210 protein-coding genes and 1 tRNA gene (2 of these 211 cut by a window edge) are annotated in these 224,817 nt (G+C 67.3%); 110 read left to right on the top strand and 101 right to left on the bottom strand.

Annotated elements, in window-relative coordinates; all coding sequences use genetic code 11:
• Positions 1-744 carry the final stretch of a TonB-dependent receptor gene (locus tag GRI99_RS04255; RefSeq protein ID WP_160770709.1) on the top strand. Its footprint begins 1,638 nt before the window's first position, so 744 of the gene's 2,382 nt are visible here — the last part of the coding sequence; its start codon lies off the left edge, out of view; it ends in the stop codon at positions 742-744.
• Positions 745-827: 83 nt separating this feature from the next.
• Here GRI99_RS04255 and GRI99_RS04250 read toward each other — a convergent pair whose 3' ends face one another.
• Together GRI99_RS04250 and GRI99_RS04245 are read right to left on the bottom strand one after the other, a co-directional pair.
• Positions 828-3,191 (bottom strand): FtsK/SpoIIIE family DNA translocase, encoded by a 2,364-nt coding sequence (locus tag GRI99_RS04250; RefSeq protein WP_160770708.1) that lies wholly within the window; start codon positions 3,189-3,191, stop codon positions 828-830.
• A gap of 77 nt (positions 3,192-3,268) precedes the next feature.
• Positions 3,269-3,811 carry a thiamine phosphate synthase gene (locus GRI99_RS04245; protein WP_160770707.1) on the bottom strand — a complete coding sequence of 181 codons (543 nt, stop codon included), beginning with the start codon at positions 3,809-3,811 and terminating at the stop codon, positions 3,269-3,271.
• A 20-nt stretch (positions 3,812-3,831) separates the two neighbouring features.
• Between GRI99_RS04245 and GRI99_RS04240 the strand changes: the two genes are divergently transcribed.
• Complete coding sequence (locus GRI99_RS04240) at positions 3,832-4,518, top strand: YggS family pyridoxal phosphate-dependent enzyme (RefSeq protein WP_160770706.1); 687 nt, start codon at positions 3,832-3,834, stop codon at positions 4,516-4,518.
• 48 nt (positions 4,519-4,566) lie between these two features.
• Entirely contained in the window at positions 4,567-4,872 is a 306-nt protein-coding gene (locus GRI99_RS04235; protein WP_160770705.1) for a PilZ domain-containing protein, read from the top strand.
• Positions 4,873-4,879: 7 nt separating this feature from the next.
• On the opposite strand, the gene GRI99_RS04230 is transcribed toward GRI99_RS04235, so the two are convergent.
• Positions 4,880-7,657 carry a [protein-PII] uridylyltransferase gene (locus tag GRI99_RS04230; RefSeq protein WP_202392941.1) on the bottom strand — a complete coding sequence of 926 codons (2,778 nt, stop codon included), beginning with the start codon at positions 7,655-7,657 and terminating at the stop codon, positions 4,880-4,882.
• 119 nt (positions 7,658-7,776) lie between these two features.
• Here GRI99_RS04230 and lgt point away from each other — a divergent pair, with 119 nt between their 5' ends.
• From lgt to GRI99_RS04190, 8 genes are all read left to right on the top strand, one after another.
• Complete coding sequence (lgt, locus tag GRI99_RS04225; protein ID WP_160770703.1) at positions 7,777-8,703, top strand: prolipoprotein diacylglyceryl transferase; 927 nt, start codon at positions 7,777-7,779, stop codon at positions 8,701-8,703.
• The gene (locus tag GRI99_RS04220) at positions 8,696-9,748 is read left to right on the top strand and encodes a class I SAM-dependent methyltransferase (RefSeq protein WP_160770702.1); all 1,053 of its coding nucleotides are present in this window, start codon (positions 8,696-8,698) and stop codon (positions 9,746-9,748) included. The genes lgt and GRI99_RS04220 overlap by 8 nt, the downstream gene beginning before the upstream one ends.
• Positions 9,749-9,854: 106 nt before the next feature.
• Complete coding sequence (locus GRI99_RS04215; protein WP_160770701.1) at positions 9,855-10,868, top strand: alpha/beta hydrolase; 1,014 nt, start codon at positions 9,855-9,857, stop codon at positions 10,866-10,868.
• Positions 10,869-10,873: 5 nt separating this feature from the next.
• Positions 10,874-11,923: an alpha/beta hydrolase gene (locus tag GRI99_RS04210; protein WP_160770700.1), complete on the top strand. Its 1,050-nt coding sequence runs from the start codon at positions 10,874-10,876 to the stop codon at positions 11,921-11,923.
• 38 nt (positions 11,924-11,961) lie between these two features.
• On the top strand, positions 11,962-13,563 hold the full coding sequence (locus GRI99_RS04205; protein ID WP_160770699.1) for an AbgT family transporter: 1,602 nt from the start codon (positions 11,962-11,964) through the stop codon (positions 13,561-13,563).
• Between the two features lie 48 nt (positions 13,564-13,611).
• Entirely contained in the window at positions 13,612-14,541 is a 930-nt protein-coding gene (locus tag GRI99_RS04200) for an NAD(P)/FAD-dependent oxidoreductase (protein ID WP_160770698.1), read from the top strand.
• 63 nt (positions 14,542-14,604) lie between these two features.
• A complete protein-coding gene (locus GRI99_RS04195; protein WP_337192859.1) occupies positions 14,605-15,222 on the top strand; it encodes a lysophospholipid acyltransferase family protein in 618 nt (205 codons plus the stop codon).
• Positions 15,215-16,021 (top strand): DUF1295 domain-containing protein, encoded by an 807-nt coding sequence (locus GRI99_RS04190; protein ID WP_160770697.1) that lies wholly within the window; start codon positions 15,215-15,217, stop codon positions 16,019-16,021. Before GRI99_RS04195 ends, GRI99_RS04190 begins: the two co-directional genes overlap by 8 nt.
• Before the next feature lie 6 nt (positions 16,022-16,027).
• On the opposite strand, the gene GRI99_RS04185 is transcribed toward GRI99_RS04190, so the two are convergent.
• Genes GRI99_RS04185 through GRI99_RS04170 form a run of 4 tightly spaced genes read right to left on the bottom strand, consistent with a single transcriptional unit; the run spans position 16,028 to position 20,484 of the window.
• Positions 16,028-17,107, bottom strand: coding sequence for an alpha/beta hydrolase (locus tag GRI99_RS04185; protein WP_160770696.1), 1,080 nt, complete (start codon positions 17,105-17,107; stop codon positions 16,028-16,030).
• A gap of 23 nt (positions 17,108-17,130) precedes the next feature.
• Complete coding sequence (locus tag GRI99_RS04180; protein ID WP_160770695.1) at positions 17,131-17,892, bottom strand: HpcH/HpaI aldolase family protein; 762 nt, start codon at positions 17,890-17,892, stop codon at positions 17,131-17,133.
• Between the two features lie 18 nt (positions 17,893-17,910).
• Positions 17,911-19,476, bottom strand: a complete 1,566-nt coding sequence (locus tag GRI99_RS04175; RefSeq protein WP_160770694.1) for an alpha-N-arabinofuranosidase — start codon at positions 19,474-19,476, stop codon at positions 17,911-17,913.
• 30 nt (positions 19,477-19,506) lie between these two features.
• A complete protein-coding gene (locus GRI99_RS04170) occupies positions 19,507-20,484 on the bottom strand; it encodes a Gfo/Idh/MocA family protein (RefSeq protein ID WP_160770693.1) in 978 nt (325 codons plus the stop codon).
• 65 nt (positions 20,485-20,549) lie between these two features.
• Between GRI99_RS04170 and GRI99_RS04165 the strand changes: the two genes are divergently transcribed.
• A complete protein-coding gene (locus GRI99_RS04165) occupies positions 20,550-21,293 on the top strand; it encodes a FadR/GntR family transcriptional regulator (RefSeq protein ID WP_337192858.1) in 744 nt (247 codons plus the stop codon).
• Positions 21,294-21,308: 15 nt separating this feature from the next.
• Here the strand turns inward: GRI99_RS04165 and GRI99_RS04160 are convergent, their stop codons facing one another.
• A complete protein-coding gene (locus tag GRI99_RS04160) occupies positions 21,309-22,592 on the bottom strand; it encodes a sugar MFS transporter (RefSeq protein ID WP_202392911.1) in 1,284 nt (427 codons plus the stop codon).
• Between the two features lie 116 nt (positions 22,593-22,708).
• On the opposite strand from GRI99_RS04160, the gene GRI99_RS04155 reads away from it, so the two are divergent.
• From GRI99_RS04155 to GRI99_RS04145, 3 genes are all read left to right on the top strand, one after another.
• Entirely contained in the window at positions 22,709-23,872 is a 1,164-nt protein-coding gene (locus GRI99_RS04155) for an aldose epimerase family protein (RefSeq protein WP_237438147.1), read from the top strand.
• Entirely contained in the window at positions 23,869-25,674 is a 1,806-nt protein-coding gene (locus GRI99_RS04150; RefSeq protein WP_337192857.1) for an IlvD/Edd family dehydratase, read from the top strand. Before GRI99_RS04155 ends, GRI99_RS04150 begins: the two co-directional genes overlap by 4 nt.
• A 133-nt stretch (positions 25,675-25,807) precedes the next feature.
• Positions 25,808-27,232 carry a sulfatase-like hydrolase/transferase gene (locus GRI99_RS04145; RefSeq protein WP_160770690.1) on the top strand — a complete coding sequence of 475 codons (1,425 nt, stop codon included), beginning with the start codon at positions 25,808-25,810 and terminating at the stop codon, positions 27,230-27,232.
• Between the two features lie 16 nt (positions 27,233-27,248).
• On the opposite strand, the gene GRI99_RS04140 is transcribed toward GRI99_RS04145, so the two are convergent.
• Positions 27,249-27,938, bottom strand: coding sequence for a GntR family transcriptional regulator (locus GRI99_RS04140; protein ID WP_160770689.1), 690 nt, complete (start codon positions 27,936-27,938; stop codon positions 27,249-27,251).
• A gap of 138 nt (positions 27,939-28,076) precedes the next feature.
• On the opposite strand from GRI99_RS04140, the gene GRI99_RS04135 reads away from it, so the two are divergent.
• Genes GRI99_RS04135 through GRI99_RS04070 form a run of 14 tightly spaced genes read left to right on the top strand, consistent with a single transcriptional unit; the run spans position 28,077 to position 46,374 of the window.
• Entirely contained in the window at positions 28,077-30,824 is a 2,748-nt protein-coding gene (locus GRI99_RS04135; protein WP_160770688.1) for a TonB-dependent receptor plug domain-containing protein, read from the top strand.
• Positions 30,825-30,861: 37 nt separating this feature from the next.
• A complete protein-coding gene (locus tag GRI99_RS04130; protein ID WP_160770687.1) occupies positions 30,862-31,959 on the top strand; it encodes a CapA family protein in 1,098 nt (365 codons plus the stop codon).
• A 1-nt stretch (position 31,960) separates the two neighbouring features.
• Positions 31,961-32,422, top strand: coding sequence for a TRAP transporter small permease (locus GRI99_RS04125; RefSeq protein ID WP_160770686.1), 462 nt, complete (start codon positions 31,961-31,963; stop codon positions 32,420-32,422).
• Positions 32,419-33,729: a TRAP transporter large permease gene (locus tag GRI99_RS04120; protein WP_160770685.1), complete on the top strand. Its 1,311-nt coding sequence runs from the start codon at positions 32,419-32,421 to the stop codon at positions 33,727-33,729. Before GRI99_RS04125 ends, GRI99_RS04120 begins: the two co-directional genes overlap by 4 nt.
• A gap of 1 nt (position 33,730) precedes the next feature.
• Positions 33,731-34,612, top strand: a complete 882-nt coding sequence (locus GRI99_RS04115; RefSeq protein ID WP_160770684.1) for a 2-hydroxyacyl-CoA dehydratase — start codon at positions 33,731-33,733, stop codon at positions 34,610-34,612.
• Positions 34,609-36,705, top strand: a complete 2,097-nt coding sequence (locus GRI99_RS04110; RefSeq protein ID WP_237438094.1) for a CaiB/BaiF CoA-transferase family protein — start codon at positions 34,609-34,611, stop codon at positions 36,703-36,705. Before GRI99_RS04115 ends, GRI99_RS04110 begins: the two co-directional genes overlap by 4 nt.
• The gene (locus GRI99_RS04105) at positions 36,702-38,015 is read left to right on the top strand and encodes a 2-hydroxyacyl-CoA dehydratase subunit D (RefSeq protein WP_237438093.1); all 1,314 of its coding nucleotides are present in this window, start codon (positions 36,702-36,704) and stop codon (positions 38,013-38,015) included. Before GRI99_RS04110 ends, GRI99_RS04105 begins: the two co-directional genes overlap by 4 nt.
• A complete protein-coding gene (dctP, locus tag GRI99_RS04100) occupies positions 38,012-39,055 on the top strand; it encodes a TRAP transporter substrate-binding protein DctP (protein WP_160770682.1) in 1,044 nt (347 codons plus the stop codon). Before GRI99_RS04105 ends, dctP begins: the two co-directional genes overlap by 4 nt.
• Positions 39,052-40,236: a CaiB/BaiF CoA transferase family protein gene (locus GRI99_RS04095; RefSeq protein WP_237438092.1), complete on the top strand. Its 1,185-nt coding sequence runs from the start codon at positions 39,052-39,054 to the stop codon at positions 40,234-40,236. The genes dctP and GRI99_RS04095 overlap by 4 nt, the downstream gene beginning before the upstream one ends.
• Before the next feature lie 29 nt (positions 40,237-40,265).
• Positions 40,266-41,984 (top strand): CocE/NonD family hydrolase, encoded by a 1,719-nt coding sequence (locus GRI99_RS04090; protein ID WP_202392909.1) that lies wholly within the window; start codon positions 40,266-40,268, stop codon positions 41,982-41,984.
• A gap of 34 nt (positions 41,985-42,018) precedes the next feature.
• Entirely contained in the window at positions 42,019-43,005 is a 987-nt protein-coding gene (locus tag GRI99_RS04085) for an alpha/beta hydrolase (RefSeq protein ID WP_237438091.1), read from the top strand.
• Between the two features lie 53 nt (positions 43,006-43,058).
• Positions 43,059-43,934 (top strand): alpha/beta hydrolase family protein, encoded by an 876-nt coding sequence (locus GRI99_RS18970; protein ID WP_160770680.1) that lies wholly within the window; start codon positions 43,059-43,061, stop codon positions 43,932-43,934.
• Positions 43,931-45,604, top strand: coding sequence for a hypothetical protein (locus GRI99_RS04075; protein ID WP_202392908.1), 1,674 nt, complete (start codon positions 43,931-43,933; stop codon positions 45,602-45,604). The genes GRI99_RS18970 and GRI99_RS04075 overlap by 4 nt, the downstream gene beginning before the upstream one ends.
• A complete protein-coding gene (locus GRI99_RS04070; RefSeq protein WP_160770679.1) occupies positions 45,604-46,374 on the top strand; it encodes a hypothetical protein in 771 nt (256 codons plus the stop codon). The genes GRI99_RS04075 and GRI99_RS04070 overlap by 1 nt, the downstream gene beginning before the upstream one ends.
• A gap of 41 nt (positions 46,375-46,415) precedes the next feature.
• Here GRI99_RS04070 and gyrB read toward each other — a convergent pair whose 3' ends face one another.
• Positions 46,416-48,959, bottom strand: a complete 2,544-nt coding sequence (gene gyrB / locus GRI99_RS04065) for a DNA topoisomerase (ATP-hydrolyzing) subunit B (RefSeq protein WP_160770678.1) — start codon at positions 48,957-48,959, stop codon at positions 46,416-46,418.
• A gap of 122 nt (positions 48,960-49,081) precedes the next feature.
• Between gyrB and GRI99_RS04060 the strand changes: the two genes are divergently transcribed.
• Together GRI99_RS04060 and GRI99_RS04055 are read left to right on the top strand one after the other, a co-directional pair.
• Positions 49,082-49,609, top strand: a complete 528-nt coding sequence (locus tag GRI99_RS04060; protein ID WP_160770677.1) for a hypothetical protein — start codon at positions 49,082-49,084, stop codon at positions 49,607-49,609.
• Positions 49,609-50,058, top strand: a complete 450-nt coding sequence (locus tag GRI99_RS04055; protein ID WP_160770676.1) for a DUF421 domain-containing protein — start codon at positions 49,609-49,611, stop codon at positions 50,056-50,058. Before GRI99_RS04060 ends, GRI99_RS04055 begins: the two co-directional genes overlap by 1 nt.
• A gap of 68 nt (positions 50,059-50,126) precedes the next feature.
• Here GRI99_RS04055 and GRI99_RS04050 read toward each other — a convergent pair whose 3' ends face one another.
• Entirely contained in the window at positions 50,127-50,411 is a 285-nt protein-coding gene (locus tag GRI99_RS04050; RefSeq protein WP_160770675.1) for a hypothetical protein, read from the bottom strand.
• Positions 50,412-50,536: 125 nt separating this feature from the next.
• Here GRI99_RS04050 and guaA point away from each other — a divergent pair, with 125 nt between their 5' ends.
• From guaA to GRI99_RS04035, 3 genes are all read left to right on the top strand, one after another.
• Positions 50,537-52,114, top strand: coding sequence for a glutamine-hydrolyzing GMP synthase (gene guaA / locus GRI99_RS04045; RefSeq protein ID WP_202392907.1), 1,578 nt, complete (start codon positions 50,537-50,539; stop codon positions 52,112-52,114).
• Between the two features lies 1 nt (position 52,115).
• Positions 52,116-52,733, top strand: coding sequence for an alpha/beta hydrolase (locus tag GRI99_RS04040; RefSeq protein ID WP_160770674.1), 618 nt, complete (start codon positions 52,116-52,118; stop codon positions 52,731-52,733).
• A gap of 109 nt (positions 52,734-52,842) precedes the next feature.
• Positions 52,843-53,289, top strand: a complete 447-nt coding sequence (locus GRI99_RS04035) for a CHRD domain-containing protein (RefSeq protein WP_160770673.1) — start codon at positions 52,843-52,845, stop codon at positions 53,287-53,289.
• Between the two features lie 50 nt (positions 53,290-53,339).
• On the opposite strand, the gene GRI99_RS04030 is transcribed toward GRI99_RS04035, so the two are convergent.
• The 5 genes from GRI99_RS04030 to GRI99_RS04010 all read right to left on the bottom strand — a co-directional run bounded on the left by GRI99_RS04030 (position 53,340) and on the right by GRI99_RS04010 (position 55,808).
• Complete coding sequence (locus GRI99_RS04030) at positions 53,340-53,831, bottom strand: asparaginase domain-containing protein (protein ID WP_160770672.1); 492 nt, start codon at positions 53,829-53,831, stop codon at positions 53,340-53,342.
• A 10-nt stretch (positions 53,832-53,841) separates the two neighbouring features.
• Positions 53,842-54,471 (bottom strand): hypothetical protein, encoded by a 630-nt coding sequence (locus GRI99_RS04025; protein ID WP_160770671.1) that lies wholly within the window; start codon positions 54,469-54,471, stop codon positions 53,842-53,844.
• Entirely contained in the window at positions 54,471-54,923 is a 453-nt protein-coding gene (locus GRI99_RS04020) for a hypothetical protein (RefSeq protein WP_160770670.1), read from the bottom strand. Before GRI99_RS04020 ends, GRI99_RS04025 begins: the two co-directional genes overlap by 1 nt.
• A gap of 162 nt (positions 54,924-55,085) precedes the next feature.
• Positions 55,086-55,496: a hypothetical protein gene (locus tag GRI99_RS04015; RefSeq protein ID WP_160770669.1), complete on the bottom strand. Its 411-nt coding sequence runs from the start codon at positions 55,494-55,496 to the stop codon at positions 55,086-55,088.
• A gap of 90 nt (positions 55,497-55,586) precedes the next feature.
• Complete coding sequence (locus GRI99_RS04010; RefSeq protein ID WP_160770668.1) at positions 55,587-55,808, bottom strand: zinc-finger domain-containing protein; 222 nt, start codon at positions 55,806-55,808, stop codon at positions 55,587-55,589.
• A 64-nt stretch (positions 55,809-55,872) separates the two neighbouring features.
• On the opposite strand from GRI99_RS04010, the gene GRI99_RS04005 reads away from it, so the two are divergent.
• The 3 genes from GRI99_RS04005 (at position 55,873) to GRI99_RS03995 (ending at position 59,440) form a co-directional block, all read left to right on the top strand.
• A complete protein-coding gene (locus tag GRI99_RS04005; protein WP_160770667.1) occupies positions 55,873-56,823 on the top strand; it encodes an ABC transporter ATP-binding protein in 951 nt (316 codons plus the stop codon).
• 58 nt (positions 56,824-56,881) lie between these two features.
• Positions 56,882-58,471 (top strand): L-aspartate oxidase, encoded by a 1,590-nt coding sequence (gene nadB, locus GRI99_RS04000; RefSeq protein ID WP_160770666.1) that lies wholly within the window; start codon positions 56,882-56,884, stop codon positions 58,469-58,471.
• A 435-nt stretch (positions 58,472-58,906) separates the two neighbouring features.
• Positions 58,907-59,440, top strand: coding sequence for a YkgJ family cysteine cluster protein (locus GRI99_RS03995; RefSeq protein WP_160770665.1), 534 nt, complete (start codon positions 58,907-58,909; stop codon positions 59,438-59,440).
• Positions 59,441-59,448: 8 nt separating this feature from the next.
• On the opposite strand, the gene GRI99_RS03990 is transcribed toward GRI99_RS03995, so the two are convergent.
• Positions 59,449-59,664, bottom strand: a complete 216-nt coding sequence (locus tag GRI99_RS03990; RefSeq protein ID WP_160770664.1) for a hypothetical protein — start codon at positions 59,662-59,664, stop codon at positions 59,449-59,451.
• Between the two features lie 686 nt (positions 59,665-60,350).
• On the opposite strand from GRI99_RS03990, the gene GRI99_RS03985 reads away from it, so the two are divergent.
• Positions 60,351-62,276, top strand: a complete 1,926-nt coding sequence (locus GRI99_RS03985) for a ribonucleoside-diphosphate reductase subunit alpha (protein ID WP_439098422.1) — start codon at positions 60,351-60,353, stop codon at positions 62,274-62,276.
• A 167-nt stretch (positions 62,277-62,443) separates the two neighbouring features.
• Here GRI99_RS03985 and GRI99_RS03980 read toward each other — a convergent pair whose 3' ends face one another.
• The gene (locus tag GRI99_RS03980) at positions 62,444-62,773 is read right to left on the bottom strand and encodes a DUF2171 domain-containing protein (RefSeq protein WP_160770662.1); all 330 of its coding nucleotides are present in this window, start codon (positions 62,771-62,773) and stop codon (positions 62,444-62,446) included.
• Between the two features lie 153 nt (positions 62,774-62,926).
• Between GRI99_RS03980 and GRI99_RS03975 the strand changes: the two genes are divergently transcribed.
• From GRI99_RS03975 to GRI99_RS03955, 5 genes are all read left to right on the top strand, one after another.
• On the top strand, positions 62,927-63,094 hold the full coding sequence (locus tag GRI99_RS03975; RefSeq protein ID WP_160770661.1) for a hypothetical protein: 168 nt from the start codon (positions 62,927-62,929) through the stop codon (positions 63,092-63,094).
• Between the two features lie 54 nt (positions 63,095-63,148).
• Positions 63,149-65,971, top strand: coding sequence for a CHAT domain-containing protein (locus GRI99_RS03970; protein WP_160770660.1), 2,823 nt, complete (start codon positions 63,149-63,151; stop codon positions 65,969-65,971).
• Between the two features lie 59 nt (positions 65,972-66,030).
• Entirely contained in the window at positions 66,031-66,330 is a 300-nt protein-coding gene (locus tag GRI99_RS03965) for a hypothetical protein (protein ID WP_160770659.1), read from the top strand.
• A gap of 151 nt (positions 66,331-66,481) precedes the next feature.
• Positions 66,482-67,531, top strand: a complete 1,050-nt coding sequence (locus GRI99_RS03960) for a ribonucleotide-diphosphate reductase subunit beta (RefSeq protein ID WP_160770658.1) — start codon at positions 66,482-66,484, stop codon at positions 67,529-67,531.
• 126 nt (positions 67,532-67,657) lie between these two features.
• Entirely contained in the window at positions 67,658-67,966 is a 309-nt protein-coding gene (locus GRI99_RS03955) for a DUF1294 domain-containing protein (RefSeq protein ID WP_160770657.1), read from the top strand.
• A gap of 18 nt (positions 67,967-67,984) precedes the next feature.
• On the opposite strand, the gene GRI99_RS03950 is transcribed toward GRI99_RS03955, so the two are convergent.
• Positions 67,985-68,359 carry a hypothetical protein gene (locus GRI99_RS03950; RefSeq protein WP_160770656.1) on the bottom strand — a complete coding sequence of 125 codons (375 nt, stop codon included), beginning with the start codon at positions 68,357-68,359 and terminating at the stop codon, positions 67,985-67,987.
• Positions 68,360-68,529: 170 nt separating this feature from the next.
• On the opposite strand from GRI99_RS03950, the gene GRI99_RS03945 reads away from it, so the two are divergent.
• The gene (locus tag GRI99_RS03945; RefSeq protein WP_160770655.1) at positions 68,530-68,751 is read left to right on the top strand and encodes a hypothetical protein; all 222 of its coding nucleotides are present in this window, start codon (positions 68,530-68,532) and stop codon (positions 68,749-68,751) included.
• 136 nt (positions 68,752-68,887) lie between these two features.
• Here GRI99_RS03945 and GRI99_RS03940 read toward each other — a convergent pair whose 3' ends face one another.
• From GRI99_RS03940 to GRI99_RS03930, 3 genes are read right to left on the bottom strand one after another with little or no spacing between them, the layout of a single operon-like run.
• Positions 68,888-69,136, bottom strand: coding sequence for a hypothetical protein (locus GRI99_RS03940; protein WP_160770654.1), 249 nt, complete (start codon positions 69,134-69,136; stop codon positions 68,888-68,890).
• Between the two features lies 1 nt (position 69,137).
• Positions 69,138-69,485, bottom strand: a complete 348-nt coding sequence (locus GRI99_RS03935) for a DMT family protein (protein WP_160770653.1) — start codon at positions 69,483-69,485, stop codon at positions 69,138-69,140.
• A 44-nt stretch (positions 69,486-69,529) separates the two neighbouring features.
• On the bottom strand, positions 69,530-70,117 hold the full coding sequence (locus GRI99_RS03930; protein WP_160770652.1) for a thermonuclease family protein: 588 nt from the start codon (positions 70,115-70,117) through the stop codon (positions 69,530-69,532).
• 255 nt (positions 70,118-70,372) lie between these two features.
• Here GRI99_RS03930 and GRI99_RS03925 point away from each other — a divergent pair, with 255 nt between their 5' ends.
• A complete protein-coding gene (locus tag GRI99_RS03925; protein ID WP_237438090.1) occupies positions 70,373-70,564 on the top strand; it encodes a YdcH family protein in 192 nt (63 codons plus the stop codon).
• 85 nt (positions 70,565-70,649) lie between these two features.
• Entirely contained in the window at positions 70,650-71,651 is a 1,002-nt protein-coding gene (locus tag GRI99_RS03920; RefSeq protein ID WP_160770877.1) for a TerC family protein, read from the top strand.
• 93 nt (positions 71,652-71,744) lie between these two features.
• Here GRI99_RS03920 and GRI99_RS03915 read toward each other — a convergent pair whose 3' ends face one another.
• From GRI99_RS03915 to GRI99_RS03905, 3 genes are all read right to left on the bottom strand, one after another.
• On the bottom strand, positions 71,745-72,188 hold the full coding sequence (locus tag GRI99_RS03915; RefSeq protein WP_160770650.1) for a hypothetical protein: 444 nt from the start codon (positions 72,186-72,188) through the stop codon (positions 71,745-71,747).
• 140 nt (positions 72,189-72,328) lie between these two features.
• Positions 72,329-73,105, bottom strand: coding sequence for a polyphosphate kinase 2 (gene ppk2, locus GRI99_RS03910; protein ID WP_160770649.1), 777 nt, complete (start codon positions 73,103-73,105; stop codon positions 72,329-72,331).
• Between the two features lie 42 nt (positions 73,106-73,147).
• A complete protein-coding gene (locus tag GRI99_RS03905) occupies positions 73,148-73,600 on the bottom strand; it encodes a thermonuclease family protein (RefSeq protein WP_160770648.1) in 453 nt (150 codons plus the stop codon).
• A 104-nt stretch (positions 73,601-73,704) separates the two neighbouring features.
• On the opposite strand from GRI99_RS03905, the gene argB reads away from it, so the two are divergent.
• The 4 genes from argB to GRI99_RS03885 all read left to right on the top strand — a co-directional run bounded on the left by argB (position 73,705) and on the right by GRI99_RS03885 (position 76,571).
• Positions 73,705-74,601, top strand: coding sequence for an acetylglutamate kinase (gene argB, locus GRI99_RS03900; protein ID WP_160770647.1), 897 nt, complete (start codon positions 73,705-73,707; stop codon positions 74,599-74,601).
• 200 nt (positions 74,602-74,801) lie between these two features.
• The gene (locus GRI99_RS03895; protein ID WP_160770646.1) at positions 74,802-75,104 is read left to right on the top strand and encodes a YggT family protein; all 303 of its coding nucleotides are present in this window, start codon (positions 74,802-74,804) and stop codon (positions 75,102-75,104) included.
• A gap of 58 nt (positions 75,105-75,162) precedes the next feature.
• Positions 75,163-75,954, top strand: coding sequence for a hypothetical protein (locus GRI99_RS03890; RefSeq protein WP_160770645.1), 792 nt, complete (start codon positions 75,163-75,165; stop codon positions 75,952-75,954).
• Entirely contained in the window at positions 75,951-76,571 is a 621-nt protein-coding gene (locus GRI99_RS03885; RefSeq protein ID WP_160770644.1) for a MarC family protein, read from the top strand. The genes GRI99_RS03890 and GRI99_RS03885 overlap by 4 nt, the downstream gene beginning before the upstream one ends.
• Before the next feature lie 3 nt (positions 76,572-76,574).
• Here the strand turns inward: GRI99_RS03885 and GRI99_RS03880 are convergent, their stop codons facing one another.
• Entirely contained in the window at positions 76,575-77,204 is a 630-nt protein-coding gene (locus GRI99_RS03880) for an LON peptidase substrate-binding domain-containing protein (RefSeq protein ID WP_160770643.1), read from the bottom strand.
• Positions 77,204-78,112: a tetratricopeptide repeat protein gene (locus tag GRI99_RS03875; RefSeq protein ID WP_160770876.1), complete on the bottom strand. Its 909-nt coding sequence runs from the start codon at positions 78,110-78,112 to the stop codon at positions 77,204-77,206. The genes GRI99_RS03880 and GRI99_RS03875 overlap by 1 nt, the downstream gene beginning before the upstream one ends.
• 175 nt (positions 78,113-78,287) lie before the next feature.
• Here GRI99_RS03875 and GRI99_RS03870 point away from each other — a divergent pair.
• The 3 genes from GRI99_RS03870 (at position 78,288) to GRI99_RS03860 (ending at position 79,825) form a co-directional block, all read left to right on the top strand.
• Positions 78,288-78,362: transfer RNA gene (locus GRI99_RS03870), tRNA-Gly, on the top strand.
• Positions 78,363-78,467: 105 nt separating this feature from the next.
• On the top strand, positions 78,468-78,968 hold the full coding sequence (locus tag GRI99_RS03865) for a MarR family transcriptional regulator (RefSeq protein WP_160770642.1): 501 nt from the start codon (positions 78,468-78,470) through the stop codon (positions 78,966-78,968).
• 35 nt (positions 78,969-79,003) lie between these two features.
• On the top strand, positions 79,004-79,825 hold the full coding sequence (locus GRI99_RS03860; RefSeq protein ID WP_160770641.1) for an SDR family NAD(P)-dependent oxidoreductase: 822 nt from the start codon (positions 79,004-79,006) through the stop codon (positions 79,823-79,825).
• Positions 79,826-79,841: 16 nt separating this feature from the next.
• On the opposite strand, the gene GRI99_RS03855 is transcribed toward GRI99_RS03860, so the two are convergent.
• Entirely contained in the window at positions 79,842-80,048 is a 207-nt protein-coding gene (locus GRI99_RS03855; protein ID WP_160770640.1) for a hypothetical protein, read from the bottom strand.
• A 3-nt stretch (positions 80,049-80,051) separates the two neighbouring features.
• A complete protein-coding gene (pyk, locus tag GRI99_RS03850; protein WP_160770639.1) occupies positions 80,052-81,518 on the bottom strand; it encodes a pyruvate kinase in 1,467 nt (488 codons plus the stop codon).
• 58 nt (positions 81,519-81,576) lie between these two features.
• On the opposite strand from pyk, the gene GRI99_RS03845 reads away from it, so the two are divergent.
• Entirely contained in the window at positions 81,577-81,897 is a 321-nt protein-coding gene (locus GRI99_RS03845; protein ID WP_160770638.1) for a DUF1244 domain-containing protein, read from the top strand.
• Between the two features lie 75 nt (positions 81,898-81,972).
• Here GRI99_RS03845 and GRI99_RS03840 read toward each other — a convergent pair whose 3' ends face one another.
• Both GRI99_RS03840 and GRI99_RS03835 read right to left on the bottom strand, forming a co-directional pair.
• Entirely contained in the window at positions 81,973-83,088 is a 1,116-nt protein-coding gene (locus tag GRI99_RS03840) for an adenylate/guanylate cyclase domain-containing protein (protein ID WP_160770637.1), read from the bottom strand.
• A gap of 11 nt (positions 83,089-83,099) precedes the next feature.
• On the bottom strand, positions 83,100-84,176 hold the full coding sequence (locus tag GRI99_RS03835) for a toll/interleukin-1 receptor domain-containing protein (protein WP_160770636.1): 1,077 nt from the start codon (positions 84,174-84,176) through the stop codon (positions 83,100-83,102).
• A gap of 177 nt (positions 84,177-84,353) precedes the next feature.
• On the opposite strand from GRI99_RS03835, the gene GRI99_RS03830 reads away from it, so the two are divergent.
• The 6 genes from GRI99_RS03830 to GRI99_RS03805 all read left to right on the top strand — a co-directional run bounded on the left by GRI99_RS03830 (position 84,354) and on the right by GRI99_RS03805 (position 87,649).
• On the top strand, positions 84,354-84,590 hold the full coding sequence (locus tag GRI99_RS03830) for a DUF2312 domain-containing protein (RefSeq protein ID WP_160770635.1): 237 nt from the start codon (positions 84,354-84,356) through the stop codon (positions 84,588-84,590).
• 100 nt (positions 84,591-84,690) lie between these two features.
• Positions 84,691-85,434, top strand: a complete 744-nt coding sequence (locus tag GRI99_RS03825; protein WP_160770634.1) for a YebC/PmpR family DNA-binding transcriptional regulator — start codon at positions 84,691-84,693, stop codon at positions 85,432-85,434.
• 31 nt (positions 85,435-85,465) lie between these two features.
• On the top strand, positions 85,466-85,939 hold the full coding sequence (gene ruvC / locus GRI99_RS03820; RefSeq protein ID WP_337192853.1) for a crossover junction endodeoxyribonuclease RuvC: 474 nt from the start codon (positions 85,466-85,468) through the stop codon (positions 85,937-85,939).
• Positions 85,939-86,253, top strand: a complete 315-nt coding sequence (locus tag GRI99_RS03815; RefSeq protein ID WP_160770632.1) for an antibiotic biosynthesis monooxygenase family protein — start codon at positions 85,939-85,941, stop codon at positions 86,251-86,253. Before ruvC ends, GRI99_RS03815 begins: the two co-directional genes overlap by 1 nt.
• Complete coding sequence (locus tag GRI99_RS03810) at positions 86,250-86,594, top strand: arsenate reductase (protein WP_160770631.1); 345 nt, start codon at positions 86,250-86,252, stop codon at positions 86,592-86,594. Before GRI99_RS03815 ends, GRI99_RS03810 begins: the two co-directional genes overlap by 4 nt.
• Positions 86,573-87,649 carry a glycerophosphodiester phosphodiesterase gene (locus GRI99_RS03805; protein ID WP_160770630.1) on the top strand — a complete coding sequence of 359 codons (1,077 nt, stop codon included), beginning with the start codon at positions 86,573-86,575 and terminating at the stop codon, positions 87,647-87,649. The genes GRI99_RS03810 and GRI99_RS03805 overlap by 22 nt, the downstream gene beginning before the upstream one ends.
• A gap of 15 nt (positions 87,650-87,664) precedes the next feature.
• On the opposite strand, the gene GRI99_RS03800 is transcribed toward GRI99_RS03805, so the two are convergent.
• Complete coding sequence (locus tag GRI99_RS03800; RefSeq protein WP_160770629.1) at positions 87,665-88,567, bottom strand: bestrophin family protein; 903 nt, start codon at positions 88,565-88,567, stop codon at positions 87,665-87,667.
• Between the two features lie 7 nt (positions 88,568-88,574).
• Entirely contained in the window at positions 88,575-89,312 is a 738-nt protein-coding gene (gene ubiG / locus GRI99_RS03795) for a bifunctional 2-polyprenyl-6-hydroxyphenol methylase/3-demethylubiquinol 3-O-methyltransferase UbiG (protein ID WP_160770628.1), read from the bottom strand.
• 55 nt (positions 89,313-89,367) lie between these two features.
• Here ubiG and GRI99_RS03790 point away from each other — a divergent pair, with 55 nt between their 5' ends.
• From GRI99_RS03790 to GRI99_RS03770, 5 genes are all read left to right on the top strand, one after another.
• The gene (locus GRI99_RS03790; RefSeq protein WP_439098419.1) at positions 89,368-90,636 is read left to right on the top strand and encodes an aspartate kinase; all 1,269 of its coding nucleotides are present in this window, start codon (positions 89,368-89,370) and stop codon (positions 90,634-90,636) included.
• 26 nt (positions 90,637-90,662) lie between these two features.
• The gene (locus GRI99_RS03785; protein ID WP_160770875.1) at positions 90,663-91,643 is read left to right on the top strand and encodes an NAD(P)H-dependent flavin oxidoreductase; all 981 of its coding nucleotides are present in this window, start codon (positions 90,663-90,665) and stop codon (positions 91,641-91,643) included.
• Positions 91,644-91,737: 94 nt separating this feature from the next.
• Positions 91,738-93,180 (top strand): globin-coupled sensor protein, encoded by a 1,443-nt coding sequence (locus GRI99_RS03780; RefSeq protein WP_160770627.1) that lies wholly within the window; start codon positions 91,738-91,740, stop codon positions 93,178-93,180.
• Positions 93,181-93,318: 138 nt separating this feature from the next.
• Positions 93,319-94,038, top strand: a complete 720-nt coding sequence (locus tag GRI99_RS03775) for a helix-turn-helix transcriptional regulator (RefSeq protein ID WP_160770626.1) — start codon at positions 93,319-93,321, stop codon at positions 94,036-94,038.
• A gap of 200 nt (positions 94,039-94,238) precedes the next feature.
• Positions 94,239-94,694: a helix-turn-helix domain-containing protein gene (locus tag GRI99_RS03770; RefSeq protein ID WP_160770625.1), complete on the top strand. Its 456-nt coding sequence runs from the start codon at positions 94,239-94,241 to the stop codon at positions 94,692-94,694.
• Positions 94,695-94,719: 25 nt separating this feature from the next.
• Here the strand turns inward: GRI99_RS03770 and GRI99_RS03765 are convergent, their stop codons facing one another.
• The 4 genes from GRI99_RS03765 to ligM form a co-directional block, all read right to left on the bottom strand.
• Positions 94,720-95,130 (bottom strand): CxxCxxCC domain-containing protein, encoded by a 411-nt coding sequence (locus GRI99_RS03765; protein WP_160770624.1) that lies wholly within the window; start codon positions 95,128-95,130, stop codon positions 94,720-94,722.
• Position 95,131: 1 nt separating this feature from the next.
• Entirely contained in the window at positions 95,132-95,812 is a 681-nt protein-coding gene (locus GRI99_RS03760) for an alpha/beta fold hydrolase (RefSeq protein WP_160770623.1), read from the bottom strand.
• 18 nt (positions 95,813-95,830) lie between these two features.
• A complete protein-coding gene (locus GRI99_RS03755; RefSeq protein ID WP_160770622.1) occupies positions 95,831-97,333 on the bottom strand; it encodes a carotenoid oxygenase family protein in 1,503 nt (500 codons plus the stop codon).
• A 107-nt stretch (positions 97,334-97,440) separates the two neighbouring features.
• A complete protein-coding gene (gene ligM, locus GRI99_RS03750) occupies positions 97,441-98,844 on the bottom strand; it encodes a vanillate/3-O-methylgallate O-demethylase (protein ID WP_160770621.1) in 1,404 nt (467 codons plus the stop codon).
• Between the two features lie 151 nt (positions 98,845-98,995).
• Between ligM and GRI99_RS03745 the strand changes: the two genes are divergently transcribed.
• Positions 98,996-99,397: a VOC family protein gene (locus GRI99_RS03745; protein ID WP_160770620.1), complete on the top strand. Its 402-nt coding sequence runs from the start codon at positions 98,996-98,998 to the stop codon at positions 99,395-99,397.
• A 24-nt stretch (positions 99,398-99,421) separates the two neighbouring features.
• Here the strand turns inward: GRI99_RS03745 and GRI99_RS03740 are convergent, their stop codons facing one another.
• From GRI99_RS03740 to GRI99_RS03710, 7 genes are all read right to left on the bottom strand, one after another.
• Positions 99,422-100,321, bottom strand: a complete 900-nt coding sequence (locus GRI99_RS03740) for a TauD/TfdA dioxygenase family protein (RefSeq protein WP_160770619.1) — start codon at positions 100,319-100,321, stop codon at positions 99,422-99,424.
• Positions 100,322-100,424: 103 nt separating this feature from the next.
• Positions 100,425-101,432: a zinc-dependent alcohol dehydrogenase family protein gene (locus GRI99_RS03735; protein ID WP_160770618.1), complete on the bottom strand. Its 1,008-nt coding sequence runs from the start codon at positions 101,430-101,432 to the stop codon at positions 100,425-100,427.
• A gap of 19 nt (positions 101,433-101,451) precedes the next feature.
• Entirely contained in the window at positions 101,452-102,201 is a 750-nt protein-coding gene (locus tag GRI99_RS03730) for an SDR family NAD(P)-dependent oxidoreductase (protein ID WP_337192852.1), read from the bottom strand.
• A 23-nt stretch (positions 102,202-102,224) separates the two neighbouring features.
• Positions 102,225-102,719: a beta-lactamase hydrolase domain-containing protein gene (locus GRI99_RS03725; RefSeq protein ID WP_237438089.1), complete on the bottom strand. Its 495-nt coding sequence runs from the start codon at positions 102,717-102,719 to the stop codon at positions 102,225-102,227.
• A 46-nt stretch (positions 102,720-102,765) separates the two neighbouring features.
• Positions 102,766-103,638: an amidohydrolase family protein gene (locus tag GRI99_RS03720; RefSeq protein ID WP_160770616.1), complete on the bottom strand. Its 873-nt coding sequence runs from the start codon at positions 103,636-103,638 to the stop codon at positions 102,766-102,768.
• A gap of 151 nt (positions 103,639-103,789) precedes the next feature.
• A complete protein-coding gene (locus tag GRI99_RS03715) occupies positions 103,790-105,304 on the bottom strand; it encodes an aldehyde dehydrogenase family protein (protein WP_160770615.1) in 1,515 nt (504 codons plus the stop codon).
• A gap of 151 nt (positions 105,305-105,455) precedes the next feature.
• A complete protein-coding gene (locus GRI99_RS03710) occupies positions 105,456-107,570 on the bottom strand; it encodes a PQQ-dependent dehydrogenase, methanol/ethanol family (protein WP_237438088.1) in 2,115 nt (704 codons plus the stop codon).
• Between the two features lie 267 nt (positions 107,571-107,837).
• Here GRI99_RS03710 and GRI99_RS03705 point away from each other — a divergent pair, with 267 nt between their 5' ends.
• The 4 genes from GRI99_RS03705 (at position 107,838) to GRI99_RS03690 (ending at position 111,761) form a co-directional block, all read left to right on the top strand.
• A complete protein-coding gene (locus tag GRI99_RS03705) occupies positions 107,838-108,953 on the top strand; it encodes a 5-methyltetrahydropteroyltriglutamate--homocysteine S-methyltransferase (RefSeq protein WP_160770614.1) in 1,116 nt (371 codons plus the stop codon).
• A gap of 105 nt (positions 108,954-109,058) precedes the next feature.
• Positions 109,059-110,219, top strand: a complete 1,161-nt coding sequence (locus tag GRI99_RS03700) for a DUF418 domain-containing protein (protein WP_160770613.1) — start codon at positions 109,059-109,061, stop codon at positions 110,217-110,219.
• Positions 110,220-110,253: 34 nt separating this feature from the next.
• A complete protein-coding gene (locus GRI99_RS03695; protein ID WP_160770612.1) occupies positions 110,254-111,414 on the top strand; it encodes a DUF418 domain-containing protein in 1,161 nt (386 codons plus the stop codon).
• Between the two features lie 71 nt (positions 111,415-111,485).
• Positions 111,486-111,761 (top strand): hypothetical protein, encoded by a 276-nt coding sequence (locus tag GRI99_RS03690; protein ID WP_160770611.1) that lies wholly within the window; start codon positions 111,486-111,488, stop codon positions 111,759-111,761.
• Positions 111,762-111,843: 82 nt separating this feature from the next.
• Here GRI99_RS03690 and GRI99_RS03685 read toward each other — a convergent pair whose 3' ends face one another.
• The 3 genes from GRI99_RS03685 to GRI99_RS03675 all read right to left on the bottom strand — a co-directional run bounded on the left by GRI99_RS03685 (position 111,844) and on the right by GRI99_RS03675 (position 115,731).
• A complete protein-coding gene (locus GRI99_RS03685; RefSeq protein ID WP_160770610.1) occupies positions 111,844-114,342 on the bottom strand; it encodes a TonB-dependent receptor in 2,499 nt (832 codons plus the stop codon).
• 235 nt (positions 114,343-114,577) lie between these two features.
• On the bottom strand, positions 114,578-115,039 hold the full coding sequence (locus GRI99_RS03680) for a nuclear transport factor 2 family protein (RefSeq protein ID WP_160770609.1): 462 nt from the start codon (positions 115,037-115,039) through the stop codon (positions 114,578-114,580).
• Positions 115,036-115,731, bottom strand: a complete 696-nt coding sequence (locus GRI99_RS03675) for a nuclear transport factor 2 family protein (protein ID WP_160770608.1) — start codon at positions 115,729-115,731, stop codon at positions 115,036-115,038. The genes GRI99_RS03680 and GRI99_RS03675 overlap by 4 nt, the downstream gene beginning before the upstream one ends.
• A 71-nt stretch (positions 115,732-115,802) precedes the next feature.
• On the opposite strand from GRI99_RS03675, the gene GRI99_RS03670 reads away from it, so the two are divergent.
• The 5 genes from GRI99_RS03670 to GRI99_RS03650 all read left to right on the top strand — a co-directional run bounded on the left by GRI99_RS03670 (position 115,803) and on the right by GRI99_RS03650 (position 119,574).
• Positions 115,803-116,747 carry an SDR family NAD(P)-dependent oxidoreductase gene (locus GRI99_RS03670; RefSeq protein ID WP_160770607.1) on the top strand — a complete coding sequence of 315 codons (945 nt, stop codon included), beginning with the start codon at positions 115,803-115,805 and terminating at the stop codon, positions 116,745-116,747.
• A 12-nt stretch (positions 116,748-116,759) separates the two neighbouring features.
• Positions 116,760-117,380, top strand: coding sequence for a hypothetical protein (locus GRI99_RS03665; protein ID WP_160770606.1), 621 nt, complete (start codon positions 116,760-116,762; stop codon positions 117,378-117,380).
• A gap of 76 nt (positions 117,381-117,456) precedes the next feature.
• The gene (locus GRI99_RS03660) at positions 117,457-118,338 is read left to right on the top strand and encodes a dienelactone hydrolase family protein (protein WP_160770605.1); all 882 of its coding nucleotides are present in this window, start codon (positions 117,457-117,459) and stop codon (positions 118,336-118,338) included.
• A 59-nt stretch (positions 118,339-118,397) separates the two neighbouring features.
• Positions 118,398-118,979, top strand: a complete 582-nt coding sequence (locus tag GRI99_RS03655) for a hypothetical protein (protein WP_160770604.1) — start codon at positions 118,398-118,400, stop codon at positions 118,977-118,979.
• A gap of 79 nt (positions 118,980-119,058) precedes the next feature.
• On the top strand, positions 119,059-119,574 hold the full coding sequence (locus tag GRI99_RS03650) for a YybH family protein (protein WP_160770603.1): 516 nt from the start codon (positions 119,059-119,061) through the stop codon (positions 119,572-119,574).
• Between the two features lie 3 nt (positions 119,575-119,577).
• Here the strand turns inward: GRI99_RS03650 and GRI99_RS03645 are convergent, their stop codons facing one another.
• The 10 genes from GRI99_RS03645 to GRI99_RS03600 all read right to left on the bottom strand — a co-directional run bounded on the left by GRI99_RS03645 (position 119,578) and on the right by GRI99_RS03600 (position 127,648).
• Entirely contained in the window at positions 119,578-120,525 is a 948-nt protein-coding gene (locus GRI99_RS03645; RefSeq protein ID WP_237438087.1) for an alpha/beta hydrolase, read from the bottom strand.
• A gap of 89 nt (positions 120,526-120,614) precedes the next feature.
• Positions 120,615-121,418 carry a CmcJ/NvfI family oxidoreductase gene (locus GRI99_RS03640; RefSeq protein ID WP_160770602.1) on the bottom strand — a complete coding sequence of 268 codons (804 nt, stop codon included), beginning with the start codon at positions 121,416-121,418 and terminating at the stop codon, positions 120,615-120,617.
• Positions 121,419-121,424: 6 nt separating this feature from the next.
• Positions 121,425-122,423 (bottom strand): aldo/keto reductase, encoded by a 999-nt coding sequence (locus tag GRI99_RS03635; protein WP_160770601.1) that lies wholly within the window; start codon positions 122,421-122,423, stop codon positions 121,425-121,427.
• 64 nt (positions 122,424-122,487) lie between these two features.
• Positions 122,488-122,928 carry a hypothetical protein gene (locus GRI99_RS03630; RefSeq protein ID WP_160770600.1) on the bottom strand — a complete coding sequence of 147 codons (441 nt, stop codon included), beginning with the start codon at positions 122,926-122,928 and terminating at the stop codon, positions 122,488-122,490.
• A gap of 89 nt (positions 122,929-123,017) precedes the next feature.
• A complete protein-coding gene (locus GRI99_RS03625; protein WP_160770599.1) occupies positions 123,018-123,974 on the bottom strand; it encodes a Gfo/Idh/MocA family oxidoreductase in 957 nt (318 codons plus the stop codon).
• Between the two features lie 118 nt (positions 123,975-124,092).
• Positions 124,093-125,007, bottom strand: coding sequence for a class III extradiol dioxygenase subunit beta (locus GRI99_RS03620; protein ID WP_160770598.1), 915 nt, complete (start codon positions 125,005-125,007; stop codon positions 124,093-124,095).
• Position 125,008: 1 nt separating this feature from the next.
• Positions 125,009-125,434 carry a protocatechuate 4,5-dioxygenase subunit alpha gene (gene ligA / locus GRI99_RS03615; RefSeq protein ID WP_160770597.1) on the bottom strand — a complete coding sequence of 142 codons (426 nt, stop codon included), beginning with the start codon at positions 125,432-125,434 and terminating at the stop codon, positions 125,009-125,011.
• Positions 125,431-125,751, bottom strand: coding sequence for a DUF2218 domain-containing protein (locus tag GRI99_RS03610; RefSeq protein WP_160770596.1), 321 nt, complete (start codon positions 125,749-125,751; stop codon positions 125,431-125,433). The genes ligA and GRI99_RS03610 overlap by 4 nt, the downstream gene beginning before the upstream one ends.
• Positions 125,748-126,773, bottom strand: coding sequence for an amidohydrolase family protein (locus GRI99_RS03605; RefSeq protein WP_160770595.1), 1,026 nt, complete (start codon positions 126,771-126,773; stop codon positions 125,748-125,750). Before GRI99_RS03605 ends, GRI99_RS03610 begins: the two co-directional genes overlap by 4 nt.
• The gene (locus GRI99_RS03600; RefSeq protein ID WP_160770594.1) at positions 126,770-127,648 is read right to left on the bottom strand and encodes an NAD(P)-dependent oxidoreductase; all 879 of its coding nucleotides are present in this window, start codon (positions 127,646-127,648) and stop codon (positions 126,770-126,772) included. Before GRI99_RS03600 ends, GRI99_RS03605 begins: the two co-directional genes overlap by 4 nt.
• 138 nt (positions 127,649-127,786) lie before the next feature.
• Here GRI99_RS03600 and ligK point away from each other — a divergent pair, with 138 nt between their 5' ends.
• The 7 genes from ligK (at position 127,787) to chrA (ending at position 133,730) form a co-directional block, all read left to right on the top strand.
• Entirely contained in the window at positions 127,787-128,461 is a 675-nt protein-coding gene (gene ligK / locus GRI99_RS03595; protein ID WP_160770593.1) for a 4-carboxy-4-hydroxy-2-oxoadipate aldolase/oxaloacetate decarboxylase, read from the top strand.
• A 5-nt stretch (positions 128,462-128,466) separates the two neighbouring features.
• Positions 128,467-129,540 (top strand): 4-oxalomesaconate tautomerase, encoded by a 1,074-nt coding sequence (locus GRI99_RS03590; RefSeq protein WP_160770592.1) that lies wholly within the window; start codon positions 128,467-128,469, stop codon positions 129,538-129,540.
• Entirely contained in the window at positions 129,537-130,424 is an 888-nt protein-coding gene (locus GRI99_RS03585; protein ID WP_160770591.1) for an amidohydrolase family protein, read from the top strand. Before GRI99_RS03590 ends, GRI99_RS03585 begins: the two co-directional genes overlap by 4 nt.
• A 104-nt stretch (positions 130,425-130,528) precedes the next feature.
• A complete protein-coding gene (locus GRI99_RS03580; protein ID WP_160770590.1) occupies positions 130,529-130,870 on the top strand; it encodes a hypothetical protein in 342 nt (113 codons plus the stop codon).
• 59 nt (positions 130,871-130,929) lie between these two features.
• A complete protein-coding gene (locus GRI99_RS03575; protein ID WP_237438086.1) occupies positions 130,930-131,199 on the top strand; it encodes a hypothetical protein in 270 nt (89 codons plus the stop codon).
• Positions 131,193-132,272, top strand: coding sequence for a hypothetical protein (locus GRI99_RS03570; protein WP_160770588.1), 1,080 nt, complete (start codon positions 131,193-131,195; stop codon positions 132,270-132,272). The genes GRI99_RS03575 and GRI99_RS03570 overlap by 7 nt, the downstream gene beginning before the upstream one ends.
• A gap of 162 nt (positions 132,273-132,434) precedes the next feature.
• Positions 132,435-133,730 carry a chromate efflux transporter gene (gene chrA, locus GRI99_RS03565; protein ID WP_237438085.1) on the top strand — a complete coding sequence of 432 codons (1,296 nt, stop codon included), beginning with the start codon at positions 132,435-132,437 and terminating at the stop codon, positions 133,728-133,730.
• On the opposite strand, the gene GRI99_RS03560 is transcribed toward chrA, so the two are convergent.
• Both GRI99_RS03560 and GRI99_RS03555 read right to left on the bottom strand, forming a co-directional pair.
• Positions 133,727-133,909, bottom strand: coding sequence for a hypothetical protein (locus GRI99_RS03560; protein WP_160770587.1), 183 nt, complete (start codon positions 133,907-133,909; stop codon positions 133,727-133,729). The genes chrA and GRI99_RS03560 overlap by 4 nt on opposite strands.
• Before the next feature lie 57 nt (positions 133,910-133,966).
• A complete protein-coding gene (locus GRI99_RS03555) occupies positions 133,967-135,163 on the bottom strand; it encodes a transaldolase family protein (RefSeq protein ID WP_160770586.1) in 1,197 nt (398 codons plus the stop codon).
• 168 nt (positions 135,164-135,331) lie between these two features.
• Between GRI99_RS03555 and GRI99_RS03550 the strand changes: the two genes are divergently transcribed.
• Positions 135,332-135,715, top strand: a complete 384-nt coding sequence (locus GRI99_RS03550; RefSeq protein WP_160770585.1) for a winged helix-turn-helix domain-containing protein — start codon at positions 135,332-135,334, stop codon at positions 135,713-135,715.
• On the opposite strand, the gene GRI99_RS03545 is transcribed toward GRI99_RS03550, so the two are convergent.
• The 4 genes from GRI99_RS03545 to GRI99_RS03530 all read right to left on the bottom strand — a co-directional run bounded on the left by GRI99_RS03545 (position 135,712) and on the right by GRI99_RS03530 (position 138,265).
• Positions 135,712-136,335, bottom strand: a complete 624-nt coding sequence (locus GRI99_RS03545; RefSeq protein ID WP_160770584.1) for an ATP-binding cassette domain-containing protein — start codon at positions 136,333-136,335, stop codon at positions 135,712-135,714. The two genes, GRI99_RS03550 and GRI99_RS03545, sit on opposite strands and share 4 nt — an antisense overlap.
• Positions 136,325-137,026, bottom strand: coding sequence for a molybdate ABC transporter permease subunit (gene modB / locus GRI99_RS03540; RefSeq protein WP_337192851.1), 702 nt, complete (start codon positions 137,024-137,026; stop codon positions 136,325-136,327). Before modB ends, GRI99_RS03545 begins: the two co-directional genes overlap by 11 nt.
• Positions 137,023-137,823, bottom strand: coding sequence for a molybdate ABC transporter substrate-binding protein (gene modA, locus GRI99_RS03535; RefSeq protein ID WP_160770583.1), 801 nt, complete (start codon positions 137,821-137,823; stop codon positions 137,023-137,025). Before modA ends, modB begins: the two co-directional genes overlap by 4 nt.
• A 64-nt stretch (positions 137,824-137,887) precedes the next feature.
• Positions 137,888-138,265, bottom strand: coding sequence for a hypothetical protein (locus GRI99_RS03530; RefSeq protein ID WP_160770582.1), 378 nt, complete (start codon positions 138,263-138,265; stop codon positions 137,888-137,890).
• A gap of 231 nt (positions 138,266-138,496) precedes the next feature.
• Between GRI99_RS03530 and GRI99_RS03525 the strand changes: the two genes are divergently transcribed.
• The 3 genes from GRI99_RS03525 to GRI99_RS03515 all read left to right on the top strand — a co-directional run bounded on the left by GRI99_RS03525 (position 138,497) and on the right by GRI99_RS03515 (position 143,148).
• A complete protein-coding gene (locus GRI99_RS03525; protein ID WP_160770581.1) occupies positions 138,497-139,897 on the top strand; it encodes a sugar porter family MFS transporter in 1,401 nt (466 codons plus the stop codon).
• A 225-nt stretch (positions 139,898-140,122) separates the two neighbouring features.
• Positions 140,123-141,646, top strand: coding sequence for a tryptophan halogenase family protein (locus GRI99_RS03520; protein ID WP_160770580.1), 1,524 nt, complete (start codon positions 140,123-140,125; stop codon positions 141,644-141,646).
• Positions 141,643-143,148, top strand: coding sequence for a tryptophan 7-halogenase (locus GRI99_RS03515; RefSeq protein ID WP_160770579.1), 1,506 nt, complete (start codon positions 141,643-141,645; stop codon positions 143,146-143,148). The genes GRI99_RS03520 and GRI99_RS03515 overlap by 4 nt, the downstream gene beginning before the upstream one ends.
• On the opposite strand, the gene GRI99_RS03510 is transcribed toward GRI99_RS03515, so the two are convergent.
• Genes GRI99_RS03510 through GRI99_RS03500 form a run of 3 tightly spaced genes read right to left on the bottom strand, consistent with a single transcriptional unit; the run spans position 143,145 to position 147,264 of the window.
• Positions 143,145-144,152: a cupin-like domain-containing protein gene (locus GRI99_RS03510; RefSeq protein WP_337192850.1), complete on the bottom strand. Its 1,008-nt coding sequence runs from the start codon at positions 144,150-144,152 to the stop codon at positions 143,145-143,147. The genes GRI99_RS03515 and GRI99_RS03510 overlap by 4 nt on opposite strands.
• Entirely contained in the window at positions 144,149-145,696 is a 1,548-nt protein-coding gene (locus GRI99_RS03505; protein ID WP_160770578.1) for a tryptophan halogenase family protein, read from the bottom strand. The genes GRI99_RS03510 and GRI99_RS03505 overlap by 4 nt, the downstream gene beginning before the upstream one ends.
• On the bottom strand, positions 145,693-147,264 hold the full coding sequence (locus GRI99_RS03500) for a tryptophan halogenase family protein (RefSeq protein WP_160770577.1): 1,572 nt from the start codon (positions 147,262-147,264) through the stop codon (positions 145,693-145,695). The genes GRI99_RS03505 and GRI99_RS03500 overlap by 4 nt, the downstream gene beginning before the upstream one ends.
• A 157-nt stretch (positions 147,265-147,421) precedes the next feature.
• On the opposite strand from GRI99_RS03500, the gene GRI99_RS03495 reads away from it, so the two are divergent.
• Positions 147,422-150,793, top strand: coding sequence for a TonB-dependent receptor (locus GRI99_RS03495; protein WP_237438084.1), 3,372 nt, complete (start codon positions 147,422-147,424; stop codon positions 150,791-150,793).
• Between the two features lie 547 nt (positions 150,794-151,340).
• On the opposite strand, the gene GRI99_RS03490 is transcribed toward GRI99_RS03495, so the two are convergent.
• The 3 genes from GRI99_RS03490 to GRI99_RS03480 are packed head-to-tail and all read right to left on the bottom strand — an operon-like array spanning position 151,341 to position 157,296.
• Positions 151,341-152,504, bottom strand: coding sequence for an endo-1,4-beta-xylanase (locus tag GRI99_RS03490; RefSeq protein WP_160770576.1), 1,164 nt, complete (start codon positions 152,502-152,504; stop codon positions 151,341-151,343).
• Positions 152,501-154,906 carry a glycoside hydrolase family 3 N-terminal domain-containing protein gene (locus tag GRI99_RS03485; protein ID WP_160770575.1) on the bottom strand — a complete coding sequence of 802 codons (2,406 nt, stop codon included), beginning with the start codon at positions 154,904-154,906 and terminating at the stop codon, positions 152,501-152,503. The genes GRI99_RS03490 and GRI99_RS03485 overlap by 4 nt, the downstream gene beginning before the upstream one ends.
• Complete coding sequence (locus GRI99_RS03480) at positions 154,903-157,296, bottom strand: glycoside hydrolase family 3 N-terminal domain-containing protein (protein ID WP_439098421.1); 2,394 nt, start codon at positions 157,294-157,296, stop codon at positions 154,903-154,905. Before GRI99_RS03480 ends, GRI99_RS03485 begins: the two co-directional genes overlap by 4 nt.
• Before the next feature lie 461 nt (positions 157,297-157,757).
• Between GRI99_RS03480 and GRI99_RS03475 the strand changes: the two genes are divergently transcribed.
• The 8 genes from GRI99_RS03475 (at position 157,758) to GRI99_RS03445 (ending at position 169,385) form a co-directional block, all read left to right on the top strand.
• Positions 157,758-160,886 (top strand): TonB-dependent receptor, encoded by a 3,129-nt coding sequence (locus GRI99_RS03475; protein WP_237438083.1) that lies wholly within the window; start codon positions 157,758-157,760, stop codon positions 160,884-160,886.
• Between the two features lie 128 nt (positions 160,887-161,014).
• A complete protein-coding gene (locus GRI99_RS03470; protein WP_160770573.1) occupies positions 161,015-161,767 on the top strand; it encodes a SapC family protein in 753 nt (250 codons plus the stop codon).
• Complete coding sequence (locus GRI99_RS03465) at positions 161,767-162,813, top strand: cupin-like domain-containing protein (protein WP_160770572.1); 1,047 nt, start codon at positions 161,767-161,769, stop codon at positions 162,811-162,813. The genes GRI99_RS03470 and GRI99_RS03465 overlap by 1 nt, the downstream gene beginning before the upstream one ends.
• Before the next feature lie 10 nt (positions 162,814-162,823).
• Positions 162,824-164,314 carry a tryptophan halogenase family protein gene (locus tag GRI99_RS03460; protein ID WP_160770571.1) on the top strand — a complete coding sequence of 497 codons (1,491 nt, stop codon included), beginning with the start codon at positions 162,824-162,826 and terminating at the stop codon, positions 164,312-164,314.
• Positions 164,311-166,374, top strand: coding sequence for an alpha-glucuronidase (locus GRI99_RS03455; protein WP_337192848.1), 2,064 nt, complete (start codon positions 164,311-164,313; stop codon positions 166,372-166,374). The genes GRI99_RS03460 and GRI99_RS03455 overlap by 4 nt, the downstream gene beginning before the upstream one ends.
• 89 nt (positions 166,375-166,463) lie before the next feature.
• Positions 166,464-167,024: a LacI family DNA-binding transcriptional regulator gene (locus tag GRI99_RS18965; protein WP_337192847.1), complete on the top strand. Its 561-nt coding sequence runs from the start codon at positions 166,464-166,466 to the stop codon at positions 167,022-167,024.
• Positions 166,915-167,574: a substrate-binding domain-containing protein gene (locus tag GRI99_RS18960; RefSeq protein WP_337192846.1), complete on the top strand. Its 660-nt coding sequence runs from the start codon at positions 166,915-166,917 to the stop codon at positions 167,572-167,574. The genes GRI99_RS18965 and GRI99_RS18960 overlap by 110 nt, the downstream gene beginning before the upstream one ends.
• A gap of 17 nt (positions 167,575-167,591) precedes the next feature.
• A complete protein-coding gene (locus GRI99_RS03445) occupies positions 167,592-169,385 on the top strand; it encodes an IlvD/Edd family dehydratase (RefSeq protein WP_160770570.1) in 1,794 nt (597 codons plus the stop codon).
• Positions 169,386-169,432: 47 nt separating this feature from the next.
• Here GRI99_RS03445 and GRI99_RS03440 read toward each other — a convergent pair whose 3' ends face one another.
• From GRI99_RS03440 to GRI99_RS03410, 7 genes are all read right to left on the bottom strand, one after another.
• Entirely contained in the window at positions 169,433-170,308 is an 876-nt protein-coding gene (locus tag GRI99_RS03440; RefSeq protein ID WP_160770569.1) for an aldose epimerase family protein, read from the bottom strand.
• A complete protein-coding gene (locus tag GRI99_RS03435; protein WP_202392905.1) occupies positions 170,296-171,642 on the bottom strand; it encodes a glycoside hydrolase 5 family protein in 1,347 nt (448 codons plus the stop codon). The genes GRI99_RS03440 and GRI99_RS03435 overlap by 13 nt, the downstream gene beginning before the upstream one ends.
• 2 nt (positions 171,643-171,644) lie before the next feature.
• Positions 171,645-173,549, bottom strand: a complete 1,905-nt coding sequence (locus GRI99_RS03430) for a sialate O-acetylesterase (RefSeq protein ID WP_160770567.1) — start codon at positions 173,547-173,549, stop codon at positions 171,645-171,647.
• 67 nt (positions 173,550-173,616) lie between these two features.
• Complete coding sequence (locus tag GRI99_RS03425; RefSeq protein ID WP_160770566.1) at positions 173,617-174,498, bottom strand: SMP-30/gluconolactonase/LRE family protein; 882 nt, start codon at positions 174,496-174,498, stop codon at positions 173,617-173,619.
• Positions 174,489-175,274 (bottom strand): D-xylose 1-dehydrogenase, encoded by a 786-nt coding sequence (gene xylB, locus GRI99_RS03420; RefSeq protein WP_160770565.1) that lies wholly within the window; start codon positions 175,272-175,274, stop codon positions 174,489-174,491. Before xylB ends, GRI99_RS03425 begins: the two co-directional genes overlap by 10 nt.
• A gap of 6 nt (positions 175,275-175,280) precedes the next feature.
• Entirely contained in the window at positions 175,281-176,720 is a 1,440-nt protein-coding gene (locus GRI99_RS03415; protein WP_160770564.1) for an aldehyde dehydrogenase family protein, read from the bottom strand.
• Positions 176,721-176,731: 11 nt separating this feature from the next.
• Entirely contained in the window at positions 176,732-177,856 is a 1,125-nt protein-coding gene (locus GRI99_RS03410; protein WP_160770563.1) for a fumarylacetoacetate hydrolase family protein, read from the bottom strand.
• 99 nt (positions 177,857-177,955) lie between these two features.
• Here GRI99_RS03410 and GRI99_RS03405 point away from each other — a divergent pair, with 99 nt between their 5' ends.
• Positions 177,956-179,626 carry a glycoside hydrolase family 43 protein gene (locus GRI99_RS03405; protein WP_160770562.1) on the top strand — a complete coding sequence of 557 codons (1,671 nt, stop codon included), beginning with the start codon at positions 177,956-177,958 and terminating at the stop codon, positions 179,624-179,626.
• 10 nt (positions 179,627-179,636) lie between these two features.
• Here the strand turns inward: GRI99_RS03405 and GRI99_RS03400 are convergent, their stop codons facing one another.
• From GRI99_RS03400 to GRI99_RS03385, 4 genes are read right to left on the bottom strand one after another with little or no spacing between them, the layout of a single operon-like run.
• Positions 179,637-180,872 (bottom strand): glycoside hydrolase family 27 protein, encoded by a 1,236-nt coding sequence (locus GRI99_RS03400; RefSeq protein ID WP_202392904.1) that lies wholly within the window; start codon positions 180,870-180,872, stop codon positions 179,637-179,639.
• A 17-nt stretch (positions 180,873-180,889) separates the two neighbouring features.
• Positions 180,890-181,990 carry a hypothetical protein gene (locus GRI99_RS03395; RefSeq protein ID WP_160770561.1) on the bottom strand — a complete coding sequence of 367 codons (1,101 nt, stop codon included), beginning with the start codon at positions 181,988-181,990 and terminating at the stop codon, positions 180,890-180,892.
• Between the two features lie 23 nt (positions 181,991-182,013).
• Positions 182,014-183,033: a cupin-like domain-containing protein gene (locus GRI99_RS03390; RefSeq protein WP_160770560.1), complete on the bottom strand. Its 1,020-nt coding sequence runs from the start codon at positions 183,031-183,033 to the stop codon at positions 182,014-182,016.
• Between the two features lie 18 nt (positions 183,034-183,051).
• Complete coding sequence (locus tag GRI99_RS03385; RefSeq protein WP_337192844.1) at positions 183,052-185,574, bottom strand: glycoside hydrolase family 3 protein; 2,523 nt, start codon at positions 185,572-185,574, stop codon at positions 183,052-183,054.
• Between the two features lie 197 nt (positions 185,575-185,771).
• Between GRI99_RS03385 and GRI99_RS03380 the strand changes: the two genes are divergently transcribed.
• Together GRI99_RS03380 and GRI99_RS03375 are read left to right on the top strand one after the other, a co-directional pair.
• Positions 185,772-188,009 carry a glycoside hydrolase family 3 N-terminal domain-containing protein gene (locus tag GRI99_RS03380; RefSeq protein ID WP_160770558.1) on the top strand — a complete coding sequence of 746 codons (2,238 nt, stop codon included), beginning with the start codon at positions 185,772-185,774 and terminating at the stop codon, positions 188,007-188,009.
• On the top strand, positions 188,006-190,813 hold the full coding sequence (locus GRI99_RS03375; protein ID WP_160770557.1) for a glycoside hydrolase family 31 protein: 2,808 nt from the start codon (positions 188,006-188,008) through the stop codon (positions 190,811-190,813). Before GRI99_RS03380 ends, GRI99_RS03375 begins: the two co-directional genes overlap by 4 nt.
• Before the next feature lie 76 nt (positions 190,814-190,889).
• Here GRI99_RS03375 and GRI99_RS03370 read toward each other — a convergent pair whose 3' ends face one another.
• Together GRI99_RS03370 and GRI99_RS03365 are read right to left on the bottom strand one after the other, a co-directional pair.
• Complete coding sequence (locus GRI99_RS03370) at positions 190,890-191,063, bottom strand: Flp family type IVb pilin (protein ID WP_160770556.1); 174 nt, start codon at positions 191,061-191,063, stop codon at positions 190,890-190,892.
• 234 nt (positions 191,064-191,297) lie between these two features.
• The gene (locus GRI99_RS03365) at positions 191,298-191,468 is read right to left on the bottom strand and encodes a Flp family type IVb pilin (protein ID WP_160770555.1); all 171 of its coding nucleotides are present in this window, start codon (positions 191,466-191,468) and stop codon (positions 191,298-191,300) included.
• Between the two features lie 417 nt (positions 191,469-191,885).
• Here GRI99_RS03365 and GRI99_RS03360 point away from each other — a divergent pair, with 417 nt between their 5' ends.
• Complete coding sequence (locus GRI99_RS03360) at positions 191,886-192,905, top strand: glycoside hydrolase family 5 protein (protein WP_160770554.1); 1,020 nt, start codon at positions 191,886-191,888, stop codon at positions 192,903-192,905.
• Between the two features lie 97 nt (positions 192,906-193,002).
• A complete protein-coding gene (locus tag GRI99_RS03355; RefSeq protein WP_160770553.1) occupies positions 193,003-194,313 on the top strand; it encodes an MFS transporter in 1,311 nt (436 codons plus the stop codon).
• A gap of 516 nt (positions 194,314-194,829) precedes the next feature.
• On the opposite strand, the gene GRI99_RS03350 is transcribed toward GRI99_RS03355, so the two are convergent.
• Positions 194,830-196,014, bottom strand: coding sequence for a Gfo/Idh/MocA family protein (locus GRI99_RS03350; RefSeq protein ID WP_202392903.1), 1,185 nt, complete (start codon positions 196,012-196,014; stop codon positions 194,830-194,832).
• Between the two features lie 121 nt (positions 196,015-196,135).
• Here GRI99_RS03350 and GRI99_RS03345 point away from each other — a divergent pair, with 121 nt between their 5' ends.
• From GRI99_RS03345 to GRI99_RS03325, 5 genes are all read left to right on the top strand, one after another.
• The gene (locus GRI99_RS03345; RefSeq protein WP_160770552.1) at positions 196,136-197,083 is read left to right on the top strand and encodes an SMP-30/gluconolactonase/LRE family protein; all 948 of its coding nucleotides are present in this window, start codon (positions 196,136-196,138) and stop codon (positions 197,081-197,083) included.
• Complete coding sequence (locus GRI99_RS03340; RefSeq protein WP_160770551.1) at positions 197,083-197,778, top strand: nuclear transport factor 2 family protein; 696 nt, start codon at positions 197,083-197,085, stop codon at positions 197,776-197,778. Before GRI99_RS03345 ends, GRI99_RS03340 begins: the two co-directional genes overlap by 1 nt.
• Positions 197,775-198,482, top strand: coding sequence for a nuclear transport factor 2 family protein (locus tag GRI99_RS03335; protein ID WP_160770550.1), 708 nt, complete (start codon positions 197,775-197,777; stop codon positions 198,480-198,482). The genes GRI99_RS03340 and GRI99_RS03335 overlap by 4 nt, the downstream gene beginning before the upstream one ends.
• Positions 198,483-198,484: 2 nt before the next feature.
• Entirely contained in the window at positions 198,485-199,270 is a 786-nt protein-coding gene (locus tag GRI99_RS03330) for a nuclear transport factor 2 family protein (RefSeq protein WP_160770549.1), read from the top strand.
• A 152-nt stretch (positions 199,271-199,422) separates the two neighbouring features.
• Positions 199,423-201,519: a PQQ-dependent dehydrogenase, methanol/ethanol family gene (locus tag GRI99_RS03325; RefSeq protein ID WP_160770548.1), complete on the top strand. Its 2,097-nt coding sequence runs from the start codon at positions 199,423-199,425 to the stop codon at positions 201,517-201,519.
• An 81-nt stretch (positions 201,520-201,600) separates the two neighbouring features.
• Here the strand turns inward: GRI99_RS03325 and GRI99_RS03320 are convergent, their stop codons facing one another.
• The 15 genes from GRI99_RS03320 to rpmI form a co-directional block, all read right to left on the bottom strand.
• Positions 201,601-204,663: a CHAT domain-containing protein gene (locus GRI99_RS03320; protein WP_237438082.1), complete on the bottom strand. Its 3,063-nt coding sequence runs from the start codon at positions 204,661-204,663 to the stop codon at positions 201,601-201,603.
• Positions 204,653-205,603, bottom strand: coding sequence for an outer membrane protein (locus GRI99_RS03315; protein WP_272917375.1), 951 nt, complete (start codon positions 205,601-205,603; stop codon positions 204,653-204,655). The genes GRI99_RS03320 and GRI99_RS03315 overlap by 11 nt, the downstream gene beginning before the upstream one ends.
• Positions 205,604-205,906: 303 nt before the next feature.
• The gene (locus GRI99_RS03310) at positions 205,907-206,245 is read right to left on the bottom strand and encodes a P-II family nitrogen regulator (protein WP_160770546.1); all 339 of its coding nucleotides are present in this window, start codon (positions 206,243-206,245) and stop codon (positions 205,907-205,909) included.
• Positions 206,246-206,443: 198 nt separating this feature from the next.
• The gene (locus tag GRI99_RS03305; RefSeq protein ID WP_160770545.1) at positions 206,444-207,766 is read right to left on the bottom strand and encodes an ammonium transporter; all 1,323 of its coding nucleotides are present in this window, start codon (positions 207,764-207,766) and stop codon (positions 206,444-206,446) included.
• Between the two features lie 14 nt (positions 207,767-207,780).
• Positions 207,781-208,119: a P-II family nitrogen regulator gene (locus GRI99_RS03300; protein ID WP_160770861.1), complete on the bottom strand. Its 339-nt coding sequence runs from the start codon at positions 208,117-208,119 to the stop codon at positions 207,781-207,783.
• A 161-nt stretch (positions 208,120-208,280) separates the two neighbouring features.
• Positions 208,281-208,985, bottom strand: a complete 705-nt coding sequence (locus GRI99_RS03295) for an endonuclease/exonuclease/phosphatase family protein (RefSeq protein ID WP_337192843.1) — start codon at positions 208,983-208,985, stop codon at positions 208,281-208,283.
• A 2-nt stretch (positions 208,986-208,987) separates the two neighbouring features.
• Positions 208,988-209,563: a pyridoxamine 5'-phosphate oxidase family protein gene (locus GRI99_RS03290; protein WP_160770544.1), complete on the bottom strand. Its 576-nt coding sequence runs from the start codon at positions 209,561-209,563 to the stop codon at positions 208,988-208,990.
• A 31-nt stretch (positions 209,564-209,594) separates the two neighbouring features.
• Entirely contained in the window at positions 209,595-211,118 is a 1,524-nt protein-coding gene (locus tag GRI99_RS03285) for a peptide chain release factor 3 (protein WP_160770543.1), read from the bottom strand.
• 18 nt (positions 211,119-211,136) lie between these two features.
• The gene (locus tag GRI99_RS03280) at positions 211,137-212,006 is read right to left on the bottom strand and encodes an aldose 1-epimerase family protein (protein ID WP_160770542.1); all 870 of its coding nucleotides are present in this window, start codon (positions 212,004-212,006) and stop codon (positions 211,137-211,139) included.
• Positions 212,007-212,414 (bottom strand): hypothetical protein, encoded by a 408-nt coding sequence (locus tag GRI99_RS03275; protein ID WP_160770541.1) that lies wholly within the window; start codon positions 212,412-212,414, stop codon positions 212,007-212,009.
• Positions 212,415-212,417: 3 nt separating this feature from the next.
• Positions 212,418-214,784: a phenylalanine--tRNA ligase subunit beta gene (gene pheT / locus GRI99_RS03270; RefSeq protein ID WP_160770540.1), complete on the bottom strand. Its 2,367-nt coding sequence runs from the start codon at positions 214,782-214,784 to the stop codon at positions 212,418-212,420.
• Positions 214,781-215,881 (bottom strand): phenylalanine--tRNA ligase subunit alpha, encoded by a 1,101-nt coding sequence (gene pheS, locus GRI99_RS03265; RefSeq protein WP_160770539.1) that lies wholly within the window; start codon positions 215,879-215,881, stop codon positions 214,781-214,783. The genes pheT and pheS overlap by 4 nt, the downstream gene beginning before the upstream one ends.
• A gap of 69 nt (positions 215,882-215,950) precedes the next feature.
• On the bottom strand, positions 215,951-216,862 hold the full coding sequence (locus GRI99_RS03260) for a helix-turn-helix domain-containing protein (protein ID WP_160770538.1): 912 nt from the start codon (positions 216,860-216,862) through the stop codon (positions 215,951-215,953).
• 137 nt (positions 216,863-216,999) lie between these two features.
• Positions 217,000-217,359 carry a 50S ribosomal protein L20 gene (gene rplT / locus GRI99_RS03255; protein WP_160770537.1) on the bottom strand — a complete coding sequence of 120 codons (360 nt, stop codon included), beginning with the start codon at positions 217,357-217,359 and terminating at the stop codon, positions 217,000-217,002.
• A 13-nt stretch (positions 217,360-217,372) separates the two neighbouring features.
• Positions 217,373-217,576, bottom strand: a complete 204-nt coding sequence (rpmI, locus tag GRI99_RS03250; RefSeq protein ID WP_160770536.1) for a 50S ribosomal protein L35 — start codon at positions 217,574-217,576, stop codon at positions 217,373-217,375.
• 435 nt (positions 217,577-218,011) lie between these two features.
• On the opposite strand from rpmI, the gene GRI99_RS03245 reads away from it, so the two are divergent.
• The 4 genes from GRI99_RS03245 to GRI99_RS03230 all read left to right on the top strand — a co-directional run bounded on the left by GRI99_RS03245 (position 218,012) and on the right by GRI99_RS03230 (position 221,744).
• Complete coding sequence (locus tag GRI99_RS03245; protein ID WP_202392902.1) at positions 218,012-218,632, top strand: cytochrome b/b6 domain-containing protein; 621 nt, start codon at positions 218,012-218,014, stop codon at positions 218,630-218,632.
• 10 nt (positions 218,633-218,642) lie between these two features.
• On the top strand, positions 218,643-219,173 hold the full coding sequence (locus tag GRI99_RS03240) for a helix-turn-helix transcriptional regulator (RefSeq protein ID WP_160770534.1): 531 nt from the start codon (positions 218,643-218,645) through the stop codon (positions 219,171-219,173).
• Positions 219,170-219,862, top strand: a complete 693-nt coding sequence (locus tag GRI99_RS03235; protein ID WP_160770533.1) for a VIT1/CCC1 transporter family protein — start codon at positions 219,170-219,172, stop codon at positions 219,860-219,862. Before GRI99_RS03240 ends, GRI99_RS03235 begins: the two co-directional genes overlap by 4 nt.
• Before the next feature lie 181 nt (positions 219,863-220,043).
• The gene (locus GRI99_RS03230) at positions 220,044-221,744 is read left to right on the top strand and encodes a GH35 family beta-galactosidase (RefSeq protein WP_202392901.1); all 1,701 of its coding nucleotides are present in this window, start codon (positions 220,044-220,046) and stop codon (positions 221,742-221,744) included.
• Positions 221,745-221,768: 24 nt separating this feature from the next.
• On the opposite strand, the gene GRI99_RS03225 is transcribed toward GRI99_RS03230, so the two are convergent.
• Complete coding sequence (locus GRI99_RS03225) at positions 221,769-222,572, bottom strand: inositol monophosphatase family protein (protein ID WP_160770532.1); 804 nt, start codon at positions 222,570-222,572, stop codon at positions 221,769-221,771.
• A 132-nt stretch (positions 222,573-222,704) separates the two neighbouring features.
• Here GRI99_RS03225 and GRI99_RS03220 point away from each other — a divergent pair, with 132 nt between their 5' ends.
• A complete protein-coding gene (locus GRI99_RS03220) occupies positions 222,705-223,658 on the top strand; it encodes a helix-turn-helix domain-containing protein (RefSeq protein ID WP_160770531.1) in 954 nt (317 codons plus the stop codon).
• 15 nt (positions 223,659-223,673) lie between these two features.
• Here the strand turns inward: GRI99_RS03220 and GRI99_RS03215 are convergent, their stop codons facing one another.
• Positions 223,674-224,093 (bottom strand): cupin domain-containing protein, encoded by a 420-nt coding sequence (locus GRI99_RS03215; protein WP_160770530.1) that lies wholly within the window; start codon positions 224,091-224,093, stop codon positions 223,674-223,676.
• Positions 224,093-224,817: the 3' portion of a ribose-phosphate pyrophosphokinase gene (locus GRI99_RS03210; RefSeq protein ID WP_160770529.1), read on the bottom strand. The gene runs 211 nt beyond the window's last position; the window shows 725 of its 936 coding nt (coding positions 212-936); its start codon lies beyond the right edge, outside the window — the gene reads right to left on this strand; the stop codon is at positions 224,093-224,095. The genes GRI99_RS03215 and GRI99_RS03210 overlap by 1 nt, the downstream gene beginning before the upstream one ends.

Raw genomic sequence — 224,817 nt, 5'->3', positions numbered from 1 at the left:
GCGGACTGGCTGAACGGTTATGTCTCCTATGCCCGCAGCTTCAAGTCGGGCGGGTTCAACACCCGCTACAACGCCCCGCCGCCGGGCAACCGGCCGGTGTCGTTCGCCGAGGAGTCGGTCGACAGCTACGAACTGGGTCTGAAGGCCGACTGGGACGGCGTGCGCCTGAACCTGGCGGCGTTCCAGGCCAATTACGACGACATCCAACTGATCTTCCGCCAGGGCGTGGTGCCGCTGCTGTTCAACGCCGGCAAGGCCCGCATCCGCGGGTTCGAGGCCGAGACCAGCATTCGCCCGTTCGACAGTGGCCTCACCTTCGATGCCGGGCTCAGCATCCTGGATGACGAGATCCTGACGATCACCCCGGTGCCGGGGGCCACGGCCACCGTTGCCCCGGGCGACGACCTGCCGCTGACGCCCTCGTTCACCGCCAACTTCTCGGTCGGTTACGAGTTCGAGGTGGCGGACCTGGTGGTGACCCCGCGGGTGCAGGGCAACTATTCGTCCAGCGTGGTGTTCATCACCGGCAGCGTGCCCGAGATCGAGGAAGACGGATATTTCACCGCCGATGCCTCGGTCAACGTTGCGGTCACCGATGTGGTCAGCGTCCAGGCCGGTGTCACCAACCTGTTCGACGAACGCTACCTGATCCAGGGCAACGCCTCGCTGGGGACGCTCGGCTATACCGAGAAGATCTATGCCCGGCCGCGCGCCTGGTACGTGCAGCTTTCGGCGGACTTCTAGAACGCTCTCTCCCGGGCGCGCCGGCCTGGCTGGCGCACCTGTTTCGGGCGCGGTGGCCTTGCGGCTGCCGCGCCCGCTTTTTTCTACAACGGGTTGCCGTCCCGGTCGCGGTAGATTTCGCGGCGGCCCACGTGGTTGGCGGGGCCCACGATGCCGTCTTCCTCCATCCGCTCGATCAGGCGGGCGGCGGTATTGTAGCCGATGCCGAGCTGGCGCTGCAGCCACGAGCCGCTGGCCTTCTGGTTCTCCCACACCACCTGGCAGGCCTGGCGGTAGCGGCGCTCGTCCGGGTTGTCGCTGGCGGTGAACTCGTCCTCGAAGCCGAAGGCGCCGCCGCCCCCCATGCCGTCCGGGTCCGGATCGTTGGTGACGTTGTCGTCATAGTCCGGCCGGCCCTGGCCGCGCCAGTGGTCGGCCACCTTCTCCACCTCCTCGTCAGACACGAAGGGGCCGTGGACGCGCACCAGCGCGCCGGTGGTGGGCTTGTACAGCATGTCGCCCTTGCCCAGCAGTTGCTCCGCCCCCTGCTCGCCCAGGATGGTGCGGCTGTCGATCTTGCCGGTGACATTGAAGGCGATGCGGGTCGGCAGGTTGGCCTTGATCACGCCGGTGATCACGTCAACCGAAGGGCGCTGGGTGGCCATGATCAGGTGGATGCCGGCGGCACGGCTCTTCTGCGCCAGCCGCTGGATCAGCACCTCGATCTCCTTGCCCACCACGATCATCAGGTCGGCCAGTTCGTCCACGATCACCACGATCTGCGGCAGCACCTCGTAATCTAGCTGGTGCTCCTCATACAGCTCCTCGCCCGTCTCGGGATCGAACCCGGTCTGGATGCGGCGGCCCAGCGGCTTGCCCTTGGCGATGGCGGTCTTCACCCGGTCATTGAAGCCGGTCAGGTTGCGCGCGCCGATATCGCTCATCATGCGATAACGCCGCTCCATCTCCTCCACTGCCCATTTCAGTGCGCGAATCGCCTTTGGCGGATCGGTGACCACCGGGGCCAGCAGGTGGGGGATATCGTCGTAGCTCTTCAGTTCCAGCACCTTGGGATCGATCAGGATCATCCGGCATTCGCTGGGGCTGAAGCGGTAAAGCAGGCTGAGGAGGATGCAGTTGAGCCCCACCGACTTGCCCGAACCCGTGGTGCCCGCCACCAGCAGGTGCGGCATGGCGGCAAGGTCGGCCACGACCGGCTCGCCGGCGATGTCCTTGCCCAGGATGATCGGCAGGTTGCCCTTGGCATCGGCAAAGGCTTCCGAGGCGACCATTTCCTTGAAGCTGACCGTCTGGCGCACTGTATTGGGCAGTTCGATGCCCATCACCGTCTTGCCGGGAATGGCGGCCACGCGGGCGCTGATCGCGCTCATGTTGCGGGCGATGTCTTCCGACAGGCCGATGACGCGGCTGGCCTTGATGCCGGGGGCGGGCTCCAGTTCGTACATCGTCACCACCGGGCCGGTCCGCACGGCGGTGATCTCGCCCTTGACGTTGAAATCGTCGAGCACGTTTTCCAGCAGGCGGGCGTTCCTCTCCAGTGCCAGCTTGTCCAGCTTGGGCGTGGCATCGGCGGGGGCATCGGTCAGCAGGTCGAGGCTGGGCAGGTCGAACTTCTCGAACAGGTCCTTCTGCCGCGCCTTGCCGGGCTTGGCGGCGCGCGGCGGGGCGCTGGGATCGACGATCTCGGGCGGCTTGCGGTCGGGCTGGGGCAGGGTGACTGCCTCGCCCTTCTTTTCCTTCGCCCGGCGCTCGGCCTGCTCCTTGAACGGGTTGGCCGTGCCGATCGGCAGCGACGGACGGCGGCGCGCCCAGTGCGGCAGGGTGAGGAGGCCCGCCCAGTCGAGCGCAAAGACCTTGCCGGCCAGGAAGGCCCCCGCCACCAGCATGGCCAGGCCACCGCCCAGGATGGCGGGAAACTCGCCCGCAGCCGGCAGCCGCCCGGCAAGGGCACGCAGGGCCCCTTCGCCCAGCAGGCCCACCAGGCCGCCGGCCCCCGCCGGCCATTGCCAGCTTGCCGGATCGGTCACCAGTGAGAGGACCACGGCCAGCAGCGCCATGGCCAGCAGCAGCACGGCCAGCGTGCGCCACCATTTGCCTGTCGCCATGCGCGGGGCCGCGTCATCCTCGTCCACCTCGCTGTCGCGCCACAGCTTGCGGCCCCAGGCGTAAAGCAACGGCAGAAACAGCACGCTGACGAGGCCGAACGACCAGAAGGCCCGGTCTGCCGCCCAGGCCCCGGCGGCGCCCATCCAGTTACTGATCACCGGCCCGGCGGCGGTGGAAGGGGAGGGGTCCGACTGGTCATAGCTGAGCATGGCCAGCGCCAGGAAGGCCATCAGCCCGAACAGCAGGCAGGCCCCGGACATCTGCAGTACGCGCGCCAGCGAGCGGCGAAAGGCCGCTTTCCAGTCCGCCGCATTGGCCGAGCTACGGGCGCGAGTCGCCATTGGCCCAAATCCCTCCCGAATTCCGTCAGAGTCCCGAAACGGTGCATTGTGAGTCCAGCCGGACTCGAGGTCAACCGCTAGTGCGCCGACAGGCCATCAATCGCTGCCCAGTGTGGCCATTGCAGCCTTCGCGCCGTGCCCCGGTTCATGCCGCCAAGCGCAATGACCGGCACGGGGCTTTGCGCGGCGAGCAGGCGGAACCTAACTGCGCCCAGGAACGGCGCGCCGGGGTGGGTGCGGGTGGCAAAGGCCGGGGAAAGAAGCACCGCGTCCGCCCCCTTGCGCGCCGCTGCGCCCAGTTCGCGCATGCTATGGGCGGTGGCCAGTTGCAGCAGGTCGCCGCGCCGGGGCCACAGGGCCAGCGGCGCACCATAGACCCCGTCTGCCCCCCATTCGCGTGCCGTCAGCGCGCTGTCGGCCAGCACCACCACGTGGCCGCGCGCCCGGGCCAGCCGCCTGAGCATGCGGAATCGCGCCAGCCGCTCCGGCCCATCAAGGTGATAGTGCCGGTAAACGAACCCGCTGCCATGCGGCAGGGCCGCCAGCGCCCGTTCCAGCCCGGCATCGTTGCGCGCATCGGACAGCAGCCACAGTGCAGGGAAGGGCTGGATCATGGCCATCGGCCCGCTATAGCGCGGCCATGAGCGAGAATGCAGCCACCCTTTTGGCCAATTTGCAGGCCGAGATTGCCAGGGCCTGCCGGATTGCCCGCCGCGATCCGGCCGGGGTCACCCTGGTGGCGGTCAGCAAGACCAGGCCGGTCGAGGACATCCTGCCGCTGGTCGAGGCCGGCCACATGGTCTTCGGCGAGAACCGCGTGCAGGAAGCGCAGGCCAAGTTCCCTGCCCTGCGCGAGCAGTATCCCGGCCTGCAACTGCACCTTGTGGGCCAGTTGCAATCGAACAAGGCGGACGATGCCGTGGCCCTGTTCGATGCCATCCATTCGCTCGACCGGCCCAGCCTGGTCACGGCGCTGGGCAAAGCGATGGACAAGGCGGGCCGCCGCGTGCCCTGCTTCGTGCAGGTCAATGTGGGCGAGGAGGAGCAGAAGGGCGGTTGCGCCATTGCCGATCTACCCGCCCTGCTGGGCCAGGCCCGCGCGGCCGATATCCCGCTGGCCGGGCTGATGTGCGTGCCGCCCGCCGATATCGAGCCCGCGCCGTTCTTCGCCTTCCTCGACAAGCTGGCCCGCGATCATGGGCTGGCCGATGAACAACCATGGGGCCGGAGCATGGGCATGAGCGGCGATTTTGCCACGGCCATCATGCTCGGCGCTACCCACGTCCGGGTGGGCACCGCGCTGTTCGGGAGCCGTGCGGCCAACTGAGCGCGTTCATTGCTGCAACGCAATATGGCGTGTGGTATGCCGGCGACCATGGAAGACGGCACCCCTGACGAAGGCCAGCGCCCCCGGCGCACCGAGCGCGCGGCGATCGACAAGGTGTGCGAGATCAAGATCGGCATCCGCAACTGGCACCAGGCCCGCCTGAAGGACCTGACGCCTGAGGGCTTCCGCCTCTCGCTGACCGACATGCCCGCCGTGGGCACGATGATGAAGATCCGCCTGCCCGGCATGGCCATCCTCGACGCGCAAGTGTGCTGGGCGCGTAATTTTGAGGCCGGCTGCAAGTTCGCCGCCCCGCTCAGCCCCTACGTGTTCGAGCACCTGGTGCGGCAGTAGCCGCCGCCTACTTCGCCACCTGCTCCGCAGCGGCAACCTTGGCCGGCTTCGGCTCACCCGCCGCGATTGCGCCCAGCAGCGCCTGTTCCACGCGGGCGAGGCGGTCCTTGCTCCAGATCTTGTGGCCGATCAGGTCGGTGACATAGAAGGTGTCCACCGCACGTTCGCCATACTGGGTGATGTGGGCGGAATTGATGATCAAGCTCTGTTCGAACATCGCCCGGGTCAGGCGGTTGAGCAGGGCGGGGCGGTCCGACGCGGTGACTTCCACCACGGTGAAGCGGTCGCTTGCCTCGTTGTCGAACAGCACGGCGCTTTCCACCGTGAAGGTTTCGGCCCGGCTGCGCGGAAGCGGGCGGGCGGCCAGCTTGGGCACCAGCTCGATCCGGCCCGCCAGCGCATCCTCGATGCTCTTCTTCAGGCGGGCAAGCTGGCCTTCTTCGCGAAACGGCTTGCCCAGCGGGTCCTGCACCAGGAAATTGTCGACCGCCTTGCCCACCCGGGTGGTGTGGATGCGCGCGTCGATCACGTTGGCGCCCGCCAGGTTGATTGCCCCCGCGATGCGGAAGAACAGGCCCGGGTGGTCATCCGCCATCACCGTGATCAGTGTGGCGCCGCGCGCCGGATAGTATTCGGTGTGGATCGTCAGCACCTGGTGGACATCGCGCGCGGCGGCATAGTGGGCCAGGTTGATGGCGATGATGTCCGCCGGTTCCTGCAGCCAGTAGTTGCGGTCGAACCGGTCATCCAGCTCGGCCAGCAGGTGCTTCTTCGTTCCGAGCAGTTCGGCCACTTCGGCGCGCTTGGTCCACAGGCGCTTTTCCTGCAAGTCGGCATCGTTATCCGCCCGCAGCATCTCGTCGGCGTAGTTGTAAAGCTCGGCCAGCAACTGCCGCTTCCAGCTGTTCCAGATGCCCGGCCCAACGGCGCGGATATCGACGATGGTGAGCACGGTTAGCTGCGCCAGCTTCTCGGCCTCGTCCACCTCCTCGATGAACTTGCGGATGGTGACGGGGTCCGACAGGTCGCGCTTGAAGGCGGTGGCGCTCATCAGCAGGTGCTTGGCCACCAGCCAGCTGACCAGCTTGGTTTCCGGCGCGGTCAGGCCCAGCCGCGGGCACAGCTTCAGCGCCACCTCGGCGCCCAGAAGCGAATGGTCGCCGCCGCGCCCCTTGGCGATATCGTGTAGCAGCGTGGCGACATAGAGCACCCGGCGGTACTTCAGCCCCGGCAGGATGCGGGTGGCCAACGGATGCTCTTCCCGCTCCTCCCCCCGCTCGATCCGGCTGAGCAGGCCGATGGCCCTGATCGTATGCTCGTCCACCGTATAGTGGTGGTACATGTCGAACTGCATCTGCCCGCCGACCTTGCCGAAATCGGGCACGAAGCGGCCGAACACGCCGCTCTCGTTCATCCAGCGCAGCACGGTTTCAGGATCGCGCCGGCCGCACAGCACGTCCAGGAAGGCGGCGTTGGCCCGCTCGTCCTTGCGGACCTCGGACTGGATCAGCCCGGCATCGCGGCGGATCAGGCGGATCGTCTCGGGATGGATCTCCAGCCCCTCGCGCTCGGCCAGGGCATAGATTTCCACCAGCCGCACGGGATCGGCCTTGAACCAGTTGTCATCCGGCGCGGCCAGCTTGCCGGCCTGCAGCGGATAGCCTTCGACAAAGCGGCTCTTGCGGGTGCGGAAGCGTTGCAGAAGCCCTTCGCGCCGCTTGGGGGCCAGCGCCTGTTCCTGCATCTGCGCCAGGAACACGCCGGTCAGGTTGCCCACGTGCTGCGCCTGCAGGAAATAGAACTGCATGAACCGTTCGACTGCGCTCTTGCCCGGCCGGTCGGCGTAATGCATCCGCCTGGCCACTTCGCGCTGCAGGTCGAAGGTCAGGCGGTCCTCGCCGCGCCCGGCAATGGAGTGCAGGTGGCTGCGCACGGCCAGCAGGAAGCCCTCGGCGCGGCGGAAGCTGCGGTATTCCTCGCGCGTGAACAGGCCCTTGTCGACCAGCTCCGCCGCGCTTTTCACGCGGTAGTTGTACTTGCCGATCCAGTACAGGGTCTGCAGGTCGCGCAGGCCGCCCTTGCCGTCTTTCACATTGGGTTCAACGACATAGCGCGAATCGCCCATGCGCTTGTGCCGGGCATCGCGCTCGGCCAGCTTTTCGGCGGTGAACTGGGCTTCGCTGCCCGGCACCACGTCACCCCAGAACCGGTCGCTGGCCATCTGGTAGACCTCGCGGTCACCCCACAGGTAGCGGCTTTCCAGGATCGCGGTGCGGATGGTCAGGTCAGCCTTGGCCTGGCGCACCATCTCGTCCAGGCTGCGGCTGGAATGGCCCACGGTCAGCCCCAGGTCCCACAGGAAATAGAGGATTGCCTCGATCACCTGCTCGCACCATGCGGTGGGCTTGGCGGGGGTGATAAAGGCGATGTCCACGTCCGAATGGGGGCACATCTCGCCGCGCCCGTATCCGCCCACGGCCAGCAGGGCCAGCCGCTCGCCGCTGGAACGGTTGGCCACCGGGTACAGGTCGCCCACCACGTGATCGTGAACCACGCGGATGATCTGGTCGATCAGGAAAGCGTGGCCGTGGGTGATCTCGTGCCCGGCAGCGGGCGAGGCGGCCAGCCGTTGCCCCAGTTCCGCCCGGCTGGCGGCCAGCGCCTCGCGCAGCAGGGTAACGATGGCGCCGCGGGCATTGCCGGCGCCCTTGTCCTCCACGGCATCGTCGATCGCCGCCACCAGGGCGCGGCGGTCGATCACGGCTCTCTGGTCGGGGATCAGCATCTGCGGCACAGACAGGCAGATAGTCGCAAGCCGCGCGTTTGCAAAACGCCAATGGGCTTTTCCCAGCCAACGGGGTGTGCCATTGGCTTGGGCCACGTTGCAAAGGGCGCTTAACGACCATGCTGGAATTCCTGGCCGCTTCCGCCAGTGGCGTCATCAACTGGGCAGATCTGGGTTTCAAGCCGGGGATCGATCTGGGCTTCTTCACCCTGCGGTTCTATTCGCTGGCTTACCTTGGCGGCCTGCTGCTGGCCGCCTGGCACCTGTCGAAGATGATCAAGGCCCCCGGCGCGCCGATGGCGGCGCGCCATGTGGAAGACCTTTTCTTCTACTGCATGCTGGGCGTGATCGTGGGCGGGCGGCTGGGCTATGCCACGTTCTACGACCAGAGCCTGTGGACCGGGTTCGAGGGTGACGGCATCGTCAGCTGGAAGCTGTTGCGGCTGTGGGACGGGGGGATGAGCTTCCACGGCGGCCTGATCGGCGTGCTGCTGGCGATGGCCTGGGTCAGCCGCCGGGGCAAGCTGCCGTTCCTGCGGGTGGCAGACTATATCGCGGTCAACGTAGGCTTCGGCATGTTCTTCGGCCGGCTGGCCAACTTTGTGAACGGCGAACTGTGGGGCCGCGCGGCGGGCGAGGGCGTGCCCTGGGCGATGACCTTCTGCGACCTGGGGCGCGACATTTCCGGCACCTGCCTGTCCACCTTCACCCCGCGCCACCCCAGCCAGCTTTACGAAGCCGCGCTGGAAGGGCTGATCATCATGCTGGTGCTGATCCCGCTGTTCTGGAAAACGGGCGCCCGGTATCGCCCCGGCCTGCTGGTGGGTCTGTTCACGGCCATGATCGGCCTGGGCCGTTTCACCGTGGAATTCTTCCGCGAGCCCGACGCGCAACTGGCCGAGTTTGCTGCCGAAACCGGCCTCAACATGGGCCAGTGGCTGACCATTCCGCTGATCGCGGTGGGCCTGTTCTTCGTGGTCCGCGCGCTCAGGCGCCCGCCACTCGCCAGCGGTTACGTGCCGCCGGCGGAAGCATCCGATGGCTGACGGCGCGCAGGCGGACATCTTCCGCCGGCTGATCCACTCCACCGGGCCGATCAGCCTGATGCAGTTCATGGGCGAGAGCAACGCGCGCTATTACAGCCAGGCCGAGGCGCTGGGCGAACACGGCGATTTCATCACCGCGCCCGAAGTCAGCCAGATGTTCGGCGAGCTGATCGGCCTGTGGCTGGCCGACCTGTGGATCCGCGCCGGGCGGACCGAGCCGGTGCATTATGTGGAGCTTGGCCCGGGCCGCGGTTTCCTGGCCCGCGATGCGCGCCGGGCGATGAAACGTTATGGCCTGGAACCGCGCATGCACCTGGTGGAAGCATCGGTGAAGCTGCGCGACGAGCAGCTTGTGCAGGTGCCCGACGCGTTCTTCCATCACGACCTGTCGACCGTGCCGGTGAAGGGCCCCATGCTGCTGGTGGCCAACGAGTTCCTCGATGCTCTGCCGATCCGCCAACTGGTGATGACCGGCGATGGCTGGCGCGAGGTGATGGTGGGGCTGGAGGGCGACGAATTCGTCCTCGTCGCCGGCCGCCAGCCGATGGATGTGGCCGTGCCCGAGGCGCGGCGCCAGGCGCCGGTGGGCACGGTGATCGAGACCTGCCCCGGCGCGGCGGCCACGCTGTTCGAGGTGGCCGGGCGGCTGACCGGGCAGGGCGGCGTGGCCCTGTTCATCGACTATGGCTACCTGGCCCCGCGCACCGGCTCCACCCTGCAGGCGATCCGCGGGCACCAGAAGGTCGATCCCTTCGCCATGCCGGGCGAGGCGGACCTCACCGCCCATGTCGATTTCGACCAGATGAAGCAGGTGGCCCTGTCGCGGGGCGCGCGCTGGATGGGATCGACCACGCAAGGCGCCTGGCTGACCGCGCTGGGCATTCACCACCGCGCCGAATCGCTGGCCGAATTCGCCCCCCAGCACCGCGAGGTGCTGATGCGCGCGCGCGACCGGCTGGTGCTGCCGGACCAGATGGGCGAGCTGTTCAAGGTGATGGCCCTGGCCGGCCCCACCTGGCCCGACGGCTCGGGCTTCGGGGCCTGAGCCGCACCCCCCTCTCCTGATACAAAGTGAGGCTGGACAAAGCCTGCCGGCGCTTTGAAAACTCCCCGCCGATCAGCGGCAAAGACCGCGTCAGGGGAGGAGAGACATGCGCAAGGTATTGGCAATCGGATTGGCAGCACTGGCCGCGCTGACGGTGCAGGGGGCCCAGGCGCAGGACCGGGCGCGCCTTGCATGGGAAACGTTCCACAGCCGCGCCATTGCCGGCAACCTGGAAGGCAACACCGCCGACCGCACCGTGCTGGTGGTCACGCCGCCGGGCTATGACGAGCATCCCGACCGCCGCTATCCGGTGGTCTATTTTCTCCACGGCTACTGGGCCACGCCGCAGATGTACCAGGAGATGATGCACTTTGACGAAGCCGTGCAGGGCGCGGCCGAGGCGGGGAACGAGGTGATCCTGGTGATGCCCGATGGCCATTCGGCGCTGAAGGGCGGGTTCTATTCCAGCGGTCCGACCGTGGGCGATTACGAAACCATGGTGGCGGACGAGCTGGTGACCTGGGTGGACGCCAACTATCGCACCATTCCCAATGCCGACAGCCGGGGCCTCGCAGGCCACTCTATGGGCGGCTACGGCACGATCCGCGTGGCGATGAAGCACCCGGACGTGTTCTCCAGCATCTACATGATGAGCGCCTGCTGCCTGCAGCCGATGACCATGACGCCCGAGGACGCCCGCCGGATCGAGGCCATGACCGAGGCCGATGTGGCCGCCGCCAATTTCGGCCAGTTGGCCAGCGTCTCCACGCTTGCCACCTGGTCGCCCGACCCCACGGCGGAAGGCTTCCTGAAGATCGATACCGGCCTGCAACCCGATGGCACGGTGGATCCGCTGGTCAACCAGCGGCTGGCCGCCAATTCCCCGGTGGTGCTGCTGCCGCAGTACCTGCCCGCGCTGAACACCCTGGAAGCCTTCGCCATCGATATCGGTGACCAGGATTTCCTGCTGGAAGGCAACCGCCAGTTCCTGCGCGAGCTTGAACGGTTCGGCGTGGAGCACCAGTTCGAACTGTACGAGGGCGACCACGGCAACCGCATTGCCGAGCGCATCCGCAGCGAGGTGCTGCCCTTCTTCGCCCAGCATCTCGACCGGGATTGACCGCGATGTTGAAGACCGTACTCGCCGCTGCCCTCGCGGCCCCCCTGTTTGCCCTCGCTGCGCCCGCTTTGGCGCAGAACATCACCGCGCCCGATGCCGTGGTGCCGGCCGGGATCACCGTGCGGGCCGAGATGGTCCACGGTCCCTCGCTGGAAGGCAATCTGGAGGGCAATGCGCCCACCCGCGAGGTGATGGTGGTGCTGCCGCCCAGCTATGCCACCAACCCGGATCGCCGCTATCCGGTGGTCTATTACCTGCACGGCTTCGCCATCAGCGGCCGCGACTTCTACGATTACATGCAGGTGCCCACCGCCGTGGCGCAGAACGCGGACCAAGGGCGCGAGTTCATCGTGGTGGTGCCCGATACGCTGACCGCCATGGGCGGTTCGATGTATTCCAACAGCGTCACCACGGGCAATTTCCGCGATTTCATCGCCACCGATCTGGTGCAGTATATCGATGCCAGGTTCCGCACGATTGCCCGGCGCGAAGGGCGGGCATTGGTGGGCCATTCGATGGGCGGCTATGGCACGTGGGTGGTGGGGATGACCCATCCGGACGTGTTCAACGCGATCTGGGCGCAGAGCGCGTGCTGTGTTTCCGCCCGCACCGAGACGCCCGAAAGCGCCGCCGCAATGGCCGCCGTGCCGCGTGACGGGGTGGATGCCGCCGGCTTCGGGATGCGCGCAGGCCTGGCCAGTGCGGTTGCCTGGGCACCCAATCCGCAGAACCCGCCCTTCTATGTTGACTGGCCGGTTGCGGCAGATGGTAGCGTGGACCGGCTGGTGCTGGCCCGCTGGGCCGCCAATTCGCCGCTGGCGATGGTTTCCAGCCATGTGAGCGCGCTCCGCAGCTTCGCCGCCATCGGGGTCGACGTGGGCGACCGCGACGGGCTGGTGGCCGATGATACGCTGATCCACCAGGAGCTTGAGAAATTCGGCATCGCCCACGAATGGGCGATTTACGAAGGCACCCACACCGACAAGATCGGCGCACGCTTTGCCAGCGTGGTCCTGCCGTTCATGGCGCAGCATCTGGACATGGGCGACGAATAGCGGCCTAATGGCGCGATCCACCCCCTGACGGAGACCGCATGAACCCGCCCGAACCCGCCGCCATCCCCCGCCAGCGCGGGTTCCTGGGTTTTGTGGAACGGGCGGGCAACCTGCTGCCCGAACCGACGATGATCTTCGTCTGGCTGATCGGCGTACTGGTGGTGCTGTCGATCGTGGGCGCGGCGCTGGGGTGGAGCGCCAGCCTGCCCTATTCCGGCGAGACCCCGCCCGAAGGCGCGGTGCTGGCCGACGGCAAGCTGACCTATCGCGCCACCAGCCTGCTGGCGGCCGAGAACGTCACCCGCCTGCTGACCGAAATGCCGCGCACGATGGCGGGCTTTGCCCCGCTTGGCCTGATCCTGACGATCATGCTGGGTGCTGCGGTGGCCGAGCGGTCGGGCCTGCTGTCTGCCCTGATCCGCGCTTCGCTGAGGAATGCGCCGCGTGGCCTGTTGACCCCGCTGGTGGCGCTGGTGGGCATGGTCTCGCACCATGCATCCGATGCCGCCTACCTGGTCTATGTGCCGTTGGCGGCGCTGGTCTTTGCGACGGCGGGCCGCCATCCGCTGGCGGGACTGGCGGCCGCCTTTGCGGCCGTCTCGGGCGGCTATGCCGGCAACATCACGCCGGGCCAGATCGATGTGCTGCTGTTCGGCTTCACGCAGGAAGCCGCACGCATCGTGGAGCCCGGCTGGGTGATGAACCCGGCGGGCAACTGGTGGTTCATCCTGGCGATCGTGGTGCTCTATATCCCCGCCATCTGGTTCATCACCGACCGGGTAATCGAGCCCCGGCTGGGACAATGGTCGGGCGCGATGGATGACCAGACCCGGGCCGACCTCGCCCGCACCGGGCTGGAGCCGGCCGAGCGCAAGGGTTTGCGCCGTGCCGGGCTGGCTGCGCTGCTGGTGATCGGCGCCTACGCCGCGCTCACCCTGGTCCCCGGCTATGCCCCGCTGTTCAACGCGGAAGGGGAAGGCACGGCGCAGTTCCAGCCCCTGCTGGGGGCGCTGGTGGCGGGGTTCTTCCTGCTGTTCCTGCTGTGCGGCATCGCCTTCGGCAGCGCGGCGGGAACGGTCCGTTCGTCGAAGGACGTGACCGACATGATGCAGGAAGGCATCCGCGCGATGGCCCCTTACATCGTGTTCGTGTTCTTCGCCGCGCATTTCGTGGCCATGTTCAACTGGAGCCGGCTTGGCCCCATCCTGGCGATCGACGGGGCCGAGGTGCTCTCTGCCCTGGCGCTGCCCGCCCCGTTGCTGCTGGTCAGCGTGCAGATGCTGGGATCCTTCCTCGACCTGTTCATCGGCTCGGCCAGCGCCAAGTGGAGCGCGCTGGCGCCGGTGGTGGTGCCGATGTTCATGCTGCTGGGGATCAGCCCGGAAATGACCACGGCGGCCTATCGCATGGGGGACAGCTACACCAACATCATGACCCCGCTGATGAGCTATTTCCCGCTGATCCTGGCCTTTGCCCGGCGGTGGGATGCGGGTTTCGGCGTCGGCTCGCTGCTGGCGCTGATGCTGCCCTATGCGCTGACCTTCATGGTGGTGGGCGTGGCCATGGTGGTGGGCTGGGTGGCGCTGGACCTGCCGCTGGGGCCGGGCGCGCAGGTGTTTTACCAGCCGCAGCAGCGCTGAGCGGATTGCCGGCGGGAGCCAGCGCGCCGTTCGCGCGTTTGGCCACGCATGGGGGCTGACAGTGACCTTCTCGATTGCGTGATCGTGGGTGGCGGGCCGGCCGGCCTGACTGCGGCGATCTACCTTGCCCGGTTCCACCGGCGCGCGGTGCTGGTGGACCGGGGCGGCAGCCGCGCGGCGATGATCCCGCGCAGCCACAACCACCCGGGCTATCCTGACGGCATTCCCGGCAAGGAACTGCTGGCGCTGATGGCCCGGCAGGCGCGCGGGTTCGGCGCGGACCTGCGGCAGGGCAACGTCACCGGGATCACCGCGCGAGGGGCGGACTGGTGCCTCACGCTGGCCGATGGCAGCACATTGCAAACCCGCACTGTCCTGTTCGCCACGGGGGTAGACAACCGCGCGCCCGATATCCCGCAGGCCGTGCACGATGCCGCCCTGAATGCCGGCACCCTACGCTATTGCCCGATCTGCGATGCCCACGAGGTGACCGGCCAGCGCATCGTGGTGCTGGGAGCGGAAAGCCACGGCGTGGCCGAGGCGCTGTTCCTGCGCCACTATTCCCCCCAAGTCACCCTGCACACCCGGCAGGAATGCGAACTGCACGAGAAGGACCGGGCCGACCTGGCCCGCGCGGGCGTGGCCTGGGATCCGCGCCCCGTTACCCGCTATGACTTTGCGGACGGTGGCGTTACCCTCCATTTCGCCGATGGCAGCACGGTCCAGGCCGATACGCTCTACCCCGCGCTGGGTTCGGATCCCAATGTCGAGCTGGTCGCGCAGCTGGGCTTCCGGCTGGACGGCGCGCGTTGCGTGCTGACCGACAGCCACCAGCGCATGGGCCTTGCAGGCCTCTACGCGGCGGGAGACGTGGTGGCAGCGCTCGACCAGATCAGCGTGGCGATGGGCCATGCCGCCGTGGCCGCCACCGCCATCCACAACGACCTGCGGGCGCGTGACGGAGACACCCCGGCCTAGGGGCCCCCTTTCCGCCGCTTGTTCGCCCGTGCTACACGCTACCTGGGGATCAAGGGGAACGGGGTGCCGCACTCGAAGCCGTCGCTGTCATCGCGCCTGATGTGGCGCCTGCTGGGCTGGCTGTTCCGGGTGAAGGGCTGGCGCGTGGAAGGCCGCGCCCCGGACCTGCCCAAGTTCATCATCGTCGGTGCGCCACATACCAGCAACTGGGACTTCGTGTTCTTTGCCGGGGCAGTGGAGCAACTGGGGATCGAACCCAGCTTCATCGGCAAGCACACGCTGTTCCGTTGGCCGCTGAGGCGCTTCATGTACGACATGGGCGGGATGCCGGTGGATCGCAGCAAGCCGGGCGGCTATGTCCGCAGCGTGATCCGCGGCTTCGAGCAGGCCGGGCGGATGGCGCTGGTCATCGCGCCTGAAGGCACGCGCGGTTCTACCGGCAAGTGGCGCAGCGGCTTCTACCATATCGCCATGGGGGCGCAGGTGCCGATCGTGCCAGCCTGGGTCGACCATCAGAGGATGGTGGGCGGCATGGGTGATCCGGTGATGCCCACGGGGGACTACCGGGCCGACATGCTGCGCCTGCTGGCCTATTACCGCCGCGTGATGCCCCGGTGCCCGCGCTGGGACGTGCTCGAGGCCTCGCTGCCACCAGGGGGCGAAGGGTCGGCCGGTGGGTGAGGCGATCTTCCCCGCGCTCGGCATCAATCTTGCCGCCACTTTCGGGCTGGCGCTGGCCTGCTGGCTGCTGTCGCTGGCATCGGGCAAGGTCTCGTTTGTCGATGCCGTGTGGGGCGGGGCCATGGCGGGCCTGGCCGCGCTCAGCTTCGCGCAGGTCGGGCGGCCCGGTGCTCTGGCCATGCTGATCCTCGCCATGACCGTGATCTGGGGGGTGCGCCTGGCGCTGCACCTGCTGCGGCGTTTCCTGCGCCATGGCGAGGACCCGCGCTATGTCCGTATCCTGGCGCAGGACCGCGCGCGGGGCCGCTTTGCCCTCGCCAGCCTGGCGAAGGTCTGGCTGCTCCAGGGTGTGCTGCTGTTCGGCGTTTCGCTGGCAGCGCAGGCGGGCATCCTGCTGGCGGGCGGGCGGGATGCGATTGGGCAGCTTGCCTGGGCGGGGCTGGCCCTGTGGGCCGTTGGCATCGTGTTCGAATGGGTGGGTGACTGGCAGTTGGCCCGGTTCAAGGCCGATCCCGCAAACAGGGGCCGGGTGATGGACCGGGGCCTGTGGCGCTATACCCGCCACCCCAACTACTTTGGCGATGCCTGCGTGTGGTGGGGCGTGTGGCTGGCGGCACTGGACGCAGGTTGGCAGGCTGCGCTGCTGGGCCTGCCGGGCCTCGCCTTCCTCACCTTCACGCTCACCCGCTGGTCGGGCGCGGCGATGACCGAGGCGGCCATGGCGGAGAAATACGGCCTCGCATTTGCCGACTATGTGCGCTGCACCCCTGCATTCTTCCCCGGCAGGCCCCGGGATTGAGGCCCCTCAGGGCTGGGTAAAGTCCAGGTTGCGCCCGAAGAACGGCAGCACGTTGTCCTGCATGCGGAATGCCAGGCGGTTGGTGTGGTCGCCGTCATAGACCTCGAACTCCGTCGGCACGCCCAGCGCGCGCATGGCTTCTGCCATCAGCGTCGTGTCGCGGACCAGCCCGTCGCGGTTGCCCACATCCAGCCCCACCGCGCGGTACTGGCGCACCAGCGTGGAATATTGGTCGATGAAGGCCAGAGGGGCGTTGGCGGTCCACTTGGCCAGGATCTCGGGCCGTTCGGTGCCCGTCTCGTCCACCGGCAGGTCGATAAAGAGCGGCGGGCGGTTGGGGTTGGGCGAATAGGCGGCGGAAAAGGCCATGGTGCCGCGCTGGTTGAACGGCAGGCTCGCACTCTGCTCGGGCGATGTCAGGCCGAAGATCGCCTGCGCGTCGGCGGCGGTCAGTCCGCGCATGCCCAGCGGGGACTGGCAGCACGGGCTCATCAGGTAGAGCGCGCGATAGCGGTCCGCGCGGCGCACGCCGATGCGGCTGGCGCCATAGCCGCCCATCGAATGGCCCACCAGCCCGCGGCTCTCGGGCCGGGCCAGCGTGCGATAGCGGCTGTCGATATGGGCCACCAGTTCGTCGGCAATGAAGTTCTCGAAATTGCCGGTGGTGACGCTGTTGGAATAAAAGGCGCCGTTGTACACGTTCTTGCTGCTGGGCAGCACCAGGATCATTTCCGGCGTGCCCTGCGCAAAGGCGGCGGCGGCGGTCTGTTCGATGCGGATTTCCTGGATCCACTGCTCGGCATCGATCGAATAGCCGTGCAGGGCATAGACCACCGGGTAATAGCGGCCCGGTTCACGGTCATAACTGGGGGGCAGCACCACGATCACCGGCCGGTCTGCCGGAGTGCCCAGCAGGTTGCCTTCGATCTCGCGCGAGTGGACCGTGATCCGCTCTAGCCGCACGGCTTCCGCGCCGGGCACGGCGGGCGGCACCTCGGTTGCCACCTGCGCCGCTGCCGGCATGGCCAAACCCGCTATCACCAGTCCCATGGCAAGCGCCAGCGCGTGCCCGATCGTCTTCCGCATTGTCTCTCTCCCCCTGTTCGTAATCAGCCGCGCACGGCCTGCAGCACGTCGCGCGCGCCGTTGATGATCAGGCCGATGTCGGTCCCCACCGAAGCGAAGGCGAAGCCTTGCGCGAACGAGGCTCTCGCGTGGTCCGGCGAAAGGGCGAAAATGCCCGCTGGCTTGCCTGCCGCGCTGATCGCGGCATAGGCGGCATCGATGGCCTCGGTCACCTCCGGATGGCGCGGATTGCCCAGGTGGCCCAGCGATGCCGCCAGGTCGGACGGGCCGATGAACAGCGCGTCTACCCCGTCCACCGCGGCGATTTCCGCCACGTTCTCCAGCCCCAGGCGGCTCTCGATCTGCACGATCAGGGTGATCTTCTCGCTGGCCGTGTGCAGGTAATCCGCATCGATGCCGAAATTCGCCCCCCGGCTGGTGGCGCTGGACACGCCGCGGATGCCGTGTGGCGGATAGCGGCAGGCGCGCACCAGGCCGGCCGCCTGCTCCGCCGTTTCCACCATCGGCACCAGCAGGGTGTGCAGGCCCAGGTCAAGGTACTGCTTGATCACCACCGGCTCGCCAAAGGCCACGCGCACGATGCATTCAACCGGGAAGGCGGCGATGGCCTGGGCCTGGGCCAGCAGGCTCTCGATCGAATTGGGCGAATGCTCGCCGTCCAGCAGCAGCCAGTCGAACCCCTGCCGGGCACAGATTTCCGCCGAATAGGGATTGGCCAGGGCCTGCCACAGGCCCACCAGCGGGCGGCCGGCGGCAAGCTGTTGCTTGAAACTGGGAAGGGTCATCGGGTCTCCTGTCAGGGATCAGTCGAGTTGCAGTACCACCACCGAACGGGCCGGCATGGTAACGTTCAGACGGCTATCGGCAATGCGCGCGCCGGTGAAGGCTACTGGCACCACGGCATCCGGCCGGGCAACGGTGTTATGCGAATTGATCGCCGCGCCGGTCAGCACCCTGCCGCTCACTTGCCGGGCGGTCATCCCGTCCAGCGTCAGCGCCACGGGGATGGCCGTGTCGGGATCGACATTGCTCAGCGCAACATAGGTCTTGCCGTCCCTGCCGCGCACGGCCGAGGCGCTGATGGCGGGCATGGCATGCTCGCCAAAGGTGTAATCCGGCGTGGCGAGGTCCAGCGGCAGCACGGTGCCATCCTGGAAGGGCACGTACATTTCGAACACGTGGAACGTGGGCGTGCGCACCATCTGGTCCCCGTCGGTCAGCACCATCGCCTGCAGCACGTTCACCATCTGGGCGATCGCGGTCATCTTCACGCGGTCGGCATGTTTGGCAAAGACGTTGAGGTGGATCGCCGCCAGCAGCGCATCGCGCAAGCTGTTCTGCTGCTGCAGGAAGCCCGGGTTGGTGCCGGGTTCGGGCGCATACCAGGCACCCCATTCGTCCAGTGCCAGCCACACGCGGTTGTCGGGATCGTACTGGTCCATCACTGCAATGTGGCTGGCCAGGATCTGGTCGATCTCATAGGCCCCAGCGAGCGTTTCGGCCCACTGGTCCTCGCCGAACTGCGTGGCACTGCGGCTGGGCGGCCAGCCACCGGGCACGGTGTAGTGGTGCAGCGAAAGGGCATCCACCTGGCGCACGGTCTGCTGCATCATGGTGCGGGTGAATTCCACGTCGTCGTCGCTTGCCCCGCTGGCGATCTTGATGATCTGCGTGCCTGCTGGAGCCTTGACGAAGGTGGCATAGCGGCGCGTCTCGTCGGCGGCATATTCGGCGCGCATGTTGCCGCCACAGCCCCACAACTCGTTGCCCAAGCCGAAATAGGGCAGGGCCCAGGGCTCGGCCCGGCCGTTGGCGGCGCGTTCCTCGGCCAGGCTGCCGGCGGGGCTGGTGATGTACTCGACCCACTCGGCCATCTCGCGTGGCGTGCCGCTGCCGACATTGCCGGAGATGTAGGCTTCGGCATCGAGCTGGTCGATCAGTTCGAAGAACTCGTGCGTGCCGACCGCGTTGGGCTCGGTCACCCCGCCCCAGTGGGTGTTGATCTTGACCGGGCGGTTGGCCCCGATGCCTTCGCGCCAGTGATATTCGTCGGCAAAGCAGCCGCCCGGCCAGCGCACCACCGGCACGCGCAGCTCGCGCAGCGCGCCGATCACGTCGTTGCGGAAGCCGTTGGTGTTGGGGATCGGGCTATCCGTACCGACATAGAGCCCGCCGTAGATGCCGGTGCCCAGGTGCTCGGCAAACTGGGTGAAGATGCGCCGGTCATAGGTGGGGCCGGGATCATAGGCGCGGATCGTGCCGCGCGCGTCCTGGGCCTGCACCTGCGGGGCTGTGGCGGCGAGCGCGGCCATGCAAAGCGCGGCTGGCGCCACGGCGGCACAGAGCGATTTGCGCAGGGTAGTCAGCATGGCGGGTGATCCTCTCGTGAGTCTATGCTGTCAGTGGGTGAAGGCGGGGGCAGGGTGGCGCTCGCCCAGCAGGAAGGCGTCGGCCACCAGGGCCAGCGGGGCCAGGTCGAAGTCGCTCTCTCCCCGTGCGATCAGGTCGGCAAAGCGGGCATATAGCGCGGCATATTCGCCATCGGGTGCAGGCGGGGAGGCGGCCTGGCCCGGCAGGGTGAGATGCGCCCCGCCAAGGTCCAGCGCCAGCGTGCCGGCATCGGTCTCCACGGCAATCCGCCAGGTTTGCGGACCCTGCTGGCGAAAGTCGAAGTCGGCGGCGACCGGCAGGCCGGACGCGGTGCGCATGGCAAGGCGGGCGGCGATCGGGGTCTGCCAGTTGTCCGGCACCTCCAGGCTGGCACTGGCCATGGTCACCGGCTCTGCCAGCAGGGCGGTGAGGATCGAGAGGGCGTTGATGCCCGGATCGAACACTCCCATGCCACCTGCCAGGTCGATCCAGCGCTGGCCGGGGTGCCAGTGGCACACGTCTTCGCGCCAGGTAATGGAGATGGATCTGATAGCCCTGCCGGCCAGCCAGGCACGCGCCGGTTCTACCCCGGCGGCGAAGCGCGAGTGCCACGCGGCAAACAGCGTGACGCCGCCTGCGTGCGCGGCATCGGCCATGGCCTGCGCCTGCGCCATGCCGCTGGCGGGCGGCTTCTCGCACAGCACGTGCAGGCCGCGCGCCACGGCATCCAGCACCAGTTGCCCGCGCACCTGCGGAGTGGTGCAGATGGCCAGCGCCTGGATGTCCGTGTGGGCTGCCAGCATGGCCGCCATATCGGGATAGTGCGGCACACCGGTCATGGCGGCAGCGGCAGGATCGGCGGTGGCAAGCAGGGCAAAGGCGGGATTGCCCGCAATCGCGGCCAGGTGCTGATCGCGCACGATCTTGCCCGTGCCCACGATGCCCAGCCTGATTGCCACGAGTCCACCCCTTCCTATTACTCCGACATATCGAAGCGGGCGGGGCATTGCAACATGGCTTGCCAGCACGCGGCCCACGGGGGTAGGCCGGACAGGATCAACAGGGGTGCCCGGTGAACGAAACTGGCGACGATGACGTGGAACGCGCAGCCGTGCGGCGGCCGGGCCGGCGCCTGCACGGCGCCGTGGCCAACAAGTTGGGCATCGCCATCGTTAGCGGCGAGTATGCACCGGGCGATGTCCTGTCGGGTGAAGTGGCCTTTGCCGAGGAGCTGAACGTTTCGCGCAGCGCCTATCGCGAGGCGATGCAGGTGCTGACCGCCAAGGGCCTGGTGGAAAGCCGCCCCAAGGCGGGCACCCGCGTACTGCCGCGCAGCCGCTGGAACGTGCTGGACCCCGATGTGCTGGCCTGGGCCTTTGCCCGCACGCCGGACCGCAAGTTCGTGCGCGACCTGTTCGAGCTGCGTGCCGTGGTGGAACCGGCGGCGGCGGGCATGGCTGCCGCACGGCGTGACCGGCTGCAACTGGCCGAGATGCGCGAGGCGCTGGCCCTGATGCGCCGCCACTCGCTGGCCTCGGAAGAAGGGCGCGCGGCGGACCGCGATTTTCACAAGGCAATCCTGCGTGCCACCGGCAACGATGCGGTGCAGGCGCTGGCTGCGGGCATCGGTGCGGCGGTCAACTGGACCACCCAGTTCAAGCAGCGCGCCCGCGAACTGCCGCGGAACCCGCTGCCCGATCACGTGCGGGTGTTCGATGCCATCGCCGCGCAGGATGTGGAGGGCGCAACCCAGGCGATGCGCACACTGGTGGAACTGGCCCTGGCCGATACGCAGGACGCGATGGACGGCGAATAGCCGCCCCTGCCGGCCTCAATCGTACTGCGGCCCCGTGGGCCTGGCACCCACCAGCGCGTACCAGATGATGTAGACCTCGCAGGCCACGGTAAGCCAGAAGCTGGTCTGCAGGCCATAACCGTCGGCCAGCCAGCCCTGCACCACCACCAGCGCGCCGCCGGCGATGGCCATGATCAGCAGGCCCGATGCCTCCTCCGTCAGCGGCCCCAGCCCCTTGATGCCAAGGGCAAAGATGGTGGGGAACATGATCGAATGGCCAAGGCCCACCAGGATCAGGCACCACATGGCTACGGGGCCATGCAGGGTCGCAGCACCGATCATCACCAGCAGCGCGAACAGGGCAAAGCAGGCCAGCACCCGGCGCGCATCGAACCGCCGCATCAGGTAGCTGCCGGCAAAGCGCCCCACCATCATCCCACCCCACAGCAGCACCAGGTAATTGGCCGCCTGCGCCGGGGTGATGCCGGCAATGTCTGGCTGGATCACGAAGTTGATGAACAGGTTGGCCACGCCGATCTCGGCGATCAGGTAGATGAAGATGGCGGGCACGGCATAGACCAGGTTCTTGTGCGCCCACAGTGACATGCCCTTGCGCGCCTCCACCCCTGCGCGCTTGGTGGCTGCACCCAGCGCCGGCAGGTTGGAACGCCAGATGATCAGCGCGATCACCAGCAGCACACCTGCCACCAGCATATAGGGCAGCTGCGTCGCCTGCGCGTCAGCCAGCTTCTCTGCCGCGGTTAGCTGGGTGCCTTCCAGCGATGTGCCGCCGGTGGTGCGTGACAGGATCAGGTAGCCGCCGAAATAGGGCGCGAAGAAGGTGCCCATCGAATTGAACGCCTGGACCAGCGTCAGGCGCGATTCGGCGCTCTCCGGCGGGCCGACCACGGCGACATAGGGGTTGGCGGCCACCTGCAGCAGGGTGATGCCGCAGGCGATGACGAACAGCGCCACCAGCGTGACGCCATAACTGGGGATCTGCGCCGCCGGCACCATGCCCAGCGATCCCGCCGCCATCACGCACAGGCCCACCACCAGCGAAGGCTTGTAACCGATCCGCCGGATCAGCATGGCCGAGGGGATCGAGGCGACGAAATAGGCGATGAACCACACGCTCTCGATCAGGGTAGTCTGGGTATAGTTCAGGTCGAACACGCTGCGCAGGTGCGGCAGCAGCGTGTTGTTGATGACCGTGATGAAGCCCCACATGAAGAACAGGCTGGCCAGCAGCGCCAGCGCCGGACCGTACCGGGTGCCGCCTGCGGATGTCTGGGCAGATTCGGTGGTGCTCTCGGCCATTTTCGCAGATCCCCTCAGATCGATCGGGCCAGCCACAAGATCGCAACACTTGCGCGGCCGTTTTTTGTCGGAGTATATGCGCTCCATCAGAAGGTCAATCGGTGAAGGGGCGCATGATGCGGGCTGCGGGTAAACGGGTGGCTTCGGCCGCAGGGGCAATGCTGGCCGTGCTGGCGCTGGCACCTGCCGCCACGGCGGGCGAGGCGCGGCGCGAGAATGCCGGGCAGCTCGCCGACGGAACCCCGATCGAGGCGATCGTGCTCAGCAATTCGCATGGCATCACGGCCCGCGTGCTCACCTATGGTGCCACGCTGCAATCGCTGCTGGTGCCTGGGCGCGGGGGCGAGGTGGCCGACGTGGTGCTGGGCCATGACGATGCCGCCGATTACGAACGCTTCCCCAATTTCTTCGGCGTCACCGTGGGCCGCTATGCCAACCGCATCGCCGGGGCGCGCTTCACGCTGGACGGACGCGAATACCGCCTGCCCGCCAATGACGGGGCCAATTCGCTGCACGGCGGCGGCGCGGGGTTCGACAAGGTGACCTGGCGCGTGGTCTCGGTGGAGAGTGGCCCGGTGGCGCGCGTGGTGCTGGCCCACCGCAGTCCGGATGGCGATGCCGGCTATCCCGGTAACCTGGACGTGCGCGTCACCTATTCGCTGGACGAACAGGGCGCGCTGGGCATCACCTTCGATGCCGTCACTGATGCGCCCACCATCGTCAACATGACCAACCATGCCCTGTTCAACATGGCCGGCGCAGGCGCGCCGCAAGGGGCGATGGTCAACGTGCTGACCATTCCCGCAACGCATTACACTCCGGTCGATGGCGGGCTGATCCCCACCGGGGAACTGCGCGCCGTGGCAGGCACGGTGTTCGACTTCCGCCAGCCCCGCCTGATCGCGGAGGGGCTGCGCGCCGGGACCGACGAGCAGATCCGCCTGGGCCGCGGCTATGACCACAACTTCGCACTCGACAAGGGCGTAACCGCCACCCCGCAGCTTGCCGCGCGGCTGGAAGACCCGGCATCGGGCCGCGTTCTGGAAGTGCTGACTACCGAGCCGGGCGTGCAGTTCTACACCGGCAACTTCCTCGATGGCACCGTCTATGGTCGTGGCAACCTGGCCTATCGCCAGGGCGACGGCATTGCGCTGGAGCCGCAGAAGTTCCCGGATGCGCCCAACCAGCCGGGCTTCGTGTCCGCACGGGTGAATCCGGGCCAGCCCTACCACCACGAAATGGTCTATCGCGTCTCGTGCGATTGCGGGGCCGCCCAGTGAGCGACAAGCCGGTGACTGAAGGCCGCAAACTCCGCTCGCGCGAGTGGTTCGACAACCCCGCCAACATCGACATGACGGCGCTCTACCTGGAGCGCTACCTGAACTTCGGCCTCAGCCTTGAGGAACTGCAATCGGGCAAGCCAATCATCGGCATCGCCCAGACCGGCAGCGACCTGTCGCCCTGCAACCGGCATCACCTGGTGCTGGCCGAGCGCTTGCGCGACGGGATCCGCGAAGCGGGCGGCATTCCACTGGAATTCCCCGTCCACCCGATTCAGGAAACCGGCAAGCGGCCCACGGCGGGACTGGACCGGAACCTGGCCTACCTGGGGCTGGTCGAAGCGCTCTACGGCTATCCGATCGATGGCGTGGTGCTGACCACCGGGTGTGACAAGACCACGCCCGCTTGCCTGATGGCGGCGGCCACGGTGAATATCCCGGCCATTGCCCTGTCGGTCGGCCCCATGCTCAACGGATGGCACAAGGGCGAGCGCACGGGGTCCGGCACCATCGTGTGGAAGGCGCGGCAACTGCTGGCCACCGGCCAGATCGACGATGCGCAGTTCATCCGCCTGGTCGCCTCGTCCGCGCCCAGCACCGGCTATTGCAACACCATGGGCACGGCCACCACGATGAACAGCCTGGCCGAGGCGCTGGGCATGATGCTGCCCGGTTCCGCCGCCATTCCCGCGCCCTATCGCGACCGGCAGGAATGCGCCTGGCGCACCGGCAAGCGGATCGTGGACATGGTGGCCGAGGACCTGAAGCCATCGGACATCATGACGCTGGACGCGTTCCGCAACGCCATCGTCGTCAATTCGGCCATCGGCGGCTCTACCAATGCGCCGATCCACCTGGCCGCGATGGCCCGCCACGTGGGCGTGGACCTGCCGCTGAAGGAATGGGAGCGGCTGGGCCATGAGGTGCCGCTGCTGGTCAACCTGCAGCCGGTGGGTGAATACCTGGGCGAAGATTACTATCGCGCGGGCGGCGTGCCCGCCGTGGTCAACCAGCTGATGGGGGCAGGGCTGATCGCCGAAGATGCGCTGACCGTGAACGGGCGCACCATCGGCGAGAACTGCCGCGGCGTTGCCATCGAGGAAGAGGCGGTGATCCATCCCTGGGGCCAGCCGCTGGTGGAGAACGCCGGCTTTCTGGTCCTGTCGGGCAATCTGTTCGATGCGGCGATCATGAAGACCAGCGCCATCAGCGCCGATTTCCGCGCCCGCTACCTGTCCGATCCGGCCGACCCCGAAGCCTTTACCGGCACCGTGGCCGTGTTCGACGGGCCGGAGGACTACCACCACCGGATCGACGATCCCGCGATGGCGCTGGATGACAACACCATCCTGGTGATGCGCGGAGCGGGGCCGGTGGGCTATCCGGGCGCGGCCGAAGTGGTCAACATGCGGCCCCCCGCCTACCTGATCAGCCAGGGCATCGATGCCATCCCGTGTGTCGGTGACGGCCGCCAGTCGGGCACCAGCGGCAGCCCCTCGATCCTCAATGTCAGCCCGGAAGCGGCGGTGGCGGGCGGCTTGGCGCTGCTCAAGACCGGTGACCGGCTGCGGGTGGACCTGAAGTCGCGGCGCGTGGACGTGTTGCTGGAGGAGGCGGAACTGGACGCCCGCCGGGCCGAGCTGGCGGCCGGTGGCGGCTACCAGTTTCCGGCATCGCAAACCCCGTGGCAGGAAATCCAGCGCAAGCTGGTCGGCCAGCTAGACAGCGGGGCGATCCTGGAAGGCAGCGAGAAATACCAGCGCCTGGCGCAGACACAGGGCGTGCCGCGCGACAACCACTGAGGGCCGCGTCCCGCAAAGGAAAATGCTTGCCGCGCGTATCGAATGCGGCATTCTGGGCGTGGTGGTGGCCGAGATCCGGCGCGCTGGTGGGGAGAGGACCGCCGGTCGCGCCAATGAAAGGCCCGAAGGTTCTATGGCAAGCACATCCGTTACCCGCCGCACCCTGCTGGGCAGTGCCGGGGCCGCCGCACTGGTGGGCGGGGCGCCCGTCCGTGCACAGGATACCGGCGGCACGGCACGCCGCCCCAACATCCTGTTCATCATGGCCGATGACATGGGCTGGGCGGACCTGTCGTGCTATGGTTCGCGCCATATCCGCACCCCCGAGCTTGACCTGCTGGCCGCGCAGGGCGTGAAGCTGACCGATGCCTATGCCAATTCGCCGGTCTGCTCGTGCACCCGGCTGGCGCTGGCCACGGGCCGCTATAACACCCACTTCCGCACCGGGCGGGTGGAGCCGTTCAGCGCCGGGGAATGGGGCGAGACGGCGATCCCCGAAGGCTACGACACCTACATGAAGCTGCTGCAGCAGGCCGGCTATCGCACCGCGCTGGTGGGCAAGTGGCATCTGGGGCCGACCGAAAGGGGCAGCCCGCTCAACTTCGGTTATGACGAGTTCTTCGGCTTCCTGGGCGGCGGGCTCGACTATTTCACCCACGAATACCTGGGCGAACCTGCGCTGATGGAAGGCCGCGATCCGGTGGAGCGCGAGGGCTACATGACCACGCTGCTGGCGGACGAGGCGATCAGGCGGATTGAAGGGGCCGTTGCGGCCGGTCAGCCGTTTGCCATGAACCTGCACTTCAGCGCACCCCACTGGCCGTGGGAAGGGCCGGAGGACTTTGCCCTGGGCACCCAGGGCAACCATAACGATGGCGGCTCGCTGGAAGTCTATGCGGCGATGACCGAAAGCATGGACCGCAACACCGGCCGCGTGCTGCGCGCCATCGACAACCTTGGCCTGACCCACGACACCCTCGTGATCTTCACCAGCGACAACGGGGGCGAGCGCTATTCGGAAGTCTGGCCGTTCCGCGGCACCAAGGGATACCTGCTGGAAGGCGGCATCCGCGTGCCTGCCATCATCCGCTATCCGCGTGTGCTGCGCGCCGGGCAGGTGAGCGACCAGATGGTGGCGACGATGGACTGGTTTCCCACCATGCTGGAGGCCGCCGGGGTAACCTATGACGTGGCGGCGGTGGACGGGATGCCGCTGCTGGGCCTGCTGCAGGGCGGCCAGCGGCAGGACCGCACGCTGTTCTTCAACTTCCAGGGGCATGACCAGCGCGCCGTGCGGCGGGGCCACTGGAAGTGGTATTCGATCGAGGGCAACGAGTTCCTCTACGACCTGTCGGCGGACACCCACGAACGCGCCAACCGCAAGGATGCCGAGCCTGACCTGGCAGCGGACCTGAAGGCCGCGTGGGCCGCGTGGGATGCCACCCAGTCCCCGCGTGACGGCCTGCCCGGCTATTGCGGTACGCCGGAGGCTCAGGCGCTAGAATTGCCGCAACTGGCAACCAGCAACTGCAAGCCCCCGCGCGCAGCCGGCGGCTAGCCGGACTGCGCAAGCGTCAGATATCGATCCCGCCGTGGTGCACGGCGCGGTCGAGGTTGCGCAGGAACTGGTGGCCGTTTTCCACGTGGCCGCGCATGGCCGCCTCGGCGGCGGGCCCGTCGCCTGCCAGCACCGCCGCCACAATCTTGCGGTGGTCATGCGCCGCTTCGCGCAGCCGCTCGCTGCGATAGAAGTTCTCGAACAGCAGGTGGTGAACTGGCGTGCTCAGCCGCTTGACCAGGTCCTCGATCACGAAGTTGCGCGTGCCGTGCATGATCAATGTGTGCCATTCGGCGTTGAGCTGGCCGAACTTTTCGGGTGCGCCGCCTTCCACGCACTCTTCCATCGCATTGGCTAGGTCCACCAGCTTCTGCTTGTCCTCGGCGCTGGCATGCATGGCAAAGTCGCCTGCGCAGATTCCTTCCAACGCGGCGCGGGCGCGATAGAGCTGGCGCACTTCCTCCATTGATGCGCCGCGCACCGATGCGCCGCGGAATTCCTCGATCTCCACCAGCCCCTCGGCCGCCAGCCGCTGCAGGGCTTCGCGCACCTTGAAGCGACTGCCGCCGGTCTGGCGGATGATGTCCACCTCCACCAGCCGCTGGCCGGGCACATAGCGGCTGGACCGGATCTGCGCGCGGATGAAGTCCGCGATCTCGATGCCGCTGGGGCCTTTGCGGGACAGGAGGTCGAAATCTTTGTCCATGATATTTGGGATATCACCGATGACAACCAAATTGTCAACAATATGGTTGTCCAAAATTCGATTGCTCGGACTAATCACTTGGCACATGTGACAGTTTCAGGGTTCCCAGAGAACAGAATCCTTTGAGGGGAGGTTTTCATGTCCAAGAACAACCGCAGGGCCACTGTGCCCGCGTTCCTGCGCACCAGTTCGCTTGCTGCCATCGTTGCCGCCGGCTTCCTGGCCGCACCCGCCTTCGCGCAGGATGCGCAGGATGATACCGCCGACGAAGACGATCGCATCATCGTGACCGGCTCGCGCATCGCCAACGTGGCCCCGGTGGGCGCCACCGTGACCGCGCTGGGCCGCGACGAGATCGAGACCAGCGGCCAGGTCACCATCGACCGCATCATCCAGGACCTGCCGGCCGTGCTGGACGTGGGCTTTTCCGACAGCTCGCGTAACCAGAGCGGCGGCAACGGCAATGCGACCTTCTCGAACTCGATCAACCTGCGCGGCCTCAGCCCGTTCGCCACGCTGATCATCACCGACGGCCACCGGATGACCTCCAACGGCCGCGCCATCAACCCGTCGGTGCTGCCGACGCTGGGTGTCGAGCGGATCGAGGTGATCGCCGACGGTGCCTCGGCCATCTACGGTTCGGATGCCGTGGCCGGCGTGGTCAACCTGATCCCCCGCCGCAATCTGGACGGGGTGGAGGCGTTCGGTCGGTTCAACACAGCCGAGGATGGCGCCTTCCACGAATGGAATGCCGGTGTGGCCCTTGGCCGCGTGTTCGATCGCGGCCAGTTCATGGTCGCCTACGAACACTCGTACCGCTCCAACCTGAGCGGCCTTGATCGCGATTTCGCCACGTCCGACCTGCGCCCCTTCGGCGGGCCGAGCAACCTGTCGCGCCAGTGCAGCCCCGGCACGCTGATCTACCGCGCCCCCGGCGCGGCAGCAGCCACGACCTATCTGCTGCCCGATCAGTTGACGGCCAGCAACGCCAACTCGCTGACCCCCGGCACCCGGGCCGAATGCGACCTGTTCAAGCAGCAGGACCTGTTCCCGGAGCAGGAGTACGATTCTGTCAGCAGCACGCTGACCTATGAATTCCTCGAGGGCGCGGAATTCATCTTCGATGGCTACTTCAATCGCCGCGACTTCTCGCGCACGCCCGGTGCGATCTCGCGCGACCTGGCAGTGCCGCAGACCAACGCCTTTTTCGTGGCACCCAGCTTCTACGTGCCGGGCTCGGGCGGCTATACCATTGCCTACAACTTCAGCCGCGATATCCAGCCCGACCAGTACACCGGCTTCCAGACCAACTGGCAGATCACCCCGGGGCTGCGGATCCAGTTGCCGCATGAGTGGAGCTTCGAAGGGCGCTTCGGCTATGGCAAGGCGAGGGATCGCGCGGATTCGACCGCCGGCCTCAACCTCACCGCGCTGGCGGCGGCGCTGGCCAGCAGCAACCCGGCGACAGCCTTCGACCCCTATGGCTTGGGCCGCACCAGCGCGGCGACGCTGGCGGCCATTTTCGAAGCCGACTCCACTTTCCCCACTGACGCGGAATTCTCCACCTGGCAGGCGGGCGTCAACGGTCCGCTATTCTCGCTGCCCGGCGGCGAGGTGAAGGTTGCCGTCGGTTACGAAGGCCAGCGGCAGGAGCAGACGCGCAACACGGCCACACCCACGGAAGTCACCAACAGGCGCACGATCCATTCGGTCTACACCGAACTGAACGTGCCGGTCTTCGGTCCCGGCAATGCCACGGGCGGCTTCGAGGAGCTGACCGTCACGGCAGCGGTACGCTATGACGATTACAGCGACGTGGGCGGCACCACCAATCCCAAGTTCGGCCTCAACTGGTCGCCGGTGGACGGGGTGATGCTGCGCGGCAGCTATGGCACATCGTTCCGCGCGCCGAGCTTCCCGGAAATCTTCGGCAACTCCACCGCGCTGTTCGTGCAGCCGCGCCAGAATCCGGGCGGCAACCCGCCCGAGCGGTCGGTCTTCACGGTCGGTTCGGGGCCGAACCCCGACCTGCAACCGGAAACCTCCACCACCTGGACCGCAGGTGCCGATTTCGACCTGGTTGACGGGCTGACCGTGGGCGTCACCTATTTCGACATCGCCTATGGCAACACGATCAACAACCTGCTGTCCAGCTCCACGGTTCTGGCGCAGGTGGCGGAATATGCCGGCACGGACATCATCCTGTTCGGCAAGGCCGCCTATGACCGTATCGTGGACATCCGCGACAAGGGCATCGGCGGATCGGCCGCGCCGGTTGCCATCCGTCCGTTCCCCGGTGCCAGCACGGCCTGTCTCGATGCGCCGGCACCGGATTTCTCGAACTGCGTCTTCGTTGACGCGCGCAGCCTCAACCTGGGTCGCTCGCAGATGCGCGGGATCGACTTCAACCTGCGTTACCGGATGGACCTGACCGATGAGGACCAGCTGACCTTCACCGCTACTGGCACCTACCTGACCAGCTACAAGGTGGCCTTCACGCCGAACGGCGCTTTCGTTGACCGGCGCAACACCATCTTCAACCCGCTGACCTTCAAGTCCCGCGCTGCGGTGGCGTGGAACCGCGGGCCGTTTGATGCGCGGCTGCAGTGGACCTATGTCAACGGCTACCGGAACATCAACGTCAACCCGGTGGAGAGGGTGTCGGCCTACAACCTGTTCGACCTCAACTTCGGCTGGGACCTGAACGAGACGTTCGACCTGCCGGGCGAGCGGCTGGTGCTGGGCCTGGAGGTGCGCAACCTGTTCGACCAGGATCCGTCCTACGCAAACATCCTGCCCAACGGCAACAGCGCCGGTGGCTATGACGTGACCGTGGCCGATCCCATCGGACGGCAGTTCGCGGTAAGCCTGCGCGCCGCCTTCTGATAGGATTGGGCCGGGTGGCCGGGTTTCGGGGAATGTGATGATCTCTATTGCCCTGCTCGGCGACCTGGTGCTGGACGAACCCGACGCGGATTACTGGCTGTCGGGCATCGCCCCGGCGCTGCGCCGGGCGGACCTGGCGATTGCCCACCTGGAAGTGCCCCACGCCGATGGGGCGGAAGTGGCGGGCGATGTTCCCGCGCCCGGCGCGCCGGCGGCCAACGTGGCTGCCATCGCCCGGGCCGGGATCGCCATGGTCAGCATGGCCGGCAACCACATGGCGGATTGCGGGCCGGAAGGGCTTGCCGGAACCGTGACCTTGCTGAACCAGGCCGGGGTGGCCCATGCCGGGGCGGGCATGGACGAGGCCGAGGCCCGCCGCCCTGCCATCGCCACCGTGGGCGGTAAGCGGATTGCCCTGCTCAGCTACAATTGCGTGGGACCGGAATTCGGCTGGGCGGGACCCGACCGGGCCGGTTGCGCCTTCCTCCCCATGGGCACCCATGACGGGTCTCCCGTCACGCCCAGGGCGGATCTCGCGGGCCTGCTCCCAATGGCCCGCGAGATCCTGCGGGATGACCTGGCCGCTGCCCGCGCGGCGGCGGATTTCGTGATCGTGGCCCTGCACCAGGGCCGCGTGCATACCCCCGCGCTGATCGAGGCCTACGAGCGGGAAGCCGCCCAGGCCGCGATCGACGCCGGGGCCGATGCGGTGGTGGCCCACCACGCGCATATCGTGCGCGGCATATCGCGCTATCGCGGCAAGCCGGTGTTCCACGGGCTGGGCAACGGCTGCGTTGTCACCCGCGCGCTCTCGCCCGACCAGGACCATCCTGCGCGCGCCGAATGGGCGCGGCAGCGGCAGGAGCTGTTCGGCTTCACCCCCGATCCCGCCTATACCCTGGCGCCCTTCCATCCGGAGGCGGTCAACGCCTTCATCGGCCGCCTGTGGCTGCACGATGATGGCCGCGTGGAGGCGGGCATCGAACCCGTGCATGTGGAGCCACCGGGCCGCCCCGTGCTGGCCGATGCCGACCGCGCGCCAGCCATTGCCCGCTATGTGGAGCGGATTACCGCCGCAGCGGGCTTGCCAGCCATCGCCATTAATGCCGAATATCGTATCAGCGAGGTGGCCTGACATGCTGAAGCCGGGAATGCTGAAAACTGGGCTGATCTGGGTGGGCGGGGTGGCCCTGCTGCTGGCCACCGGCATCGACAGCCTGGCCATCGTCTGCCGCTACCTGGGCTTTCCCGTCACCGGCTCGATCGAGATGATGCAGGCCGTGGTGCTAGTCTCCGGCGTGATCGCGCTGGTCATGTCCACCTGGGAGGACAGCCACGCCCGCGTCCACCTGCTGCTTGACCGCCTGGGCCCGGGCGGCAAGGCGCTGGCGCACTGGCTGTCTGACCTGACAACCCTCCTGTTCCTTGCTGCTCTGCTGGCCGGATCGGTGTGGCTGGCCCTTGACCTGTGGAACGGATTCGAGCGCAGCGAACTGGTGGGTGTGCCTTGGTCGGTGCTGCGGCTGGTGGTCAACGGTGGCCTGATCCTCACCATCGTGCTGCTTGCCATCCGCCTAGTGCGGAGGCCGGAGGCATGATCTGGGCCACCTCCGCTACGGCACTGGTCGGTGTCGGCATCCTGCTGGCGCTACTGCTGGCGGGCGTGCGTATCGGCGTGGCGCTGGGGCTGGTCGGGCTTGGCGGGCTGGCCCTGATCCTAGGGCCGGAAGCCGCGCTGATAAAATCGGGCGTGATCCTGGTGGACACGCTGACCCGCTATGAACTGGGCACGCTGCCGCTGTTCCTGTTCATGGCCCACGTGTTCTTCTCGGTCGATGCCAGCCGCGACCTGTTCGATGCCGCAGCCAAGCTGATCGGCCATCGCAAGGGGGGCCTGGCCTATGCCTCCATCGCCGGCTGTGCAGGCTTCGGCACGATCAACGGGTCGAGCCTGGCGACAACCGCCACGGTGGGGCTGGTGGCCTATCCGGAAATGCGCCGCCGTGGCTATGCCGATACCTTGTCCACCGGCACCATCGCGGCCGGGGGCACGCTGGGGCAGATGATCCCGCCTTCGGGCGCGCTGATCGTGTTCGGGATCATTGCCGAGACGTCGATCGGCGACCTGTTCACCGCCGCGATCATCCCCGGCATCACCCAGGCGCTGTTCTATGCCGCCGTGGTCTTCGTGCTGGTGCGCCTGCGCCCGGACATCGCCCCGGCGGGCGAGCGGGCCCCGTGGGCAGAGCGCCTGCGCGCACTGGGCCGGGTATGGGAAATCGGCCTGCTGGTGGCACTGATCATCGGCGGCATCGCCACGGGCCTTGTCAGCCCGTCGGAAGCGGCGGCCATGGGGGCAGCGGGCGCGCTGATCATCGCCGCCCTGCGCCGCAAGCTGACGCGTGCCTCGCTGTTCCACGCCTTTGCCGAAACGCTGCGGACCAGCGGCCTCATCTACATGATCCTGTTCGGCGCGCTGATCTTTGCCGCCTTCATCGGGGTGACGGGCCTGGCCGATGCGGCGGGCCAGGCGGTGTCGGACCTGGGCATGGGCACGGTGGCCACGCTGGTTGTGCTGGCGCTGATCCTGCTGCTGCTGGGATCGCTGCTGGATGGCCTGGCGCTGATGCTGCTGACCACGCCGATCATGCTGCCGATCGCGCAGGAAGCGGGGATGAGCGCGGTCTGGTTCGGCATCTTCATCACCCGGGCGATGGAGATCGGCTTCGTCCACCCGCCGCTGGGGATGAACCTGTATGTGATGCAGGGCGTGGCCAGGGATGTGAGCATCGGGCGCATCTTCAAGGGCGTGGTGCCGTTCCTGGCCAGCGATTTCGTGCACCTGCTGCTGATTATCCTGTTCCCGGCCATGGTCATGTGGCTGCCGGACGTGCTGGGGAACTGATGTGATCGCGCTTGCCGGACCGAACCTGCCCCACGAATTGCTTGCCGCCGCCGGCAAGCACGGCGGGGCGATTGCGCTGGGCCTGGACCAGCCCACACCGCGCGCGCAGCAGTGGCTGGAAAGCAAGTTCGCCCCCCACGCCTTTGCCCTGGTGGAGAGCTGGGCTGCCGGAGCCTATGACCACCTGGACGCCGTGCTGTTCAGCCGGGCGGACGACACCTCGCAGCGGCTGTATTATTACCTGTGCGAACTCCAGCGGCGCGGGCTGCTGGCAGGGCCGCGCCCGCTGATCTTCGACGTGGGCAAGATCCCGCGCACCAGCAGCCGTGACCTGACCGTGGCCGCCGTGCGCAGGCTGGCGGGTGAGCTCGGCGTGGGCGATGCGGCGCTGGAGGCCGCCATCGTGGCGGGCAACCGGGCGCGGGCTGGGCAACCGGGCGGCAGTCCCTCCGGCCCTGTCTGCCTGCTACACGGCACGCCTCCGCCCGACCGGCGGCTGCACCAGGTCATCGAGGCGGCAGGCTTTGCTGCCAGCGGCCTGACGATGGAGGAGCTTTGGCTCTCCCCCGGCCCCGCCGTGGCGGAGGGCACCGGCGACCCGGCCGCCGCGCTGGGCACGCAGCTCCACGCCCGCCAGCAGGGCGCGCGCAGCTTTGCCGATCCCGCTGCCTTTATCCGCCAGTCCGTCGAGACTGCCGGGGCCAGCGCCGTGGTGTTGTGGCGGATCGAGGAGGACGAGGCGCAGACCTGGCAGTTTCCCGCCGAGCAGAGGGCGCTGGCGGAACTGGGTCTGCCTACGCTGGTGCTCACCCGCACCGACTGGCAGGCCCGCGATGGCGCACCCGCCGCGATAGCCGAATTTCTTGCAGGAGTTGCCCGATGAATCCCGCGATGAAGCCCCTCGATGGCCACCGCGTGGCGATCCTTGGCGGCATGGCGGATAGGCCGCTTGCGCGATACCTCGCCTCGCTGGGCGCGGAGCTGGGCGGGCCGGTGGCCGGGGCCAGCTTCGTGATCGACGACCTGGGGCTGGAGCAGACTGCCGGTCTGGGCATTCCGGAAAGCGCCGTGCACGTTTCGGTCACGCCCTTCGGATCGGGTGGCCCCCGTTCGGACTGGCGCGGCGGCGAACTGGTAGCCTCGGCCATGGGCGGGGCCCTTCGGCTGACGGGCGAGCCGGGCGAGAAGCCGGTGAAGGAAGCAGGTGATGCCTGCACCTTCCATGCCGACATGGTGGCGGCAGCCGGTGCCTTGGCGGCCCATTTCGCGCGCGGCACCCACGGGTACGGACAGCACGTGGATATTTCGATCCAGCAGGTGGCGATGAGCCGCAACGTCAACGGCGTGCTGGTGTGGGAGTTCGACAAGCGCAAGCTCGACCGCGCCGGGGGCTGCATCGCCTATGGCCGCGCCACGGTGCGGGTGATCTGGCAACTGGCCGACGGCTGGTGCTTTCACGCGCTGATGACCGGGCGGCTGGGTGCGCCTGCCAACAAGGCCCTGTCGGACTGGATGGACGAGGCCGGTTTCCCCAACCCGATGCAGGGGGTGGACTGGCTGGCCTACAACCGCTCCACCCTGGCGGCGGAGACTCGCGCCGAATGGCAGGCGGCGATGGACGCCTTCTTCCGCAGCCGCAACAAGGCCGAGATCGCCGGCGAAGGGCGGCGGCGCGGGATCAACGCCTGCGTGGTCAACGAGCCGGCCGACGTGCTGGCCGACGAACACCTGAAGGCGCGCGGCTTCCTCGATACGGCGGATGGCCTGCCGGAGCGGTTCGCCGCGATCCGCACCGGGCAGCCGGCGGCCGCGCCCGCGATCCATGCGGGGAAGCGCCCGGGTCCGCTGTCCGGCGTGAAAGTGCTGGATTTTGCCTGGGCGCTGGTCGGCTCGATCACCACCAAGACGCTGGGCGATCTTGGGGCCGAGGTGGTCAAGATCGAAACCCGCAGCCGCCCGGACCTGGCCCGGCTGGACGTGCAGGTTTCCGCCTCCACGGCCACCAGCCTTGATGACAAGCCGTGGTTCGCCCACCTCAACACCTCGAAGCGCAGCCTGACGCTGGACCTGAAAAAGCCCGAGGCGAGGGCCGTGCTCGATCCGCTGATCGACTGGGCGGATGTGGTGGTGGAGAACTTCTCGCCCGGCACCATGGCCAAGCTGGGGCTGGACTATGACAGCCTGGTGAAGCGCAATCCGGCAGTTGTGATGGTCTCGGGCAGCGTGTTCGGGCAGACCGGGCCGCTGGCGCAGGAATGGGGCGTGGACGGCACCGGCGGCGCGCTGTCGGGGCGGACTTTCCTCACCGGCTATCCTGATCGCGACCCGGTGATCCCCGGCGCGGTGCCCTATGGCGATGTGATCGTGCCATTCGTGATGGCGGGCCACGTGGCCGCTGCCCTGCAGCACCGGCGTGCAACCGGGCAGGGCTGCCACATCGATGCCAGCATGTACGAGATCTGCGTGCAGCAGATGCGCGACTTCCTGGCGGCAGCGAAGCGCGGCGAGCGCCCGCAACGCATGGGCAATGCCGATCCGGCGGTCTTCTGGCAGGACGTCCTGCCTGCCGCTGGCGAGGACCGCTGGGTGGCCATCACTGCCTTCGATGAGGCGGATTACAAGCGGCTGATCCGCATCACCGGCGAGGACATCGCCGGCTGGACCCGTACCCGCAGCGACATCGGCATTGCCGAACTGCTGCAGCAGGCGGGCATTGCTGCCGGTGCCCTGCAGGATTGCGAGGACCTGATGGACCACGATCCGCAGATTGCCACGCGGGCTGCGCTTGTCACGCTCGATCATCCGCTGCTGGGGCCGTTCGGGCACGTGGCGACGCCCATCCGCTTTGCTCGCGATGTGCCGGCCCCGTTCCGCGCCCCGGGCATGGGCGAGCACGCGCACCAGGTGGCGGCGGAGATTTGCGGGCTGGATGCCGCCACCATTGCCGCGCTTGAAGACCAGGGAGTGTTCCGTTGACCACCGCCGCGAACACCGCCCCGCCTGCTTCCGTCAACCAGCGCAGCCGCAAGATGCTGGCCTGCACGGCGGAAGCGACCGCCTACCAGAAGGCGTTTGGCCAGGAACTGCGCCGCCGCGTGGTGGAGGACCGTGAGCCTTACGCCATCGTCCAGGCCGATACCCCGCACGAGCTGTTCCACGCGATGGATATCCCCATCGTCACCAACCAGTGGTGGAGCGCCTATATCTCGGCCAAGCAGCTCTCCACCCGCTACTTCGACAAGCTGGTGGAGGCGGGCTATCCCGCCAACTCCTGCAAGTACTGCTCGCTGGGCCTGGCCTGCAGCGTGGCGAACGAGTCGGAGACTGCCCCCTGGGGCGGCCTGCCGACCCCCACGGTGATGGTGGCGCGGCTTACCTGTGATTGCATCCAGCAAGTCTTTGGCCAGTGGGCCAACCTGCTGGGCAGCGAATTCTTCCCGATGGAAGCGCCCGCCTGGACCGACAAGGACCCGCAGTGGTTCGCCCATTCGCGTGACGAGTGGCGGCGCGTGTACCAGCCCGACCGCATCGCCCACATGGTGGCCGAGATGCAGGACCTGATCGCGCTCCTCGAGAACCGCACCGGACGCAAGTTTGATGAGGGCAAGTTCCACCACCTGATGGAACAGATCAACGTGCAGGAAGGCTATATCTGGGAAGCCGCGCAGGCCATCGGCAAGGCGCGGCCCTGTCCGGTCTCGATTGCCGAGCAGATGCCCAACACCATGATCCCGCAATGGCACCGCGGGTCTGACTGGGCCGTGGCCCATGCGAAGAAGTTCCGTGACGAGGTGCTGGAGCGCATCGCCACCGGGCAGGGTACCAGCGGCAACGAGAAGCTGCGCCTGATGTGGATCGGCGCGGGCGTGTGGCACGATCCCGGCTTCTACCAGGCGCTGGAAGAAAGCCTTGGCGCGGTCTTCGTCTGGTCGATGTACATGCCCTTTGCCGGCCCCGCATATATCCGCGAGCTGCAGGGCAGCCCGATGGAGGCGCTGGCCAGCCGCGTGGCATCCATGAACGAGACGCTGCACCTGCCGCCGTGGATGAACGGCTGGATGGTGGCGGAAGCGCAGCGCTGCGGCATCGATGCCTGCGTGCTGCTGCTACCGCCAGATAACCGCCTGTCGCAATCGGGCACCAAGCTGACCGCGCTGGCGCTGGAGGATGCCGGGGTGCCGGTGCTGATGATCGATGCCGACATGGTTGATGCCAAGATCTGGGACCATGACCGGATGGTGGGCATGGTGGCCGATTTCCTGCGCGAGAAGGGACTGGCGCAATGAGGTGGCTGGCGACCCTGTTCGCTACCCTGTGTGCGGCGCTGCTGGTCGCGTCCTGCGCGAAACCGCTGCCTGCGGGCGTGACCGAGCTGACCTATGCCACCCCCTATCCGCCCAGCCACCCGTTCAGCAAGGCGGACCAGCGCTGGATGGACTGGGTGGAAGAGCAGTCGCAGGGCCGCATCCGCGTACGCCCGCTGTGGTCCGGCTCGCTGCTCTCGGCCGACATGTCGATGGAGGAACTGCGCCACGGGGTGGCCGATATCGGGCTGATCACGCCGATCTATGTGCGCGGCGGCACGCACCTGATCCGCATCCAGTCGGGCTTCTATTCGGGCGTTAAAACGGTCGAAGGGCAGGTTGCCCTCTACCGCTGCCTGGAGGCTGGCGAACCGCAGGTGGCGCGCGAGCTGCAGGGGCTGAAGGTGCTGGCGGTGCAGGGCGGCCTGCTGCCGGGCCTGCTCACCCGCAACCGGCGCGTGACCAGCCTCGATGACATTCGCGGCCTGCGCATCCGCGCCCCCACCGAACTGCTGCCGGTGCTGCGCAACCTGGGGGCAGACCCGGTGAACATGCCGATGGGCGAGGTCTATTCGGCCCTGACCAAGGGCGTGATCGACGGGGTTGTGGCCCCGCCCGATACCTTCCGCGCCCTGCACTTCGTGGACGTGGGCAAGTATTACTTCGACATGCAGGTGCCGCGCGGTGCCTATCCCGCGCGGGCAATGGGGGAAGCGCGGTGGAACACGCTGGAGCCCTGGCAGCGTGACCTGCTGGAACGCAGCACGGCCGTGTGGGAGGCTGCGCTGGCCGAGGAAATCCGCGCCTCCGAAGCCGTGGGGCGCGCAGCGGGTGAGGGGATCATCACCTATGCCCGCATCACGCCTGCCGACCAGCGCCGGTTCGACGAGCTCTACCTGCACGATGCCCGCATCAACGCCCAGCGCCTGAATGCCTATGGCATTGACGGCCTGCGCGCCTTCAACCTTGTCCGGTCGAGCATAGCCGGGCCCGATACCATCACTTGCGGAGACCCCAGTTGAGCCAGCCCCTTGCCCAGCCCCTCTCAGGCATCCGGGTGGCCGATTTCAGCCACGTCATGGCGGGCCCTTTCGCCACTCACCTGCTGTGCCTGATGGGCGCGGAGGTGATCAAGATCGAGCCGCTGAAGGGTGACGGCTTCCGCAACTATGGCTCGAACCGCGATTTTGACGGGATGAGCCCGGCCTTCGTGGCCGCCAACGTGGGCAAGAAGAGCATTGCCCTGAACCTGAAGGATCCCGCCGACCTGGAGATCGCCCGCCGCATCGTGGGCAAATCGCAGGTCCTGGTGGAGAACTATCGCCCCGGCGTGATCGACCGGCTGGGGCTGGGCTACGATGCGGTGCGCCAGTTCCGGCCGGATATCGTGTTCTGCTCGGTCTCCGGATATGGCCAGAACAGCCCGCAGCGCAACTGGCCGGCAATCGACAACATCGTCCAGGCCACCAGCGGCATGATGATGCTGAGCGGCGCGGAAGGCGAGCCGCCGGTGCGGGTGGGCTTCCCCATCGTCGATACGCTCACCGGGCAGACCGCCGCCGTCGCCATCCTGGGCGCACTGATGCAGCGCGAGCGGACCGGGCAGGGCGCCTATATCGACGTTTCGATGCTGGAGGCGAGCATGGCCTTCATGACATCGGCCCTTACACCCTACCTGGTCACCGGCACGGCGCTGAAGCGGCTGGGCAATACCGGCTATAGCGAGCTGCCCACCGCCGGCCTGTTCGTGGCGCGCGATGGGCGGCACATCTCGCTGGGCGTGGTGCAGGAAAACCAGTTCGTCCAGCTTGCCCGCTTGCTGGGACAGGACCAGTGGCTGGCCGATCCGCGCTATGCCACCACCGATGCGCGGCGGGCCAACTTCGCCGCCATGGTGGCCGAGCTGGAAGCGATCCTGGTCACGCGTGACGCGGCAGAGTGGGAGCGCCTGCTGAGCGAGGCCGGCATACCTTGCGGCATGGTGCGCCGGGTGGACGAGGCGGCGCAGCTTTGCGATCCCGCCGCGCTGCTTGATGTCCACCTGCCGAATGTGCCCATCTCCAGCCATCAGGGCAACGGCCATGTCGCCGTGCCCAATGCCGGCTTCCGGATGACGCCGGGCAACCCCGGCACCAGCCAGCCGCCGCCGGTGATCGACGGCAACCGGGACGAGATCCTCGCCTGGCTGGATGCGGACGACTGACAAGACGCGAGAACCTTGGGAGAGGCATGATGACAACAGCAAAGCGCGCGATCGCAGCCCTGGCGGGGGCGCTTCTGGCAGGCGTGCCTGCCGCAGCCCTGCAGGCGCATGACTATCCCGATTATCAGCGCCAGTCGCTCTATGTGCCGGTGCGCGACGGCACCCGGCTGGCGGTGAACATCTACCGCCCGGCGGACGAGGACGGGGTTGAAACCGCCCGCCTGCCGGTGATCTTTGCCTTCACCCCCTACCGCGCCCGCTTCACCGACCGCAACGGCCAGGTGCAGGAGACGGCGCTGGGTGACGGGCTGGCGCTGCGCAGCCTGCTGCGCGCAGGCTATGTGGTGGCGGTGGCCGACGTGCGCGGCAAGGGTGCGTCCTTCGGCGCGCGGCGCGGCTTCCAGGACCGGACCGAGGCCAACGACGGGCACGACCTGGTCGAGTGGCTGGCCGACCGGCCCTACACCACGGGCGAAGTGGGGATGATCGGCTGTTCGTACCTGGGCGGCACGGTGATGCACACCGCCAGCACCGCCCCGCCATCGCTGAAGGCGATCTTCGTGGGCGCGACCGAGTGGGACAAGTACGAGTTCGTGCGCGGTGGCGGCATCACCGCGCAGTTCAACACCCGCCCCGACGAGCCGCTGAGCGAGGACGCCGCCAGCATTCCGGTGGATGCCGACCGCAGCGGCGCGCTGCTGCGCCAGGCTGTGGCCCAACACGCCCAGAACACCCCGATGGCCCCGCTGTGGTATGGCATGCCATATCGTGACAGCGTCTCCCCCATCCTGGGCACCCCGTTCTGGGAAGAGGTGGCGATCTGGCGCTATGCCGAAGTCATCCGCAATTCGGGCGTGGCGAGCTACTTCTGGAGCAACTGGAAGGACGAGCCGACCAGCCAGGTTATCGTGGCGGCGGAGAACCTGGGCGGCCGCCTGCTGATCGGCCCCGGCAGCCATTGCGAGACCCCGGCGGGGTTCGACTTCACCGGCGAGATCACCCGCTTTTTCGACCATCACCTGAAAGACCGCGCCAACGGCATGGCCGGGCAGCCGCGCGTGACCTACTGGCAGGATTTCGGGGATGGCCTGAACCGCTATACCCGCGTCGACCGGTTTCCGGGGGCGGACCAGATCACCCGCACCTTGTTCCTGGGCCAGGCGGCGGATGGCAGCGCCGTGCTGGCGGGCCGGCCGGGGGCCAGCGGCGGGCGGACTTTTGCGGTCGACTTCGACGTGGCGGACGACAACTACTTCGCCTTCTGGCCGCCCAGCCTGGATGCCCACGGTATCACCTATGATACGCCCGCGCTGGAGCAGCCGCTGGACCTGCTGGGCTATCCGGTGGCGCACGTGGCGGTGCAGCTTGACCGGCCGGACGCCAATGTCTTCGTCTACCTGGAAGAGGTGAAGGCCGATGGCAGCGTGGCCGTGCTCTCGTTCGGGCGGCTGATGGTGTCGCACCGGGCCGTCTCGGACGCGCCGTGGAACACGCTGGGCCTGCCGTGGCACTCGGGCATGCAGGCCGATGTGGCGCCGCTGCCGGTGGGGGAAACCGGCATGCTACAAATCGCTATGCAACCGCTTTCACGCAGGGTACCGATAGGCTCGCGCCTGCGATTCCTCGTGACCGGTGCGGACCCCCGGCAGCGCAACCTGCGCGACCTGGCGACCGACCCGGCACCGCGCATCACGGTCCGCCACGGGCCGGGTGCGGGATCGCGGATCGACCTGCCGGTGGTGCCCTGATGGGCGCCCCCAGGGCACGACAAGGGAGAGGTCGATGAACCGGATTGCCAAGTATGCGATGGCCGCGCTGCTGGGTTTCGGCCTGGCCCAGGGCGTGCTGGTGCAGAGCGTTCTGGCGCAGGATGCCGCGCGCCCCGACCCCGCGGCGATGCGGGCGGAGCGCGAGGCACGCAACCGCCTGCCCAATACGCCGGGTGACGGGCCCTATCCTGCCACGATCGAGATCGACGACAGCCTGCCCGGCCACGTCATCTATCGCCCGGCGGACCTGGCCCCGTTCGGCGGCGGCGGGCTGCCGGTGGTCATCTGGGGCAACGGGGCCTGCGCCGATGATGGCACCGCCCACCGCTTCCACCTGGCCCAGATCGCCAGCTATGGCTACCTCGTGGTCGCCGCAGGCCACTGGCGCAGCGGGCCCGGCGCAACCGAGGGGCCGTTCGTGCAGGAAATGCCGGCCGATGGCACCCTGCCGCCGCCCGCCACCACCGCGGAAGACGTGCTGGAAGGCCTTGACTGGGCCATCGCGCAGGACCGTGATCCCGCCAGCCGCCTTCATGGCCGGGTCGATACCGGCAAGGTGGCCGTCGCCGGCCATTCATGCGGCGGGTTGCAGGCCATCACCCTCGCGGCCGATCCGCGGATCGATACCGTGCTGGTGCACAATAGCGGCATATACAACAACCAGAACAGCCCCATTCGCGGGCTGATGGTGTTCAAGGACATGCTCAACAACTTCCACCAGCCGGTGATCTACATCCTGGGCGGGCCGGAGGATATCGCCTACCCCAACGGCACCGACGACTATGCGCGGCTGACCCGCGTGCCCGCCATGCTGGCCAACCTGCCGGTGGGTCACGGCGGCACCTTTGGCGAGCCGATGGGCGGCGCGGTGGCGCACGTGGCGGTGGACTGGCTGGAGTGGCAGTTGCGCGGCGACGAAGTGGCTGCGCGCACTTTCACGGGTGAAAATTGCCGCCTGTGCACCGGCACCGACTGGACGCTGGAGCGCAAGGGATGGTGACAGCCTTAACGCGCGCCGCGCTGGTCGCGGCCGGGCTGCTTGCAGCAGCGCCTGTGTATGCGCTTGCACCGCGCGAGGCCGGTCCGCTCTACGAGGGCCCTGCGCCGGGTTCGGAAAGCTGGAGCGAGCCGCGCGTGGTAACCGTTTGCGGCGGATCGGTGCAGGTCTTCAACACCAGCCAGCCGCGTTACGAGCTGTACCTGCCCGATGCCGGCAGGGCGACCGGCGCGGCGGTGGTGATGCTGCCGGGCGGGGGCCTGCGCGTGCTGGGCCGCGGGGCAGGGGAGAATGCCGAGATCGCGGCGTTTCTTGACCACGGCGTGGCGGTAATGCTGCTGGAATACCGCACGCGGCAGATGCCTGCCGCCTCGCTGGATGGGGCGTGCCGGGGGACCGACCCCGATGCCCCGCCGGTGCGCTTTCCGCCGATGCAGATCGTCAACGGCAATGCCAACCCCGCACGCGGCGATGCCACCACCAACGAGGTGCTGCGCCTGTCCACCGCCGACGCGCAGGCCGCATTTGCCATGCTGCACCGGCGGGCGGGCGAGCTGGGGCTGGACCCTGACCGGATCGGCGTGATCGGCACTTCGGCCGGCGGCGGCGTGGCTTTCGGTGCCATGCTGGCCGATGCCCCGGCGGAGACGAAGCCCGATTTCTTCATCTCGATCTTCGGCCCCAGCTTGCAGGACGTGCACGTGCCCGATCCTGCCCCGCCGCTGTTCCTGGTGACCGAGTCCGACCACGGCCCGGTGACCGACGGGCTGCTGGCGGTCTTCTCGATCTGGAAGGCGGCCGACCGGAAGGTGGAGCTGCATGTTTACGAAGTGCCCAATTTCTCGATGACCGTGGACCTGTGGGGCCCGCGGCTGTTCGACTGGATGCAGGAACGCGGGATCACCCCCGCCAACAACGGACCCGACCAATGATCAGACCCGCGCGCGCGATGCTCGCCGCTTCCGCCATCGCCCTGGCCCTGGCCGCCTGGCAGGGTGCCATTGCCCGCCAGGATGCCGCCGCCTCTGCGGTGCCCGCCCAGCGCGAGGCTCCGTCCGGCCAGCCGGTCGATCCGCAGGTGCCCGCGCAGGCCCGCCAGGCCGCTGCCGCGCCGGTGGACCCGGAAGCCGTGCCCGATGGCGGGCGGCGCTGGTGGGATCCGGGCGAAGGGGGCATGTTCCCCCAGCGGCTTGACTACCGGAACGATCGCGGCCGCCTGCGGCTGTTCAATCGCGATGGTGCATTCAGCACGGCCGGCCACCCGTTCTTCGAGCCGATCGGCACCAACGGGCGGGCCTGCGTGAGCTGCCACCAGCCGGCAGACGGGATGAGCCTGTCGCTCCAGTCGATCCGCGAGCGGTGGGAGGAAACCAACGGGCAGGACCCGATCTTCGCCGCGATTGACGGCTCCAACTGCCCCAGCCTGCCGCAGGGCGATCCTGCCTCGCACTCGCTGCTGCTGCAGCGCGGTCTGTTCCGCGTGTTCCTGCCCTGGCCGCCCAAGGACCCTTGGAGCGCGGGCACCATCGTGCCTGAATTCACGCTGGAAGTGGTCCGCGATCCCGGCACCTGCAACACCGATCCGGTCTATGGCCTGAACAGCGATAACCCGATGGTCTCGGTCTATCGGCGCCCGCGCGTGGTGGCCAACCTGCCCTATGCCGTGCACCGCAACTTCGGCATCGGGCCCTTCGTGGGCAAGACGGGCGAGCCCGCGCTGCGCGATCCGGAGAACGGCCAGCCGGTCAACATGAACATCATGGCCGATGCCCGCGCCGCCACGCTGGGCACGCAGGCGATCGATGCCTCGATCAACCACCTGCAGATGCTGCAGGGGCTGACGCGCGAACAGGTGCGCCTGATCAACGAGTTCGAGGACCAGCTCTACGCAGCACAAGTGCATGACAGCCGTGCCGGTAACCTGCTGACGGGCGAGGGCGGGCGCTATATCGGGCCGGAGGCGCTGGCCAACGGCACCGTGGGCGTGTTGGGCAACAACACCACCCGCTGGGTCTTCCCGCTGGACGAGGCCTGGGCCGCACCGCAGCCGGGCCTTTCGGCAGAGGAGAACGCCATGCGCGCCTCGATCCGGCGCGGGCAGCAGATCTTCCACTTCCGCACCTTCTGGATCAGCGATTCGATGCACCTCAACACCGTGGGGCTGGGCAATCCGGTGAAACGGACCTGCGCCACCTGCCACGGCATGCACATGACCGGGCTGGATACCGCCAACGGCTGGATGGATATCGGCACCACCAACCTGCCCTGGGCGCGCGAGGTTCCGCTGAACCCGTGGACCGAGGAACGCGAGCTGATGCCGCTGTTCAAAATCACCTGCCGGGCGGACGTGCCGCCGCACCCGTTCTATGGCCGGGTGTTCTATACCCAGGATCCGGGCCGCGCCCTGATCTCTGGCAAGTGCAACGATGTGGGCACGATCGTGATGCAGCAGTTCCGCGGGCTGGCGGCGCGCGCGCCGTACTTCTCCAACGGCTCGGCCATGAACATCCGCGAGATCATCGACTTCTACGACCGGCGCTACAACATCCAGTATTCGGAAGCCGAGAAGGTCGATCTCGAAAACTTCATGGGGACCCTGTGATGGCCAACCGTCTTCTTGCTGCCGCCGCCGGTTTCGGCCTGCTCCTGTCGGGCCAGACGGCATCCGCAACCGAACTCGCCTTCATCGCCTGTCCCTATGTGCGCGACACGGTGAGCGTGCCGTGCTGGCTGACCGAGTACGAGGGCGAAACCTACTACATGGGCGTGCAGACCGACGTGTCGGCCCCGTTCAACCCGCCGTGGCTGGGCCACAAGGCGCTGGTGGAAGGCACGCCCGATCCCGATGGCACGCGCATCTGCGGCGGCATCGTGCTGGAGCCGGTGAAGGTGGCCCCGATGCTGGAGATGTCGCCCGAGTGCAACCGGCTGGAAATGGCCGATCCGAATTATGTCCTGCCGTTCGTGCCGCGCCGTCCGCCGGGGCCGAGCGCGGGCACACTGGCCTTCGTCCCGCCGCCACCGCCGCCGGCGCCCGAACCGCCATTCCAGGTGCGGACGTTCGAGATCTATTTCCCGTTCGATAGCGGGGTGAATTTCCAGACCCCGGGGGATCTGCAGGCCGTGCTGACCTATGCCAACCAGGTCGGTGCCCGGCACCTGGCCGTGGAGGGGCTGCGCGGTGCCGTGCGGCTGAGCGACGGTACGCTGGTGGAGGAGCGGGCAGGCCTTGCCGAAATCCGCGCCCGCTCGGTCGGCCGCATGTTCGAAGGCCTGGTGCCCAGCGTGGAGGACGTGGCGGTGACCTATTCGGAGGAACCGCAGACCGGCGACTGGCGCAACCGCCGGGTATCGATCACGGTTACGCCTTGAGGGGGGAGTCGGCGCCCTGATGACGGGGCGCCGGCTATCGCTCAGATATCCAGGTTGGCCACGTTCAGCGCGTTATCCTGGATGAACTCGCGGCGGGGTTCCACCACGTCGCCCATCAGGCGGGTGAAGATCTCGTCGGTCACGTCGGCGTCTTCCACTTTCACCTGCAGCAGGCTGCGGTTCTCGGGGTCGAGCGTGGTCTCCCACAACTGCTCGGCGTTCATTTCGCCCAGGCCCTTGTAGCGCTGGGTGGAAAGGCCCTTGCGGCCCGCCGCCATCACCGCCTCGACCAGTTGGCTGGGCAGCGTGATGCTGTCGGCAGAGACGGCGGGTGCGGCCACCTCCTCGCCATCGGCATCCACCGGTTCCGGCTCGGCCTCGGCCCCGCCGGCGCGCACCAGCCGCACGGGGCGGGCAAACACGTCAAGCTGCTCCACGGCGCGGGCGTGGACCTTGCGGGCCTCGGCGCTGTCGAGGAACTTGGGTTCGATCAGGTGGGCATCGGTCACCCCGCGCCACTTGCGGAAGAAGCGCACGGTGCCATCGTCCGTCAGGTCTGCCGACCATTCGGCCTCCGGGTCGCCCGCCTGCAGGAAGGCGGCAGCGGCGGTAAGGCGCGGGGTGCGGGTTTCGGCGGAAATCTGCGGTTCCAGCGCGCCTGCCAGCGCCATCGCCTCGACCACGCCGATATCGTACTTGCGCGGCACGAAGGCGAGGGTGTTCTTGAGGCGCAGGGCGCGGGCAACGATCTCTTCCAGTTCGATCCCGCCGCGCGCGCCGCCGGCGGTTTCCAGCACGCGGCCCTGCAGGCCCGCTTCCACCAGGTAGCGGTCAAGCGCGGCCTGGTCCTTGACGTAAACCTCGCTGCGGCCCTTCGCCACCTTGTACAGGGGCGGCTGGGCGATGAACAGGTGCCCGGCTTTGACGATCTCCGGCATCTGCCGGTGGAAGAAGGTCAGCAGCAGCGTGCGGATATGCGCGCCGTCCACGTCGGCGTCGGTCATGATCACGATCTTGTGATAGCGCAGCTTTTCCAGGTTGAACTCGTCCCGCAGGCCGGTGCCCATCGCCTGGATCAGGGTGCCCACTTCCTTGGAAGAGATGATCCGGTCAAACCGGGCGCGTTCCACGTTCAGGATCTTGCCGCGCAGGGGCAGGATGGCCTGGGTCTTGCGGTCACGGCCCTGCTTGGCGCTGCCGCCGGCGGAATCGCCCTCCACCAGGAACAGCTCGCACTTGGCGGGATCGCGTTCCTGGCAATCGGCCAGCTTGCCGGGCAGGCTGGCCACGCTCATCGCGCCCTTGCGGCTCATCTCGCGGGCGCGGCGGGCGGCCTCGCGGGCGGCGGCGGCATCGATCACCTTCTGGATGATCTGCTTGGCGTCTGAGGGGTTTTCCTCCAGCCACTGGTTCATCTTGTCGCCCATCAGGCTTTCCAGCGGCTGGCGCACTTCGGAGGAAACCAGCTTGTCCTTGGTCTGGCTGGAGAACTTGGGGTCCGGCAGCTTGACCGAAACGATGGCGGTCAGCCCTTCGCGCATGTCCTCGCCGGACAGGCTCACCTTCTCCTTCTTGAGCAGGCCCGAGCGCTCGGCATAGTTGTTGAGCGTGCGCGTCAGCGCCGCGCGGAAAGCGGCCAGGTGGGTGCCGCCATCACGCTGGGGGATGTTGTTGGTGAAGCACAGGACGTTTTCGTAATACGAATCGTTCCATTCCAGCGCCACGTCGATGCCGATGCCGTCCTTTTCGGCGGAAACGGAGATCGGCTCGGGCACCAGCGCCTGCTTGTTGCGGTCAAGATACTTCACGAAGGCCGCGATGCCACCTTCATAGAACAGGTCATGCTCGGCCACGTCCTCGTGCCGCTTGTCGCGCAGCAGGATGCGCACGCCGGAATTGAGGAAGGCCAGCTCGCGATAGCGGTGCTCCAGCTTCTCGAAGTCGAACTCGGTAACGTTCTTGAACGTCTCCTCGCTGGCCTTGAAGGTGACGCGGGTGCCCTTCTTGAAGCCCTGCGGGTCGGAGTTGCGGTCAACCTTCGGGGCATCGCCCACCACGCGCAGCGATTCCACCGCGTCGCCATGTTCGAAGCGCATCCAGTGTTCCTGGCCATTGCGCCACACGGTCAGCTCCAGCCATTCGGACAGGGCGTTGACCACGGACACGCCCACGCCGTGCAGGCCGCCCGAAACCTTGTAGGCGTTGTCGTCGCTGGTGTTCTCGAACTTACCGCCGGCGTGAAGCTGGGTCATGATGACTTCGGCGGCGGACACGCCCTCTTCCTTGTGGATGTCCACCGGGATGCCGCGGCCGTTGTCTTCCACGCTGACGCTGCCATCGGGGTTCAGCTCGATCAGCACCAGGTCGCAGTGGCCGGCCAGCGCCTCGTCGATCGCGTTGTCGGACACCTCGAACACCATGTGATGCAGGCCCGATCCGTCATCGGTATCGCCGATGTACATGCCGGGGCGCTTGCGGACCGCATCCAGCCCCTTGAGCACCTTGATCGAATCCGCGCCATATTCGCCCTGCAGGGGTGCGTTGGCGGGAGTTTCCGGGGCGGTGTTTTCTGCGTCGTTTGCCATGGACCCGCATATAGGCATTTGCGCCCGTTTTCCCAACGAAACGGGCGCAAATGCATGCGGTTTTACGGGGATAAGCGGGGCCGGAACAGGCGCGGGCCTCTGGCGTTTCCAGCCTTGCCGCCATGACCACCTTGCCCGACTCCGCTTTCCCCGATGGAATCGAGCCCCGCCACACCCGGCCGGGCGCGATGGGCTGGCGTTTCCTGCCGCTGCTGCTGCTGGGTGCGCTGCTGGCCCTGGCGCTGAGCGGGGCGCTGGGCGGACGGCCCAATCCGGTGGTGACGGCGCGCTCGCCTGCGGTGGATCTTGCCTTCAAGGCCCCCACGATCCTGCGCAACGGCGAATTCTTCGAAATGCGGGTGACGGCCACGGCCCGCCGGCCCATTGCCAGGCCGGTGCTGGCCGTGTCGGCCACCTACCTGCATGACCTGACGATCAACTCGTTTATCCCCGCCGCCAGCAAGGAGGGGTTCGAGGACGGCATGTTCGTGTTCGAGTTCGAGCCGCTGCCCGCCGGCAAGGCACTGGAGATCAAGCTGGACGGCCAGGTCAACCCGCCGCTGGTGGGGGTGAACGCTGGCACGCTGCAACTGCGCGATGGCGATCGGGCGCTGGCCACCCTGCGCTCGCAGCTGAGGGTGCTGCCCTGATGGATATCGTGCTGCGCGCCACGGTGATGTTTTTCCTGGTCTTCGGCCTGCTGCGCCTGCTGGGCAAACGCGAACTGGCCGAAATGACCCCGTTCGAACTGGTGCTGCTGGTGGTGATCGGCGACCTGCTGCAACAGGGGGTGACGCACAACGATTTCAGCCTGACCGGGGCCACGCTGGCGATCAGCACCTTCGCCTTCTGGAGCCTGGTGCTGGGCCTTGTGGCCATGCGCTCGCGTCGGGTGGAAGCGATGCTGGACGGCGAACCTGCCGTGCTGGTGCGCCACGGCGAACTGCTGCGCGACATGCTGAAACGCAACCGCCTGACCCTCAACGAGTTCGAGGCCGAGATGCGGCTGGCGGGCATCGCCCGTGTGGCCGAAGTCGAGTGGGCAATCCTGGAAACCAACGGCAAGATCAGCTTCATCGAGGCGAAGGGCGCAGCCTGAAACGCAAACGCAAACGGCCGCCCGGGTGGGGCGGCCGTCAGGCTGTGGTACAGCGATTTTCGCGTCGCTCAGGCCATCCAGATCGGCGGCACCGGCAGGCGCTCCACGCTGGCGAAATAGGCTTCCAGCAGGCGCTTGGCGATCCGCTTCATCGGGTGGTCCTCCAGCCGCCGGTTCAGGCGACGAACGCGGTCAGCGCCGAGGTGCTGATGGCGATCAGGGCGATGGTGGCGAAAATGTCGATAGCAAAGGTACGCATGGTAAGAACTCCGGTTGGCGGGGCGGATTTGGGAGGGAGAGAGGGGTCCGCCCCGCCGATGGGAGCCAAATAGGCGCGCAATAAAATTGTGCAATTGCGAACAATGCGACAAGTGTTGCATGTTTTGCAACGCGGCGTTGCGGCTTGCATCGCACCGGTTGTGGCCATTTTTAGCCCTGCGCTGGACTTAGCCGCGCGCACAGGGCAAGCGCCTTGGGCATGACCGATACCGCCATGCACCCCGATTCCATCCTCATCGTCGATTTCGGCAGCCAGGTGACCCAGCTGATCGCCCGCCGCGTGCGCGAGGCGGGGGTCTATTGCGAGATTGCCCCCTTCACCCTGGCGCTTGCCGCCTTCGAACGGATGCGGCCCAGGGGCATCATCCTGTCCGGCTCGCCCGCCGGGGTGCCGGAAGAAGGCAGCCCGCGCGCGCCGCTGGAACTGTTCGATGCCGGGGTGCCGATCCTGGGCATCTGCTATGGCCAGCAGGTGATGAGCCACCAGCTCGGCGGCGAAGTGCGGCCCGGGCACGAAGTTGGCGACGGCGGCGAGTTCGGCCGTGCCTACCTGACCGTTACCCGCGATTGCGCGCTGTTCGACGGGCTGTGGCAGGTGGGTGAACGCCACCAGGTGTGGATGAGCCACGGTGACACCGTCACCCGCTTTGCCCCCGGCTTCGAGATCGTGGCCGTATCCGACGGCGCGCCCTTTGCCGTGATCGCGGACGAGAGCCGCAAGTTCTACGGCACCCAGTTCCACCCCGAGGTGGTCCATACCCCCGATGGCGGCAAGCTGCTGGCCAACTTCGTCCACAAGGTCTGCGGCCTGAAAGGCGACTGGACGATGGCCGCCTATCGCGAAACGAAAGTGGCCGAGATCCGCCAGCAGGTGGGCAGCGGGCGGGTGATCTGCGGCCTGTCCGGCGGGGTCGATTCCTCGGTCGCCGCCATCTTGATCCACGAGGCGATCGGCGACCAGTTGACCTGCGTGTTCGTGGACCACGGCCTGTTGCGGATGAACGAGCGCGAACAGGTGGAGACGATGTTCCGCGACCACTACAACATCCCGCTGGTGGTGGTGGATGCCGAGGAGCGCTTCATGGCGGGCCTGGCCGGGGTGACCGACCCGGAAAAGAAGCGCAAGTTCATCGGCGCGGAGTTCATCGCCGTGTTCGAGGAAGAGGCGAACAAGCTGGGCGGGGCGGACTTCCTGGCCCAAGGCACCCTCTATCCCGACGTGATCGAGAGCGTGTCCTTCACCGGCGGCCCCTCGGTGACGATCAAGAGCCACCACAACGTTGGCGGCCTGCCCGAACGCATGAACATGAAGCTGGTGGAACCCTTGCGCGAACTGTTCAAGGACGAGGTGCGCGCGCTGGGCCGCGAGCTGGGCCTGCCCGACATCTTCGTGGGCCGCCATCCGTTCCCCGGCCCGGGCCTGGCCATCCGCATTCCCGGCGAGGTGACCAAGGAGCGTTGCGACATCCTGCGCAAGGCCGATGCCATCTACCTCGACGAGATCCGCAAGGCCGGCCTCTATGACGCCATCTGGCAGGCCTTTGCCGTGCTGCTGCCGGTCAAGACCGTGGGCGTGATGGGCGACTATCGCACCTACGATTCGGTCTGCGGCCTCCGGGCGGTGACCAGCACCGATGGCATGACCGCCGATGTCTACCCGTTCGACGCCCACTTCCTCACCGGCTGCGCCACCCGCATCGTCAACGAGGTACAGGGGGTGAACCGGGTGGTCTACGACTATACCAGCAAGCCGCCGGGCACGATCGAGTGGGAATAGCTTGAGCCGCGCCACCGTCCTCGTTGCCGCAGGCGGCGGAGGATCGCCCGCGCGCCACCGGGGGCTGATCGGGCGGCTGGAAGCGGCGGGCTTCAGCGTGATCGCACCGGAGTTTGCGATGCTTGCCGCCCCGCGCGCCAGCGTGGCGGAGATGGAAGGGCGCATCGCCATCATGGCCGAGGCTTTGGCGGGTGCGGACCCAGCCCTGCCGCTTTACGGCGTGGGCCATTCGCTGGGCGCGGCGCTGCTGATCGGCTTTGCTGGGGCGGACATGTGGCACGGCCCCGGCGCGCGCCTTTCGGTGCCGCACCAGCCCCGGCTGGCGAAAGTGGCCGCGCTGGCCCCGCCGGTGGAATTCTTCCTGGCCCCCGGCGCGGCAGAAAAGCTGGCGGTGCCGTTGCTGCTGCGTTCTGCCGGGCAGGACTCGATCACCACCCCGGCCTCGCACAAGGCCTTCCTGGCGCGGCTGCGTTGTCCGGTGGACTTCACGGTCGAGCCGCTGGCAGGCCACTTCAGCTATATGGACATGCCGCCGCCGGGAACAGGCGATGGGTTGTCGGACGGGGCGGCGTTTCGCGCCCGGATCGCGGCAAAAATTTGCGCCTTTTTCCGCGACTAGCTGCACACGACACGACGATCCGACCAGCACTCGGAACGCGAACACAGTTCCCTACGTTCTCTCGCGCATGAAGCCGCAACTTCGCGGTGTTCACCGAGAGGATAGTCCCATGAAACTGACCACCACCTTGGCCGCAGTTGCCGGCATCGCAATGCTGGGCGCCTGCGCTACCATCGAGGAGGAGGCTGTCGACGCTTCGTCCGACACCTATCGCGCCCATCTGATGGGTAGCAACGAAGTACCCGCCGGCGACCCCGATGGCATGGCCGATGCCGAGATTTCCGTATCGGACGGCTTTGACCAGGTCTGCTGGGAAGTGAAGAACGTGCGCGGGATCGGCGATGTCACCGCTGCCCACATCCACTTCGGCCGCGCCGGAACCAACGGCCCGCCGGTCTTCACCCTTACCAAGTCCAACGAAGGCCGCTGGCAGGGTTGCAGGGACGGGCGCGAGTGGACCCAGAACCGGCTGCAAGGCAATCCGGCGGACTTCTACGTCAACCTGCATACCGCTGAATATCCCAACGGCGCGATCCGGGGCCAGTTGAGCCAGTAAGGCGGGGCGGGGCGCGCCCGGGGCCTGCCCAGTGCGCGCCGCCTCTTCGCCTAAATGGCCACAAACTTCCCCGCCGCGCGGTCCTTCTTCACCTTGAGCCCGTCGAACACCTCGCCGCTCATGGCGATCCATACGCCGGGCGGGGCGACCTGCGCGGTGGCGAAGGCCATGCCCAGGTTGAAGGGCGCGTCGGTCTCGGCAAAGCGCGCCGGGCTGAGGGCTCCGGTCAGCACGATCGTCTTGCCGGGCACTTCGGCGGCCAGCACACGGGCCGTCTCGGTCATGGTATCGGTGCCGTGGGTGATGACGATGCGGCTTTCCGGCGCCTCTCGCGCGGCGGCGGCCACCAGCAGCCGGTCGGCTTCGGTCAGCTCCAGGCTGTCCTTCCTCATCAGCTCCACCACGCGGAACGGCAGGGCCACGCGCGCCTCGCCCAGCAGGGCAGGAATGCCGCTGTCGGTGATCTGGTATTCGCTCAGCGCGTCGAAATAGTTCTTGTCGATCGTGCCGCCGGTGGTGAGGACGAGAATGGGCTTGCTCATCCCGCCAGCCCTAGTCCCCCCGCTGCGGCTTGGCCAGCAGGCCCTGCACCAGCCGCAAGGCCAGCACGGCGAGCGGATAGAGTAGCACGGCCAGGCACGCATAGGCCAGGATCGGCGGCAGCAGGAAGTGGTAGAACGCCGCCGCGCCCGCCAGTGGCAGCAGGGCCAGGGCAGCCTCGCGCGGGGCAAGCGGGCCCAGCGGCCAGGCATAGCGTCGCTCGTAGCGCCGCTCTTCGCTCTCGCCGGCAGCCAGCGGGCGGGGTTGCAGCACGGCGGCATAGACGTGGAGGTGGGCCAGCATCAGCAGCGCGGCCACGCCCACCAAGCCCAGCGCCACCACGCTCCAGGCGGCGCTGCGCTCCAGCACCACGGCCCAGTAGGCCATGCACACCAGCACCGGCATCGCCGCCGCCAGCGCCAGCGGTACGAAGCGGCCGACCATCAGCGCCAGCCCCGCCACCAGCAGCAGGCCCATCGCCACATAGATCAGCCGGCTGAAGTGCAGCGCCTCCAGCAGCTCGAAAGCCATGGGCGTGGCGCCGACCGGGAAGGGCAGGTGCACCGCCAGCACGTGGTTCAGCGCCAGCACGGCCAGGGCCAGCCCCAGCACCAGCCGCGCGGCATCGAGCAGGCGGGCCATCAGCGCGCCTCCCTGTCGGTGCCATAGCCCAGGTCCGCCAGGCGCGGAGGCCAGCGCGGCGTGGCCACGGGGTTCAGCATCGCGGCGTAGCTGTGGCGATAGGCCAGCATCAGCAGCAGGTTGGCCAGCAGCACGGCCCAGCCATAGTAGGCCGAGACCGAACCCCACCCCTGCAGCGGCACGTCCCAATACCACACGTTGAAGCTGATCGGCAGTTCCAGCAGCAGCGCCAGGGGCACGCGCCAGCCCAGCAGCAGGCACAACCCGGCAAACAGCTCCACCGCCTTGACCAGGCTGAACAGCCCGGTCTCGATCAGCGCGGTGATCAGCGCCGTGCTTTCCGGCTGGTTGCCCAGCGGCTGCGGGAACAGCGGATAGAAATGGTTGAGGCCCGCAGGCACCAGCCAGGCGGCAAAGCCTAGCCGCAGCAGCCACACCGCGTAATGCATCATTCCCTCCCCTGAACGCCCGGCTCTGGCGGCCGGTTACCGGGGGCGAGACTGGCCTGCGCGGCGGGGAATGTAAATGGCCGCACCCGCCCGGCCCCAAACGGGAACGGCCGCCCGCGAGCAAACTCGCGGGCGGCCGCACAGGCTCCCGTCAGGAGAGCTGGTTCAGCCTTCGCCGTTGTCCACCTTGTGGTAGGGCACGAAGTTCTCCAGGAACAGCGCACCGCTGAACGACGGCGAATAGCGATCGAACGTGCGCATCACGTCATTGCGGCAGAGCTGGCTGGAATACCGCTCGATCACCGGCACATCGTCCGAATCGAGCATGTTCGGGTTGGTGGCGCGGGCCACGTAGATCGTGTCCCCCGCGTCATAGACCAGGCCCACATGCGGCAGCACGGTCAGCCGATTGCTACGGATGGCGTTGATGCAGTTGACCGGCTCACCGGCCTGGTACCCTTCCAGCATCTCGGCCAGGCGGGCTTCCGACCGCTCCTGCCGGGTTTCCGCCTGGGCGGCCGTGCCTGCGCCAACCATCACGGCAGCAGCGGCGACACTTGCGAGAATCTTTTTCATCATCGTTCTCCTTCTTGCCGACGAATGGTGCCTGCACGTGGCTGAACGGAGCCTGACCGGCGCCGAAGGGTGCGACGCGAAGAGCCGCAATCAGTCTGCGGCGTGCCCCATCGTGCCTTCCGCGGGGCTGCCGGCCAGCACGAAACGCTTGTCGCAATAGCCGCAATCGACATAGCCCGCCTCGTCGATCTCCAGCCACACGCGCGGGTGGCCCAGGGCTGCGCCGCCGCGGATCTCGCTGGCACCGTCGCACATGACGCGGGTGGTGGTGACGGTGACGGTTTCGGGGACGAATGCAGGTGTCTGGCTCATGCCTCGCTGCCTAATTCCACAGCGCCCTTTACGCAAGCCGCGCCGCGCGCCTAGAGCGTCCCTCATGCCGTCCGAAAACGCCCCAGAAAACGCGATCGAGATCCGCGACGTTACCAAGCGCTATGCCGGGACCAGGAAGGCCCCGCCCAAGGAGGCGCTGCGTGGCCTGTCGTTCGACGTGCCGCAGGGCCAGGTGTTCGGCCTGCTGGGCCCCAACGGGGCGGGCAAAAGCACGCTGATCAACATCATGGCCGGCCTCGTCACCAAGACCAGCGGGACGATCTCGATCTGGGGCCATGACATCGATCATGACCACCGCAACGCCAAGCTGAACATCGGCATCGTGCCGCAGGAGATCGTGTTCGATCCCTTCTTCACGCCGTTCGAGGTGCTGGAGAACCAGGGCGGCATGTATGGCGTGGCCAAGCACCTGCGCCGCAGCGAGGAATTGCTGCGCGCGGTCCACCTGTCGGACAAGCGCAACGCCTATGCCCGCACCCTCTCGGGCGGCATGAAGCGGCGGCTGCTGATCGCCAAGGCGATGGTCCATTCCCCGCCGATCCTGGTGCTGGACGAGCCGACCGCCGGGGTGGACGTGGAACTGCGCCGCCAGTTGTGGGAACTGGTGCAGCAGTTGAACCATGAGGGCGTGACTGTGGTCCTCACCACCCACTACCTGGAAGAGGCGGAGCAGCTGTGCGACCGCATCGCCATCATCAACCACGGCCAGCTGATCGCCAACAAGCCCACCCGCGAGCTCGTCGGCCTGATGGGCGAGAAGGTGGTGGCGGTAACGGTTGACCGCGACATTACCGCGCTGCCCGCAGACCCGCGCTTCCGCAAGTGCGTGAAGGCGGGCGAGCGGGTGATCGAGGTTACCTATGACAAGGCCGAGATGACCGCCGGCCAGGTGCTGGGCCTGCTGCAGGACCAGGGCTTCACCGTGGAGGACGTCTCCACCCGCGAGGCGGACCTGGAGGACGTGTTCGTGCAACTGACGAGTGCGGCTGCCTGAGACCTGCCCCATGTCCCGTGCTTGCAGCATGGCCCCGCCACGGGCATGAGTCCCGCGCATGACACAGGCTGCCCCTTATGACGTCCTCATCATCGGCTCCGGCGCGGCGGGGCTGACTGCGGCCCTGTCGCTGGCCACGCGGCTGAAAGTGCTGGTGCTGGCCAAGGGGGCGCTGAACAGCGGCTCCACCGCCTGGGCGCAGGGCGGGATCGCCGCGGTGCTCGACGCGGGCGACACCTTCGAGGACCATATCCGCGATACCATGGTGGCGGGCGCGGGCCTGAACGACCTGGCGGCGGTGGAGTTTGTTATCGAACGCGCCCCGGCCGCGATCGACAGGCTGTGCGAGCTGGGCGTCCCCTTCAACCGGGAAAGCGGGGACCTGCACCTGACGCGCGAGGGCGGCCATTCGCACCGCCGCATCGTGCATGTGGACGATGCCACCGGCTGGGCGGTGCAGGCCGCCCTGCTAAAGGCGGCCGAGGAAAACCCCAACATCACCCTGCTGCCGCACCGGTCCTGCATCGACCTGATCACCGGCAAGCACGAGGAGCGCTATTCCGGGTCGGGCCGCGTGTGGGGGGCCTATGCGCTGAACGAGGCGACCGGCAAGGTGGAGGCGCACACGGCCCGCGCCACCGTGCTGGCCAGCGGCGGCGCTGGTCGCGTGTACCAGTTCTCCACCGCGCCGCGCGGGGCCACCGGCGATGGCATCGCCATGGCCTGGCGGGCGGGCGCGCGCGTCTCCAACATGGAGATGATGCAGTTCCACCCGACCTGCCTCTACAACCTCGAGGTCAAGAACTTCCTCATCACCGAGGCCGTGCGCGGCGAGGGCGGGCACCTGATCAACCCGGTCACCGGCCACCGCTACATGGTGGACTATGATCCGGAGCGGATGGAACTGGCCCCGCGCGATATCGTGGCGCGGGCCAACGATGACCAGATCAAGCGCTATGGCCTGGATTTCGTGCACCTGGATATCAGCCACATGCCGGCCGATTTCGTGCGCGGCCACTTCCCCACGATCCACGAAAAGCTGCTGGGGCTGGGGATCGACATGACGAAACAGCCGATCCCCGTGGTGCCCGCGCAGCACTATACCTGCGGCGGGGTGGTGATCGGGCTGGATGCGCGGACCGACCTGCCGGGCCTGTGGGCGGCGGGCGAATGCACCGAAAGCGGCCTGCACGGGGCCAACCGCCTGGCTTCCAACTCGCTCCTCGAATGCTTCGTGTTCGGCGAGGCGGCGGCGCAGGACATCCTCACCCGCTGGGACGAGCTGCTGACCGTGCCGCAGATCCGCGAGTGGGATGAAAGCCGAGTGACCGATTCGGACGAGGAGGTCATTATCAAGCAGAACTGGACCGAGATCCGCCGCTTCATGTGGAACTATGTGGGCATCGTGCGCACCACCAAGCGCCTGGAACGCGCCGCCCACCGCATCAAGCTGCTCGGCAGCGAGATCGAGGACTATTACGGCCACTTCCGCGTGACCACCGACCTGATCGAGCTGCGCAACCTCCACCAGTGTGCCGGCCTGATCGTGGACAGCGCCCTGAAGCGCCACGAGAGCCGCGGGCTGCACTACACGCTGGACTATCCGGAGACGCTGCCAAACGCGGTCGATACGGTGCTGGTGCCCTGACCTTGCGCCCGTGGCCCGGCCAGCCTTGGGGCTGCCGGGGGAGGGTAGGGAGCAAATGACCGGCGCGGGGTTGCCGCATTCTGTGCCCGGACTCGACGACGCTTTGGGTAGCTAGGTTACTTTCATTCGCGTCGAGATTTGTTGCCGCCGGCCCGCGGCCATCCTCCAGCTACTGACGCGACGGAGGGCAGCACTCGCGTGGCGGCCATGCCTGGTGCGAACGTTCGGCTGAACACCGGGACGCCCGCGCCGGTCATTTCCTCCGCGTTCCGAAGAACCGGAGGATGGCCCATCCGCTGCTCTGGCCAGACGCATCGGACGCGAATCGGGCTGCACTATTCCGGGTGCTGTAGGAAAGTGCTTTCTGCATTCGGCCTTGCGTAAAATTCCGTGTGCGACTTGACGCGGCGCGTCGTGACCGGCTCAAACCCCCGCATGGCATCCACCAACATCTGCGTGGCCTGCGGCATCTGCTGCGACGGGCACCTGTTCGATCACGCGCGAATGTACCCGGGCGAGCAGCCGCTGTGCGCCTCGCTGGGCATGGGAACCGAGGAGCGGGACGATGGCGAAGGGCGCTTCCTGCTGCCGTGCCCGCGCCACGGGGCCGAAGGGTGCACCGTCTATGACCGGCGGCCCACCACCTGTCGCACCTTCCGCTGCCGCCTGCTCAAGGACCATGAGGCAGGCGCGATTTCGGGCGACGAGGCGCTGGCGGTGATCGGCAAGGTCCACGCGCTGGACTGGCACGGCACCCTGCGCCCCCTTCTGCTGCGCCTGGTGCCGGACCAGGCCGGGCCGGTCACCCGCCACCTGCTGGCCGCCCAGGCCGCGATTGCCGCCGACCCCGATCCGGCCGCGCAGCGTCGCACCCACGCGCAGGCGCTGCTGCGCACCACGGCGCTGGTCGAGCTTTTGCGGCAGTATTTCTACAAGCGGCCGGAGGAAGACCCGGCCGCGCGCGAGTAAGCGGCCGGTCAGTCGCCCATCATCAGCAGGATCACGAAGGCCAGGAACGTGCCGGCGATGAACATCGCCCACGACCAGTAGAGCTTCACGTCGAAGTCCATGAACTCGACATGGAACGAGAAGATGTTGAGCACCCCGCCGGTGGACCCGCCCGAGCCCATGAACAGGCAGACCAGGATGGTCAGGAACACACCAAAGGGGATCGACTTGGCGAGGGTGATCATGCGGGGCCTCTCCGCAGTGTTGGCGACGGCGCGGCTTGTGGCAAATTTGCAGGGCCGGGTCCAGTTCCGCGATGCCCGCAAGGCGGCCGGCGCAAGCATGTTGCGCGGCCCGATTCGATAGATTCACGCCCGCGCAACGCCGCGGATTTTTTTCCGCAGATGGATTTTGGGGCTTGCCAAGCGCGCCAGTGGACCTTTTCCCGCGCGTCGCGGTGTATGGCGTGGGCAAGACAGTGGCTTGAACGGCGCGCATCGGCGCTTAAATCGGACTTAACCCTCTTGCGCGCGGATTCCACCCGATTCACTATGGGTGGTGGCTTGGACTGCGGAGGCACCCACAAGACCTAGTGTTATCCCGGATGGTCGGGAGAGTGCGCGAAGGGCGTGCTGAAGGGGCTTGGCAAGGGGGCGCGCAGCCAATCTGTGGGCAGGCGGGGGATAAGTTTTTCCCTGCCCAGGCATGGAAACGGGTAGGTTGGCTGATACCCGCCGATTCGAACACATGCGGAACAAAGCGGCATGGCTCCGGGTTTCGCCGGGGCTTTTGGTAACGATATCGGGGACGGGCGGCACACATGGAATTCAAGGCAACGGACGAAGCGGCAATGGGACTGGACCTCAACCTGGCGAACGACGCCCCGCCCAGGCGCAAGAGCGCCGCCGATACTGCCGGAAAGGCACTGGAAATGGACCGCAAGGATACGGGCAGCGATGCCCTGGTGGCCGATGCCGCCGCACAGGCGCTGGGCAACGCCATGGCCGAGGTGGCGAAGGCCGCCGCCGCGCCCAAGGATTCCAAGACCGTCAACGCGCGCCGGTTCACCGTGGTGACCGACAGTGCGCGTGACGCCAACCTGACCGATTTCGGCAAGGAAACGCTGCGCGACCGCTACCTGCTGCCGGGCGAGAGCTACCAGGACCTGTTTGCCCGCGTGGCCGATGCCTATGCCGATGACCAGGACCACGCCCAGCGGCTGTATGACTACATCTCGAACCTGTGGTTCATGCCCGCCACCCCGGTGCTGAGCAATGCCGGCACCAACCGCGGCCTGCCGATCTCGTGCTATCTCAACAGCGTGTCTGACAGCCTGGAAGGCATCGTCGGCACCTGGAACGAGAACGTGTGGCTGGCCAGCAAGGGCGGCGGCATCGGCACCTACTGGGGCAACGTACGCGGCATCGGCGAGCCGGTGGGCCTGAACGGCAAGACCAGCGGGATCATCCCCTTCGTGCGCGTGATGGACAGCCTGACGCTGGCGATCAGCCAGGGTTCGCTGCGCCGCGGCTCTGCCGCCTGCTATATCGACATCCACCACCCGGAGATCGAGGAGTTCCTCGAGATCCGCAAGCCCAGCGGCGATTTCAACCGCAAGGCGCTGAACCTGCACCACGGCGTGCTGGTGACCGATGCCTTCATGGAAGCGGTCCGCACCGGCAGCAAGTTCGACCTGCTCAGCCCCAAGGACGGCAGCGTGCGCGGGCAGGTGGATGCGCGCAGCCTGTTCCAGAAGCTGGTCGAGACCCGCCTCGCCACGGGTGAGCCCTACATCGTGTTCTCCGACACGGTGAACCGCATGATGCCCAAGCACCACCGTGACCTGGGCCTGAAGGTGTCCACCTCCAACCTGTGCAGCGAAATCACCCTGCCAACCGGGGTTGACCACCTGGGCAACGATCGCACGGCGGTGTGCTGCCTGTCGTCGCTGAACCTGGAAACCTGGGACCAGTGGAACACCGACAAGACCTTCATCGAGGACGTGATGCGCTTCCTCGACAACGTACTGCAGGACTATATCGACCGCGCGCCGGACGAGATGGCCCGCGCCAAGTATTCCGCCAGCCGCGAGCGGTCGGTCGGCATGGGCGTAATGGGCTTCCACAGCTTCCTGCAGATGAAGGGCATCGGCTTCGAAAGCCCCATGGCCAAGGTGTGGAACCTCAAGATGTTCAAGCACATCGCGGCCAAGGCGGAAGAGGCCAGCATGGTCCTGGCCGAAGAGCGCGGGGCCTGTCCCGACGCTGCCGAGCAGGGCGTGATGGAGCGGTTTTCGTGCAAGATGGCGATCGCCCCCACCGCGTCGATCAGCATCATCTGCGGCGGCACCAGCGCCTGCATCGAGCCGATCCCGGCCAACATCTACACCCACAAGACCCTGTCGGGCAGCTTCGTAGTGAAGAACCCGTACCTGGAAAAGCTGCTCGACCAGAAGAGCAAGAACTCCACCAACGTGTGGAACTCGATCCTGGAGAAGGGCGGCAGCGTCCAGCACCTCGATTTCCTGACGCCCGAGGAAAAGGCGGTCTACAAGACCAGCTTCGAGATCGACCAGCGCTGGCTGCTGGAATTCGCGGCGGACCGCACCCCGTTCATCGACCAGGCGCAGAGCCTCAACCTCTACATCCCGGCCGACGTGGACAAGTGGGATCTGATGATGCTGCACTTCCAGGCCTGGGAGAAGGGTATCAAGAGCCTGTATTACCTGCGGTCGAAGTCCGTGCAGCGCGCCGGCTTTGCCGGCGGGGTGGAGGCGGACAACACCGCCGATGCACCCAAGATCGAACTCAGCGCCGGTGGCCAGACCGACTACGAGGAGTGCCTGGCCTGCCAGTGAATTCGGCCGTAAAACCGGAACAGGGCCATGCGCCGCAAGAAGAGGCCGCTTCCGATACGGGAGCGGCTTTTTCGTTTTTGGCGCGACCTGCGTGCCGGCTGGCCCCTATCTCGGGCTTGTAACCTGCGTCTTTGTCCTGATTCTGGCAGCCATCGCTTCCTGGCCCACTACCCCGCATCCTCCTCGCCATAACTCGCCATCGCTTCGGTCTCTTCCTCCTCGCGGCGGGTCACGGCGTTGACCGATCGGTCGGCGCCTTCGCTTTCGTCCATGTAGACCATGGCGCTGGCGGCGGTGGTGTTCAGCCGCACGGTGTCGCCTTCCACCCCGGCCACCAGGTCGGCGGCGAGGTAGTGGTGGTAGCCTTCGTGGCCGGCGGGGTTGCCGGTGCGGGTCAGCTTGATGCGGTCCACCTCCACGCCGTCCACCGTGCCCACGGGTCCGCCGTCGGACCCGACCACGGCCATGTGCTCGCGGATCGTCTTGAGCTGGGTCATCGCTGGCTCTCCTTTACTGGTTTCCGGCAGACCAACGCGCGGCAAGGCTGGCGGCTCCCGCCCGTCCATCCCCCCATCCGTGGCATTGCGTAATCGCACCTGCGCAGGCATCATCCGGCCCGGGTCGCGCCATTGGGGTAGGGGTACACGCATATGCTGCTCTACGGGGGTATCGGCCTGCTGGCCGCCGGCATTCTGTCGATGGTGTTCAGCGACAAGCTGAGCAAGGATCCGGCCAAGGCCGCGCAGTTGAAGAAGCAGGGGCCGATGATCGCCATCGTCGGGGCGATTTTCCTGTTGTTGCGCCTGCTGGTGGGCTGACACACCGAAAATTGCCGCTGGCCAGCCCGCGGTAAATCATTCAAACCGTGGCCCATGTCTTGGGGTCGCGGGGTAGAGGGCTTGATCGGGGCACTGGCTACAGCCGGTGCCCTGGCGCTTGCCCAGCCCGCAGCGGGGCAGGAGGCGCTGCCGACCATCGAGCAGATGCGCGCGCGCGATGTCCTCGCTGCGCCTGAGGGGGAGCTGGCTGCCTGGCGCGCCTTTACCGCCCGCGTGCTGGCCGATCCCGCGTCTCCGCCCGAACTGGTGGCGGAAAGCCGCCTGGGGCTGGCCATTGCCCTGATGTATGCGCAGGCGAACGCGGACGGGCTGGCCGAATGGCAGGCCGCTGATGCGCTGGTGGCGGCGCTTCCCGCACCGCCCGCCTTCCTTGCCCGCCACCAGGCCACCGGATCGCTGCTGCTGACCGAGGCGGCGCGGCTGGACGAGGCCGAGGCGCTGGCCCGCGCCGCGCTGGCTACAGCGCAAGCCGCCGGGCCTGGCGGGCTGGTCGATCAGGCGCTGGCCCGCAACGCGCAAGGGATGATCGCTTTCGCCCGCAATGATCTGGCGGCGGCGGAAAGCGCCTTCTGCACCGCGCGCGACCTGGGGCTGGCGGCACCGTCTCCCTATCACGCGATGGTGGTCAACGATGCCAGTTCCTGCGGGGCGGTGAAGTATTACCTGGAGCGGCCCGATACGCTGGCCGCCATGCGCCTGGCCAGTGACCATGCCCACGCGCACCTGCCGCCGGACCATCCCAAGATGGGCAACGTCCTGAATTCGGCCTATGCCGTGCTGTTGCGCTATGGCCGCTATGCCGAGGCCGAGCCGCTGATCCGCCGCCACCTGGAGCTGGAGCGCACCCTGCGCACCGGCGACGCGGACGAGATCTACGATCCCCTGTCGCTGCTGGCCCGCGCGCTGGAACTGCGCGGGGCCTATGCCGATGCCGAGGTGCTGTTTCGCGCGGCGGCAGACATGGCCGACCGGCTCCGCTCCGCCACCCAGCCGTGGGCGCGCGGGCGGGCACGTGGCAACCTGGCCGTGGTGCTGGCGCGGCAGGGCCGGCTGGACGAGGCCGAGGCCGAGGCCCGCGCCGGGGTGGAGCGGCTGGTGGCCGAGCTGGAACCGGGCAACTCCAACATCGGCAGCGGGCAGGTAGTCTGGGCCGACCAGCTCGAGCGGCTGGGCCGGCGCGACGAGGCGCTGGCGCAGGTGGACGAGGGGCTGGCGCTCCTCAGCGCCGAGTATCCGCCCGAACACAGCGAGGTGATCGCCGCCCGCCTGATCCGCGCCCGCGTGCTGGCGGGGCTGGGGCGCACGGCCGAGGCGCTGGAGCAATCGCGCGAGGCCAGCGGCCTGTTCGCCAAGCAGATGTTCGACCTGGCCGCCAGCGAGACCGACCGCGTGGCCCTGTCGCGAGTGGTGCCGCGCGCCTTTGCCGATCACGTTGCCGTGGCGCTAGCCGCCGGGGACATGGGCGAGGCGGTGCAGGCGGCGCAACTGCTGCTGCTGTCCGAACAGGGCATCAGCAACGCCCGCATCGCCGCCGGGGCCCTGGCGCGCGAAGAGGGACTGGGCGCGGCGGTGGACCGGCTGGAAGCGGCCCGCGCCGCGGTGCAGGCGGCGGACAAGGCGCTGGCCGCCGCGCAGGCCAGCGGCAGCGCCGATGCGGCGGACCTGGCCCCGCGCCTGGCCGCCGCGCGCGACGAGGCGGCGGCTGCACAGGGCGCGCTGCTGGAGGCCTTCCCGCAATATGCCGAGCTCGCCCGCCCGCAGGTGCCCACGCTGGGCGAACTGCAGGCGAAGCTGGGTGCGGGCGAGGTGCTGGTCCTGCCGCTGGCCTTGCCGGACCGGGCGCTGACCATCACCGTCACCCGCGATGCCGTGGCCTGGGGGCAGGCCGACCTGCCGCCGATGCAGGTGGCCGCGCTGGCCGAGCGGGTGCGCCTGTCCGCCCAGTCGCCCGGCGCGTTCGATGTGTCAGCGGCGCGGGCGCTGCACGATGTGGTCTTTCCGGCCGCGGTGCGCGATCTCGCCACCGGCGCGCGCGAGCTGCTGTTTCCCGCCGCCGGCTACCTTGCCCGCCTGTCGCCTGCCGTGCTGCTGACCGGCGCGGCGGACCCCGCGCGGCTGGCCGATGCGCCGTGGCTGGTGCGCCGTTCCGCCATTCGCGTGGTGGCCGATCTGGCGCGGCTGGGCCCGGCCGATGCGCCTCTGGCCGCGCGCGACTTCCTGGGCGTGGGGGCGCCCGATGGCCTGCCGCCCGCGCTGGCCAGCGCAGCCGCCAGCCTGCCGCCGCTGCCCCGCGCCCGGGCCGAGCTGGACGATCTGGCCCGCGCGCTCGCTCCGCCGGGGGCAACCGTGCTGGCGGGGGCGGAAGCCAGCGAAAGCGCGCTTGCCACGCTGGACCTGCCGCGCTTCGGGGTGATTGCCTTTGCCACCCACGGCCTTGTCGGCGGCGAGGTGGCCGGGCTGGACGAGCCGGCGCTGGTGCTGGCGGGCAGCGCGGAAGGGGGCAGCGCCGAGGATGGCCTGCTGACCGCCAGCGAGATCGCCGGCATGAAGCTGGCGGCGGACTGGGTGATCCTGTCCGCCTGCGATACCGCTGCCGGGCAGAGCACCGGCGCGCCCGGCTATTCCGGCCTCGCGCGCGCCTTTGCCCAGGCCGGAGCGCGCAGCCTGATGCTGAGCCACTGGCGCGTGCGCGACGATGCCGCCGCCTTCCTCAGCGTGGAAACGCTGCGGCGTGCGGGCACCGGCGACAGGGCCGAGGCGCTGCGGCAGGCGCAATTGGCGCTGATGGCGCGGGCTGACCTCGCCGATGCCGCCCATCCGGCGGTGTGGGCACCGTTCGCAATCCTCGACAACTGATCGCATTTAAGCCTGCCCGTTAGCCAAATGCTAACCACGCCGGCGGTATTTTCCGCGCCATGGGCCAAGGTTCCAAACGCTTTCCCACCCATCACGGGTATGGCGAGGTGCGCGTTTCACGCTACCTGGTGCTGTACCTGGGGCAGATCGGCTGGCTGGTGCTGGGCGCCTGGCTGTTCGCCACCGCCTTCTGGCCATCGGCCTGCACGCCCAAGGACCTGTGGGAAGTGATCGAATGCTCGGTGGCCCTGCCGGAAAACGGCGGCTGGCACGAAGCGGGCCTGATGACGTGGATCTGGTCTACCCCCATCCTGGTGCTGCTGGAAATTTCGCGCCGCTGGAGCAAGAAGGACGGTTGATCCGTCCGGCGCATCGCGCGCCCTCGCTTCGACTCGCGCCAGCAACGCTTCGTCGCACGATTTATCCCCGCATATAGTCCTTCGCTCGTCTTCGATTCACCATCGGGAAACCCTATATTGGGGGTTCGCGATTCACGCCCGGAGATACCAGATGTCGTTGCTCGAAGCCCGCAAGACCTACAAGCCCTTCGAATATCCCTGGGCCTACGAGTTCTGGAAGCGCCAGCAGCAGATCCACTGGATGCCCGAGGAAGTGCCACTGGGCGAGGATTGCCGTGACTGGGCGCAGAACCTCTCGGACCACGAGCGCAACCTGCTCACCCAGATCTTCCGCTTCTTCACCCAGGCCGACGTGGAAGTGCAGGACTGCTATCACGACAAGTACGGCCGGGTGTTCAAGCCCACCGAGATCAAGATGATGCTGGCCGCGTTCAGCAACATGGAAACGGTGCACATCGCCGCCTACAGCCACCTGCTGGACACCATCGGCATGCCGGAAAGCGAATACGGCATGTTCCTCGAATACGAGGAGATGAAGGCCAAGCACGATTACCTGCAGCAGTTCGGCGTGGATTCGGACGAGGATATCGCCCGCACGCTGGCCATGTTCGGTGGCTTTACCGAAGGGCTGCAACTGTTCGCCAGCTTTGCCATGCTGATGAACTTCCCGCGCTTCAACAAGATGAAGGGCATGGGGCAGATCGTGTCCTGGTCCGTGCGCGATGAAAGCCTGCACTGCGAAGGCATCACCCGCCTGTTCCACGCCTTCTGCGCCGAGCGGCAGTGCCTGACCAAGGCGGTGAAGGAAGACATCATCGACATGTGCCAGAAGACGGTGCGGCTGGAGGATGCCTTCATCGACCTCGCCTTCGAAGGCGGCCCGGTGCCCGGGATGACGGCGAAGGAAATCAAGCGCTATATCCGCTACATCGCCGACTGGCGCCTGAGCCAGCTCAACCTGCCTGCGATCTACATGGTGGAAGACCACCCGCTGCCCTGGCTGACCCCGCTGCTGAACGGCGTGGAGCACGCCAACTTCTTCGAAACCCGCGCGACGGAATACTCGAAGGGCGCGACCAAGGGTGACTGGCAGACCGTGTGGTCCAGCTTCGACTCGCGCCAGAAGGCCAAGGCGGCGAACGAGGTCGAGGTGGAGCCGGAAGCGCCGGGGCTGTTCGGGGATTCGCAGGCGGCGGAGTGAGGGGAAAACTGACCCACCCCCAGCCCCTCCCGCAAGCGGGAGGGGAGAAACCGGTCGACCCCAGTTCAATGTGCCCGGTACAGCCCTTAGCAATCCCCTAACCCAACCAGCCTAAACTCGCGCCGCATGACGCTGCTCGCCCCGGCCAACCTCGTCACCGCGTTGTGTGCGGTCAACTTTGCGGCTTTTGCCGCTTTCGGGATCGACAAGGCGCGGGCGGAGAACGGGGGGTGGCGCATTCGCGAATCCACGCTGCTGTTCCTGGCGCTGATCGGCGGCTCTCCGGGTGCGCTCGCGGGGCGCAAGGCCTTTCGCCACAAGACGCGCAAGCAGCCATTCAACTCCGAACTTCGCGGCATCGTGGTGCTGCAGGTAATCGGACTGGCGGGGCTGGCCTGGTATTGGGGCGGCGGCCCGCTGCCGTCGTTTCAATAAGACCCGCAGACCAGCCCCTCAAACCGGATCAGGCGGCACGATCTCGTCCGGCTGGTCGGGATGGCCCGGGTTGGGCATTGGCGGCGGGGCGTCGGGTTGCTGGGGCATGTCGGGGGGAACCGGGGTCGGTTCTGACGGGGCGGGGGTTTCTGCCGGTCCGTCGGGCGGCGGGGTTTCGGCGGGGCCGTCGGGTGCCGGCGTTTCGGCCGGTGGGCCGTCTGGCGAATGGTCCGGCTCGGTCGCGCCGATCGGATAGTGCGGCTCGGTGGGCGCGGCGGCGGGGTCGGTGGCATTGGCAAAATCGCTCTGCGTCACGCGTGTCGCTTCCAGCCCCTCGTCGGTGGTCAGCGGGGCGTTGAACCCTTCGGTGTCGGACAGCTTGCGGTTGTACATGGCGCTGGTTCCTCTCTGGACGCTGGCGCGGGGAAAGACCGCGCCGCTTTCCCCTGTTCGACGCGCCAGCGCGCCACCTGTTCCCGCGCGCTCTTGCCAGCGGCCCGGGACAGGCGCACCATCGGCCGCGAGGATCACCTGAGTCTAGCCACGCCCCAAGGAGGCCGCCGATGCACCTGTCCCGCACATCCGCCCTTGCTCTTGCCCTGGTCCCCCTGCTGGCCGCCTGCCAGGCCGAGGAACCCGTGGCCCCCGAACCCGCCGCCACCGATGTCAGCGGCGGCGAGCTGATCGCTGTGCCGGCGGATGAGGCCAACCCCGAAGGCGTGACCCTGCCGGAAGTGACGATGACCCCGGTGGCCCCGTCCGCCAGCGCGTCACCCGCCGAATAGCGCCCTAGGCCCCGCGCCACCTGAGCGCGGGCATCAGGCCAAACAGCACCTGCCCCGCCAGCCCCAGCGCGCCTGCCGGGCGGGCGAGGGCGGCCAGCCATTGCGCTCCTGTCTGGCCCAAGGCGAGGGCCAGCGCTCATTCGCCTGCCAGCAGCAGCGTGAAGGCCAGCAGCCCCGTACCCAGCGCCGCGCGGCGCGTGGGGACCGGGTGGCGGGCCAGCACGCGGCCCGCCCACCACCAGCTTGCCGCCAGCATCACCGGCAGTTCCAGCGCCACGGCGGCAAGCGGGCCAAGCGCCGGCTCCAGCCACAGGGTCCGCACGGTGCCCAGCGTGAAGCCCAGCGCGAACACGCCCAGCCAATAGCGGATGGCCGCGCGGGTCATCTCACTTGCCCACGAACAGGAAGGCCACCGCCGCCATGATGCAGCAGAAGGCCGCCGCGTGGCGCCAGGTGGCCGCTTCGCCCAGCACGAAGACCATGAACAGGCCGAACACGGTGAGCGCGATCGCCTCCTGCACGATCTTGAGCTGCCCCGCGCTCCAGCCGCTGGCATAGCCGATGCGGTTGGCGGGCACGGCGAGGGAATACTCGATCCCCGCCAGCAGCCAACTTATCAGGATCACCCAGCCCAGCGGCCGGGCATTGGCTACCTCAGGTCCGCCCTTCAGGTGCCAGTACCAGGCGGCAGTCATGAACAGGTTGGACAAGGTGAGCAGGATCAGCGTGGGCATGGCGCAGGGGAGTGCGCCCGCCCGCCAGAACGGTCAAGGGCCGCTCAGCACCACCCCGCGCGGCTTTCGCCGCCATAGGGCCGCGCGCCGCCGTTGGCGATCATCCACCGGGCCAGCCGGTCCTCCCGGCCATCGGGCTCCGCACGCGTCACGAAGCGCAGTTCGCGGCCATAGTGGTCGGTCGGTTCGTCCAGCCGCGCGGTCATGCGAAACGAGCCGCGGTTGAGCCAGGCCTGGAGGGCATGGGTGCTGGCTTCGGCCTGCGCCGCCTCGGCCGGGCAGCGGGCATCCACCTCCGCCGTGTCGATCCCCTGCACGCGCACGGTGCGCTGGCCGATGCGGAAGGTATCGCCGTCGATCACGCAGTAATAGCCGCGCCCCCGTCCGCAGCGGGTGAAAGTGCCGGCAATGGTTTCGGGCGCGGTCTGCAGGAAGGCCGGCGGCTCAAACTGCTCGGGATTGTCGATCACGAACCACCCGGTGGCCAGGGCGATCAGCAGCAGCCACGGGCGCACCGCCACGAAGGCCTCCCGCCAGGTGGAACGCCGCCGGGCGGGCGGGCGCGGGGGCGGGCGACGGTTGCCGCCATTGCGCGGCCTGAGGGGCACCACTTTACCGCGTTCGATGGTCATGTCGCTTGTCCTATAGGTTCGGCGTCAACGGGCAATGGATTACGGGGCTTGAAAGCGGAGCGAATCACTCCTATTAGACGAGAGCGGACCGGGCCCCTCTGGCGGGCGCGCTTCTTACGAAGGCGCTCGTGATGTCGGACCGCATCGGACAGCCGATGCGTTCTCGACCCCGGGCCTTCCCCCCCTCACCCGGACGGAATGCAAAGGCTGTCCGATACTCCAACTCTCTTATGGAGACCGAGGATGTCGGCCCGATTGTTTACGCTTACCCGCCTGCACCAGAAGATCGACGAGCGCCTGCACCTGGCCCGCCAGCGCCCTGCGCCCGATAGCCTGGAGCTGACCCGCCTGAAGAAGATGAAGCTGCGGGTGAAGGACCTGATCCAGCGGCTGGCGCGTTCTGCGCCGCAGGCTGACCACACAACGCGGCGGCCCAGCGCGGGCTGATCGCGAACGCGGGCGCGCCGGCTTGCCACTCCTGCGGGGGCGGATGGACGGCGCGCCATGCCTTTAACAGGGACATTCAAACATGATGGAATTCTTGACAGCCGACTGGCTGGGCACCCCGGTGTGGTTCTGGGGTGCGTTCCTCAGCATCGTCGTGCTGCTGACCGCCTTCGACCTGGGCTTCCTGCACAAGGAGGACAAGGTGATGGGCGTGGCCGAAAGCCTGAAGCTTTCCGCCTTCTACATCGCGGTCGCCATGCTGTTCGGCCTGTGGGTGTGGTTCGAGCGCGGGGCTGGCCCTGCCACCGAATACTACACCGGCTTCTTCATCGAGAAGGCGCTGTCGATCGACAACGTCTTCGTGATCAGCCTGATCTTCGCCACCTTCGCCGTGCCCTTGCAGTACCAGTACCGGGCCCTGCTGTGGGGCATCATCGCGGTGATCGTGCTGCGCGGCCTGATGATCGCGGGCGGTGCGGCGCTGCTGGCAGAGGCCTACTGGGTGCTCTACCTGTTTGCCGCCTTCCTGATCGTTACCGGCATCAAGATGATGTTCGCCGGCGACAAGCCGATGGACGTGGCGGGCAACCCCGTTGTCCGCTGGATCAGCACCCACATGCGCGTGACCAAGGAGCATCACGGCCCCAACTTCTTCGTCAAGGTGCCCGACGAGAAGACCGGCAAGCTGGTGACTGCCGCCACGCCGATGTTCCTGGCGCTGGTGGTGATCAACCTGGCCGACCTGGTGTTCGCGGTGGACAGCGTGCCGGCAATCTTCGCCATCACCACCGATACCTTCATCGTCTACACCAGCAACATCTTCGCCATCCTGGGCCTGCGTGCGCTGTACTTCGCCCTGGCGGCGATGGTCCATCGCTTCCACTACCTCAAGTATGCCCTGGCCGCGGTGCTGGTGTTCATCGGCACGAAGATCTTCATTTCCGACTTCGTGCTGGATGGCGGCAAGATTCCCGCTTCGGTCAGCCTGGGCGTGACCTTCGCCCTGATTGGCGCGGGCATCGCCTATTCGCTGTGGAAGACGCGCGGGCAGGAAGAACCGGACTGGCCGGCCACACCTCCGGCCTGACAGATCAGCCCCGGCGGACAAAGAAAGGGCGGCTTCCTTGCGGGAGCCGCCCTTTCCGGTTCGTCAGGGGGGCTGACGCGTAATTTCGGTCGCTTAGTTGTCGGTGTCGGTATCGACCTCGACTGCAACCTCGCCGGCCGGGTGGTCACCAGCGTGGCCGTTGGCGTGAACCTGGCCCTGGGGGGTGGTCACGCGGACATCGGTATCGGCCTGCACATCGGTGGCGCGGTCAAGGCCGCGCCGGCCCTCTGCCCCGGCCTCTTCCACGCGGGTGCGGGCATTATCGAGGCCGCGCTCGGTCTCGTCCCAGGCATCCTCCACCGTGGTCGTGGTGGTGTCCACCGTGGTGTCGATAGTGCTGTCGACCGGCGGGTTGGGCAGCGGCACGTCCACGCCGCCGCCGGCATTGCCCCCAACGGAAACGCCGCCCGGGCCAACGCCCACGCCGCCCGCGCCGCCAATGCCGATGCCCTGCGCATGGGCCGTGCCAGCCAGGCCCAGGGCCAGGGTGGCGGTGATGAGAGAGAAGGTCTTCATGGCTCAAATCCTCTTGCAACACGCGCATCTGCGCATGGTGAAGAGGGGAAGCGCCGGCGCGCCGGTTGGCTCCCGCCGAAGCGGCCATGCGTTCGTGGCGGGCGGCGGATGCCCCTGAAAAGGCGCTATTAATCTGGCGTTCAGTCGCCCGGGACGGGATAGGGCGGCAGGGGCTGGATCAGCTCGTAGCGTTCAGGCAACGGCTCGTGCCCCAGCGGCGGCCAGTCGATCGGCTCTTCCGGCAGGGCGCAATCGGGCAGGCGGTCCAGCAGGTTGCGGATCAGCGTCAGCCGCCCGTGCTTCTGGTCGTTGAAGTTCACCATCGTCCACGGGGCATGGGCAGTGTGGGTGGCGGCGAACATGGCCTCGCGGGCCTGCGTGTACTCGTCATAGAGGGTGCGCGCCTGCACATCGATGGGCGACAGCTTCCAGCGCTTCAGCGGATCGGCCACCCGCTCGGCAAAGCGCTCTTCCTGCTCGGCCTGGTCGGTACCCAGCCAGTATTTGAACAGGCGGATCCCGTCGTCCACCAGCAGCTTCTCGAACACCGGGACGGCGGCCAGGAAGGCATCGACCTGTTCAGGGGTGGCGAAGCCCATCACCTTTTCAACCCCGGCGCGGTTGTACCAGCTGCGATCGAACAGCACGATCTCGCCCGCCGTGGGCAGGTGCTGGACATAGCGCTGGAAATACCACTGCCCGGCTTCCGCCTCGCTCGGCTTGCCCAGCGCCACCACGCGGCACTGGCGCGGGTTCAGGGGCCCGCGGATCGCGCTGATGACCCCGCTCTTGCCGGCGGTATCGCGCCCCTCCAGCAGCACCAGCACGCGCTGGCCTTTCGCCCTGGCCCAGCGAGCCATGGTCACCAGTTCCGGCTCCAGCGCTGCCAGCGCTTCCTCGTAGTGCTTGTTCTTCATGGGGCGGGAGTGTTCCACCCCCAGGCCGTGCGGGCAAGAGGTTTAGCGCGCCGCCAGCGCTCCCGCGCACCAGTCGCTGCGGCGTCCCTGCCAGTGCTCGGCCAGTCCCTCGGCCACCAGCACCTGCCCCAGGCTCACCCCGTTGCGGCTCGCCACCCGCAGCAGGCGGCCATAGCGGTCGGCATCGCGGCTGCCCTGCCGTTCCAGCGTGAAGGGGCCGGCGTTGAGCAGGGCAATCAGCCGCCGCGTGGCCGCTTCGCCCAGCGCGCGCTCTCCCGCGCAGCCGGGCTGCGAGACTTCGGGCGTGTTGATGTCGGCCAGGCGGATTTTCGCGCCATCCAGCCACAGGGTATCGCCATCGACCACGCAGGTCTGCCGGGGGCCGCTGCCGCAGGGGGCGAACTGCGTGGCCCGCACCTCCTGGGCACCAAGCGGGGCGGGGGCGAAGGCCAGCAGGGCGGGCAGAAGGGCGGCGGGGATGGCAAGGCGCAACATGGCCCCACGGTTAGGGGCGGGCCCGCGCTCGCACGCATAAGGGTGCCTACGGCTCCGCGCGAATCCCTATGCAGCCCCGCGCAAAGCCATTATGGCGCGGCTCCATGACCAAGACGCTTGATCCCCAGATGCTCATCAAGGCCGAAACGCTGATCGAGGCGCTGCCCTATTTCCAGCGCTATGCGGGGCAGAGCTTCGTGGTGAAATACGGCGGCCACGCGATGGGCGATCCCGAGGCGGCCAAGGACTTTGCCGAGGATATTGTGCTGCTGAAGGCGGTGGGTATCAACCCGGTGGTGGTCCACGGTGGCGGCCCGCAGATCGGCGCCATGCTGAAGAAGCTGGGCGTGGAATCGCACTTCGTCGATGGCTTGCGCGTGACTGACAAGGCCACGGCGGAAGTGGCCGAAATGGTCCTGTCCGGCGCGATCAACAAGGAACTGGTCGGCTGGATCGCCCAGGCGGGCGGCAAGGCCATCGGCATTTCCGGCAAGGACGGCAACATGGTCCGCGCCGAGAAGGTCACCCGCACCAAGAAGGACCCGGACAGCCAGATCGAGCAGGCGGTTGACCTGGGCTTCGTGGGCGAGCCGAAGGCGGTCGACACCTCGGTGCTGCGCACGCTCAGCGAAGGCGGCATGATCCCGGTGATCGCCCCCATCGCTACCGACGGGGAAGGGCACACCTACAACATCAACGCCGACACCATGGCGGGCGCGATTGCCGCGGCCCTTGGCGCGGCGCGGCTGTTCCTGCTGACCGACGTGCCCGGCGTGCTGGACAAGGACAAGAACCTGCTGACCGACCTGAAGCCGGCCGACATCGCCCGGCTGAAGGACGATGGCACGATCAGCGGCGGCATGATCCCCAAGCTGGAAACCTGCGTGACGGCGGTGGAAGGCGGCTGCCAGGCGGCGGTGATCCTGGATGGCCGTGTGCCGCACGCCATGCTGCTGGAATTCTTCACCAGCCGCGGCGCGGGCACGCTCGTCAGCGCCTGATTTCCGGTCGCGCTGGCGCGCAGATCAGATCCCCCGCCCCGCCTCCCCACCCGGCCACCATAGCCTGATGGTATCATTGATGGCCGGGTGGGGAGGCGGGGCGGGCACTTACTGCCAAGTATCCGTATTACCCAGTTGATACACCCGCCCCGGTTAGGCTAAGCCTGCCACAGGGACGCATTTCGCCGGAAGGTACTGCCTTGCTCTTCGCGCTGATCAATATCGTCAACTACATCGCCTACCTGGTGCAGGTGGTGGTGATCATCCAGTTCGTGCTGAGCCTGCTGATCAGCTTCAACGTGGTCAACATGTCGAACCACTTCGTCTCATCGGTGTGGACGGCGGTGAACGCGGTGCTCGATCCGCTGCTCAACCCCATCCGTCGGATCATGCCCAACACCGGCGCGATCGACTTTTCGCCCATCGTGCTGCTGATCGGCCTCAGGATCCTTACCGAGCTGCTGGTGGGCGCGCAGCGCAGCATGATTACCGGCACTCTTTGACCGGGCATCGGCCCGCCGCTTCATGCACGGTTCACCCGCGCGCCCGATAGCTGCGGCCATGCGCAAGTTCACCACCATGCTCGCCCTGTTGGCTGCCTCGGCGGCGCTGGCGGGAACCGCTTCCGCACCCCTGGCACAAAGCCGCGAGCGTGACCGCGCGCGCCCGATCCGCTCCGCCGGAGAGCCGGGCCGCGTGGCCGCTGCCGACTGGAGCCTGGCCCGCCGCGCGCGCGAGGAGGGCCAGTTCACCGCTATGCGCGATACCATGGCCGGAGGGGCGCTGCTGCACCAGGCGGAGGGCCCGGTGGACGCTGCCACCTGGCTGACCGGCCGCGCCGATCCGGCCGAGCCCGAGCAGTGGGCCCCCGCCACGGTGTGGACCTCTTGCGATGGCACCCTGGCGGTGACCGAGGGCCGCTATCGCCAGGCCGACGGCCTCGTGGGCACCTATGTCACCGTATGGGCCCTGCAGCGGGACCGCAGCTACAAGTGGACCTATGACCTCTCCAGCCTGGACGATCCGCAGCCGGTGGAGCGCCAGCGGCCCGCACTGCCGGCGGTCAGCCCGGCAGACCTGATCACCGTGCAGGACATTCCCAGCGTGCGCGGCCACGTGGCCGATTGCATGCGGCGCGGCAGCCCTCGCCCTGATCGGCCGCAACCGGTCTCCGGCCCCGCCACCCGCGCCGGGCAGGGCGCATCGGACGATGCCACACTGGTCTGGCGCTGGGAGCACCGCGCCAACGGCGAGCGGCTGTTCAGTGCCGATTACCTGCGCGACGGCCAATGGAGCCGCGTGACGACCTTGCGCGTTGCCCCCGCATCGGCAAGCGCTACAAGGGCTGAATGATCGAGCTGTTCCTGTCTGCCTTCGTCACCCTGTTCGTGGTGATCGATCCGCCGGGCTGCGCGCCGATCTATGCCGGCCTCACCAAGGGGGCCACCGTCAGCCAGTCTCGCACGATGGCGATCCGCGCCTGCCTGATCGCCACCGCGATCCTGCTGGTCTTTGCCCTGTTCGGCCAGACCCTGCTGGGCGCGCTGCATATCGAGCTGGACAGTTTCCGCATTGCGGGCGGCATCATGCTGTTCCTGATCGCGCTCGACATGGTGTTCGAAAAGCGCACCCAGCGGCGCGAGGAGCGGGCGGAAAAGGTTGCCGCCACCCCGGAAGTGGAGGACGTGTCGGTCTTTCCCATGGCCATGCCCATGCTGGCGGGGCCGGGCGCGATTGCCGCTGTGATGCTGCTGCAGAACGAGGCCGATGGGCCGCAGGAGACGCTGGTGGTGCTGGCCGCGCTGGGGCTGGTGATGGTCCTGACCCTGCTGGCGCTGATGGCCGCCAGCCCGCTGATGAAGCTGGTCGGCGCGCGGGTGGAGGCCGTGATTACCCGCCTGCTGGGTGTGCTGCTGGCGGCGCTGGCGGCGCAATACGTGATCGACGGGCTGCGGAGCAGCTTCGCGTAACGGCTATTGCAGCGTCACCCTGTCTTCATCCGGGTCGCCCTTGCCGAAGAATTCCAGCAGTTGCACCATCACCTCGCAGCGGGCGCGCAGGGTGGGGGCTTCCAGCAGCGCCTGCTTGCTGGCGGCATCGAACGGGGCGATCTGCGAGAAGCCGTTGACCAGCGTCATGTCGTCCAGCCGCGCAACCGAATCCCAGTCGACCGAATAGCCCTGCGCATCGGCAAACTTGCGCGCCTCGCTTTCCAGCGCCGCGCGTTCGCCCAGCGACAGCAGCTCGTCTGCCGCATCCTCGATCAGTTCGGCTTCCACCTGGCGGAACGGGGTGCTCACCTGCAGCTCGCTCAGCACACGGAAGCGCGCCTCGCCGGTCAGCACGATGTTGTAGCGCCCGTCCTCGCTGGTCTCGACCTCCTCGATCTTGCCCATGCAGCCGATGGCGAACAGCGGCGCGCCATCGCGTGCGGCCCCTTCGCGCGAAGGCTGTGGCTGGATCATGCCGATGCGCCGGTCGCGCGCCAGGGCATCGCCGATCATGGCGCGATAGCGCGGCTCGAAGATGTGCAGCGGCAGTTGCAGGCCGGGAAACAGGATGGCCCCGGTCAGCGGGAAGATCGAAAGCTTGCGCGTGGTCATCAGCCGAACAGCAGCAGGCTGAGCTTGCGGCGCTGGCCCGATACCCACGGGTCTTCCAGACCCACCGCCTCGAACATCTGGAGCAGGCGCGCCTTGGCCGCGCCGTCGTTCCACGCCGGATCGTTGCGGATCATGCCCAGCAGCGTTTCCGCCGCCTCGTCACGGCTGCCGGCGGCGAAGGCGGCTTCGGCAAAGGCCAGTTGCGCGTCCATATCCGCCGGACGCTCTGCGGCGGCGGCGCGCAGGGACTGCAACTCGCCATCGTCCACCTTGTTGGCCGCCAGTTCCAGCGTGGTCTTCACCTGCGCCAGTTCGGGGGCGTTCTGCACCTCGGGCGGCAGGGTGTCGAAGGCGGCCTGCGCCTCGGTCTGGTGACCGGCCGCCACCAGCGAGCGCAGCAGGCCCGAAAGCACGGCCACGTCCTGCGGCGCCATGTCGGTCAACTGGTGGAACATGGCCGCAGCCTGTTCGGCTTCGCCGGCGGCCAACCGCTCTTCGGCAATGGCAATCAGTTGCGCCAGATCGATCGCGCTGTCATCGCCCGGGGCACCGGGGGTGACAGGCAGTTGCGCCAGGATCTGGTCCAGCGCGCCCTTCAACTGGCTTTCGCTGCGCGCCGGGGTCAGGTCGGCCACCGGCTGGCCCTGGAACATGGCATAGACCGTGGGGATCGACTGGACCTGGAACTGGCTGGCGATGAAGCCTTCCTCGTCCACGTTGATTTTGGCCAGCACCACGCCCCTGTCGGCATATTCGGCGGCCACCTTTTCCAGCACCGGGGTCAGCGCCTTGCACGGGCCGCACCATTCGGCCCAGAAATCCAGGATCACCAGCTTGGTCTGGCTGGGTTCGACCACTGCCTTGCGGAATCGGTCGACGGCTTTCTGCTCGTCGAGGCTGAGGCCCATGCTTGCCAAGTGGTATCTCCGTTTTCGTCAGGGATCGATGTGCGCCCTCTATGTGGCGCTTTGGGGGCCAATGTGAAGGGTGAATTGCCTGCCAATAACCCTCTTGCGCGAGTCGGAAGCGGCTGTTAGTGGCGCGCTTCCCAACCGGAAGCCTGGCTTTCGGTAACGCCAGTGAGCGGGCGTAGCTCAGGGGTAGAGCACAACCTTGCCAAGGTTGGGGTCGAGGGTTCGAATCCCTTCGCCCGCTCCATTTTCCAGACATTGGCTGAATCCGGCTTCCCCTTCCCGGGGCGGTCTTCGCGATTCTCGACAGGTCCGCGCAAATCGGCCAATGCTCCGCGCGAAGGGAACAGGCGTGGCCATCGGAACACCAGCAACAGACAGCGCCGCCCGGCTTGCGGCCTACAAGGCGGGCGATCCTCCGCCCGAAATGCTGCTGACGATCAAGCTGGTGCTGGCCGCCCGCCTGTGGCGCGCGCGGGTGGACGAGCGGCTGCGGCCGATCGCTTACAGTTCCTCGCGCATGGAAACGCTGGGTGCCATCGCCGCATCCCCCGCGGGCAGCACGCAGAGCGACGTGGCCCGACGCCTCAGAATCGAAGGCCCCTCGCTTACCCGCATGGTGCAACTGCTGGAAAAGGAACAGCTGATCAGCCGGCAGGCCGATCCGGGCGATGCGCGGTCCAAGCTGCTGGAACTGACCCCTGCGGGCGAGGCCGCGCTGGACGAGATCTTCGGCCTGTCCGATGGCATGCGGCTGGCGCTGCTGGACGGGATCGACCCGGCCATGCTGGCGACGGTGGAGGCCTTTTTCGACGAGATCATCCGCCGGCTGGACCATCCTGAGGGGCTGTGAGGGCCGGAGGGCTGTAGAACACAAGGGAGAGAGCAATGGGCATTCTGGCAGGCCAGGTGGCGCTGGTAACGGGCGCGGGCCGCGGCTTCGGCCGGGCGATTGCCGAGCGGCTGGCGGCGGAAGGGGCGGCGGTGGCCGTCGTCTCCCGCTCGATCGGCGAGGTGAGCGCCGTGGCCGATGCCATCCGCGCTGCCGGGCACGCGGCCATGGCGGCTACCTGCGATGTGACCAGCCCGGCCGATATCGCCGTGGTGGTGGCGCAGGTCGAGGGCGAGCTGGGCCTGATCGACCTGCTCGTCTCCAACGCCGGGGTGCCCGGCCCGTTCGGCCCGCTGTGGCAGGTGAACCCGGAAGAATGGTGGCAGGCCCAGGAAGTGCACATCCGCGCCCCGTTCCTGCTGATGCACCGGATCCTGCCGGGTATGGTTTCGCGCGGGCGGGGGCGGGTGGTCTGCGTGTCGGCCAAGGCGGCGCGGATCGTGGCCCCGCACCTGTCCGCCTATTGCACCGGCAAGATCGCGCAGAACCGGCTGGTGGCCGAAGCGGCGGCGGAACTGGCGGGCACCGGCGTCAGTGCCTTTGCCATCGATCCCGGCTTCGTGCCCACGAGGCTGGCGCGCGACACGATGGAGGACCCGGCGGCGCAGCAATACCTGGGGGGCATGGTCGAGCGGCTGAAGGAGCGGTTCGACGATCCCGAAGCCCAGGGCGATCTGGCCCGCTGCGCCCAGCGCGTGCTGGACCTGGCGAGCGGGCAATACGACGAGCTTTCCGGCGGCTATTACGAGTTGCCCGACGACCTGGAGGCAGCCCTGCTGGCAAAGCGCGAGGAAGGGCCGGTGGCGGTGGGCCACTAAGCCGGTCGGGGCAAGATCAGTCCCTTAGCACGACGCGCGCACAGGCCCTGAAGCGGGCGTTGCCAGGTTCTGCGCGATGCCAGACCTCGACGACGTCGTAGTAGCGGAAATAGTCGCCCGCATCATGCGAGATGTATTCGCCGACCCGCGGCAGGAAGTCGAAATCCGCCGTCACCAGCAGCTGTGAGTCGTCATCGCCCTCATAGACTTCCACAAGGGGCATAGCTCACTCCACCGAACCCGCCGGGTATTCCTCCAGCTCGTCGCCCGTCAGGCGCACGATGTGCAGCAGGTTGGTGGCGCCGCTCTTGCCGAAGGGCACGCCGGCCAGCATGGCCACCCGCGCGCCGGCGCCGCCGAAGCCGTGGCGCAGGGCCATGCGCTTGCCCTTGGCGATCATCTCCTCGAAGCTGCCGATGTCGCGCGTGGCCACCGGGTGCGCGCCCCACAGCAGGGTGATGCGCCGGGCCACCTGCATGGAAGGGGTCAGCACCATCACCGGCACGGCCGGCCGCTCACGCGCCACGCGGCGGGCGGAACTGCCGCTGTCGGTAAACACGCAGATGGCGTTGAGGGCAATGGTATCGCCGATGGTCATGCAGGCATGGGCCAGCGCGTCAGCCGTGGTTGCATCGCTGGGCGTATCGAGCATCCGCACGCGGGCGGTATAGCCATCGTCCGCCTCAACCTGCCGGGCGATCGAATCCATCATCATCACCGCCTCCTCGGGCCAGGCCCCGGCGGCGGTCTCGGCGCTCAGCATCACCACGTCGGCCCCGTCATAGACGGCATTGGCCACGTCCGACACTTCGGCGCGGGTGGGGGTGGGGCTCTCGATCATCGATTCGAGCATCTGCGTGGCCACGATCACCGGCTTGCCGGTGAGGCGCGTGGCGTTGACGATCTTCTTCTGCAGCGGGGGCACTTCCTCGGGGTTCAGTTCCACCCCCAGGTCGCCGCGCGCCACCATCACGCCGTCGGCCGCCTCGATGATGTCGTGCAGGCGCTTGATCGCCTGCGGCTTCTCGATCTTGGCGCACAGGAAGGCGCGGCCCTGCATCAGTTCCTTGGCCTCCAGGATATCCTCGGGCCGCTGGACGAAGGACAGACCGATCCAGTCCGCCCCCTGCTCCATGGCAAAGGCCAGGTCAGCCCGGTCCTTGGCAGTGAGCGCGGGAATCGGCACTTCGGCATCGGGCACGTTCACGCCCTTGCGGTCCGAGATCACGCCGCCGACCTCGGCCACGCAGGTGATCGTGCCGCTTTTCACCTGCTTCACGCGCAGGCGGATCTTGCCGTCGTTGATCAGCAGCCGCTGGCCGGCCTGCAGCGCGGCGAACAGTTCCGGATGCGGCAATTGCACGCGCGTGGCATCGCCCGGCGCAGGGTTGTCATCCAGCACGAACTGCGCGCCGTGGGCGATCACGGCCTTGCCTTCCGCAAAGGTGCCCACGCGCAGCTTGGGGCCCTGCAGGTCGCACAGGATGGCGATGGGACGGTTGAATTCCTTCTCCAGCGCCCGCACCGTGGCAAAGTTGGCCGCGTGCATCGCGTGGTCGCCATGGCTCATGTTGAAGCGGAAGGCATCGGCCCCGGCGCGGAACAGGGCGCGCAGCACATCGGGATCGCTGCTGGCGGGGCCTAGGGTGGCGAGGATCTTGACCTTGCGGGCGCGCGGTTTGAACTTTGTCATGGGCCCACGCCTATGGCAGAGCGGCATGACAAGACAAGGTCGAGAATAGGAATGCTCTATGAGTAATAGCCACGATCCGCTGGATGCCCTGCCCGATGCGGCCGCCGCCGCCGCCTTCCGCCGGCTGGTGCGCCACCTGCGCAAGCGACACGACGCGCAGAACATCGACCTCATGGGCCTGGCGGGCTTCTGCCGCAACTGCCTGGCGGACTGGATCAGGGATGCCGGCTATGATGGCGACAAGGACTCCGCGCGCGAGCTGATCCACGGCATGCCGGCCGCCGAATGGAAGGCCACCCGCCAGACCGAGGCGACGCCCGAGCAACTGGCACGGATGGACGCCAGCCTGGCGAAGAACCGCGAGATGGGCGGGGACTAGGACCTGCGGCGGTTTGATCGATTTGGCTGAGGCCGGGCTGCGAACGGCCCGGCATCAGCCAAAGCCCCGGCGGGCTCAGGCTTTCTCCAGCCGGTACATGTCGACCTCGCCATAGGCCTTGGCCAGTTCCACCCGCCCCACCGGGACAAAGCGGCAAGAGTGGTCATCGGCCACCAGCAGCGCGGCGGCGAAGGCATCGGTGCAATAGACCCCGCCCACCGGCGTCACCGGTTCGATCCGGGCGGTGCGGTTGACCTCGCTGCCATACCACAGGCGGTTGCCGGTGATGCGGTCGGTGCCCACCCAGATCGGGCCATAGTGGACGCCGATGCGCATGCCCGCCGTGTCCCCCTGGGGTGACAGCTCGGGCGGCAAGTCCTCCAGCGCATCCTGCAGTTCCAGCGCGATCTGCGCGGCGCGGGCGGGCTTGTCGATGATGGCGTAGATCGCATCGCCCCAGGTGTTGCGGAACTCCACATGGTCGCCATGCCGGTTGAGCACGCGGGCGATGCGGCCCATCACCAGGTGCATGAACAGCACCAGCTCGCGTTCGCCCAGGCGGGAAAAGCCCTTGTAGTCGGCAAACAGGATGGACCGGATGCGCCGCTTGGTGCCGCTGCCGATCGGCTCGCGCTGCGGAAACACCAGGTTGCGCGGTACCGGCCCGGCCGGGATGGCCACCGTCTCTCCGCCCAGGTCGCGCCACAACTTGATGTCGGCCACGGTCCCGGCGATGCCGGTGAGGGAGAGCGAGGCGATCTTGTCGGAAACCACGGCAAGCTGCACCCGCGCCGCGCCGTCGATCTGCGCCCGCAGGGCGGCGAGGCCCATGGCATAGCGGCTGTTATAGGCAAACTGGTTGTCATCCCCCACGTAAGCCCCCGGGGTGGCAAAGTGGACTGCGGCAGCGGCATCGCGGCAGGCATGGTAGCGGGGCAGCCAGTCCGCGCCCCCGCTGGTGACGCTTTCGGCGATGAAGTCCTCCTCGCAGAAGGGCAGCACCACCTGCAGTTCGGCGCCCGCCGCCAGCAGCGCCTCGGCAATCACGATGTCGGCCCCGCAGGCCAGCGGGCCATAGCCCACGGTGACGTCAAGCCGGGCGATCTCGTCTGCTACGCGCGCGGCCAGGTCCTGCTCGGCCGGGCTGCCAGCGTTGAACATGTGGCCGCAGAACATGGCGATGGTGGGCAAGCGACCGGCCCTCAGTTGAAGGTGACGGAGGATACCGCGCAGACGTTCACCCCGTTGCGGGCAATGTTGCGCCCTCCGGCGGTGGTGGCCATCAGGTCATAGGTGCAGGCCCCGGTGCCATCGTCGATGGTCACGTCCCAGTATTCGCCGTTGCCCAGCACGTCCGACCCAAGCCGGTCCGCGCCGTAGTCAGACTGGTTGGCATCCGACCAGCGCAAGTACATGATGGTATCGCCGCTCTGGTTGATGAGGCGCACGTCGCGGTTGTACTGCTGTTGCTGCTGCGGCGGCGGCGCGGCCTGGGCCTGCTGCACGGGCGCGGGCGGCGGGGCTGACGGGGTGGGTGTGGGCGCGCTCGACGGAGTTGCTGACGGGGCGGCTACCAGGGCCTGCGCCTCGCCATCGGCGCCGGCGACCTCCTCGGTCGGATCCGCCTCGTCGCCCTTTGCGCCGCTGCTGCTGACCCACCAGGCGGCCCCGGCCAGGCCCAGCAGGGCCACCAGGCCGCCGACCACCACGGGCACCGGCACCCCGCCGCTGCGGGGTACGGCGGCCCCGTTGCCGCCTGCGGGCGCGGCTGCGGGCGAGGCCACCATGGCCGCTGCGGCCACCGGCGCGGGCCGCGCGGCTGCGGGTTCTGCCGGGGGTGCTGGCGGGAAGGGATAGGCCGGCCCGCCCTCGCGCGCGTCGCGCGGGCCGCACAGGTCGGCCAGGCTGGCCTTGACCTTGCGCCATTCGGGATGGTCCTGCTCGCCGTTCCAGTCGCCCAGGTTGGCATACTGGATCTGGTTGAACGGCAGCGGCGGGGTGATGTCGCCCAGCGCGGTCTGCACCAGCTTCTTCTGGTTGCGCGCCACGTCGGCCTCGGCGCGCACCCATTCGCTGGCGGCAGCCTCGGCCGACCAGACCACCACGGCGGCCTTGGCCATCTGGATCTTGGCGGTGATCACGTCACCATAGGACTGGTGCGGAGGCAGCTCGGCATCCCACCACACTTCATAGCCCGCATGCTCGATTGCGCGGGCGATCTGGCTGACGCGATCCTTGTTGGTGCGCGAATACGAAATGAAGACGTCGACCATATCCATCCCCCCGGACAGTTCGTTCGGGCCGGACCATACCCTCAACCGGCGTCCGCGCAAATGACATGTGCGGTCAGGAACGGCGTGTGGACAAAAAGCCTGCGCCCCCCTTTGCCCGAATCCGCTTAGCACCTTATCGGAGCGGCCAACCGATTCTGCTGATTCCCGACGGAGAGACCTTTCATGGCCAATGCCACCGACGACCGCCTGCGCCTGCTGATTGAGCGTATCGAACGCCTCGAGGAAGAAAAGAAGGGCATCGCCGACGACATCCGCGACGTTTACGCCGAGGCCAAGGCCGTGGGCTATGACCCCAAGATCATGCGCCAGGTGGTCCGCCTGCGGAAGATGAAGCCGGATGACCGCAACGAGATGGAACTGGTGCTGGAAACCTACAAGAACGCGCTCGGCCTCGGCTGAGTGCTGACCCGGACCACTTCAGGCTGCTGGCATATTGAAGCGGGCGCGCGGCTGGGCTAGGCCGCGCGCAACTTCACTTGCAGCCAACAGAAGCGATCCCATGGCAGGCCATTCCAAGTTCAAGAACATCATGCACCGCAAGGGTGCGCAGGATAAGAAGCGTTCCAACCTCTTCTCCAAGCTCAGCCGCGAAATCACCGTGGCGGCCAAGATGGGTGCGCCCGATCCGGACATGAACCCGCGCCTGCGGCTGGCGGTGAACGCGGCGAAGGCCCAGTCCATGCCCAAGGACAACATCCAGCGCGCGATCGACAAGGCCAGCGCTGCGGGTGGCGAGGACTATGTGGAGGTCCGCTACGAGGGCTATGGCCCGGGCGGCGTGGCGCTGATCGTGGAAGCGCTGACAGACAACCGCAATCGCACCGCCACCAACGTGCGCACGGCCTTCTCCAAGAACGGCGGCAACCTGGGCTCCGAAGGCTCGGTGTCCCACGGGTTCGAGCGGCTGGGCATGATCGAGTATCCCGCCAGCGTAGGTGACGAGGAAAAGGTGCTGGAAGCCGCCATCGAGGCGGGTGCCGAGGACGTCGAAAGCTCCGAGGACGGGCACACCATCTGGACCGCAGCCGATGCCCTGCATGGCGTGGCAAACGAACTGGAAAAGGCGCTTGGTGCCGCCGACAACGTCAAGCTTGCGTGGAAGCCCAGCCTGACCGTGGCAGTGGACGAAGCCCAGGCCGGCACCCTGCTCAAGCTGGTCGACACGCTGGACGACGATGACGACGTGCAGACCGTGTGGGGGAACTACGAGATTTCCGACGAGATCATGGAGAAGCTGGGTTGATCGTGCTCCCCTGCCGCTTGCGGGAGGGGGAGTGACCCTGATCCTCGGCCTCGACCCCTCGCTCTCCTGCACCGGCTGGGGGCTGGTGCGCAGCGAGGGGGCCCTGCTGAGCCATGTGGCCAATGGCCAGATCAAGTCCGATCCGGCTGCCACCATGCCAGCCCGCCTGTCGCACTTGCAGAGTGCGCTGGCGGCGGTGATTGCCGAATACCGGCCAGACCGGGCCGCTGCCGAGGAAGTCTTCCTCAACAAGAACCCGCAGAGCACCCTGAAGCTGGCGCAGGCGCGCGGCGCGGTGCTGGCGGCCTGCGGGGCGGCGGGCCTTGCCGTCAACGAACATGCGGCGCGGCTGGTGAAGAAGGCCGTGGTGGGCACCGGCGCGGCGGAAAAGGCGCAGGTGCAGGCCATGCTGAAGGTGCTGCTGCCCGGCGTGCACCTGGCCGGGGCCGATGCGGCCGATGCCCTGGCCGTGGCCATTGCGGACGCGCACCTGAAGCGGCGCTGATGTATCTGGTCGTCTTCCGCAACCGCAAGCGCGCCGGGATCGACCAGCAGGCCTATGCCCTCGCCGCCGACCGGATGGAGGAGCTGGCCGCCGCCCAGCCCGGGTTCCTGAGCTTCAAGTCCTATGTCGCCGCCGATGGCGAGGTGGTCGCCCTGTCGCAATGGGCAGACGAGGGCAGCGCACGCGCCTGGGGTCGGCAAGCCGAACACCTGGCCGTGCAGGGGCAGGGCCGCACTGAATGGTATGCGGATTACACGCTGTTCGGGTGTAACAATCCGCGCCTACACACGTTCACGCACAAGGATCAGGCATGACCATCGCGCTCTACGGCATTCCCAACTGCGACACCGTGAAGAAGGCCCGCACGTGGCTGGACGGGCGCGGCCTTGCCTACACCTTCCATGACTACAAGAAGGAAGGGGCCGATGCGGGCAAGGTTGCAGGGTGGATTGCGGCCAAGGGCGTCGACACGGTGCTCAACCGCCGGGGCACTACCTTCCGCAAGCTGTCGGATGCCGAGCGGGCACAGGCGGACAGCGACCCGGCGGGCCTGATGGTCAGCCAGCCGAGCCTGATCAAGCGCCCGGTGGCGGAACATCCCGGCGGCCTGCTGGTGGGGTTCGACGTGGCCGAATGGGAGCGGGCGCTGGGGTGAGGTGGCTGCTTGCCCTTGCAGCCGTGTGCCTCACCATGCCAGCCTTGGCGCAGGAGGAGCGTGCCATGCTGATCATCGCCCATCGCGGAGCCAGCGGCGAGCGGCCCGAGCATACCCTTGCCGCCTATGAACGGGCGATCGACCAGGGCGCCGACTACATCGAGCCGGATCTTGTGCCGACGAAGGACGGCGTGCTGGTGGCGCGGCACGAGAACGAGATTTCCGGCACCACCGACGTGGCCGAACGGCCCGAATTTGCCGACCGGCGCTCCACCAAGGTGATCGATGGCGAACAGGTGACCGGCTGGTTCACCGAAGACTTCACCCTGGCCGAACTGCGCACCCTGCGCGCCCGCGAGCGGCTGCCGCAGGTGCGGGTGGCCAACACGCGGTTCGATGGTCTGTGGCAGGTGCCCACTCTGGCCGAGATCATCGCCCTGGTGCGCGCCAAGGAGGCGGAGACGGGGCGGCGGATAGGCCTTTACCCGGAACTCAAGCATTCGCACTACTTTGCGAGCATCGGCCATGACACTGCGGCCACGCTGGTCGGGCAGTTGCACGCGGCAGGCTATCGCAGCGCCGACGATCCGGTGTTCATCCAGAGCTTCGAGGCCGACACCCTGCCGCGCCTGAACCAAATGACCGAGCTGCGGCTGGTGCAGCTGGTCTCGGCGCAAGGTGGCCCAGCCGACCGGCTGGGGGTGACATATGCCGATATGCTGACGGCGCAGGGGCTGGCGGACTTGGCGAGATATGCCGATGGCATCGGGGCGGAACTGGCGTTGCTGCTGCAGGATTACGGAGAATCGACCGGCCTGACGGATCGTGCCCATGCAGCGGGGCTCCTCGTTCATGGCTGGACGGTCAGGCAAGAGCGGGTTTTCGCACCCCTTTGGGCGCGCGGATCGGGTGAGGAAACGGCGCCCATTAACGCAGCCTGTTCCAACCTGATCTGGGAAGCACTTGCCAGGGCGCGGGTGGATGGTGCTTTTACCGACCAGCCGGGCTGGGGGCGGGCGGTCCTCAACGAAAACCGGAACTACATCTGCCTTTGATCGAGGCAGCCGCACTCAACTGAGATAATAGTCCACCGGCGCCAGCGGCTGCGGCGGCTCCTCGCCCAGGTGCGGGGCCAGGCTGATCTCCGCCGTGCGGCAGATCGCATCCAGCGGCAGGGCGTTGGGCGTGTTGCCGAAGGGGTGGGCCAGGTCTTCGGTCACCTCGGCCAGGCCCAGGAACACATAGGCCACGATGCCCACGAACAGCGGGGCCAGCCAGCCCGCCGGCCCCACCAGCGCCAGCGGCAGCAGCAGGCAATAGAGATACGTCGTGCGGTAGATCAGCAGCGAATAGACATAGGGCAGCGGGGTGCGGGCAATCCGCTCGGCGCCGGCCTGGCCCAGCGTGATGCTGGCCAGCCGCTCGGCCAGCGCTCTGGCGCCATAGCCGTCAAGCGTGCCATCTCTGCGGGCGTTGGCCAGCAGGGTGGCAATCGAATCCAGCGCAGCACAGGGGCGCGGCAGCGGTCCATCGGCGGACAGCCCGGCCCGGCCGGCCGCCGTCCGCGCTGTTGCATCGTCGGGCAGGCGGCGGGCCATCGCGCGGTGCAGGTGCATGAAGGCGAGCGCCAGCCGCAAGGCCCGCGCCCGGTCCGCCTCGCTGGCCAAAAACAGCTCGGTCTCGCGGGCGAAGCTCCTCAGGTCGGCCAGTAGTCCGCCCCACAGCTTCCTCGCCTCCCACCAGCGGTCGTAGGCAGCATTGTTGCGGAAGCCGAGGAACAGCGACAGGGCGATGCCGAACACGGTGAAAGGGGTGGCCTCGATCTCCGGGAAGGTGGCCAGGTGCCGGTCTGCCCACACCACCAGCGCGGCAAAAGCGGCCAGGCCCAGCACCTGCGGGGCGATGACCGGCACGATCGATCCGCGCACGGCAAAGGCCAGTTGCATGAAGCCCGGCTTGTCGCGCAGGATCACGGCGCGCTCATCCGGCCTGCGCGGTGACGATGTAGTTCAGCGCCATGTCGGCGGACAGGTGCAGGCCTTTTGCCGGGGTCCAGGCGATGCCCTGCGGCTCGCCCATTACCAGGCCCGCATCGGCCAACAGATCGCGCAGTTCGTGGGGCGTGACGAAATCGTCCCAGTGGTGGGTGCCGCGCGGGACCATGCCCAGCGCTTCGGCCCCTTCCACCAGCAGCACGCGGCTGCGCGCGGTGCGGTTGGGGGTGGACATGACCAGCAACCCCCCATCAGCCACATGATCGGCCAGTTGGGCCACGAACAGCGCCTTGTCGGCCACGTGCTCGATCACTTCCATGCAGGTGACAAGGTCGAACCGGCCCAGCGCCAGCGCTGCCAGCTCGCCATGGTGATAGGTGACAGGCAGGCCCGCACCCACGGCATGGTGGGTGGCGGCGGCCACGTTCTCTTCCGCCGCGTCCACGCCGGTAACCTGCGCCCCCAGCCGGGCCAGCGGTTCGCACAGCAGGCCCGCGCCGCAGCCCACGTCCAGCGCGCGCTTGCCCTCCAGCGGCCTGATGCCACGCACATCGCCGCCCCAGTGCAGGTCAATCGCCGCGCGGATGAAAGAAAGGCGCACCGGGTTCAGCCTGTGCAGCATGGCGCTGGAACCGGCGGGATTCCACCAGTCTGCCGCCAGCTTGCCGAAGTGTGCGGCCTCGCTGGCGCGGATGGTTTCACTTGCTACAGTTGCATCAGCCATGCAGCACCCCTAACAGCGCGCGTGATTCCAGACCAGCAGCAAGGATAGCAGCCCCGTGGCCCGTATCGTGATGAAATTCGGCGGCACCTCCATGGCCGGGACCGAGCGCATCCGGCGCGTGGCCAATATCGTGCGCGCGCAAGCCGCGCGGGGTGATGAGGTGGCCGTGGTCGTCTCCGCCATGGCGGGCGAGACCGACCGGCTGGTGAACTTCTGCCGCGAGGCCAATCCGCTCTACGATCCCGCCGAATACGACGTGGTGGTGGCGTCGGGCGAACAGGTGACTTCCGGCCTGCTGGCGCTGACCCTGCAGGCGATGGGCTGCAAGGCGCGCAGCTGGCTGGGCTGGCAGGTGCCGATCAGGAGCGATGACGCCCACGCCAAGGCCCGCATCGAGGAAATCGACGCGCCCGCGCTGGTGGCTTCCATGCAGGCGGGCGAGATTGCCGTGATTCCCGGTTTCCAGGGCATTTCCCCCGCCGGCCGCGTGACCACTCTGGGTCGCGGCGGATCGGACACTTCGGCCGTGGCCGTGGCCGCCGCGCTGAAGGCTGACCGGTGCGACATCTATACCGACGTGGACGGGGTCTACACCACCGACCCGCGGATCGTGGCCAAGGCCCGCAAGCTGAAGAACGTGACCTACGAAGAAATGCTCGAACTGGCTTCGGTCGGCTCGAAGGTGCTGCAGACCCGCTCGGTCAGCCTGGCGATGAAGGAGAAGGTGCGCGTGCAGGTGCTCTCCTCGTTCATCGAGGAAGGCGCCCCGCCGGCCGACAGCCTGCCGGGCACGATGATCGTCAGCGACGAGGAAGTGGAAGGAACCGACATGGAACGCCAGTTGATCACCGGCATCGCCGCCGACAAGAACGAGGCCAAGATCACCCTCACCCGCGTGCCCGACCGGCCCGGCGCGGTGGCCAACATCTTCGGTCCGCTGGCCGATGCCAGCATCAACGTGGACATGATCATCCAGAACATCGCCAAGGACAAGGGCGAGACCGACGTCACCTTCACCGTGCCCAAGTCCGACCTGCTGCGCACCCAGACCATGCTGGAAGAGCGCAAGGAGCAGATCGGTTTCTACCGCCTGATCAGCGACGACAAGGTGGCCAAGATCAGCGTCGTGGGCGTGGGTATGCGCAGCCACGCAGGCGTGGCCAGCACGATGTTCAAGGCCCTGGCCGATCGCGGCATCAACGTGGACGCGATCTCCACCAGCGAGATCAAGATCTCCGTGCTGATCGACGAGGACGAGACCGAGCTGGCCGTGCGCGTGCTGCACACCGCCTATGGTCTGGACGCGGTGGAGACCGCCGCTTGACCGCGTTTCCCCGCACCGACGCGCTGATGGCGCGCGGGGCCGCTTTCCTGGGCACCGAAACCGCCATCATGTGCGGCGCGATGAGCTGGGTTTCCGAGCGCAACCTGGTGGCCGCGATCAGCAACGGCGGCGGCTTTGGCGTGATTGCCTGCGGGGCGATGACGCCCGAGCTGCTCGATACCGAGATCGCCGCCACCAGGGCGCTGACCGCCAGGCCCTTCGGCGTGAACCTGATCACCATGCACCCGGACCTGTTCGCGCTGATTGCGGTCTGCGCGAAGCACCAGGTGGGCCACGTGGTGCTGGCGGGCGGCCTGCCGCCCAAGGGCAGCGTGGAAGCGATCAAGGAAACCGGCGCCAAGGTCATCTGCTTTGCCCCCACGCTGGCGCTGGGCAAGAAGCTGCTGCGTTCAGGCGCGGACGCGCTGGTGATCGAGGGCAGCGAGGCGGGCGGCCACATCGGCCCGGTATCCACCAGCGTGCTGGCGCAGGAAATCCTGCCCGAACTGGCGCAGGACAACCTGGTGTTCGTCGCCGGCGGCATCGGCACCGGCGAGATGATCGCGCGCTACCTGCAGATGGGAGCCTGCGGCGTGCAACTTGGCACCCGCTTTGCCTGCGCCACCGAAAGCATTGCCCACCCCGATTTCAAGAAGATGTTCTTCCGCGCCAGCGCCCGCAACGCGGTGGCGTCGGTGCAGATCGATCCGCGCCTGCCGGTGATCCCGGTGCGGGCACTGGAAAACAAGGGCACCGAGGAATTCGCCGCCAAGCAGCGCGAGGTGGCCCTGCTGCTGGATCAGGGCAGCATCGACATGGGCGAGGCGCAACTGCGCATCGAACGCTTCTGGGCCGGGGCCCTGCGCCGCGCGGTGATCGATGGTGACGTGGAGAACGGCAGCGTGATGGCCGGCCAGTCCGTCGGCATGGTCAAGGCCGAGGAACCCGCCGCCCAGATCATCCAGACGCTGATGACCGAGTGCGAGGCAGCGTTGGCCGGGCGGTAACACGACCAAGGGAAGTTACGTACGGACTTCCGTACGTATCCGAAGTGCGATTCTAATATAGCCGGGTAGTCTGCTACTACAAGGCTTACCCGCTATGGCCCACGATACCACGGTTGAAGACCGTCTCGACTTTTTCGGCATCGACCAGAATGACATTGCCCGTTTCCCCCGCATTGCCCGCCGCATGGCGCGGCTGGCTCCCCCCGCACTGGACCGCTTCTATGCCAAGGTGCGCACGGTGCCGGCGCTGGCGGCCAAGTTCTCCGGCCAGCCGCAGATGGACCTGGCGCGATCGAAGCAGATCGAACACTGGGCCGAACTGTTCTCGCAGCGCCCCGGCGCCGCCTACCTTGAGCGGGCGGAGCGGATCGGCAATGTCCACGCCCGCATCGGCCTCGATCCCACCTGGTACATCGGCGGCTATTCGCGCGTCCTGTCCGAAGTGGTCGAACGTGCGGTGAAGGGATCGCTCGGCGGCATGCTGGACGGCGGGCGCACCGCAGGCGAGGTGGCAACGCTGGTCAAAGTTGCGCTGCTGGACATGGAGGTGGCCCTTTCTGCCTATTTCAAGGCCGAGGAATGCAGCCGGCTGGAAGCGATCGAAGCCATCGGCGTGGCCTTGGCGGCGCTGGCCGACAGCGATTTTACCAGCTCGCTGAGCACCCTGCCGCCCGAGTATGCGCGCATCACGGAAGATTTCGAGCGGATGCGCAAGTCCGTTGCCGGTGCGCTGACCGATGTGGCCAATGCCGCACGCAGCGTTTCGCACGGGGCCACCGAGATCCGCCAGGCGGCGGATGACCTGGCCATCCGCACGCAGAACGATGCCGCCACCCTGGAGGAAACCAGCGCCGCGCTGCACGAACTGACCAGGGGCGTGCGCCGCACGGCCGACGGGGCCAAGTCCATGTCCGACCGCGCCGCGACTTCGCAGCAGTCGGTCGCCGACGGGCGCAAGGTGGTGAGCGAGGCGGTCGACGCGATGGAAGCCTCCGAAAAGTCGGCTAACCAGATCCGCGCGATTATCGACCTGATCGACGGCATCGCCTTCCAGACCAACCTGCTGGCACTGAACGCCGGGGTGGAAGCCGCCAGGGCGGGCGAGGCCGGCAAGGGCTTTGCCGTGGTCGCCAGCGAGGTGCGCCTGCTGGCCCAGCGCAGCGCCGATGCCGCCAGCGAGATCAAGTCGCTGATCATCCAGAGCGTGGAGAACGTGGAACGCGGCGCGCAACTGGTCGCACAGTCAGGCGTGGCCTTCGATGGCATTGCCGGACTGATCGGCGAACTGGCCGAACTGTCCGCTTCGGTTGCCGAAGTGACCGGCGCACAATCGGTCTCGCTCGACACGATCAATACCGCGCTTAACGAGATGGACCACGCCACGCAGCAGAACGCCGCCCTGGTGGAGGAAGCCAGCGCCGCCGCCCGCAGCCTGGCCGAGGAATCCCGCCGCCTGCAGGAGCTGTCGGACGGGTTCCGGCTGGAAGGGGTGGACGTGCAGGCACCGCAGCGCCGCCAGTACAGCCGCGCTGCCTGACGGGGCGAGGGCCGGGGCCCTGGTCCCGGCGCGCCTTTCGCCGCCAGCCGAATTGGCCCTGACGACAATTTAAGCTGTTGTTTCTCAATCCATCCCTGCCTACACTTCACCCGCGGGAGGTTGTGTTGAGAGAGGCAGATGCTCCTCGATTGCTTGCAGGAAATCGCGCGAAGCGATGATCCCGTCCGCCTGTGGAAGGGCCTGGTCCGCTCGCTGCGCGCCCAGGGTTTCGTGGCCGGCTCCTACTTCTTCGTGAAGGGCGCGCAGGTCTCCGGAAGCCTGCGTCCGCTGACCTTCGGCTTCCCGCGCCGCTTCATCGATGCCTATACCGATACCGAGTTCGATCGGCTGGACGTGGTTCCCCGCCGCACCCTGGCCAGCGGGCGGGTGATGACCTGGACCGAGGCCTGGAGCAGCGCGCCCATCGCCGCTGCCGAGCAGCAGTTTCGCCAGCAGATGCTGGCCCGCCTGGGCGCCGCGGAGGATACGCTCGATGGCCTGGCCGTGCCCGGCTATGGTCCGCGCCAGAGCAATGCCTTCGCCACGCTGGTTCCGGCTGATCAGGGCCGCGCGTTTTCAGCGCAGGAGCGGCGGATGGTCCAGGCGGTGGTCCAGGCCGGCCACATGCGGCTCTGCGAGGCGGTGCTCCAGAACCCGCCCGAAGTCCTGCTCTCGCCGCGTGAGCGGGAAATCCTCCAGTGGGTGGCCCTGGGCAAGAGCAATTCGGTCATTGCCGAGATGCTCAATTGTTCGGCCAACACGGTTGATACGCACCTGCGGCGGGCCTTCGGCAAGCTTTCGGTATCCGATCGCACCACGGCGGCCATCCGCGCGATCAGCCTGGGCCTGATCGCCTGACGCCAGGCCCGCGACCATTGGCCATCACGTAGTCGCGTGACACGTAACCAGTGGACTTTGCAAAGAGTCTAGAATGTCCGATTCAGTATTAACCCTGATGTGACCGTGCCTTGGCGGGGCGCTGCGCCGGTCGGCAAAGGGGTTGGATGACGGGCACGACGCGGGAAAAATGAGCCTGCGCGTGAAGCTAGGGGTCGTTAATGGGTTACGTGGATTTTCCCGAGCAGCAGTTCGAAATGTGCCCGCAATTGCGGCGGCTGGCGCAGATCGTGGAGGAAGGGTTTGCCGCGCAGCAACCGGTGCGCAAGCCCTATGCCACGCCACGGCTGCAGTACGGCGGGACTGTCCCCGCCGACCTGCTGGCGGACCTGCGCGCGCGGCGCAACGCGCTGTTTGGCGCGGACCTGTTCGGAGAGCCGGGATGGGACATGCTGCTGGAACTCTATCGCGCGCGGATGGAGAGCCGCCGCCTGTCGATCAAGAGCCTGGCCATTGCCTCGGGCGCGCCGGCGACCACTGCCGGCCGCTATATCGCCATGCTGATCGATGGCGGCCTGGCCGAACGGATGGAGGATCCGGCGGACGGGCGCCGCGCATTGATCGGGATTACCCGCAAGGGCTTTGCCAAGATGGACGAGCTGCTGATGGCAGCCTGACCCGGCGGCATTTGCCCCGCCGGGTTCACTCCGCCAGCACGGCCACTTCCTGCCGGCCAACGACCACCGCCAGCCGCATCCCCATGCGCCGCGCGGCTTGCGCCCAGTTGGCGAGGTCCGTGGCATAGGGCTCCTGCCGCCACGCATCAGCCCGCGCCGGATCGACGTGGACGGTCAGGCGCTTTTCGCTCGCCAGCGGAAATACCATCATCCCGCTGTCCGGCGGATACCAGTGCGCGCCCACGAAGGGCAGCGCCCGCCAGCCGCAGTAGAACTCGCGGCAGGCGGGCGGCCGGTCGGGATAGATTGCGCAGCCGCCCTGCTGGTGCGCGCAGGGGGTCAGCTCGGGCTTGTCCAGCGCCTCGATCCGCAGCACCTCGCAGCACATGGCGCAGGGTCCGCAATCACGACCCGCGACGAGGGGCTGGTCCCCCATCCTACTCCGCCAGGCCCAGCAGCACCTTCACCGTGGTATCGGGATCGTTCTGCATCACGAAATGGTCGGTGGCCACCTCGTGATAGTCCCAGCCGGCCGCCTTCGCCTTTTCGGCAAAGCGGGGGAAGGGGGTGGGGTTGTAGGCATTGGCGAAGATGTAGGCCTTCCTGGGGATCGCCTGCTCGTCGCCCGAAAGCTGCACCGCCTCCACCAGCGTCAGCAGGGGATGATAGCCGACCACGCCGGGCACCATCTTGAAGTCGATCGAACCGATCGGTTCCACCAGGCCGGGGCGGAACTTCTGGCTGTCGATGTACCAGGCGTGCTCATAGGCGCCGGTGATGTCGTACAGGCTCTGGCCGTTGTCGGGCAGGAAGGCGTCGATGTAGCAGATGGCATCGACCCGCTTGCCCAGCCGGCCCGCCACCCCGGTGATGACCATGCCGCCATAGGAGTGGCCCGCCAGCACGAAACGGTCGAACCCCGCTTCTTCGATCTGCTGGCATACGGCATCGATATGGTCGGTCAGCGTGATGCCGGGGTGCAGCTCGGCCTGCCGGCTCCCCAGGCCCGGCAGCGTGCAGTTGAGCACCTTGTGGCCCTCTGCCTCCAGCCGCGCGGGCACCTGGCCATAGGTGTGGTGGCCGCCCCAGGCCCCGTGGACGAGAACGTAGTTGGTCATGCGGGTCTTGATCCTCTCCTAAAGGTACTGCGGGCCGTCGTAGTCGTAATCACGGCCGAAATCGAACGGCAGGTCCGCTGACGAAACCCACCAGCCGTGGACCTGCATGTGCAGGCGGAACGGCAGCTTCACCCGTGCGATGGGGCCGGCGGCAAAGTCAACCGCGTCCACCACCACCAGTTCGCTGGCCATGGTGGCAAGGTTGTTGGCCACGCCAATCACATAGCCGTCCCCCTCCGGCGCATCGGCGCCGCGGGGCACGAACTGCGGTTCCAGCAGGGTGTGGGTGGGGCCGGCGGAGCACTTCTCGTATGTGCCGTGCAGGTGGTCGAAACGATACCAGGCGTTCCACTGCGATCCCAGCGGACCGGCGCGCGCTTCATCCCACGGCAGGGCGGTATCGGTCAGCAGGTTGAAGCTCCAGCGGAACGCTTTCGTGATGAAGCGGTCGTCCATCCGCGTGAAGCTGGTGGGGGTGACGCCGGGGAACAGGATCTCCTCGTCCCAGGCGCCGGTGGCAAGGTCGAAGGTCCAGCGGCGAACGGTGTTCTTGCGTGCTTCGTGGTCGAAGGGGGAGCCGTCCGCATTGGGGAACTGCGGGTTGAAGTTGCCGCGCGCCACCGGGGCATCGAGGATCACCTTGTTGCCCTCTGTGCGGGCATTGGTGGCGTGGATCAGCATGGCGCGGTCCGGCGGGCCCTGGAACCAGCGCACGTCCTGCGTCGTGCCATCGCGCGGCAGGATCCCCACGTATCCGGGCACGGCAGGGTCATAGGCCCAGTGATTCTCGCCCGCCAGCAGCCGGGCCTCGCTGGTGACCATGCCGGTGGTGGGCAGGATCACGTGGGTCTGGGTGATCATGAAGTCATGCATCATGCTGACCACCGGGCATTTCAGCCAGACCGAGCGGGTCAGCGTGCCGTCGGGGGTGAAGAAGTGGACCGCCAGGTCATCGCTCAGGTCGCCCTTCGCTTCATAGGAAAAGGCGATCATCTCGCCCGTCGTCGGGTCGATCTTGGGGTGGGCGGTGAAGCTGGTGGCGCCCAGCCGGCCGCCGAAATCGTGCTCCTCGATGGTCCGCAGCGTGTGCGGGTCCAGCAGCATCGGCGGGCTGGATTCCTTCATCGCGAACAGCTTGCCGGCATGGACGATGGGCGTGGTGTTGGCCGTGTTCATCGAGAGGTCGGTGGCCAGCGGATCATTCGTGTATTTGTTGCGATAGGCCCCGAACAGTGCCCGCCGCTCGCGCCGTTCCGCCACATAGCGGGGCGTACGGACATAGCGGCTGCGGAAGTCCACGTGGCCATCGCGGAAGCGGAACATGTCGATCGCGCCATCGGCGTTATAGGGTATGTCGTTCGCCACGCGCGGGGGATAGCGCCGGTCCACGCAGCTACGATAGAACGTGCCGTCCAGCGCGGCGGGCAGCGTGCCTTCCACCTGGCAATCGTGCAGGTCCGCCTCGAACCGCAACGGGGCGTAGAAGCCCCGGGCGGACGGATCACCGCTGAAATCGACCATTGGGTTCTCCCTCTTCGCCGCGCAGCCTAGCGCATTGCGCGCAAAGAAAAAGGGCGGCGCCTTGCGGCACCGCCCCTCTTTTCCCGTCCAGAGAAACCCTGGAACGCTTAGCCCTGACGGCTGGAGCGCCAGCCGGCGGCGTAGGTGTCGCCCGCCATGGCCGAGTACGGCACCGGCGAAACGCGCACGCGCACGTTGAGCTGCTTGTGCGGCTCCACGGTGGTCTTGCGGGTGCCGCCGTTTTCCTCGCCCCACACAACGTGCAGGTCGGTGCCCAGCGGGATTTCGTGGTCGACAGTGGCGAGGCTCAGGCCCTTCTTCTCGTTGTACGAGTAGCCGGTGAACAGCGACAGGCCCACGGTGCGACCGTTCGCGTCGATCACCTTGTCGTAGTTGCTGTTGCCATAGTTCGCCAGCGGCAGGTCGAAGAACTTATACTGTTCACCTTCCGGATCGAACAGCGAGCCAACGATCTTCTTCATGTCGTCGGCGTGCCATTCCAGCGTCACCTTCTTACGCTGCACGGCCGGATCGATCTTCTCCAGCGCTTCGCGGCCGATGAAGTCGTGGTCGAACTTCACGAACGGGCCATAGCCCAGTTCCCATGGGTTGAGGTAGTAGTCCTCGATGCTGTCGCCCACGAACGAGCCGCCGATCGCGCCGGTGGCTTCGTAGCTGTCGGCACCCAGCCATTCGCGGTAATCCTTCAGCTCGTCACCGGTGTAGATGGCGGGCAGCGGGCTGGGGATCCAGCCGGATTCCAGGGTGTTCGACGGATAGGCGCGCGAGCCCACGGCGATCAGGCCGAATTCTTCGCCAGCCTTCAGGATCTCGTCGCGGATGTAGTCCTGCTCTTCGTACGGACCCCAGATTTCGAGGCCCGGCGAGCCGGCCATGCCGTGGCGCAGGGTGCGCACGGTCTTGTTGCCGATCTTCATCTCGCTCATGTTGAAGAACTTGAGCTTGTCGAGCGGCTGGCCGTTCAGCTTCTCGATCACGTCCCAGGCGCGCGGGCCCTGGATCTGGAAGCGCCAGGAGATGCGGTGCACCGGCTTGCCCATCGGACGCGAAGGCGAACGCGGATCGTTGATGATCTCGACGTTGTACTTGCCCTTCTCGGCCTGGAAACGCAGCCAGTTGGCGGCGGGCGCACGGCCCACGTAGACGAACTCTTCTTCTTCCAGCCAGAAGATGATGCCGTCACCGATCACGTGGCCATAGGGGGTGGTCGGCACGTACTGCTTGGCCTTGTTCTTCTCCCAGCCCTTGGGGGAGTTGATCATGGTGTCGGTCAGCAGCTTCAGCGCGTCCGGGCCCTTGATGTACAGGTCGAACATGTGGTGCGACTGGTCGAACAGCACGGCGCTGTGCTGCCAGGCCCACTGCTCCGAACGCCAGTTCGAGAATTCCGGGGCCACGACCGGGTACACATAGGCACCGATCTGCGAATTGCGGAGCTTGTCGACGATGTTGTCGGTGCCCGCGAGGATCTGTTCCAGATTTTGAGCCATTTTTCCTCACCTCTCCATGTTTGTGAAGGAATCACATACGCGAAATTGTATGCGTCACATACAATGTTGCGCTAAGGGTGCAAGCGATAAGGCGCTTTGCGCCACCACAAATCGGCCAAAATCGACACCGCAAATCGGCAGGGAGAGAGCCATGAAAGTCGAAGCCCTCGATCACGTGAATATCATCACCGGCGACCTGGATGGCAGCGCCCGGTTTTACGAGGAACTGCTGGGACTGGAGCGGCGCGACGGCCCCCCGCCGCTGACCCCTGAGACGGCGCAGTGGATGTATGACGATGCAGGCCGCGCGATCATCCACATCAACTCGCTCGACTGCGTGCGGACCTACGACCGCGAGATTACTCCGGGCGACCTGACCGGCGCGCTGCACCACATTGCGCTGCGACTGAGCGGCTACGAAGAAACGCTGGAGCGGCTGAAAGCGCGCGGAGCCGATTTCCAGGAGAACTTCGTGGCCGCCATCGGCCTGCGGCAAATCTTCACCGCCGATCCCAACAACGTGCTGCTGGAGCTGAACTTCTTCGGGGAGTGATTGATCCCCCTCCTGAACCAGCCTTTATCTCGGCACCCCGCCCGCAATCGTGGTGCGGTACATCTCGCGCCGGAAGCCGTCGTAGTCGTTCGGGCCCAGGTGCATCGTCGCGGCATTGTCCCACATGCACACCATGCCCGGCTGCCAGCGCAGGCGGCAAGTGAAGGCGTGCTGGATCGTGTGCTGCACCAGGAAATCGATCAGCGGCTTCGCCTCATGCGTAGTCATGCCGTCGATCCCGGCGGCATAGGTGTCGCAGATGTAGAGAGATGGCTCGCCCGTGTGCGGGTGGGTGCGGACCAGCGGGTGAATGGAGCCCTTCAGTCCCTGCGCCTGCTTTTCCGCGTCACCAAAGCCGATCGGCTCACCGCGCAGGAAGGCCTGCGTGGCAAAGTTGTTGCGCGCGCTCATCCACACCTTCAGCGGGCGCAGCATGTCCTGGTAGGTCTTGCTGAGCATCTTGAAGGCAAGGGCGCAGTTGGTCCAGGTGGTGTCACCGCCCCAGGGCGGGCCTTCCACCTGGCGCAGGAAGGTGATGGAGGGCGGCTCTTCCAGGAAGGGGCTGTCGGTGTGCCAGCCGCCGCCGAACAGGCTGGGGGTCACCTCGTCGGCTTCCTTGATGATCGGGTGCACGTCGCGCTCCTCGGGCACGCCTTGCGTGTAGGCGTCCACCGCGAAGGGCCCAAGGCGGCGCGAGAAGGCGGCGTGTTCGGCGTGGCTGAGGTGCTGGTCCGCCAGGTAGAGCATCTTGTGCTTCCACAGCGCGCGCTTCAGGTCTTCCACGCCCTCATCGGACAAGTCCGGCAGGCGCACGCCGCGCACTTCCGCGCCCATCGCGGCGGCCAACGGCACGCAGGTAAAGTGGGCCGATTCGAACGGTCGGTTATCGAAATCGCCGCAGGGGGCGACGCGGACCTGCCACATAGTGTTGACTCCTCAACCAAAAGCATGCGCTCTCGCCGGCGCATTTGCAAGACCGGTGCGCCATGCCACGCGCGGGCACGGCGCACCATGATCGGCGTCAAGTTCAGTCGCGCACGATCACCGTCTTGCCGAAGCTGTCCGGCCCCCAGGCATGGGCATAGGCGGCGGGCGCTTCATCAAAGCCGAAGGTGGCCCCGATCGGCGGCTTGATCTGGTGCGCGTCGACGAACTTGTTGAGCTTCTTCGCCATGGCCACGCTGCCAACGAAGATGCCGCGAATGCTGCCGCCCATCATCATCAACTGGCGCGGGTGGGGCGGATCGCCATCAGCCAGCACGCCGATCAGGGCAATTTCGCCTTCCGATGCCAGCGCGTTCATGCTCTGCTGCAGCGTGCCCACGCCGCCAACCTCGACCACCTTGTGCGCCCCACCGAACTCGCGGGCGACATGCGCGCCCCAATCGGGCACGGCCTTGTAATTCACGCCGTGCGCGGCCCCCATGGCCAGCACGCGGGCCAGCTTCTCGTCGGACGAGCTGGTGGCGATCACCTCGGCCCCGGCGGCTTTCGCCAGTTGCAGCGCGATCAGTGACACGCCGCCGCTGCCCAGCACCAGCACGCGGGAGCCCTTGCCAATCGGGCGGCCGCCTTCGAACAGCGCGTTCCACGCGGTGACGCCGGCGCAGGGCATGCAGGCGGCTTCGGCCCAGCTCAGGCTGTCCGCTACTTTCACCACCCCTTGCGCGGGCAACACCACCTGCTCGGCCAGCATACCGGGGGCCTTGCCGTCACCCAGCGCGCGGCCCATCACCTGTGGCCCGTCTGCCCAGTCGAGGAAGAAGCTGCCCTGCACGCGGTCGCCGGGGGCGAAGTCGGTCACCCCTTCGCCTACGGCCAGCACCTCGCCCGCCCCGTCGCTCAGCGGCACGGCCGGCTCGGTCAGCGCGCCGCCGAAATACTTGCCGGCAGCGACGGCAAAGTCGCGGTAGTTGATCGACCAGGCGCGCGGCGCGATCAGCACCTCGCCCGGGCCGGGCGTCAGGTCGGGCAGGGTGTCCTGGTAGAGTTTGTCGAAGCCGGTCGACCCGGCGGGCAGTTGCCATGCGCGCATTGTAGTTTTCTCCTTAAATTCAGCCGACCTCGATGCTTTCCAGCACGCCGCCATCGACCGCCCAATCCTGCCCGGTGACGTGGCTGGCCGCGTCGGACAGGAGGAAACAGGCAACCTCGGCCAGTTCCTCCGGCTCGCCCATGCGGCGCTGGGGCACGCGGGCGGCTATCATGCCTTTCTGGTGGTCGGGAATACGGTCAAGGGCCTCTGTCCGGATGAAGCCGGGGATGATGCAATTGGCGCGGATGCCGTGCGGGGCCATTTCCACCGCGATAGCGCGGGTCAGGCCCAGCACGCCATGCTTTGAGGACACATAGGCCGGGTTCATCGCCATGCCGCGCTTCGAGCCCATGCTGCCGGTGACGAGGATCGCGCCCTTCTTTGCCTCGATCATCGCGGGCAGCACCTTCTGCGCGGCCCAGAATACGGATGTGAGATTGACCTTGATGGTCTCGGCAAAGACCTCCGGATCGAAGGCCGTGAAGGGGGTGAAGCCGCCCGTCAGGCCGGCATTGGCGAACAGCGCCTCGATGGGCCCGAAATGCGCGGCGGCGGCATCCAGCGCGGCTTCCAGGCTGGCCTTGTCGCCCACGTCCGCCGGAAAGCCCGCCGCGTTGGCGCCCAGTTCGGCCACCACCTCGTCCAGCAGTTCCTTGCGCCGCGCCAGCAGGCTGACGCGTGCGCCGCGTGCCACCAGCATCCGCGCGGTCACCAGGCCGATACCCGAAGATGCGCCGGTGACGCAGATGTGCTTGCCGTTGAAATCCACTGTCAGTCTCTCCCCAGACTCTCTTATCCGAGCGCGATTGCCGCCCATTTATCCGCGTGCGGGTAATCCGATGATTCGGGGTCCCAGACAAGCTGCATCTGCGCCCGCGCCGCATCATCGGCCATGCCGCGCTCGCGGTGCCAACGGCACAGGAAGGCAGACACGCGCCAGTTCATGATGCAGTGAACGTGGACGGGCGTTTCGGCAGCTTCCAGCGCGGTGGCGAAAGCGCGGTAATGCTCCAGCGTCGGCGCATCGAAGGGCACCGGGATGTGGGTATAGCCAAGGCGCGCAGCCGCTATTTCAGCCGCCGCATCGGGCAGGGCCTCGGGATGGTCCGGCATGGCCAGGTTGATCACGTGCGCCACGCCCATTGCCGCCAGCCGCGCCGGATCGCCCGGTTGCAGGCGGCCCGATGTGGTCAGGGTGGGCGAGAGGCGCAGGAAGGCGCGGATGTCGGCGGGGTCGGTCATCGTGCCGCCGCCGTTCACATCGAGCGAAGTCGAGATGCCGCGCATTGGGTCTCGACTGCGCTCGACCCGAACGGACCTTGAGCCATTGGCCTCAAACCAGCCCCAGCACCTTGGCTGCGTTGTCCTTCATGATGCCGGGCATCACTTCTTCCTTGAAGCCCACTTCCTGCGCCACCTTGATCCACTTGTCCGGGTGGATTAGCGGAAAATCGCTGCCGAACAGCATCTTGTGCTTCAACTGGGTGTTTGCGTACTGGATCACCTGCTTGGGGAAGTACTTCGGGCTCCAGCCGGACAGGTCGATGAACACGTTGGTCTTGTGCAGCGCCATGCTCAGGCTCTCGTCCACCCACGGCCAGCTCGGGTGGGCCAGGATGATCTTCATGTCGGGGAAGTCCACCGCCACGTCGTCCACCAGCATCGGCTGTCCATACTTCAGGCGCATGCCGCCGCCGCCGCGCATGCCGGTGCCCATGCCGGAATGGCCGGTGTGGAAGATGGCGGGCAGCTTGTACTCGTTGATCACCTCGTAGATGGGATAGCCCATCGGGTCCGCCGGATGGCAGTTCTGGGCGATGCCGTGGAACTTGAAGCCCTTCACGCCGTGGTTCTCGATCAGGTCCAGCGCCTCGCGCGCGCCATACTTGCCCTTGTGCGGATCGATGGAGGCAAACGGGATGCAGATATCGTCGTTCTTGTTGGCCAGTTCGGCCACCTCGTAGTTCGATACGCGCTTGGCGCCCATGCCGCTTTCGCAGTCCACGGTGAACATGCAGAAGGCGATCTGGCTCTCGCGGTACAGCTCGATGATCTCGGGCATCTTGGGCCGCTCGCGCGGGGCCTTGAAATAGTGGCTCGCCGCATCGAAGAACTTGCCCATCACCGGGTCTTCGGGATCGTGGCAGCTGACTTCCGCGTGTACGTGAACGTCGATGGCGCGGATCTTGGAGAGGTCGATGGGCATGGTGGTCCTCGGTTGTAATCGTCACCCCAGCGAAAGCTGGGGTCGCTGTCGGCAAGGCAGGAGTCTGCTGGCCAGCGATCCCAGCTTTCGCTGGGATGACGGTTGAGCGGAACGGGACGGGGGCGGCCTAAACCGCCCCCGCACCAATCAATTACAGCTTCATCAGCACCGACTTGGTCTCAAGGTAAGCCTCAAGACCCAGGCGGCCCTGTTCATGGCCCAGGCCGCTTTCCTTGTAGCCGCCGAAGGGCAGCGCCGGGTCGATCATCGCGTGGCAGTTGACCCACACGGTGCCGGCCTTGAGCTGGCTGGCGATGCGCACGGCGGCGCTGGCGTCCTTGGTCCACACGCCGGCGGCCAGGCCATAAGGCGTGTCGTTGGCTTCCTTGACCACGTCGTTCAGGTCCTCGAACCGCTGGGCGACGACGACGGGGCCGAAGATCTCCTCGCGCACCACGCTCATCTGCGGGTTCACGTCGGTCAGGATGGTCGGGTTGATGTAGTAGCCGCCATCGGCCGAGGGGGCATCGCCGCCCATCAGCACGCTCGCGCCATCGCGCTTGCCCGCTTCGATGTAGCCCAGCACGCGATCATGCTGTTCCTTGCTGACCACCGGGCCCATGTGGGCGGCGGGATCAAGGCTGGGGCGCGGGGCCCAGAAGTCGGCCGTGGCGGCCATGCCTTCCACCACCTTGTCGAACACGCTCTTGTGCGCATAGAGGCGCGAACCGGCCACGCAGACCTGGCCCGAGTTGAAGAAGATCGCACCCGCCACGCCCGGCGCGGTTTCGGCCACGTCAACGTCCGGCATCACCACCACGGGGCTCTTGCCGCCCAGTTCCAGCGTCACCTTCTTCAGGTGTTCGGTGGCGTTGCGGTTGATCAGCTTGCCGATCTCGGTGGAACCGGTGAAGGCCACCTTGTCCACATCGGGGTGCTTGACCATGCGGTCACCCGCGGTGTGGCCATAGCCGGTGATGATGTTGACCACGCCTGCGGGCACGCCGGCTTCATGGATCAGGTCGGCCAGGCGCAGCGCGGTGAGGCTGGTCTGCTCGGCAGGCTTCAGCACCGTGGTGCAGCCGGCGGCCAGGGCCGGGGCAATCTTGAGGCAGGCCATCAGCAGCGGGAAGTTCCACGGCACGATCTGCGCGCAGACGCCCACCGGCTCCTTCAGCGTATAGGCGAACATCATGTTGCCGGGCATCGAGTACGGCGGCAGGGTATCGCCGTTGATCTTGCCGGCCCAGCCCGCCATGTAGCGGAAGTGGTTGGCGGCACCGGGCACGTCCACCACGCTGGCCATGCCCTTGGGCTTGCCCACGTCGATCGCTTCCAGCTCGGCCAGCTCGTCGGCATGGGCCTCGATCAGGTCGGCGATCTTGTGCAGGGTCTTTTCGCGCACCACCGGCGGCAGGTTGCGCCAGCGGCCATCGTCAAACGCTACGCGGGCAGCGGCCACGGCACGGTCAACGTCCTTGTCGGTGGCTTCCACAAAGCTGGAGATCACCTTGCCGTTGGAAGGGTCTTCCACGTCGATGGTGGTGCCGCCGCTGGAATCGACCCACTCGCCGTTGATGTAGAGCTGCGGCTTGCGGGCCAGCGCCTTCTTCACGGCATCCGAATATTCGCGCTGGGTACGGTCAATCGTGGTCATCTCGTTCATGGGTAAATCCTCTCTCCCAAGGGCATGGCAGGCAGGCCGAATCCGAATCCGGCCTGCAGATGGCGAAATGCTAACAGACGCAATCCATAGTGCCTATGCCCGCGCGATCAAGCTAACGATCGTTAGAATGACCGCGGGGGCGCTGGCAGGATCAGGGCTGGTTGCCAATGCCACCCAGTTCCTTGTCCTGGTTGGCGCGGAAGATGACATACTGGCGCAGGCCCTCGATCCGCTCGGCACTTAGCGACTGCGAAAAGCCGACCATGCCATTGGCTGCCAGCGCGCCATCGTGGACGATGGTCTGCCAGGTCTGGGCATTGTCCAGCACGGCGCTGCGCCGCAGGTCCGGCAGCACGGTGGAGCCGATCGCCGCATCGCCGTGGCAGGCCCCGCAATAGCGGCCGAAGTCATAGGTGGCGCGGGTAAGCTGCGCAGCGTTTCCGGTGTAGGCCGGCGGATCGATCGGCCGGCGAGCCAGCGGCGGGGCCGGGGGCAGTTGCGCCGTGCCGCCCAGCTTGAACACCAGCAGGCGGCTGATGTTGGGCACCGGGCCGCTCGTCTCGTTGAGCACGCCGCCCGGTGCCAGCGCCCAGATGCCGCCCCAGCCGGCCATGACGGCCACATATTGCTCGCCATCGATGGTATAGGTGACCGACGGGGCCACCACGCCGGTCTGCGCCGGGAACGACCACAGCTCGCGCCCGTCAGCCGCGCTATAGGCCTTGAACATGCCCGCGGCCGTGCCCTGGAACACCAGGCCGCCGCCGGTGGCCAGCAGGCCGCCGTTCCACGGGCCGGGGTATTGCACGCGCCAGCGCTCGGTCTGGGTCACCGGGTCCCAGGCGACCAGCGCCCCCCTGGTGCCCGCCGCCGCGCCGCGCCGCACGGCCTCGTCTGCCGGCATGGCCCCGGCGGACTGGTCGATGCCCACGTTGAAGCCGCGGTTGCGATCGGGCTGCCAGTTGGCTTCGGGGAAATAAGGGAAACCGGCCTCGATCACCGGGATGTAGACCAGCCCTTCATCCGGGTGGAAAGCCATCGGGTGCCAGTTGTGCGCCCCGCCCGCGCCGGGCACCGACACAAACGGACGGCCCGTCTTGTCAAACCGCGCCTCCGGGTTCTCGATCGGGCGGCCGGTGGCCATGTCGATCCCCGTGGCCCAGTTGACCTGGGTATAGTTGTTGGCGCTGATCAGTTCGCCGGTGGCCCGGTCGATCACGTAGAAGAACCCGTTCTTGGGGGCCTGCATCAGCACCTTGCGCTGCTGCCCGTCGATCGTCAGGTCGGCCAGCATGATGTGCTGGGTGGCGGTGAAATCCCAGGTCTCGCCCGGCGTGGACTGGTAGTGCCACACGTATTCGCCGGTTTCCGGGCGCAGCGCGACGATGCTGGACAGGTACAGGTTGTCGCCGCCGCCGGGGCTGCGATAGGCCTGGTTCCACGGGCTGCCGTTGCCCACGCCGATGTACAGCAGGTCAAGCTCGGCGTCATAGGCCATCGCATCCCACACGGTGCCGCCGCCGCCCAGGTCCCAGAACTCGCCGTTCCAGGTTTCGCGCGCGCGGGCGAGGTATTCCGGCTCGTCCGCCGCTTCGTCCGGTGCGCCGGGCACGGTGTAGAAGCGCCACAGCATGTCGCCGCTATCGGCGTCATAGGCCGAGACATAGCCGCGCACGCCGTATTCCGCGCCACCGTTGCCGATCAGCACACGGCCATCGATCACGCGCGGGGCGCCGGTAATGGTGTAGGCCTTTGACTGGTCCACGGTCACTTCCGACCACACCTGCGCTCCGGTCTCGCGGTCGAGCGCGATCAGGCGGCCGTCCAGCGTGCCCAGGAACAGCTTGTCGCCCCAGGCGGCAAGGCCGCGGTTGACCACGTCGCAGCAGGCTTTCACCGCCGTCTCGCCGGGCACCTGCGGGTCAAACTCCCACAGCAGCGCGCCGGTCTTGCCGTCATAGGCCTTCACCTTGGACCATGCGGTGGTGACGTAGATCTTGCCGTCAATCACCAGCGGCGTGGCTTCCTGCCCGCGCCGGGTGTCGAGATCGGCGTACCAGGCCAGCCCCAGGTCACCCACCGTCTCGGCATTGATCTGGTCCAGCGGGCTGAAGCGCTGTTCGGCATAGTCGCGGCCATAGGTGATCCAGTTGGCCGTATCCTCGCCCGCGCCCAGTAGCGCCTCGGCATCGATCCCGTCACCGTTATTGCAGCCCGCCAGCAGCAGCGCCGCACATGCCGCCAGCATGCCGTTTCGCAATGTCATCGCCTTGCTCTCCCCAAAGGCCCGGCCCGTAACAGACCGGCTCTCCGCCTCTTTTGTAGGCGATGCATACAAAGGGGCCTTGCGCGCGATCAAGCGGTCTTTTCGGGCAGGGGGATGATCCGTGTTCGCACTTGCACAAAAAGCAGGGCTTGCGCGCCGGCGGTTTCTTCGCATATGTGGACACGTCCAGTCGAGCGCGAGCCCGCGTTATGACCCTGGTCTTTCAACGCTTTGGCCAAACCATTGCTTAGACAGGACAATTCCAGAATGAATTGCAAATTGCCGTCACGCGCCGATCACGTCGGCTCGTTCCTTCGCCCGCGCGAAGTGCTGGAAGCACGCCAGCACAAGACCGCCGAGAACATTTCGCACGAAGAACTGCGCAAGGTGGAAGATGCCGCCATCGCCGAGCTGGTTTCCTGGCAACAGGGCCTGGGCCTGAAGGCGATCACCGACGGCGAGTTCCGCCGGTTCTTCTTCCACACCGATTTCCTGCTGCAACTGGCCGGCGTGGAGGAGCGCGGGGGCCTGGCCAAGGCGTTCAAGAACGATGCCGGCAAGGACGTCTCGTTCGCCCCGCCGGTGATGGTCGTCACCGGCAAGATCGCTCACCAGCGGCCGATCCAGCTGGCCGATTACCAGTACCTGGCCAGCCAGGTGGGCGAAGGCTTCACCCCCAAGGTGACCATTCCCAGCCCCTCCATGCTGCACTTCCGCGCCGGGCGCAGCGGCATCCCCGAGGACATCTATCCCACGATGGACGAGTTCTATGCCGATGTGGCCGCCGCCTATCGTGCCGAGGTCGATTCGCTGGCCGCTGCCGGCTGCCGCTATATCCAGATGGACGATACCAACCTCGCCTACCTGTGCGATGACGAGCAGCGCGCCCATGCCGCCGCGCGCGGGATGGACCCTGATGCCACCACGCGCCAGTATGCCAGGCTGATCAACGACAGCTTCGCCAGTGCGCCGGCCGACATGATCAAGGCGATCCACCTGTGCCGCGGCAACTTCCGCAGCAGCTGGGCGGCCGAGGGCGGCTATGAGCCGGTGGCCGAGATCATGTTCAACGAGCTGGATATCGACGCCTTCTTCCTGGAATACGACGATCCCCGCAGTGGCGACTTTGCTCCCTTGCGGTTCCTGCCCAAGGGCAAGACCGTGGTGCTGGGCCTGGTCACCACCAAGCTGGGCGAACTGGAAACCAAGGATGACGTGAAGCGCCGGATCGAGGAAGCGGCGAAGTTCACCGACATCGACCAGCTGGCGCTGAGCCCGCAGTGCGGCTTTGCCAGCACCGTCCACGGGAATGACATCACCACCGAACAGCAGGCGGCCAAGATCCGGCTGTGTGTCGAGGTGGCCGAGGAGGTCTGGGGTTAAACCCCACTCCCGCTGAAAACGGGGAGGGCGGCACCCGGCGGGGTTGCCGCCCTTTCTTTTGTGCCGCGCTGATGATAGCGCTACCTTCGAGAGAGGGGAGCGCCGATGGACAAGCGCGTTGCGATGGTGGATGCCCTGCGCGGCTGGGCGCTGATGGGGCTGTTCCTGGTCCACTGCGTGGAACGGTTCGAACTGTTCTGGTTCGTCCCTGTCTATGACCGGTGGTACACGCTGACCTTCGGCCTGTGGGGCGGCAAGGCCTTTGCCGTGTTTGCCCTGCTGTTCGGTTTCTCCTTCGCCACCATCATGGCCAACGAGCGGGCGCGGGGGGGCGACTTTACCTGGCGCTTCGTGCGCCGGCTGGTGCTGCTGTTCGTCCTGTTCGGCCTCATTCACGTGGTGTTCTATCGCGGCGAGGTGCTGACTGTGCTGGCGGTGATGGGCCTGCTGCTGATCCCGTTCGACCGGGTGAAGAGCGACAGGGTGTTGCTGGCCGTGGCGCTGCTTGCCTTTGCCCAACTGCCGTTGTGGTGGCGCTGGTGGGCCGCCGGACAGGGCGCGGACTGGGCCGTGGCCCCGCCGCTCTATGCCAGTTGGGGCAGTCTGCCCACGCTGGCCGGCGGCAGCTTCTGGCAGGTGGCGGCGGACAACCTGTGGCCGGGCAATGTGGGCAAGTGGTCCTACTATGTCGAGACGGGCCGCGTGACCGAGATCGTGGGCCTGTTCCTGCTTGGCATGGTGCTGCAACGCCGCCACCTGCTGGCCGAGGCCGACCAGCACCGCAAGCTGTGGCTGGGCGTGGCCGTGGTCAGCGGCGCGCTGTGGGCGCTGGCTGCGTTGTGGCTGCCCGGCCAGCTTCCCGCGGCAAGCGAGGCGCAGCGGCAGACGACCGACTGGCTGCTGGCCCACGCTGCCAACCTGCCCGCCACTGCCTTCCACGTCAGCGCCTTCGTATCGCTATGGCATATGGGCCTGCGCCCGCTGCTGGCCTGGCTGGCCGCGCCCGGGCGGATGACGCTGACGCTCTATTGCGGGCAATCCTTCCTCTTCGCCCCGCTGTTCTATGGCTATGGGCTGGGCCTGTGGGATGACATGAGCAACGGCGCGGCGCTGGCTTGGGGCGTGCTGGCCTGGGGGGCGCAGGCGCTGTTGGCTGCCTGGTGGTTCACCCGCCATCGCTATGGCCCGCTGGAATGGCTGTGGCGCGCGGGCACGCTGGGCACGGCCAGTGTGCCGATGCGGCTGGTGCCAGACCCGACGCGGTGATAGCGCACACCCTGCAACAGACGGGGTGCGCGGGGTGAACGGCCGGATATCGATGGTGGATGCCCTGCGCGGCTGGGCGCTGCTGGGGCTGTTCCTGGTCCACTGCGTAGAGCGGTTTGCGCTCTACCGGCTGGAGCCGTGGAACGACGATACACTGCGCCTCATCTTCGCGCTTTTCGGCAGCAAGAGCTTTGCCCTGTTCGCCATGCTGTTCGGCTTTTCCTTTGCCACGATCATGGGCAATGCCCGCGCGCGGGGGACCGATTTTACCGGCCGGTTCATCTGGCGGCTGGTGCTGCTGCTGGGCTTCGGAACGCTGCATGTGGCCCTGTTCCGGGGTGAGATCCTGCAACTGCTGGCCGTGGTGGGCCTGCTGATGATCCCGTTCGACCGGGTGAAGAGCGACAGGGTGCTGCTGGCCGTCGCCATGGTGGCCTTCCTGCAGGTGCCGCTGCTGGCGCGCATGGTGGGCGCGGCGCTGGGGCAGGGCTGGGCCGCCATGCCGCTGTTCCCCGCCCCGCCGGATGACCTCACAACGCTGACCACCGGCACCTTCTGGCAGGCAACATGGGAAAACCTGACCCGGGGCAACGTGGTCAAGTGGTCGTTCTATATCGAGCGCGGCCGCGCGATGCAGATCGTCGGCCTGTTCCTGGTGGGCATGGTCATCCAGCGGCGTGGCTGGCTGGCGCGGGCTGACCGGCACCGGCTGGGCTGGGGGCTGGTGCTGCTGGGCGGTGGGGCGCTGGGCCTGCTGGGCCGCGATCTCGCGCTGCTGGTGGCTGACCTGCTGCCCGGCCTGCCCGGAGACCGGCACGCGGCCAACGCGGGCATGATGTGGTCTATGCTGGGCTGGACGGCGGTGCACGCGGCGGTGTTCGTGTTTGCCTGGCAAACGCCGGTGCAGCGCCTGCTGGGCTGGCTGGCCGCACCCGGGCGGATGACGCTGACGCTGTATATCGGCCAGTCGGTGCTGATGGCCCCGCTGCTCTATGGCTGGGGGCTGGGCCTGTGGGACGCCTTCAACCCCACGGTGATGGCGCTGGCGGGGCTGGTGCTGTTTGCGCTCCAGGCGCTGGCGGCGCGGTGGTGGTTCGCCCGCTTTCGCTATGGCCCGATGGAGTGGTTGTGGCGGGCGGGCACGCTGGGCACCTGGGCCGTGCCCAACCGGCTGGCTGCCGCCAACGCCCGATGAATGCGGGAACAAGGCTTTGTTAAGCACGTTTTCGTAAGGTCGGGTGACGACAGCGAAAACGGATCAAAGCCATGGCAACGGCGTTCCAGGTTCCTTCCCAGTTGGAGATCACGGCCCAGTGCGATTGCGCGGGCGAACAGGTGGCGCTGGCTATCACCGCATTGCGCACCGATGGCTGCGAGGTGGAGGCCACCGGCCCCTGGCACGGTGACTGCGATTTCCTGCGGCTGGTGATCGATGGCCGCATCACCATCAACGGCCGGTTGCAGTGGCGGCGCGGCAACCGCGCGGGGATCGGCTTCTTTGGCCAGATTCATCCGGTGGTGGTGAACCAGCTCACCCCCTGAACTTTTCAGTCAGGCAAAACGAAAGGGGCGGCCCGCCAAGGCCGCCCCTTCCTGTTTGTGGCATCTGCCGCCGGTGGGGCGATCAGAAGTCCTTGCGCACGGTCAGCGCCCATTCGCGCGGACGGGCCGGCGCGCCGATGCGGCCGCCGTTGTTGTTGCGTTGGTCGAACACCGAGTAGAAGTAATAGGAGTCGAACAGGTTGGTCACTTCCAGCGCCACCGACAGGTCACGGTCCTCGTTCCGCCAGGTCAGGCGGGCATTGGCAACCGTGAAGGCCGGCAGGAACTGCGCCAGGCGGTTCACGCCGGTGCCGTCATAACCGGTGAAGGTCACGTCCTGGTGGTTGACGTCGAAGCGCGGGGTGAGCGAGCCCGAACCGCCCAGGTCGATTTCGTATTGTGCGCCGATGCTCCACTTCCACTCCGGCATGCCGGTGCCTTCGTCGGTGATCAGGATCGGCGGCGTCACAGTCTGGTAGGTAAAGTCGATGTAGCTGACCGACCCGTCCAGGCGCAGACCGTCGACCGGCTCGGCGTTCATTTCCAGTTCCAGGCCCTTGATCCGCGCGTTGCCGCCATTGATGCGGCAGGCCGACGGGGTGGCGAAAACGGCATCCACGCCGGCCGCCAGAGGACAGGGGCTCACGCCCACCTGGATATCGTCGTACTCGTTCTGGAAAGCCGAGACGTTCACCCGCAGGCGGCGGTCGAACAGGTCGGACTTGAAGCCGATTTCATAGGCGGTCAGCGTTTCCGGCGCGAACGACAGCAACTGGAAAGCGTTGAACGGACGCGGGTTGGAACCGCCGCCCTTGAAGCCGGTGGACACCGAGGCATAAGCCATGAACGCGTCGCTGAAGCGATAATCCAGTGCCACGCGCCAGTCGATCTTGTCGCCCTGGTAATTGGCTACTGCGCCGGTCAACGCCTTGCCTTGCGCAGGAACCTGCGGACCTACCGGGATGTTCAGCGTGTTGGGCCCTTCGAAGCCCGGGCCATATGCGGCGCCGAACGGATCGAGGAACCGGTTGATCGTGCCGTCCAGGTTATACCGGAAATAGTGCTGGTCCTTGGTTTCCTCGGTGTACCGGATGCCCGCGTTGAGGTTCAGGTCAGGCATGATTTCCCAGCCGACGTTGGCGAAGACCGCCTTGGCATCGGCCCCAACCGTATCCGGCTGACGGAACTGCAGCGCATTGGTGGGCAGGTAGCGCAGATCCTGCACCGAATCGTAGACCGAGGACTGCTCGAAGTAATAGGCGCCCAGGGTCACGAACAGCGCATCGGTCAATTCAGCATTAAGCCGCAGTTCCTGGCTGAAGCTCCAGTTGCTGAGGTTGTTGATGCCATAGCCGGTCTGCGCCGGCGAGATGTCGCCATCAGCAAAGAACTGGGTGTCGAATTCGCGATAGCCGGTGATCGAGACCAGTTGCAGGTTGTCGGTCAGGTCCAGGTTGCCCTGGCCCGAAACGCCCCAGCCGCGATAGCTGGTGGTGTTGTCGCCGTTCACGGCCGACAGCTGCTGGTTGGTGGCCAGGCTGCCGTTGAACACGCCGGCCGTGTGGCCGTCGACCTGGAAGTTGCAGAACCGGCCGCAAACGAAGCGGTCATCGAACGGCAGGCCGCCCGGGGTCCGCACGTTGGCGCTGGTCTTGGCGCGGGTGGAAATCAGCACCTGGCCCGAACCGGTCCGGTGATCGTCGGTATAGTCGGCGATCAGGGTGTAATTGAAGCTGTCCGACGGTTCCCAGCGCAGGATGGCGCGGCCAGCCTGGTAGTTGGTGCCGCCAAGGCGGGCAACGCGGCAGTTGTCGGTGAAGATGCGGCGAGCTTCGCCACCGGCGGGGTTGCGCGGCACGTTGGTGGTACCGTTGAAGAAAGTGGCGCTGCCGCCGGCCGGATAGACGCAGCCGAAATCGAGCTGGTCGACATAGCCGTCCTGACGCTTGGACACGCCCGAAATGCGCATGAACAGGTTGCTGGTCAGCGCAAAGTCCGCCGCGCCGCGCAGCGAGATGCGGTCGCGCGAGCCATAGCTGCCTTCCACCATGCCGCTGGAATCGCCGTTGGGCATGCGCGAGTACATCTTCACCGCGCCGCCGATGCTGTTGCGGCCAGACAGGGTGCCCTGCGGCCCGCGCAGGATTTCCACCCGGTCAAGGTCCAGCGTGTCAAAGATCGCGCCGGTCAGCGAGGGGTAGTAGATATCGTCGATGTAGATGCCCACGCCCGGCTCGTATGCCGGGTTGAAGTCACCTTGGCCGATGCCGCGGATGCTGGCGGTGACCGAGGGGCCGAAAGCCGCGGTCTGCGGGCGGATCTGCACGTTGGGTGCGCTGTCGGCGATGGTGGCCAGGTCGGTCTGGCTCTTGGCTTCCAGGATCTCGGCCGTCACGGCGGTGATCGCCAGCGGGGTATCCTGCAGGTTCTGTTCGCGGAACTGCGCCGTCACCACGATGGTGTCGCCGCGCTCGTCATCTTCTTCGTCCTGCGCCCAGGCGCTGGTGCTGCTGAGTGCGATTGCCGAAATGCCCAGCGCAAGCCAGGTGCGCGCCGCGCGGCGCGGTGTGCGGTATGCCATTATTCCCACCTCTCCCTATTCAGGGCGACCTTCTTTTTGTCGCCGTCCCGTTACAAGTTGATACATCAACCGCAGCGAAGATCAATTCCGTGCGGTTAAATTTGTCGGACAAACGATCTGCCGCGTAAGCGTTTTCAGCAAGAGTGCTGCAAGGGCGCAACACCCATGCGGACAACCTCCGCCTGCTCCGCATGGCGGATGACGGCTGGCAGGCGGAATCCCTCAGTCCTGCGGGCTAGAACATCCCGTTGGCGTTCTTTGCCGCGGCCGGATCGGGCACTTCCTGCATCACGTCCCAATGCTCGACGATATAGCCGCGCTCCACCCGCAGCAGGTCCATGATGGCATAGCCGCGCGTGCCCGCCTCGCGCTGGAAGCGGAAGTGCACGGCCACCAGGTCCGCATCTCCCCAAACCACCCGGCGCACCTCGTGCCCCAGGTCAGGCAGGCGGGCCATGCTCGCCTGCATCATGGCCAGCGTGGCGTCGCGCCCGGTGGGGGCGTTGGGGTTATGCTGGATGTAGTCCGGGTGCATCCAGCAGGTGAAGGCATCGACCGGATTGTCGTCCACGTAGAACAGCTGGATGAACCGCTCGGCCACCTGGCGGGTGGTGAGGGCCTCGCGGCCCGCCGTGTCGCGCGGGTCGAAGGGGGGTGCCTGCCAGTCCCACGGCAGGGCACCCTCTGCCGGCCTCATTTCACATCCCTGGCCAGCGCAATCCCGAACTTGGGGTGGGCGAAGTGCATCGGCACGTCCTGGCGATAGGGCCAGGTCTGCCGGTGCTGGCTGGCGGGCAGCAGGCGGTCCGGGCCAAGCGGGTCTTCGGGGAAGGTCTTCGTGGCCGGCTGCAGGTGGGCGGTGGTGTGGGCCCAGCCTTCCTCGTAATTGCCCTGCCATTGCATCATGTAGTCGAGCCGCTGGATCTTCCACACGCCGTCGACCCGCACATAGTCGTTCTCGTAGATGCCCGCTTCCATGAACTGCTGCGGCATCATCTCCTCGCGCGTGTCCTGGAAATCGTCGTGCCAGCCGCCCAGCAGGATGCCGTGGAAGCGGCCCTTGGCGGTCTTGCGATCGGGCGCCACGGTGATGATGTCCTGCATCTGGAAGTGGTCGAGCAGCAGGCCGTTGACCGGGCCGGGCTTCCCGCCGGTGAAGCGCCCGGCGATCCAGTCGCCATAGAGCCGCTTCACGCCGGCGTAGCCCACATATTCGCCGCTGAGGAAGACCACGCAGCCATCCTCGGCAAACAGGTCGGCCACTTCGTCCGGACGGTTGAAATCGATGTAATAGCCGTAGGCCCAGTGCAGGCGGCGGATGGCGGCCATATCCTCCAGGATGCCAACGCGCTGCTCAAGCTCGGCCAGACGGCCTTCCAGTTCACTCATTCTCGACTCTCCCGACATTCTTTGTATGCAATACTAACGAACGATAACATCTTGGCGAGAGGATTTGGCAGGTGGCTGACTGGAACGGCGCGAATTACCGCGAGCAATGGGCGGGCCGGGTGGCCTTCATCACCGGCGCGGTCAGCGGGCTGGGGCTGGGCGTGGCGCAGGCCTTTGCCGATGCGGGGATGAAGCTGGCACTATCCTATCGCAAGGAGGCCGATCGCGCCGCTGCCGCCGCCTGGTTCGCTGCCAACGGGCACCCGGAACCGCTGTTCGTGAAGCTGGACGTGCAGGACCGCGCCCGCTGGGCCGAAGTGGCCGAGGAAGTGACTGCCCATTATGGCGAGGTCCACGTGCTGGTGAACAACGCCGGGGTCAGCGTGTTTGGCCCGACAGACGAGGCCAGCCACGCCGATTACGACTGGATCATGGGCGTCAACTTCGGTGGGGTGCAGAACGGCCTGGTTGCCTTCCTGCCAAAGATCAAAGCGGCCAGCGGGCGGCGGCACGTGACCAACATTGCCAGCATGGCCGCTTTCCTGCCGGGGCCGCAGGCGGGCATCTATACCGCCAGCAAATTCGCCGTGCGCGGCCTCACCGATTCGCTGCGCTACAACCTGGCTCCGCACAGGATCGGCTGCTCGCTGGTGTGCCCGGCGCTGACGAAGACCAACGCCGGGATCAGCGCGCTGGGCCGCCCCGATGATATCGGTGAAAGCGGCTTTCCGCCCGTGCCCGAGGAGACGCTGCGCCAGTTCGGCACCGCGTTCGAGGAAGGGATGGAGCCCTACGTGGTCGGCTGCAAGATCCTTGCCGGCATGACCCGCCAGGACGGCCTGATCCTGACCCACCCGGAGCACGGGGTGGACCTGGCCGAGGAATACATGAAGCAGGTCCGCGCCCTGCCGGTGGAAGAATGCCCGCCGGGCCGCGCCCATATCGAACACCTGCGGCGCGAGGCGGGCAAGGCGGCGGATGCCGGCCTGTTCATCCACATGGATGACCTGACCTGAAGCCACCTGCCGATGCTGCGCCGCGACCTGCTGCCTGCCGCCTTCGACCGCTATGCCCGGGTGGGCGAGCTGGAGTTCGCCCTGTTCGAGGATGCCGATGGCACGCCGGAGGCGATCGTCGAGGCGGTGCAACAGGCCTTACCATCCGGGGCCAGCTTCGATGGCGCGCGGCTGTTGCAACTGGGCAGCCGGGTGATCGATCAGACAACATTCTTCGGCGATGCGCTCAGCATCGACGGGCGTGACCTGATCCGGCGGGGCACCTGGTGCACGGCCGATGGCCAGGAACTGACCGATCCCACCTTTCGCCAGCTAGCAGGCCGGCTGGTGGTCAGCGGCGGCAGCGGCTGGCCCGATCCGGGTGCGGGCGGCAATTTCGCCCATGCCTTCTGCCGCCCGGTCCATGGCCCCGGTGGCGATCCCTTGGAATGGCAGCAGATGTTCGACGCCATCCGCGCCGTCCTACTGCCGCCCGCCACCCCGGCGGAAATCCGCGACTGGACCAGTCCGCAACTGGACCAGGTTTCGGACTATTTCCGCCCGGGGCTGGAATGGTGGGGCGTCTACCTGTTCAGCGTGTACCTGCCGCAATGGCGGCAACTGGCGATCGTGCTGGGATCGGCAACCGACTGATCATACCTGCTGGACGCGCGCCCCTGCTCTGGTATCTTCGCGCTCACAAAATGGGGGTTAGCAGGAGAGGTTTCCCATGTGCGATCAGGACACGTTTGCATCCGTTCCGCTGAAGGCCAAGGGCGTCACCCGGCGTGAATTCGCCCGCATCGGCGCTGTCGCCGGGGCTGGTGCGCTGGCCGTGGGCAGCGGCGCGGCGGCGCTGGCGCAGGGCCGGCTGGGCGAGAAGGAAGTGAAGTTCCCCGCTCCCGGGGGCACAATGGACGGCATGTTCTTCTATCCGCGCGAAGGCAAGCATCCGGCGGTGATCCTGTGGCCGGATATCGCCAGCTTGCGCGATGCGCCGCTCTCCATGGGCCGGCAACTGGCGGCGGAAGGATATGCCGTGCTTGTCGCCAACCCGTACTATCGCAGCGTGGAAGGCCAGCAGTTCGACGATTTCGATGACTGGCGCAGCAACAACGGCATGGCCGAAGTGCAGCCGTGGATGGCCGCCAACACCCCCGCCGCGATCGCCGAAACGCACGTGGCCGTGGTCGAATGGCTCGACCGGCAGGACGAGGTGGATACCGACAAGGGCATCGGCGTGCAGGGCTACTGCATGACCGGCGGCTGGACCATCCGCGCCGCCGCCGCCGTGCCGTCGCGTATCAAGGCCGCTGCCAGCTTCCACGGCGGCGGGCTGGTGGGCGCGGCCGAGGATGCGCCCGTCAACCTGCTCGACAACATGGCCGAGGATGCGCGCGCGCTGATCGCCATTGCCCGCAATGATGACGCCCAGGCCCCGGGTGACAAGGACGCGCTGCGCGCCGCCGCCACCGCAGCGGGCCGCAACGTGGAGATCGAGGTCTACCGCGCCGATCACGGCTGGACCGTGCCGGACAGCCCATCGTTCGACGTGGACGAGGCGGACCGCGCGTGGGAACGGCTGCTGGCGCTCTATTCGGCTGCCCTGTGATTTCTACGCGACCGGCGGGGGCGGCCCTTGCGGCTGCCCTTGCCGGCGCTTTCCTGCTGTTGCCGTCAGCCGCTTCGGCGCAACATGCCCCCACCCCGCAGGCCCCGCCCGCGCCCGATCCCGCCGGGCTGGCGGCAGGCTTTGATGGCGTCCTGCTGGCCTGCGAAAGCTGGGTGCTCGATCCCACAAGCTGGAGCGGCGCGGAAGGCATCGCCCCGCTGGTGGAACTGACCGGGCTGGGCGCGCGGATCTATCCCGTGCCCGGCGTGATCGATGCCGCGCTGCCCCCGACCGAATTCCGGCGGGCCAACCACTTTTTCCGCGTGGATGCCACGGCGGGCGAGGGGTTCTATCTCGTCGTGTCCGATCAGGTTCCCATGTGTCACATCACCGGCGGCGGGGTGAACGCGATGGGCGAAGTGGTGGAGCAGGTCCTTGTCTCGCCCGCCTTCCGGCACCGGTGGGACAACACGGGGGTTGAGGAGGGGGATGGCGTGATCAGCACGCAGTATCGCCACCGGCTGGTGCCGCAGATGGAACTGGTGGTCAGCCGCCAGCACGCCGGTTCGGCCAACGACCTGGTGCAGGTGGTGGCAACCGCCCAATATGACCCTGACGGGGTGCAGACGCCCGATCGTTGATTTTGTCCTGCGTCAAGGCGGTGTCGCGGCGGCCACCCTATCCCCCATGCAAGACAGACACGATCCCGGGGGACATGCCATGAAAATCAACCGTTTCACCGCACTCAAGGCCGCGCTGGTGCTGGCACCTGCCTTGCTGCTGGCCGCATGCGGATCGACCGATCCGGCCGAATCGATCGAAGCCATCCGCCAGACCGAGCAGGCGCAGCTCGATTCCATCGCCGGCAAGGACCTGGTGGGGGCCGTGCGCCTCTATACCGACGATGCCCGGCTGGTGCGGCCCGATGGCAGCGTGCTGCAGGGCGGCGAGGCGATTGCCGAAGCTTATGGCGACCTGATGGAAGATCCGAACTTCCAGCTCACTATCGAACCGCAGGACGGCTGGGCCGCCGAATCGGGCGATCTGGCGGTGCTCACTTCGGCGGTCAGCCTGACAACCACCGATGCGGCCACCGGCCAGCCGGTGACCCAGCAACTGAGTAGCGAGACTGTGTGGACCCGCGCCACCGGGGCCACGTGGAAGATCGTCTCGGCCTATACCGCCCCGGCAGCGCCCGCAGCCGCTGCACCTGCCGAGGCGACAGCGGCGGAGTAATCCTCAGGGGTAGTTGCGCCACTCGATGGTGGCTGCGGGATCGGTGCACAGGCGGCAGTTCGCGCCCGTAAAGGTGCGGGCCGCCGCCATGTCGCCGCGCAACTGCCATTCCAGCCAGTCGACCACGATGAAGGCGTTCCGCCCGCCGTTCGGCTCGTGATAGGTGCCGCCGTGGCCGGTGGGGGTGTTGACCCAGGCCACCGGCACGTGGGTGATGCGGTTCACATCGTCCAGGCCGTTGGCATAGGCGATGTCCGTCTCCCCGCCGTCGAGGTAGATCACCGGGGTGTGCAGGGCAAGCAGCCCTTCCTTGCGCAGTTCCATGCCGCCCAGGCGCGGGCCATCATCCGGCAGCAGGCCGGAATTCTGCACCACGATGGTATCGAGGCGCGGATCGCCCGCCACGGTCAGCGCTTGCACCCCGCCGCAAGAGAAACCCCCGGCGGCCAGCGCGTTCTCGTCGATCAGGCCGTGATAGGGGCTGCCGGCGCGGGCGTTCTCGGAGAGGGCCCAGTCCAGCCCCTGGGTGAGCTGCATTGCCTGCGTGGGGCTGGGGCTGGGTTGGCCCGGTGTCACGTTGCGCGGGGGTTCGGGTGCGGCCAGTGCATTGGGGCCGCTGCGCCACTTGCCCGGCGCGATGACGATGTAGCCATAGCTGGCGATCTGGGCCAGGTGGAAGCGGCTGGACGTGCCATCCGCCGCGCAGCCGCCATTGCCCCACACGAACACGCCAAGGCCATTGGGGCCGAAGGCAGACAGGTCTGCCGGGCGATAGACCACGTGATCGGGCAGGGCGTCGACCACTTCGGTGACCGCCGGATAGGGTCCGTCACCCCGGGTATCGGGCAACTGGTTGATGCGCGCCATCATCTGCTCGAAACTTTCCTCCTGCGCCACGGCAGGGGCAGCGGTCAGGGCACAGGCCAAGGTGGCCAGCAGCAGCTTTCGCATCGTCGAAGTCTCCCATTGCGGTATCGTTATGCCGAACAGGGATAACGATTGCACGCTCGGCTGGCCAGAGCGCTCCGCCCAGCGGGAAATCAGCCGAACCAGTAGGCCGTGCCGCGCATTTCCAGGCTTACGCGGGGCGGGCAGCCCGGCGGCGCCAGCGGGTTGTCGAACGCGCCGTGCGGCATCAGCAGCGGACGCGCCGGATCGCTTTCGCTGGTGACGAAGACCAGCGCCTCGCCCGGATGCATGTCCGGGTAGTAGAACCAGCGATGGCCGGGCTTTGCCTCCAGCAGGTAGTTCTCGAACGACCATTCGGGCGCGCCGGGCGGATCGAAGATCGCATCGCACACGATCAGGTCATCCAGCGCCAGCGAATCGAACGCGCACAATGCCAGCGGCACGTCCTGCGGCGGGGGGCTGAGCACACGCCACACGTTGTACTGCACGCTGCGGGCAATCGTGCGCCCTGCGGGAGCGCCCCTGTCGCGCGCGGCCCCGGCGGCGGCAATCGACATGTCGACATGGACGAAGCGCGCGGGGTGCGAATTGTCGTGCGCGTCATTCTGCCCGGCGCGTTCGGAAAAGCGCAGGATGCCGCGGCTGAAGATGTCCACATGGTCGCAGCCGGACACCTGCGTGAGAAGCTCGGCAATCTCGCCGGCGTGGACAGTTGCCACCTGCTCCAGGTCGGTCAGGTCCGCCACCTCCGACCTGTGCTCCACCAGCGTGAAGCCTTCCTTTTCCAGCGAGCAGCTGGCCGCGCGCGCATCGCGGATCAGCACCTCGTGCGGGGCCAGCGGGACGAAGTCCTTCTCGTGCGCGTTGGCATAGAAATAGGGGCGCTTCTCGGTGCGCTGCGAATAGCCGATCCGGGCGCGGACATCCTGCGGCATGGGCCTTTACGCCTCCTCGAATTCCTCGGTGTCGATCGTGGGCTTGATCGCATCGTGATAGCGGTGGCCGCGCACGGTCTGCTGGTTGATCAGCGTGCCTGCCGCGGCCAGCACATCGGCCGCAATGTCCAGCGTGGGCGTGGCCATGTTCTCTTCCAGGTGGGCAATGCTGGTGGTGCCGGGGATCACGTGGCAGTGCTCACCCTGCGCCAGCACCCAGCCCAGCGCCAGTTGCGCAGGCGTGAGGCCGTTGTCGCGGGCGAGCTGGTTGAACCGGTCGATCAGCGCCAGGTTGTGCGGCCAGTTATCGGCCATGAAGCGGGGCATCTGGTGGCGCAGGTCCTGCTCCTCAAGGCTTGCCGGATCCCGCAATACTCCTCCCAATGCGCCGCGCCCCACCGGGCTGAAGGCGACCAGGGCTATGCCCAGGTCCGCGCAGGTATCGCGCACGCCCAGTTCCACGTTGCGCGTCCACAGCGAGTATTCCGGCTGGGCGGCAGCGGGCACGTGGATCGCGGCGGCCTCGCGGATATGGGCGGCGGACCATTCGGACACGCCATAGCTGCGGATCTTGCCCGCCTCGATCGCGCGCACCATCGCCCCCACGCTGTCGGCCACCGGCACCTTGGGATCGAACCGGTGCATGTAGAACAGGTCAAGGTGATCGGTGCCCAGCCGCTGCAGTGTGGCATCCACGGCGGCGGTGATGGTGGCGGGCGAGCAATCGACCCCGCGCTTCGGTCCGTCGACCACGATGCCGCACTTGCTGGCCAGGAAGTATTCGCTGCGGCGGTGGCCTACGGCGCGCTGCAGCAGTTCCTCATTCTTGCCGCCACCATAGATGTTGGCTGTGTCCAGGTGGTTGCAGCCCAGGTCCAGCGCGCGGTTCAGCAGGCGCGTGGCATAGGCTTCATCGGGCGGTGTGCCATAGGCCCACGAGAGGTTCATGCAGCCCAGCCCGACAGGGTTGAGGGCGGTTCCGGCGATGGTGCGATGTGCGAACATGGGCGCAGCGTTACACGCGCGCGGGCGCGGCTGGCAACGGGTTTGGGGGGCCTGGAGGTGTCTGTCAGCCCAGCGCGGCGCGCGCGTCGGCCACGAAGGCGATCACCGCCTGGTCGATGCCGTGAGCCGCCTGGCGATAGGCGGCTGGGTCGGCCTCGATCCGGTCACCTTGCCAGCGCAACTGGTGGTTGGTGATGCGGGTGCGCAGGGCATCCAGCGCGGTCTGCATGTCCACGAACAGCGTGCGATCACCGAAGATCCGCTCGTCCTCGCACATGGCCAGCAGCAGGGTGCCGCATTCGGTGGTAAAATTGTAGCGCAGGCTGACGATCTGCGCGCCGGAACCATCGCCGCCGCGCAGGGCAGCCTCGCCCAGTTCGCGGTTGATCGCTTCCATCCGGTCGAGCGAGGCCTCCACCGCCGACGCGGCAGGCGCAGCCGGCATGGCCAAGGCTTGCGGCGTGGCGCCGGTGGGTCGCTTGATCAGGGATGACAGGTCGGTCATGCCCGCCAGCATAGCGGGAAATGGTTAACGCTTTGCCCGGCACGATCGCCGGGGCGGGCGGTAAGTTGCCGCCCGCCCCGGAGTTCGGATCAGGACCAACCGTCCTGCGCTTCCAGGCTGGCGGCCAGTTCGCCGATCACGCGGTAGCAATCCAGCACCTGCTGGACCGAGCTGTTCGGCTCGCGCCCTTCGCGGATCGCGGCGATGAATTCGCGGTCCTGAAGTTCGATGCCGTTGTTCGACACGGTCACGCCGGTCAGGTCGATCGGCTCTTCCTTGCCGGTGACGAGATCGTCATAGCGGGCGATGTAGGTGGCGGTATCGCCGATGTAGCGGAAGAAGGTGCCCAGCGGGCCATCGTTGTTGAACGACAGCGACAAGGTGCAGATCGCGCCGCTCTCGCTCTTCATCTGGATCGACATGTCCATGGCGATGCCCAGTTCCGGGTGCTTCGGCCCCTGGATGGCATTGGCGGTAACGATCTTGCCCGCCTGGTAGGCGAACAGGTCGATCGTGTGTGCGGCGTGGTGCCACAGCAGGTGGTCGGTCCACGAACGCGCCTCGCCCTTGGCGTTCATGTTCTTGCGGCGGAAGAAATAGGTCTGCACGTCCATCTGCTGGACGTTGAATTCACCACCCACGATCTTGTTGTGCACGTACTGGTGCGACGGATTGAAGCGGCGCGTGTGGCCGACCATGCAGACAAGGCCCGTCTCTTGGCTCTTCTTCAGCACTGCCTCGGCATCGGCCCAGCTATCGGACAGGGGGATTTCCACCTGCACGTGCTTGCCAGCTTCCATGCAGGCAATCGCCTGCTCGGCGTGCATCTGCGTGGGGGTGCACAGGATCACCGCGTCCACATCGTCGCGGGCGAGGGCTTCGGACAGCTCGGTGCCCGAATGCTTGGCGCCGTACTTGGCGGCCACTTCCGCGGCCTGTTCGGCGCGGCGGCTGATGATCGAGGTGATTTCCACCCCGTCGATGTTCTTCAGGCCATCAAGGTGCTTTTCGCCAAAGGCGCCGGCACCGGCGAGTGCGATACGCATATGTCATTTTCTCCTTCGAGAACTCGTCATCCCAGCGAAAGCTGGGATCGCTTGCCGCAGAGGCCGGGCCTTGCCGAAAGCGATCCCGGGTCAAGCCCGGGATGACGCCAATTTCCAGTTACTCTGCCGCCGCAGCCAGGCTGTGGCCGGAATGGACCACGCGCGGGTTCAGCGGCTCGCCGGCGGTTTCCTCCGGCTGCAGGATCATCGCGCCCAGCGCGGTGTTGGACGCGGGGATGTGGTAGAAGGTGTACAGGTCACGCACCTTGTCACCCAGCGCGCCGCGCATGATCAGCCACATCACCAGCTCGATGCCTTCCGAACCTGCCTCGCGCAGGTACTGGATGTGCGGCATGCGGCTGAGCGTTTCCGGGTCCTTGATCAGCATGTCGATGAAGTTCAGGTCGAACTCCTTGTTGATCAGGCCGGCGCGCGGGCCCTGCAACTGGTGGCTCATGCCGCCGGTGCCCCAGACGTGGACATTCAGGTCTTCCGGGAAGCTTTCCACTGCGGCCTTGATGCTGTCGCCCAGGTTGAAGCAGCGGCGGCCCGAGGGCGGCGGATAGGTGACCACGTTGACCGGGAAGGGGATCACCTTGCACGGCCATTCGCTCGGCTCGCCAAAGACCATGCTCAGCGGCACGGTGCAGCCGTGGTCCACCTTCATGTCGTTGAAGATGCACATGTCGAAATCGTCCAGGATCAGGCTCTGGGCGATGTGCCAGGCCAGGTCCGGGTGACCGATCACGTCGGGCACCGGGCGCGGGCCCCATCCCTCGTCCGCCGGGGCGAAGCTTTCCGCGCAGCCGATCGAAAAGGTGGGGATCACGTTCATGTCGAAGGCGGTGGCGTGATCGTTGTACACCAGCACGATCACGTCGGGCATGTTGCCGGGTTCGTAGATCCACTTCTTGATCGGCTCATAGCCGTCGAACACCGGGCCCCAGTAGTCGTTGCCCTTGGTGCCGGTCTGGATCGCGGCGCCCAGCGCCGGGATGTGGCTGGAGGTGATGCCTGTGGTAACGCGGGCCATCTCAATACTTCTCCTTGATCGAGCGCACGCCTTCGGGCGAGCGGCCGCCATTGATCATCATCTGGGCATATTCTTCCGGGGTCATGCCGGTCATGGAGCCGGCAGCGGTCTGGAAGCTCTGGCCATCGGCGGAAAACAGCTTGGACAGAAAGTAGACGTTGCCGCCTTCATCGATCATCGCGTTGTAGTCGCGCGCCAGCACGGCCTTCTTCGCGGCATCGGTGAGGTTCCAGTTTTCCAGGTAGGCGGCGTTGTCCTCCTTGAACTTCTGGCGGTTCTCTTCCTTCATCAGGCTCATGGCGAACTGGTTCAGCCAGTAACCCTTGCGCGCGCGCTGGGCGGTGAACACGCGGGTGCCGGGGATGTCGTCGAATTCCGCTAGGTAGGCGTGGATGTCGATCCGCTCTTTCTTCTTCTCGTCGCTCATTGGTCTTTCCATTCGTAGGTCAGCGGTGCCTCGCGGAAGGCGAAGCGGTCGATATGCTTTTCCACCACCTCGCGCATGCGGATGTTCTCCGCCTGGTCTGCGGTGGTGAGGGTGATGCCGATGCCGCCGTTATGCGCGGTCATCACGCAGTTGGTGTGTTCCGAAAAGGGGAACACGCCCATCCCGTCGCCCTCGTCGTAAGACGTGGCGTACTTGTGCCCCCAGTGGCTGACGAGCTGCTGGATATAGCGCTCGGGCTTTTCGCAAGGCGCGAAGCCGGTGGAGGTGAAGCCGCCAGAAGATTCTTTGGCCGTCACTTTCCGCGGGCCTTCAACTGCGCGTCAAGCCGCGGGAACACCCGGCGGGCATTGCCTTCGAAGATCATATGGCGCTCGTGGTCCGAGATATCCAGCGCATCGACATAGCGCTTGGTATCATCGAAGTAGAAGCCGGTGGTGGGGTCGATCCCGCGCACCGCGCCCACCATTTCGCTGCCGAACAGGATGTTCTTGTTGTCGATCACGTCGGCCAGCAGGTTCACGCCCGGCTGGTGATAGACGCAGGTATCGAAGAACACGTTGTTCATCAGGTGGGTGCTGAGGTCCGGCTTCTTCAGCATGTCAGCCAGGCCACGATAGCGGCCCCAGTGATAGGGCACCGCGCCGCCGCCGTGCGGGATGATGAAGCGCAGGGTGGGGAAGCGGCTGAACAGGTCACCTTCCAGCAGTTGCATGAAGGCGATGGTATCGGCCGCGATGTAATAGGCGCCGGTGGCGTGCATCGCCGGGTTGCACGAACCCGACACGTGGATCATCGCCGGCACGTCCAGCTCGCACATCGTCTCGTAGAACGGGAACCAGTACTCGTCGGTCAGCGGCGGGTGCTTGAAGTGGCCGCCGCCGGGATCGGGGTTCAGGTTGCAGCCGATGAAGCCCATCTCCTCCACGCAGCGGCGCAGTTCGGCAATCGGCGCGCTCATGTCGCTTTCGGGCGATTGCGGCAGCATGCAGACCGGCGCGAACACGTCCGGATACAGCCCGGCCACGCGGCCGATCAGGTCGTTGCACACCTGCGCCCACTTGATCGCCACGCTGCGATCACCCACGTGCGGGGCCATGGCGCTGGCGCGGGGGCTGAAGATGGTCATGTCGGCCCCGCGCTCGCGGATCAGGCGCAACTGGTTGGCCTCGATCGTCTCGCGGATCTCGTCATCGGAAATCGCCGGATAGGGCGGGCACTCGGTCCCGGCCTTGAAGGCGGCCTTCTGCTCCTCGCGCCAGGCGTCATGCGCCTTGGGCAGGACCGTGTAGTGGCCGTGGCAATCGATGATCATGGTCATTTGGCGGCGTCTCTCTCTTTGATTGCGGCCAGCTTGCCTTCAAGGCTTTCGGGCGGCGGTGCAAGGCCCAAGTCGCCCAGTTGCTGCTGGCGGCGGACGGTATTGTCGGTCATCAGCGGGGCGATGCCAAGATCGCGCAGCATGGCGGCGCTTTCCGCCATTTCCGCGGCGCGGCGACGCCCATGATGGAGCATGCGATCGAGGTTGTAGTCGGCCCGCTCGCGCCAGGACACGTGCTTCTCGCTCGCGTCCAGGCTGGCCAGCACTTCGTCCAGCACACCGGCTTCGCTGGCGGCAAACACCATCTCGGCCGTGAGCGCTTCCAGCCCCTTCACCATGACGCTGCGGCACAGCTTGATCGCGCTTGCCTGCCCCACATTGTCGCCCACAACCCGCGTCTTCGCAAAGCCCAGTGCGCGCACCAGCATCATCGCTTCCAGTGCATCCGGCCCGGCAATCAGCAGCGGCACGTTGAGGCGAGCAGGATCGACCGGGGCCATCACCGCCACATCGCTATAGCGGCCCCCGTGTGCGGCAATGGCGGCGGCGGCGCGTTGCTTGGTGCCCGGCGCAACCGAGTTCATGTCAACGAAGAAGGCCCCTTCCGGCAGCAGCGGGGCCACGGCCTCGGCAGCAGCCACCGCCTGGTCTGCCGTGACCAGCGACAGCACCAGTTGCGCGCCCGCCACGGCATCGGCCACCGTGGCGCAGGGTAGCACCCCGCAGTCCTCCATCACGGCCATGCGGGCGGGCAGGATATCGAAGGCGCGGGCGTGGCCATCCCAGCCACCGGCGCGGGCAAAGGTGGACCCGGCCTCTCCGAAGCCGATCACTGCCACCTGCGGGCTGCCAAGAGGGTCTTGCGAGTCTGTCATCTCCCGCGCGCGGCCTACACTTTGTATGCCTTGCTTACAAGTTTGCGCGCGCCAAAACGTCCACCGGTCTTGACGAAAGGGCCGCGCATGGCCCACCGGACTTGGCGACGGCTATCACGCGAAAGGGAGACTCAGCGCATGTCCGGTATCGTTGTCCAGAACATCCAGCGGGCCGACCGCGAAGTGGTTGAGGCGCTGGGCCGCTGCGGCGTGGCCACGGTCCACGAATCGCAAGGGCGCACGGGCCTCCTCGCCAGCTACATGCGGCCGATCTATGCCGGCGCGCGCGTGGGAGCCAGCGCGGTCACCATCAGCGTGCCCCCGGGCGACAATTACATGGTCCACGCCGCGATCGAACAGTGCCAAGACGGCGACATCCTGGTGATCGCGCCGACTTCTCCCTGCGAGGACGGCTATTTCGGTGACCTGCTGGCAACCAGCGCCCAGGCGCGCGGCTGCAAGGGACTGATCATCGATGCCGGCGTGCGCGACGTGCGCGACCTGACCGAGATGAACTTCCCCGTCTGGTCCAAGCGGATTTTCGCGCAAGGGACGATCAAGGCCTCGCTCGGCAGCGTGAACGTGGACGTGGTCTGCGCCGGTGCCTACATCCGCCCGGGCGATGTGATCGTGGCCGATGACGACGGTGTGTGCGTAGTCCGCCGCGAGGATGCCGAGACCGTGCTGAAGGCCGCGCAGGCGCGCGAAGCCAACGAAGGCAGCAAGCGCGAGCGGCTGGCCAGCGGCGAACTGGGCCTGGACATGTATGGCTTCCGCCAGAAGCTGACCGACATGGGCCTGAAGTGGGTGTAACCGCCATGCGTTCTGCACCGTGCATGTGGATGAGGGGCGGCACGTCGAAAGGCGGCTATTTCCTCGCTGACGACCTGCCCGCCGATACGGCGGAGCGCGACGCTTTCCTGCTGGCCGTGATGGGCAGCCCCGATCCGCGCCAGATCGATGGCATGGGCGGGGCCGATCCGCTGACCAGCAAGGTGGCCGTGGTCAAGACAAGCGAGCGGGAGGGGATCGATGTCGATTACCTGTTCCTGCAGGTCTTCGTGGACCAGGCGATCGTGACCGACGCGCAGAACTGCGGCAATATCCTGGCGGGGGTTGGTCCCTTCGCCATCGAGCGCGGACTGGTGATGCCCACCGGCGACGAGACTGCCGTTTCCATCTACATGGAGAACACCGGGCAGGTGGCCGTGGCCACGGTGGAAACGCCCGGTGGGTTCACCGGCCAGCATGCGGTAAACTATTCAGGAAGCGCGAGAATTGACGGGGTGCCCGGCACCCATGCGCCGGTGCCGGTGGAGTTCCGCGACACCGCGGGGTCAAGCTGCGGCGCGCTGCTGCCCACGGGCAATGCAGTGGACGTGATCGAGGGCGTGGCCTGCACGCTGATCGACAACGGGATGCCCTGCATCGTGATGGCTGCCGCCGATCTTGGCGCGACCGGATACGAGACGCGCGAGGAACTGGAAGCCGAGGGTTTTGCGGAGATCCGCCGCAAGATCGAAAGCATCCGCCTGGCCGCCGGCCCGCTGATGAACCTGGGGGACGTGAAGGAAAAGTCCGTCCCCAAGATGTTCCTCGTTTCGCCGCCAAAGGATGGCGGGGCGATCTGCACCCGCAGCTTCATCCCGCACCGCGCCCATGCCACCATCGGCGTGCTGGCGGCGGTGACCGTGGCCACCGCCGCGCTGATCCCCGGCTCGCCCGCCGCCAAGGTGGCGGTGATTCCCGAAGGCCAGCGCAAGACGCTGTCGGTGGAACACCCGACCGGCGAGATGACCTGCGTGCTGACGCTGGGCGATGATGGCCAGGTGGCCAGCGCCGCCCTGCTGCGCACCGCCCGCAAGCTGATGGATGGAACCGTTTTCGCATGACCACTGATCGCATCACTTCCTGGCACCCCAACCCCAGCAAGCCGAAGTTCACCCCGCCGCCGGGTGCGGTGGACGCGCACTGCCACGTGTTCGGGCCGATGGACCCGTTCGGCTTCTCGCCCAAGGCCAAGTACCTGCCCGCCGATGCCGGGCCGGACATGCTGTTTGCCCTGCGCGACCACCTGGGATTCTCGCGCAACGTGATCGTGCAGGCGAGCTGCCACGGCACCGACAACGCCGCCACGCTGGATGCCATCGCCAAGAGCAACGGCAAGGCGCGCGGCGTGGCCGTGGTCGATCCGGACATTTCGGAAGAGGAGCTGGCCGCGCTCCACGCAGGCGGGATGCGGGGCATCCGCTTCAACTTCCTGAAGCGGCTGGTGGACAACGCGCCCAAGGACAAGTTCCTGGAAGTGGCCAGCCGCCTGCCGAAAGGCTGGCATGTGGTGATCTATTTCGAGGCCGATATCCTGGAGGAACTGCGCCCCTTCATCGATGCCATCCCCGTGCCGGTGGTGGTGGACCACATGGGCCGGCCTGACGTGCGCCAGGGGCCGGACGGGCCGGACATGCAGGCCTTCCGCCGCCTGCTGGAAAGCCGCGACGACATCTGGTTCAAGCCCACCTGCCCGGACCGGCTGGATGCCATCAAGGAAGGCGGCATGGGCGATCCGTGGGACAACTTTGCAGCAGCGATTGCCCCGCTGGTGGCCGATTACCCCACCCGCTGCATCTGGGGCACCGACTGGCCGCACCCGAACATGGAAACCGAGATCCCGGACGATGGCCACATCGTCGACATGATCCCGCGCATCGCCCCCACGGCCGAATTGCAGCAGGCCCTGCTGGTGGACAACCCGATGCGGCTCTACTGGGCGGATTGAGCGGCGACCCATCCGGAAGCCGGATACCCTACAAAAGGCGATCGAGCCGCTGACGATCACTGGCTAGGTGGCACCCTGGGTTCCTCGGGGCGGGGTAATTTAGAGTGCTGAAGAATCGACCAACAGCCAGCTTGGGCGGGCTGGTGTTCCTGCTGATGCTGTCAGGCTGTATCCAGACCGACCAGCAGCGCAGCGCTTCATGCGAAAGCGGGGTGGCCGGGGATATCTTCGTCAATTCGCGCTACTGCGACAATGTGGAGCGGTGGTGCGATGGGCTCAACTACGCCCACCAGAACATCCTGTTCCTTAACCGGACCGACGTGGCCGCGGCGGTGAGGATCTCTTACAGCGACGGATCGTCCGAAGAGCGGCTGATCCCGGCGCATGACAGTTATCACGTAATCAAGTCGCTTGGCACCGGTGCGGAGGTAGTGGCGCAATGTTGAGCCGGTCGATGATGAAGATGACGTTGGGAGCGTTTTGCGCGGCAAGCCTGGTGGCTTGTGTGACCACCAATGAAAGCAACCAGGTTGTATGCGAGAGCGGTCCCTGGACGATAGGTGTGTGGTCCTCCTATTGCGATGGTGAGCAGTTGATTTGCGGAGACGGGTCCGGTTTCCAGCGGATCACGCTGCAGAACAACGCCCCGCACCTGGCAGTCGTGCAACTGTATTTCAGCGACGGGACCACCGACGAGGCGCACCTGAGGCCGGGCCAGGGCTACACCGCCCGCAAGGGTCTTGGCACCGGCGTCAACGTGGTGGCGCAATGCTGAGGCTGGCGGTCGCGCTGGTCGTCATGCCGCCGCTGGCGATGTTCGCGCCGGTGGTGGCTATCGCTCAGGAAACCGGTGTCAGGCCCAGTCAGGCCGATGTGCAGATGGCCTTGCTCAGCCTGTCGAACGGCCAGCCTCACCCGCTCTTTACCCCTGGTTTCGCCCAGCGCGTTGCCGCCAATTCGCAACGGCTGGCGCAAGCACTGGGTCAGCAGCTCGGCTATATTTCGGTCGCCCGGGCGCTGGGGCAGGACCAGTACATGGGGTATTACTCACAGGGCTTCGTGCACTGGCAACTGGAATTCACGCGCGAAGGCCGCATTTCGGGTGCCACTTATGAAATCCGCAGCACGCCCGGCACACGCGGCGTTTCCGTAGGCACCCGCGATCAGACGGGTTTGACCAGCTTCTGGGCCGGAGTGGGTGAAGTGGTCACCGCATATCAGCAGCAGCGCGCCGAGGAGGAGGCCTTCAATAGTGCGGTGCTGGCGCGCATCCACGCCAGCGGTGGCTATGCCTCGACCGGCTCCGGCGTAGGCGCCCGGGGTGAAATCATCTCCGACGCAGACCTCGCTTCCTATGAGCAGCAGGCCAGCAGCGACAGAAGCAGCGAAAGCTCGAGCTACGGCGGCAGTTCGTACGCCGACGCAGGTGCCGCCGACGGCTACGGTGGCGGGCCAGAAAGCGGTGGCCAAGGGCGCAGCCTCGGCGGGTCGGACACGGAATACGAATCGGCTTTTTCCGGCCAGGCAGCGTCAGGCGGTAGTTCCGCCTATGCCAGCAACGCCGCATCGTCCAACGGGTCGGGTGGCGGTTCCTACGGCAACGACTCCGAGCAAGGTGCGATCATCGTATCTGACGGAGGCATGGCCGAGCGGCTGCGGTTCGAAGCCGATCAGCAAGCCCTGTTTGCAGCGCAGGAGGCGCAGATACGCCAGCAGCAGGCGATTGCCCAGGCCGACCATGATGCTGCGGTTGCGCGCGACGCGGCAGACGCGGCCGCCGACCGTGCCGCCTACGAGGCCAGCGATTGCTATCGGGACAAGGAGACGTCCTGCGTTTCGCCGCAGTAAAGCCCCACCTTGGAAGACAATCCGTTTGCCGCTCCAAATCGGCGAGATTGATCCGGCGCACCTGGAGCGCTAGTATTGCCCCATCGGGGCCAAGCAACCCCCCGGTCAGGCATCCCTTGCCCAAGCGTTGCCTCGTACCACCGCCGCTTTGGCGGTTGCTCGATGGCGAGGTTCTGCATGGTGGAAGTGCCCGTTCAACCCACGTTTTCCCAACTGCTGCGTGCGTTCTGGCGTGTGGGGCTGCTCAGCTTTGGCGGGCCGGCCGGGCAGATTGCCCTGATGCACCGCGAACTGGTGGACGAGCGGCGCTGGGTGGCGGAGGAGGAGTTCCTCCACGCGCTCAACTTCTGCCACCTGCTGCCAGGGCCCGAGGCGCAGCAACTGGCCACCTGGATCGGCTGGCGGCTGCATGGCCTGCGGGGCGGGCTGGCGGCGGGGCTGCTGTTCGTGATCCCCGGCGCGGTGATCATGCTGGGCCTGTCGATGCTCTATGTCGCGGCCACGGGCCTGGGCTGGTTTGCCGCGCTGTTCCTGGGGGTGAAGGCGGCGGTGCTGGCCATCGTGGTGCAGGCGCTGTTGCGGATCGCGGGCCGCGCGCTGGATACCCGGTTCAAGCAGGGGCTGGCCGTGGCTGCTTTCGTGGCGCTGGCGATGCTGGCCCTGCCATTCCCGCTGGTGGTGCTGGGCGCGGGTGCGCTGGGCATGCTGGTGGCCGCCACCCGGCCTCACTGGCTGGCGCTGAAGCCGGGCGGAGCGCCTGCCGCCGGTCCGCGTCCATGGCGCTCCACGATCAGTGCCGCCGCCGTCTGGGCAACCGTCTGGGCCGCGCCGATGGTGCTGGTGGCCGCCACGCTGGGCACCCATCATGTGCTATGGGACATCGGCACCTTCTTCAGCCAGCTGGCCGTGGTGACTTTCGGCGGCGCCTATGCGGTGCTCGCCTACATGGCGCAGGAGGCCGTGCAGGGCTTCGGCTGGCTGAGCGCGGGCGAAATGGCCGACGGACTGGGCCTGGCCGAAACCACGCCGGGGCCGCTGATCATGGTGACGCAGTTCGTCGGTTACCTGGCGGCCTTTCGCTCGCCCGCGCCGTTCACGCCGCTGGTTGCGGGCCTGCTGGGCGCAGGGCTGACCACCTGGGTCACATTCGCGCCGTGCTTCGGGTGGATCTTCACCTTCGCCCCGTGGATCGACCGGCTGGCGCAGGCGACCAGGCTTAAAGGCGGGCTGGCGGCGGTGACGGCGGCGGTGGTGGGGGTGATCGCCAACCTGACCGTGTGGTTTGCCGGGCACGTGCTGTTTCCGGCGTTCGACACCTCGGTGCCCGGCTGGGGTTTCGACTGGCGGGCCGGACTGCTGGCCGTGGTGGCGGGCGTGCTGGTGTTCGGCGCGAAATGGGGCGTGATCCGCGTGCTGGCCGTGTGCGCGGCGGGCGGATTGATCCTCGGTTCGCTCTAGTCGCCACCCTTATCCCGCCGGCCCAGAAGCCGGTTTCGCCACCAGCGCCAGCACCAGTGGCCGCCCCACAGGGCGCAGCCGCCGGCCAGCGCCCAGGCCCCGGCCAGCACCAGTGCCATGCCGATGGCGCCGGTGATGCCAAGGATCAACTGGACCAGGAATTCGATGACGTGGCGCATTGGTGCCCCAACGCGCCACGTTACCAATCAGTGCCGGGGTCTTTCAGTTGCTGGAAATCAGCCTTCGACGACCATGCGCACGAAGTCGACCGTCTGCCGGGTGGCGGCGGCGAATTCGGTGGCGGTGGACTGGAACGCGCCATAACGGCTGAATTCTTCCGGCTTCATGCCTTCGAATTCGTAAGCCTGGCGGAAGCTGGGCAGCTTGAGCAGCTTTTCGAGCGACTTCGGGTTCACCTCGCGCTCGATCGCCTTGGGATCGAAGGTCAGGCTGTCCTCGGCTTCCATGCACTGGGCGATGTAGCTGGGCGGGCAGGTATAGACCATGTCCGAACCGGCGAAGTCCTCGATGTGGCGGCTGACGATCTTGCCGTTGTCGTCCTTCTCCACCCGCATCGAGCACTGCAGCATCTTGGACGGGTGGTTGATCGACTTGCCGAACCAGTAGGCGCGCTTCAGCACGGCTTCCTCGCCATCGCGGATTTCCATCATCGAAAGTTCGATGCCGCGGGCCTTGGCTTCCTTCTGCCAGTCACCCAGCTGGCCCAGGCGGGCCGACATGTGGGTGATGACGCTGCGGAACCTGGAAAGGTCCACGCCCGCCGCACGGGCGCGCTGGAGGCCGGCGGTAACCGCAGCCATGCAGCGCGAATACTGCGACACGGTGAAACTGGTGGTGTTGTTGGTGGAAATGCCGCGCGCGGTCAGCTCCTCCAGCACCTCGTAGCCTTCCTTGGAGCCGGGCAGCTTGACCATCACGTTCTCGCCCATGGCGGCGATGGACAGGCCCTGTTCCAGCATCTTCTCGCCATCGGTCACGAAGCGCGGATCGACCTGGCCGGACAGCATGCCGTACTTGCCGCCGCTGGTCTCGTAGACGCGGTGGATTGCCGATGCGCCCTTCTTCACCAGGTCCAGGTACATGGTCCAGTAGACCTGCTCCACGCTCATGCCCGGATTCTTGCGGGCGATATCCTTGATCTCTGCGCGCCACAGCTCGGGGTTGAGCTGGATCGCCTGGAGCGACAGCGGCGGGTTGGTGGTGACGCCGCGGAAACCCATCACGCCTTGGGCATGAATCGTTTCGTTGTCATACAGGCGGGTGAGCTGCTCGCGCCATTCGGGCTGTTTTTCCTCAGGTGCCTTGGCCAGCGTGTCTTCCTTCCAGCTCGGGTAGATCAACGGGCTGGAATCCCACCAGATTTCGGCTTCGGGATTGGTCGCGGCGAGTTTCTCGAGGACGTGCTGGGACATGGCTTGCTCCTGCGGCGGCGCGCTTCTCCCTGAATCGCGCCATGAAAGGGTGGCTGCCCCCTAATACATGAACGCGTGGCGAGTAACCCCGTGGCGGCGGTTTTTCCCACCCTGTGGACTGATGGTAACGCCCTTGCCGCGTGAGCCGGGCAAAGGCACAAGCGGCGTATGGCCGGGACGCGTTCGCTCAAGATCAAGCTGCAGGTGCTGTGCGGGGATGAAATCGCCATGGGCCCGGGCAAGGCCGACCTGCTGGAAGCGATTGCCGCGCACGGGTCCATCTCTGCTGCGGGGCGCGCGCTGGGCTTCTCCTATCGCCGCGCCTGGCTGCTGGTGGATACGATGAACCGCTGCTGGGCGCAGCCGCTGGTGCTGGCCAAAGGCGGCGCGGCGGGTGCCGCGGTGACGGAGTTCGGGGCGCAGGTGCTGGCACACTACCGGGCCATGCAGGCGGCGGTGGCGGCAGGCAGCGGGGCCGGGTGGCAGGCGCTGGAAGCAGGCCTGCTGGATGCCCCGCGCGAACGCCAGCAACGGGCGGACACCCGGGCCTAGCCCATCTCCACCACCAGGCCGCCCAGCCGGTCCACCTCGGCCCGGTCATGGCTGACGTGGATGATCGGGATCTTCAGGTCATCCCGGATGCGTTCCAGCATAGCCATGATTTCCTCGCGCCGCGCGCGGTCGAGCGAGGCGAGCGGCTCGTCCAGCAGCAGCACGCGTGGCCCGGCCAGCAGCGCGCGGCCCAGCGCCACCCGCTGCGCCTCGCCGCCCGACAGCGTGGCGGGCCGGCGATCCGGCAGGTGGCCGATGCCCAGCAGGTCCAGCGCCTCCTCCAGCGCAAGCCAGCGCCGCGCGGGCGCGGTCAGCCGCCAGCCATACAGCAGGTTGTCGCGCACGTTCATGTGCGGGAACAGCCGGGCATCCTGCGGCACGTAACCCACGCCGCGCCGCTCGGGGGGCAGGGCGATTCCCTGTGCGGCATCGAACAGCGTCTCGCCATCCACCCGCACGTGCCCGGCAGCGGGGCGCAGCAGGCCGGCCACCATGTCGAGCACGCTGGTCTTGCCTGCGCCCGAGGGGCCGAACAGCGAGACCACGCGGGCTTGCGTTTCGAAACGCACGGCGATCTGGCGGCCCCCGCGCGCCACGGCCAGGTCCACGTCAAAGGCCATCGCTGCCCCTTCCGCGCTGGCGGCGCGTCAGCCACTCGCTGGCCAGCAGGGCGGCCAGCGACAGCGCCACCGAAACCAGCGCCAGCCGCGTCACCGCCTGTTCGCCGCCGGGCACCTGCAGTGCGGTGTAGATCGCCAGCGGCAGGGTGCGCGTTTCGCCCGGAATGTTGGAGACGAAGGTGATCGTGGCCCCGAACTCGCCGAGCGAGCGGGCCAGGCCCAGCACCGTGGCGGCCAGCACGCCGGGCAGGCACAGCGGCAGGGTGATCGTGGTGAAAACCCACCACGGCCGCGCGCCCAGCGTGCGGGCCACGCCTTCCAGCCGCCGGTCCACCGCCTCCAGCGACAGGCGGATCGCCCGTACCATCAGCGGCAGGGCCATGATCCCGGCGGCCAGCGCGGCGCCGGTCCAGCGAAACATCACGCTGATGCCGAACGTCGCCTCGAGCCAGCCGCCCACCGGCCCGTTGCGCCCGAATGCCAGCAGCAGCAGCCAGCCGGTCACCACCGGGGGCAGCACCAGCGGCAGGTGGACCAGCGCATCCAGCAGCACGCGGCCCGGCAGGCGGGTGCGCGCCAGCACCCAGGCCAGCGCAAAGGCCAGCGGCAGAGTGAGGGCGATGGCCAGCAGGCTGACTTTCAAGGACAGCGCCACCACCGCCCATTCGGCGGGAGACAGCCAGCCGGTCACGGGCCCTCGGCGCGGGCAAAACCCAGCCGCAGCAGGATCGCCTGCCCTTCCGGCGCGGCCAGGAAATCGGCAAAGGCGGCGGTATCGGGATGGGTGGAGCGGGCCAGTTGCGCCATGGGATAGCGCACCGGCGGGTGGCTGGCGGCGGGGAAAGTGCCCACCACCTGCACCCGGGGTTCGGTCCGCGCATCGGTGGCATAGACCAGGCCCAGCGGTGCCTCGCCCCGAGCCACCAGCGCCAGCGCGCCGCGCACGGAATCGGCCACGGCCAGGCGGTCCGCCACCTGCGGCCAGGCACCCAGCGCGGTGAGCGCGGCCTTGCCATAGCGGCCTGCGGGCACCGAGTCCGGCTCGGCAATGGCCAGTCGTCCGTCCGCCCCCAGCAGGCCGGCAAGGTCGACCCCGCTGGTCAGGTAGAGGTCAACCGCCGGCCCCGCCGGGGCTACCAGCACCAGCCGGTTGCGGGCCAGGATGCGGCGGCTGGCGGGCACGATCAGGCCTTGCCCGGCCAGCTCGTCCATCCATGCCTCGTCCGCGCTCACCAGCAGGCCGGCCGGGGCACCGGCCTCTACCTGGCGGGCGAGGGCGGAGGTGGCGGCAAAGGACAGCACCGGGCGCGCATGGCCCTGCGCGGCCCAGGCATCGGCAGCCTGTTCCAGCCCTTCCTGCATGGAGGCGGCGGCCAGCACCATGGGGCCCGCCTCGGGCCCGGCCGGTGCGCAGGCGGCCAGCAACAGGGCGGGAACAAGGGCCGGCAGCCGGCGGCACCAGCGGGCAAGGCGGGACAGCGTGGCCATGGCCCGCAGATAGCGGGGTTGTATATCCCGGTATACAGTAAATCCGCGACGGCGCGCCCGCGTATCAGGCTCCGGGCGGCACCTGCGGCGGGGGCGGGGGCGGCACGTAGTCGGCCGCAGCCGGTGCCGCTACCGGCCCCGGTGGCGCAGCAGAGCGCGCCGGGGGCACCGGGCGGGCGGGAGCAAGGTTGTAGCCATCGTCTGCGGCGGAACCGGCAGCAGGCATCTGGCCCGCTTCTCCCGCGTCTTCGCCGTACCATGACGGGTCCGCTTCCGCCGGGGCGGCCTGCATGGCGGGCGCAGGGGCAGCGGCGGCCAAGTCAGCCTGTCCGGACTGCGACGCTGCCACGGCCGGTTCGGCTGACTTTTCGGCACCGGGATCGGCCACCAATACGGCCAGGCCCAGCATCACGATGGCAAATGTGGCAACATGCTTGATCACGGCAATGCGGGTCCCCCGATAAATCCCTGTCCAGCCCACGCGTCTGGCCAGCGGCATAAGCGGCATTCCCCAACACTTTGCTAACCGCAGCAATCCCGGCGGCTTACCTCTTTCGAAATCCCGCTTGCACCAGGGCCGGAATCGCGCCAAGGTAGCGCTAACATGACGGGGTCCGGAAAGGCCCCGCGGGACAAGCTCCGGCCATCTGCGCCGCGCGGGAGAGGGGAAGACATGGAATCTACTGCCAAGAGCGTCAACATGGCGCTGATTTCCGCCATCGTGGCCGTGGCCACCATCGGCGGGCTGCTGTTCGGGTACGATAGCGGCGCGGTCAACGGCACGCAGGGCGGCCTGACGGCAGAGTTCAACCTGAGCGAGGCGGCGCTCGGCTTCACCGTGGGATCGCTGCTGATCGGCTGCGCGGTGGGTGCCTTCTTCGCCGGCACGCTGGCCGATGCCATGGGCCGGCGCAAGGTGATGATCCTGGCCGCGCTGCTGTTCGTGATCGGCGCACTGGTGCAGGGCAGCACCGACAGCCACACGATGTTCGTGGCCGCCCGTTTCGCCGGCGGCATGGCGGTGGGCGCGGCCAGCGTGCTTTCGCCCCTCTACATCTCGGAAATGGCCCCGGCCAACATCCGCGGGCGGCTGACCACGGTGCAGCAGGTGATGATCATCTCCGGCCTCACCGCGGCCTTCGTGGTCAACTATTTCCTGGCCCAGGCGGCGGGCGATTCGCTGGGCGAGATCGGCGGCACCACGGCGTGGCGCTGGATGTACCTGGCGCAGGCCGTGCCCGCTGTGGTCTTCCTGGTGGCGCTGTTCTTCATCCCGGAAAGCCCGCGCTACCTGGTCAGCCGCGGCCGGACCGAGGAAGCGACCATGGTCCTCACCCGCATTTTCGGTGACGAAGAAGCGCGCCGCAAGGTGGGCGAGATCCAGGCGAGCTTCTCGGCCGATCATCGCCCCAGCCTGAGCGACGTGACCGCCAAGGGCACCATTTTCCGCCCGATCGTGTGGGCCGGCATCCTGCTGGCCACCTTCCAGCAGTTCGTGGGCATCAACATCATCTTCTATTACGGCGAGACGCTGTGGCGGCTGGCGGGCGTGTCCGAGGAAGTGGCGCTGGAGCGCAACATCATCTCGGGCCTTGCCAGCATTGCGGCGGTGTTCGCGGCGCTGCTGCTGATAGACAAGATCGGCCGCAAGCCGCTGCTGCTGATCGGCTCGGCCGGCATGGCGGTGACCCTGGGGGCGATGACCTGGGCCTTCAGCGGCGCGGGCACCGATGCGGCGGGCAACCTGGCGCTGAGCGACAGTGCCGGATGGATCGCGCTGGTGGCGGCCAACCTCTATGTCATCTTCTTCAACTTCAGCTGGGGCCCGGTGATGTGGGTGATGCTGGGCGAGATGTTCCCCAACCAGATGCGCGGGTCCGCGCTGGCGGTGGCAGGCCTGGCGCAATGGGGCGCCAACTACCTGGTGGTGCAGAGCTTCCCGCCGATGGCCAGCAACCTTGGCCTCGCCACCACCTATGCCGTCTATACCGTGGCGGCGGCGATCAGCTGGTTCCTGGTCAAGAGCTTCATCGTGGAAACGAAGGGCAAGGAACTGGAGGAAATGGTCGGTTGAGACTGCATCGCCTTTCAGCCCAGGGCGCCTGCAAATGGCGACAGTCTGCGCTTCCGGTGCTCACGACCCTGAAGGTCGCTGCGCGCCGGGTCACAGCCGGTCACCATTTTCGCCTCCCCCTGAACTGAAAATCGATACAGTCTGGCGACACGATTTGAACTAATAGTTTCGGGCAGCCGGGAGCGGATCGCGCCGCTCCCGGCTCTTCCGTTTCACGGGAACGACATGGGCGAGGCGCAGGCAAGGTTGCGGGTGGTCGTGCTGGGCGGGGGCACCGCCGGGTGGATGACGGCTGCGGGCCTGGCCGGCCTGCTGCCGCACCGCTGCACCGTGGACCTGATCGAGAGCGAGGACATCGGCATCGTCGGCGTGGGCGAGGCCACCCTGCCGCACATCCGCGGCTTCGTGGAGAAGCTGGGGATTGACGAGGCGGCCTTCATGAAGGCCACCCACGCCACCTACAAGCTGGGGATCGACTTCCGCGATTTCGGCCGCATCGGGGAAAGCTACATCCACCCCTTCGGCAGCTTTGGCGAGGAAGTGGGCAGCATCGGCTTCCACCATTACTGGCTGGAGATGCGGCGGCAGGGGCTGGCGGCGGACCTGGGGGAATACTCGTTGGCCGTGTGCGCGGCGCGCGCCAACCGCTTTGCCCCGCCGGCGCAGGATAGCAGCCTGGCCAGCACCTATGGCTATGCCTACCAGTTCGATGCCACGCTGTTCGGCCCCTTCATGCGCGAGCATGCAAAGGGCCAGGGCGTGCGGCGGCACGAGGGGCTGGTGGTGGACGTGGAGCGCGATCCCGCCAGTGGCAACGTGACGGCGCTGGTCCTCAAGGACGGGAGGCGGATCGAGGGTGACCTGTTCGTCGATTGCAGCGGCTTCCGCTCGGTCCTGCTGGGGCAGACGCTGGACGAGGACTGGGAGGACTGGACCCACTGGCTACCGTGCGACCGCGCCGCCGCCATGCCTTGCACCCACCGCACCGCTGACCTGCGCCCCTACACCATTGCCACGGCCATGCCCGCCGGGTGGCGCTGGCAGATCCCGCTGCAGCATCGCATGGGCAACGGTTATGTGTTCTCCAGCGCGCACCTGGGCGAGGAAGAGGCCTGCCGCGCGCTGGTGGCGGCGGCTGACGGCGATCCGCTGGCCGATCCGCGCATCCTCAAGTTCCGCCCGGGCCGCCGCAAGCATTCGTGGAGCCACAACGTCATCGGCGTGGGCCTCGCCAGCGGGTTCCTGGAGCCGCTGGAATCGACCTCGATCTACCTGGCGCAGATGGCGATCACCTACCTGATCGAGCTGTTCCCCGATGGTGGGCGGATCGATCCAAGAGACAGGGCCGAATTCAACCGGCTGGTCGACATGGAATACGACCGGGTGCGCGATTTCCTGATCCTGCACTATCACGCCACCACGCGCGACGATTCCGAATTCTGGAACCATGTCCGTACCATGCAGGTGCCCGACAGCCTGGCTGGCAAGCTGGAACTGTGGCAGCGCGCCGCGCGGATCGAGAAATACTCCGATGGCCTGTTCTACGATGCCAGCTGGATCGCGGTCTATGTAGGGCAGGGGATGTTGCCGCAGGCGCATGACGGGCGCACCGCGCTGCCCGATCCCGCGCGGGTGGCGGGCGCGCTCGACAGGCTGCGGCACGAGATCGGGCGGCAGGTGGCGGCCATGCCGGGGCACGTGGCCTACCTCAACAGCGAACGCGCGCGGCTGGCGGACACGGCCGTATGAGCGCGCCCCGCGAACGGCTGCGCCGCGTATGCATCGTTGGCGGCGGCCAGGTGGCGGTGCTGACCGCCGTGGCCATGCGCCGCACCCTGCCCGATTGCCAGGTGGTGCTGGTGGGCACGCCGGCCGATCCCGGCGCCTATGCCGACCGGGCGCTGACCGCGCTGCCCTTCACCAACGCCCTGCACGAGCGGCTGGGGGTGGACGAGCAGCAGATCGTCGCCCGCGCCGGTGGCAGCCACCGGCTGGTCCAGCGCTATTTCGGCTGGGCCGCCCCGGACAGCATGGGCACCATGGCCTATGGCGCGGAACTGGACGCGCAATCGCGCACCCGCTTTGCCCGCGAATGGGGCGGCGGGCCGCGCAATGCCGGATCGGGGGGCCGTGTGGCCGGTTCGGCAGCGCATTCCCTGGCCGAGGTGCTGGCCGATGCCGGGCGCTTTGCCGTGCCGCCTGCCGGACAGGCCACGCCGCTTGACGGTATCGACTTCGGCCTCAGGTGGAACGGGCCGGCCTATCGTGACCTGCTGGTCGCCGCCGCGCAGGCGCGCCAGGTGGTCTATGTGCCCGGCACGCTGGAAGGCGCGCTGCGCGACGCTGCGGGGGGGCTGGCAAGCATTACCGTGGCCGGTCAGGGCGCGATCGAGGCCGACCTGTTCATCGATTGCAGCGGGCCGGCGGGTTCGCTGATCGCGCTGGTGGCAGGGGATGCCTGGCATGACTGGCGGCCCTGCCTGCCGGTGCGCCACCTGTTCCACGCCCGCCCCGGCCAGCCACTGCTGGCGCTGGAGGACCGTGCCACGCTGGTCCCGCAGGGCTGGCTGAGCGCCGTGGCCGGGCGCGACGGGCTGCACCTGGTGCTGGGCTATGGCGAAAAGGTGGGCGAGGCCGAGGCCCGCGCCGCCCTGCCCGGGCAGCCCGAGGCGCTGGTGGAGATCGCGCCCGGTTGCCGCCCCGAAAGCTGGGTGGGCAACGTGGTCGCGCTGGGCGATGCCGCCGCCTGGTTCGAGCCGCTGGCTCACCTGAACCTGGACCTGGCCCACCGCCAGTTGGCCCTGCTGCTGGAAATGCTGCCCGGTCGCCCGATCGAGCCGCTGGAGCGGGCCGAATACAACCGCCGTGCCGCGCTGATGGCGGCTGGCGTGCGCGACGTGCTGGCGCTGCACTATGCCGCTCCGCAGGCGCAGGTGGTGTTCGGCCAGCAAGTACTGCCCGAAAGCGTGGCCCACATGCTTGACCAGTTTACCCGCCGCGGCCGCGTGCCCTTCCGCGAGGAAGCGCCCTTTGCCCCGGCCGAGATGGCCGCGCTGCTCCTATCGCTGGGCTATCCCGCCGGCAAGGGCGCGCAGGCGGGCAGCCACGATGCAGCCGAAGCGGCTGCCGCCCGTCGCGCATTCGACCAGCGGGCGCAGGCGGTGCTGGCTTTTGCGCCGCCCTACCGCGATTTCATCACCAGCGGGGCGCAGGCGACCGGCAACCCGGTGACGGACGACCTGCAGTATTAACCCAGCATCCCTTTCAGCATCCGCCGCATCTCGGCAAACATGGCCGGGTCTGGCGGGCCCAGGGCACCGCGGGCGTGGGCGGGCAGGTGTGCGGCGGGATCGCCCTGCGTCTCGAACACGTAGAAATCGAACCACTCGCGCCACACTGTGCGCTGGTCTTCCGGCAGGTGTTTGAGCGAGAGGATCGCGTGCAGCAGCGCATCATAGGCCCCGCCCATGCCGGGCTGCTGCCCCTCGCTCCACCAGTAGTTGACCAGCACGTTGACGCTGCCCAGCGATTGCACCGCGTGCCACCAGCAATAGGGGATGTAGATCGCGTCTCCCGGCTCCAGCACGGCTTCCTGCGCGGTGGCGGCGGCTGCGGCAAAGCGCGGGTAGCGCGCCAGGTCCGGCGCGGCGAGGTCGACCATCGAGACGGGCGTGCCCGCCGGGGTCTGTTCCAGCGGACCGGGGTAGAGGTTGGCGATCTGCGCCGGCGGAAACAGGGTGAACCGGCGGCGGCCGGCCATGCACACGGCCACGTTCTCCTTCACATCGTAATGCGCGGCCACGCGGATGGCATTGCCGATCCAGATGCGCGGGGGGACGTGGGCCAGCGGCTCCAGCCGGTTCTCAGCCGCAAAGGCCGGCAGCAGTTCGCTCACCACCTCCGATTGCACGGCCAGCGCGGGCGGGTGCTCCATCGGGGCGGCGCGCAGCAGGTCATCCAGGAACAGGGCCAGCGGGCCGGTGCCGCGCTGGAAGTTCATGCCCGTGAGATCGGCATTATAGAAGAACCGCCCGCCTTCGTCCGGGTGCGCGGCGATGGCACTGACGGGGCGGGTAGGGCCTTGCGCCTTGAGGTAGTTCACCGCCGCTTCCGGCCCCTGCCGCCCGGCGACCACGGCCGGCCAGTGCGCTGCCAGGCCGCGCAGCACCACCGGCTGGCCCCCGGCGCGCAGGGCGGCAAGGTCGAGCGGGCCGGCCACTTCCCGCAAGGGAGCGGGCGTGGGCAGCGCGCTCACGCCATGATCCGCTGGCCGGGGGCGATGGCGCTGCCCTGCTCGCGCAGGAATTGCTCCTGCGTGGGCATCTGGCCCACGGCCTGCGCGATCACCTGGCGCACGTGGCCAAGCCGCCGCTTCAGCTCGCCCTCATCGAGGATCTCCGCCGCAGGGTGCCAGCCGCCCGCGACAATGCCCTGGCCCGCCATCACCGACAGCCAGCTCGTCTCGGTAAACAGCTCGTTGTGTTCGCGGATCACCCGGCCGGAACTGCGGAACATCTCCAGCTTCTCGCGCAGGCCATCGGGCGGCTCAAGCGTGCGGCAATAGTTCCAGAACTCGCTGTCGTCCCGTGTCGTGGCCTTGTAGTGCAGCACCAGGAAATCGCGGATGTCCAAGTATTCGCGCGCGGTTTCGACGTTGAAGCGGTCGATCTCCTTCGGCGTAAAGTCCAGCGAGGGGAAATAGGCCATCAGCCTGGCGATGCCCGCCTGCACCAAGTGGATGGCGGTCGATTCCAGCGGCTCCAGGAAGCCGCCCGCCAGGCCCAGGGCCACCACGTTCCTGTCCCACAACCGCGCGCGGTGGCCGCCAGTGAAGCGGATCCGGTTGGGGTCGGCCAGCGGCCGGCCATCAAGGTTGGCCAGCAGCAGGTCCAGCGCCGCGTCATCGTCCAGGAAGGCGCTGGCATAGACGTGGCCGTTGCCGATGCGATGCTGCAGGGGGATGCGCCACTGCCAGCCGGCGGGGCGCGCGGTGCTGCGGGTGATCGGCTGGTCCGGCCCCGCAGAACTGCACGGCATGGCCACGGCCCGGTCGCACGGCAGCCACTTGCTCCAGTCGATGAAGGGCACGCCCAGCGCCTCCCCCAGCAGCAGGCTGCGAAAGCCCGAGCAATCGATGAACAGCTCGCCATCCACCATGTCGCCATTTTCCATCTGCACGGCGGTGACGAAGCCGGTCTCCGGATGCTGGTGGACCTGGACCACGCGCCCTTCGATCCGCACCACGCCCTGCGCCTCGGCCAGCCGCCGCAGGTAGGCGCCATAGCGGCCGGCATCGAACTGGAAGGCATAGGCAAGGCGCGCCAGCGGTGAATTGGGCTGTCCGGGCTGGGGCGGGAAATACCTGCCCGCCCGCGCCGCAACCGCGCCAATCGAATAGTCGTCCAGCCCCGCCGTCTCGCCCAGTGCCAGGCCGCGCAGCCAGAAGTGGTGGAACTCGATCCCCAGCATGTCGATGCCATAGGTGCCGAACGGGTGGACGTAGCGATGGCCCAGTCGCGTCCAGTCGACGAACTCGATCCCCAGCTTGTAGGTGGCGTGCGTCTCGCGCACGAATTCGGCTTCGTCGATGCCCAGGAGCTGGTTGAAGCCCACGATTTGCGGGATCGTCGCCTCGCCCACGCCCACGGTGCCGATGGCCTCGCTTTCCACCAGCCTGATGGTCAGGCCGGGCAGGCCGCGCAGCACTTTCGAGATCGCGGCGGCGGCCATCCACCCGGCGGTGCCGCCGCCCACGATGGTGATGCGGGTAACGGGGCGGGAGTGGCCTTGTTCGCTCATTGCGCGGCGAAGCTCCAGCCGGGAATGGCCGCTGGCGGCGCGGCCTCGTCCTCCGCCCAGGCGCCGGCCTGGCGCAGGAACTGCTCCTGCGTGGGCAGGGCTTCCGCCGTGGCGCGATAGTCTGCCCGCATCTGCGCCATGTGAGCCGCCACCCGCTCCGGATCGAGCGTGTCGGCGATGGGATCGTGCCGCTGCGGCCACAGGTTCTGCCCCAGCATCACGGCCACCCAGCTCGGCAGGGCGAACAGCTCGGCATCGTCGCGGAACACGCGGCCGTGCAGGCGCCACAGCTCCATGCGGCGGGTTAGGGTATCGGGCACGGGCATGTCGCGGACATAGCGCCAGAACGGCGTGTCGTCGCGCTGAGTGGCCTTGTAGTGCAGGATGATGAAATCGCGCACGTCCTCGTAGGCGGCGTGCATCCCCTCGTTGAAGTGGTCGCGCTCCACCGGGCTGATCGCCTTGTCGGGGAACAGCGCGAACAGCCGCTGGATGCCGTTCTGGACGAGGTGGATGCTGGTGGACTCCAGCGGCTCGATAAAGCCCGATGCCAGGCCCAGCGCGATCACGTTGTGGTGCCAGGTCTTGGCCCGCGTGCCGGTGAGGAAGCGCAGTTCGCGCGGGTCTGCCAGCACCTCGCCCTCAAGGTTGGCCAGCAGGATCCGTGTCGCCTCGTCGCGTTCCATGAAGCTGCTGGAAAACACGTGACCGTTGCCGGTGCGGTGCTGCAACGGGATGCGCCACTGCCAGCCCGCGCCGTGGGCGGTGGACCGGGTGTAGGGATCGGGCGAGCCGGTGTTGGCCGTGGGCACGGCCAGCGCCCGGTCCATCGGCAGCCAGTGGCTCCAGTCGTGATAGCCGGCGCCCAGCGTCTCCTCGATCAGCAGGCCGCGAAAGCCGGAGCAGTCGATGAACAGGTCGCCTGCCACCAGCGAGCCGTCTGCCAGTTCCACTGCGGTCACATCGCCGCTTTCCCCGTCCCGGTGGACGCGGGCAATGGTGCCCTCGCGGCGTACGGTGCCCTGCTCCTCGGCGCGGGTACGCAGGAAGGTGGCATAGAGGCCGGCGTCGAAATGGTAGGCATAGGCCAGTTGCGACACCAGCGAGCGGGCGGTGGGGGCAGGGCGCGCGGCGCGGCCCAGCATGGCGGCCACGGTGCACATCGAATAGTCGCCTATGGCGCCCGCCGCCGCCCCGCTGCGGGCCCGCTCGCGCAGCCACAACTGGTGGAAGGCGATGCCGTGCAGGTCCTGGCCGTAGGCGCCGAAGGGATGGAAATAGCGGTCGCCCACCTGGCCCCAGTTGCGGAACTCGATCCCCAGCTTGAACGTGCCGCGCGTGGCGCGCAGGAAGGCGTTCTCGTCGATCCCCAGCATCTGGTTGAAGCTCTTGATCGGGGGGATCGTGGCCTCGCCCACGCCCACGGTGCCGATGGCATCGGATTCGACCAGGGTGAAGCGGCGGCGGCCATCGGCGAGGTATTTGGACAGGGCCGCGGCAGCCATCCACCCGGCCGTGCCACCCCCCACGATCACCACGCTGGTGATATCGTTACCATTTGCAGGCATCGCCACCATCCCATCCGCCCGAGGCGCTGTTTTCTGCGCTTTTCCTACGCTGATGTATGCCCTCTTGCCAAGGAGGGAATCGGGATATATGCAGGGGGCAGAAAAAGAAGTGAGCGCTACCGCGATAGAATGGTAGCGCTAACATGGGGAGGGAGCTTTGGTAACCAAGGGCACTGCTGCGCGCAATCTGTCGCAAACCACCGATATTCGCGGACTTCGCAGCGCGCTGCGTTCGGGCGCTTCGGCGCTGGTGCTGGGCGGCCTGCTGCTGTCCGTTCCGGCCATGGCGCAGGACGAGGAAGCGGCCGCCGAGGACGACCTGATCGTGGTGACCGGCATCCGCCAGTCGCTCGCCTCGGCCCAGAACATCAAGCGCGACAGCGAAACCGTGGTCGACGCGATCACCGCCGAGGACATCGGCGCCCTGCCTGACCGTTCGGTGACCGAAGCCCTCCAGCGCGTGCCCGGCATCGCCATCAACCGCTTCGCCGGTTCGAACGATCCCGACCACTTCAGCGTGGAAGGCTCGGGCGTGGTCATCCGCGGCCTCAACTTCGTGCGTTCGGAATTCAACGGCCGCACCGCCTTTGCCGCCGGCGTCGGCGGGCAGGCGCTGAACTTTGCCGACGTGCCGGCCGAACTGCTCGGCTCGGTCATCATCAGCAAGAACGCCACCGCCGACATGATCGAGGGCGGCCTGGCCGGCACGGTCAACCTGGTCACCCGCAAGCCGCTGGACAACCTGGGCTTCCACATGGGCTTCAGCGCGGAGGCCAACTATGGCGATTTCGCGCGCGAGTGGTCGCCCTCGTTTTCCGGCCTGCTCAGCAACACCTGGGAAACCGGCGCCGGCACCTTCGGCCTGCTGGTTTCCGGCTCGTATTCGCAGATCCTCAGCCGGGCTGACGGCCTGCAGGTCGCCAATTACCAGAACCGTGATGGTGAGCTGGCCCGGGCGGCCAACACCACCGATCGCCTGATCTGCCGCACCCGGCTGCCGTCGAACACCGACCAGTTCACCCTGCCGCCTGGCAATGCCGCGTGCGGCAACACCGGCACCGCCGGGGCTGACGGGTTTGCCGACTATGCCGATTCGCTGGTGGCCCCGGTGGGCGGCCAGTTCCGCACGCAGGATTACAACCGCCAGCGCGATGGCCTGGCGGTGTCCGCCCAGTTCGAGACGCTGGACGGCAACACCCGCGTGACGGCGGAGTTCATCCGCTCGCACTCCACCAACGCGTGGGGCGAGCACACCTACGAGGCCGCGCCCGACCTGTCGGAATATTCGACCTTCCCGATCGGCTGCCAGCAGAACGCCAACGGCTCGAACGTGATCGACAGCAACGGCGTGATCGATCCAAACGACGAGACTCCGCCGCGCGCGCAATGCCCGGTGGGTGGCTTCACCAACTATTCCTATGACGATAACGGCCTGTTCCAGTCCGGCTACATCGTGGACGTCAGCAACGGCTGGCGCGGTGATCCGGGGACCAACCCGTTCGTGCCGATCGGCGGTTCGCAATACTCGCTGGCCCGCCGCCAGATTCGGGACGAGATCACCAATACCGATGTCAGCTTCAACGTCGAAAGCCAGATGACCGAACGTCTGCACGCTACGTTTGACATGAACTATGCGCACTCGCGCAAGGAGAACCTGGACTTCAGCGTGTTCGGTTCAATCTTTGCCGATTCGGAACTGGACCTGACCGGGAACGCGCCGATCATCGAACCGCACAAGCCGCAGTACCTGGGTTACACCTGGTCGCAGCCCGGCGCCGATCTGGCTGGCGCCACCGACGCGCAATACTTCACCGACCCGCGCTTCCAGTTCTGGCGCGCGGCGATGGATCACGCCGAGGAAAGCACCGGTTCGCAGTATGCTTTCCGCACCGATCTGGAATACGAGATCGACGAGGATTCGTTCATCCGCAGCGTGAAGACCGGCTTCCGCTACCAGAACAACGACCAGACTGTCCGCTACTCCACTTACAACTGGGGCATGCTGAGCGAAGTGTGGTCGGGCAGCCGTCCGGTCAACTTCGGCGATACCGCCGGCGACGGGCGGCAGGGACGCTACGAGTTCGACAACTTCTGGCGTAACGGCGTCCCCGGCCCCCCAGGAGCGTTCTATTACAGCGGCGAGCTGATTTCGGACTATGCAGGGTCGGTCGACTACTTCCAGAGCGTGCAGGCCCGCGCCCGCGCGCTGGGCGCCAGCCCTTCGTGGAACCCCCTGTCCGAGCGCGAAGGCGCCATTGACGGATCGTACTACATCCCGTCCGACATCCAGCAGGTGCAACAGCGCGACTGGGCGGCTTACGGCATGGTTCGCTTCGGCACGCCCGAAGGCGCGGACGGCTTGCGGTTGGATGGCAACATCGGCCTGCGCTGGGTGCGGACCGACGTGCAATCGGCCAGCGCCCGCAGCCCCGGCACCCGGGGTGGGCTGGGAATTGCCGATCCCTTCAGCGTACGCTGCGCGGAACGCGCACGTCCGGCGGCGGCGGGCGGCGGCACCGCACGGCCCGGCGGCATCTGCAACATCGGCGAGGCGGCCTATGTGGCGCTGCAGACCTTCGTGGACGGCAGCTTCACCCCCGTAGTCCAGAGCCACAGCTACAACTACCTGTTGCCGAGCCTCAACCTCAAGCTGGGCCTGACTGATGACCTGATCATGCGCCTGGCCGGGTCCAAGGTGCTGACGCGGCCCGACAACGGCTATATCCGCAACTACTTCACCTCCAGCATCGATACCTCGGGCAATTTCACCGGCACGGCGGGCGATCCCACGCTGAACCCGGCGACGGCCTGGCAGTTCGATGCCACGCTGGAGTGGTATTTCGACACCGTCGGCTCGTTGACGCTGAACGGCTTCTACAAGTCGATCGACAACTTCTTCTACCAGAGTGTGCGCCAGGAGACGATCACCAACGGTTCGGGTGCCACCCGCAACGTGACGGTGCGCGGCCCCGCCAACTTTGACGGCACCGGCAAGATCAAGGGCTTCGAGATTGCCTACCAGCAGACCTACGATTTCCTGCCGGGCTTCCTCAGCGGGCTGGGCACTTCCGCCAACTACACCTTCATCCAGAGCAGCGGCCTGCCCAACACATTCCTGAATGGCGGCCAGGTGCCCAACAACTCGGCGGTGCCGCCGGGCAATCTGCCGTTGGAACAGCTCTCGAAGCACAACATCAACGCCACCGTGTTCTACGAACAGGGCCCGCTGTCTATGCGCGCCGCCTACAACTGGCGCTCGCGCTTCCTGCTGACCGCATCGGACGTGATCTTCCCGTACTACTCGATCTTCAACGAGCCGACGGGCCAGCTGGACGCATCGATCTTCCTCAACATGTCGCAGATCTTCGACGTGCCGGGCAATATCCGCATCGGTGTGCAGGGCGTAAACCTGCTGAACGAAGTGACCAGGACCACGCAATCCTATTCGGGTGATCCGGCGGACCTGGCGCCTCGTTCCTACTTCATGAACGATCGCCGGTTCTCGTTCATTCTCCGCGGCCAGTTCTAAGCTCCTGGCCGAAACCAGAAGGGCCGCCGTTTCTCCCACGGCGGTCCTTTTGTTTTGGGGGATTGGCAATTCTTCCCCTCCCGCCGGGAGGGGGCCGGGGGGGGCAGGTGAGAAGCGGTGAGCGCCGTTTGCGTTGGCACACCCTCACCCAACCCTCTCCCTCAAGGGAGAGGGCTATTGAAAGAAAACACTTTCCTACAGCACGTGATTTAGTGCAGCCCGATTCGCGTCCGCAGTATCCGGCCGGTGCAGCGGATGGGCCGTCCCTTGGCTTTCGGGTGCAAGGGAAATGACCGGCGCGGGCGTCCCGGCATGTAGCCGAACGTTCGCACCAGGCATGGCCGCCACGCGAGTGCTGCCCTCCGTCGCATCATGACAAGCTGGGGGTTGGCCGCGGGCCGGCGGCAACAAATCTCGACGCGAATGCAGTAAGTTCTACCTACAACAAGCGTCGTCGAGTCCGGGCACAGAATGCGGCAACCCCGCGCCGGTCATCAGCTCTCCCGTCCACCCCGGCAGCCCATCGGCTGGCCGGGCCACGGGCGGATCAGGCGGCGGCGAAGGCGGCGGCAATCGCCTCGCGCATGGGCTTGGCCTGGTAGTAACTGGAATAGGGCGTGCCGCGCACTTCCAGCCCGTCCTCGCGGGGCGCGAAGCCCTGCAGCCAGTTGTAGCGGTCGACCATGCCCCAGGCGAGCACGTCGGTCAGTTGCGGATAGTCCAGCATCACGTCGAAATAGCGGCGGGTATAATCGGCCACCCGCTCGTCGCGCACGGCGATGGCGCCGGGCAGGGCCTTGTCCTTCACGTCGAACTCGGTGATCAGCAGCTTGTAGCCCATGGCCACCACCTCATCCAAGAAACGGCGCCATTCGGCTTCCAGGTAGCGACCGCTGCCGGTGGCGGGATCGAGCGCGAACATCTCGATGTGCGACTGGATGCCCAGCGCGTCGACTGGCACGTTGCGGCGGCGGAAGCCTTCCAGCAGGCGCAGCACGGCATTGCAGTGGTTGCGGTGGTCCGGCTCCCAGCTCATGTAGTCGTTATAGACCAGCTCGCCGGTGGGCAGTTGCTCGCGCGCGGTGTGGAAGGCGAAGTCGATCACCGCCTCCGGGCTGCCCATCGCGCGGCTTAGGCTGGTGGCCAGCGTGCCGTTGGTATCGTGGTCGATCGCTTCGTTGACCACGTCATAGCTGGTGATCTGCCCGCGATAGCGATCGGTAACGGTGCGGATGTGCGTGGTCAGCAGCCGCTCCGCTTCCCGCACCGGATTGGCGCCGTAATCGTAGGTGTTGAGCCATTCGGGAAACCACTGCGGGCGATGCCACAGCAGGGTGTGGCCGCGCAGCGCCACCCCGTTCTGCATCGCCCAGCGGGCGATGGCATCCATGCGCGCGAAATCGAACGCCTCGGGGCCGGGCCGGGTGGCCTGCCACTTCATCTCGTTTTCCGGCACCACGATGCCGCATTCGTCCAGCACCACCCGGGCATAGCGGGGGTTCTGCACCGATCCGCCAACGCCGCGATCGTTCGAGGCAACCGCGCTGCCCCAGCGCCGCCCGGTGCGCTGCGCCGCGGCGTTGAGGCTGCCTGCGGCGGTGCCCTGCGCCATGGCCGGAACCGCACCGGCCAGCGCCCCGGCCACCGGCATTGCGGCCATGCCGGCCAGCGCCGCGCGGCGCGAGAGGGGCAGGAACGTGTCGACGCTCATCGGATCGTGATCTCCGTGGTTTTCAGGCTGGCGCTGCTGGCTCCGGCGGACAGGGTGACGGGGCCGGGCTCGTTCACCTCGCGCATGTCCTTGTCGAAGAAAGCCAGTTGTTCGGGCGTGATGGTGAAGCTGGTCCGGCGGGTTTCGCCCGGCTCCAGCGGCACGCGCCGGAAGCCCTTCAGCTCCAGCACCGGCCGGGTGACCGAGACATCGCGCCGGGTGATGTAGAGCTGGACCACCTCGTCACCGGCGCGGGTGCCGGTGTTTGTCACGTCCACCGAGACGGTGATCGCCTCGTCGGGCGCAAAGCTGGTCCGCTCCACCTGCGGGGCGGAAACCTCGAAGGTGGTGTAGCTGAGGCCGTGGCCGAACGGGAACAGCGGGGCGGCATCGTCGAACAGGTAACCGCGTCGGCTTGATGGCTTGCGGTTGTAGAACAGCGGGATCTGGCCTTCGTTGCGCACCACGCTGACCGGCAGCTTGGCGCCGGGGTTGATGCGGCCCAGCAGCGCCTCGGCCATGGCCACGCCGCCTTCCTGACCGGGATACCAGCATTCCAGGATCGCATCGGCCTTGCCGACCACGGTGGGCCAGCTTGGCGGGCGGCCGTTGATGGCGCAGACGACCAGCGGCTTGCCCAAGGCGGCCAGCGCCTCCACCAGCTCGTTCTGCTCGCCGACGATGTCGATATCGGTGCGGTCGCCCAGGTGGTTGGCGGCAAAGCCTTCGCGGCTGGTCTGCTCGGTATCACCGATGGCCAGCACGATGGTATCGGCGCCGCGCGCCACCTCCACCGCCTCGGCAATCAGGCGCAGGTTCTCCTCGCGGTCGGCCAGGTAGATCAGGTCCTGGCTGCGGTCCTCGCTGGTGGTGATGAACACCCCTTGCGCGGTAACGAAGCGGGCGCGCGGGGCCACCTGGCGCAGGCCTTCGATCAGGCTGATGGCCTGCTTGGGCACGCTGGAATAGCCGCCAAGGCGCGCAATCGCGTGGTTGGGGCCGATCACCGCCACGGTGCCCATGGTGCCTTCATCCAGCGGCAGGGCGTTGTCCTTGTTGGTCAGCAGGCACAGGCTCTTGCGGGCCGCTTCCAGCGCCAGCGCGCGGGCCTCCGCATTGCCGGTAAGGCGGCGGGTCTTGCGCCAGTCGCCATAGGGGTTCTCGAACAGCCCGGCGCGCATCTTGAAGGTAAGCATCCGGGCGCAGGCCTGGTCCACCAGCGTTTGCGGTATGCGGCCGGCGGTAACGGCGGCTTCCAGCGTGGCAAAGGCCATGCCTTCGGGCAGCTCGCTGTCCACCCCCGCCAGCAGCGCCTGGTGCGCGGCATCCTCCAGGTCGCGCGCCACGTGGTGCAGCGTGGCCAGTTCGTGGACCCCGCCGTAATCGCTGGCGATGATGCCATCAAAACCCCATTCGCCGCGCAGCACCTGGCCCAGCAGCCACACGTTGGCATGGCTGGGAACGCCGTCGATCTCGTTATAGCTGGGCATGACCGCGCCCACACTGGTGCGGCGGACCACTTCGCGGAATGGCGGGAAGAAGTTCTCGCGCAGCTCGCGCTCGGAGACCGAGGCGGGGCTGATGTTGTTGCCGCTGTCGGGCTGGCCGTGGCCGGTCATGTGCTTCAGCGTGGCGAAGACCTTGTCGTCCGCCAGCCGCTCGAATTTGCCGGGGCCTTGCAGCCCTTCCACCGCGGCCACGCCCATCTCGGCGCACAGGTAGGGGCATTCCCCCCAGCATTCCTCGATCCGGCCCCAGCGCGGGTCGCGCACCGTATCGACCACGGGGCTGAGGACATAGGGTACGCCGCGGGCGCGGGTTTCGCGGGCGATGACCGACTGCACCCGGCGCATCAGGTCGGTATCGAAGGTGCCGGCCAGGCCGATCGCCTGGGGGAACATGGTCGCCTCGGTGGCCATGTAGCCGTGGAGCGATTCCTCGTGGACCAGGACCGGGATGCCCAGCCGGGTTTCCTCCAGCGCCCAGCGTTGCAGGGCGTTGATGAAGTCCACCGTCTCGCGCGGGGTGCGCCAGCGGGCCGCCGTGCCGCCCGCCGCACCGGTGATGCCGGGCACGCCGCGCTTGTCGCTGGGGCGGGTGACATGGCCGATCCCGTGGGGGAAGGCGGCGCTGGCCTTGGCCGGGTTGAAGGTCAGCTCATGAATCATGTCCGCCTTGCCCTGCCAGGCGGTGCGGATCTGCTGGATCTTCTCCGCCAGGGTCATCCGCCCCATCAGGTCCGCCACCCGCGCCGGAATGGGCGCGGCGGGGTTCTTGTACAGCGGCCCGGCCTCTTGCGCGAAGGCCAGCGGGGCATGGGCGACGGCCAGCGTGGCCAGGCTGCCGCCCGCCAGCAGCTTCAGGGCCCCGCGACGAGAGAGGGGGCGGCGCGGATGGCTCATTCAGCCACCGTCAGCGCCACGCTGGTCAGGTCGGCCGAATTGGGGCCGACCATGATGGTGAACTCGCCCGGTTCGACCACGCGCTGCATCTCGCGGTTCCACAGGGCGAAGGCATCGGGGCGAATGGTGATCGCCACCTGGCGCGTCTCGCCCGGTTGCAGGGTCACGCGCTGGAAGCCGACCAGTTCCTTCACCGGACGGGTGACGCTGGAGATGTTGTCGCGCAGATACACCTGCACCACCTCGTCACCCGCCATGCTGCCGCTGTTGGTGACCGGCACGGTTACGGTCACGCCTTCGCCGCCACGGATTGTGGTGGCCGAAAGCTGCGGCGCACCGAAGGCGAAGGTGGTGTAGCTGAGGCCGAAGCCGAACGGGTACAGCGGGCTGACTTCGGCAAACAGGTAGCCGCGCCGGGCGCTGGGCTTGTAATTGTAGAAGATCGGCAACTGGCCCACCTCGCGCGCCACGCTGACCGGCAGCTTGCCGCCCGGATTGACGCGGCCGAACAGCGCATCGGCAATGGCCGAGCCTTGCTGTTCCCCGGCGTACCAGGTTTCCAGGATCGCATCGGCCTCAGCCGCGATCAGCGGGTAGCTGGGCGGGCGGCCGTTGACGAGTACGGCGACGATCGGCTTGCCCAGCGCCTTCAGCGCACTGAACAACTCGTTCTGCTCGCCCACAAGGTCAAGATCGGTGCGGTCACCCAGGTGGTTGGCGGCCCAGCCTTCGCGGCTGGTCTTCTCGGTATCGCCGATGAACAGCACGATGGTATCGGCATCGCGCGCGGCTTCCACGGCGGCGGCGATGCGGCGGCGGTTCTCTGCCGGATCGCCCAGCACCACGGGATCGTCCCACCAATCGCTGTCACCCTGGACGATCTCGACGCCCTGGGCATGGACGATATTCGCCCGGTCCCCCACCAGCGCGCGGATCCCTTCCAGCGGGGACACGGCCACGCGCGGTTCGCCGTAATAGCCGCCCAGGCGGGCAACATCGGCATTGGGGCCGATCACGGCAATTGTCGGGCGCTCGCCACCGGCTTCGGGCAGGGCCAGGGGCAGGGTGGCGTTGTCGTTCTTCAGCAGGATCAGGCTGCGCTCGGCCGCGCGGCGGGCAAGGGCCACGCCTTCCGCCATGTTGGAGCGCTGCGCCTCGGCCAGGTCCGGCCAGGGGTTCTCGAACAGGCCGGCGTTGAACTTCATGGTCAGGAAGCGAGCCACGGCGCGGTCCACCGCCTCCATTCTGACGGTCCCTTCGCGCACGCTCTGGACCAGGTGCTGGAAGCCCGCGCCCTGCGGCAGGTCCACGTCCACGCCGGCGGCCAGCGAGATTTCCGCCGCCTCGCGGTAGGAGCCGGCGATATGGTGGACGCGCTGCAGGTCTTCGATGGCGTAATAGTCGGAGACGACCGCGCCCTGGTAGCCCCACTCGCCGCGCAGCACGTCGTTCAGCAGCCAGCCGTTGGCGTGGCTGGGAATGCCGTCGATCTCGTTGTAGCTGGCCATGACTGCACTGATGCCGGTGCGGCGGACAACTTCGTGGAACGGCGGGAAGAACATCTCGCGCAGGGTGCGTTCCGAGATGGGCGCGGGCCCCACGTTGGTGCCGCTTTCGGGCTGGCCGTGGCCGGTCATGTGCTTGAGCGTGGCCAGCACCTGGCCTTCGCCGATGTGCGGATCGGTGCCCACCCCTTGCAGGCCTTCCACCGAGGCGACGCCCAACTCGCCGACCAGGAAGGGGTCCTCGCCGAAGGTTTCCTCGATGCGCCCCCAGCGCGGGTCACGCGCGACGTCCACAACGGGGGAGAGAACCATGTGGACGCCGCGCGCGCGAACCTCGGCGGCGATGAGGTCGTTGACCTCCCGCACAAGGTCCGGATCCCAAGTCGAGGCCAGGCCGATGGCCTGCGGAAAAGCCGTAGCATCGCGCGCGGCCAGGCCGTGCAGCGATTCCTCGTGAAACAGCACCGGGATGCCCAGCCGCGTATTCTCGATCGCCCAGCGCTGGGCATCGATCACGTACTGCACCGAATCCTCGATATTGCGCCGCCGCACAACACGCGGGCTGGTGGGGCCGCCGATGTCGCTGGGCCGGGCGATCTGGCCGATGCCATCGGGATAGCGGGCGCTAGCGCGGGCCGGATCGAAGGTGTTGTCGGCGGCCTGGATCTCCTCCTTGTCATCCCATACGGTGATGATCTGGGCCACCTTCTCCTCCAGCGTCATGCGCGAGAGCAGGTCGGCTACGCGCACCGCGGTGGGCAGGCTGGCATTGCGGTAGGGGGCATCGGCCGGGGGGCGGGCGGTGGTGTCAGTGGCGGCAGCGGCGGTGGTGGCGGCTGCGCTCTGGGATACGGCCGGCTGGGCCAGGGGCCCTGCCAGAGCCATGATTCCGACACTCGCAGCCAAAGTGGCGCGCAGCAGCTTGCGCATGATGATTCCTCTCCTCCCGTCGCGCGCTCGAAGACTGGCGCGGATGACCATTGGTAGCGCTATCATCAAGTGTGGGCGGGGCCTTGTCAACCGCCTTGCATGCCGGCCAGCCAAGTCTGTGCGGCGGTTCCGGAATTTGCTGCCGCGAGGATCGCCGGAGCGTCGCTGGTTGCCCGATTCAGGAATGCCAATTCCAATACTCCGAGCAACTGTGGTAGCGATCACACAGTCAGAATGATTCGCGTTGAAATGCTAAATCACGCCGAAAAACCCCGATTGACACACCGCATAAACCGATTAGGTCTTAAAGATATGGTAGCGCTATCATGCTAATCGATCCCGATTGGCGTGACCGGCCCTGTCGTATCGAGAGCAAATAGCCGGCCGTGCGGGCCGTGCATTGTGAGGGGATAGTCATGAAGAGTTCCACCATTTCTGGTGCCCGTCGTCGCGTGGCCGGTCGGACCGGCCGGGCGCTGTTGTCGGTCGGCGTTTCCGCCTTCGCCATGGGCGCTGCCGCGCCGGTTCTGGCCCAGGATGCGGGTGACGACATGATCGTGGTCACCGGCGTGCGCGCCAGCCTTGAAAGCGCGATGAACATCAAGCGCGAAGAGAACGGCGTGGTCGATGCCATCTCGGCCGAGGATATCGGTGAATTCCCCGATACCAACCTGGCCGAATCGCTGCAGCGCATTCCCGGCGTGTCGATCAGCCGCGTGAACGGCGAAGGCAGCCAGGTGACCGTGCGCGGCTTCGGCCCGGCCTTCAACCTGGTGACCGTGAACGGCCGCCAGATCGCCACCACCTTCGTCAACACCGTGGGCGGCGACCAGGACGTGGACTTCAGCCGCGCCACCGGCCGCTCGTTCGATTTCAACAACCTCGCCTCGGAAGGCGTGCAGCGGCTGGAGGTCTACAAGACCGGCCGCGCCGCGATCCCCTCGGGCGGCATCGGTGCGGCGATCAACGTGGTCACCCAGCGTCCGCTGGAAGCGGCCGGCACGGGCCTGCGCGGCAGCATCGGTGCCAAGGCGCTGTACGACATGTCGAACGAGGACTTCCGCGTCGATCCGGAACTGTCGGGCGTGCTGACCTGGTCGGATGCCGAGGACATGTTCGGAGTCTCGCTGTTCGGCGCCTACCAGGTGCGCAATTCCAGCTCGATCAGCGCCACCTCCAACGCCTGGAACGTGGCCCCCTATGCCAGCTTCCCGGGTCGCGGCAATGCCACCGTGGTCACCGGCGCGCCGGCCGATCCCAATACCCTGGTGGCCGTGCCCAACGACAGCCGCTACCACTTCTCCGAGTTCGAGCGCGAGCGCCTGAACGTGGCCGGCACCGTGCAGTTCCGCCCGGTCGAGACCCTGACCATCACTGCCGATGCGATGTACGTCACCAATGACCAGAGCGAGCAGCGCACCGACCAGACCAACTGGTTCAACCGCCCGTTCGATTCCATCACCTTCGACACCACCGACACCGTGCCCACCGCCATCAGGATTGCCGAAGGCAACGGCTATGGCACCAAGGACATCGGCTTCGAGCAGCAGTACCGCGCCACCGATACCGAGCTGCAGTCCTATGGCCTGAACGCCGAGTGGGAAGTGGCCGACGGCTTTACCCTGATGCTGGACGGCAACCACTCGCTGTCCACGTCCACGCCGGGTGCCCGCAACGGCACCAGCTCCACGCTATTCTCGATGGGGGCCCCGGTAGTCGATGGCCACTCGGTCGATTACTCCGGTCCGGTGCCGATCCAGGCCTGGACGCTGAACGATGCGGGCCTTGGCACCGACGGCGTGCGTGGCACGGCCGACGATCGCGGCAACAACAACGGCCGTCTCGACATTGGTGACCTGGGCACGCAGATCCTGCGCACCAATGCCAGCAGCCAGCGCCACCGCGTGGACCAGTTGATGGGCTCGCTCAACTGGGAGTTCGACAGCGACAGCAGCTTCACCGTGGGTGCCAGCTACATCGATTCGAACATGACCAGCGCCCGCGTGCAGACCCAGCAGACGCTGGGTGACTGGGGCATCAACAACGTGGGCGAAATTGCCGCCCGCGCCAGCGACCTGGTCGAAGAGTTCTGCATGTCGTGCAAGTTCAGCAAGTACGACGTGACTGGCGGCGAAACGGCCTTCCGTGGCAACGCGGTGGACCTGGCCGAGGTGTTCGGCCCGCTCTATGCCGGTCGCGGCAACCCCAACAACGTCAGCGGCAGCGATTTCGACCAGGTGGGCGAGCAGATCTTTGCCGCTTTTGCCCAGCTTAACTGGAGCGGTGAACTGGGCGGTCGTCCGGCCGGCCTGGTCGCCGGTCTGCGGTGGGAAAACACCCAGACCAATTCGTTTGCGCGGTTCAACGCGCCCGATGTGATCGAGTGGGATTCGGACAACGATTTCACCCGCGTCCTCAGGCTGGTGCCGACCACGCTGGTCGAGCGCTCCGGCAAGGGCGAGTACACCAACTTCCTGCCCTCGATCGACTTCCGCATCGAGCCGATGGATGATGTGGTGGCGCGCGTGTCGTACTCGAAGACGCTGGCCCGTCCGGACTATGGCAACCTGTTCGCCTCGCAGTCGGCCAACACGCCTGACCGGCCCACGCTGCTGGGCGGCGTTGCCGGTGGCACCACGGGCAACCCCGGCCTGCTGCCGCTGGTGTCGGAGAACTTCGACATCTCGCTGGAATGGTATTTTGCCCCCACCAGCTTCGTTTCGGCCGCCTTCTTCGTGAAGAACGTGTCGAACTTCGTGGGCGTGGGCCAGATCAACCAGAACCTGTTCGGCCTGCGCGATCCCACCACCGGCGCTGCCGGCACGCGGTCGGGCGCTGCCCGTGACGTGATCAACAACCTGGGCGCCGTGCTGAGCGACGTCAGCCTGTTCACGATGACTGCGCTGATCGACAAGAACAACGGCAACGTGGCGGCCGCCACCACCGAGTTCCAGGCCAACCTTGGTGCCAACGGCCAGCTGAACCAGGCGTTCGTGGATACGATCCTGCCCCAGCGCGACGTGATCGCCAACGCCACCGACCCGCTGTTCAACTTCCAAGTCTCCACCCCGATCAACAACCGCGAAGGCAACATCCACGGCTTCGAGCTGCAGGGTCAGTACTTCTTCGGTGACACGGGCTTTGGCGTCAGCGGCTCGCTGACCAAGGTCTATGGCGATGTTGACGTGGACATCCTCTCCAACCCGGGCACCGACGTGTTCGCGCTGGTGGGCCTGTCTGACAGCTTCAACATCACCGGCATCTATGAAGCCGGTCCGATCTCGGCGCGCGTGGCCTACAACTGGCGCGACAAGTTCCTCTCGGGCGTGAACCGCGGGGGCAGCCGCAACCCGGTGTTCTTCGATGCCTTCGGCACGCTGGACGCCAGCATCAGCTATGACTGGAACGACGCTGTGTCGTTCTCGCTGGAAGCGGTGAACATCCTCTCCGAACCGGTCCGCAGCTATGGCCGTGACGAGAACCAGATGTTCTTCGCCCAGGAGCTGGAGCCGCGCGTGCTGGTGGGCGCCCGCTACCGCTTCTGATCCGGACCAGCCATCCGGCACGAATGAGGGGGGAAGGGTTCTTGGCGACAGGAACCCTTCCCTTTTTCATCACCACAAGACGTGGCAATCAGGGCCAACCGATTGCGCGGGTAAGGTAACCAGACGGCATGGCCAGTGTTTCGAACAAGTCTGTTCCGATTGAGAGCGTCCTGCTCAACAACGTCGACCATCACGACCTGAAGATCCGCCCCGGATCGGCGGGGGAGACAGGTTCCGCGGTCAACCAGGTGCTGGTGCTGCCGACCGAATTCGAAGCCGTGCAGCGCGAATTCCCGATCATCCTGCGCGAGGATAGCCAGGGCAAGATCCGCCCCGTGGCGCTGCTGGGCCTGGCGCAGGGGCAGAACGCCTTCCTTGACGCGGCAGGTAACTGGACCAGCGCCCACGTGCCGCTGATGGTGCAGCGCGGGCCGTTCAGCATCGTCGCCCCCGAGCATGGCAACGGCGATCCGATGATCCAGGTGGACCTCGCCGATCCGCGCCTCTCCCGAGAGGAGGGGGCACCGCTGTTCCTGCCACACGGCGGGCAGGCGCCCTACCTGCAGAAAATGGCCGACGTGCTGCGGGCGATCTGGCTGGGCCACCAATTGCTCGATCCGATGGTTGCCGCCTTCAGCGCTGCCGGCCTGCTGCGCCCGGTCAACCTGGAACTGCGCACCGGCGAGCACGAGGTGTTCGCCATCGCCAATGCCATTACGGTCGACCGCGAGCGGCTGGCCGGGCTGGACGGGGCGGCGCTGGAGAAGCTGAACCGCGAGGGCTTCCTGCAATCGGCCTTCATGATCGCGGCGTCGCTGGGCAACGTGCAGGCGCTGGTCAATCGCCACGCGGCGCGGCTGGCCATGGCGGCGGCGGCCTGATGGCGGCGGGCCTGCCGGAATGGGGCACCCCGGTGCGCCGGCTGGCGGGCCTATCCCCTGCGGCAATCCCGTGGGACGAGCTGTTTGCCACCGGGCAGCCGGTGGTGCTGGAAGGGTTGGCGGCAGACTGGCCGCTCGTCCGCGCCGGGTTGGACGGCGGGCCACGCGGGGCAGCAGACTACCTGCGGCGCTTCGCCACGGGCGCGCCGGTCACGGTGTTCACCGCCCCGCCGGAAGTGCGCGGCCGGTTCCACTACAAGGCCGATCTTGCCGGCCTCAACTTCACCAGCGTCCGCGGGCCGCTGGCCGATGTGCTTGACCGGATCCTGGCCACGCAGGACCAGGACGAGAGCGAGGCAATCTATGTCGGCTCGACCGACCTGGCGCAGTTCCTGCCGGGCTTTGCCCAGGACAACCGCCTGCCGCTGGATCATCCCGATTTCGCCGTGAAGCCGGTGGTTGCCAGCCTGTGGCTGGGCACGCGCACCACGGCGGCGGCGCATTACGACATGTCGGCCAATGTGGCGTGCAACCTGGTGGGCCAGCGCCGTTTCACGCTGTTTCCGCCCGACCAGGTGGCCAATCTCTACCCCGGCCCGCTGGAGCCGACGCCCGGCGGGCAGGTGGTGACCATGGTCGATTTCGCCGCACCCGATCTCGCTCGCTATCCGCGCTTTGCCGATGCAATGAAGGCGGCGCTGGTGGCGGACCTGTCACCGGGCGATGTGCTCTACTACCCCGCGCTGTGGTGGCACCAGGTGGATGCAACCGGCCCCCTGAACGCCATGGTCAATTACTGGTGGAACCCGGTTCCGTCGCACATCGATACGCCGCACAACACCCTGCTTCATGCCCTGCTGAGCCTGCGCGACCGGCCAGAGGGAGAGAAGAAGGCGTGGCGCGCACTGTTCGATTACTACGTGTTCGGGGATGGCGCGCAGGCCGCAGCCCACCTGCCCGAGCACGCCCGGGGCCCACTCGGCCCGATGGACGACATGACCGCGCGCCGCCTGCGCGCGCAACTGCTCAACCGGCTGAACCGTTAGGAGCGATGCGATGCTTGGCAAACCGGTGAAGAAGGTGGTCATCGCGGGCGGGGGCACGGCGGGCTGGGCGGTGGCCGCCATGCTGGCCAGGACCGTGGGCCAGTTGGTGCAGATCGTGCTGGTCGAAAGCGACGAGATCGGCACCGTGGGCGTGGGTGAAAGCACCATCCCCACCGCGCGCCGCTTCCACGAGATCCTGGGGATCGACGAGCAGGAGTTCGTCCGCGCCACCGGTGCCAGCTTCAAGCTGGGCATCAGTTTCGAGAACTGGCTGGCTGACGGGGAGCGCTATTTCCACTCTTTCGGCTCCATGGGCCGCAGCACCTGGCTGGCCGATTTCCAGCACATGTGGCTGGCCGCGCGGGCAATGGGTGTGGCAGGCGACATCGGGGACTACAGCCTGGAGACGCAGGCGGCGCTAGCATGCAAGTTCGCCACCGGTGGCGAACAGGCCCTCAACTATGCCTACCACCTCGATGCCACGGCCTATGGCCAGTACCTGCGCAGGTTTGCCGAACCGCTGGGCGTGACCCGCGTGGAGGGCAGGATTGCTGAGGTCAGGCTGGACCCGGAAAGCGGGTTCATCACCGCGCTGGCGCTGCAATCGGGCGCGCTGGTGGAAGGCGACCTGTTCATCGACTGCACCGGTTTCCGCGCGCTGCTGATCGAGGGCGCGCTGAAGACCGGATACGAGGACTGGACCCACTGGCTGTCCACCGATCGCGCGCTGGCGGTGCAGACCGATAGCACCGGCCCCGCGCGGCCCTTCACCCGCGCCATCGCCCACAAGGCCGGGTGGCAGTGGCAGATTCCGTTGCAAACCCGCGTGGGCAACGGGCTGGTCTATGCCAGCAGCCATCTGGGCGATGAAGAAGCGCTGGCGCTGCTCAAGAGCCGGCTCGACGGCCCGATGCTGACCGAGCCGCGCGTGATCCGCTATGTTTCCGGCAGCCGGCGCAAGACCTGGGCAAAGAACTGCGTCGCCATCGGCCTTGCCAGCGGCTTCGTGGAGCCGCTGGAATCGACCTCGATCCACCTGATCATGATCGCGGTCACGCGGCTGGCGCAACTGTTCCCGTTCAACGGCGTGACGCCCGCGCTGGTCGACCGGTTCAACGACCTTTCCCGCCGCGAGCTGGAAGGGGTGCGCGACTTCATCGTGCTGCACTATTGCCTGAACAGCCGCGAGGGCGAGCCGTTCTGGGACCACTGCCGCAACATGGCGCTGCCGGGCAGCCTGCAAAGCCGCATCGCCCTGTTCCGCGAAAGCGCCACCGCCTTCCAGGCCAATGACGAGCTGTTCCGCGTGGATAGCTGGGTGCAGGTGATGCTGGGGCAGGGCCTCACCCCCCAGGGCCACCACGGGCTGGGGCAGATGATCGGCAAGGAGCGTCTGGGACAGTCGCTTGCCGCGCTGGCGCAGGGGATTGCCGGGCACGTGGGCAAGCTGCCTTCGCACCAGCAGTTTCTTGACGACTATGCGGGAGCTGTCACCGCGTGATCGCCCGCCTGCTCGCGCTGTGCCTTGCCGTGGCGGCCCTGCTGCCCGGCGCGGCGCGGGCGGAGGACGGGTATGACCTGTGGCTGCGTTATGCCCCGCTGGAGGGCGAGGCGCTGGAGCGGTTGGAGGAATTCAACCCGCAGATTGCGGTCGATTTGTATAACCGGGAAGACAATCCGACCTTGGAAGCGGCTGTCCGGGAACTGGGCTTCGGTTTGCATTCCCTGTTAGGGGAGCCGGCCCGCAGCCGCCCCGGCGGTCATGGACGCATACTGATCGATTGCGGCAGTCACCCCACTGGTGGCGAGCAATATTTTGTCACCACCGACAGACAAGGCATCAGGATCGGCGGACCGTCTCACATTTCCTGCCTCTACGGCGCCTACGCCCTGCTGCGCGAACTCTCGCTTGGTGCCGACCCGCGCACCATCAACCTCACCTCCGCCCCCGCCATGCCGCTCAGGATGCTCAACCACTGGGACAATCCCGATGGCCATGTTGAGCGAGGCTATGCCGGACGCTCAATCTTCGACTGGTGGAACCTGCCCGACCGGCTGGACCAGCGGATGATCGATTATGCCCGCGCCAATGCCTCGATCGGCATCAACGCCGTGGTGGTGAACAACGTGAATGCGCAGGCCTACATGCTGGAGCCGCGCTATATCGCCAAGCTCAAGCGCTTGGCCGACGCCTGGCGGCCCTATGGCATCCGCGTGTTCCTGTCCGCGCGGTTCAGTGCGCCCCGCGATATTGGCGGCCTGCCTACCGCAGACCCGCTTGATCCCGCAGTGCGCGCCTGGTGGCGGGCCAAGGCAGACGAGATTTACGCCGCCATTCCTGATTTCGGCGGCTTCCTGGTCAAGGCCAATTCCGAAGGCCAGCCCGGCCCGCAAGACTATGGCCGCAGCCACGCAGACGGGGCCAACGTGCTGGCCGAAGCGCTGGGCAATCGCGGGACGGTGATCTGGCGCGCCTTCGTCTATTCCGAGCACAACGATGTCGACCGGGCCATGCAGGCCTTTGACGAGTTCGTGCCGCTGGACGGGCAGTTTGCCCCCAACGTGATCGTGCAGGTGAAGAACGGCCCGATCGACTTCCAGCCGCGTGAGCCGTTCCACCCGATGTTCGGGGCCATGCCCAATACCCGGCTGATGCTGGAAGCGCAGATCACCAAGGAATACCTGGGGCAGGGCACCCACCTGGCTTACCTTGCGCCGATGTGGGAGGAGGTGCTGCACGCGGACACGGGCCGGGGCGGCACTGTGGCGCAGATCGTGCAGCCGGTGGGCATGGCAGGTGTTGCCAATACCGGATCAGACCGCAACTGGACCGGATCGGATTTCGACCAGGCCAACTGGTATGCCTTCGGCCGCCTCGCCTGGGACCCCTCGCTGACCAGCGAACAGATCGCGCGCGAGTGGGCCGCGCAGACCTTCAGCCGCGCGCCGGAATTCGTCGAGGCGGTCGTGCCGATGATGCTGGGCAGCCGGCAGGCGGTGGTCGATTACATGACCCCGCTGGGCCTGGCGCACCAGATGGCCACTGGCCACCACTACGGCCCCGGCCCCTGGGTGTGCGACCTGGCGCGGCCGGAGTGGAACCCGTGTTACTACGCCCGCGCCGACCGGCAGGGCATCGGGTTTGACCGCACGGCCAGCGGCTCCAACGCGCTGGCGCAGTATGCCCCTCCGGTTGCCGCCGGCCTGGCCGCCGATCCGGATTACCTGCTGTGGTTCCACCATGTCGGCTGGGACCAGGCCATGCCGTCCGGCCGCAGCCTTTGGGCGGAGCTGGTGGGGCGCTATGACACCGGCGTGGCCGCAGTCGACGCGATGGCCGATACCTGGGCCGCGCAGCAACGCCACGTCGATCCGCAGCGCTTCCGTGCCGTGGCCGAAAACCTGGTCATCCAGCAGGCCGAGGCGCGCTGGTGGCGCGATGCCAGCCTGGCCTGGTGGCAGAGCATCAACGGCCTGCCGCTGCCCGAGGGCACGCGCCCGCCGCAACATGAACTGGATTACTACCGCTCGCTGGCTTTTCCCGAAGCCCCCGGCCAGTGATCCCGACAGTAACGATGGTTAACTTCGCTGTGCATCATGCCCCAACCGGCGCTTGCTGTTAGCGGTATCGTGGGTCTATGGGCGATCTGATGGTTGACGAAGGGGCCTCCGACAACAGGCGCAAGCAGCGCGGCGCTCGCCGCCGTGCCGGCGCGCCCACCATTTCCGACGTCGCGCGTGAGGCGAACTGCTCGCCGATGACGGTCAGCCGCGTGATCAACGGCGAAGGCAACGTGCGGGATGCCACGCGCGAGCAGGTGCTGGAGGCGATCGCCCGGCTCAACTATTCCCCCAACCGCGCCGCGCGCAGTCTGGCCGGCGGGGAACAGGCGCGGGTGGCGCTGCTGTTCGACAACCCCTCGTCGTCCTACCTGGCCGAATTCCTGATGGGCGCGCTGGACGAGGCCAACCGGCGCGATATCCAGCTGGTTGTGCAAAGCTGCGACGATGTTGCCCATGGCAAGGCGCTGATCAGGCACCTGGCCGAAGGCGGCATCCAGGGCTTCATCCTGCCCCCCCCCGCTGTGCGACGATGCATCCGTGCTGGAACTGGTGAGCGAGCTGGATGCCATTTCCATCGCCGTCGGATCGGGCAAGGCTGCCGGTTCGCAGGGCGAAGTGCAGATCGACGATTTCCAGGCCGCTTATGACATGACCAAGCACATCATCGGCCTGGGGCATGAACGCATCGGCTTCATCATCGGCAATCCGGAGCAGATTGCCGCCGACCGGCGCCTGAACGGCTACCTGGCGGCGATGCAGGATGCGGGGATTCCCAAGGACGACCGGCTGATCGTGCAGGGCCGCTTCACCTATCGCTCGGGGATGGACGGGGCGGAGAAGCTGCTGTCGGTCAACCCGCGCCCCACCGCGATCTTCGCCTCCAACGACGATATGGCCGCCGCCACCGTGGCCGTGGCCCACCGCCGCCATCTTGACGTGCCCAATGACATCACCGTCTGCGGTTTCGACGATACCGACATGGCCAGCTCGATCTGGCCCGAACTCACGACCGTGCGTCAGCCGATCCGGCAGATGACGGCCTGGGCGGTGGATGCCGCCGCCCGCATGCTTAAGGCCAAACGCTTGGGAGAGCGCGTTAAGCCCGAGACCAAGACGCTGCCCTATACCCTGGTGCGGCGCGAAAGTGATGCCGCGCCGCCTCTGGCCACGCGCGGCGCACGCATGCAGGAAGGCTGAAGAAGGACTCTCCCCCCATGTCCGCCGACAATACTGGTCCCGCTCGCCGGCTGCGCAGCCGCGACTGGTTCGACAACCCTGACCGCATGGACATGACCGCGCTCTACCTCGAGCGGTTCATGAACTATGGCGTCACTCCGGAAGAACTGCGCAGCGGCAAGCCGATCATCGGCATCGCGCAAAGCGGCAGCGACCTTTCCCCCTGCAACCGCATCCACGTGGAGCTGGCCAAGCGCACGCGTGACGGCATCCGCGACGCGGGCGGCATTCCCATCGAATTCCCGGTCCACCCGATCTTCGAGAACTGCCGCCGCCCCACCGCCGCGCTCGATCGCAACCTGCTGTACCTGGGGCTGGTGGAACTGCTCAACGGCTATCCGCTGGATGGGGTGGTGCTGACCACGGGGTGCGACAAGACCACGCCCAGCCAGATCATGGCGGCCAGCACGGTGGACATCCCGGCCATCGTCCTGTCCGGCGGGCCGATGCTGGACGGCTGGCACGAAGGCGAGCTGGTGGGCAGCGGCACAGTGATCTGGCGCAGTCGCCGCAAGCTGGCGGCGGGCGAGATCGACGAGGACGAATTCCTCGACCGCGCCACCAGCAGCGCGCCGAGTGCAGGGCACTGCAATTCGATGGGCACGGCCAGCACGATGAACGCCGTGGCCGAAGCGCTGGGCCTGTCGTTGACGGGTTGTGCGGCGATCCCCGCGCCCTATCGCGAGCGCGGGCAGATGGCCTATCGCACCGGGCGGCGGATCGTGGAGATGGTGCACGAAGACCTGCGCCCGTCGAAGATCCTGACGCTAGATGCCTTCCTCAATGCCATTGCCACGGTCAGCGCCTGCGGTGGTTCGTCTAACGCCCAGCCGCATATCCAGGCGATGGCGGCGCATGCGGGCGTGGACTTGCCCTTGAGTGCCTGGCACGAACATGGCTGGCGCCTGCCGCTGCTGCTGAACATGCAGCCGGCGGGCAAGTACCTGGGCGAGCGGTTCCACCGCGCCGGGGGTGTGCCGGCGGTGATGTGGGAGCTGTTGCAGGCGGGCAAGCTGAAGGCCGATTGCCTCACCTGCACCGGGCGCACGATGGGCGAGAACGTGGCGGGCCGCGAAAGCGCTGACCGCGAGATGATCCGCCCCTATGCCGATCCGCTTATGCACGACGCGGGCTTCATGGTCCTGTCGGGCAACCTGTTCGATTTCGCGATCATGAAGACCAGCGTGATCGGCGAGGAATTCCGCACCCGCTACCTCTCGCGCCCCGGTGCGGAAGGGGTGTTCGAGGCGCGCGCCGTGGTGTTCGACGGGTCGGACGATTACCACCACCGCATCAACGATCCTGCGCTGAACGTGGACGAGGACTGCATCCTGGTGATCCGCGGCGCGGGCGTGATCGGCTGGCCGGGCAGCGCCGAGGTGGTCAACATGCAGCCGCCCGATGCGATGATCCGGCGCGGCGTATCGTGGCTGCCAACGCTGGGTGACGGGCGTCAGTCCGGCACCAGCGACAGCCCATCCGTGCTCAACGCCACGCCGGAAAGCGCCGCTGGCGGGGGCCTGGCCTGGCTGCGCGACGGCGACGTGATCCGGGTGGACCTGAACCGGGCGCGCTGCGACGCGCTGGTGGACGAAGGCGAAATCGCCCGCCGCCTGGCCGAGGAACCGGCTCCGCCGGTGCCTGCCAGCAATACGCCATGGGAAGAACTCTACCGCGAAAAAACCGGACAGCTTGGCCAGGGCGGGGTGATGGAATTTGCCCTGAAGTATCGCGGTACCGCGCAAAAGGGCCTGCCGCGGCATAACCACTGAAGGGTATGGGGGCCAAGCTGTGCTCGGTCCTCCATACGATATGGGGATCAGGAAACCATCACCCACATCTGCAGGCTGGCGCTGCAACCCGGCGGCAGGCAGGTCATCGCGCCCGGGTTCTGGTTCAGCGCATCGGGCGGGTGGCTGACCGGTTCCAGGCACAGGGCAGAGCCATCGGCGGGGGCGTAGACGTGCAGGTGCGGCGCGCCGCGGGCCATCACGGTGATGGTGCCCAGGTCATCTGTGATCGTGGCCATGCCGTCCCAGCCGGTGAAGCAGTGGTCGATGGTCACGTCCGGCAGGGCCGCGCCGCGCGCAAAATCCGCGAAGTGGCTGGCAGGCGCATTCTCGCCCGTTGGGATCAGAGCATCGTCCACCAGGGCCACGGCATCGGCGCCAAAGCGCACGCGGCTCTCCGGCCGGCGGCGGAAATAGGGGTGCACGCCCAGGCCCGCCGGCATCGGCATGTCGCTGCGATTGGTCAGCGTCAGGCTGATGGCGCAGCCCTTGGGCCCCAGCATGATCCGCTGGTCGGCCTGGTAGGCCCACGGCCAGCAGGCGATATCGCCCTTCCACGGCGAGGGGCCGATGCCCTCGTACCGGTGTTCCAGCGCACACTTGAACGTGCCTTGTGCGCTCACCTCCCACGCGCTCTGCCAGCCCAAGCCGTGGAGGTTGCTCTCCTCCGGCAGGAAGTTGCGCGGCAGGTGGACAAGGTCGCCCGCCAGCGGAAACTGCGCGCCGGCCACGCGGTTGGCATAGGGCACCAGCGGGAAGCAGGCGGCGGCCAGCGGATCGGTGGACCCGGCAGGCAGCGGGCGCAACACGTCCACACCCTTGTGGCTGAGCGAGGCGATCAGGCCGCCCGCTTCAGGCAGCACTTCGGCGCGCCAGTCGGCAGTTTCGATGATCAGGCGGGACACGGCTCCTGCAACCCTTCACACTTCATCGCCACATGTGCCCGGATCACATCGAGCATGGCGGCATCGCTGTTGAAATTGCCATACCAGCCCTGCGGCTCGTGCGGCGGGTCACCCATATAGGCAAGATCGCCGTCCTTGAAGCGGAAGTCTTCGTGGGCCGCGCGCGCCTCGCCGTTCCAGGCCCAGAAGTTGCTGCCCTGGATCGGGCCGCTCTCGCGCCAGCTCTGTTCCACCGCGTCATAGATCGTGCGGTAATAGCGCTGGCGGAACTGGGTGGTGGCTTCCGGGCCATAGCCTTCCGCATCGCGCGGGAAGCCGAACTCCTCGATCAGCAGCGGCTTGTCGATTTGCGTGGCGAGCTGCCGGTGGGTGGCGATGTAGTCCGCTACCAGCCGCTCCCCTGCGGGCCAGGTGCCGGCCAGGTCATCGCCCGTTACCCAGCCCCAGTTGAGCGGCCAGATATGCGCCGTGAGGTAGTCCACATGCTCGTGCGCGGCGGCCACCAGACCGGCATCGCCGTTGCACCCCTGGGTGCCTTCCTGCCCCAGGCTGACCATGTGGTTGGGATCGATCCCCCGGATCAGCGCGGCGGTGCCGGCGATCCAGTCGAGGTAGGCCTGCCGGTGCTCGGCAATCGCCGCGTCGCTGCCGCCGGGGCGTGGTTCGTTGGTCAGTTGCCAGCTCATCACGGCAGGATCGGCGGCATAGGGCTGGCCGGTGACCGAATTGGTCCGCCCCACCACCGCGCGCACATGGGCGTGATAGAGTTCCACCGCCTGCGGATTGGCATAGAACTCAGCCGTGGCATCGGCAAAGGCGGGCCAGGGGTGGGCAGGATCGTTCATGTCGATATAGCTGCCGGTCACCCGTTGCAGCAGGGTTTGCAGGCCGCCGGACCATTCCCAGAAGTTGCTGAGCGCCAGCACGCAGGTCATCCCCCGCTTGCCGATTTCGGCGACGGCAAAGTCCAGCCCTTCCAGCAGCGCGGCATTGCTGCTGCCATCGGGCAGGGTGAAGCCGGGCTTGATCGAATTCTTCAGCGGGCCTTCTTCGGCCGCCGCCATGATCCGCAGGTTGTTGAGGCCCAGCGCCTGTAGCCGGTCCAGTTCGCGCAACAGGCGCGGACGGTTGCCATAGGGCGCGTTGGCGCCCAGCCAGGCGGCATACCACATGTTGGCGCCGACCACGCGGTAGGGTGCCTCGCCCAGCAGCAGCCGCTGGCCATCGCGGCGGATGAAGGCGGGGGCCGCGCTTGTCGCAGCGCCGGAACAGCCGGGGAGCCACAGGCTTGCCGCCGCTGCGGTTCCGGTGGCGAGGAGAGTGCGCCGGTCCATGCTCATTCTCCCACCATCAGTTCGAACCCGGGCACGGCCACGTCGCGCTCGTCATAGAGGTTGGTGACGGGGGCATCGGCCCAGGCATAGCGCACACGGGTCACCGGCTGGCCGTCCAGCGGCAGGAAAACGGCGTTGTCCTGCGCCGTGCCGGGCACGAAGCGGCACGATCCTTCCGCCGGTCCGCACAGCTCGAACGAGAGGGCGGGGCCGCCATAAGTCCGCAAGCTGCCCTCCACCCCGTCGAAGCTTACCGCCAGCATGCCTTCCGGCACCTCGCCCCCGGTCAGCGCGGCGACAGGCATGGGCAGGCCTTCGCCTTGCGCAGCCATGGCCAGCCGCAGGCCAAGGACGTTCTTGTTGGCCGGGTGGATATCGCTCGGCTCGCCGATGTCGATCGCGGTGACGAGGGCCGCGTTATCGTCGGCCAGCACGGCCTGCCGCTGCTCCTCGCGCAAGGTCGCCCAGCCGCTCTCCACCGGTTCGGTCACGCGCTGGCCATAGTTGGCCAGTTGCACCACCAGCATCCGCGCCTGGTCGCCGAACTGGCGGCGCCAGCCCTGGAACAGTTGCGCCAGGCGCACGTCATAGGCGGGTTTGCCCACGTCGGCCTCGCCCTGGTACCAGGCAACGCCGGCCAGCCGCATCGGGCCCAGCGGGGCGATCATGGCGTTGTGCATCACGCCCATGCCCTCGATCGCATCCCACGGCGCACGCGGCGGCCTCTGGCTGACCGCGCCGATGGAATACTGCCAGTCTGCCCCCAGCGGCACGATGGAGCCATTGCCGGCGGTGAAGAACAGCCGGTCAGGCCCAGCAAAGAAACCGCCGGTGTCCCAGTTGTTGCTGGCGGCGATCAGCACCTCGTTCTCGCCTTCGCGCAGGTAGTCCGCAGGCACGCGATAGGTGCGCTCCACCCCCCAGCCGAAGGTATAGCCCACCGGCTGGCCGTTGACCCAGGTCAGGTCCAGATCGTCGATCGCGCCGATGGCCAGGGTGCCGGGATTGCGCGCCTGCTCGGCAGTCAGGGTGAAGCGCTGGCGCAGCCAGACGTTGGCGGCTGGCTGGGTGTCGAGGCCGGTGCCGGTCCACTCGTTCCAGAAACTGAAGCGCGGGATCGGTTGCCAGGACAGGCTGTCCGGATCGGTCCACGGTTCGCGCCCGCCATCGGCATTGGCCCACCAGTCATACCACTGCGGCACAAAGGCCTGCGCGGCGGCGAAGGGGTCGCGCTGATACAGCTTCAGCAGGTCCGCAGCTTCAGGGCCATAGAGCGTCCGAACGGAGGAAGGGCTCATCCAGGCGCTCGCGCCCGATCCGCCCCAGTTGGCATGGATCAGGCCCACCGGCACGCCGTTTTCCGCGCGCAGGCGCTTGCCCATGAAGAAGCAGGCGGCGGAGAACGGCTCGACAGTTTCCGAGGTGGCGGCGCGCCATTGAACCGGCTCGCCGAACTCCGCCTGCTCCACGGCGGCGGTGACCTTGGGGACCATCAGCAGCCGCATCTGCGGATCGGCCGCCATGCGCAGCTCGTTCCAGGTGTTGAGCGCGCGGGAGACCGACAGCTCCATGTTCGACTGGCCCGAACAGAGCCACACGTCGCCCACCACCAGGTCGGTCAGGCGGGTCTCTCCGGTGCTGTCAGACAGCGTCAGCGTCAGCGGATCGGCCGAGCCCTCCCGGGCCGCGAAGGTCAGGCGGAAGGCCCCGTCGGCATCGGCGCGGGCGGTGGCGGTTTCGCCCCCCAGCGTACCGCGCACCTCGCCGCCGGGTGCGGCGGTGCCGCCGATCACGATGGGCTGGCCGCGTTGCAGCACCATGCGGTCGCCATATCCGGCGGCGGGATCGGGTGCGGCCAGGGCCGGGGTGGTGGCCAGCAGGGCGGCAAGCGTGACAATGCGGCGCATCGGGGCCAATCCTCTCTCAACGGGGAGGCGGCCCTCTAACGGAGCATCACCTCCGGCAGGGCAAGTGTTACAGCTTTACGCGGGCCTGGGCGAAACCCGCCACCGGGGCATCGAAGGCCAGCAGGCACCCCGCATCGGGGAACTGCTCCGCCTCTCCCTCGGCCAGGTTCTTGGTGGCCGTGGTGACATAGGCCGTGCGGAAATCAGCGCCACCCAGGCACATCTTGGTGATATCGCGCGCGGCGAATTCGACTTCGGCCTCCAGCACGCCATCAGGGCTGAAACGGGCCACGCAGCTGCCGAAATACATCGCGGTCCACACATGGCCCTCGGCATCCACCACCGGCCCGTCGGGATAGGCGCCGGGCCAGATCGCGCCGGTGTTCACGAACTCGCGCGCCTCACCCACGCCTGCGGGCGAGAGGTCCGCCACCATGATCTTCTGGCCCACGGTATCGGTGAAATAGATCCGGTCACCCTGCGGGCTGACGGCGGGTCCATTGGTGATCGAGATGCCGGTGGGCCCAGCGGGCGTTATCGCACCGCGATCGAACACATAGAACCGGCCGGAAGCCTCCGCTTCCGCATCGTCCATCGATCCGAACCATACGCGGCCCCAGGGATCGGTGCAGGCATCGTTGAGGCGGTTGTGCGCGGGCTCGCCCGGCACATCCATCAGCTTGCTGAAGGCCTGCGCCTCGGGATCGAAGGTGTAGAGCCCATCCTGCAGGCCGCACAGCAGCAGGCCGCCTTCCGCCGGCAGCGCCCAGCCGATCTGGCCCGGTGCCTCGGCCCGCGAATTGCTGCCGGTGGCGGGATCGTGCACCCACAGGTAGTGGCGCTTGATATCGACGAACCAGACCACCTGCCGCTGCGCGTCCCAGCACGCGCCCTCACCCAGCTTGAAGCCGGCATCCAGCACGCGGGCGACGGGCACGGTCAGCGCCATCCGGCATCGACCCAATAGTTGTGGGCGGTGCAGAAGCGGGCATCGTCGCTGGCCAGGAACATGGCCATGGCGGCAATGTCAGCCGGCTGGATGCGTCCATCGAGGCACTGCGCGGCGACGATCTCGGCCTCGCCCTCGGGCGAATACCACTTCATCTGCCGCGGCGTCTGCACGTTGCCCGGCAGGATGGCGTTGACGCGGATGTTGTCGCGCCCCAGCTCGCGCGCCAGGCTGCGGGTCAGGCCCTCGATCGCGGCCTTGGCGGTCTGATAGATCGCCAGGTCTTCCAGGCCCAGGTGCCATGAGATCGAACCCAGGTTGATGATCGACCCCCCGCCGGCAGCCTTCATCGCCGGGATTACCGCCTTGGCGGCAAAGAACTGGTGCTTGAGGTTCACCCCCATGCGCTCGTCCCAGTATTCGGGCGTTACATCCTCGATGCTGTGGCGGTCATCGTTGGCGGCATTGTTGACCAGCACGTCGCACCCGCCAAGCTGGCCGATCATCTGTTCGATCCTGGCGACATAGTCCGCGCAATCGGTGATATCGCACCGGACATAGACCGGCGGTATGGCGGCATCGGCCAGCCGGGCGACCAGCGCCTCGCTCAGCTCGTCGGCCACGTCCACGAACATCACTGCCGCGCCCTGCCGCGCAAAGCCCTCGACGATCCCCTCGCCGATGCCCGAGCCACCGCCGCTGACAATTACCTTCTTGCCCGCAAGGCTGGGGTACACTGCCCCCTGCGCTACCGGCCGCAACACTCCATCAGCCATCTGGCCTCAATCCCCCGTGTAAACAGTCTTGACCTGGGTGTAGAACTCGACCGCGGCGAAACCCTGTTCGCGCGGGCCATAGCTCGACCCCCGTGTGCCGCCGAACGGCACGTGATAATCAACCCCGGCCGTGGGAAGGTTGACCATGACCATGCCAGCCTTGACGTTGCGGCGGAAATGCCGCGCCTTGGCCAGCGATTGCGTGACGATGCCCGACGACAGGCCGAAATTGCCGGCATTCGCCAGCGCCAGCGCCTCCTCGTAATTCTTCGCCCTGACGGTAGAGACGACCGGGCCGAAGACTTCCTCATTGTTGATGCGCATTTCGGGCGCGGTGTCGGCGATCACGGTGGGCTGCATGAAGTAGCCCTGGGTGGGGCCGGAAACCCGGTCACCACCGCCGGCCAGGCGGCCGCCCTCGTCACAGGCGATGCGGACATAGTTCAGGTTCTGCTCGAACTGGCTCTCGCTACTGGCGGGGCCCACCTGGCTTTCCGGGTCCAGCGCGGCGCCGACCTTCAGGCTGGCGGCCTTCTCGGCCAGGGCGGCCACGAAGGCATCGTGGATGCCGTCTTCCACGATCACCTTGCTGCTGGCGGTGCAGCGCTGGCCGGTCTGGAAGAAGCCGCCGTCCGCCGCGATGGCCACCGCCTTGGCCAGGTCGGCATCGTTCAGCACCACCAGCGGGTTCTTGCCGCCCATTTCCATCTGCACGCGCGCGCCGCGCTTCATCGCGGCCATGCCCACCGAAGCGCCAACGCCCTGGCTGCCGGTGAAGCTGACGGCGGTAACATCGGGATGATCGACGATCGCCCGGCCCACGTCACCGCGGCCAAGCACCAGGTTGAACACGCCCGCGGGCACGCCCGCTTCGTGGATCACCTCGGCCAGCACGTGCGCCATGGCCGGGGTGACGTTGGCGGGCTTGAGCACCACGGCGTTGCCGAAGGCCAGTGCCGGGGCGGCCTTCCACGCGGGAATGGCGATGGGGAAATTCCACGGGGTGATCAGGCCGACCACGCCCAGCGCCTCGCGATAGGTGGCCACATCCAGCCCCGGGCGGGTGCTTTCCAGCGTCAGGCCGTGGCGGCGCAGCGCCTCACCCGCAAAATAGCGGAAGATGCGCGCGGCGCGCAGCGTCTCGCCGATGCCTTCGGCGCGCAGCTTTCCTTCCTCGCGCGCCAGCAGCTCGCCGATTTCGGCCGAGCGGGCGAACAGGGCGCTGGCGATCTTTTCCAGCAGGTCCGAGCGCACTTCGGGCGACGCATCGGCCCAGGCGGGCTGGGCCGCCTGGGCAGCCGCCACGGCCATGGCCACGTCGGCCGCCGTGCCGTCGGGGAAGCGGGCCACCACGTCGCTGGTGTCGGACGGGTTGAGGCTTTCCAGCGCATCGCTGGCCCCGGTGAATTCGCCGCCGATGTAGTGCGACAGGACTCGGTTGGTCATGGGATTTCCTGTTAGATGCGGTCAACCAGGCCGCGCACGGCCAGGTTGCGGATGAATGCTGCGATGCCCATGGTCCAGGCCGGGGCATCGCGCGATGTGGTGACGGTGTTGGTCAGCCGTCCGATGCGGCGCGAGCTGATCGAGACCACGTCGCCCACCTTGTGGGTGAACCCGGCGCCGGGCGTATCACGATCCTGAACCGGCGCGAACAGGGTGCCGCAGAACAGCACGAAGCCATCCGGGTAGTGGTGTTCCGACAGGCACTGGCGCACCAGTTCGGTGGGATCGCGGCTGATCTGGCCCATGTCATTGGTGCCTTCCAGCCGGTAGCCCTCCGGCCCCTGGATCAGCAGGTCCACATTGGCCACGCGCACGTCATCGATGCCGAAACCATCGTCGAACAGGCGGATGAACGGGCCGATGGCGCAACTGGCGGTGTTGTCCTTGGCCTTGGACAGGAGCAGCGCGGAGCGGCCCTCGAAGTCGCGCAGGTTCACGTCGTTGCCCAAGGCCGCGCCCACGATCTCGCCGTGGGCATCGCACACCAGCACCACCTCGGGTTCCGGGTTGTTCCAGCTCGAATCGCTGCGCACGCCGATGGGGGCACCGGCACCAACGGTGGAGAGCACGGGGGACTTGGAGAAGATTTCCGCGTCCGGCCCGATGGCCACTTCCAGGTACTGCGACCACATGCCTTCGGCGATCAGCGCCGCCTTCAGCTCTGCCGCCTCGGCGCTGCCGGGCACTACCGCGCGGATGCCCGCGCCAACCTTGTCTTCCAGCCCCTGTCGGATTTCCGCCGCCCTGGCCGCATCGCCGCGCGCGCGTTCCTCGATCACTCGCTCGATGGCGGAAAGGGCAAAGGTAACCCCGGCAGCCTTCACGCACTGCAGGTCGATGGGGGAGAGCAGTGTCCAGCCGGCGGGCAGGCCGGCTTCCACCGGGCCAAGATCCGTGCCGCCGGCAAAGGCCTTGCGGGCCACGGCCCCGGCGCTGGTGGCCACGTCTTGCGTCAGGTCGAACAGGCGGCCACCGCGAATCGCGATGACGCAGGGGCCATCCGGTCCCTGTGCGCGGCCGAGAAAGTGTCCCGCAGCGTAATCCGCGGGCAGAATTGAAATCAGACTGTCGGCCATCGTGGCTCTTGTCCTCCCCATTGATAGCGCTACCATAGGCGGGCAAGATCACGCGGGCAAGGGGCAAACCCTTTCCGCACCGCCAGAGAGAGGGATTTTATGGGATCGAGGACAATTGCCGCATCGATAGCTGCACTGGCCGCCACGCTGGTTTCTGCCAGTCCCGCCGCCGCCGGCCCCACCGCGCGCTTCGATTATGTAGATTACCGCGCCGACAGCCCCGAGCTGCCGACCCCACAGGGAAGCTATCGCAATCCCGTGCTGCCGGGGTTCCACCCTGACCCGTCGATCGTGCGGGTGGGGCAGGATTTCTACCTGGTCACCAGCACCTTCAGCTTCTGGCCGGGGCTGCCGATCTTCCACAGCCGTGACCTGGTGAACTGGCAACTGGTGGGCCATGCGATCGACCGGCCGGGGATGATCGAGACCGGGGGGATGGGCACCAACCGCGGTCTCTTTGCCCCCGCGATCACCCATCACGATGGCAAGTTCTGGATCCTCAACACCTGCATCGATTGCCGGGGCAACTTCGTGATCAGCGCGGATCGGCCGGAGGGGCCGTGGAGCGATCCGGTGTGGCTGCCGTTCGAAGGGATCGACCCGTCGCTGTTCTTCGATGACGATGGAAAGGCCTGGATCGTCTACAACGATGCCCCGCCCGGGCCGCCGCAATACGATGGCCACCGCGCCCTGTGGCTGCAACAGTTCGATCCCGCTGCGCAGCGGCTGGTGGGCGAACGGACCGTGCTGGTCGATGGCGGGGTGGACTTCAGCACCAGGCCGGTGTGGGCCGAAGGGCCGCACATCTACAAGGTAAATGGCTGGTACTACCTGCTGGCGGCAGAGGGCGGCACGGCCGACCAGCATTCGCAGACCATCTATCGCAGCCGCTCCGTCACCGGCCCCTATGTGCCCGGCCCGGTCAATCCGATCCTGACCCAGCGGAACATGGACCCGAACCGCCCCGACCGGGTGGAGGCGACCGGGCACGCCGACCTTGTGCAACTGGATGATGGCACCTGGTGGGGCGTGTTCCTGGCCACGCGGCCCTTTGCCGGGCAATCGACCTTGCTGGGCCGGGAGACCTGGCTGCTGCCGGTGCGCTGGGTGGACGGCTGGCCACGCTTCCTCGATCCCGGCCAGGCGCTGCCGCCGGTCAACGCCCGGCCCAACCTGCCCGCCGGGCCGGTGGCGGACTGGAGCCGCTGGCGTGACGATTTCACCGGTCCGCTGAGCCCCGAATGGATCCGGTTGCGCAGCCCCGGCGCGGTGCAGCAGTGGGGCGTGGACCGCTCCGGCGGAGAACTGTGGGTGGCGGCGGGTGAAGCAGCCGCGGGCAGCCTTGGGCGCCTGGCCTTCACTGGCCGCCGGGTGCGCCACCATGCCGCCACGGTCAGCACGCGGGTGGACTTTGCGCCGCAGGAAGCCGGCGACCACGCCGGTCTCCTTGCCTTCATGGACGAGGCGCACTTCCTGGCGCTGGGGGTGGAAGGCACCGGGGCCGGGCGGCAGGTGGTCGCCCGCCTGCGCGATGCGGCGGAGGACAGCGAGAGCGGCGAACTGGTGGCCAGCGCCCCCCTGCCCGCCAGCGGGGCGGTGGACCTGCGGCTGGCGCTGGACGGCGGAGCCGCGCGGCTATCCTATCGCCAGGGCCGTGGCGCCTGGCAGGACCTGGGCGGGCCGGTCAACGTGGAGCCGCTCGCCAGCATCCACGCCGGGCTGTTCACCGGGCTGGTGGTGGGCCCCTACGCGGTCAGCGGCGCGGATTAGCGCCCGCCCGTCAGCGCTGGCGCAGCCGGAACACCGCCGTGTCGCGTGGCTCCAGCCGCAGGTCGAGCGGTTGCGCGGTGGTGCCCGCCGCGCGCCCGGTCCAGCTATCTTCGATCGCCCAGGTGGTGCTGGCCAGCTGCCCGTCGCGCTGGTTGGTGCCGTCCTGCAACTGCTGGCTCCAGTCGATGGCAAAGGCCTGCGGCTGGCCCGAGCGGTTGAGGACGGCCAGCGCCCAGTCACCATCGGCCAGCGGCTTGGCCCACACCTCCACCTCCGGCGTGCGGATCCAGCGGAAGGCGGCGATGCCATCCGCATCCTGGTCGATCGCCAGCAGGCGCGGGTTGGTCAGGATGGCGGCAATCTCCGGCCGCATGGCGGGTACGTCGGTCCCCAGGATCAGCGGCGCGGACAGCATGGCCCACAGGGCAAAGTGGCTGCGGTTTTCCGCCAGCGTGGGCAGGTTGCCCACTTCCATCATGTCCGGATCGTTCCAGCCGTCCGGGCCGGAATGGGCGCGGATCGCCTCCTGCTGGTCGAGGATCGGCAGGATCCCCCGGCTCTGCCAGTTGCCGTGGCCGATCACGCAGTCCCAGCAATTGGTGATATCCCCCGTGGTGCGCCACAGGTGGCCGGACGCGCGGCCCCACAGCCACGGCTGGTTGTCACCCCACTCGCAGATGGACAGCACCATCGGCCGCCCGCTGGCCGCCAGCGCGCGGGAAATGGTGGCGTAGGCTTCGCGCGGGTTGCGCCGGTCGGCCCCTTCGCCGGTGTTGCACCAGTCGTACTTCACATAGTCCACGCCCCAGCTTGCCCAGGTGCGCGCGTCCTGGAATTCGTAGCCCTGGCTGCCGGGGCGACCCGCGCAGGTCATCGATCCGGCATCGGAATAGATGCCGAACTTCAGGCCGCGCGCGTGGATGTAGTCCCCCAGCGCCGCCATGCCGGAAGGGAAGCGGTCTGGATCGGGGCGGATGTTGCCCTGTTCGTCACGCGTGCCGTGCCAGCAATCGTCCAGCGTGACATAGACATAGCCCGCATCGCGCAGGCCGCTGGAGACGAGCGCATCGGCGGTCTGCCTGATCAGCGCCTCGTCGATGTTGCAGCCATAGTGGTTCCAGCTGTTCCAGCCCATCGGCGGGGTCAGCGCCAGGCCCTCCACCTTCTGCGCCAGCGCCGCCTGGGGCAGCAGCGTCAGCGCGGCGCCTGCCAGAAGGGCAGCCTTCACGAATAGCCTCGTCGTCATCGCCTTTTTCCCCCTCGTCATTGGCCGGCCGGGGCCAGCCGGATCACGTAGACCGGCCCCACGTCCACCACCTGCTGCGCGCCCGCAAAGTGCAGTGCCACCACGCCGTTGCCCTGCGCCAGTTCGCGGGTGACCGTGGTGCGCAGCCTGACAAGCTGCCAGTTGGGACCGACAGGCAGGACCGCCTCGCCAAAGCCTTCGTAGGGCGCGGCTGCCTGCTGCACGCGCACGCCGATGCGGGCCTTGCCGTCCTCCGTGGCGGCGGAGACGGTGCGGGCGGCAACGGCAATCTCGATCTGCTCGCCCACGGCCAGCGCCTGCGTCAGCGGCACATTGGCCTGGATGTCCCAGGCTTGCGCGCTGGCGGCAGGACTGGTGAACTGCACTGCATGACCCAGCCAGATCTGCGGTTCGGCACGGCCTGCGCGGCTGGTGTCCGGTCCCTGCAGCACCCATTCGTCGAGCCAGGGCGTGTTGATAAGGGTGCCGCGCCCGGCCAGTTGCGGGGGCAGTTCCACCGGGGGCCGCGCGCCGTTGCCGTTGATCCGGTCCGCGCCCTTGACCACGAAGGCCTGGCCCACTTCCACCACCTGCGCCAGGCTGCCCAGTTGCAGCGCGATGAAGGCCTGCCGCTGCGGCACCGCGATGGTGGCAATGGCCGATGCCTCGTACCAGCGCCACTCCGGCCCCACGTCGAACGTTGCCTCGCCAAAGCCGGGCCACGGGTCGGCATCGCGCTGCACACGGGCCAGGATCCGGCCCGGGCCGCCCTCACTGGTCGTCCGCGCCCAGAAGCCATAGGTGACCGTCTCGCCCGCCGCGATATCGGCCGTGAGCGGGATATAGGCCTGCATATCCCACGGGTTGGCGCCTGCCCGGCGCACCTCGTACTGCACCGCCGCCCCGCCGCCGGGAATGGCCGGATCGACCACGCTGGATACGCGCAGCCGTTGCCCCTGGGTGCGCCATTCCAGGCTGGTGGGATCGTTGATCAGCGTGCCTGGCAGGCGTTCGTCGATCTGCGCCAGCACGGCTGCGATGTCCTGCGCCCGCGCGGGATGAAGCGCGGGCAGGGCGGTGCCAGCCAGCAGGGCGGCGGCGATGATCAGGGTGCGCATGGTTTCCTCCTCTCCCCTTGTGGTTATCCCGATCCCAGCACTTGCAGCACGAACCGGCGAATCCGCTCGTCCCGCTCGGTCGAGGGCGGGCCGGTCACGCCCCGGGCGAGCGGCGGCAGGTGGGCGGCGACCTCGCTCGCATCGTCCCCGAACACGAAGTGGTCGAACCAGGCCCGCCAGGCCGCCCGCTGCGGCGCTGGCAGGTCGCGCACGGCCAGCATGGCGTGGACCATGGCCAGGAAGCCGCCGCCGCGCTGCACATCGTTGTGCCAGTAATTGACCATCAGGTTGACCGGATCTTGCGCTGCCACGTGATGCCACCACAAGGTGGGTATGTAGAGCGCGTCCCCCGGCTCAAGCTCCGCCACCAGGCCGTGCGGCTCTGCCTCGGCATAGCGCGGGAAACGCGCCAGATCGGGGGCAAGCGGATCGGCCATGGAAACCGGCTGTCCCGCCAGCGTCACGTCCAGCGGGCCGACGTAGAGGTTGGCCACCTGCTCGGGCGGGAACAGGGTAAAGCGGCGGCGGCCGCAGACCACCACGGCGAAGTTGTCGGACAGGTCGAAATGGGTGGCCGCCTGCGTGGCATTGCCCAACCACAGGCGGGCCGTGGCGCCCATACCGTCGACCAGTGGCAGGGGATGGGTGGCTGAAAAGCGCGGAACGTGCAGGTCTGCCGGTGCGGCTCCGGCGTAGATGCCAATCGGCTCCGCCTCCCCAGCAATGGCCAGCAGGTGTTGCGCCAGGTGGGCCAGCGGGGCCTTCTCGCGTCGGAAGTTGAAGCCGCGCATGTCGGGACCGTAGAAGAACCGTCCGCGCTCGGATGGTGGGGCGACCATGATCTCGGCCGGGGCGCCGCTGTCCATCGCCACCACCTGGCCGATCACCTCTTGCGGGGAGCGGGCGGCCGCCTGCACCAGCGGCCAGTGCGCCGCCACTCCGCGCAATACCACGGGGCGGTATCGCGGCCTGACCTCGCGCTCGAACCACTCCGGTCCGGGAGGGCCGGCGTCACAGGCTGCAATTTCCTCCACCGGCTGCATGGGTGGCGATCCTCTCTGTTATGAGCAGGGCAGCACGACCTCCGCGTCGGTGCCCAGCCGCACTTCTGCCAGCGAAAGGTCCGCCGCACCACTCGTGGTCAGGATGAACGGCGCGCCCAGGCTGGCCATGTCGATCCCCTTGTCGCGCAGGCACCTGAGGGCCATGCCATAGCGCACGAAGCGGTTGCCGGCTGTCAGGGTGAGCGGAACCGTGGCCAGCGTGCCATCGCTGGCACGCATCCCAAGCGCCAGGCTGGCGGGCACCTGGTCGGCGCGCAGGGTGAACAGCAGCAGCACGTCGCCATTGGTCTCGCGGGTGATATCCACCGCGTCGAAGTTGCCCAGCGAGATCGCCGTATCGCCGCCGGTGATCTGGAAGCGCCGCGCACCTTCCTGCACCGTGGTATCGATGGCGGTGATCCGGGCCCGCCCTTCCAGTGCGGCGGCGGGCACAGTGGTCACGCGGGTCTGGCTGCCCGGCGCACCGGGATCGGTGACATAGAGCGACCACGAACTGGCGGGCACCCCGGCCGAGAACCAGGTGCGGCTGTCGCTCCCCTGCACCGCCACCAGCGGCAGGTCGGCCCAGGCCGTGCGGGGGGAGGAGTAGGAGAGGCCATGGCCGCGCGGGTACAGTGCGCCATCGGCCATGTCCGGCGTGCGCGGCCAGGCGGCGGGCAGGCGGCCGGTGAAATCAAACCGCGGATGCCCGTGCGCATCGCCCACCAGTACGTCGGCCAGGCCATGGCCGCCCTCGCTGCCCGGCAGCCAGGTGACCACGAAGGCATCGGCACTGTTCAGCGCCTCGTTCACATAGAGCGGGCGGCCGGTGATCATGACCGCCACCACGGGAATGCCCTGCTGGCGCAGGCGCTGCATGGTGGCATAGGGGCCGGTCAGGTCTGCATCCAGGGCCAGCGTGGCCCGGTCGCCCTGGAATTCGGCATAGGGCCGCTCACCAAACACCACCACTGCTGCATCGGGGCGCTGGGTGAACGTGCCATCGGGCGACAGTTCGGCGCTGCCGCCACCGGCTTCCACCGCTTGGCGCAGGCCGGCCCACAGGCTGGTGGCGCCGGGGAAATGGTCGTTGTTGAGGCCCGTGCCCTGCCAGGTGAGGGTCCAGCCCCCGCTCTGGCGCGCTACGTCGTCCGCCCCGTCACCGGCTACCAGCAGGCGCCCGCCGGGAGCCAGCGGCAGCACGCCATCGTTGCGCAGCAGGACGAGGGACTTCCTCACCGCCTCGCGCGCCAGGTCGCGGTGCTCGGGGCTCCCCAGCAGGTTCCACTGGCCCGAGAGAGGGCGGGCAGACGGGGTGGGCGCATCCAGCAGGCCCAGGCGTGCCTTCACCGTCAGGATGCGCGTTACCGCCTCGTCAATGCGGGCCAGGGGAATTTCGCCGCTGCGGGCGCGGGCCAGCAGGTCGTTCCAGATCGGCCGCCAGGTATCGGGGGCCATGTACATGTCCACGCCGGCCAGCAGCGCGCGCGGGCAGCTTTCGTTGGTGCAGCCGGCCACCTGGCCGTGGGCGTTCCAGTCGCTCACCACGAAGCCGCCAAAGTCCATCCGGTCCTTCAGCACGCCGGTCAGCAGGCTATAGTTGCCGGTCATCTTCTGGCCCTGCCAGCTGGAGAAGCTGGCCATCACCGTGCCCACGCCCGCCGCCGTGGCCGGGCCATAAGGCGCGCCGTGGATATCGCGCAGCTCTTCCTCGCTGACGGTGGAATCGCCCTGGTCCACGCCGTTGTCTGTGCCGCCATCGGCCAGGAAGTGCTTGGTGCTGGCGATTACGTAAGGGCCGGCCAGCAGGTTCTGGCTGTTAGGCAGCCCCTGCAGTCCGCGCACCATGGCGCCCACATAGCTGGCGACCAGCGCCGGATCGGATGAATAGCCTTCATAGGCCCGGCCCCAGCGCCAGTCCTGCGGCACGGCCACGGTGGGGGCAAAGGTCCATTCCTGCCCGGTCACGCGGATTTCCTGCGCGGTCGCGCGGCCAATCCGTTCCACCAGCGCGGCATCGTGCATCGCGCCCAGGCCCACGTTGTGCGGAAACAGGGTGGCGCCGATGATGTTGGAATGGCCGTGAACCGCGTCGGTCCCCCAGATCACGGGAATGCCCGCGCCGCCATCGGACCGGTCGGTGCTGGCGGCCCAGAACTCGTCCGCCAGCCGCAGCCAGTCCTGCGCCGGGGCCAGGTCATTGCCATAGGGGCCGGAATTGCCACCGTTGAGCACCGAACCCAGGTTGAACTGGCGCACCTCGTCCGGCGTGACGCAGCAGATATCGGCCTGGACAAGCTGGCCGATCTTTTCCTCCAGCGTCATGCGCGCCAGCAGCGCGGCCACGCGGGCCTGGTCTGCCGCAGGGGTCACCACGGGATAGTCGTAGGCCGGCCAGCGATCGGGATGGGCGGTGCCGGCACCATCGTCCAGCGGCGCAATGGCTGCCACGGGAGCCGCCGCCTGCCGCGCCGTTCCGGTGGTTCCCGCACAGGCACCGACAACCAATCCTGCAAGGCCAACCACGGCCCACCTGCCCACGCGCACCATTCCTGTCCCCTCCGTCCCGCCATGAGTCAGTGGCGAGAATCTTGACTATGTGAGCGCTAACATCATAAGTCCTGCAGTCAATGTCAAAGGCAAATGCAAAAGCCTTGGCGATAAGGGGATGGATGATGGTGAAACGCGGTGGTGTAACGGCTTTGGCCCTGTGCCTGTTAGCGGTACCGTTTGGCCCGATGGAGGTTGTCGCGCAGCAAGCCCCTGCCACCCGTCCTGACCGCTCTCCCGAAGCCCTGCTGGCGCAGATGACGCTGGACGAAAAGATCGGCCAACTGGTCCAGCGCATGGGCGGCCGCCAGCGCGCGCTCAACAGCCGGCTGGGGCCGGACGAGCTGGAGCGCGTGCGCTTGGGCGAGGTCGGCTCCTACCTCCACGTGGCGGGTGCGGAACCCCTGCGCGAACTGCAGCGGGTGGCGGTGGAAGAAAGCCGGCTGGGCATTCCGCTGCTGTTCTCGATGGACGTGGTCCATGGCTACCGCACGATCTTCCCCGTGCCGCTGGGCATAGCGGCAAGCTGGGACCCTGACATGGCCCGCCTGCACGCCCGCGTGGCGGCGGTAGAGGCCAGCGCGGCGGGCCTGCACTGGACCTTCGCCCCGATGGTGGACGTGGCGCGCGATCCGCGCTGGGGCCGCATCGTCGAGGGCGGGGGCGAAGACCCCTATCTGGGCAGCCGCATGGGCGAGGCGCAGGTTTACGGCTTCCAGGGCGATGACCTGGCCGCTTGCGACACGATCATCGCCGGCACCAAGCATTTCGGGGCATACGGCGCGGCCGAGGGCGGGCGCGACTATGCCGAGGCGAACCTGTCCGAACGGTCCCTGCGGGAAACCTTCCTGCCCCCGTTCGAGGCGGCGGCCCGGGCCGGCACGGCCAGCTACATGACAGCGTTCAACACCATCGGCGGGGTGCCCACCACCGCCAACGCCGCCCTGCTTCGCGACCTGCTGCGCGGCGAGTGGGGCTGGCAGGGGCTGCTGCTGAGCGACTGGCGCGCGCTGGAGGAACTGGAGGCCCACGGCGTGGCCGAGAACCGCGCCCATGCAGCCCAGCTCGCCCTGCGCGCCGGGGTGGACATGGACATGGTGGCCGATGTCTATGCCAACGAACTGAAGGCCGCGCTGGAGGCAGACCCTGCGCTGCTGCCCTTGCTGGACCAGGCGGTGCTGAATGTTCTGCGGGTGAAGGAGCGGCTGGGCCTGTTCGCCAACCCCTATGCCTATCATGACAGTGCGCGCGAGGCAGCGGTGATGCTTTCGCCCGAACACCGCGCGGCGGCGCGAACCGTGGCCGAACGCTCGATCGTGCTGCTGAAGAACGAAGGCAACGTCCTGCCGTTGGCGGCTACGGCGGGCCGGGTGGCGCTGATCGGGTCGCTGGCGGACGATGCCCGCAGCGCCATCGGCAGCTGGAAGGCACAGGGGCAGGAGGGCGAGATGGTGACCCTGCGCGCCGCGTTGCAGGCGGCCCGCGCCGAGGTCACCTATACTCCCGCCATCGGCCCGCGTGACGAGGACCGGGCCGGCATTGCCGCCGCCGTTTCCGCCGCCCGCGCGGCGGATGTGGTCGTGCTGGCACTGGGCGAGGATTTCGACCTGACCGGCGAGGCGCGCAGCCGCGCAGACCTGACGCTGCCCGGCCTCCAGCGCGACCTGCTGGCCGCCGTCGCCGCCACCGGCAAGCCGCTGGTGGTCGTGCTGATGGGCGGGCGGCCGCTGGCCATTCCCGAGGTTGATGACGCCGCCGATGCCGTGCTCGCCACCTGGCTGCTGGGCACCGAGAGCGGCCCGGCGATCACCCGCGTGCTGCTGGGCGAGGTCAACCCGGCGGGTCGCCTGCCGGCCACCTTCCCGCGCGCCACGGGGCAGGTGCCCTTTACCTATGACCAGATGCCCACGGGTCGCCCGGCCGATGCCGACCTGTCGCGCGACAGCACGCGCTATCACGATCTGGCCATAACCCCGCTCTATGCCTTCGGCCACGGTCTCAGCTACACCAGCTTCACCTATGGCGAGGCACGCGTGGACCGGGGCGAAGTGGCGGCCGATGGCGGCACGGTTACGGTCACCGTGCCGGTCACCAACAGCGGCGCTGTGGCGGGGGATGAAGTGGTGCAGCTCTACATGCGCGATCCCGTCGCCAGCGTCTCGCGCCCGGTGATGCAGTTGCGCGGCTTTGCCCGCGTGGCGCTGCAACCGGGGGAGACGAAGCGCGTGGCCTTCACCCTCAGCCCCGCGCAGTTTGCCCTGTGGGGGCAGCAGGGCGGATGGGTGATCGAGCCGGGGCGGATCGACCTGATGGTCGGCGCGTCCTCAGCTGACATCCGCAGCCGCACCGCCCTTACCATCACCGGCACCGCGCGGGGCACCGTTTCGCCCGCCGCCCTGGCCACCACCACGGAGATCCTGCCATGAAGCGCCTCATCGCCTGTGCCCTGCTGGCCAGTGCCGCCATGCCCGCTGCCGCGTTTGCGGGATCGGTGGAGCAGGTGCCGCACGGCATGGTCGTCACCACCGATGCGGGCCAAAAGGTGCGCGTGCTGGCCTATGCCGACGGCACCTTCCGCGTGAGCGTGGCTGACGATCTGGCGCAGGTGCCGCAAAGCTACATGGTGGTGCGCCAGGCCGATGGCGATCCGCTTTTCACGCAGGAGGGACAGACCGCCCGCCTGACCCTGTTCAGCGGCCATGCCGTGGTGGGGCTGAGCGACGGGCGCTTGACCGTCTACGACCGCACCGGCGCCGTGCTGCTGGACGAATATGCCCCCGCGCGGCGGCTCGATCCGGTGAGCATCGAAGGCCAGCCCTGGCTCAGCACCCGCGTCCAGTTCAACCGCGGGACGGACGAGGGGCTCTATGGCCTGGGCCAGCACCAGAACCGGCAGATGAACTATAACGGCGAGGATGTGGAACTGGCCCAGCACAACATGGCCATCGCCGTGCCATACCTGGCCTCCACGCGCGGCTATGGCCTGCTGTGGGACAACAACAGCATCACCCGCGTGGGCGATGCGCGGCCCTACCAGCGACTGCAACTGGACTGGCGGGCCAGCTATTTCCTGGGTGACCGACTGGCGGTGGAACGGCGCGAGCCGACTATCGATTACCAGTACATCCGCGACCAGACGCGCTGGCCGGAGGCAGCGAAAGCGCGGACCGAGGCGGCCACCACCGGGCAGAACACCGCTGGCAATGCGGTGGAAACGCAGAGTGTTGTCTGGACCGGCCGCTATCGCCCCACCACCACCGGCACGCACAAGTTCCGCCTCTATTCATCCAGTTACGTTCGCGTTTTCGCCAATGGCGAGGAAGTGCTGAACCGCTGGCGGCAGAACTGGAACCCCTGGTACCACAACTTCGAGCTGGACCTGACGCGGGGCCGCGCGGTGGACCTGCGCATCGAATGGATCCCCAACCAGGGCTATATCGCGCTGGACCACGCCGATCCCCTGCCGGAAGCAGACCGCCACTCGGTGAGCTTTGCCAGCGATGCGGGCAAGGCGATCGACTACTACGTGGTTCCGGCGGAAACGATGGACGGGGCCATTGCCGGATACCGCCGCCTCACGGGCCAGGCACCGATGATGCCGCGCTGGGCCTATGGCTTCTGGCAATCGCGCCAGCGCTATACCTCGCAGGCGGAATTGCTGGGGGTGCTGGACAGCTATCGCGCCGCGCAGATCCCGATCGACAACATCGTGCAGGACTGGTTCTACTGGCCAGAAGACCAGTGGGGCTGCCACTGCTTCGATCCCGTGCGCTTCCCCGATCCGGCAGGCATGGTGCGCACCGTTCACGACGCCAATGCGCGAGTGATGATCAGCGTCTGGCCGAAGTTCTACCCCACCACGCAGCACGGCGCGGAATTGGCGGCGCAGGGCTGGCTGTACCAGCGGCCGCTGGAGGCGCAGCAGCGCGACTGGGTGGGGCCGGGCTATGCCAACACCTTCTACGATCCCTATGTGCCGGCCTCGCGCGATCTCTATTTCCGGCAGATCCGCGATACGCTGGTGGGCCAGGGCTTCGATGCCTGGTGGATGGACGCGACCGAGCCGGACTGGCACTCCAATCTGTCGGTGGAGGAACGGGCGTTCCAGATGACCAGTGCGGCCACCGGCCTGCCGGGTGCGGCGATCTTCAACTCCTATCCGCTGGTCCACGCCGAGGGGATGGCCAATGGCCTCCGTGCCGCGCAGCCGGAGCGGCGGCCTTTCATCCTCACCCGCAGCGGCTTTGGCGGGATCCAGCGCACCAGTTCCGCCCTGTGGAGCGGCGACGTGGCGGCGCGGTGGGACGATTTGCGCGACCAGATCAGCGCGGGCACCAACCTCAGCGTGGCGGGCGTGCCCAACTGGACGCACGACATCGGCGGCTTCGCGGTGGAGGACCGCTATTCGCGCGAATATCCGGCAGACCTGCCCGAATGGCGCGAGCTGTATCTGCGCTGGTTCCAGTTCGGGGCCTTCAGCCCGCTGTTCCGCAGCCACGGCGAGTTCCCCCAGCGCGAGACGCCGATCATCGCGGCGGGCGATCCGGCGATGCTGGAGGGCCTGACTTACTACCACCGCCTGCGCTATCGCCTGTTGCCCTATATCTACACCCTGGCGGCAGACACGCACTTTGCCGATGGCACGATCATCCGCCCCCTGGTGATGGATTTCGAAGCCGACCGCCGCACCTGGGATATCGATGACCAGTACATGTTCGGCCCCGCCATCATGGTCGCCCCGGTGACCGAGTTCGGCGCGCGGCAGCGGACAGTGTATCTGCCTGCGGGCACCGATTGGTACGATGCCGCCACCGGCCGGCGCCACGCAGGGGGGCAGACGATCACGGTTGCCGCCCCGCGCGAACGGGTGCCGCTGTTCGTGCGCGCCGGGGCGATCGTGCCCATGGGCCCGCTGGTGCAGCACACCGGCGAGGATCCGCAAGGGTCACTGACGGTCCACGTCTTCGCCGGTGATGATGGAGCCTTCAGCCTGTACGAGGACCAGGGCGAGGACATGGGCTACGCGCAGGGGCAATATGCCCGCGTGCCGCTGGCCTGGCACGATGCCACCCGCGTGCTGGCGCTGGGCGAGCGGCAGGGCAGTTTCCCCGGCATGGCGCAATGGCGCGAGGTGACCGTGGTGGTGCACGATGGCACCGGCGATCCGGCCCCGGTGTTCGAAACGGAAGGCTCGGGCGGCGTGCTCTATTCGGGTGCGGCAATGCCTTGATGGCAAAAAGAAAGGGGCGGCAGGTTGTCCCGCCGCCCCGATCACCAATCCGATCCCGCAGGACCGACCGGCCGGGTTAGGTGTTGGCCGACTCCAGCTTGCTGTCGACGGTCGAGAAGGTCGTGCTCAGCTCATCGCCCAGATTGTCGAGGGCGGTGATGGCGGCCACGGCAACAAGGGCCGCGATCAGGCCGTATTCAATGGCGGTGGCGCCGGCTTCGTCGCGCAGCATGGTCTTGAAGAAGGTCATGATAGTCTCCTGGATTACAGTAACTTGTACTTGGTCCCAGCGAGATTTTCGCCCCGGACACCGGCAGGATTATGGGTCCATGATTAAGAAAGTGCCCCCGGGAACTCCTTAACCGGCTTTAGGGATTTGCGCGCCTGGCCCAGGTGCGGTGTCCGCAGGCACAAGAAAAGGGCGGCAGGTTGCCCTGCCGCCCCGATCTTTCGCCTGGCCCGGAAGGTCCGGACCAGTCGGCTATTAGTTAGCCGACTCGAGCTTGCTGTCGACGGTCGAGAAGGTCGTGCTCAGCTCGTCGCCCAGGTTGTCGAGGGCGGTGATGGCGGCAACGGCCACCAGAGCAGCGATCAGGCCGTATTCGATGGCGGTGGCGCCGGCTTCGTCGCGCAGCATGTTCTTGAAGAAGGTCATGATAGTCTCCTGGTTTAGTAGTCTTCGGTACCCGGTCCAAAGCGAGGTTTCCCCCTCGGACATCGCCTCTTCTAGACACCAGGTTTGAAAGAAGGCTCTCCGGTTATGGTTAATGCGGAGTAAAATTCCGCCCTTTCTGGCAGGCCGCATTAAGGGCTGCGGACCTGTGGATAAGCTGGGCGTAACCTTTTGCTCTCGGGGGCAGCGGCTGGCTGGCGATATGTCACACGGGGTCTGGCGATACGGTTTCACGCTTGTCGGGCACTTGCCCCGGGGCCTTCGGTAAGGAGAAAGTTACGAAGTGCCTTAACCACGATATCGCGCCCCATGCGCCAATTTGCGGTCCTGACAAGCGGCATGGGGAGCGCTACCATCAAGAGATGCCGGCCTGGACCGGACCGATGGGGGAGAGCAGGGATGACAAGGATCGGCACCCTTCTGGCGCTGGCTTCGGCATTGGCCCTGGCCGGCTGCGCGCCCGTTGCCGCGCCGTCTGGCCCGCCTGCCAGCGCAATCCAGGCGCCTGCCGGCAGCCCCGTTGCCCGCCACGGTGCGCTGCACGTGGCCGATGGCCGGGTGGCGGACAGCCACGGCCAGCCGGTAACGCTGCGCGGGATGAGCCTGTTCTGGTCGCAATGGGCACCGCAGTACTACAATGCCCAGACCGTCGCCTGGCTGGCCAGCGACTGGAAGGTGAGCGCGGTGCGCGCCGCGATCGCGGCCGAAGGGCAGGACAGTGCCCTCACCCACATGGACCGCGAGATCGCCAAGGCGGCAACGGTGATCGATGCCGCGGTGGCCCAGGGCATCTATGTCATCGTAGACTGGCACGCCCACCGCCAGCACCCGGCGGAGGCGGAGCGGTTCCTGGCCGAACTGGCCCGCCGCTATGGCCACCTGCCCAACGTGATCTGGGAGCCCTTCAACGAACCGCTGCGCGACAACGTGGACTGGAGCCGCGATGTGAAGCCTTATCACGAGCGGATGGTGGCGACGATCCGGGCCCATGATCCCGACAATCTGATCGTGCTGGGCAGCCCAAGCTGGAGCCAGGACGTGGACATGGCCGCGCGCGATCCGGTGCCGGGCGACAACCTGGTCTATACGCTCCATTACTACGCCGCGACCCATAAGGCAGAGCTGCGCGCCAAGGCCGATGCCGCGCTGGCGGCGGGGCTGGCGCTGATGATCACCGAATACGGGGTGGTGGAAGCCACCGGCAACGGGCCGGTCGACCTGGCCAGCAGCCAGGAATGGTGGGACTGGGCGGAACGGAACGGTGTGTCCTACCTCGCCTGGTCGATCGGTGACCGCAACGAGACCAGCGCGGCCCTGCAACCCGGCGCACCGACCTGGGGCTGGGGGGACGGGCAACTGACCCCGGCGGGCCGGCTGATGCGCGCTCACCTGCGAAGGGCGGCTGGATTGCCACGCTAAGAGCTGTCGTGCGGTCATCTCGAGCAGGGGGGACTTTGGCTTGACCTCACCCTAGCCTCGCTTATGGTAGCGCTATCAGAGGGAGAGGGAACGGCAGATGTCCCACAAGATGGCAACTCCGGCGAAGCCCGCCGGCAATTACCGCTGGGGCATCTGCGCGATGCTGTTTTGCGTCATCACCATCAACTATATCGACCGGCAGGTGATCGGCGTGCTGAAGCCGGTGATCGAGGATGACCTGGGCTGGTCCGAGGTGGACTATGCCAACATCGTCACCGCCTTCCAGGCCAGCTATGCCGTGGGGCTGCTGCTGGTGGGCCGCTGGCTGGACAAGGTCGGCACCCGCAAGGGGCTGGCCATTGCTCTTGCCCTGTGGAGCCTTGCCGCCTGCTTCCATGCCGCCGCGCGCAGCGTGCTGGCCTTCGTGCTGGCGCGGCTGATGCTGGGGCTGGCGGAGGCGGCGGCTTATCCCGGCGCGGTCAAGTCGGTGGCCGAATGGTTCCCCCGGCGCGAGCGGGCGCTGGGCGTGGGCATCCTGAATGCAGGCGCCAACGTGGGCGTGGTGCTGACCCCGATCATCGCCATCGGCATTGCCGGGGCATACGGCTGGCAGGCAGCCTTCCTCGCCACCGGCGCGGTGGGGTTCGTGGTGCTGTGGGGCTGGCTGCGGTTCTTCCGCAGTCCCGCCGAGCACCCCTCGGTCACGGACGAGGAACGTGCCTGGATCACGCAGGATGGCGAGGACGTGGCCGGCAAGCCGCTTGGCTGGCAGCAGGCGCTGGGCCAGCGGCAGACCTGGTACTTCGTGGCGGGCAAGTTCTTCACCGATCCGGTGTGGTACCTGTTCCTGTTCTGGCTGCCGGATTTCTTCAAGACCACGCAAGGGATGGACCTGTTTCCCAAGGCTGAGAGCGGGATCCTGTCCACTATCGGCCCGGCGCTGATCGGGGTCTACCTGCTGGCCGATATCGGCGCGATTGCCGGCGGCTGGCTGTCATCGCACCTGATCGGGCGCGGCTGGACCGTCAACCGCGCCCGCAAGGCCACGCTGTTCGGCGCCGCCCTGCTGGCCGTGCCAATGGTGGGTGTGGCGGACGTTGCCAGCCCGCTGACGGCGGTGCTGCTGATCGGCCTCGGCACGGCCGCGCACCAGGCCTTTTCCAGCAACATCTTCGCCATGATCAGCGACCTCTACCCCCGCCGCGCCGTGGCGACCGTGGCCGGCATCGGCGGTGCGGCCGGCGCGGTGGGCGGCATGCTGATCGCCCAGGCGACCGGGTGGACGCTGGAGCTGACCGGGAGCTACACCCCGATCGTGATCTACGCCGGACTGGCCTACCTGATCGCCTTCGCGGTGATCCAGGCACTGGTGCCAAGGATGGAGCCGGCGCGGATGGTGGGGGAGTAGGGACTATCACCTCACGTCATTGCGAGGCCAAAGGCCGAAGCAATCCAGCGCGGGGTACGCGGCCCTGGATTGCTTCGCTCCGCTCGCAATGACGAACGAATGAGCAGGCCCACTTCAAACGACTCCGTTGCGGACCTTTCGCGCATAGGTAACAAGGTGCAATGAGCCATACCGCTTAGATCGCCGAGCTGGAGAAGCCCGAGTGAATGAGATTGTCGGAAGGCTTATCGTAAGCTTGTTCATGGTTGTCTTCGGTTTAGGTTGGTTTGCATACCATCTCCGTCGATTTTCAAAATGGCGGAACAGGCGATCCACCAATCCTGTCCTCTATTGGCTGATCTCTGCCTATAGCATTGGATGCATGCTATTCGGCGTTGCGTCAGCAATCCTTGGCGCAACGCTCGGTGCGCTGGGGGTATGAGCGCCAGCAATTGAAAAGCTGAGCCCACCATCGTGTAGCTTGCATCGGGAAGGTGCTGTGGACAGGCAGCTTCCTAACCAATCCGCCCTTTCACCTCACACCGCCAACCCCACCATCACCCGATCCCCCTCGGCATCCGCGCTGCGATAGATCGCCTCGATCAGCCGCATATCCCTGAGGCCCATCTCGCCCGGCGTCAGGTGCGGCACGCCCGCACGCGCGGCGCGGCTGAAGGCATCGATCTGCGCGGCGAACTGGCTGGTCGGGTCTCCGGCCCGGAACGTGCGCTGGGGCAGGTTGCCGCCGTCCATCGTGATGCTGTTGGCATCATAGGTGGTGGCGGGCTGCATCGCCGCGCTCGCGGCGCTGCCGAAATAGCACTGGCGGCTGAAATAGGGACTGTAGCAATAGCTGGACGAGCCCTGCACGCTGATCCCGCTGGCCATGCGCAGGCGGTATTCCACCGCGCCTTCCACTTCGGCAAAGCGCGGATCGTTCTGCGGGGTGGAGTAGGTGGCGCTGACCCAGTCCACCGTGTCGCCCGGCAGCATCATGAGCGAAGTGTTGAGGCCATAGATGCCGATGTCATACATCGACCCGCCGCCGCCGAGTGCCTTCTGCAGCCGCCAGATGTGCGGCGGCCAGTCGAAAGTGGCGTTGAAGCCGTGGTCGGCATTGATGTGGCGCAGCGTGCCCAGCTCGCCCGCGCGAATGCGGCGCAGCACGTCCACGTTGTTCGGCTCGAAATGCACGCGATAGGCCACGCCCAGTTGCCTGTTCGCCTGGCGGGCGGCGGCCACCATCGCTTCGGCCTCGGCCGCACTGGAGGCCATCGGCTTTTCGCACAATACGTGCTTGCCGGCTCTGAGCGCGCGGATCGTGTATTCGGCGTGCAGCCCCACGGGGAGGGCGATGTAGACACAGTCGATCTCCGGATCGGCGGCGATCTCGTCATAGTTGGTGTAGCTGTAGAACCGGCTGACGCCATAGCGCGCGCCAAGGTCGGCCTGCTTGGCGGGAGAGCCGCTGACGAAGGCGGTCAGGCGGCTGGCGTGCATGTCCCCGAAGCGCGGGATGATCTGGCCCACGGCATAGTTGCCCAGGCCCACCACGGCCCAACGCATCCGCTGCCCGGGTGGCTCGGGGAATGTGAAATCGCCTGCCAGCGTGGTGCCTTCCGCGCGCACTTGCGCGGCTGCGCGGCTGGCTCCGGCTGCGGCCAACGTTGCCCCGGCACCTGCCGCCAGCACCTGCCGGCGCGAAAGGCCGTTCCTGTCCATGATTCCCGATCCTCTCATTATGGTAGCGGTAACATTGCGCGAGAATACCGTGCGGCGCAAGGTTTGCCTTTCCACCCCTTCTCAAGCGATTATAACGGCCGTTACGGAGAGGGAGAATCCGTTGTCCAAGTCCATCACCCTGCGGCCTTTGCTGGCCAGCCTGCTGCTGGCCCCCGCTGCCGCCTGCGCCAGCGTGCCCGATGCCGCGCCGCCTGAAATCGTGTTACCGGGCGAGCGGCTGTTCCCCGAAAGCATCACCAGCGATGCGGCGGGCCATATCTACATCGGCAGCAATCCCGGCACCGTGTTCCGCGCGCGGGCGGGGGACAGCGTGGCGCAGCCGTTCATCGTGCCCGATGTCGCCAACGGCCTGGCCACCGTGTTCGGCGTGCTGGCGGACGAGAGGCGCGGCCTGCTGTGGGTCTGCTCCAATCCCCGGCAGGGTGACGGCGGCGCACCGGCGATCAAGAGCTTCCGGCTGGCCGATGGCGCGCTGGTGGCCAGCTATCCGCTTGCCATTGAAGGGCCCGCCATGTGCAACGACATGACTGTGGCCCCCGATGGCGCGGTCTATGCCAGCGAGATGATGGGCGGGCGGATCCTCAAGCTGGCCAATGGCGGTGCAACTTTCACCGAGTGGGCGCGCGATCCGGAATTCGCGACGGCTGACGGGATTGTGTGGGGCGGGGACGGGCAGCTTTACCTCAACGCCATCCAGCGCAACAACCTGGTGCGCGCCAACCGCGATGCGGCGGGCAACTTCGCCGGGGCAACGGTGCTGACCCCCTCGCGCCCGATGGGCGGGCCGGATGGCCTGCGCGCGCTGGGCGGCAACCGCTTCCTGCAGAGCGAGGGCAACGCCGGGCTGATCGCGCTGGTCACCATCGAAGGCGACCGGGCGGAGATCGCGGTGCTGGCCGATGGCATCGACTATGCCAGCGCCGTCACCGCCGTGGGCGGCCGCGCCTTCTATCCCGAGGGCAAATTGCGCTTCATGTTCGGCCCGCAAGCCGGGCAGGATCCGGGGCCGTTCGTGGTCCGCAACGTCGCTATTCCGGGGGGTGAGTGATGCGCCTGCTGCTTGCTGCAATTCTCTTCACCGTGCCCGTGCCCGCCGTGGCGCAGATGAGCGAGACGCAGGTCCGGGCCGAGGCGGCCGCGCTCACCCGCCGGGTGGAGGTGCTGGAAGGCAGCCGCGCGATCCGCAACCTGCAGCGCGCCTTCGGCTTCTATGTTGATCGCGGGCTGTGGGCCGATGCCGCCACGCTGTTCGCTGCCGATGGCACGATCGAGATCGGGGCCGACGGGGTCTACCAGGGGCCGCAGCGGATCGAGGAATACCTGCGCCGGCTGCATGGCGGCCAGGAGGGGCTGGTCTACGGCCAGCTCAACGAATGGGTCACGCTGCAACCGGCCATCGTGGTGGCGGATGATGCCATGAGCGCCACGGCCCGCTGGCGCGACCTGGGGATGCTGGGGCAGTATCGCAGCCACGCCGAATGGCGCGACGGGATCTACGAGAACACCTATGTTCGCGAGGGCGGGGTATGGAAGATCAACTCGCTGCACCTCTACGTGAACTTCGTCGCCCCCTATGCCCAAGGGTGGGCGCGGCTGGATGAAGGCGAGGGGCTGGCGCGCAGCCAGGCGAGCGTCGATTTCCCGCCGGACCGGCCCTTTACCGCCGCCCCCGCGCCGTTTCCCGCCGTGCAGGTGCCGCCGTTCAGCGCGCCCCATCCGGTTACGGGGAGGGCGGTACAGTGAAGCGCCTCCTTGCCCTGATCGCGCTGGCGCTGGCCCAACCTGCCTTCGCCCAGAGCGCCACGCCCGAGCAGCGTCTCGCCCAGATGCGCGAGCGGGTGGAGCGGCTGGAGGACCAGGACCAGATCGAACTGCTCCAGGCCACCTATGGCTATTACTTCGACAAGGGCCTGTGGACCCAGGTGGCGGCGTTGTTCAGCCGCAACGGGCGGTTCGAATATGGCCAGCGCGGCGTCTATATCGGGCGTGAGCGGATCCGGCGCGCCTTGCTGCTGTTCGGCCCGGAAGGCCTCTCGCCCGGCCGCCTCAACAACCACATGCAGTTGCAGGCGATCATTACCGTCGCGCCTGACGGGCAGACCGCCACGGCGCGCTGGCAGGGCATGGTCATGCTGGCCGAGCCAGGCGTGAACGGCCAGTGGGGCGTGGGGGTCTACGAGAACCGGTATGTGAAGGAAGGGGCCACGTGGCTGATATCCAGCCTGCACTTCTATCCGATGGCGCAGACCGATTACGATCTTGGCTGGATGCGCAGCGCCACGCAGATGGAAGGCCCCAGCGCCCTGTTCCCGCCGGACGAGCCACCGACTGAGGTCTATCGCAGCTATCCGGCGCAATACATTCCGCCGTTCAGTTATCCGCACCCGGTAACCGGCCAGCCGATCGAGCTGGTGCAGCCGCGCGACGATATTGCGGGGAGGGAGTGACGATGCGTTCGATAATCCTCGCTTGTCTGGCACTTGCCGCAGCCGTTCCCGCCGCCGCGCAGGATACCGGCGTGGACGGGACGCTGGACGCCCTAGACGCCCGCATTACCTGGCTGGAAGACCTGAACCAGATCGAGCGGCTCCAGCGCGCCTATGGCTACTTCGTCGACAAGGGCCAGTGGACCCATCTTGCCAACCTGTTTGCCGAGGATGCCACGCTGGAAATCGGCGGCAAGGGCATCTTCGTCGGGCGGGATCGCGTGCTGGAATACATGCAGACCGCTTTCGGCCCGGACGGGGCCAATCCCGGCGTGCTGGCCAACCACATGCAGTTCCAGACCGTGGTCAACACCAGCCCCGATGGCGAAACCGGCTGGCTGCGCGGCCGCGCCTTCGTGATGAGCAACGGCGGCTGGGGCCTGCCCCTTTACGAGGACGAGTTCGAGAAGGGCGCGGACGGGGTGTGGCGCATCAAGCGGCTGACCGGCCCCTTCACCATGTACACCAACTGGCAGGGCTGGGGGGAGAACGCGCTCAACAACACCTGGCCCGACAAGTTCAACCCGCCGCCGGACCTGCCGCCCAGCACGGTCTACCTGACCTATCCGGCCTATTACATCGCCCCGTTCCACTATCCCAACCCGGTAACCGGCGAGCCTTTCCGGCCCGATGTGGGCACGGTGGGCGCCTATCACGCGCCGCCCGGCACGGCGGCGCAGATGGAGGCGCTGGGGGTGGGGCGGCAGGCGGACGGTACGCAAGCCATCGCCTTGCCGCCGCAGGAATAGGGCTTTTCTACACCCGGCGGTTGCGAGCAGGACTATCACGTCGCCGGGCAGGGTCATGGAACACGGGCCCCGCGAAAGGTCACACACACGGTCGGGCAGATCCGGCGTAACAGATTGAGGGTTAAGGGTATTAGATGAAAGGTCACAGCAACATGCGTGCCGTTCTGTGTTCCACGGTGACCGTACTGGCACTGGTGCTTGCGGGCTGTGCGGCCACGGCGCAGGCACCGATCGCTGCTGCAACACCGGCCCGCGCGGCGGATCCACTGGCCAACCCCGCGCCTGGCGATTGGCCCAGCGACGGGCGCGACTATACCGCCCAGCGCTATAGCCCGCTGACCCAGGTGAACCGGCAGAACGTGGGCCAGCTTGGCCTGGCCTGGTATGCGGACCTGGACACCTATCGCGGGGTGGAGGCAACGCCGCTTTATGCCGATGGCGTGCTCTACAACACGCTCTCGTGGAATATCACCACCGCCTATGACGCGCGCACCGGTGCGGTGATGTGGACCTATGACCCGCAGACGCCGCGTGAATACGGGCGGCTGGCCTGCTGCGAACCGGTCAGCCGGGGCCTGGCGATGAGCGGCGACAAGGTGATCATCGCAACGCTGGACGGGCGGCTGATCGCGCTAGACCGCCGCACCGGCCAGCCGGTCTGGACCACGCGCACCTTCGAGCATGGCAGCCGTTATGCCTATTCCATCACCGGCGCGCCGCGCGTGTTCGGCGACAAGGTGGTGGTGGGCCAGAGCGGCGGCGACTTGGGCGTGCGCGGCTTCGTCTCGGCCTACAACGTGGAAACCGGGGCGGAGGAATGGAAGTTCTACCTCACCCCCAACCCGGAAGACCGGCCCGACGGCGTGGCATCGGACGGCGTCAACGCCATGATGCGCGCCACCTGGAGCGACGAGGGGCTGTGGCGCGAACTGGGCGGCGGGGCCAACCCGTGGGATGCGATCGCCTATGATCCGGCGCTGAACCTGGTCTATGTCGGCACCGGCAATGCCGTGCCCCACGCCCGGTTCTATCGGTCCAATAACCAGGGCGACAACCTGTTCGTCTGCTCGATCGTGGCGCTGGATGCCACCACCGGCGCATACCGCTGGCACTACCAGATGAACCCCGGCGAGGAGTGGGACTGGACCTGCACCCAGTCCATGATCCAGGCCGACCTCCAGATCGGCGGGCGCATCCGGCAGGTGCTGATGCAGGCCCCCAAGAACGGCTTCTTCTATGTGCTGGACCGGGCCACGGGCGAGTTCATCCACGCCGGCGCACACGTGTTCCAGAACTGGAACCTGGGGTTCGAGGCCGATGGCCGGCCGATCACGGCCGACATCGTGCGCTATGGCGAGGACCAGCGCATGGTCGCCCCGGGGCCCGGCGGCGCGCACAACTGGTTCCCCATGGCCTTCTCGCCCCGCACGGGCCTGGCCTATTTCCCTGCTTACCAGAGCGCCTTCGTCTATGGCCTGCAGCGGGACTGGCAACCACAGCCGATGCGCAGCAACAGCGGCTGGGCCGGGTTCGGCAACCCGCACGCCGCGCAACTGCTGGCAGACGCCAACGAGCTCGAGCGGGCCTATCTCACCGCCTGGGACCCGGTGAACAACGAGATCGCCTGGCAGGTGCCGCTGCCCCGCCACGGCAACGGCGGGGTGATGGTGACCGCCAGCGACCTGGTATTCGAAGGCACCACGCGGCAGACCTTTGCCGCCTTCAACGCGCGCACCGGGCAGCAGTTGTGGGAATACCCCACGCAGAGCGCCCCGGTGGCGGGCGCAATCACCTATGAGCTGGACGGCGTGCAGTACATCGCCATCAACGCCGGCTGGGGCGGCGGGGCGGCGCAGATCGAGCGCGGGGCGGGGATCGAGATGCCGCGCGCCCCGGCACGCCTGCTGGTCTTCCGCCTGGGCGGCACCGGGCAGTTGCCTCCGTTGCCGCCGCAGGCCAGTGCCCCGCCCGAGCCGCCGCCCTTGCGCGCGAGCGAGGCACAGGTTGCGCGCGGGCGCGAGCTGTTCGGCCAGGCCTGCGCCGTGTGCCACGGGCAGAACGCCATCGGCGGGGTCAAGGACCTGCGCCACATGACCGCCGAAACCCACGGCCTGTTCAACCGCATCGTGCGCGAGGGGCTCTACCTGGACAAGGGCATGGCCAGCTTCGCCGACATCGTCAGCGAGGAGGATGTGAACGCCATCCATGCGTACCTGATTGCCCGGGCGAACGAGGACTGGGGGCGCTGAATGGGGCGATATTGCACCCAGGGCGGCCTGCAAACGGCAAGCCTGTCTTGAGCGCAATCTCAACCCTTTCAGAGGGCCATGTTACCGGCGCAGGGCGGCCGCGCCGTCACCCACCACGGCGAAGGCCGACCAGTAGAACGGGTGCGAGGTTTCCGCATCGTTCATCAGCGCCAGTTGCGCCTGGCGCAGCGCCTCGCCGATGGCCACGCCGGGCTGGGCCTGGAAGAAGCCGGCGATCAGGCGGCCGGTGGCGTTGTAGTCATCTGGCACCGGCCAGTGGCTGGCGACCACGGTGCGCCCGCCCGCGCCCACGAAGGCACGCACCAGCCCGTCCAGCGCGAAGTCGCCGCCGCTGGTCACGCCCGCCTCGCGGCTGGCCGCAAGGCCCCCGGTGCTGGCGGTGTTGCAGGCCGAGAGGATGACGAGATCGGCATCCAGCGACAGGTCGAAGATCTCGCCGAAGGTCAGCAGGCCATCCGAATCCTGGTCGCCAAAGCTGGTCAGCAGCGCGGGGCGCGGCGGGCAGCCGGGTTGCGGCGCGGTGACCAGCCCGTGAGTGGCGAAGTGGAGGATGCGGAACTCGTCGAGATTGTCCATCGCCTTCAGGCGGCTGTCGGTGAACTCGCCGCCGGTCAGCACTTCCACGCTCCGGCTGTCACCACCCAGCAGCGAACTGGCCGTGCGCAGCTCGGCAGCGGAGATCGGGTTGTTCCAGGTGCCGCTGCCCCAGGTGCAGCGGGCCGCATCCGGTCCGGCTGCGCCGCCGCGCGTTCCCGCAACCTGTGCGGCGGTGCTTCCCGGTACCAGGGGCAGGTTCTGGCCCAGCCCCAGGTACTCGCCGCGGGCATCGGAGGCGCGGGCCTGCCGCACCGAGGCGAAGGCGGCGGGGGAGACGGCGGTGGTTACCTCCATCGCCCGGCCCAGCCAGGCCGTGCCGCGGAAGTCATAAGGGTCGGCTTCCGGGTCCGCGATGCGGGCCAGGTAGCGATCGACGCTGGCGTCATCCATTACCAGCAGGTTGGCCGGCAGGCTGAGGAGGGCGCCATCGGGCTCGAACACCAGGTGGCGCACGTCACCCAGCCGATCCAGCGCGGGGCCGAACAGCGCCTTGGCCAGGTTGCGCGCGGTGGCGATCTCGAACGGATAGGTGATCGTCTGGCCGCCTTCCTCAACCGCGATCGAATCCCGCAGGGTGGCGACCATCGCGGTGATCTCCGCCGGGCGGACGGACAGGCGCCAGGCCTGCGCCCCATCGGGGCTGGCCATCAGGGCATAGGCGGACTCGTCCAGCATCACCACTTTCAGGTAGGCCTCGCCCGGTCGCAGCGCCTGCTGCAGGCTGGCCAGCGTCATGGCCGGATCGCTGACCGCGCGGTAGCGGGGATAGGCGGCCAGGGCCTGCTGCACTTCGAGCTGCCGCTGGCGCAACTGCTCCAGCGCGGTGGTCTTCTCGGCCAGCAGCGTCGCGGCCCCTTGCACGCCCTGCGCGGCCCGGTCGGCGGCCTGGGCCTGCTCGCCGCGCAGCACTTCAACCGCGCGGGTCAGGTTGATCGACTGGCGGAACAGTTGCGCCGCCTCGTCGCTGCCGGCGGATAGCTCGCGCGCCAGCACGGCCTGGGTCTGCGCCAGGCCGGGCCGCTGGAGAAGCTGGCTGGCCAGGAACAGGTCAGCTGCCGCCGCTTGCGTGCCCTGCTCTGCCAGCAGGCGGAAATAGGGCGCGAACAGGCGCCGGGTGCTGGCGGGCGGGGTGCCCTCGCTGTCGGCCACCATGGTGCGGTAGAGCGCCGTGGCCTCCGCCGTGCGGCCGGTGCGGGCATAGAGCCCGGCCAGTTGCCCGCGCGCGGTGACGAGGGCGGGGGAGGCGGGATAGGTCCGCTCCACCATGGCCCCAGCTTCGCCGTGCAGGGCCTCGGCTTCGGCGATATTGCCCCGGCTCTCGGCCTGGTCGGCCAGTTCGCCCAGGATCTGCGCGCGCAGCCACAGCATGGACACCACGCGCCCCTCGCGCACCGCCAGGATCGAACCATAGGCCTGGCGCAGCGCGGCATCGGCGCTGGCCGTGTCGCCCTGGCGGCGCAGGGCCGAGGCGCGCAGGTAGGTGCCCTGGGCATCCAGCAGCGCGATGCGCTCGGCCACGGTCAGCCGCCCGCCCACTTGGGCCCCGCCGCTCTCGGCGGCCAGCCGCTCGGACAGGGCATTGTCGATCTGCAATTGCAGGCTGGCTTCCACGCTGTCGCTCAGTTCGGGCAGCGGCGTATCCAGCGCCAGCAGCGCGCCGGCGGGGCTGGCGCGGTTGAGCGCATCGATCGCGGCATAGTTGCGCGCCAGGCGGGCCAGCACGGGATCGGTCCGCGTGCCGGGGGCAGCCTCGGCAAAGAGCTGGCGGGCTTGCGTGAAATTGCCGAGGTTCGATTGCTGCAGGGCGGCGTTCAACTGCGCTTCGGTGGCGCTGCGCCCGGTCAGCGTGCTGGCGGAGACGGTGAAGAATTCCGCCGCCTCGGCAAAGTTGCCCGCGTTGGACCGGCGATAGGCCTCGTCCAGCGCGGTCTGCTCTGAAATGGCCTCGGCCTGGGCGCGGGCAAAGGCCTGCGGATCGGCTGCCTGGGTCAGCGGCACCTCCACCGTGCCGGCCACCTGCCGGTCGGTGGCCAGAGTGGTCAGCCCCAGCCGCAGGGCATCACGATAGACGGCAAGGCCGCTGGCGGCATAGATCCGCCCGCCGCTGCGGCCCACCAGCACCAGCCGCTCCACCGGGTTGCCCGGGCGGGTGCAGACCAGGCTGCGCGCTTCGCTGAGGCCCTGGGGCAGGCTGGCGCTATCTCCATCGCGGCACTGGGCATCGGCCCCGGTCGCCTGGGCCAGGGCGGCCTCGAAGCTGCCGCTGCCCAGCACCTGCAGCGAGCCTACGGCGGACGCCGCATCGCGGCAGACGACCTGGTAGGAGCGGTCGAACAGGCCCTGTCCCGGGCGCGGGGTCTGGATCTGTGCCTCGCAAAGGCCGTTGCTGCCGATAGGCACCGAATCGCGCAGGCCCACGCTCTGTGATGCCGCCTGCTGAGGCAGGGCCAGGGGGGCCAGCACGGCCAGCAGGCCGGCAGCCAGGCGGCCAAACATGGTGGCGCGGCGAGGGCGATCAGCCTGCATTGTCGTCTTCCTCTTCGGACCCTTCGCCGCCGCTGGTGACGGGATCGTCCACCAGCCCCTGGTTGTCCACGGCGGGCGCGTTGAACAGATCGGGGAAATCGATCCCGAAGGCAGCATCGGCCGCGGCCGTGCTTGCCGCGTCAAGCGGCACGTCGACCTCGGGTACTTCCGTCAGGTCCTCGCTCGTCAGCGGCACCTCGATTTCCGGCTCCGGCGGTGGCGGCGGCGGCGGCGGCGGCGGAGCTTCGGCACCGCCGAAGTTCAGGATCAGGCTGATCAGCGCCGAGTGGGTCGCCAGGTCGAAGCTGGTTGCCCGGCCACGCGAGTCAACGATGTCGAACTCGTTGGTGTTCAGGTAACGGTACTTCAGGCCGACGTCGAAGTTTTCGCTCGCCGGGATGCGCAGAGCGGCAATGCCCTGCCAGGCCCAGGTGTGATCGGAATCGTCGAAGTAGCCCGGGCCGGTGGACGCGATGGCGTTCTCGCCATTGAACCACACGTGGCCGTAACCACCACCGATCGAGAAACCGATGCTGTCATCGCCGCCGAAGTCGAGCAGCGCGTTGGCGAAAGCGCTGGTCAGGCGATGCTCGCCGTCAGCAACGAAGGTGCCGCGACGCAGGACGTTGTTCTGCGCAGCCACGGCACCACCGGGCAGGCCGACGACCGGCGACGAAATCTCGTCCGGATTGAACTCCTTGTACGAGCCTTCCAGCTCGGTACGGATCACGCCGAAGTCATAACCCAGCACGCCACCCAGTTCCCAGCCGGTTTCCGAGCTGGTGACCACGGCATCCGAAATGCCATTGACGGTGGAATCATATTCGTTCGGGAAAACGGCACCGACATCGACACCGAAGTAACCCTGGCCATCCCGGGCCATTGCGGGGGCCGCGAGGGCCGTTGCCGCAACGCCAAGGCAGAGCGCTATCTTTCGCATTTTCATATTCCCCTTTGAACCTGCATTGGCTTCATAGTTGCTGACGCAATCTCTGGCAACCGCCAGTAATTGGCCAAATGCAAAGTGATTATCACTTAGTCGCCTTTACGTTCCCGGGCAAAGCACGGAAATGTGAACGGTCGGCGAAGTTTCGTCCCGGGCAATGGCTCATTTTGGCCGATTTGCGCCCTAGCCCCCCTGTTGTGTTGCGCGAATGCAACAGGATGCCGGCCTTTGCGTCGGAACGAACCGAATGCGTGCAACCGCTTAGCTCCAGGCGCGCGGTTCCGCCCCGGCCTGAACCTAGAGCGCGAGCTCTCCGGTCTCACCGGTCCGGATGCGGATCGCTTCGGGCAGGTCCAGGACGAAGATCTTGCCGTCGCCGATCGTGTCGGTGTTGGCCGCGTTGCGGATCGTCTCCACCACTTTGGGGGCCATTTCATCGCTGGTGGCGACTTCCAGCCGCACCTTGGGCAACATGTTGATGGCATATTCCGCCCCGCGATAGATCTCGGTCTGGCCCTTCTGCCGACCGAAGCCCTTGGCCTCGGTCGCGGTAAGCCCGGCCACCCCCGCAAGCGACAGCGCCTCGCGCACGGCTTCGAGCTTGAAGGGCTTGATGACTGCAATGACCAGCTTCATGGATGACCCCCGTCTATTGGCATGGCCGGCAGGCGCGGCCTTTTCGATCCGCGCATCATGGGCACCTCCCCCCGTCGCAGGCAACAAAAAAGGGCCGGAGCGTGATGCTCCGGCCCAAAGTTTGTGCGTTCGCAGGAGGAACGTCTGGAGGCGGGACCGGGGGAGAGGAGAGGAGGTCCGGTCCCGCCAAGCTGGTTATCAGTTGTAGGCGCGCTCGCCGTGCTCGGAGATGTCGAGGCCGTTGACCTCTTCCTCTTCCGAAACCCGGAGGCCGGTCAGCGCCTTGGCGATGTAGATGGCGATCACGGTACCGATGGTGGACACCACGATGGTGGCGACGACCGCGAAGATCTGGGTCATCATTTGCGCGCCGATCACGTAGTCCTCGCCGCCCGGGCCGCCCAACGAGGGAGCGAACACGATGGCGGTGCCCAGCGCGCCGACGATGCCGCCCACGCCGTGGATGCCGAAGGCATCCAGCGAGTCGTCATAGCCCAGCTTCGGCTTCACCTTGGCTACGAAGAAGTAGCAGATGATCGAAGCGACAGCGCCCAGGACGATGGCACCGAACGGACCGGAGTTGCCGGCCGCCGGCGTCACCGCGACGAGACCAGCAATCACGCCCGAGCAGAAGCCCAGGGCCGATCCCTTGTGACCCATCAGCTTCTCCGTCAGCATCCAGAAGATACCGCCAGCCGCCGTGGCAACGAAGGTGTTGATCATGGCCAGGGCGGCCGAACCGTTGGCTTCAAGCGCCGAACCGGCGTTGAAACCGAACCAGCCCACCCACAGCAGGCCGGTGCCGACCATGGTCAGCGTCAGCGAGTGCGGAGCCATCGGCTCGGTCGGGTAGCCACGACGCTTGCCCAGGATGAAGGCGGCAACCAGCGCCGAGACGCCGGCATTGATATGCACCACGGTACCGCCAGCGAAGTCCAGCGCACCCATGGCAAAGAACACGCCGCGGGCTTCCCACACCATGTGGGCGATCGGGAAGTAGACGATGGTCAGCCACACGATCACGAAGATCATCGTGGCGGCGAACTTCATCCGTTCAACCACCGCGCCCAGCACCAGCGCGGCGGTGATCGCGGCGAAGGTCATCTGGAACGAGATGAAGACGTATTCGGAGATCACCTCGTCAGTGAAGGTGGCCGCGGTCGAATCCGGGGTCACGCCAGCCAGGAAGAACTTGCCCCAACTGATGTATTCGTTGCCTTCGGGGCCAAACGCGAGGCCATAGCCCCACATCACCCACACCAGCATAGCCAGCGCCGCGGTAGCGCCGATCTGGGTCATGGTGGAGAGCATGTTCTTGGAACGGGTCAGGCCGCCATAGAACAGGGCCAGGCCCGGCAGGATCATCAGGAGGACGAGGACGGTGGAGGTCATCATCCAGGCGTTGTTGCCCGGGTTGGGAACGGGAGCGACCGCCTCGGCCACTTCCTGGGCGAAGGCCGCAGAGGCCATCAGCATGGACGAACCGAGCGCCCCGATGCCGTAAACGAGTTTGCGGATCATTGTGTTACCCCTTGTCACAGCGCGGAATCGTCGGTTTCGCCGGTGCGGATCCGGGTGGTCGACATGAGGTCGAGCACGAAGATCTTGCCGTCGCCGATGCTTTCGGTGCTGGCGGTCTGCTGGATGGTCTCGACAACCTTGGGCATCAGCTCGTCGCTGACGGCGATCTCGATCTTCACCTTGGGCAGCATATTCACCGAATATTCTGCGCCGCGATAAATCTCGGTCTGGCCCTTCTGGCGGCCGAAGCCCTTGACCTCGGACACGGTCATGCCCGCAACGCCCAGCGCGCCAAGCGCTTCGCGCACTTCATCGAGCTTGAACGGTTTGATGATGGCAATGATGAATTTCATCATGGACCCCTGTTGCTTTTTACCGGCGGAAACCCCGGCCGGGATAAGCAATGCAAAGGCCGTGCCAATTCCCCCTGCCTGCGGGTTTACCCTGCGTTAACCTCTTCAGCAGCGATTCATGGTGCAGTGCAGCGCCGGAATCTTGGGCAAGTGCCCAAAATTTAGGCAGAGAGAGTGAGGCAAGCCTTTACCGGCAGGTGATCGGATGCCGCCACTGCCAGCGCGCTGTGGTGCACCTGGCACTCGCTGACCTGCCAGTGCGGCGAGTGGACCACCCGATCGAGCTGGGCCAGCGGGCGGGTGCCGGGGAATGACCGGCCCGGGGCAAGCACCTCCCAGCCTTTTCCGAACGCAGCCAGCGACCCGCCGCGCAACGACCATTCGTTGAGATCGCCCAGAAGCACGCAAGGCCCTGCTTCGTCCATCGTCCGGCACACGGTCTCGATCTGCCGCTTGCGCAGCAGGCCTGACAGATCAAGGTGCATCCCCGCCACGCAAAATTCCATGCCCTCCAGCCCCAAGCGGGCCCGCACCGCGCCCCGCGGCTCCAGCGCCGGCAGGGCGATGCGGTCCGCATCGAGCACCTCGATTCCGCGGCGAACCAGCAGGGCGTTGCCGTGCCAACCGATCGAGCGGGCGCGCTCGGCGACAGGTACCACCTGCCATTGGGCTTCCTCCAGCAAGGCGCGGGGCAACACGGTCTCGCGCTCGCCGAAGCGACGATCGGCCTCCTGCAGGGCGACAACATCGGCCCCCACCTCGTGCAGCACGCGGATGATCCGGTCTGCGTCGCGCTTACCGTCAACCCCCACGGCCTTGTGGATGTTATAGCTGGCGAAGGTGATCTGCATGGCGGCTGGCAGCACGTCTAATCCATGCCTTCGGGCAGGGTTCCGGCAATGAAGCGATCGGTGGTGCGGGTGCGCAGGCCGTCGATACTGTGCCGTCGGGTGCGGTGCTTCCAGGCCCACTCCTGCGGATCAGCCTTCGCATGATGCTTCACCAGCGTGGGCCGCTCGCGCTCCAGCTTCATCTGCGGCACGCCATAGCCGCAAGACGTCTGCACGCCCTCCACCGCAATATCGAAGATCTGCCGCGTTCCCGGCAGCAGCTTGAAGTGGGCCGCCAGTTCATCCCACCCGCGCTCCCACGGCAGCACCGGGGCGCCCCGGCCATAGATGCGCAGAATCTGCGCCGGCTGATTGAAGTTGCAGAACATCAGCGTGATGCGACCATCTGCCAACAGATGCGCGTTGGTCTCGTTGCCGGAGCCGCCCAGGTCCAGCCAGGCAACGCGGGTGGGCGAGAGCACCCGAAACGCATCGTAACCCTTGGGGCTCAGATTTATGCGGCCCTCGGCGCAGGCGGTGGCCACGAAAAACACCGGCTGGGCGGCGATCATCGCCCGGTGCGCAGGCAGCACCTCATCGAAGAACTCGGCCATAGGCCTACGTTATGGCCCGGCCGGCACCTTGTCACCTCTCCTTGGTGGCGCTGAACGTCAATTCGGGGTTCTTTTCCTGCTGGTAGTTCACGTCCCACGGGCTCCTGGCCATGAACACCATGTCGCCATCGCGGTCCTTGGCCAGGTTCGGCCGGTTGAACTCGGCAAAGGTGCGCAGGGCGGCATCGCTGCCCTTCAGCCAGCGGGCGGTGGCAAAGGGGCTGGCCTCCAGCCGCGCCTCCACCTTGTATTCTGCCTCCAGCCGCGAGACGAGCACATCAAGCTGCAACTGGCCCACCACGCCGACGATCCACTGGCTGCCGATCTCGGGGTAGAAAACCTGGATCACGCCCTCTTCGGACAGGTCATCCAGCGCTTTGCGCAACTGCTTGGTCTTGGTCGGATCGACCAGCGCGATGCGGCGCAGGATTTCCGGCGCGAAGTTGGGCAGGCCAGTGAAGCGCACCTGGTTCTTCTCGCTGAGGGTATCGCCCACCCGCAGCGTGCCGTGGTTGGGAATGCCGATGATGTCGCCCGCCTCGGCCGTATCGGCCAGCTCGCGATCCTGCGCGAAGAACAGGATCGGGCTGTGGATCGCAATCGGCTTGCCCAGCCCCGATGGCACCAGCTTCATGCCGCGTTTGAACGTGCCCGATACCTGCCGCATGAAGGCGATCCTGTCACGGTGCATGGGGTCCATATTGGCCTGCACCTTGAAGATGAAGCCGGTCACTTCGTTATAGTCGGGGTTGATCTCGACATCGCCAGCAGGCTGCGGACGCGGCGGCGGGGCAAAGCGGGCGATGGCGTCGATCAGTTCCTCGACCCCGAAATTCTTGAGGGCAGAGCCGAAATAAACCGGCGTCAGGTCACCGTGGCGATAGGCTTCGAGGTCGAATTCGGGATAGCCGCCGCGCGCAAGCTCGATTTCCTCGGCGTACTGGTCGGGGATCGGCGCATCCTGGTCGCGCTTGCCGAGGTATTCGCGCGAGGCGCCTTCCGGTCGCGCCACCGCGTTGGTGCGGAAATCCAGCAGCCCCTCGAACAGGCCACCCATGCCGATCGGCCACATCTGCGGGCTGACGTCGAGCGCCAGCTTGTCCGCCACCTCGTCCAGCGTTTCGAACGGGTCGCGTCCTTCACGGTCCACCTTGTTGACGAAGGTGATGATCGGCACCGAACGCAGGCGGCAGACCTCGAACAACTTCAGCGTTTGCGGCTCGATGCCCTTGGCCGCGTCGATCACCATGATAGCCGAATCGACCGCGGTCAGCGTGCGGTAGGTATCCTCCGAGAAATCCTGGTGCCCCGGCGTGTCGAGCAGGTTGAAGGTGATGCCGTTCTTCTCGAAGGTCATCACGCTGGAGGTGACCGAGATGCCGCGCTGCTGCTCGATCTTCATCCAGTCCGACCGCGCACGCCGCGCCTGGCCCCGGGCCTTGACCTCGCCCGCCAGATGGATCGCGCCGCCCTGCAGCAGCAGCTTTTCGGTCAGCGTGGTCTTGCCCGCGTCAGGGTGCGAGATGATGGCAAAGGTGCGGCGATTGGACGTCATGCCCGCGCCTCTAGCGGGTCACGCCTCCAGCGTCACCCTCATCGTGCAGCGCCATTCGTCGCCCGGCGGCAGGGTGATGACGCCGGGCTTGGTGCGGAAATCGCCGCTGAAACCCGCGGGATCGGCATGGCCGTGCCACGGCTCGATGCAAACGAACTGCGCGCCAGGCTGGGTCCAGATGCCCAAGTATGGCGTGTCCGGAAAGGCGATGCGCAGGCGCGGGCCTTCAGCGGCTCCGTAGGTTACCTCCTGCGAGGCGACCGGGGCCCAGACCAACGCATCGTTGGTGAACAGCGCATCCGACAAAGGCAGATCGCGAACCTGCAGGGGCGAGGGAACCTGTGTGGCGATCAAACCACCCTCAAGCCGGACAACCTCGGGACCTTCCTCGCGCTCAAATGTTATGCGGTGTTCATCGCGCGGTTGCCCGAACGGCAGGGGCCAGGCGAAGGCGGGGTGGAAGCCGAAGCTGAAGGGCAGGTCCTCCGGCCCGGTATTACCCACCCGCACGGTGGTGGTCAGTGTCGTGCCTTCAAGCTCGTAAAGCACCGCCAGGTCGAAGGCGAAGGGATAGGTCTCGCGCGTCGTCGCGCTGTCGCGCAGCACGAAAGTGACCGCATCCTCGCCCGCGCCCAGCACTTCCCATTCCAGCCGCCGGGCAAAGCCGTGCTGCTTCATCGGGTACTCACGCCCGTCCAGCCGCAGCACGTCGCCGTTCAGCCGGCCGACGATGGGAAACAGCAGCGGCGCGTGGCCGGTCCAGTGCGCGGGATCGGCGGAGGTCATCAGCTCGCGGCCATCGGCTTCGCGCAACGAAACCAGTTCTGCCCCCAGCGGATCGATACGCGCGGTGAGGTTGCCACTGGTGATGGTGATGGGATCGGTCATTCAGTCAAACGGATCGGGTACAGTACGCGGCTGGTCAAGCAGCCATTGCCCGTGCTCCAGCCGGTCTTCGCGCTGGCCGAACTGGATCAGCGTCCCGTCGGGCACGCCGAGTTCGGGCAGGTGCAGGCGCAAGATGGCCCGTGTCCGGGCAACATCCGTTGCATCGATGTCGATGATCGTAAAGGATTGCTCGTCCTCGTCGCTCTCATCATCGGCTTCAAAATACAGTGTCCCGCCGCCATCGCTGGTGCCCGCCCGGGCCAGTCGAAGCTCGGCATCGAGATGGATCGACACGCCATAATGCCGCTCGAACGGATCGAGGTCACCCGGGATGACCACCGCCATGTACGAGCCGTACAGCGGATCGAGCAGGCAATCCCGAATGGGCTCGAGAAAGCGCTCGATCATCGGCTAGCCACGCAGTTCCCCGCCCAGCTTGCCCGCCGCCGCCACCACCCTGTCGGCAATGGCCTTGAGGTCGGCCTCCTTGTAGCTCGTCTCGCCCGGTTGCAGCGTCACTTCGACGGCGAGCGACTTCTGCCCTTCCGGCACGCCCTGCCCCTCGAACAGGTCGAAGATCCGCGCATCAACGATGTTGGCCTTGTCGGCACCCTTCACCGCGCGCAGCAGGTCCCCCGCCGGCAGGTCCGCCGGCACCAGGAAGGCGAAATCGCGCGTCACCGCCTGCAATGGCGGCGGGGCAAAGTGCGGGCGAGCGAAGCCGGCGCTCTTGCGGGCGGGAATGGCATCGAGGTGGATGCCGAAAGCCACCACCGGCACGTCGATCCCGAAGGCCTTCAGCGTGGCCGGGTGGATCGCGCCGAAGCTGGCAATCGCGTTCTTCGGGCCCAGCCGCAGAGTGGCTGCCTGACCGGGGTGATAGACATCGCCGATCGGCTCCATCACCATCAGCTTGTCAACCGGCGCGCCCGCCTCGGCCAGCAGCGCCTGGCACAACGACTTGGCATCGAAAGCGTCGAACGGCGCGGCCTTGCCCTGGCTCCAGCCACGCGCCACGCGCTCGCCCGCCAGGACACCAACCAGCGTGGGATGCTCGCCATCTTCCAGATAGCGGCGGCCGATCTCGAACAGGCGCACGCTGGTGGCCCCGCGATCCATGTTCCGCTGCACGGCCGATAGGAGGCCCGGCAGCAGCGAGGGGCGCATGACCTTCAGGTCCTCGCTGATCGGGTTGTCCAGCACCCAGCGCCCGCCACCCACGGCAGCGGCCTCGCGCTCGGAAATGAACGACCAGGTGACCGCTTCGTTGAGGCCCATCGCGGCAGCAGCACGGCGCAGGCGGCGCTCAATCTGCTGCTGGGGCGTGGCGGTGGGCCGGGCCACCCCCTCCCCGCGCGGCAGGGGCACGCTGGCGACCTTGTCGATGCCGTGGATGCGGACCACTTCCTCGACGATATCGGGCGCACCCTCCACGTCATGCCGGCGCAGCGGCACGGTGACCTGCCAATCATCCGAGACGGTGAAATCGAGCGCGGCCAGGATGCGGCGCTGTTCGGCCTCGTCCACGGCCACCCCGCCCAGCTTCTGCGTCAGTTCCGGGTGGTACTGCACCACCTTGGCGACGCTCGGGGGCGAACCGGCGCGCATGACGTGGCTTGCCTCGCCCCCGCACAGCCGCTGGATCAGGCTGGTCAGGCCATCCAGTCCGCCATCGAGCCAGGCCGGGTCCACCCCGCGTTCGAACCGGGTGCGGGCATCGGTGGCCAGGCCTAGCTTGCGGCCGGTCACGCCGATGGTTTCCGGATTGAAATAGGCGATTTCCAGCAGCACGTCGGTGGTCTCGGGCTGCACGCTGGAATGCTCGCCGCCCATGATCCCGGCGATGTCATGCACGCCGGCTTCGTCGGCAATCACCGTCATGGTGCGGTCGAGCGTGTAGGTCTTCTCGTTCAGCGCCAGCACCTGCTCACCGTCTTGCGCGCGGCGGGCAACCACAGGGCCGGTCAGCTTGGCCAGGTCATAGACGTGCGCCGGCCGGCCGAAAGCCAGCATCATGTAATTGGTGATGTCGACCAGCGCGCTGATCGGGCGCTGGCCGGCGGCCTTCAGGCGGGCCTGCATCCACTCCGGCGACGGGCCGTTCTTCACGCCCCTGATCACGCGGCCATAGAAGGCCGGGCAGCCATCGGGATCGTCAGTGCGGATTTCTACCGGGCAGGGAAAGGTCCCCTCGATCTTGTCGTCGCGCAGCGGCTTCAGCGTGCCGAGGCCCGCCGCAGCCAGATCGCGGGCAATGCCATAGACGCCCATGCAATCGGGCCGGTTGGGGGTGATCGCCACGTCGAACACCGGGCTGGCGCCCTGGTATTGGGCAAAAGGCGTGCCCACCGGTGCATCCTCAGGGAGTTCGATGATGCCATCGTGGTCATCGCCCAGCTCCAGCTCGCGCGTGGAACACATCATGCCGTTCGATTCCTGGCCGCGGATGGCGCTCTGCTTCAGCACCATGCCGTTGGCCGGGACCACAGCACCAGCCGTCCCCAGCACGCCGACCAGGCCCGCGCGCGCATTGGGCGCGCCGCAGACCACCTGCAGCGGATCGCCCTCGCCGGTATCGACGGTGAGCACCTGCAGCTTGTCAGCATCGGGGTGCGGCCTTGCCGTGAGCACGCGCGCCACGCGGAAGCCGGCCAGCTTGTCCGCCGGATCCTCGATCCCCTCAACCTCGATGCCGATGGCGTTGAGGGTAGCACTGATCTCCGCCACCGAGGCATCGGTGTCGAGGAAGTACTTCAGCCATTCGAGCGAGAACTTCATGCGCGTGCTCCCACACCGGCGGACAGCGTGGGCTGGTCGAAGGCGGAGAAGCCATAATGCGCCAGCCAGCGGACATCGCCGTCGAAGAAGGCGCGCAGGTCATCCATGCCGTATTTCAGCATGGCAAGCCGGTCGACGCCCACGCCGAAGGCAAAGCCCTGCCATTCGTCCGGGTCGAGGCCAGACATCTCGATCACCTTGCGGTTGACCATGCCGCTGCCCAGCAGCTCCATCCAGCCGTGGCCGGGCGCGTCCCCGCTACCGCCGAGCACGCGCTTGCCGTTCTCGATGGCGAAGCCAACGTCCACTTCCACGCTGGGTTCGGTGAAGGGGAAATAGCTGGGGCGCAGACGCAGGACGATGTCCTCCTTCTCGAAGAAGGCCTTGAGGAAGGTTTCCAGTGTCCACTTCAGGTGGCCCAGGTGAATGTCCCGGTCGATCACCAGCCCTTCGATCTGGTGGAACATCGGCGTGTGGGTGGCATCGCTGTCGCTGCGATAGACGCGGCCCGGGGCGATGATTCGCAGCGGTGCGCCGTGCGCCATCATCGAGCGTATCTGCACCGGACTGGTGTGCGTCCGCAGCAGCATCTTGCCACCCTTGGGAGCCGCATCGGGGAAATAGAACGTATCGTGCATGGCCCGCGCCGGGTGGCTTTCGGGCATGTTGAGCGCGGTGAAGTTGTACCAGTCGTCCTCGATCTCCGGACCAGTGGCGACGGCGAAGCCTAGGTCGGCGAAGATTTCGGCCAGCTCGTCCATCACCTGGCTGACGGGGTGCACCGTGCCGCGCGGAGAATCGGGCGCAGGCAGGGTCAGGTCCAGCGTCTCGCTGGCGAGGCGGGCTTCCAGCGCGGCGGCATCCAGCGCCGCCTTGCGATCCGCCAGGGCACCGGCCACGCCTTCACGCAGGGCCTGGATGGCGGGGGCCTTCTCCAGCCGCTCCTCCGGCCCCATCTGGCCCAGCGTCTTCAGGAGGGCGGTAATGGTGCCCTGCTTGCCCAGGAATTCCACCCGCAGGGCTTCCAGCGCCGCCGGATCGGCAGCAGCGGCTATGCGGGCAAGGGCGTCGGTCTGGATGGTGTCGGTATCGGACATGGCTTTCCTGGCAGGCAGGCGATGGGAACAGGCGCGCCTGTTAGCCGCCCTGTTGCCCGGACCCAAGCCCTAATCGAGCGAGCGCACCTCGGCACCATAGCGCGCCACGGTGGGCAGATCGGTCTGCGGTGCGGCACCCTGGTCGGCCATGCGCTGGGCCATGATCCGTTCGATGATCGGATGGGGCATTTCGGCATACTCTGTAGGGGTCATCCCCATGAAGCTGCGGAAGTCGCGCACGAAGTGGGCATGGTCGTAATAGTGCAGGTCGAGTGCATCGGACCAGGTGTCCAGCGGCTGGAGCATGTAGCGCGCCAGGCTGCGCAGGAACCGCTGGCGGCGCAGCAGCAGCTTGGGCGGAAACCCGAAATACCGGCCACACAGCCGCTCGAGGCTGCGACGGTTGACGCCCAGGCGTGCGGCAAGCTGGGTCACGTCCGCCATGTCCGGATCGCGCAGGGCAGCCTGGCAGGCCAGCACCTGGCTTTCCGCAGCGAACGGAGCGCGCGGAAGGGCCAGCAGGTGGGCGTTGACCTGCCTGGCGGTCTCGTCCGGGTCTTCCCCGCCGCCTTGCACGATACCGGCAACAGGGTGGAAGGCCGCGAAAGCCTCCAGCTCGCCGGCATTCACGATCCGGTCCGCCAGGCTGTTGGCCGGCGCCTGCACGAACCGGGCCCAGCCCGCCGGATGCAGGCCCAGGCCCCAGATGCGCGATCGGGTGAGGCCGAAGCGGATCGCCCGGCTGGTTGGCCCGCTGGCAACCAGCGGATAGGTGGGCAGCATGGGATCGGGCGTGATCCCGGCCTGCGGCGGCGTGCCCGACTGGGTGAAACGCAGCGCGGACCATTCCGGATGCAACTGGTCCTGCACCAGATCCCCTTCCGCGCAATCGAGATCAAAGCGGTAGAGAACGGTGAAGTAGGGGGCCAGTTCGTCGGCCAATCGGTAATAGCGCACGTTCAATGCGAAACTGGCTGACATCGGCGACCCACTTTCGGCGGCGATCTTATGCCCCGGGCCGGGGATGGCAAGACTGGTTTGCCCGGTGAGAAAAGACAAAGGGCGCGGGCGACTGGTGTCGCCCGCGCCCTTTTGTTGTGCGCCGGAAGGCAGGCAGATCAGGCCGGCAGGGCCTGCTTGGCCTGCTGGATGATCGCGGTGAAGGCAGCGCCTTCATTCATCGCCAGATCGGCCATCACCTTGCGGTCAAGGCTGATGCCGGCCAGCTTGGCGCCGTGCATGAACTGCGAGTAGGTCAGGCCTTCCACGCGGACGGCAGCGTTGATGCGCTGGATCCAAAGGGCGCGGAAGTTGCGCTTCTTGATCTTGCGATCGCGATACGCGTACTGGCCAGCCTTCTCGACCGCCTGCTTGGCGACGCGGATGGTGTTCTTGCGGCGGCCGCGATAGCCCTTGGCCGCGTCCAGAATCCGCTTGTGCTTCTTGTGCGTGGTTACGCCGCGCTTGATACGGGACATCTGTCAGTACTCCTCAGCTTAGCCCGTAGGGCGCCCAAAGCTTGATCGTCCGTGCATCGGCATCGGAGATCACCTTGGTGCCGCGCTGCTGGCGGATGTACTTGGCATTGTGGCTGATCAGGCGGTGGCGCTTGCCGGCGACACCATGCTTGACCTTGCCCGTAGCGGTGATCTTGAAGCGCTTCTTCACACCGCTCTTGGTCTTCAGCTTGGGCATTTTCGTCTCCTTCAAAGGGACACGTCCAACCAGCCCTGGCAGCCCTTGTGGCCAGACCGGCAGATGAATCACGTGTCAGTGAAGGGAGGGCCCCTAGTGGGGCGCGGGCAAAAAGGCAAGCGGCCAGAGTCCGCGCCTGCATGGGGCCGCCCCAAGTTGATGAAGTACAGACGGGGCGGAGGGTCTGTACAAGCCCAAAAGGGGCGGCCGGCGATGGGAAAGAGCGATTCGCGGACACCCTGGCAGGCCGGCGCGGCTGTAGGACAGCACTTTGTGCCCGTAAGCACCCGCTTATCCGGGCCGCGATAAGCGCCGCGCCGATTCCCCCACCCCGCCACCGGGCCCATGTCTGCCCCTGCCAGCGGCCGGCCCCGTGACCTTCCCCCATCCCTCACCCGGCCGGTCGCTGGCATCAAAGCCAAGGAGATTGCCGCCATGACCGCCACCACGAACACACGCCGCTGGGATCCGGTGGTCAAGCTGACCCACTGGACCATAGTTGCGGCCATCCTCGCCAATGCCGTGATCACCGAGGAAGGCAGCGCGGCCCACGTATGGGTCGGCTATGCCCTGGCCGCCATCCTGGCCCTGCGCCTGCTGTGGGGCCTGATCGGCCCGGCAGAGGCGCGCTTCACCGCCTTCCCCCCCAGCCCGGTGCGGGCGCTGCGCCATATCGGCGAAATCCGCCGGGGCGAGCAGGCCGAGCACGCCAGCCACAACCCGCTGGGCGCGCTGATGGTCTATGCCATCTGGTCGTGCCTGGGGGTGATCATCGCCACCGGCATCGCCATGGCCGGGTTCCCGCCGCAGGGCGAGAGCCACGAGGAAGACCGCCCCGCTGCCTATGCCTCTGCCGAATACGGCGAGGAAAGCGAGGAGGGCGAGGAAGCCCGCGAGGGCGGTGAAGGCCATGAGGAAGACGGGATGGAGGAGCTCCACGAAGTCGCCGTCAACCTGCTGTACCTGCTGATCGTGCTGCACATCGCCGGCGTGGTCTTCGAAACGCGGCGCAGCGGGCGGCAGGTTGTGCTGGCGATGCTGCCCCGCCGCCGGTAAACCGCAAGCCATGCAGGGGCGGGCACGCAAGCTGGAACACCGGGCCACGGCGATGACCATCGTCGTGGCCCTCCAGGCGCTCGCCGCCGCCTTCTTCCTGGCCGACCTGGCGGGAGACCTGGCAAGCGAGCCGGCCGATGGCCACCTGATTGTGGAAGGGATTGCCGCCGTGGCCCTGCTGATATCGGTGGTGCTGGGGGCGATCCAGATCCGCCACCTGGTGCTGGCCGCCCGGGCCGACGAGGCCGCCGTGGCCGTGGCCCGCGGCGCGCTGGCCCAACTGGTGCAACTGCGCTTTGCCCAGTGGCACCTGACACCGGCGGAAGCCGACGTGGCGCTGTTTGCCCTGAAAGGCTGCGACGTGGCCGAGATTGCGACCTTACGCGGTGCGGCTGCGGGAACGGTGCGGGCGCAACTGGCGCGCATCTATGCCAAGGCGGGGGTTGCGTCGCACACCGCGCTGCTGGCGCTGTTCGTGGAAGAACTGATCGATACCTCGCTGCTGCACGCGGCGGGGACAGAGGGGGAGAAGACCGCATGAGACCGCACCGCGAAGAACACCTGGTTTCCCGCATCGGCTGGCTACGCGCCGCCGTGCTGGGGGCGAATGACGGGATCGTCTCCACCGCCAGCCTGATCCTGGGCGTGGCCGCATCGGGCGCGGACCGCCCGGCGATCCTGGTGGCGGGCGTGGCCGGGCTGGTGGCCGGCGCGATGTCGATGGCGGCGGGCGAATATGTCTCGGTCAGTTCGCAGTCGGATACCGAGCAGTCGGATATCGCCCGGGAGAAGGCTGAGCTGGCCAGCACACCGGATGCCGAACTGGCCGAACTGGCGGGCATTTACGAGGCGCGCGGAGTGGACCCGGAAACCGCCCGCAAGGTGGCCCAGCAGATGACCGCCTTCGATGCCTTGGGCAGCCACGCGCGCGACGAACTGCACATCACCGCCATGACCGAGGCCCGCCCGGTGCTGGCCGCCGTCACCTCCGCCGGCACCTTCACCGCCGGGGCCGCCCTGCCGCTGGCGCTGGCCGCCTTCCTGCCGATGGGGCTGGTGGTGCCGGGACAGGCGGTGGGATCGATCCTGTTCCTGGCCCTGCTGGGAGCAGTCGGCGCGAAAGCCGGCGGATCGAAGCCGCTGCGCCCGGTGGCCCGCGTGGTCTTCTGGGGTGCGCTGGCGATGGGCCTGACAGCGGCGATCGGGAACCTGGTAGGGACGAGCGTGTGACGGCCTGACGGGCGGGAAAGGCAAACACGCTTCACCTGCGGGCCCGGGTACGCGCCCCCGAGCGGCTGCCTTCCGAGGAGCCTCCGCACTCTAATAATAGAAGCCCTGTTCTAAAAACGTTTACTCCCTCGAAGCCGTCATTATATACTCCGAGTAATACGGATCTAGAGGAGCCCATTTCATGAAGGCAACCCGCAAGCCCGGCCTGATGCTCGCCCTGTGCACGGCAGCCATCGCCGCCGCCCTTTCCTTGCCGGCGCAGGCGCAGGATGCGCCGCTGCCGCACGTTGTCCGAAACGACGGCCAGTTGCAGCTGATCGTTGACGGGCAGCCCTTCATTGCCCTGGCTGGCGAGGTCCACAATTCCACCGCCTCCAGCGCCGAATACATTGCCCCGATCTGGCCCCGCTTGCAGGGCTTCAACCTCAATACCGTGGTCTCGCCCGTCTATTGGGAACTGGTCGAACCGGCGGAAGGGCAATACGACTTTGCCCTGGTGGACGAGCAGTTGCGCCAGGCGCGGGCACACGGGCTGAGGCTGGTGCTGCTGTGGTTCGGCACCACCAAGAACGCGAAGTCGACCTTTGCGCCCGCCTGGGTGCTGGCTGACCGGAACCGCTTCTCGCGTGCGGAGACTGCGGCCGGCGCGAACCCGTTCGATCAGGGCGATCCCGTGCTCAGCGTGTTCGACGAGGACACCATGGCCGCCGATGCGCGCGCCTTTGCCGCCCTTATGGCCCATCTGGCCCGGGTCGATCCGCAGCACACCGTCATTACCGTGCAGGTGGAGAACGAGGCCGGCCTGCTGGGCGACAGCCGTGACCGATCCGATCTGGCGAACCGCGCCTGGCGCGGGCAGGTGCCCGCCACCATCCTTGCCCGCCTGCGGCGCGGCAACCTGCAACCATCATTGCAGGCGCTGTGGGCGGCCAACGGATCGCGCACCAGTGGCACGTGGAGCCAGGTGTTCGGCGATGACTGGCAGGCCCACGAAGCCTTCATGGCCTGGGGCGTGAGCCGCTATATCGATCACGTCGCCGCCGCCGGTAAGCGCGAGTTGCCCTTGCCGATGTACGCCAACGCCTGGCTGGGGCCGCAGAATCCCGGGGATGCGGCAGGTGCCTATCCGTCCGGCGGGCCGGTGCCCCGCGTGTTCGACATCTGGCAGGCGAATGCGCCGCATCTCGACTGGCTTTCGCCCGACATCTACGTCGATGACTATGCCGGCTGGGCCGGTCAATATGCCGCCAACCAGGGCGCCGTATTCGTGCCCGAGGCGCGGTTCGAAGTGGGCAACCTGTTCACCACGCTGGGCGCGCTTGATGGATTCGGCTTCGCGCCGTTCGGCATCGAGGATGGCTTGCCGGGCAACCAGCTTTCCGATGCCTATGGCATTCTGTCAGGAGCCTTGCCCGTAATCGCCCGCGCCCAGGCAGACAATCGCATCGCCGGCTTTGCGCTGGCCGCAGAGGAAGTGCGCCAGATCACCTTTCCCGGCTACCGGCTTACGGTGCAGGGGCAGCGCGAAGCCGTGAACCGCCGATTCCGCGACATGGGCGTGCCGGTCCAGGCACCGGCGCCGGAGCCGCGTGCCCAGACCGCAGGCTGGGGGCGTGCCGAAATGTCCGACCTCAGGCCCAGCGGGCTGATCATCATGCTGGCAGAGGACGAATTCCTGCTGGCGGGCAAGGATGTCGACCTGGTGATCGCCGACGAGTCCGGCCGCAGGCTGGAAGTCGTGCGTTATCAGGAAGGCCGCTATGTCGATGGCGAATGGCAGAACGGCCGCGTTCTGAATGGTGACGAACGCATGGCTCCCCTGCCGAACGACAGATTCGGGATGGTGCGCATCCGGGTGCTTCCGGCCGCCAGCGGGCGCTAGCGTTCCTGCGGCTTCAGCCGCCCGTCAGTGCCCGTGATCATGTCCCGGCGGCGCCCCCGCCAGCGCACCCAGCACGTCCTCCAGCCGTGCGGGATCGCCCAGGGCCAGCACATGGCCGTCCGATTGGCCGTGCAGCGGCTCGCCGTTCCAGTCGCACATCAGGCCGCCCGCGCCTTCCACCACCGGCACCAGCGCGGCAAAGTCATGCAGCTTCAGGCCCGCCTCGCACACCACGTCGATATGGCCGGTGGCAAGGCACGCGTAGTTGTAGCAATCGCCGCCCATGACCATGCGCTTGTGATCGGTCTGGCTGGCCAGGGCCATGAACATCTCGCCCTCGGTTTGCGTGAAGTATTGCGGGCCGGTGGTGGCAATGGTGGCGCGTGCCAGTTCGCGGCACTGGCGGGTGTTTACGGACTTGCCGTTCAGCGTGGTGGCCTGCCCGGCTACGCCCAGCCAGCGTTCACCCAGCACCGGCTGGTCGATCAGGCCCAAGACGGGGAAGCCATCCACCAGCAGCGCGATCAGCGTGCCGAATGTGGCGCGGCCGGCCAGGAAGGCGGTGGTGCCGTCGATCGGGTCGAGCACCCACTGCCGGCCCGAGCGGCCCTCTTCCACGCCGAATTCCTCGCCGTGGACCCCGTCCTGGCCCATTTCCGCTTTCAGCAGGCGGCGCATGGCTTCCTCGGCATTGCGGTCGGCAATGGTGACGGGCGTGGCATCGCCCTTGGCCTCGCTGGACACGGGCGTGCGGAACAGCGGCAGGATCTCGGCCCGGGCGGCGTCGGCGAGGCGGTGGGCAAGGGCGATTTCGGCGGCGAGGTTCATGGGCCAAGGCAATCGTCAGCATTGCCCGCCCCGTCAAGCCCTGCGGCAACCGTAACGGGCGGTACAATCGGCGATTGACCAATGCGGCAGGCGGGATATTCTCTCCCACAACAGGGAGTTGAGTGGTCGCACATGAGCAGGCGGGCGGAACCGGGGCGTGATCCCGCCGTGGTGACACGGCTGGGCCAGTCGCGCGATGGCCAGCCGCTCAGCTACAACCGCCTGCCCGCGCCCGACCTGCTGCCGTGGATCGCCTGGCTCTATGTCGCCAAGGTGCAGATGCCGCCCGATTACCGGCTGGACTGTCACCTGTTCTGCGATACCGCCTTCATCCGCATCCAGTTGCAGGGCCAGTGGGAAGCGCAGACGGTGGACGGCCCGCGCCACAACGGGCGCGCGGCACTTCATTTCGGCAATCACAGCAAGGCAATGCCGGTCAGCGTCACCGGCAGCTTTACCAGCGTGGGGCTGGCGATCCGGCCCGGGGCCGGCCCCGCGGCCACCGGCAAGCCGGCGCGCGATTTCGTGGACCGGATCACCCCGATGGCCGACCTGGGCCTGCCGTTCGACCGGGTGCTCGACCCGCTGGAGGCCGCCGGGGACGATCCCGAGGCCATGCTGCAACTGCTGGAAAACGCCGTGCGCGGCTTCCTGCAGCAGCGCCAGGCTCCGCCGCCGGATCCGGTGACGCAGCAATTCGAGATGCTGGCGCTGGTCGATCCCGCCGCCAGCATCGCCGGTTTCGCTGAAAGCTGCGGCGTCACCCAACGGCGGCTGGAGCGGCTGTGCCTGCGCGACTTCGGCCTCAGCCCGAAGCAGGTGATGCGCCGTGCCCGGGCGCTCGACATGGCCAGCCACCTGCGCGGCGTGGCCGACGAGGCCGAGGCGGAAGACCTGATGCTGCGCTATTACGACCAGAGCCACCTGATCCGCGACTTCACCCGCTTTTTCGGCCTGTCGCCGCGCCAGTTCCGGCAGACCCCGCAACCGCTGATGACACTGGCGCTGGAAAGCCGCCAGTCACGCCGCCTGGCCCTGCTGGAACGGTTGACCCCGGGCGAGCCCAAGCCGTGGGAGCAGGGCTGAGGCGCCCCGCGCGGCCTACTCCGCCACCATCTCGCGCAAGGGGTGGTCGTCGTCCTTGATCCACACCGAGATGCCGCGCATCCCTTCCGGACCCGCCGTGCCCCAGTGGACCACGCCGGGAGCGATGGTCACGCTCTGGCCGGGACCAAGCTGCAGGTCAGGCTGGCCCGCGCGGCTGACCGTGGCGCTGCCGCCGATCAGGTAGATGTACTCCTCGCCATGGTGGAAGTGGCGCGGGATCGGCGCGCCGGGCCCCATGTTGAGGTCACCCACGATCAGCGAATGGCCGGGCGCGGCGGCAATGCGGTCTTCCAGCACCTGGTTGATCCCCGGCGGCGGGTCATAGACCGCGACAGACTGCGGCCCGGCGGGCGCGGTGGAACAGGCGGCCAGCGCCAGCGCGGGAACGGTTGCGAGGACGATCCGCCGCGCCATCAGTCGAACAGGCTCGACACGCTGCTTTCGTCGGCGATGCGGCGCACCGCCTCGCCCACCAGCGGGGCCACGGTGAGGACGCGGATCTTGCCCGAATCGCGGGCCGCGTCGGTCGGCAGGATGGTGTCGGTGATCACCAGCTCGGTCAGCATCGAGGCGTTGATCCGGGCCACTGCCCCGCCCGACAGCACCCCGTGGGTGATATATGCGGTAACGCTGCTGGCCCCCGCCTTAAGCAGGGCCTCGGCCGCGTTGCACAAGGTGCCGCCGGAATCGATGATGTCATCGATCAGGATGCAGGTGCGGCCCTTCACGTCGCCGATGATGTTCATCACCTCGCTCTCGCCCGGGCGCTCGCGGCGCTTGTCGACGATGGCCAGCGGAGCGTTGTCGAGCCGCTTGGCGAGGGCGCGGGCGCGCACCACGCCGCCCACGTCGGGCGAGACGACCATCAGGTCGGTCCCGCCCAGCCGCGCCTGGATGTCCGCCGCCATCACGGGGGCGGCATAGAGGTTGTCAGTGGGAATATCGAAGAAGCCCTGGATCTGCCCGGCGTGCAGGTCCACCGCCAGCACGCGGTTGGCCCCGGCCTGGGTGATCAGGTTGGCCACCAGCTTGGCCGAAATCGGCGTGCGCGGGCCGGGCTTGCGGTCCTGCCGGCCATAGCCGAAATAGGGCACCACGGCGGTGATCCGCTTGGCCGAGGCGCGCTTCAGCGCATCGA

Source organism: Alteraurantiacibacter buctensis, assembly GCF_009827655.1.
Lineage (GTDB): Bacteria > Pseudomonadota > Alphaproteobacteria > Sphingomonadales > Sphingomonadaceae > Alteraurantiacibacter > Alteraurantiacibacter buctensis.
The sequence above is the reverse complement of the archived record's forward strand: the minus strand, read 5'-3'. Positions and strand labels throughout refer to the sequence as shown.

What these genes read in the sequence shown, in the direction of transcription:
- GRI99_RS04250 (WP_160770708.1), bottom strand. Translation starts at nt 3,191, where the DNA reads ATGGCGACTCGCGCCCGTAGCTCGGCCAATGCGGCGGACTGGAAAGCG.
- GRI99_RS04245 (WP_160770707.1), bottom strand. Translation starts at nt 3,811, where the DNA reads ATGGCCATGATCCAGCCCTTCCCTGCACTGTGGCTGCTGTCCGATGCG.
- GRI99_RS04240 (WP_160770706.1), top strand. Translation starts at nt 3,832, where the DNA reads ATGAGCGAGAATGCAGCCACCCTTTTGGCCAATTTGCAGGCCGAGATT.
- GRI99_RS04235 (WP_160770705.1), top strand. Translation starts at nt 4,567, where the DNA reads ATGGAAGACGGCACCCCTGACGAAGGCCAGCGCCCCCGGCGCACCGAG.
- GRI99_RS04230 (WP_202392941.1), bottom strand. Translation starts at nt 7,657, where the DNA reads ATGCTGATCCCCGACCAGAGAGCCGTGATCGACCGCCGCGCCCTGGTG.
- lgt (WP_160770703.1), top strand. Translation starts at nt 7,777, where the DNA reads ATGCTGGAATTCCTGGCCGCTTCCGCCAGTGGCGTCATCAACTGGGCA.
- GRI99_RS04220 (WP_160770702.1), top strand. Translation starts at nt 8,696, where the DNA reads ATGGCTGACGGCGCGCAGGCGGACATCTTCCGCCGGCTGATCCACTCC.
- GRI99_RS04215 (WP_160770701.1), top strand. Translation starts at nt 9,855, where the DNA reads ATGCGCAAGGTATTGGCAATCGGATTGGCAGCACTGGCCGCGCTGACG.
- GRI99_RS04210 (WP_160770700.1), top strand. Translation starts at nt 10,874, where the DNA reads ATGTTGAAGACCGTACTCGCCGCTGCCCTCGCGGCCCCCCTGTTTGCC.
- GRI99_RS04205 (WP_160770699.1), top strand. Translation starts at nt 11,962, where the DNA reads ATGAACCCGCCCGAACCCGCCGCCATCCCCCGCCAGCGCGGGTTCCTG.
- GRI99_RS04200 (WP_160770698.1), top strand. Translation starts at nt 13,612, where the DNA reads ATGGGGGCTGACAGTGACCTTCTCGATTGCGTGATCGTGGGTGGCGGG.
- GRI99_RS04185 (WP_160770696.1), bottom strand. Translation starts at nt 17,107, where the DNA reads ATGCGGAAGACGATCGGGCACGCGCTGGCGCTTGCCATGGGACTGGTG.
- GRI99_RS04180 (WP_160770695.1), bottom strand. Translation starts at nt 17,892, where the DNA reads ATGACCCTTCCCAGTTTCAAGCAACAGCTTGCCGCCGGCCGCCCGCTG.
- GRI99_RS04175 (WP_160770694.1), bottom strand. Translation starts at nt 19,476, where the DNA reads ATGCTGACTACCCTGCGCAAATCGCTCTGTGCCGCCGTGGCGCCAGCC.
- GRI99_RS04170 (WP_160770693.1), bottom strand. Translation starts at nt 20,484, where the DNA reads ATGCCCCGCCCGCTTCGATATGTCGGAGTAATAGGAAGGGGTGGACTC.
- GRI99_RS04160 (WP_202392911.1), bottom strand. Translation starts at nt 22,592, where the DNA reads ATGGCCGAGAGCACCACCGAATCTGCCCAGACATCCGCAGGCGGCACC.
- GRI99_RS04155 (WP_237438147.1), top strand. Translation starts at nt 22,709, where the DNA reads ATGCGGGCTGCGGGTAAACGGGTGGCTTCGGCCGCAGGGGCAATGCTG.
- GRI99_RS04145 (WP_160770690.1), top strand. Translation starts at nt 25,808, where the DNA reads ATGGCAAGCACATCCGTTACCCGCCGCACCCTGCTGGGCAGTGCCGGG.
- GRI99_RS04140 (WP_160770689.1), bottom strand. Translation starts at nt 27,938, where the DNA reads ATGGACAAAGATTTCGACCTCCTGTCCCGCAAAGGCCCCAGCGGCATC.
- GRI99_RS04135 (WP_160770688.1), top strand. Translation starts at nt 28,077, where the DNA reads ATGTCCAAGAACAACCGCAGGGCCACTGTGCCCGCGTTCCTGCGCACC.
- GRI99_RS04130 (WP_160770687.1), top strand. Translation starts at nt 30,862, where the DNA reads ATGATCTCTATTGCCCTGCTCGGCGACCTGGTGCTGGACGAACCCGAC.
- GRI99_RS04125 (WP_160770686.1), top strand. Translation starts at nt 31,961, where the DNA reads ATGCTGAAGCCGGGAATGCTGAAAACTGGGCTGATCTGGGTGGGCGGG.
- GRI99_RS04120 (WP_160770685.1), top strand. Translation starts at nt 32,419, where the DNA reads ATGATCTGGGCCACCTCCGCTACGGCACTGGTCGGTGTCGGCATCCTG.
- GRI99_RS04110 (WP_237438094.1), top strand. Translation starts at nt 34,609, where the DNA reads ATGAATCCCGCGATGAAGCCCCTCGATGGCCACCGCGTGGCGATCCTT.
- dctP (WP_160770682.1), top strand. Translation starts at nt 38,012, where the DNA reads ATGAGGTGGCTGGCGACCCTGTTCGCTACCCTGTGTGCGGCGCTGCTG.
- GRI99_RS04090 (WP_202392909.1), top strand. Translation starts at nt 40,266, where the DNA reads ATGACAACAGCAAAGCGCGCGATCGCAGCCCTGGCGGGGGCGCTTCTG.
- GRI99_RS04085 (WP_237438091.1), top strand. Translation starts at nt 42,019, where the DNA reads ATGAACCGGATTGCCAAGTATGCGATGGCCGCGCTGCTGGGTTTCGGC.
- GRI99_RS04075 (WP_202392908.1), top strand. Translation starts at nt 43,931, where the DNA reads ATGATCAGACCCGCGCGCGCGATGCTCGCCGCTTCCGCCATCGCCCTG.
- GRI99_RS04070 (WP_160770679.1), top strand. Translation starts at nt 45,604, where the DNA reads ATGGCCAACCGTCTTCTTGCTGCCGCCGCCGGTTTCGGCCTGCTCCTG.
- gyrB (WP_160770678.1), bottom strand. Translation starts at nt 48,959, where the DNA reads ATGGCAAACGACGCAGAAAACACCGCCCCGGAAACTCCCGCCAACGCA.
- GRI99_RS04060 (WP_160770677.1), top strand. Translation starts at nt 49,082, where the DNA reads ATGACCACCTTGCCCGACTCCGCTTTCCCCGATGGAATCGAGCCCCGC.
- GRI99_RS04055 (WP_160770676.1), top strand. Translation starts at nt 49,609, where the DNA reads ATGGATATCGTGCTGCGCGCCACGGTGATGTTTTTCCTGGTCTTCGGC.
- guaA (WP_202392907.1), top strand. Translation starts at nt 50,537, where the DNA reads ATGACCGATACCGCCATGCACCCCGATTCCATCCTCATCGTCGATTTC.
- GRI99_RS04035 (WP_160770673.1), top strand. Translation starts at nt 52,843, where the DNA reads ATGAAACTGACCACCACCTTGGCCGCAGTTGCCGGCATCGCAATGCTG.
- GRI99_RS04030 (WP_160770672.1), bottom strand. Translation starts at nt 53,831, where the DNA reads ATGAGCAAGCCCATTCTCGTCCTCACCACCGGCGGCACGATCGACAAG.
- GRI99_RS04025 (WP_160770671.1), bottom strand. Translation starts at nt 54,471, where the DNA reads ATGGCCCGCCTGCTCGATGCCGCGCGGCTGGTGCTGGGGCTGGCCCTG.
- GRI99_RS04020 (WP_160770670.1), bottom strand. Translation starts at nt 54,923, where the DNA reads ATGATGCATTACGCGGTGTGGCTGCTGCGGCTAGGCTTTGCCGCCTGG.
- GRI99_RS04015 (WP_160770669.1), bottom strand. Translation starts at nt 55,496, where the DNA reads ATGAAAAAGATTCTCGCAAGTGTCGCCGCTGCTGCCGTGATGGTTGGC.
- GRI99_RS04010 (WP_160770668.1), bottom strand. Translation starts at nt 55,808, where the DNA reads ATGAGCCAGACACCTGCATTCGTCCCCGAAACCGTCACCGTCACCACC.
- GRI99_RS04005 (WP_160770667.1), top strand. Translation starts at nt 55,873, where the DNA reads ATGCCGTCCGAAAACGCCCCAGAAAACGCGATCGAGATCCGCGACGTT.
- nadB (WP_160770666.1), top strand. Translation starts at nt 56,882, where the DNA reads ATGACACAGGCTGCCCCTTATGACGTCCTCATCATCGGCTCCGGCGCG.
- GRI99_RS03995 (WP_160770665.1), top strand. Translation starts at nt 58,907, where the DNA reads ATGGCATCCACCAACATCTGCGTGGCCTGCGGCATCTGCTGCGACGGG.
- GRI99_RS03990 (WP_160770664.1), bottom strand. Translation starts at nt 59,664, where the DNA reads ATGATCACCCTCGCCAAGTCGATCCCCTTTGGTGTGTTCCTGACCATC.
- GRI99_RS03985 (WP_439098422.1), top strand. Translation starts at nt 60,351, where the DNA reads ATGGACCGCAAGGATACGGGCAGCGATGCCCTGGTGGCCGATGCCGCC.
- GRI99_RS03980 (WP_160770662.1), bottom strand. Translation starts at nt 62,773, where the DNA reads ATGACCCAGCTCAAGACGATCCGCGAGCACATGGCCGTGGTCGGGTCC.
- GRI99_RS03975 (WP_160770661.1), top strand. Translation starts at nt 62,927, where the DNA reads ATGCTGCTCTACGGGGGTATCGGCCTGCTGGCCGCCGGCATTCTGTCG.
- GRI99_RS03970 (WP_160770660.1), top strand. Translation starts at nt 63,149, where the DNA reads ATGTCTTGGGGTCGCGGGGTAGAGGGCTTGATCGGGGCACTGGCTACA.
- GRI99_RS03965 (WP_160770659.1), top strand. Translation starts at nt 66,031, where the DNA reads ATGGGCCAAGGTTCCAAACGCTTTCCCACCCATCACGGGTATGGCGAG.
- GRI99_RS03960 (WP_160770658.1), top strand. Translation starts at nt 66,482, where the DNA reads ATGTCGTTGCTCGAAGCCCGCAAGACCTACAAGCCCTTCGAATATCCC.
- GRI99_RS03955 (WP_160770657.1), top strand. Translation starts at nt 67,658, where the DNA reads ATGACGCTGCTCGCCCCGGCCAACCTCGTCACCGCGTTGTGTGCGGTC.
- GRI99_RS03950 (WP_160770656.1), bottom strand. Translation starts at nt 68,359, where the DNA reads ATGTACAACCGCAAGCTGTCCGACACCGAAGGGTTCAACGCCCCGCTG.
- GRI99_RS03945 (WP_160770655.1), top strand. Translation starts at nt 68,530, where the DNA reads ATGCACCTGTCCCGCACATCCGCCCTTGCTCTTGCCCTGGTCCCCCTG.
- GRI99_RS03940 (WP_160770654.1), bottom strand. Translation starts at nt 69,136, where the DNA reads ATGACCCGCGCGGCCATCCGCTATTGGCTGGGCGTGTTCGCGCTGGGC.
- GRI99_RS03935 (WP_160770653.1), bottom strand. Translation starts at nt 69,485, where the DNA reads ATGCCCACGCTGATCCTGCTCACCTTGTCCAACCTGTTCATGACTGCC.
- GRI99_RS03930 (WP_160770652.1), bottom strand. Translation starts at nt 70,117, where the DNA reads ATGACCATCGAACGCGGTAAAGTGGTGCCCCTCAGGCCGCGCAATGGC.
- GRI99_RS03920 (WP_160770877.1), top strand. Translation starts at nt 70,650, where the DNA reads ATGGAATTCTTGACAGCCGACTGGCTGGGCACCCCGGTGTGGTTCTGG.
- GRI99_RS03915 (WP_160770650.1), bottom strand. Translation starts at nt 72,188, where the DNA reads ATGAAGACCTTCTCTCTCATCACCGCCACCCTGGCCCTGGGCCTGGCT.
- ppk2 (WP_160770649.1), bottom strand. Translation starts at nt 73,105, where the DNA reads ATGAAGAACAAGCACTACGAGGAAGCGCTGGCAGCGCTGGAGCCGGAA.
- GRI99_RS03905 (WP_160770648.1), bottom strand. Translation starts at nt 73,600, where the DNA reads ATGTTGCGCCTTGCCATCCCCGCCGCCCTTCTGCCCGCCCTGCTGGCC.
- argB (WP_160770647.1), top strand. Translation starts at nt 73,705, where the DNA reads ATGACCAAGACGCTTGATCCCCAGATGCTCATCAAGGCCGAAACGCTG.
- GRI99_RS03890 (WP_160770645.1), top strand. Translation starts at nt 75,163, where the DNA reads ATGCGCAAGTTCACCACCATGCTCGCCCTGTTGGCTGCCTCGGCGGCG.
- GRI99_RS03885 (WP_160770644.1), top strand. Translation starts at nt 75,951, where the DNA reads ATGATCGAGCTGTTCCTGTCTGCCTTCGTCACCCTGTTCGTGGTGATC.
- GRI99_RS03880 (WP_160770643.1), bottom strand. Translation starts at nt 77,204, where the DNA reads ATGACCACGCGCAAGCTTTCGATCTTCCCGCTGACCGGGGCCATCCTG.
- GRI99_RS03875 (WP_160770876.1), bottom strand. Translation starts at nt 78,112, where the DNA reads ATGGGCCTCAGCCTCGACGAGCAGAAAGCCGTCGACCGATTCCGCAAG.
- GRI99_RS03860 (WP_160770641.1), top strand. Translation starts at nt 79,004, where the DNA reads ATGGGCATTCTGGCAGGCCAGGTGGCGCTGGTAACGGGCGCGGGCCGC.
- GRI99_RS03855 (WP_160770640.1), bottom strand. Translation starts at nt 80,048, where the DNA reads ATGCCCCTTGTGGAAGTCTATGAGGGCGATGACGACTCACAGCTGCTG.
- pyk (WP_160770639.1), bottom strand. Translation starts at nt 81,518, where the DNA reads ATGACAAAGTTCAAACCGCGCGCCCGCAAGGTCAAGATCCTCGCCACC.
- GRI99_RS03845 (WP_160770638.1), top strand. Translation starts at nt 81,577, where the DNA reads ATGAGTAATAGCCACGATCCGCTGGATGCCCTGCCCGATGCGGCCGCC.
- GRI99_RS03835 (WP_160770636.1), bottom strand. Translation starts at nt 84,176, where the DNA reads ATGGATATGGTCGACGTCTTCATTTCGTATTCGCGCACCAACAAGGAT.
- GRI99_RS03830 (WP_160770635.1), top strand. Translation starts at nt 84,354, where the DNA reads ATGGCCAATGCCACCGACGACCGCCTGCGCCTGCTGATTGAGCGTATC.
- GRI99_RS03825 (WP_160770634.1), top strand. Translation starts at nt 84,691, where the DNA reads ATGGCAGGCCATTCCAAGTTCAAGAACATCATGCACCGCAAGGGTGCG.
- GRI99_RS03815 (WP_160770632.1), top strand. Translation starts at nt 85,939, where the DNA reads ATGTATCTGGTCGTCTTCCGCAACCGCAAGCGCGCCGGGATCGACCAG.
- GRI99_RS03810 (WP_160770631.1), top strand. Translation starts at nt 86,250, where the DNA reads ATGACCATCGCGCTCTACGGCATTCCCAACTGCGACACCGTGAAGAAG.
- GRI99_RS03805 (WP_160770630.1), top strand. Translation starts at nt 86,573, where the DNA reads ATGGGAGCGGGCGCTGGGGTGAGGTGGCTGCTTGCCCTTGCAGCCGTG.
- ubiG (WP_160770628.1), bottom strand. Translation starts at nt 89,312, where the DNA reads ATGGCTGATGCAACTGTAGCAAGTGAAACCATCCGCGCCAGCGAGGCC.
- GRI99_RS03785 (WP_160770875.1), top strand. Translation starts at nt 90,663, where the DNA reads ATGGCGCGCGGGGCCGCTTTCCTGGGCACCGAAACCGCCATCATGTGC.
- GRI99_RS03780 (WP_160770627.1), top strand. Translation starts at nt 91,738, where the DNA reads ATGGCCCACGATACCACGGTTGAAGACCGTCTCGACTTTTTCGGCATC.
- GRI99_RS03775 (WP_160770626.1), top strand. Translation starts at nt 93,319, where the DNA reads ATGCTCCTCGATTGCTTGCAGGAAATCGCGCGAAGCGATGATCCCGTC.
- GRI99_RS03770 (WP_160770625.1), top strand. Translation starts at nt 94,239, where the DNA reads ATGGGTTACGTGGATTTTCCCGAGCAGCAGTTCGAAATGTGCCCGCAA.
- GRI99_RS03765 (WP_160770624.1), bottom strand. Translation starts at nt 95,130, where the DNA reads ATGGGGGACCAGCCCCTCGTCGCGGGTCGTGATTGCGGACCCTGCGCC.
- GRI99_RS03760 (WP_160770623.1), bottom strand. Translation starts at nt 95,812, where the DNA reads ATGACCAACTACGTTCTCGTCCACGGGGCCTGGGGCGGCCACCACACC.
- GRI99_RS03755 (WP_160770622.1), bottom strand. Translation starts at nt 97,333, where the DNA reads ATGGTCGATTTCAGCGGTGATCCGTCCGCCCGGGGCTTCTACGCCCCG.
- ligM (WP_160770621.1), bottom strand. Translation starts at nt 98,844, where the DNA reads ATGGCTCAAAATCTGGAACAGATCCTCGCGGGCACCGACAACATCGTC.
- GRI99_RS03745 (WP_160770620.1), top strand. Translation starts at nt 98,996, where the DNA reads ATGAAAGTCGAAGCCCTCGATCACGTGAATATCATCACCGGCGACCTG.
- GRI99_RS03740 (WP_160770619.1), bottom strand. Translation starts at nt 100,321, where the DNA reads ATGTGGCAGGTCCGCGTCGCCCCCTGCGGCGATTTCGATAACCGACCG.
- GRI99_RS03735 (WP_160770618.1), bottom strand. Translation starts at nt 101,432, where the DNA reads ATGCGCGCATGGCAACTGCCCGCCGGGTCGACCGGCTTCGACAAACTC.
- GRI99_RS03725 (WP_237438089.1), bottom strand. Translation starts at nt 102,719, where the DNA reads ATGCGCGGCATCTCGACTTCGCTCGATGTGAACGGCGGCGGCACGATG.
- GRI99_RS03720 (WP_160770616.1), bottom strand. Translation starts at nt 103,638, where the DNA reads ATGCCCATCGACCTCTCCAAGATCCGCGCCATCGACGTTCACGTACAC.
- GRI99_RS03715 (WP_160770615.1), bottom strand. Translation starts at nt 105,304, where the DNA reads ATGAACGAGATGACCACGATTGACCGTACCCAGCGCGAATATTCGGAT.
- GRI99_RS03710 (WP_237438088.1), bottom strand. Translation starts at nt 107,570, where the DNA reads ATGACATTGCGAAACGGCATGCTGGCGGCATGTGCGGCGCTGCTGCTG.
- GRI99_RS03705 (WP_160770614.1), top strand. Translation starts at nt 107,838, where the DNA reads ATGAATTGCAAATTGCCGTCACGCGCCGATCACGTCGGCTCGTTCCTT.
- GRI99_RS03700 (WP_160770613.1), top strand. Translation starts at nt 109,059, where the DNA reads ATGGACAAGCGCGTTGCGATGGTGGATGCCCTGCGCGGCTGGGCGCTG.
- GRI99_RS03690 (WP_160770611.1), top strand. Translation starts at nt 111,486, where the DNA reads ATGGCAACGGCGTTCCAGGTTCCTTCCCAGTTGGAGATCACGGCCCAG.
- GRI99_RS03685 (WP_160770610.1), bottom strand. Translation starts at nt 114,342, where the DNA reads ATGGCATACCGCACACCGCGCCGCGCGGCGCGCACCTGGCTTGCGCTG.
- GRI99_RS03680 (WP_160770609.1), bottom strand. Translation starts at nt 115,039, where the DNA reads ATGAGGCCGGCAGAGGGTGCCCTGCCGTGGGACTGGCAGGCACCCCCC.
- GRI99_RS03675 (WP_160770608.1), bottom strand. Translation starts at nt 115,731, where the DNA reads ATGAGTGAACTGGAAGGCCGTCTGGCCGAGCTTGAGCAGCGCGTTGGC.
- GRI99_RS03665 (WP_160770606.1), top strand. Translation starts at nt 116,760, where the DNA reads ATGCTGCGCCGCGACCTGCTGCCTGCCGCCTTCGACCGCTATGCCCGG.
- GRI99_RS03660 (WP_160770605.1), top strand. Translation starts at nt 117,457, where the DNA reads ATGTGCGATCAGGACACGTTTGCATCCGTTCCGCTGAAGGCCAAGGGC.
- GRI99_RS03650 (WP_160770603.1), top strand. Translation starts at nt 119,059, where the DNA reads ATGAAAATCAACCGTTTCACCGCACTCAAGGCCGCGCTGGTGCTGGCA.
- GRI99_RS03645 (WP_237438087.1), bottom strand. Translation starts at nt 120,525, where the DNA reads ATGCGAAAGCTGCTGCTGGCCACCTTGGCCTGTGCCCTGACCGCTGCC.
- GRI99_RS03640 (WP_160770602.1), bottom strand. Translation starts at nt 121,418, where the DNA reads ATGCCGCAGGATGTCCGCGCCCGGATCGGCTATTCGCAGCGCACCGAG.
- GRI99_RS03635 (WP_160770601.1), bottom strand. Translation starts at nt 122,423, where the DNA reads ATGTTCGCACATCGCACCATCGCCGGAACCGCCCTCAACCCTGTCGGG.
- GRI99_RS03630 (WP_160770600.1), bottom strand. Translation starts at nt 122,928, where the DNA reads ATGACCGACCTGTCATCCCTGATCAAGCGACCCACCGGCGCCACGCCG.
- GRI99_RS03625 (WP_160770599.1), bottom strand. Translation starts at nt 123,974, where the DNA reads ATGCGTATCGCACTCGCCGGTGCCGGCGCCTTTGGCGAAAAGCACCTT.
- GRI99_RS03620 (WP_160770598.1), bottom strand. Translation starts at nt 125,007, where the DNA reads ATGGCCCGCGTTACCACAGGCATCACCTCCAGCCACATCCCGGCGCTG.
- ligA (WP_160770597.1), bottom strand. Translation starts at nt 125,434, where the DNA reads ATGAGCGACGAGAAGAAGAAAGAGCGGATCGACATCCACGCCTACCTA.
- GRI99_RS03605 (WP_160770595.1), bottom strand. Translation starts at nt 126,773, where the DNA reads ATGACCATGATCATCGATTGCCACGGCCACTACACGGTCCTGCCCAAG.
- GRI99_RS03600 (WP_160770594.1), bottom strand. Translation starts at nt 127,648, where the DNA reads ATGACAGACTCGCAAGACCCTCTTGGCAGCCCGCAGGTGGCAGTGATC.
- ligK (WP_160770593.1), top strand. Translation starts at nt 127,787, where the DNA reads ATGTCCGGTATCGTTGTCCAGAACATCCAGCGGGCCGACCGCGAAGTG.
- GRI99_RS03590 (WP_160770592.1), top strand. Translation starts at nt 128,467, where the DNA reads ATGCGTTCTGCACCGTGCATGTGGATGAGGGGCGGCACGTCGAAAGGC.
- GRI99_RS03585 (WP_160770591.1), top strand. Translation starts at nt 129,537, where the DNA reads ATGACCACTGATCGCATCACTTCCTGGCACCCCAACCCCAGCAAGCCG.
- GRI99_RS03570 (WP_160770588.1), top strand. Translation starts at nt 131,193, where the DNA reads ATGCTGAGGCTGGCGGTCGCGCTGGTCGTCATGCCGCCGCTGGCGATG.
- chrA (WP_237438085.1), top strand. Translation starts at nt 132,435, where the DNA reads ATGGCGAGGTTCTGCATGGTGGAAGTGCCCGTTCAACCCACGTTTTCC.
- GRI99_RS03560 (WP_160770587.1), bottom strand. Translation starts at nt 133,909, where the DNA reads ATGCGCCACGTCATCGAATTCCTGGTCCAGTTGATCCTTGGCATCACC.
- GRI99_RS03555 (WP_160770586.1), bottom strand. Translation starts at nt 135,163, where the DNA reads ATGTCCCAGCACGTCCTCGAGAAACTCGCCGCGACCAATCCCGAAGCC.
- GRI99_RS03550 (WP_160770585.1), top strand. Translation starts at nt 135,332, where the DNA reads ATGGCCGGGACGCGTTCGCTCAAGATCAAGCTGCAGGTGCTGTGCGGG.
- GRI99_RS03545 (WP_160770584.1), bottom strand. Translation starts at nt 136,335, where the DNA reads ATGGCCTTTGACGTGGACCTGGCCGTGGCGCGCGGGGGCCGCCAGATC.
- modA (WP_160770583.1), bottom strand. Translation starts at nt 137,823, where the DNA reads ATGGCCACGCTGTCCCGCCTTGCCCGCTGGTGCCGCCGGCTGCCGGCC.
- GRI99_RS03525 (WP_160770581.1), top strand. Translation starts at nt 138,497, where the DNA reads ATGGAATCTACTGCCAAGAGCGTCAACATGGCGCTGATTTCCGCCATC.
- GRI99_RS03520 (WP_160770580.1), top strand. Translation starts at nt 140,123, where the DNA reads ATGGGCGAGGCGCAGGCAAGGTTGCGGGTGGTCGTGCTGGGCGGGGGC.
- GRI99_RS03515 (WP_160770579.1), top strand. Translation starts at nt 141,643, where the DNA reads ATGAGCGCGCCCCGCGAACGGCTGCGCCGCGTATGCATCGTTGGCGGC.
- GRI99_RS03505 (WP_160770578.1), bottom strand. Translation starts at nt 145,696, where the DNA reads ATGAGCGAACAAGGCCACTCCCGCCCCGTTACCCGCATCACCATCGTG.
- GRI99_RS03500 (WP_160770577.1), bottom strand. Translation starts at nt 147,264, where the DNA reads ATGCCTGCAAATGGTAACGATATCACCAGCGTGGTGATCGTGGGGGGT.
- GRI99_RS03490 (WP_160770576.1), bottom strand. Translation starts at nt 152,504, where the DNA reads ATGAGCGTCGACACGTTCCTGCCCCTCTCGCGCCGCGCGGCGCTGGCC.
- GRI99_RS03485 (WP_160770575.1), bottom strand. Translation starts at nt 154,906, where the DNA reads ATGAGCCATCCGCGCCGCCCCCTCTCTCGTCGCGGGGCCCTGAAGCTG.
- GRI99_RS03480 (WP_439098421.1), bottom strand. Translation starts at nt 157,296, where the DNA reads ATGGCTCTGGCAGGGCCCCTGGCCCAGCCGGCCGTATCCCAGAGCGCA.
- GRI99_RS03475 (WP_237438083.1), top strand. Translation starts at nt 157,758, where the DNA reads ATGAAGAGTTCCACCATTTCTGGTGCCCGTCGTCGCGTGGCCGGTCGG.
- GRI99_RS03470 (WP_160770573.1), top strand. Translation starts at nt 161,015, where the DNA reads ATGGCCAGTGTTTCGAACAAGTCTGTTCCGATTGAGAGCGTCCTGCTC.
- GRI99_RS03465 (WP_160770572.1), top strand. Translation starts at nt 161,767, where the DNA reads ATGGCGGCGGGCCTGCCGGAATGGGGCACCCCGGTGCGCCGGCTGGCG.
- GRI99_RS03460 (WP_160770571.1), top strand. Translation starts at nt 162,824, where the DNA reads ATGCTTGGCAAACCGGTGAAGAAGGTGGTCATCGCGGGCGGGGGCACG.
- GRI99_RS18965 (WP_337192847.1), top strand. Translation starts at nt 166,464, where the DNA reads ATGGTTGACGAAGGGGCCTCCGACAACAGGCGCAAGCAGCGCGGCGCT.
- GRI99_RS03445 (WP_160770570.1), top strand. Translation starts at nt 167,592, where the DNA reads ATGTCCGCCGACAATACTGGTCCCGCTCGCCGGCTGCGCAGCCGCGAC.
- GRI99_RS03435 (WP_202392905.1), bottom strand. Translation starts at nt 171,642, where the DNA reads ATGGACCGGCGCACTCTCCTCGCCACCGGAACCGCAGCGGCGGCAAGC.
- GRI99_RS03430 (WP_160770567.1), bottom strand. Translation starts at nt 173,549, where the DNA reads ATGCGCCGCATTGTCACGCTTGCCGCCCTGCTGGCCACCACCCCGGCC.
- GRI99_RS03425 (WP_160770566.1), bottom strand. Translation starts at nt 174,498, where the DNA reads ATGGCGCTGACCGTGCCCGTCGCCCGCGTGCTGGATGCCGGCTTCAAG.
- xylB (WP_160770565.1), bottom strand. Translation starts at nt 175,274, where the DNA reads ATGGCTGATGGAGTGTTGCGGCCGGTAGCGCAGGGGGCAGTGTACCCC.
- GRI99_RS03415 (WP_160770564.1), bottom strand. Translation starts at nt 176,720, where the DNA reads ATGACCAACCGAGTCCTGTCGCACTACATCGGCGGCGAATTCACCGGG.
- GRI99_RS03410 (WP_160770563.1), bottom strand. Translation starts at nt 177,856, where the DNA reads ATGGCCGACAGTCTGATTTCAATTCTGCCCGCGGATTACGCTGCGGGA.
- GRI99_RS03405 (WP_160770562.1), top strand. Translation starts at nt 177,956, where the DNA reads ATGGGATCGAGGACAATTGCCGCATCGATAGCTGCACTGGCCGCCACG.
- GRI99_RS03400 (WP_202392904.1), bottom strand. Translation starts at nt 180,872, where the DNA reads ATGACGACGAGGCTATTCGTGAAGGCTGCCCTTCTGGCAGGCGCCGCG.
- GRI99_RS03395 (WP_160770561.1), bottom strand. Translation starts at nt 181,990, where the DNA reads ATGCGCACCCTGATCATCGCCGCCGCCCTGCTGGCTGGCACCGCCCTG.
- GRI99_RS03390 (WP_160770560.1), bottom strand. Translation starts at nt 183,033, where the DNA reads ATGCAGCCGGTGGAGGAAATTGCAGCCTGTGACGCCGGCCCTCCCGGA.
- GRI99_RS03380 (WP_160770558.1), top strand. Translation starts at nt 185,772, where the DNA reads ATGGAGGTTGTCGCGCAGCAAGCCCCTGCCACCCGTCCTGACCGCTCT.
- GRI99_RS03375 (WP_160770557.1), top strand. Translation starts at nt 188,006, where the DNA reads ATGAAGCGCCTCATCGCCTGTGCCCTGCTGGCCAGTGCCGCCATGCCC.
- GRI99_RS03370 (WP_160770556.1), bottom strand. Translation starts at nt 191,063, where the DNA reads ATGACCTTCTTCAAGACCATGCTGCGCGACGAAGCCGGCGCCACCGCC.
- GRI99_RS03365 (WP_160770555.1), bottom strand. Translation starts at nt 191,468, where the DNA reads ATGACCTTCTTCAAGAACATGCTGCGCGACGAAGCCGGCGCCACCGCC.
- GRI99_RS03360 (WP_160770554.1), top strand. Translation starts at nt 191,886, where the DNA reads ATGACAAGGATCGGCACCCTTCTGGCGCTGGCTTCGGCATTGGCCCTG.
- GRI99_RS03355 (WP_160770553.1), top strand. Translation starts at nt 193,003, where the DNA reads ATGTCCCACAAGATGGCAACTCCGGCGAAGCCCGCCGGCAATTACCGC.
- GRI99_RS03350 (WP_202392903.1), bottom strand. Translation starts at nt 196,014, where the DNA reads ATGGACAGGAACGGCCTTTCGCGCCGGCAGGTGCTGGCGGCAGGTGCC.
- GRI99_RS03340 (WP_160770551.1), top strand. Translation starts at nt 197,083, where the DNA reads ATGCGCCTGCTGCTTGCTGCAATTCTCTTCACCGTGCCCGTGCCCGCC.
- GRI99_RS03330 (WP_160770549.1), top strand. Translation starts at nt 198,485, where the DNA reads ATGCGTTCGATAATCCTCGCTTGTCTGGCACTTGCCGCAGCCGTTCCC.
- GRI99_RS03325 (WP_160770548.1), top strand. Translation starts at nt 199,423, where the DNA reads ATGCGTGCCGTTCTGTGTTCCACGGTGACCGTACTGGCACTGGTGCTT.
- GRI99_RS03320 (WP_237438082.1), bottom strand. Translation starts at nt 204,663, where the DNA reads ATGCAGGCTGATCGCCCTCGCCGCGCCACCATGTTTGGCCGCCTGGCT.
- GRI99_RS03315 (WP_272917375.1), bottom strand. Translation starts at nt 205,603, where the DNA reads ATGCGAAAGATAGCGCTCTGCCTTGGCGTTGCGGCAACGGCCCTCGCG.
- GRI99_RS03310 (WP_160770546.1), bottom strand. Translation starts at nt 206,245, where the DNA reads ATGAAGCTGGTCATTGCAGTCATCAAGCCCTTCAAGCTCGAAGCCGTG.
- GRI99_RS03305 (WP_160770545.1), bottom strand. Translation starts at nt 207,766, where the DNA reads ATGATCCGCAAACTCGTTTACGGCATCGGGGCGCTCGGTTCGTCCATG.
- GRI99_RS03300 (WP_160770861.1), bottom strand. Translation starts at nt 208,119, where the DNA reads ATGAAATTCATCATTGCCATCATCAAACCGTTCAAGCTCGATGAAGTG.
- GRI99_RS03290 (WP_160770544.1), bottom strand. Translation starts at nt 209,563, where the DNA reads ATGGCCGAGTTCTTCGATGAGGTGCTGCCTGCGCACCGGGCGATGATC.
- GRI99_RS03285 (WP_160770543.1), bottom strand. Translation starts at nt 211,118, where the DNA reads ATGACGTCCAATCGCCGCACCTTTGCCATCATCTCGCACCCTGACGCG.
- GRI99_RS03280 (WP_160770542.1), bottom strand. Translation starts at nt 212,006, where the DNA reads ATGACCGATCCCATCACCATCACCAGTGGCAACCTCACCGCGCGTATC.
- GRI99_RS03275 (WP_160770541.1), bottom strand. Translation starts at nt 212,414, where the DNA reads ATGATCGAGCGCTTTCTCGAGCCCATTCGGGATTGCCTGCTCGATCCG.
- pheT (WP_160770540.1), bottom strand. Translation starts at nt 214,784, where the DNA reads ATGAAGTTCTCGCTCGAATGGCTGAAGTACTTCCTCGACACCGATGCC.
- pheS (WP_160770539.1), bottom strand. Translation starts at nt 215,881, where the DNA reads ATGTCCGATACCGACACCATCCAGACCGACGCCCTTGCCCGCATAGCC.
- GRI99_RS03260 (WP_160770538.1), bottom strand. Translation starts at nt 216,862, where the DNA reads ATGTCAGCCAGTTTCGCATTGAACGTGCGCTATTACCGATTGGCCGAC.
- rplT (WP_160770537.1), bottom strand. Translation starts at nt 217,359, where the DNA reads ATGTCCCGTATCAAGCGCGGCGTAACCACGCACAAGAAGCACAAGCGG.
- rpmI (WP_160770536.1), bottom strand. Translation starts at nt 217,576, where the DNA reads ATGCCCAAGCTGAAGACCAAGAGCGGTGTGAAGAAGCGCTTCAAGATC.
- GRI99_RS03245 (WP_202392902.1), top strand. Translation starts at nt 218,012, where the DNA reads ATGACCGCCACCACGAACACACGCCGCTGGGATCCGGTGGTCAAGCTG.
- GRI99_RS03240 (WP_160770534.1), top strand. Translation starts at nt 218,643, where the DNA reads ATGCAGGGGCGGGCACGCAAGCTGGAACACCGGGCCACGGCGATGACC.
- GRI99_RS03235 (WP_160770533.1), top strand. Translation starts at nt 219,170, where the DNA reads ATGAGACCGCACCGCGAAGAACACCTGGTTTCCCGCATCGGCTGGCTA.
- GRI99_RS03230 (WP_202392901.1), top strand. Translation starts at nt 220,044, where the DNA reads ATGAAGGCAACCCGCAAGCCCGGCCTGATGCTCGCCCTGTGCACGGCA.
- GRI99_RS03225 (WP_160770532.1), bottom strand. Translation starts at nt 222,572, where the DNA reads ATGAACCTCGCCGCCGAAATCGCCCTTGCCCACCGCCTCGCCGACGCC.
- GRI99_RS03220 (WP_160770531.1), top strand. Translation starts at nt 222,705, where the DNA reads ATGAGCAGGCGGGCGGAACCGGGGCGTGATCCCGCCGTGGTGACACGG.
- GRI99_RS03215 (WP_160770530.1), bottom strand. Translation starts at nt 224,093, where the DNA reads ATGGCGCGGCGGATCGTCCTCGCAACCGTTCCCGCGCTGGCGCTGGCC.